This window comes from Maridesulfovibrio bastinii DSM 16055, from assembly GCF_000429985.1.
GTDB classification, from domain to species: domain Bacteria; phylum Desulfobacterota; class Desulfovibrionia; order Desulfovibrionales; family Desulfovibrionaceae; genus Maridesulfovibrio; species Maridesulfovibrio bastinii.
Map to the genome: position 1 here is coordinate 57,672 of NZ_AUCX01000007.1, position 184,424 is coordinate 242,095.

Below are 184,424 nucleotides of genomic sequence, written 5' to 3' on the forward strand. Positions count from 1 at the left end.
ACCTGTCTAAACAGGATTGAGTTTTAGTAATGTACTGGTATTTCAGTTTTGAGCATGACCGCAATTGTCTGCCGAAAGAAGAAAACCGGACTGCTGAACTGTAATTGTCTCAGCAGCCCGGATATTTTTTAGGCTATCAGCGCCATTCAACTCTGGCGGGAACACGGGGAGGAATGCGGCTGTATCTATGCTTAGGAATTCCAAGCATCAACGCAGCATAGGTCAGATGTTTTTCCGGCAGGTTCAGATATTCCATCAAGGGTTTGTAATTAATTGCGGCACCCATGAAGAAGCCGGCCCAGCAGGCTCCAATTCCGTAAGCCGGAGCAGCCAGTTCTATTGTTGTCGCAGCGATACTACAGTCGCTAACGGGCCTTAGTTCATCGGTTGAAGCATGGGCTATAAGCAGGCACGGGGCATCTCTGTTGATCATGTCTACACCGTTGTCAAAGGCTTCAACAACTTCTGGACAGCGGTTGATTTCTCTGAACCAGTCAACGACAAGGGCAGAACATTTATGAATCATGTCTTTGTCTGTTAAAACCAGCCAGTGAACAGGTTGCAGGTTTTTGGCAGTTGGAGCCCATCTGCTGAGTTCTATAAGATCAGTTATATCTTTTTTATCAACATCCTGATCTTTAAAGTTTCTGATTGAGCGTCTGGTGCGCAAAAGTTGAGAAATCTGTTCTTTAGTCGGGTACAGTTTCCTATTCGTTTTTTCACAGTCCGCACCATTAAGACCGTTTAAGGTAATGGCCTCGCCGGGACAGATTGAAATACAATGACCACAGTTTACGCAGAAGTCTTCATATCCGTCTGCAAGCTCGGGGATACCGTCCTTTCCTTCAAGAAAAAGATTGAAAGGACATTCTTCTACACATAGGTTGTCTTTTTTACATTTATCAGCATTAATTGTAATAACGCTCATTAGTGTCTCCTTATCGATCATAAATCGGTTTAATTATAGACATGTTATAAGTAAAATTAAAATATTATAACATGTTACAATTATTTTTGCCGTAGAGTGCTTGTAGTAAAAGATAAATGGAGCCAAGTTGCAATGGCAAAATTACTAATTTTATCTGGTGTCGGTCTTATTCTGGCTGGTATCATCATCAAATATGCGCCGTGGCTTGTTGGCTGGTTCGGGAATCTTCCCGGAGATATAAATGTTGAATCAGGCAGAAGCAGAATTTTTATACCAGTCACTTCAATGCTTTTAGTAAGTGTTGTTTTAAGTCTGGTGATTAACATTTTCAGGCGATAATATGGAGGTCCTGATGGCTGGATACTGGCTTATGAAATCTGAACCGGGATGCTTTTCTATTGACGATCTTGAATCATCTGAAAACAGTACCACTCCTTGGGATGGTGTTCGAAATTATCAGGCTAGAAATTTCATGCGCGATGAAATGGAAACAGGTGATAAAGTAATTTTTTATCACAGTGTTAAAAATCCCTCTGCCGTAGGCATTGCCGAAGTTGTCAGGGAAGCCTATCCAGATTACACCTCATGGGACCCTGACGGTGATCATTTTGATCCTAAATCTACACCAGAAAATCCCCGTTGGTTTATGGTGGATATAAAGCTGGTTGAAAAATTTCAAACCCCGGTATCACTTAAATTTATGAGGACTGTGCGCGGTCTTGAAGGTATGGAACTGCTGCGCAAAGGATCACGCCTCTCAGTCATGCCTGTAGGCAGGAATGAATTTGATATAATCTGCCGTCTTGGAAATGAAAAATAGTCCTCTTTTAAAAAAATAATCATATCAGGTTGATGAAACTAATAAATTTTCACGGAGTATTGTGTGGAAGATAGACTTGAACGCCTGGAAAGTGAGCTGGCTATGCAGGACCGCTCACTGGAGAAATTGAACGATGTTATATACTCCCAGCAAAAGCAGATAGATGCTATGGAAGAACAGATTGAAGCCCTGATCACAGTGGTCAGAGAACTGAAAGATTCTGTTGGCAGCGGTGTTTTGCCAAGAGATGAGCCGCCGCCCCATTATGGCCGCTGATCAGCCTTTTTTAATTTTTTTCCTTCTTTTTCTTTTCCGGGGTTGTTTCGTTTCCTTTGGTATCGTATCCTGTCTGATATCTGTGCAGATAAACAGGAGCTGAAGGAATGAAGAAAGTACTGGTTGTTTTTGCCGTTTTTTGTGTGCTTGCTATGTCAGCCTCTTCTGGCTGGAGCCAGCAACCTGAAACTATTTATATGACCTCGCTTGAATGGCCTCCATATACAGGAGCGGAACTTCCTGATTTCGGAGCAAGTATTCAGATTGCAAGACAGGCTTTTGCTGCTGTCGGATACAACCTTTCAATCAAATTTTATCCGTGGAAAAGAACTGTAAGAACAGCCCGCAATGATCATAATTTTTTAGGCTTCCTCCCCGAATATTACTCTCCTGACAAGGAAAAGGATTTTATCTGTTCTAAGCCCATAGGGACAAGTCCGCTTGGATTTATCTCTATTGCTGAGGATAAGTTTGTCTGGGAGGATTTAAAAGACCTCAAAGGCAAAGTCATCGGAGTGGTTCTGGGGTATGTTAATACTGCGGAGTTCGATCAGATGGTCGCTGATGGTGTACTCAGCGTGGACTATTCAAGAGATGATGTGACCAATATCAGAAAACTTCTGCGTGGAAGAATTGATCTGGCGGTAATAGATAAAAATGTGTTTGAGTATCTGATGAATGTTTATCCTGAATTTTCCAGAGATGATGACAGGATCGTTTTCAATGAAAAACTGCTCGAAGTTAAAAAGTTGTATGCCTGCTTTCGCAGAGGTGCGGAGGGTGACGCTATCTGCAGTAAATTTAACGAGGGTTTGAAGAAAATAGAAGTTAATATTTTTCAGAAAAAATATATAAACAACTCTCTGGGAAGATAGAAAAACGTGGATCAACGATACAATAGTGAAAATTTTTTATCCGTAGCATCGCGCATTTTTACTACTACAGCCACTTTGTGTCTGTTCATATTTTGTTTTGTCCGTCCTGCCTTCGCCTATATTCATTTCAGAGGTGATTATAATTACCGTCCTTATGAGTTTCTGGATAATGGGATTCCGTCCGGATTTAATGTGGATATAATCAGGGCCGTTTCTCAGACTCTGGGAATTGATATTAAAATTGACCTCGGGCCATGGAAAGAAGTCCGCAACCAATTGGAGAATAAGGAAATTGAAGCCCTCACAGGGATGTATGAATCCCCAGCCAGAGACCGTTATGTAGATTTTTCAATGCCTCTTATCATTGTTTCCCATTCCATGTTTGTAAGGGATGACTCGGGAATCAGATCACAGGATGATCTTAAGGGTATGAATATTGCCGTCATTCGCGGTGATATAATGCATGATTATGCCATCAAAAATTTTTCTGACTCAAGTATAATTCCTGTTGATTCGTATGAAACAGCTATCAATATGTTGTCTGCCGGAGAATTTGACTGTGCTCTTCTCGGTAAATTGCAGGGTCTTTACTGGATTTCCAATGAAGATGTGGACAATGTGAGGTCCGTAGGTGAGCCGATGATGGCTGCCAGATATTGTTTTGCTGTCAGGGAGGGAGATGGCGAACTGCTGGCCCAACTCAACGAGGGGCTGTTTCTGATTAAAAAATCAGGTGAATACGACAGAATATATAATAAATGGTTCGGAGTGTATGAGCAGAAAGCTTTATACCGTAAGCTGATGTTCAGATCATTGTGGGCCATTGGTCCGCTGCTTTTTCTGCTGTGTGCTTTTATTTTGTGGTCATGGACATTGCGGAGAAAAATCAGGATTCATACCGAAGCCTTGAGGCATGAGCTGGAAGAGCGGCAGAAGGCAGAGAAAGCTTTAAAAATCAGTGAGGAACATTACCGGACTATTTTTAACAGTATCATGGACGGGTTCTATTATTGTGATCTCGAAGGAAATATTAAGACAGCCAACCCCTCTGCGGCAAAAATTCTCGGTTATGAAAAACCTGAGGACGTAGTAGGGCTCAATGCTGCAAAAGATATCTATCTTGATTTTGAGCGTAGAAATGATTTTTTAGACCAGATCAACGAATTCGGTTTTACTCAGGGGTATGAGGTTGAAGTTAAGCGTTTTGACGGTTCCGTAATTACTCTTGAGATAAATTCCAAGCTGATGCGTGATCCGGTTACAGGAAAAATAGAAGGTATAGCAGGGGTGTTCCGGGATATCACCAGACGCCGAAGAATGGAGACCATAATGGTCCAGACTGAAAAAATGATGTCACTGGGAAGTATGGCTTCCGGGATAGCCCATGAATTGAATAATCCGCTAGCTGCTATTGTCGGCAATGCCCAGAATATTGAAACCCGCCTTTTGAAAAAAACAGAAAAAAATTTAGAAACTGCTGATGGTTGCGGGCTTGATTATGAAAGTCTTCAGTGTTTTTTAGATAAAAGGAAAATCCCTGAAATTATTCGGGGTATTATGGCTTCAGGAGCAAAAGCGGCCTCTGTTGTCAGCAATATGCTGAGTTTCAGTGGAAACAGTGGATATTTTGCATGGCACAATGTTTTATCCATTATTGAGGATTCAATAAATCTGGCCTCAAACGACTATAATCTGATTAAAAAATATGATTTCAGAAATATTGAGATTGTCAGGGATTATGCTGCGAATCTGCCACAGATTTATTGTGACCGCAGTGAGATTCAGCAGGCTTTATTTAATATTTTGCGAAACGGAGCGGAAGCTGTTTCAAAGAAAGCATATAAAAATGACAGAGCTAGATTCCATATAACTGCCCGCAGAGATAACGATATGCTGGAAATCGTTATCGGAGACAACGGTCCGGGGATGAGCAATGAAACAAGCCGGAGAATTTTTGAACCATTTTTTACTACAAAACCGGTGGGAGAAGGTATCGGACTGGGGCTTTCGATTTCTTATTTCATAATAGAAGATAAGCACGGCGGCCACATTACGATAAAATCTTCATTCGGTGAATATACAAGAGTTGCCATTCTGCTCCCGGTAGCAGGTCCCAAGAAATAGTATTTTCTGATTCCTGATTAATAGCCGCAGGCTTTCAGGTTGTTTTTATGAACTTTTCTGTAAAAGTCATTCAGCGTTGAATCATCTTCCGTATCATACCCCTGTATGACATTTTTGAGGTACAAAATATTTTCATGAATTAATTCAACCCCTCCCGGTTCACCATGACTCGGTATCACTGTCCTGAGCCCTTTTAACGCAGCCAGCTTTTCAAGACCGGTTACCCATTCTTCAACCGCTGTGCCGTCATTAATAGTCGGAAATGGATTTTCTATAGCGTCTCCGCCAAGCAGCAGTCCTTCTTCCGGGATATAGGCTACTATGGAGTCATTTGTATGACCGGGGATATGATAGAGGTCCATGGAAAGTCCACCCAGATCTATTTCCGTCTGCTGGGAAAAAGTTATGTCCGGCTGTAATAGAATAATATTTTTGAATTTCTCATGGTTTTCTTTTCTAAGACTTTCAATATCATCCGGCAGTTCTGAAATAAATCTGTCCCTGCAGAAGTGATGGGCCATAATTACCTTATAATAGCCTGTCAGTGCTGAGATTCCCAGCACATGATCCCAGTCCGCATGGCTGTAGACTATTACCGTATCCCGGTCAGAAACCAGTTCAACTGCCTGCTCCATTTCTTCCGGCGTGGAAAGAGTGTCCCAGACGACGTTCCAGTTACGCCCCTTTACAACGGCACTGCGTACGTTGAAACCGTCAAGCTCTGCTTCAAGCAGATATATATTATCACTGATTTTTTTGGTCATAGTCATGGGAGTTCCTCAATCTGCAATCTATATTCTTGCTCTGCCGAAGGCATGCTACTATGCTCGTTCAGCGTATAGTGGAGCTACAATTGTTTTGGTTTACAGATCAATTAGAAAAAAAGGAGTGAGTATGCACTGTTGGTGCAGAGACCTGTTGGATTATGAATTTCCTGTTCTCCGGCTGCTTTCAATTTTGCAATGTGAGAATGATCATGATTTAAGTAGGATAGAGGTAGAATCTTCTCTGGGGTGCCTGCTCCTTAAAGATGCTAGCCTGGAAACACAAAGAGGTATGCTACCACTTCTGAAGTTTTATTTCACCTCTGAAGACGGAACTGACTGGTCCTTTTATTATTGGGGAGCTGTTTCACCATGGAAATTTAACAGAGTTGAATTTTGTGGTCCTGATTTTCCGCGCACAACTATGGTCTTTAACGAAATTTCAAAGGTTTATGCGGCTCCAAAATCAGGCTTCGGTTATAAAAGTGTAACCGGCGGGGATGAAGTCCAGTTATCGTGCGGCAGCCTGTACTTATGGAGAAGCTGCTGCGGGCTGGCAAAAATATTTAATAATGATAATGAAAAATATTTCAGCAAAATGAAAACAGCATCACGCCACATCTGGGAAGCCGTTCATATAGAAAACGATGGTCAGGATATTTATGAAGAATGGAAAACTATTGTAAATTCGGGAGAAATTGAAAGTCTTAAAATTTTTCTTAAGAATGGAATGATAACTTCAATTGAAAAATAGACTTATTTTTTAATTGTTCAGTGGTGATGTGAGGCAGAAATAATAATCAGGGCACCTGAAATTATTCCGGTGCCCTGACTTTTTTATTCCTATCTTGTCAATCTGCGATATTTTATACGATGCGGCTGGTCGGCCTGTTTTCCAAGACGTTTTTTTCGGTCTTCTTCATATTCCGAATAAGAGCCTTCATAAAAATATGTGGCTGAATCACCTTCAAAAGCGAGAATATGAGTAGCAATACGGTCCAGAAACCAGCGGTCATGGCTGATAACCAGAACGCAGCCGCTGAAATTGACAACAGCTTCTTCAAGGGCACGCATTGTATTAACGTCAAGATCGTTTGTGGGTTCGTCAAGCAGGAGAACGTTTCCGCCCTGCTGGAGCATAAGGGCCAGATGGACCCTGTTGCGCTCACCACCTGAAAGAACAGAGCATTTTTTCTGCTGCTCCGATCCTGTCAGATTAAATTTCCCTACATATGCTCTGGCGTTAATTTCGCGGTTGCCGAGTTTTATAAATTCATTTCCACCGGAAATGGCTTCATAGACAGTCATATCCGGTTTAAGCGCGTCACGGTGCTGGTCGACATGGACACATTGCACGGTATCACCGACAGTAAGTTTTCCTGAGTCAGGTTGTTCCTGTCCGGTAATCATTTTGAACAGAGTTGTTTTACCTGCTCCGTTGGGTCCGATGATTCCTACGATTGCCCCGGCGGGTATAATGAAATCCATATTTTCGACAAGAAGTTTATCACCGGCCTGTTTTGTTACTGCTTCGGCAGTAATCACCTGCTTGCCGAGTCGCGGTCCTGAAGGAATAAAAAGTTCCAGTTCTTTTTCCTGCTGGTCGCTGCCCTGTTCGGCCAGAGACTCATAGGCGTTGATACGGGCTTTGCTTTTAGCGTGTCTTCCTTTGGGGGACATGCGTATCCATTCCAGTTCGCGCTGAAGTGTTTTGCGTCTTTTCTGGTCAGCCTTGGCTTCATTGGCAAGGCGTTTCTCTTTCTGCTCAAGCCATGAGGAGTAGTTTCCTTTCCACGGTATACCGCGTCCCCTGTCAAGTTCAAGAATCCATCCGGCAACATTGTCGAGGAAATAGCGGTCATGAGTGACAGCTATGACTGTTCCGGCATATTGCTGGAGGTGCCTCTCAAGCCATGAAACAGATTCAGCATCGAGATGGTTTGTCGGTTCGTCCAGAAGCAGAATATCCGGTTCTTCAAGAAGGAGTCTGCACAATGCGACCCGGCGTTTTTCACCACCTGAGATCACAGAAACAGATGTGTCTCCGGGAGGGCAGCGGAGTGCATCCATTGCCATTTCCAGTCTTGAATCAATATCCCATGCCCCGCAGGAGTCCATTTTTTCCTGAACATCAGCCTGACGCGCAAGCAATGTGTCCATTTCATCGGCTTCCATGGGCTCGGCAAATTTTTCATTGATTTCGTTGAACTCTTTTACAAGGTTCATGGTGTCGCTGACAGCCTCTTCAATAACTTCACGCACCGTTCTGTTCTCGTCCACCAGAGGTTCCTGCTCAAGGTAGCCAATGGTATATCCGGGAGAAATGTGTGTTTCTCCATCAAAATTTTTGTCTACTCCGGCAAGAATTTTCAGCAGAGAACTTTTACCTGAACCGTTGAGTCCCAGAACTCCTATCTTGGCTCCGTAAAAATATGAAAGTGATATATCTTTAAGGATAGCCTTTTTTTCATAAGATTTGCTGACCCTTACCATTGAATAAATTATTTTATCTGGTTCATTGCCCATTTTTATTCCTCTTTATTGTTTTTGTTCCAGAATTGTCTTTTGTCAGAAAAATTGAAGTCAATCAACGCTATTATATGTCAGTCCTTTAAAGCTTTGGACAGAAGTCTTTTCACCGCAAAATCAAAGATGTCACGATCATGTAAAATATATTGTTTATTATAAATTAGCTGATTGCATATATCTCTCATTGATAAGCTTTTGACTTGTGTGATAAATCAAATACCAATTTCGTGATGATCGGGGGCGTAAAAAAATGAAAACAGGGGGAACCTGATGAAGATTAAGAGTGTAAGTTCTGTTATCGCTATCATTATCGCCTCATTGGTCATAGTGACCTTTGCTGCAGGAATTTGGTGGGTAACAGGTAATACCTACAATGCCGTTTTTAGTGAGCAGAAGAAAGCTATGCAGAATATGGTCAAAGAAACAATAAGTTCATTTGACCTTTATTTTGAGCAGACAACAGATGTAGCACGTCTTATCTCCTTGAATAAAGGAATGGAAAATGCCCTTACTAATGGAAATACTGAAGATGCAGACAATATTTTAAAGAGAATAGTTACCGAAGCAGGGGATAAGTATTGGGCCTGCTTTGTCTTTGACCGGAATGGAAAGGTTGTAGCCGGATATAATGCCAAAGGTACGGATCTTACCGGGGCGGACCGTAGTTCCAGAGCTTATGTAAAAGCCATATTATCTGGAACCGATCTCTATCAGGGAAGAAAAGTTTTAAAATCGAAGAGCGGCAACGGGGTTCTTATTTTTGCCATGGCCGTGGCAATCAAAGATTCACAGGGAAATGTTCTTGGCGGTATAGGACTTTTTCCTAAGTGGGAAAGATTTACTGAAAAATTTATTAATCCTTTCAGAATCGGAAATGACGGTTACGGGTTCATGTTTGATGAAAATGCCAGAATGATAGCCCATGCCGCGGAAAAGACGAGAGTCATGAAGGATGTCTCAGATACTGATTATATAAATCAGGCTATTTCGATGAAAAAAGGCGTAATTTCATATTCCAGAAAAGGCCGTAAGAAGGTCATGGTTTTCGATACCATCAAGGAAACCGGATGGGTTGTAGCTTTCAGCGCGTATGAAGATGATCTGACCGCCGCAGCAATTATTCAGAGGGAAGTTCTCCTCATCGGCGGCGTTGTTGTTGCTATCGCTTTTTGTGCCATCCTTTTGTCATTTATTAAGATTATAGTCCTCAGACCTGTTTCCAATATTCTTGACTTCGCTACTGAGATTTCAGAGGGCAATTTTAAAGCCGAACTTGATGGAAATTACAGATTTGAGTTTGATCTGTTGGCGGACAGAATTAAAAAGATGGTCGGTGAATTGAAACACAAGCTCGGTTTTTCCGAGGGTGTGTTAAAAGGAATGACTATTCCATGCAGCATAGTTGCTCCTGATTACAATATGATGTGGGCAAATAAGCAGTTTTGTGAGCTTATAGCTTTTCATGATGGTCCTGATGCCGTTGAAGGTCTCTCTGCCGAAACTTTTTATTACGGGGATGAAGCAAAGGAACCTCTGGTTGATAAGGCTCTTAGAGAAGGCCGCTATGTTGAAGAGGAAGTTGAATATATCAATCATGACAACAGAAAGCTGAATATTGTTTCAGCTGCCACCCCGTTTTATGACATGGACGGCAAGTTGCTCGGAGCTGTAAATATCTGGATTGATATGACGGATATACGCACTCAGCAGAGCCAGATCGAGGCTCAGAATGAACGTATTTCTGCTGCGGCCAGTCAGGCTGAAGAAATTTCGCAGTACCTTTCAAGTGCGGCAGAAGAGCTTTCAGCTCAGATTGAACAGTCCAGCAGAGGGGCAGAAGAACAGAATTCCAGAGTTCAGGAAACTTCAACCGCTATGGAGCAGATGAATGCTACTGTGCTTGAAGTTGCCAGAAACGCTGGTGAAGCTGCTGAAAATTCCGATTCAGTGCGTGAAAAAGCTCAGGAAAGCGAACTTGTAGTTAAAAAAGTTGTTAATGCCGCAGCAGATGTCCGCAACCGTGCCGGAAATCTGAAAAAATCAATGGAAGATCTTGGTGTGGAAGCAACAGAGATTGGTAATATCCTTGGTGTGATCACGGATATCGCCGATCAGACCAATCTGCTGGCACTTAATGCTGCAATTGAAGCTGCAAGAGCAGGTGAGGCCGGAAGAGGATTTGCCGTTGTTGCCGATGAAGTTCGTAAACTTGCGGAAAAAACAATGTCGGCAACCGGAGAAGTCGGGGAAGCTATAAGTAAAATTCAGACAATGACCAGAGATAATATCGATGCCACCCAGTCTGCTGCAGATTCTGCGGAAAACAGCTCCGAACTGGCCCGTGAGTCAGGAGAAATGCTGCTTGAGATTGTCGGGCTCATCGAGTCTGCCGCAGATCAGGTCAGAGCTATTGCAACTGCCGCGGAAGAACAGTCGGCCACAAGCGATCAGATTACTCAGGCTACAGAGGATATCAGCAGAATTTCTTCTGAGACTTCTGATGTCATGTCTGAAGCTGCAAAAGCTATCTATGAAGTCGCATCAATGGCCTCAAAGCTGAATGGTGTAATTGAAAATATGGTTAAAGAAGACTAATAGTATATCTTTAGGAATAGTTGTCCCGGCGGAAGTATTTTCGCCGGGATTTTTTTATTTGATTGTTTTTTTGTTACGCGTCAGGAGACTGTAGTATAATATATTGATACCAAAAACTGAATAATCATTTTTTATAAATTGTATAACCTATTTAAATTATAAATAATACATATCGCCAGTTGAACATAATATTTCAAGCAGTGAGGTTTATACTGTGGGAATTGCTTCTGACCTTGTTTTGATAATTGTAGCCGGGATGCTCGGCGGATATATTGCCCGCCTGTGCAGGCAGCCCTTGCTGTTGGGATATATAATTGTTGGAATTCTTGTCGGACCATATACCGGGGGAATAACTGTTTCCAAAGTCCATGATGTTGAAAAGCTGGCAGAGATCGGTGTCGGCCTGCTGTTATTCACCCTTGGAATAGAATTTTCACTTAAAGAATTAAAGCCGGTTAAAATGGTCGCCCTTATCGGTACCCCTGTCCAGATTTTATTAACAATTATATACGGTTGGGGTATCGGAAAAATAATGGGCTGGGACAATATTGTTTCCCTCTGGTTCGGTGGTTTTATTTCGCTTTCCAGTACTATGGTTGTTTTAAAAACTTTGGAGAGCAAAGGACTGGTGGGAACACTTTCCAGCAAGGTTATGCTGGGAATGCTTGTTGTTCAGGATCTGGCCATAGTCCCGATGCTGATTATCTGGCCCCAGCTCGGGTTGCCTACTTTCGGTCTGGGACAGCTCGGTTATGCAGGAATTAAAGCCGCAGTTTTTATTGCGACCATGATTTTTCTAGGCGCAAGGATTATTCCAAAAGTTATGGAAATCGTCGTCGGCTGGCATTCCCGGGAAATGTTTCTGCTTACTATAAGTGCCATAGGTCTTGGCGTTGGGTATGCCACGCATCTGCTTGGTCTGTCGTTCGCTTTCGGTGCTTTTGCCGCAGGTATGGTACTTAGTGAATCCCGTTATTCGTATCAGGCTATAAGTGACCTGCTTCCATTAAGAGATATTTTCAGCCTTCTGTTTTTTGCTTCTATGGGAATGCTGATTGACCCGGTATTTATCTGGAACAATCTTGGCCTTGTTGTTTTGCTGGCTGTTCTGGCTATGGTCGGCAAGGGGCTTGTTTTTGCTCTTGTTTCCAAGCCGTTCGGTTATGGTAATGTTGTTCCATTGGCTCTCGGACTGGGGATGTCCCAGGTGGGTGAATTATCTTTTCTGCTGTTACAGCAGGGGGCAGATTCAGGATCAATACCACGGCAGTATTTCCCCTTGTTTTTAGGAGCAGGAATACTGACTATGATGCTCACACCTCTTCTTTCCGGCCTTACTGGTCCACTTTATTCTATTTTGAAAAAACGCAGGCAGGACGACCCGTTGCAGACAATAAATGTTACTGAAAATGAGCTGCATGAACACGTTGTCATACTTGGAGGGGGCAGAGTTGGCTCCTTTGTCGCCGGTATTCTGGATAGAATGGACATTGTAAATGTGACAATAGAATTGAATAATAAAACCGTTAAGGCAGCGGAAGAACAGGAAAGGGCTGTTATTTTCGGCGATGCTACACAGCCGATGGTGCTGGAGGCTGCTGCCGTGGATAAAGCAAAGCTGATACTGATGACCATTCCTTCCGTAGCCGGATCAAGTTCAGCCGCGGCCATGCTTGCACACATAGCACCCAATGTTCCTGTGGTGGCTCTGGTGCGCAACAGTGAGCAGATAGCCTCCCTTAAATCGCTTGGAGTGACTCCTATTTTTCCGGAATTTGAAACCGGGCTTGAAATGACAAGGGAAGCCCTGATTAATTACCATGTTCCAGCCCCCGAAGTTCAGACTTTTATGGATGAACTGCGAAGGGAAAGATATACCGGAGTTTTTGTCAACCGACCTGAATATGAGATACTTTCAAGGCTGCGCAGGGCTTCTGAGTCGCTGACCATGAACTGGGTGACTGTTGAAAAAGGATCTGCCATTGATGGGCGCACTCTTATTGAATCTAATATCCGTGCCGCTACCGGGGCTTCAGTTGTCGGGATAATAAGAGGAGGCATTCTGCGTCCTAATCCTGACGGAGGGTTCCGGTTCAAAGCTTCCGATCTGGCCGGTGTGATAGGCTCTGAAAAGGAAGTTAATAAATTCAGAGAGTTGTCCATAGCTGAAAAAGAGGATACTCTCATAGAGGGCTGATATCTTATAGGTTGTTTTATTCTGGAAACTGGAATGGTTGTACCAACCTTACTATCGGATTACAGTCTTTTAGAACAATTTAATATATATCAAAGCTGGAGTAGCAAATGGATAAAATAGATATCGGAGTTCAAGGGTTCACAATGCCTATGCCGCAGACGATTCTTGGCACACACGCAGAAGGAAGAAATAATTTTATGGCTCTTGCATGGGTTTCCCGTGTTAATTACTCTCCGGCACTGCTCATGATTTCTGTTGGTAAGGGACATTTTTCAAATAAAATTATCAAGGAAACTGGACAATTCAGTGTAAATATTCCTTCGGTTGATCTGGTTAAGCTTACCGATTTCACCGGTCTTGTTTCCGGAAGCAATCTTGATAAGTCTGACTTGTTCGAAGTCAGTTTCGGCAGTCTGGACAAGGCTCCGCTTATTGATAATTGCCCGGTCTCAATGGAATGCAAGGTCTATGAGTCCATGGATTTGCCGAAAGACACTATTTTTGTAGGAGAAATTGTGGCTACATGGTGTCGCGAAGACTGTCTTACGGATGGCAATCCTGATGTGAAAAAAGTGAATCCCTTTGGTCTGACCATGCCCGATAACAAGTATTGGGGCGTTGGCGAGTGCATTGGCAATGCCTGGCACGAAGGAAAAGACCTTAAATAGTATTCATTGAAGGTTTTAAATTTAAAGCGGGAAAGAATCGGTCAAAATCGGTTTTTTTCCGTTTTCTTTTTAACTGAGAGCGTTTTTTATTTTTATATGCTGATTCGCTGAGTTAAGTTTAAATCTGAGCAGGAGTTCTTTCTGCAGATTTTTTACAGGGCAATTTTTTACAAGACAGTCATTTGAATTAAGGCTAACCGGAATCAAGGGAGAGTTATAAAAAACGCCATTAAAAATGTCTGAAGAAAAAAAGCAAACCGAACAAAACGGAGTTTTTCCGCTTTTGCAGCAGGAGCTACTGGGAGTTTCCAGAGAGACTGAGATTCTTTCCCCATGCTCCAGAAAAATATTTCCTATCAATGGTAAAGAGAAGGTCCTGTTCAGTCGTGACCCGGATCTTCCGGGAATGGAATTTCGCTTTTCGCGGTACGATGGTTTCAAATTTGCCAGACATACTCACGACACCTACACTGTTGGAGTTGTTCTTGAAGGTGCCAGCTATTGCACCGATAAAGTCGCGGACAGTTCGCTTGTTGCCTCCGGGGATGTTTTCCATATCAATCCGGAGCAGGTCCATTCAGGAGTTCCTCTGCGGGATGTGGGAGTAAGCTATCTGCTCTTTTATGCTGATCCGCAATGGGTCAGAAATACTGTATATCAGATATCTGAAATTGATCACGGCTTTCCAGAGTTTAAAAGTTTCTGCTCCAATTCTCTTGCGGTTTCCGAAAAATTTAAAGCTTTTTACCGATGCCTGAGTCTTTCCGGGACATCGCTTGCTAAGCAGTCTCTTGCAGTTTCAGCCTTTGCAGAGCTGTTTTCAGGTAATGGCCGGATTGTTCCGGTCAGAACAGGTAATAATGAGCATCGCGCCGTAGCTGTTGCCAAAGAATACCTTGAAAGCAATGTCGGGCGAAAGGTTTCACTTGATGAACTTGCTGCTGTGACAGGATTGTCCAGTTATTATTTCTTAAGAGTCTTTAAAAAAAGTACCGGAATGACGCCGCATGCATTTTTTATCATCCGCAGAATAGAAAAAGCCAGAAAGATGATTTTAAGCGGACTGCCTTTTTCTGAAATTGCCCTTGAATGCGGATTCGGAGATCAGAGTCATTTTACTCATAAGTTCAAACAGTTTATGGGGGTAACTCCCGGACAGTACGCTGGAACTGTTTAATTAAGGGCAATTTTTTACAATACCTGCTTTGCCGATGCCACTATAGCTGTAGCCACAATCAGTTAAATGGTATTGGAGAAAATAATTATGAAAGCAGACAGCAGCATCCTACCCGTTATAGCCGTATTAGGTGCGGTTTTCCTTTGGGGAGGGTCATTCGCGGCAGCAAAGACCGCTCTTTCCTCTCTTGATCCGTGGACCGTAGTCTGGTTCAGGATGGTCCTCGGAGTTCTCGTAGGCCTTCCATTTCTTAAAAAGTTTTTCAGATTTCACTATTGCAGGAAGGATTTGAAATATCTTGTCTTGATGGTTCTTTTTCAACCGTGCCTGTATTTTTTATTTGAGGCTTACGCTCTGACATATACTACTTCAGCACAGGCCGGAGTTATCGCCGCGTCCGTGCCATTGCTTGTAAGTGTCGGGGCATGGCTGCTTTTTTCAGAAAAAATTACTTTTAAAACTGTTTTCGGTCTGCTCATATCCGTTGCCGGAGTATGTGTGCTGACCATGTCTGGCAGCAGCTCAGCCAATGCAGCCAATCCTCTTCTTGGTAATCTGCTGGAAATCTGCGCAATGATCTGCACTGCGGGCTATATGCTTTTAATGAAAAAGATGAGTTCCAGCTACAGTCCTTTTGCTCTGACTTTTATTCAGACTCTTGGCGGGGCTGTTTTTTTTATTCCCGGAGCATTTAGAATGAACTGGAGCATGCACCTCTCATCTTCGCTCATTTTTTCTCTGCTGTTTCTCGGCTGCTTTGTTACTCTCGGAGCCTTCGGTCTTTATAACTATGCCATCAGCAGAATAAAGGCTTCCGAGGCCTCGGCATATATTAATCTTGTCCCTGTGGTCGCAGTCTGCCTTGGATGGATTTTTCTTGGAGAAGCCTTGAACCCTGTGCAAAGTGTTGCTTCGGTGGCTGTTTTATTCGGAGTCTGGATAAGTCAGGGCAGTGGGATGCGGAAAAAGAAGCTTGCTGTTGAGGTCGGATAATCGGGAGTAAACCTGCGCCAGATTCTGACAGCAGATGACAAGTGCGCTGCTTATATTGTCTTTCATTAACAGTTAATGTTTAACGGAGGACTGAAATTGCAGAACGAGTTTTATGATGTTGTCCTTAGGGAAATGAATGCCGTGAGCTGCGGTAGCAAGTCTCCCGAAACAGCCGCTCTGGATGTCTTGAAAGAGTTCTCGGCTGACAGGATTTATATCTCCAGCAGGTTTATACGCAAAAACAGCCTTGCTGAAAAAGTACTAAAACTCAAATCGTTAGGTGTCTCCAATGCTTGTATAGCTGAACGAACCGGAGTCACAATGCGCCATGTGCGCCGAATTTGCGCCGGATTGAACTGAGTATAACCGCGTAAGCGGGAGGCGCAATCCGATCCACCGCGGAAACCGTAATTACGGTTTCCGCGGTTTTTATTATAAAGATGCATGGTTACGTGAGGGGGTAGCCATACATTCATGCATTCAGTGCTGCTATTTGGTCCAGTCCAGTACGACTTTTCCAGACTGTCCTGAAGACATGACATCGAATCCTTTCTGGAAGTCGTCTATATCAAAGCGGTGGGTAATAATAGGAGTTACATCAAGGTTTGATTGAAGCATGGAAGACATTTTGTACCATGTTTCAAACATTTCACGACCGTATATGCCCTTGAGTTTGAGTCCCTTGAAGACGACGTCAGTCCAGTTGATGGGAGTTTCATCAGGCATAATGCCAAGCATGGCTACGTTTCCGCCATTATTCATGAGTTTCAGCATATCCCTGAATGCATGCTGGTTTCCGGACATTTCAAGACCAACATCGAAACCTTCTTCCATACCAAGTTCACCAAGAACTTCAGAAAGTTTTTCCTTGCCCACGTTTACGGTGCGGGTAGCTCCCATTTTATCAGCAAGGTCAAGGCGGTATTCATTCAAATCTGTTATGACGATGTGGCGTGCACCAACATGTTTGGCAATTGCCACTGCCATGATGCCTATCGGTCCTGCTCCGGTTATAAGAACATCTTCACCAACGAGGTCAAAGGATAATGCTGTATGCGTTGCATTCCCTAAAGGATCAAGAATTGCTCCGACTTCATCGGGGATGGAATCGGAAAGTTTGAATACGTTTGAAGCGGGCACACTGACATATTCAGCAAAACATCCCGGACGGTTAACACCTATGCCCATAGTGTTGCGGCAGAGGTGGCGTTTACCGGCACGGCAGTTGCGGCAGTGACCGCAGGTGACATGCCCTTCGGCTGAAACTCTGTCCCCTATGGCAAGACCGTGGACTTCACTGCCGAGTTTTTCAATTGTACCGGCAAATTCATGTCCCACAACCATAGGAACCGGGATTGTGTCCTGAGACCATTTATCCCAGTTGTATATGTGTATATCAGTACCGCAGATTGCAGTTTTGTTTACTTTTATGAGGACATCATTGTGTCCGCATTCAGGAATTGGAACTTCTTCCATCCAGATTCCTTTTTCAGGAAACTTTTTAACAAGTGCTTTCATTGTGCTCATAGTTATATCCTGCCTTGATCTTATTTTATTATATCGAGTTCACGACCGATTTTGATGAAAGCGTCAACAGCACGGTCAACCTGTTCAATTGTGTGTCCGGCAGACATCTGGGTTCTGATTCTGGCCTGACCCTTGGGCACAACAGGGAAACTGAAACCGACAACATAAATGCCTTCACGCATCATGCCTTCAGCCATTTTCTGAGCCAGCACGGCGTCTCCAAGCATTACCGGAATGATCGGGTGGCAGCCGGGAACAAGTTTGAAGCCTGCTTCTTCCATACGGGCGCGGAAGTGGTTGCTGTTGCGGACGAGGTTTTCTCGCAGTTCCGGGGTGTTGTCGATCATATCAAGCACAGCAATTGATGTAGCTGCGATGACCGGTGCGAGGGTATTGGAAAAGAGGTAAGGGCGTGAACGCTGGCGAAGCCACTCAATGATTTCTTTACGGCCGGAGGTATAACCGCCTGAAGCTCCACCAAGAGCTTTACCAAGGGTACCTGTAATCAGGTCAACCCGGCCCATTACATCGCAGTATTCAGGAGTCCCGCGACCGTTTTCGCCAACAAAGCCTACTGCGTGTGAATCATCAACCATGACCAGAGCGTCATATTTGTCTGCAAGGTCGCAGATTGATTTAAGATCGGCGATGATTCCATCCATTGAAAAAACGCCGTCTGTCGCAATAAGTTTGTAGCGGCAGTCTGATGCGGCTTTGAGCTGTTCTTCAAGATCGGCCATGTCATTATTTTTGTAACGGAAACGTTTAGCCTTGCAGAGTCTCACTCCGTCAATGATTGAAGCATGATTGAGCTGATCGCTGATTACTGCGTCTTCAGGTCCGAGTATTGTTTCAAACAGACCGCCGTTTGCGTCAAAGCAGGAACTGTAGAGGATGGTATCCTCTGTTCCAAGAAATTTGCTGATTTTGGTTTCCAGTTCTTTATGAATATTCTGTGTTCCGCATATAAATCTTACGGAAGACATTCCGAATCCGTATTTTTTAACGGCATCAGAGGCAGTTGCTATCAGGTCGGGGTTGTTTGCCAGACCAAGATAGTTGTTTGCACAGAAATTCAGGACTTCACTTCCGTCATTGACGGTGATCTCAGCCTGCTGCTGAGAAGTGATGATTCTTTCATCTTTGTAAAGTCCGGTCTGTTTTAGTTCTTCAATCTGTTTTGAAAGTCCCTCAAGAAAAACTTTACTCATTTTTTCCTCCGAAGTGATATAACTGTTTGATTGCTTATTTAGTAAAAAACAGCACATTAAAATTTGTGTCAAGATAAAATATTGTTAAAATATTATGGAACGCGCAAAAAAATGGCTTATTGAAGTAAATAGTCAACTATTTTATTCAATTGACAGTTTTGTTATTGTGTATCTATTCTTACTTCAAAATCAAAATTAAAGAATCATATACTATCTGGAGGTTCGCGTGAAGGAGAGGCCTTTGGCACTTGATGAAGTGGATTACAAAATTATTGAGGAATTACAGAAGAACGGCAGGGAATCTTATAAGAATATTGCCCGTAAGCTAGGCGTTTCTGATGGAACTGTCCGGTTGCGCACCGAGCGTATGATAAGGAATAACTACCTGCGTATTTCAGCTTCGGTTAATCCTCTATATTTTGAAAACTCTCTCATTGCTCTAGTCGGTGTAAATCTGGAAGAACGCGCCAACAATGATATTATGGAAAAGATATCACAGTTGAGCGGCGTTCAGTCTGTTGTGAACGTTTCCGGTCGGTATGATCTTCTGGTCGAAGTTTTTGTTCCTTCCCGTAATGCTTTCCGTTCATTTATAGTTGACGATCTTTCACATGTGGGTGGAATCAAATCCACTGAAACATTCATGTTTCTTGATGCATTGAACAAATGGGCTGCCCACCATAACGGGGACTCTGAAGAAATCTGATATCCAGCCTTTTTTACAAAATTATAAAAAATAGCCTTATTTACCTTTTTTCGGTGTGTTAGAAGCTTTTTTGGGCTGTAGTCCGCACTTCAGCCTTTCTGCACAGAACACCCGGCGAGGAACTGTTGTGCTGTAAAAGTCGCGAATTGAAAATTTTTAACGCGATATTTTTTCCAGTTGCGGCTGGCGATAATCGAGACTCTTAGGTGTTTTTGGGGATTTCAGAATTTTTCTTCTGCGTTTTTGTTTAAGGTAATTATCGAGTTTATCCATTCGTTCTGTCCACGCTTTATAACGGCGATACGATTGAGTAAGTTCTTCATAATTGCCGCCGGGCCTATCCTTTTCTATCCCTAAAAATTCCAGAATACTCTTTGAGTGCTGTCTGGGACGCTCTGTGTATGCTCTTAATTGGGCTCTTTTACGGTCAAGTTCTGCCGCGCTTTTAGATATGGTTGAATTTGTCTCAGCTGTTCTGTCGATAACTTTAATGACTGATATAAGATCTTCTATTCTTTGTGACCTGATATCGTCAGCAAAACTATCAACGGTAAGTGGCTCATACCCGAGGGATAGAAAGATATCATCTTCTGAATCAAGAACCGTAATGTCATAAATATTACGCTGTTCCTCTGAAGTGTACTCTTTTGTAAATGGATCGGACCACATCCGGTAGTCTTCTTTCTGATTTTCCTGAAGACTGAAGGTTCCGTTCTGTATGGCTCTAAGAATTGTTTTTAGAGCGGCGGAAGGCTCAACGTCTGAAGCTTCTTTCAGCGATCTTGATGTGTTAATTGTTCCCGGCTGTCCGAAGTTTTTTTTCAGGGGTGCTGCTTTTTTTCTGGATCTGAGATTCACAGGCTCTCTGTCAATGCGTTCAAAAACTTTTTTGAGTTCTGTAGCAGTGTTTTTAGCTGTGTTATATTTCTGATCTGTGTTTTTGTCCGATTCATTGTATGCTTTTGCACTCTGCTGCATAAAAATGAGCATAATTATAATTGCTATTGCTGTAATATTTAATATCGAAATTCCGGTCAAAACTTTAGTTCTTTTTATCTGCATGATTCATGTTTAAATCTTTGAGTAAATCAGCGCAAGATTTCTATAAGCTGTTTTGTAAAATTATAACTATCCTGACTTTTGAAGTTTTACAAAAGTATTGTTGTTAACCCTGGATGCTGCCTTTTTTTGTCTTTAAAACGTTAATAAAATGTGGCAGTGTTAAATAGCCCGATTAAAGATTTAATTTCCTTTTATAAGGTGTGCTGATGTTCGAGTTTTTAAAATTTAAACGTGATCAGGTTCTTTCATACCGTCTTCTCCTCTATATTATTTTATTCAGCACAATATTCACTATTTTCGGTACAAGTCTTCAGGTCTGGATAGATTACAAAAATGATGTTGGCGGAATCAGGGATGGCATGCGCCAGATTGGCGGAAGCTACTTTGATACTATTACTGCCAGTTTATGGGATATTAATCTTGAGCATGTTAGAATCCAGCTTGAGGGAATTCTTAAGTTGCCGGGTATGCGCTATATTGAAGTTCGTGAAACTTCATTCGGATCATCTGATGTTGCTGTAAAAGTGGGCAAAAAACCTGAAAGTGGCGATACCATAAAACGTGTTTTCGATCTGAATTACAATGTCGACGGGCGTTCTGTCAGGCTGGGTAAAATGCTTGTTGTTGCCTCCCTTGATGAAGTCTATTCACGCATCAAAAAGCGGGTGCTGGTTATATTGATGACTCAAGGGGTTAAAATATTTATTCTTTCCCTGTTTATTATTGCCATCCTACATTATATGATCACCAGACATCTACAGGAACTGGCCGAATATGCTCGTGAAATAGACCTCAATCATCTGGACCGGGAATTTGTTCTCAGGCGTAGCAGAAAATATAAAAAGCCTGATGAATTCGACATGGTTGTAAAAGCCTTTAATGATATGCGGCGCAACCTTATAAGAGATATTGTCCAGCGCAAAAAGATTGAAGAAGCTCTCAGGGAGTCTAATAAAATTGTTGAAAACAGCCCTGTGGTTCTGTTTAAAGCTGATTATCATGAAGGCTGGCCGGTAAAACTGCTTTCTGAGAATATCAGCCAGTTTGGATACCTTGTTGCCGATTTTATTTCCGGAAAAATAAAATTTCTGGATATTGTTTACGAGGAAGATCGCAAAAAAGTTAAAAATGAAGTCGACTTTTACTGCCGGTGCGGCATTGATCATTTCAGGCAGGAGCTTAGGATTGTTACCGCTGATGGTAATGTTTCATGGATAGAGAATAGTGTTGTCTTAAATAGAGATGATTCCGGCGTTACCGGCTTTATGGGGATCATGATGGATGTCACGGAGAGGAAAAAAGCCGGTAGTGAACTCTCCAACTTAAGAAATCTGCTGCAGAGTATTATCGATTCCATGCCGTCAGTGCTTGTCGGGGTAAATGGTGAAGGACGAATTATTCAGTGGAACAAATCAGCAAGGGAGCAGACCGGATTAAGCTGGAATGAAGTTAAGTTTCGTCCTTTGCAGGAGTTTCTGCCTGACCTGTATACGGAACTGGGTGATCTGGTTTTAAGTGGCAGTAATGGCGATATCACTGAAAAATTTAAAATTCCTGTCTCTCAGGACGGAGTGATCCATTATAAAGATGTAATCGTCTATCCTCTTCTTGATGATAATTCTGGAGGTGGATCAGTCATCCTTATCGATGATGTCACTGTTAAATCAAAGCTGGAAGAAATGATGGTGCAGACCGAAAAAATGATGTCTGTAGGCGGTCTTGCAGCGGGTATGGCCCATGAAATAAACAATCCTCTCGGGGCAATTTTGTCCGGAGTTCAGGGGACAGAACGAAGACTTTCACCTTCTCTTAAAAAGAATAGGGAAGTGGCTGAAGAACTTGGTGTGGATCTTAAAAAATTTCATGAATATTTAGAAGTTCGCGGAATTTTGGGATATCTGCGGGGAATAAGAGATGCCGGACAGCGGGCAGCTAAAATTGTCAGGAATATGCTTGAATTCAGCCGAAAGAGTGAGTCTGTAAGAGCACGGCATGAAGTTTCCGCAATTATGGAGAAGTCCCTTGATCTTGCTGCAAATGATTATGATTTGAAGAAGAAGCATGATTTCAAAACAATTGATATTGTCAGAGATTATGAACAGAACCTGCCGGGAATTTATATAACCGAAACAGAGGTTGAGCAGGTTTTGCTGAATATCATGAAGAATGCGGCTCAAGCTTTAAGTGAAAAAGAATTTCCAAATGATGAAACTCCGTGCATCTGGCTGCGCACAAGGCGCGAAGGTGATTTTGTCCGCATAGAAATAGAGGACAATGGCCCCGGCATGGATGAAAAAACAAGAAAAAGAGTTTTTGAGCCTTTCTATACAACCAAGCCCGTGGGTGTCGGCACTGGACTTGGTCTTTCCGTTTCCTACTTTATAATTACAAGAAATCATGACGGCCAGTTCCGTGTTGAATCAGAAAAAGGAAGAGGCACCAGATTTATTATACGCCTGCCTGTAAGCCCCTCGGCTTAAGTATTATTTAATCAGGCCGATATAGTTTCGTGTATTCAAATCTATACTTTTGTATGGCCGTTAGTTCATGTTTTCGGGTTTTATTCTGATGGAATGCAATAGATTGTTTATAACAATAATATTATTGATTTAATAATTGTTGTTACGACTTAGCTTCACAGCTAAATTAGAGATACATTTTAGAATGTATCCTTTAGAGCTTCTATTGTGAATTTTATGTTAAATTTATGCATTGAGCTTTAAAGTTCTTTATACTGTTTATTTTGTCATAGTAGGGTCCGTTGCAATATTTATTTTTCAATAGGGAATGAAGAAAACTGTAGTTTTAGTTGTTGCTATAATTTTTGTGCTGATTTCGTTTCATGCGGAAGCAGTGTTGTCCGGTAGTATGACGATCAGTATTTTTTAAAAAAATCGGGGGTTGAGAGTGAGGCTGACAATTAGAAGTAAACTGATAACAATGATTGTGGTAACGGTTCTGCTTTCAATCGCAGGTATTTCCACAGCAGTTTATTATGAAATCAATCAGATGGCCCGCAATTCATTTGAAGAGTCTTCTCTGAATGAATTGAAACAGGTTGATAATTTTATAAGCGGTTTTATGAATGCCGCCCAGGAATCAGCTGCTGATCTTGCCCTTAACCCGATGATTCCTGACGCCATGGGGCAGCTTCTTAATTTTACAAAGCGGACTGACCTTAAAGAAATGAGAGTTGATCTTATGACTCCTGTTTCTAAAAGTCTGTTCAATTTTTTGAGTAGTATGTGCAAGAGTCACAAGGCCTATGATTACGCCTACATTGGTCTTGAAGACAGCGGATTTGTTATGAGTCCTGAAGGTTCTCTGCCGTCAGGGTTCAATCCTGTCCAGCGTCCATGGTATAAAGAGGCCGTTTCTTCACCTAAAGATACGTCCATCAGCAAAGCCTATCAGTCTGTCACCGGAGTTCCAGTAAGTACCATAATGGCCAAAATAAAAAATAACGGGCGCGTTATCGGTGTTGCCGGAATTGACATCAACCTTTCCACACTGACTTCTGTTGTCAGCAATATTAAAATTGGAAAAAGCGGCTACATGATGGTTATGGAGGGGGATGGAACAATTCTTTCATCACCCGGAGATAAGGAAGTTATTTTTAAAAAAGCCGCAGAAGTTGAAGATCCCGGTATAAATACTCTTGGTTCAATGGATGACGGAATTGCAACCGTAACTATCAATGGTGTCGAACGTCTGGTCCGTGTTTATACTTCTCCTGAGCTTAAATGGAAGCTTGCTTTTATTATTAACAGCTCTGAAGTTTTCAGTTCGCTTAGAAACACTCTTTTGCAGATTTTTTATATCGGTATAGCACTGCTTGTTGTTCTTGGTCTTGTCGGCCTGTTCTTTGCCAACAGTATCGCCCGTCCTATTCAGAGTCTTGTAAAAGCGGCCGGGGCAGTTGCCAAAGGTGATTTTGAAGCCATACCGAATGAAAGAAAGTTCAGTGGTGAGCTTCTGGATCTGCAAAGATCTCTGAAAACCATGGTCGGTGAACTTGTACAGTTTATCCGGACTTCCGAAGAGAAAAGCAAGGAAGCCGAAGAGCAGAGCAAAAAGGCCGGGAAAGCCCTTGAAGAAGCTGAACAGACGCGTATCGCTGCTGAAAACGCCCGTAAAGATGGTATACTTCAGGCTGCCGGTCAGCTGGAACTGATTGTCTCCAATGTCACGGACTCTTCACAGCAATTGTCGGCCCAGATTTCACAGTCTATGTCAGGATCCGAGATGCAGCGGGAAAGAACTGCCGAGGCTGCCACGGCAATGGAACAGATGAATGCCTCAGTTCTTGAAGTTGCACAGAATTCAGGCAGAGCTGCGGAAAGTGCTGATAAAGCCAGAAGTAAAGCTGTGGAAGGAGGTAATATTGTTGATAATGTTATCTCAAGCATCAATGAAGTTAATGAAGCTACAGTGAACATGAGCTCAGGGCTTGAAAACCTTGGTGAGCAGGCCGAAGGCATTGGCAAGGTTATGAATGTTATTACCGATATTGCTGATCAGACCAACCTTCTGGCTCTTAATGCTGCAATTGAAGCCGCCCGCGCCGGAGAGGCTGGAAGAGGTTTTGCTGTTGTCGCAGATGAAGTTCGCAAGCTTGCTGAAAAGACCATGGAAGCGACTAAAGAAGTCGGTCAGGCTGTTTCGGCTATCCAGCAGGGAACAAGGAGCAGTATTTCAGATATGAGTGACGCTTCCGGCATTGTTACCCGCAGTACTGAGTTTGCAGCACAGGCAGGAGAGGCTTTGGCTTCCATTGTTGAAATTGTTGAAGATACCGCCGATCAGGTTCGTGCCATTGCCACTGCTTCAGAAGAGCAGTCTGCTGCTTCAGAAGAAATAAGCCGTAATACCGAGGATGTTAACCGTATTGCCTCAGAAACTGCTCAGGCTATGAATGCTTCTTCAGAAGCTGTTGCCGAGCTTGCTGAACTTACGGGACATCTACAGGAAGTTATCAATCATCTAAAAGAAGATTAATAGTTCTTAGTATAATGTTGTTTTATCCGGGCATGGTGCACCATGCCCGGATTTTTTATTTATATGTAACAATAAGTAACTAAAATGTTCTTATAAAGAAGATATATCTCAATATTTTTACAATATCATTATTTTAAAGAGACTATTTTTCGTGATCCATAGTGAAGCATTTGACATTGAAAACTGTTGTGATAGGTGAGAGAGCTTCTTGGAAATACTTATGCGGGTAAGTACTTCAACTATTTAATTCACTGTTGAAGTTATTCTGTTTGGAGAAAATCAGGTGAAGATGAGTATTAAATTAAAATTAATGGTTATGATTCTTGTTGCGGTAATTTTATCCATTTCGGGTATTTCAACTGCCGTATATTATGAAATGAATTCAATGTCTGTTCTTAATTTTGAAGAATCTTCCTTCAACGAATTGAGGCAGATTAATAATTATATTTCAGAATTCATGCAAAGTGTTAAGGATGATGCCAAAAGTTTTGCCCTTGGGAGCAAAGTTAAAAATGCCGGTGGAGTGCTGCCTAATTTTGTGAAAGATCACGATTTAAAAGCTATTGATGTCTCCACCATGTCTCCACAGTCTCAGGATATTTTTGAGTCATTTAAAAATATTGCCGAGGCCCATTCTGCCTATGATCTGGTCTATGCCGGATATGAAGACGGCGGTATCGTACTAAGCAGTGAGATAGCTTTGCCCGCTGGTTTCGATCCGAGAACCAGACCGTGGTACAGCGCCGCAGTTTCTTCCGGTGAAGACACTTCGGTAAGTAAGGCTTATCAGTCTGCAACCGGGGTCCCCGTGGGTACTGTTATGGCAAAGATTAAAAAGTCCGGCCGTACAGTCGGAGTCGTTGGCATTGATATCAATCTTTCCAGCCTGACTTCAGTAGCCGGGAATGTCAGAGTAGGAAAAACCGGTTATCTAATGTTGATGGAAAGTGACGGAACTATACTTTCCTCTCCTGAAGATAAGGCTCTGCTTTTTAAAAAAGCCGGAGATGTTGATGATGAAGGGATAAATGCCATTGCAGATATGGATGACGGCGTTGCCACGGTTATGGTGTACGGGCGTGAGCGTCTGGCAAGGGTTTATACCTCTCCTGAACTAAAATGGAAGCTTGTGTTTTTAATTGATAGGGCAGAGGTCTTCAGTAATCTCAATTCAACATTATGGCATATCTTTTTTATCGGACTGGGATTGACCTTTGTTTTAGTTATCCTTGGAATTATTATGTCTTATAGCATAGTCAAGCCGATCAGGAAGCTGGTTAAAGCTGCGGGTGATGTGGCTAAAGGAGATTTTGAAGCCATTCCTGATGAGAGAGATTTCAGTGGAGAGCTTTTAAATCTTCAGCGCTCACTCAAAGCTATGGTTGATGATCTTGCCAAGCTTATCAGCACTGCCGAAGAAAAGAGTGCTGAAGCAGAAGAGCAGTCTCAAAGGGCTGTTAAAGCTCTGGAAGAAGTTGACCGATCAAGAAAAGAAGCGGAAAAAGCCAAAAAAGATGGTGTGCTACAGGCTGCTGAAAGGCTTGAAGAAATAGTCGGCACAATTACCGCATCCTCTCAGGAGATTTCTGCTCAGGTTGATCAGTCCCGTGCCGGGGCTGAAGATCAGCGTGAGCGGACAGCCGAAGCAGCGGCAGCTATAGGGCAGATGAACTCAGCGGTTTTAGAAGTTGCCAACAATGCTTCACGAGCAGCTGAAAGTGCTGAGGATGCTAAAGAAAAAGCTGTTGAAGGCGGCAAAATTGTAAGTGACGTGGTGCAAAGCATCAACAAGGTCCGGGAAGCAACTTCACAAATGGAAGGTGGTCTTCACACCCTTGGTGAGCAGGCAGAGGGAATCGGCCGCATATTGAATGTGATTACAGATATTGCGGATCAGACTAACCTGTTGGCTCTTAATGCTGCCATTGAAGCCGCTCGTGCCGGGGAAGCTGGTCGTGGTTTTGCCGTTGTTGCTGATGAGGTCCGCAAGCTTGCAGAAAAAACTATGGAAGCAACTAAGGAAGTTGGTCAGGCCGTCTCCGCAATTCAGAATGGTTCAAAAACAAGTATTTCAGACATGGCCGAGGCCTCAGCTATAGTTGAGCGGAGTACTGAGTTTGCTTCTGATGCCCGCAAGTCACTGGATATGATCGTTGAAATTGTTGAAAATACATCTGATCAGGTCAGAACAATAGCTACAGCATCTGAAGAGCAGTCCGCTGCATCTGAGGAAATTAACCGCAATACGGATGATGTAAACCGGATAGCCTCGGAAACAGCTCAGGCTATGAATGAATCGGCAATCGCAATTAATGATTTGGCAGAACTGGCAAGTCATCTACAGACAGTTATAGACGAGCTGAAACAGAGTTAGAAATCACTATATATCTTAAAAGAATAAGCCGGAAGATTTTAAAATCTTTCGGCTTTTTTTGTATCTGCTGAATAGTGTGTCTGTTTAGAATAACTAAAGCAGTAGGTTGGTTAAAATGGTAAATGAACCTTCATATTATTATAATGGTTATAGTGCTTTTTAATAAAGTAAAAAAGAGTAGACTAAATTAAAGTAACTTTATGAGTGATCACTATATAAAGTGCAAAGCGTGTTACAAAATGATTTCAGTAGACTCATAATTAACATCTTATCTGCTGAATGTTGGCAACTTGAAAATATAAGGATGGTAACTATCGAAATTACAAAAGTAATTAATCTTCATTGTGAGTAATATATTATTTATGTATTGAGCGTTTTTCTTGATATAGTTGAATTCTGTGTTAAAGTGCGCAAATCTTTTTTGTTAGTTACTCTGGCTTTACTTATGGTTAAGGTTAATAATTTATTTTTTACTTTAATATGAGGCAGTTCATTATGGCCGAAGTTGACATTATCAGACGTCGTGTTCTCAGGGATGACGTGAAAGAGTATATCATTGAGGCTATTTTTAACAGTGAGTACAGACCCGGAGACAGATTGATCGAAACTCGGATATCAAGAGAGCTGGAGGTCAGTCAGGGAGCTGTCCGTGAGGCTATCCGGGATTTAAGCGCGAGAGGGGTGCTTGAAACTGAACCTTATAAAGGTGCCAGAGTTAAAAATATCTCAGTAGAGTCTCTTAATGATTATCGGATGATAAGACTTGAACTGGAAGTGCTGGCCATAGACATGTACGTTGCCGGCGGAGGACTGTTCAAGGAAGATATAAAGCCTCTTGAAACTTTTGCCGGAAGATTGAAGCAGGCTGTAAGTGATGAGAACACTATTGCACTCAGGCGTGCTGATATAAGTTTTCACCGGGCAATTGTTTCGCTTTCAGGTAATTCTTTTTTATGTAACGCGTGGGAATCTTTGGGTAATGAATTCTGGGCTTTTGTCGGAATACGTTATGACAATCAGATGTTTGAGACAGATGATCTGATCAGCAAGCATTATGAAATACTGCATGCGGTTAAAAACGCCAATGTGTCTGAGTTCAGAAGTCTGCTCCAGAAGCATTTTCATAAACTGGATTCATTACTCGGGTGATTTCAATATTCCTGAGAGCTTTAAAGCTTACGTTTTAGTGTTTTCAATCTGCCGTTGCTACATTGCGCGCTCTGCTTTTGTACTTTCTAAGGTCTGTGGGGCGCATGAATGATTTTATTGAAACACTGCCCTTTACATTAGAGGCAACATTTTTAACAGCCATAAGGTCTCTGAAGTTTTTAACTCGTCCCAGCAGAATGAGGTTGCACTGAACTGATTTTATAGCAACATTTACGTTTCTTGTGGTTTTGTTTTCAAGCAGGGCCGCTTTTACTTTTGTTTCAAGAACCATATCCTGCGCCATACCGCATGCTGCATTTTCTTTTTCCGGGAAAAGGTATGTAGTCAGTGAATTTACTTTTCCTGCATTGCGGACTGCATGTCTTATCCGCGAAAAATCTTTTTTATTGTCATACGTTCCGACAACATAGACATTACCGTTAAACGAATAGGGGCTTAATTCAAGCACTTCAAGATCTTTGTCTTGAACTATAGAAGCCTGAATGCGGCTTTCAATATACTCATCTTCAATTATAGTCTGTAAGTCCCTTTCATCATTGTTGATATTGTAAACCTGATAGGCACTTGCAGCAGAAGAAGGAATCAGCATGGGGCCCATCATTGGCGGAATCAGAACTGCGGCAGTGCATCCGCTTGAAAAGAAGCAGAGTAATATTATTGTCAGCAGTAATTTTGATTTTCCAGCCATGCTTTATCCTCATAAAAATAATTTTATTAAAATAAAGCAAATTGGGTGCCATACGCTGATTTGATGATATTTATTTTATAAAATCAATTAGTTGCTCTATCCTGTTGTGGTAGGTGTGCTCTTTTAAGATTATTTTGCGCCAATTATTTGAAAGCTCGGAGCGAAGTGATGGTGCGGCTAGAAATTTTTCTGAAATCTCTCTCAACCCGGCCGGACGATCAAAGCTTATGGCTTTGACCAGTTCTTCCGGGAATATTTTCAGCCCGCGACCAGCGTCACTGAGCAGAAACCCCCCGGCAGCCCAAACGTCGAAGTTGCGCTGGGTCAGCCCGTATGGAAGAAGAGGGCTGGTCATGTTCAGTGTTATTTTAGACTGCTTATATATTGAAGGCAGAGTTGTATAATAATCCACCGGGCTGCGGGTCTCAGCTAAAGGTAAAAGTTCATTCCAGTTGTGATCACCGAAAACTGTCAATTGGTTCTGAACTGACTTTAGACAGATGCCGCGCCATAACTTTCCGCTTTCTTCTGCCTTGAATCCTGTGTTGCGTATTTCAGAAGACGGCCAGAAATTTTGCGGACAGTCTTTTTTTGTCCAGAAGGCAAAGTCAGGTTTATGACCAGCCTCAATCATCTGTCTGGCAAGTGAGAGTTCTTCCGGACTCATGTTGCAGCCGGCAAAAAATGATTTTTTCCCGGGAAATTCTGATCTGCCGACAAAAACTATATCACGTAAATTTTTCGTGTAACTGTCGGAACATGCCGGAGAGAACAGCTCAGGATCAGTGGCAAGGGGCATGTGTCCGACTTTTTCAGCTCCGCATTCCATTAAGCGGGGGATGAACCAATGGTCAGTGACCAGCATGGGAATCTGGCGCCAGAATGTGGATTTTAAACCAGAAAGTATGTGGAAAGGATTGTCCACCAGCCAGACAACTGTTTTGACTCCACTGTTTTCAAGAAGGTGGTAATTTTCTCCTAAGCTATCTATTCCGCTGAAATTAATGCTTAAAATAATTTCTGGAATTTCCTGCCCAAGTAATGTTAGGAGTTTGTCGCGCAGTTCTTCAGGATCTACAATTCTGCTCTGGAGACCACAGCCAGATGAGGCCTTGGCAAGTTCACTGGCCAGCAATGAGTTCTCGTCCCCGGTTATCCAGATAGTCTTGGGATGTCTCGGGCCGGGGATAGGGTGTTTCAAAAGAGTTATCTTTGAAATTTTGGGTCCCCAGAAAGACGGAAAAATTTTTCTGGCAGGTGTATATATTATTACCGGGGCGGTTCTCAGTCTGTCAGCTGAGGTCTCCTGAAATTTTATTTCAGTAAATTCCGGTGGAATTTTATTTTTGTCCAATGATGACGTTTTAAAAAAATCAGGACATTCAATATAATCTACCTGCTTTATTTCCGGGAATAAAAGCGGCAGTTTTTCCGGCTCAGGACCAAGCCCCAGAAAAACAGGTGTTCCAGTGCCGGGGAGTATCTCAAAATAACCTTTCCCGGACGGCAGACTCTGCTTTCTGTCTGTTTCGTTAATTACGCTTATGCGTTTAGGACGTTGCATATCAAAGACTTGGCTAAAACCGGCTCTTGGGTTAATCAGTTTCAGGGGAAAACAACTGCTTCTTTATAAGTATAAAAGTTTAATCTCCGCAAATCCATTATCCGGATATACTTTTATTTTAAAAAAAATTATTTTCTGTCTGGGTTTATTATATGAAACAATATCGCGACCATTATTTTAAAAGGGCTAAGAAAGAAAATTATCCGGCCAGATCAGTATATAAACTTCAGGAAATCAACAAGAGGTTTAACATCCTGATCAAGGGCTTCAAAGTCCTTGATCTTGGTGCAGCTCCGGGTTCATGGACACTTTTTGCTGCAAAAAAAGTTGCTGAAACCGGTCATGTTCTTGGTGTGGATATTCAGTCTACCGAAACTGAGTTTCCTGAAAATGCGACTTTTTTACAGGCTGATGTTTTTGAAGATTCTCCTGAACTCATGGGAGCAATGGAGGCTCATCTGCCTTTTGATGTAATCATAAGTGACATGGCTCCGAAAACTACCGGCGTTAAATTTACCGATCAGGCCAGATCTCTTGAACTCTGTGAGCGGGCAAGGGACCTTCTGCCCAGCAGATTGAAAAAGGGCGGTAATTTTGTCGTAAAAATTTTCGAAGGACCGGATGTGCATGACTACCGGCTGTCACTTAATTCCGTTTTTTCCAAAGTTAAGACCTTCAAACCCAAAAGTTCGAGAGCCGAGAGCAAGGAGATCTTTCTTGTCGGACTTGGCTTTCAGGGCGGAGAAGGATAAGAAGCGTTCTTTACGGATGTTGAAGCTGTCTCAGTTTCGGTCCGTCTTAAGTGGTTTGACAGGTTGGTAGTATATCTGTCTGTGCAGCATCAGGATAACCGATGATCACTGCGGTTGCCGGTAAAGATGGCTCATGCCGTAGTTTTATGGTGCAGCATACAAAGTAAATTGAAAAAGACCCTCTAGGTCGATATATATTCAGGAGGTTTTATGTCAGGACATAGTAAATGGGCTAATATTCAGCATAGAAAAGGCAGACAGGACGCCAAACGTGGTAAAATATTTACCAAAATGGCGAAGGATATCATTATCGCGGCTAAAGGCGGCGGAGATCCTGACATGAATGCCCGCCTCAGGCTTGCCATTGCAAAAGCCAAGGCCGTTAACATGCCGAATGACAAGATTGATACCGCGATTAAAAAAGGTACAGGCGAACTGGCCGGCGGTGATATTTCAGAAGTCATATATGAAGGATACGGTCCCGGCGGTGTAGCTGTTCTTGTTGAAGCAACAACAGACAACAAGAACCGTACCGTTGCGGAAGTCCGTCACAGCCTCAGCAAGGCCGGAGGCTCAATGGGTGAGGCCGGTTGTGTTGCCTGGATGTTCGATAGAAAAGGTATGATGACTTTCAGTGCTGAAAAATACACTGAAGATCAGCTCCTTGAAATCGGTCTGGAAGGCGGCGTTGACGATGTAAAAGCTGAAGATGATGTCATCGAAGTTTACTGCGCTCCGGAAGATTTCAGCGAAGCACAGAAAGCATTTGAAGATGCCGGTGTTGAAAGTCTTTCTGCTGAACTCACCTATGTTGCCCAGAATATGATTGAAGTTGATGTTCCAACAGCTAAAAAGCTTATGAATCTTATGGATGCTCTGGATGAGAATGACGATGTACAGAATGTAAACGTCAATGCAGACTTCCCGGATGAGCTTATGGCGGAAATGGAAGATTAATATGGATAACGGTCTGATTGTTCTGGGCATTGATCCCGGTTCCAGAGTAACCGGGTTTGGGCTTGTACAGGAAATTTCCGGGCAGGTCAGTCTTCTCAAAGCCGGAACAATCCGAACAGATACCAAGAAAGAAATGTGCTTTCGTTTGGGGCAGATTTATAGCAGAGTAACCGAACTGGTCACACAATACGGTCCGGTTGAGGCAGCGATAGAAAATGTTTTTGTCTCTGCCAACCCTGCGTCAGCTCTCAAATTGGGGCAGGCCCGCGGGGCGGCTATTGCCGCCTGCGCTGTGGCTGGTTTGAATGTTTCCGGTTATGAACCGACAAAGGTTAAGCAGAGTCTTGTCGGAACAGGGCGTGCCGATAAAACTCAGGTCGCTTATATGGTCAGCCGTATTCTTGGTGTTAAAGATCCTAAATGGGCAAAAGACGCCAGTGATGCGCTGGCCATTGCCGTATGTCACCTGAACGAACGCAGATTTAAGAGGATAGCAGGATTATGATTGCCTATGTTTGCGGAAAACTGCTTGAAGCAACAGACAAATCCTGCATAGTTCTCACTGCAGGCGGAGTCGGGTATGAACTTAATCTTACCCTGACAGCTTTATCCACACTTCCTGCAGCAGGAACTGAAGTCTCTTTCTATGTATATACCGTTGTCCGTGAAGATGCGCTTGAACTTTACGGCTTTCCCTGTTTTGATGACCGGGAGGTTTTTCAGACCCTTATATCTATAGACAGGCTTGGACCTAAAAAAGCTTTATCCATACTTTCGCAGTTCAGCCCGCGGGAATTACAGGATGTTGTTTTACGCGAAGATGTGAAAACCATGTCTATTGTTCCCGGTATAGGACCTAAGTCGGCCCGTCAGATTCTCTGGAGCCTTAAAGATAAAATGGAAAAACTTCAGGCTTCCACAATCCGTTCAGGTGCATGCCCGGTTGAAGGAAACCGCAATGAATTTCTTGATGCCATGTCCGGTCTGAAGGGGCTTGGTTACAGTGAAGATGAAGTGCGTGCCTACCTGAAAGATATTTTTGAAGAAGAGCCGGACCTTGATGCTGCCGGTGCAATCAGGGTGGCCCTTAAAAAGATTGCCATGAATAACAAATAGGCCTTGCTAAATGAGTGAAACTCTGACTCCGGATGATCATATACGTCCTCAAAGACTTGGCGATTTTATCGGGCAGGATGACCTGCGCGATAATCTGGATGTCTTTGTCCGGGCGGCCCGTGAACGTGGCAAAGCCATGGATCATACGCTTTTTTATGGTAATCCCGGTCTGGGTAAAACGACACTGGCCCGGATTATTTCAACTGAACTTGGTGTAAATCTTGTCTCAACTTCAGGCCCTGTCATCGAGCGCAGTGGTGATCTTGCCGCCATTTTGACAAATCTTTCCCGTAACGACATTCTTTTTATTGATGAAATTCACCGGATACCGGCAACAGTGGAAGAAGTTCTCTATCCTGCTATGGAAGACTTCAACCTTGACCTTATAATCGGTCAGGGACCCGGTGCCAGAACTGTAAAAATTGATCTTGAGCCTTTTACTCTTGTCGGGGCGACAACAAGGCTGGGACTGCTTACTTCTCCCCTTAGAGACCGTTTCGGATGTATTTTCAGGCTTGATTTTTATTCACCTGAAGAGATTGCCCGTATTGCCATGCGCGCTGCCAGAATTCTCAATGTTAAGATAACCGAAGAAGGGGCTCTGGTCATCGGGCAGAGGTCCAGAGGGACACCGCGTATTGCCAACCGTCTTTTGAGGCGTGTGCGTGATTTTGCTCATGTTCACGGTAGCGGTGTTGTTGATAAAGAGCTTGCGGGTATGGCTCTTGATAAGCTGGATGTTGATCCTCTCGGGCTTGATCAGATGGACCGCAAAATTTTAAATGTTGTCATTGATCAGTTTAGCGGTGGTCCGGTTGGGGTCAAGACTATCGCTGTTGCGTGCTCCGAAGAAGTTCGTACAATTGAAGAAATTTATGAGCCTTTCCTTATTCAGTGCGGATTTCTGAAACGTACCCATCGCGGACGAGTGGCGACGGCCAAAGCTTATCAGCACATGCGTAAAGGTGATGATAACCGGTTGTTGTAGTTTTATTGACTGATTTTTTATCCTTCACTGTTCCGGCATTATGTCTTCTGCGGTATTCAATTTAGTCTGCATACTTATCTCTCCTTAAAATTAAGATAGTTATAAATTAATCTGGTAACTTATTGTCATAGATTTATCTGACATAGCTATTGACTTTGAAAATCAATTTCAATAAACAGTAAGCTTAGATTAAAATATTTATTAATTTAAAAGGAGGTCATTATGTTCTGCCCTGAGGATTTAATCGGTTTATCAAGCAGCAGAAAAAGTGTGGTTTTATTGAATGGGCGTCAGGCCTATCATGTAAAACTACACATGGTTCAATTCAGCCGGGCTGGTATGGCAAAAATAGGACAGCTGATAAACGATATAGGGTATCGTTTCGGTCTGCATGAATCAAAAGTTAAAGAGTTGATGAAAGACAGGCTCTATACAGTTCCTCCCAATCCCAGTCTTTATTTTTTATTCAGCATACCGGAACTTGAAGTTGATGTTCATGCCGAAATTCCAAGAAAGTTTTGGAGATATACGGAGATGGCCAGTGAAAGACCTCTAAGTGTGGCTTTAGATGAACAAAAATTAATTAATTTTTAATAATATTAAGTGCTTGATTTTAGAAGAGTGAGAAAACTCCTGCAGCAATGCAGGAGTTTTCTGTTTATATCAGCTGCAATTAAGCTCTATCCGGTTGCCACCATGTCGTTTGGCGGCATAAACAGCCTGATCAGCCAGATTTATCAGTTCACACAAATCTTTCTCAGGATCGCAGGAGCATTTGAATTTTGAAATCCCCATTGAAAGAGTAACTCCACCTACAGCAATACGTTCAAATTTTGTGCGTATCCGGTCAGCCACAATCTGTACTTGAGTCAGGCAGAGATCACTAAAAATCACGCAGAATTCATCACCGCCGATTCTGCACGGATAATCTGATTTTTCCCTTATGGAATTTTTAATTATGCGGCCTAAATTCTGGAGAAGTCTGTCACCTTCCTGATGGCCCAGATTATCGTTGACGTATTTAAATTTATCGGCATCAATCATGAGCAGATACAGATTCTGAATGTTTGATTCATTGTTAGAAGCACAATTTTTAAGCTGTTCATCGAAAAATCTGCGGTTATATAAACCTGTCAGCTGATCTGTTACAGCCAGTTTTTCAAAAAGATCCAAAGCCGTTTCAGTATTTTTAAGTTCGTTTCTAAGGGAATGCAGTCGCCCGAGAAAGTTCAGATTTTTTTTGAGGATCTGCATTTCGTTGTCAGTGGAAACTCCTGAAAGCAGCCCGAAATATTTTATGTTGGCCCCTCTTTGAACTTCAAAGCAGAAATTATTTATTGAGCGCAGTTCCCTTGTCACTATGAGCCATGTTGCAAACCTTGATAATGGAGACAGTAATGCAAGAGCAAATACCAGAAGTATTGCCATAAGTGAGAGGACATCCCTGCTGCCGAATTTATCTAAAAGGATTATCCAGCCCATGGTTGGTAAAATCATAGTTAAGAAAATTAAGGTTGATATTTTGACCTGAATGTCAGCATGTGTTCGGCGATACTTTTGCGCAGCTTTACCTTTCATAGTTTCATCCATGTTTTGGGTCCGGACCTCCCCGGAGTATGATGATTGAATTTTAGAAAATGAATATCATTTTCAATAAAAGGTCAAGTATGAATAATTCGTTATTTGTTGTATAATTTAAGACTGAAAGTTGGAGCTGGAGCTGCTCTAGTGAAATAGCTAAATAAGGGCTAGTTTTGCATATCAGGAACTATTTTACTTACATAATCGGTTAATATTTCAAATATATCCTTATCCCTGAAGTTATATCTGAATTCGAGTTCTTTTAAATAAAGGGGAAAACGCTGCGTGGAGATTCCTTTATACTTTTTTAATCTTTCGCGGGCAAAGTCCCAGAATCCATTCCCTGATTTTTCAATATATGCCGTGGTATTGGAGTATTTTTGTATATATTGCAAAGGCAGGGTTTCATTACCGCACATGATCAGAGCATCATAATTCTGATAGCGGTCGGTATGAATAATGTTGCCGTTTCTAACCAGTTTCAAATGGAAATTATGATTGAAATGAAGGACAGATTCAGCATTGATATTCTGCATCAGGTCAATAAAGACCCAGTCCTGCTTTTCCATTATACCGAAAACAGGAATAGCCCCGTTGTATTTCTTTTTGGGAATCCCGGTCAGCTTACGGCCTTTTATGTATTCGCCAAGCTGCGTCTCCGGGCCGAGAAACTGGGCTGCGTCAATGGCTTGAGACAGAATAGCGTATCTCACAGCCGTAATGGCTTTATAAGCAGCATTGTAGGATATTCCCAGTTCGTTTGAAATGCCATGTGCGGTCATTTCCGTTGAGAACATATATATAAGTCTGAGAAGCTCAGACATTTTGAGTCCACCGTTGTTTATCCAGCGGCAACTGAAATCCTGAAATGTGTATTTACATGCTGAGCAGCGGTAACGGTTATTACTCAGGTGATAGATTTTACGTTCACCACACCGGGGACAAAATTGTTCACGACCTTCCCGGCATTTGTCCAGCATATATTCGCGGGCGAAGCCTTCATCTGTGAACAGTTCGTTTAAAAGTGACTGTTCCACGTCGGTTCCCATTTCATTTTTCATCATCCGCCGATGGCAGACATCTGGGTGTCACAGACACCGTGATTTTTTTCTTTATTTTCCAAGAGTCTGTAGCCAAGAGGTTTGTTTACGGTTGAGCGCCGCAGAACTTCCAGAATCTGTTCATCGCCAAGTTTGGGATTTCTAAGAATTCCCCTGAGGTTATACACTTTATCTGAAAAAAGACAGGTCCTTAACTTACCCTCAGCGGTAATTCTCAAGCGATTGCATGTTCCGCAAAAGTGAGAACTTACGGGGGATATCAACCCAAGGCGCCCCTTGCCGCCATCAATATCATAAATGCGTGCGGGGCCTTTGTTCCCTGCTGTTTCAGCTACAGGAATAAGATTTTTATAGCTTCTTGACTGTTCAAGAATATCTTTTGCCGACCAGAAAACATTGCTGTTCCAACGGGTGTCTTCGCCCATGGGCATGAATTCAATAAAACGCATGTCTATGGGGTATTTTGTAGCGAGGTCCAGAAAATCTTTCAGTTCAGAGTCGTTCACACCTTTCATGGCTACAGCGTTGATTTTGACTTGTATTCCGGCCTCAATACTCGACTTTATAGTTCTTAAGACTTTGTCCAGCTGGTCGAAACCTGTGATTTCTTTGTATTTGTTGGCATCAAGAGTGTCGAGGGAAATATTGAGCCTTTTAACTCCGATTGCCGCCAGCTTTTCAAGGTGCGGTTCAACAAGAGTTCCATTTGTGGTGATGCGGAGGTCAAGCTCCGGGTGCCGCGTAAGTATCTTTGCGACAAAGTCGGGAAATCCTTTACGGGCAAATGGTTCCCCGCCCGTGAGTCTCAGTTTGCTGATACCGAGTCCGGCAGCAATATCAATTAGTCTGTGCATCTCTTCATACCGCAGAATTCTGGGGTGTGGTATGAATTTAAAATCGTGAGTCATACAGTATACGCAACGAAGGTTGCAACGGTCTGTAACACTCAGCCTGAGATAGCTCACAGTTCTGCCAAGATTGTCGGTCAGCATTTATAGGTCCTCATAAAATGACAGGGCTGTATGGCTACCCATCATGTTTCCGGAATGTTACGGGAATGATCTCTGCCGGTGGCTGAAATCATTTTTGTTTTCACCCCGTTTAAAGGTGCAAGGCTAAGATCACCGGTATGCTAAAAACATTAAGGTTTTTATAATATACTTAAAATACTGTATATTAATACTTAAGGTGATAAAATTAAGCGTATTGCAGTCTGATTGTCACAATGCGATTAATTGATTTTGGTTTTGCACTAACTATAAGCCTGCTGTCTCAGCAGTCAATCTGTAAAGGCCGGAATGCGGCTTGAAATTATATTCGGAGTAGAGAATGAGACTAATTGACCCATTATTATTCTCATTTCTGTAACAAACTATCAGCGGAATCTTACTGAATTGTACTCATCTTGGATAAAATAATTTATTTCAAATAGTTATCTGAATATGTTTTGAAAAAGAAATAACTATGCCAAAAAAGACATAATGCAGGTTGTGCAAATTCTGTTATGGTTGAGATGGTAAAATTTTAAATTATTCTACCGGGATCGTTATATATCCAGAACGATCCATCTTCTTTGATATTACCTATAAGGGTTATGTCGGTTTTTCTGGCAAGCTCAATTGAAAGGCTTGTAGCGACAGCTGTTGAGGCTAGAATCGGTACGCCAATTCTCACTGCTTTTAAAAGAATTTCAGATGCGACCCTGCCGGTTGACAGAATTATTTTGTCATCTGTGGGGACCTGTTCGAAGAAGCACTGGCCGACAATCATGTCAATGGCGTTATGCCTGCCTATATCTTCCCGGAAGTAAAGCATGTTATCCGGAGTACACAAAGATGAATTATGGCAGCCACGGGTGACATTGTAGAGTCCTGATCTTGCATGAAGCTCTGAGGCCAGTTTTTGCAGCTGCGCTGTACTGATTTTTATATCAGCAGTAATTTTTCGCTTTGATATGGTTGAGAGGTTACGGCTGAAATTTGTTCCCTTTCCGCAGCCTGAAGTTATTGAATACTCAGGTTCACGGTTTTTCCAGGGATCATGTGATGTTGCTATCCATGCTTTAATACGATCGCTGTTTTCAGAAATATTTATTTCTGTAATTTGTTCGGGGCTGGAAATATAGGCATCGGATTTGAGAAAACCTATGGCCAGGTATTCAGGTTTTTTGGCTGTAGTCAGCAGAGTAACAACTTCTCTGCCGTTAAGGTAAATTGTCATGGGAATTTCGAGTATCGAATCAATTCTTCGGGAACTCTTTTTTCCTTTGCAATATTCTTGTATGGTGTAATTTCTTATCTCTGAGGCCATTTTTTCGGAGTCCGTTTATGTGGCCAGCCTTGCCAGAGTGCAGCAAAGCTAGTGCCGGTTGTAAGCTGATGGTACATGAGAGAGTATAGCTTTACCTGATGAATATTGTCTATTCAAATCAATATTTGTCGTTTTTTTATATTGGCACTGAACTGTGTTCAGGAGTGAATTTGAATTATATGTGGTAGTTATGTGGCTAATGTCTAAAATTACAATCTGGAGGGATTAATGAAAAAGATTAAATCAGTGTTCGTCTTCGCGGTGTTGTCTGTATTTCTGCTTGCAGCTGGTTCTGTGCAGGCAAAACAGACTCTCATGATGGCAACAACAACCAGTACGGATAACACCGGTCTGCTGGATGTTCTTGCTCCCATGTTTGAGAAAGATACCGGTATAGAACTCAAGTGGACAGCCGTAGGCACAGGAAAAGCCCTTAAAATGGGTGATAATTGTGACGTGGACGTTCTGCTTGTTCATGCGCCTGCCGCAGAGCAGAAGTATGTTGACTCCGGTGCGTTAAAAGATCGTCGCGAACTTATGTACAATGATTTTGTTATCATTGGTCCTGCTTCTGATCCTGCCGGTATCAAGGGACTTTCCGTTGCGGATGCCTTGAAAAAAATCAGCAGTTCTAAAGCAGTGTTTGTCAGCCGTGGAGATAATTCAGGTACTAATAAAAAAGAGATTTTTCTCTGGAAGAGTATCGGAAATGTTCCTGACAAGCAGGACTGGTACATTCAGGTCGGTCAGGGAATGATTAAAACAATCAATATTGCAGAGGAACGCGGCGGATACACCATGACTGACCGTGGTACATACATAAAGTATGAATCCAACAAGGGTGGAAATCCTGATCTTAAGATTCTTGTCGAAGGAGACAAAATTTTATTCAATCAGTATAGTGTCCTTGCTGTTAATCCTGAGCATTGCCCTAAGACCCAGTATGGTCTTGCAAGCAAATTTGCAGAATGGATGGCTTCCAAAAAGACTCAGAAAGAGATTGGAGACTTCAGACTTCTTGGAAAGCAGCTTTTTACTCCCAACGCTCAATAGCAGTTTGAAAATCTAATATTTATAGAGGAGAATCTGAGAGGATTCTCCTCTATTTTTTTACTGCGCTTTAGTTTCTTTTCCCATATTATTACTGATGATAATATAAAATCAGCAGTATTGAGTCTCTTTTTAAGGCTCGGAGCAGAAAAGATATGGATTTTATTTTAGATGGCCTCATGCAGGCTTTTGTCCTCCTTTTTACGGGTGATCCGCAGACATGGAATGCTATACTGACCACGGTGTGCGTATCATCACTTTCCATCACCGCCTCACTTGTTATCGGTGCTCCGTTAGGGTTTGCTCTGGGGTATTACGACTTCAGAGGTCGCGGAGCCATGCGGACTATTGTTGATACACTCCTTTCATTCCCCACCGTAGTTATAGGGCTGCTTGTTTATGCCATGCTCTCAAGGCAGGGTCCTCTTGGAAATGTCGGCCTTTTGTTTACCATCCCCGGTATCGCCATTGGGCAGACTCTGCTTGGACTTCCTATTGTCGTGGCGATGATGGCAACTGCGGTTGAAAATGTGGATCGCAGGCTTAATTATACTCTGCTGACACTTGGGGCAGACAGCAGACAGGTTCTGCTGACAACATTATGGGAAGCGAGATACAGCTTGGTGCTCGCAGCTGCTGCGGCATATGGCAGGATAGTGTCGGAGATAGGCATATCCATGATGGTCGGGGGTAATATCAAGTGGCATACAAGGACAATTACCACCGCTATAGCCCTTGAGACCGGAAAGGGAGAATTTGCGATGGGTATTGCTCTTGGACTTGTGCTCATGATTCTGGCCTTTATTATGAATTTCGGGCTTTCCGGAATGCGCAGAAGGGAGGGAATGTGAGCGAAATTTATAATCTTCAAAATGTCAGACAGCAGTACGGAGACCGAGTGGTTCTGGATGTGCCCTCTTTTACCGTGGAAGAAAGCAGTATTGTAGGGCTTCTAGGGCATAACGGCAGCGGAAAAAGTACCCTGTTGCGGTTACTCGCTTTTCTTGAAAGCCCCTCGGAAGGAAAGCTTTTTTATGACAATTTACCCGTAGAAGACCGACTTGATGGTTTCAGGCGGGAGGTTACTCTTCTTACTCAGGACCCTTATTTATTGAAGCGAAATGTTTTTGGCAACGTTGCTTACGGATTGCAGGTCAGAGGAAGAAAAAATATTCAGCAGAAAGTGTTTGAAGCTCTAGAAATGGTGGGTCTTTCACCTGCGAAATTTGCTGAACGCAAATGGTATGAACTCTCAGGAGGGGAAGCCCAAAGGGTCGCTCTGGCGGCAAGGCTGGCCATAAATCCAAGGGTTCTGCTGCTTGATGAACCAACTGCAAGTGTCGATACTGAAAGCTCTGAGCTTATATATAAAGCTGCTTTGTCCGTTAGAAATAATTATGGCTGCACTTTGGTGGTTGTCAGTCATGATAAGGACTGGCTTATCCGTATTGCTGATGTGACCTGGAGCGTTTCAGATGGCAAAGTTAGAATGGCATAATGCATTATAACTGCTCAAAAGAATATTTATAAAAGCTTTCTATCCCATTCGGAGTATATTGAAAAACAGCTTATTTTTTATTTGAGGGAGTGAACAATGGCTGATTTTTCATTACCAAAGGGAATTATAAAGAGTGTGACAAGCGGCATGGAGGAAACAGAAGTAGTTATACTCCTTCCGGAAGGAAAAGAGCTTGTAACGGTTTTTTCCAATAATAATTTTGATACATTAAAACCAGAAGAGGGAAGAACCGCTTATGCTTTTGTTTCTGATGGCAGGGTGATGCTTCTTACTGACTCTGGCAATTGATAATTTTATTGCTCTGATATTTTATTGGCATTCCCACCTGTCTGATTTTTGAAACAGCTTAAGGTTTCATTTGAAAACGGCATTCACCAGGTCTCTATGGTGATGCCGTATTTTTATTTCCAGCATTACTTATAGATTTATTCAACTGTTAGTTTGCCTTCGCTTGTGAATATTAAAATGAATGTGCTGTTTTTATCAGTAAAATAATTATGGTACATTCTTTGCTGATTCTGCCCCTTAGTGTGTGTTCGGACGCTGGATAAAAATAGCGTAAAATATTTATAGACGCGTTTTATAAAGGCAGGATCGTATGTCCTTGACTATAAATCATAATCTTATGAGCTCAAATATAGTCAGAAGTTTGTCTTCTGAATATAAAAATGTTGGAAATTCTGTCAGGAAATTGTCGTCAGGGTTGAGAGTGGGAACAGCGGCTGATGATGCCGCTGGTCTGGCCATTCGTGAGCTCATGAGAGCTGACATAAGTTCTCTTCATCAGGGCATAAGAAATGCCAACGATGCCATCTCCGCTGTTCAGGTAGCTGATGGAGCTTTACAGGTTATTGATGAAAAATTGATCAGGATGAAGGAATTGGCAATGCAGGCTTCAACCGGATCTTATAATTCTGCTCAGCGAATCATAATAAATTCCGAGTATCAGGCTATGGCTTCTGAAATTCAACGCATAGCCGTTTCTACAGATTTTAACGGAATACATCTTCTGGATGGCAGCTTAAGCGGGGAATATGACGGCAGACGCAATACTTCTGAAGGAGCTCTTCACATTCATTTCGGGACAGGCAATGATTCCGCCGAAGATTATTATTCAATGCAGATCAAGCCAGCAAATCTTGTAGGATTAGGATTGGCAGAACCGCAGATTGAGACGAGTGTTCCGGCATTAAATTCAGTTATGCCTAAAAATATCTTGGTGGAATTGTCTTCCGGAATTCGCACGGTTGCCAGTATACCGGCAAATTCAGAAAACCTAGTGATTGATCTTGATTCTCTAAGTGCCGATGATGATTTTCAGATATTTACAAGGAACGGGGTTCATCTGGCAGGTACTTCATTGGTTGACAATGTTTGGATCGCCAACGGAGTTGATGCTTCAAACGTAAATTCAATGGTCATCAATACTGCTAACGGCTTTCTCCCCGGAGCAGTATATGACAGTTCACATTTGCTTGACGGAAGACCTATAGCTGATGGTGGATTGGGGACAGCTGCTCCTTACGGAGGTCCATATTCTGCTTCATATAATGGAATGAATTTCAGTTACAGCGGTGATGGAGATATGAATAATGATGGTATGGTCCTCGGAGCTGAAAGCCAGAGTGAAACTTTCAGGGTAGATAAAAATACGGAAGAGCTGCTAATTTTTTCTGTGGGGTCCGGTGTTTTTAGAGCCAGAGCTAATTGGAGTAAGCTTGGTGGTGACACGGGAGGAGATTACATTCCATATAAGATAGATACGCAAAGTGAAGCACAGAATATGCTCGGCCGTATTGATAATGCTATTGAAATAAAAGATAATATTAGAGCTGGACTTGGTGCCTTGCAGAACCGTCTGGAAAATACTGTCACAAATCTTTCAATTCAGGCTGAAAATCTACAGTCATCTGAGTCAGGAATTTCCGATATAGATGTAGCGATTGAAACAACTGAGCTGACACGGCAGCAGATTCTCACCCAGTCTTCAACAGCAATGCTGGCTCAGGCGAACAGTTTACCGAAGATAGCTTTACAACTTCTTAATACTTAAATTCCATTTTTAAAAATACAGGCTTAACTTTTGCTGAACAATGAGTATTCTTCTTGTCAGCAGAATTATTTTTTATAAATATCAGTTCAGGAGATTATAAAATGAGTGTGCTTGCAGAATTAACTGTATTTCCCACCGGCAAAACCGGAGGTCTCAGCGCGTATGTTTCAAGGGTTGTAAAACTGATTAAAGAAAGTGGCCTTTCCTATCAGTTCGGGCCTATGGGGACCTGCGTGGAAGGTGAGTGGGACGAAGTTATGGAACTTGCCGGTAAGTGTTACCGTGAGCTTGAGTCTGATTGCGACAGGGTTTATATAGTCATGAAAATGGATTGTCGAAAAGGAGCTGAGGACCGTATTCACGGCAAGGTTGCCTCAGTGGAGAAAAAAATAAATTCGGCTTCATAGATTTCAGACAGAGCGTAAATCGGAGTTCAGATGAAAATTATAAAAGGAACAGTCCTTTTTCTATGTATGCTTTTGCTGTTTTCAGCTCTTGGAGGATGTGCAGCACTTGATGTTTCTCACCTTGAGCGCAGAGCATGGAAATTGAATTCAATGGAAAATGTATCCATGGAATTCATGAATTTTGATTATGAAATAGTCCCTCGAAAGGATAGTTTTGGTCTGCGGGGAAAGGCTCATATTAAAAAAGGTGCTGTCCCGGTGTGGGCCGAATGGGTCGGAGAACTCTGGATTCAAGGATACCTGAGTGATGCTGACGGAAATGTTCTGGCCAAAGGGCTGCAGGTATTTTCACCGTGCAGTCTGGATGAAAATCTTTCAATTCCTTTTGATTTTGAGCTTAAGCCTGACAGGCTCGATTCAGGACCGCTTTTTGTTTCGTTTGGATATCGGATGGTTCTGCAGAAAAACGATAAGGATAATTCAGAGCCGTTTATGGCTATTGAAAGGGCGGTTACCCATTGATTACAGGCTGACCAGCTCTATTTTTCCCCATGCCCCTATTTTTGAATCAAATTGTACAAAAATACCATCAAGGCCGGACTCCGAAAGTTGTCTGGCCTTTTCTATGACAAGGGGTACATCTTGTGGTGATTTAAGAAGATTTGCGAGAGCTGTTGCCGCGGCATCTGCAAATCTGGCATCTTTGGCCCGGACAGTGACTAGATCACCGCAACCAAGGCTCAGTGAGTGGCCTATTTTTCCTGATGAAGAGCATATTGAAACCGGAAAATCTTCAGCTTCAAGTTTAAGTCCTACTTTTGTTCCTGATTCGGGGTCTGACAGCAGTCCAACCGTGCGGGGGCTGCTTGAAATGAGATAGGTATCTCCTCCATTTTCAACCAGAACTTCCTTGCTCTGTTTTGCCAGTTTTTCAGCTGTAAACTGTGCTACTGCTCCGGCAACCGCAGCCATGGGGCCGACGTTGCAAAGGGCCGAGGAGTCTGCCATGCGGCGGATTATTTCCGAAGCATCTTTTTCAACTTCAACAGGTACGAGACTTTCGGCAAATTCAGGATGGAGCAGTATGTAGGATTGTAAAAGGGCTCTCGCTTCGTGCACGGCTTGTAGAGCTTCGGAACTGAAATCTTTATCCGCAACTATGAAAAGGTCTGTCTGGGCAACAACAACCTGAAAAGAAGTTTCGCTCTTTGCCGGTTTGACAGTTTTTCTGTAGGCCCGATTATGGTCGCTGTAATGTTTTTTCATTCTTTATTAAACAGGGCCGGATTTACCGGCCCTTATCGATAATTTGATGTTTAAACGACTTAGAAGCCGAGATCTTCATTGACGAGAATTGCGTGAATACGGCCTTTGGGAGCACTTTTTTCAATGACGGACCATGCATTGCAGATTCTGTCAGGTGATTTGCAATCAGCACAGTAACCTGTTTTAGCGCAGGGTGTTTTTCTTTTCAGGCGCATGGCGTTCACCGGAGCAGCATATTCTTTGATGCGGCCCATGGCCTGATCAATGTCGGTACAGATTTTATTGCGCCCTATGATCACGATTACGTTTCTGGGGCCGAAGATCATCGCCGCAACTCTGTTTCCGAGACCGTCAAGGTTTACGAGGCAGCCGTCTTCAGTCATGGCGTTGGTGCCGGTGATATAAAGATCACTGAGCAGTGACTGCCTGCGCAGCTCAAGGCTTTCTTCAGGAGGCTGAGTATTGCTGTAGGTATCAAACACTTTGACACCTTTAAGATTTTTTACCCCTGAATATACACCGGTTTCAACAACGGATTTGGAACCACCGAAGCCGATTGTACCGGGTTTGAGTTCTTTGATAATTTTGTTAAGAACAATATCTGAAACATCAAGTCCACAGTCGGCTATATGGGGTGTGAATCCGTTTTCTGCCAGTTTGTCAGCCATAATATCAAGTTTGGCTTCCCAGAATTTTTTAATGGGGTCCATTGTCGACTCCTTTCAAATTTGTCAGGACAATATCATTACACTTTGACAGTATTGCCTGAGCGGGTTATTTAGATTGTGTTGTGCAGTAGACATATCGCATCATTTACAGGATTGAAAGGGGCGGAAATGTGACCAAAACATTTCTTGACGATCCCCTGTGTAGAGGATATATGTTCGCGTTCCTCAGAATCGGCTGAATCCAGTCGATCATTTTGAGAAAATAATCTTCGGGAGAAATAGAAAATGAAAAGAACTTACCAGCCAAGTAAAACCAGAAGAAAAAGAACTTTCGGCTTTCTTGTTCGTTCACGTACCAAAAACGGTCGCGCTGTACTTCGCAGACGCCGTGCTAAAGGACGTAAAAGATTATCCGCTTAAACTGGTCCAAGAGCCATAGGCTCCTCAGCAGTTTCGAGTTTGAGCGTTGCTATGAGCATGGTCGAAAGTATTATACGAAGAATTTTATATTGTTCGTTAAGTCGCGCGGAGATGGTCCGGACGGGATGCGTCTGGGCCTTACCGTGAGCAGGAAGAAAGGACCGGCTGTAGTGCGTAACCGCATTAAGAGGGTAATGCGGGAATTTTTTAGAATTAATCAGCAGAAATTCCAGACCCGACTTGATATCGTCTTTGTGCCCAAAAGGTCTCTTGATGGCAGAAAAATTAGCTTTGGTCTGGCAGAAAAAGAATTGTTGCCGGTTGTGGAACGAATTAACAGAGATTTAGAATCGGCGACGCAGCAGTGAGTATTCAGGGAATGAAAATTCTGTTCCTTGCTCCGATCAGATTTTACCAAAAATTTATATCTCCGCTCTTTCCGGGGTGTTGCCGGTTTCAACCGACGTGCTCGCAGTATGCCATTGAGGCAATATCACTCCACGGTATATTTAAAGGTGCGGGTCTTACCCTATGGCGTCTTATGCGGTGCCAGCCGTTGTGCAAAGGGGGATATGATCCGGTACCTCCAATTAACAAATCACCACGAAGTTCAGGCCTGAAATCAGTGGCCAAGTGAGTCTTTTAAAAATGGAAAACAAGCGTGTTATTCTGGCTGTTGCCCTTTCCTTTGTCGTTCTGCTCGGGTGGCAGTTTCTTTTTCCGCAGAAACCTCAGGCTCCTGTGCAAAAACAGGAACCTGTCAAGCAGGAACAGAAAGCAAGCCAGGAAAAACCTGTCGCCTCAGGCGAAAGCGTCTTTTCCGAACCGATGTCGACTGCAGCTATAGTTTCTGCAAAAGGCACCAAAATTACAGTAGACACTCCTCTTTACACCGCCGTTATGAATTCTCAAGGCGGCCTGCTTGAAAGTTTCGTACTTAAAAATTTCAAGGAAACAATTGAAGCCGATTCTCCCAATGTGGATATGGTCGGCAAGAATGCTCTTAATAAAGCTCCCATGGGACTTATACTAAATGGTATAGCCACATGGAAGGAAGGCGTCTGGGGTTATAAAGGTTCCAACCTTAATCTTTCAGGTAATAACGCCGGAACAATTGTTTTTACTGGTGATGTTGAAGGTTTCAGAATTCAGCGCAGGCTCACCTTTCACGCCGATAATTATCTGATCGACGAGGATGTGCGCGTTTTGAATGCCCAGAATCCCAGTGCGGAAGGACGTCTTGCTTTCACCACCGCGACTAAAAGTCTCAGTGCTGAAGGTGACCGTTACAACCCGACCCGTATCTCTTATTACGATGCCGACGGACTCTCGGAAAAAAACAGCAGAGACGATCTTAAAGAAGAGGGTGTCATGGCTTCCGGAGATATCTCCTGGACTGCTATTGATTCCAATTACTTTATCCTCGCACTGCTGCCAAGAAGCAAAGATGTTACTGTAAAGGGAAGGCTGCAGGACAACATCTTCAGAGTCGCGGCAGAAAAAAATGTTGAGCTGAATAAAGGCGTTCAGCGTGAGCTTGGCTGCTCTTATTATTTCGGACCAATGGATACCAAATTCATGAGCAAGGTTCCGGGGGATCTTGTTAAGGCTGTGAATTTCGGTTGGTTCGATATAATAGCCAAACCTCTTGCTATCGCTCTTGACTGGTTCCACCAGTATGTCCACAACTATGGTGTGGCAATCATTCTTCTTACTATTGTTATTAAGTTGCTGTTCTGGCCTCTGTCCCACAAGAGCTATAAATCTATGGAGCAGATGAAAAAACTTCAGCCTATGATGGCAAAGCTCCGCGAAAAGTATGCCGACGATAAGGAACAGCTTAATAAGGAGATGATGCAGCTTTACAAGACCTATAATGTAAACCCTGCCGGTGGTTGTGTCCCGATGTTGCTTCAGATCCCGGTCTTCTTCGGCCTCTACAAGGCGCTTTTAGGGACAGTTGCGCTCAGACATGCCGATTTTATTCACTACCTTCCTTTTACTGATATCGTTTGGCTCGCCGACCTTTCGGCCAAAGACCCGCTTTACATTACTCCGATTGTCATGGGTGCTACCATGTTCCTGCAGCAGAAGATGACCCCCTCAGCGGGAGATCCGACCCAGCAGAAGATCATGATGTTCATGCCGTTGATATTCACTTTCCTTTTCCTCAACTTCCCTGCCGGGCTGGTTGTATACTGGATGGTGAACAACATTCTGTCTATCGCACAGCAGTGGATGATACACAGGACAAAGGCATAAAACGGAACAGCAGGAACTGTTACGGAGTTTAGAACAGAATTAGGAGAGAGAATGAGCGAATTCAAGGAGTTCCAAGGTAAGAATCTGGATGAGGCAATTACAAACGCCTGTAAACACTTCAACCTGAATCGCGATAAATTGGAAATTGAAATAGTGAGTGGTGGCTCAACAGGTGTTTTTGGCCTTGTAGGCAAGAAAAATGCCCGTGTTAAAGCCCGCCCCCGCTATGTAGATAAGCAGCAGAGCAATGATGGAGATTCCAATCGTAGAAACGAGAGGGCTCCACGCCGGACTCCGGAGCGTGAAAAAGTTCAGGAACGTGAAGAACGTGCACCTGAGGCTCCTGCCGAAGCTCCTGCAGTAAAAGAAGAATCAGCTCCTGCCGTTAAAGAGGAAAGCGAAATTCAGGTTAAGCCTGAACCTGTCGCTCCGGTAGTTGCAGAAGAACCTTCAGAACAGACTGAGTCTGTTGAAGAAGATAAAAATGTCTCCAACAATTTTGACAGTGCTGAAAATGAAGACTGTCAGAGCTCTGCAGATTTCGATGCACAGCAGGATGATGAAGAGTTTGCGGAGGATGATAATTCCCGGAAATCAGGCGCTCAGGATGGTTATTCTCCTGAAAAACGCAATGTGATGGAAGGAGACCCTGAGGAAATTGCCGCGGCGGTAAAAGAAGCCCTTGAAATGATGATTGAACCCATCATTCAGGCTAAGCCAAAGCTGGAAATTGAAGTCGGCGAAGACAGAGTTAATGTTCTTGTTGACGACGAAGAGAACTCAGGACTTATCATTGGCCGTGAAGGACAGACTCTTGCTGCATTGCAGTATCTTTGCAACCGCATGGTTTCTAAGAAAATGCAGACTTCTGTCAGAGTTCAGATTGATACTGGAGATTATCGCGAACGTCAGGATGAGAAATTGCGTCAACTTGCATGGCATCTTGCTGACAAAGCAAATAATACCGGTAGAGTGCAGAGTACAAAACCTCTAAGCTCCTATCATCGCAGAGTTGTACACATGGCTTTGCAGGAAGATAAGCAGGTAAATACACGCAGTAAGGGCGATGGTCCTATGAAGCGTGTGCTTATTCTTCCAAAACGTGGCCGCGGCGGAAGGTCCGGTGGTGGTTATAACCGTGACCGCAGTGGTTCCGGTAATTATGGTTCGCGTCAGGGCAACAGTCGTTACGATAACAATCGTTATGACAATAGACGGAACAGCTCCGCACCTAGAAACAGTTCCGCTCCGCGAAACAGCCCTGCTCCTCGCAATGGCAATGCTCCACGTAGTAATCAGCCTGTTGACGAAGATAATTTCAATAATGAGTTTGCTCCCGGTGGATACCATAGTGGGAACAGTTATGTAGGTTATGATCCTAATTCTGTTTCTTCGCTTTACTCCAATGAACCCGGGTATAATAACGGCTCCAGATATAACCGCAATACAGGAAGCCGCTATAATAATAACCGCAACAACCAGAATGATAACGGCAGGAATAATCCAAGGGGCGGTCAGAAACGTTACAACAACCGTAATGATAAGTACGGTGAAAAACGTGACTTCAACAGCCGCAATAACCGTAAAACTGAATCTAACGAGAATACAGATTCAGGCATGGATAGATATAACGGCCGTTATTAGCGTTTATTATTTAAATGTCTTTAAAAACCTCGCAGGATGAGATCCTGCGAGGTTTTTTAGTTTTTCATGGTCTCCTTATCTGTGTCGGTCGCTTAAGCGGGTTGCTAAGCTTTGACCGATATTATAGTTAATTCCTTCCTTACGATAAAGAATGATGCTAGATTCAGATGTTCAGTCTTCTGTTAATAAGGGTGATTCAGAAAATTATTTTATAATGCCGACTCCGGCATGTGTAGATCAATTAATTAAATAAAATTGAGCAGGTTCTGCTTAATTCGGTAAAAAATATGGGTATCAATTCAGCCGGTACTATCGCAGCCATAGCAACTCCAGCAGGCGAAGGCGGAGTAGGAATAATACGTATTAGCGGTCCGGATGCACTCGAAATTGGGACATCGCTTTTTATTTCTTCCAATGAAAAATTCGAAAAATTCAGACCTTACGTTATGCACCACGGAGTCATAACAGATAGCCATGTGTCTGAAATAGATGAAGTCCTTGCTGTCTATATGCCCGGACCGGGATCGTATACCGGGGAAGATGTTATTGAAATAAATTGTCACGGAGGACGGTCCATACTGGGGGCAGTGCTGGAAGCTGTTCTTGAAAAAGGCGCACGTCTTGCTGAAGCCGGTGAATTCACCCTAAGGGCTTTCCTGAATGGCCGTATGGATCTTACTCAGGCAGAAGCTGTTGCAGAAATGATTCATGCCCCTTCACGCGGAGCTGCACAACTTGCCAAGGTAAAGCTTTCCGGTACACTCGGGCTGCGGATAAAAGAGCTTCGGGAAAGTCTTGAATATCTCAGGGCGCAATTGTGTGTTGCTGTTGATTTTCCTGAAGACGAGCTTGAATGCCTGCCTCTGGAAGAACTTGAATCAGGGGTTTCCAATGCCTGTGCGGAAATAAAAGAACTCCTTTCAGGAATTGACAGAACCCGGGCCTGGCGCGAGGGTGGGCTTGTTGTTATCAGCGGTAAAGTCAATGCCGGTAAATCGAGTCTGCTTAATGCTCTTCTGGGTCGCAACAGGGCAATTGTTACTGATATTCCCGGTACTACCAGAGATTTTATCGAAGAAACCATTAATCTTGACGGCTTACAGGTTCGTATTGTTGATACCGCTGGATTAAGGGTTACAACTGATGCTGTTGAGCAGGCCGGTCTTGAGATGGGCAGAGAACTGGCAGGACAGGCTGACCTTGTTCTGCTGATGATTGATGGGACCCTCAGCCTTGCTGAAAACGAGTTGGACCCGGAACTGACATCGGATAGCTCAAGATGTCTTGCTGTTATAAATAAAAGCGATCTTGAGAGGGCTGCTGACGATCCTGAGAAGGAGCTTGAGCGGCTGGGTTATGAAACTATTTCAATATCAGCCAGAACCGGAAAGAATATCGAACCCTTATCCGGTATCATAAGGGAAAAAATACTTTCAGGAGGCAGAGAGCCTGATCCTGATGAAGTTGTGCCCAATATGCGTCAGGCAGAGACTTTGAAAAGGGCTTTCGATGAGCTTGTTCTACTTATTGATGACATTCGGCTCACTATACCGTACGACCTGCTTGGTGTGCGGCTTGAAACAGCATGTTCTCTGCTGTCGGAAATAACAGGTGAGATTACACCTGCTCAGGTTCTTGATTCAATTTTCAGTAAATTTTGTGTTGGAAAATAAAATGGATAATAAAGTAGTAGATCTTAAACATATCACCTGTGGCCTTGTTCCCGCTATTGTCGATAACCTTAAAGCTTATTCCGGAGATGTTATTGATTTTAAGATCAGATCCGGCATAAGGCAGACTATAATTAGCGGTTTCGGCACTGGTGGTCAGTGGAAAATGGAATTCATCACTTCACTTGAGTACGACACATTGCGCCTGACAAGGGTGAAAAATAAAAAGAAGGTAGAGCTGGATATAGTTTCCTACTAGCTCAGCTGTCAGCTTTTTTTTTCAAGTAGGCTGCCGTATTAGGGCAGATTTCGTGAAAATTATGCTTTGCCATAAGTTTTTTCAGGTCTTCGATATCATCGATGTCGGATTTTTCAGGCAGTATGACCGGACTCAGTTTCAGCTTCTCCATTTGAGAAACAGTTGATTCCAGAACTGATTCTGTACTCCATTTTATATCTGAAAAAATTTGATGGTCGAGTTGCGAGGATTTCAGTCCGATTAGATAATATCCTCCATCGTCAGCAGGGCCAAGACAAGGCATTCCTTCACTTAGAGCTTCAAAGGCCAGTTCTATTGTTTCAGCATCAAGAGTAGGAATATCACTGCCTATCAGAACAGCATCTCTGCATCCTGAGTTGAAAATATCGGCAAAGGCATTGAACATTTTTTTACCGATATTTTCGCCACGCTGAAAAATAATTTTAAGATCATCGCCAAGCAGTTTTTTATAGCCTTCAATATCAGATGAATATGGATCAGCACAGACAGTTATAGCTGCCTCACAAACTGAGATTTTAAAAAGAGTATCAGCTATGAAGCAGCTGTATATATCCGCTGCTTCCTTATATCCAAAATCCTTCCCCAGTCTTGTTTTAACTTTTCCTGCTTTAGGGTATTTTAGAAAAAAAAGTATATTCTGCACAGCTAGTTATCCCTGTTGGGCTTGTACATTCCCGCAAGTCTTGTCGGTGGTGTTCCGACCAGATAGAGCAGCCGCAATAACCAGTTGCGTAAAAAACATTTGATTATACCTGTTTTTCTGTAGCGCCTTGATGATGTTCTTACACTTTCCCGGCTTATTATTATGAGCAGCCGTTTTTTTCTTATTCTGGAAAAAAATTCTACGTCTTCCATTATTGGAATTTCAGGAAAACCACCACTGCTGTGAAAATAATCAGCTTTAACAAACGGGGCCTGATCTCCGTATGGAATTCTTTCAATTCTACTTCTGATGTTACCCACAAACGCTGTCAGGCGAAGTAGTGGATGCGGGTTGTCAAAAGCCAGATTGAAAGCTCCTGCGGTAAACCAGGGCAGTTTTGAAGACTCTAAAATTATTTCAGGGGCATTAGCTGGCAGAGTAGTATCAGCATGCAGGAAAAGTAGGATTTTTTTAGTGGCAACAGCTGCCGCGGCATTCATCTGTATGGCTCTGCCGGGTTTGGAGATAATTGATTTAACCTTGGGGTCCTCAATACATTCTATGGTGGAACCGTCTGCGCTTCCATCAGCGACAATTATTTCACATTGCTCACCGAAAATATCACGCAGGGAAGAAATGCAGGTGTTGATATTCTTCTGCTCCCCAAGTACCGGTATAATAACAGATAAGGACAAATGGTTCATGTTTTTCAGGCTAAACACGAAATCCTAAAATATAAAGAAAAATAAAAGGTAATAAAGACTATGAAGGGTTTAACAACAGATAGAGAAGATATCGAAAAAGTAATGGCTCAGGGTGATTATCTGACCCTTTCTGTTTGTGATGAAAAGGGCATTTACAATGTCCCCGTGAATTATGGTTTTCGGGACAACTGTCTTTACATCCACTCCGGAAAATCAGGACGGAAGTATCAGGCACTGCTGGCAGGTAATGAAATCTGCTTCAGTGTTGTTGCAGACTGTTCGCTCAGAACAGGCGAAAATCCATGCAAATGGGGCTATCTGTTTAAAAGTGTTGTCGGATTCGGAGAACCACGCCTTATTGAAAATGATGAGGAAAAAATCAGGGCATTTTCAATTATCATGGATCAGTATGGCAATGGCACATGGGAATTTGAGCCGACGTCACTTAAGGGAACAGCCGTATTTGAAATACCTGTAACCCGTATTTCTGCAAGGATAAAAGAATAGCTTAGTAACCAGGAGCAGAGCTGTATTTAACCAACCCAGTCGAGCTGCTGTTCTTCCATCTGAGCCTGACAGCCGACACACAAAGTCGTTGTGGGTTTGGCCTTAAGTCTTGCGATACCTATTTCGGAACCGCAGTTTTCGCATTCGCCGAATTCATAATGGTCAATACGCTGTAGTGTCGACTCTATCTCAGAGATGAGTTTTGCTTCGCGTTCACGAAGGACAATATTCAGCTTCTGTTCTGTAAGCCTTGAGGCATACTCATTATCATCAGCGCAGTTCTCAACAGCCGTGTCTCTTGATTCTGCTGTAGCAATGAGTTCGGCCAGTCTGTTCTCAAGATACTCTTTAATCATTTTGCGGTTCTGTTTGTTCATGTTTTATCTCCGCTATGAGGTCTGAGGTTTTCGAACTGTTCAGCCTTATACTGCGGAGCTCTGGATAGTTGTTCGCAAACAGGTTACGTGTTCAATACAATCATGAAACAACCATAAAAACGTTATTGGGTGCTATAAACGAGGTCAGAATTCAATGAGCTGTACAAACTATATGGAATATTGGGATAAAGAGGGATCGCAGAAAAATTTTTCAACTCCCTTTCAGCTGGAAGAGTTCAAATCACATGTTGCCACGGACAAAAAAGTTCTGGATGTCGGCTGCGGTTACGGGCGGATAATGAAAAAGCTTATTGCTGCCGGCTATGAAAATGTTACCGGTATTGAACCTTCGCGCTCTTTAAGGGAAAGGGCTTCGAAAGAGTCCGGGGATTGCAAGATTGTTGAATTTGACGGAATGACTATCCCTTTTAACGATTCTTCTTTTGATGCTGTGGTGTTGGCTGCTGTTTTAACCAGTATTCCCCGTGATGAGGATCAGGAAAGATTGCTCGCCGAGATAAGCAGGGTTCTGAAGGATGAAGGAATTCTTTATGTAAACGATTTCCTGCTTAATGAAGACAGCAGAAATCTTGAGCGATATGCAAAATTTCATGAAAAATACGGCAGATACGGTATTTTCGAATTATATGATGGCGGCGTGACCAGACATCACAGTCTTGACAGAATCAATGCGCTTTTTAGCGGATTTAAGACTGTTGTGTTTGAAAATATAGTCTACACGACAATGAATGGTAATAAATCTAACGGATTTTATTACCTTGGAAGACTCGGCTGAAAACAGGCTGACAGCTTGATAGAATAAGGGGCGCGTAAAAAGTTAAATTACGCAGGTCTTAGTTCTTATTGAATGTTCTCCCGAAAAGTTCAGTTAAAGTTTCCATTTTTTCACTGATAACCGGGGTCAAGTCTCCGGAAACCATCTTCCAGCCCCAGTTGCCGGAAGCCAGTCCGGGGATATTCATTCTGGCAGATTCATCGAGATTCAGCAGATCCTGAATTTGAAAAATACATAAATTTGCCACTGAGGACATGCAGAGTCTGATCATCTGCCATGATACCTCTGACTCATCCAGCCAGTTGCGTCCGATATAGGCTAAAAAATTGTTCCGGCTTGTCTCATCGGCATTAATCCTGATCCATCCTCTGTTTGTATTGTTGTCATGCGTTCCTGTATATACAACAGAGTTCCGGCGGTGATTGTGAAGGGAATCTCCGCAGGTTGCTATATCTTCCCCAAATGAAAATTGAAGAATATTCATTCCCGGAAGATTAAAGCGATCGCGCAGATGTATAACATCACCGGTTATATGTCCGAGGTCTTCGGCAATAATCGGCAAAGGACCTGTATCGGCACTGAGTTTTTCAAATAACCGGTGTCCCGGAGCCTCAACCCAGTAACCGTCAATTGCGGAAATTGAATCTTTCGGAATTTCCCAGTAAGCCGCAAACCCACGGAAATGATCAAGTCTTATCCAGTTGTATAAACCGAGATTATGGCGCAGTCTGCTCAGCCACCAGCCGAATCCTTCCTGCTCGCATCTTTCCCAGTTGTAAACTGGATTACCCCATAACTGGCCTGTTTTACTGAAATAGTCAGGAGGAACTCCCGCAACGCAATAAGGTTTACCCTGATCATCAAGTTTGAAAAGATGTCGGTTTGACCAGACATCCGAACTGTCGTGGGTGACATAGATAGGCACATCACCGATAAGTTCAACTCCCAGCGCAGCCAGATGTTCTCTAAGCAGTCCCCATTGGCGGAAAAATATCCACTGACAGAATTTAACAAAGAGAACTTCCCGTGCCAGACGTTCGCCCCAGTATCTCAAACCGTCTTCAGAACGGTCACGAACTTCTTCAGGCCAGCTGGTCCATGCCTTGTTGTTAAAGTTCAGCTTAAGAGCTGAGAACATGGCAAAGTCATTAACCCAGTATGCATTTTCCCAGATAAAGGTGTTGAAGCTGTTATCAGAGTTCAGTTCGTCAGCAACTTTATCAAAAGCTGTTCGCAGCAGGTCTTCTTTAGCTTTTTCCGCCTTTTCAAAATTGACACGGTTCGAGTCGGGCAGACTGTACTGCTGTAGTTCTTCTTCCGTCAGCAAACCGAAAGAGATCATCAGCTCAGGACTGATAAGCATCGGATTTGCTGCAAAAGCTGAAAACCCGGAATAAGGTGAATTGCCGGCTTCAGATGAAGTCGGGGTAATGGGCAGAACCTGCCAGAAACGCTGCCCTGATTTTGCCAGAAAATCAGAGAATTTGTATGCTTCCGGTCCGATATCACCAATCCCGAATCTGGAAGGAAGCGAAGTAAAATGCATCAGTATGCCACTTGAGCGTTTCATATTTTTTCCCCGGCTGAAAATTATTACACAATATAAAGGCCTTTTTTATAGACTGGCAGGCCTTCAAAAAATGAATATATGTCATACTGAGAAAAAGTGAAAGAGCCTGTCCTGTGAACAGGGCAGGCTCTTGCAAAGCGAGTTTGAAAAAGACAGGTATTTAATCAGCGTTAACCATTTTTATTACGGTAAAGGATTTGGCTGGCTGAACTAACTCTTTTTGAGGTGATAAAATTTCAGGCAGCTGAAATTGACCTCCATAGGTTTCAGTTTCACTGCACATTAAAGGTACAGCTGTTTTTTCTGGCAAATAGCAGCTCAGATTGCAGGACTGCTCCTGATCTGAAAAATTAAAAATTGCAGCTACAACCTGAACATTCGCACCACGGTTTCTGACCATAAGGAAAGTATCCGGTTGAATGTTTATCACCTGTGATCTTGCCGGGGCAGGAATTCTAAGGGCCTGATTAACTTTTCTCAGGGCGATCAGGTCCCGGTATAGATTAAAAAGGTACCGGCATTGTTCACTTTTTAGATTATCCCAGTTCAATACGGATTTTGCAAATGCATCAGGATGTTCAGGATCAGGGATGCTGGTTTCAGGGTTGTATATCCCGACTTCATTCTGTCTTGCATTAAGGAGGGTTTCAGAAAGTTTTTTTGAATATGGTGAGCTGAAAAAGTGAAAGCAGTTTTCAGCACCTAATTCTTCACCCATAAACAGTAGCGGGATAGACGGTGCCAGCAGGGTCGCTCCGGCGCACAGCTTTGCGCCCCTGAAACCCAGAGCTTTTACAGTTCTGCTTTTTCCGGGATTTCTTCCGGCAAGCCGGTGATCAAGGCTGTACACAATGAACTTACCTTCCTCCTCACCGGGTTGACCGTAAAAATTATGCCGGGCTTTTGAAAATTCACCGTGAAAGCATCTGCCTTTTTGTAATGTTTCGGCAATTCTGGAGCTGCATCCGTATTCCGCGTAGACACCGTTTTGGGATTTTGAAGCCGCGGCAAATACGGCGTTGTGAAAGTCATCCGAGCATAGGGCATTAAATCCGTAGCCACCTTTTTCTCTGGATCTTATAGATGTTAATCCCCCGCATGAATTTTCTGTAGCCAGAAGATATTTTTTAGAACTTCTATCCTCAATTTCTTTAACATTGGCTGAGAGCTCACTCAAAAAATGTATGGGACTGTTGTCTATAATCTTATCTTCACAGGCTATTTTCAGTCCGTCCGCATGATAATCAATAAGCCACGATAAACAGCTTTGCAGATAGAAATCACGGATTCCATAGCTGAATTGTCCGTCAAAATTTATATCCGGGCCTTCCTTGCTTATGTGGCAGGAGCTTCCGAAAGGAGCCAGCGAGCAGAACATGTTGCCCTGCGGAGTTATACTGCTGAGAGAAATTTCAAGAACCACAGCGATATTTTTTTGGTGGCAGATTCTTATGAATTCCTTGAATTCGGATGGCGTTCCGTAAGAGGGCTGCACAGCAAAAGGAAAAACACTGAGATATCCCCAGTCTCTGTCTCCTGAGAAGCAGGCTGTAGGCATGAGCAGCAGCGTGTTTATGCCCAGCTCTGCAAGATGATCCAGCTTTTCCGCGGCTGCGCTGAAATTTCCAGCAGAGGTGAATGTTCCTATATGGGCTTCATATATGATCATTTCATCAGGGTTTATCCCTGCAAAATTATCTCCGTGCCAGTCGAATTTGTAATGGTTAAGCGTGCGTGAAGGAGCTGTAAGCCCGTCAGGCTGAAAGCGTGAAGCCGGATCAGGCAGACATGTTTCACCATTGTGAATAAAACAATAGGAGGCATTGTCTGTGCAGTTTTCGATGATTATAGTATGGTACCCAAGATTATCATACTCCATGGGATAGTCTTTGGTTCTGTTTTGAGTTAGTCTTAAGACAAGCTCTTCGTTTTCAGGAGCAAAGATTGTGAAGCTGCAATTACCGTCTGAATCAAAACAGGCTCCCTGCGGTTTTAAAGTCATTTTTTCTCCTGTCAGATCGAGATTTGAAAATTATCTTCTTTGCTGTCTTTTAGTCGGTTCGTCATTTGCAAGTAAGTAGGTACACCGGAAACAAAGGAGGTTATTATGAGTAACAGTCTGAAGCATGAAATCTGGCGTGAAGATAGCGTTGTATCTGAAGCCATGTTTAGTGAAAACAGTATGTTGCATGAATTAGATTTTCAGGATCTCGCCATCTCTACGGTTGCGGTTAAAGCTGTTCTCGATGCTGCAAAAGCAGTAATGGAGAAGTTTATGCCCGGCAGCCGTCCTGAAAAGTTATCTGCATCTCAAGCCATTGCTCTTTTTGCCGACCGTGTTTTCTGGGAAGAGGATACAGGTAAACTTATACTCTGTTCTGATTATGATCATAGGTCATTTTGCCTTCCCATACCAAGTGATCACTGGCACCTTAAATCGAACCTCGGAATAATCCAATAAGATTATTTATATCTTATTTCAACTAAAAATGTAATATGGAGTTTTATTTAACTCCATATTACATTTTTTTATAGTTAAAACTATATTGACACACAGGCGTGCTTAAAATGTAAGCAGGTTGTCACCGCCGGGTAACCCCTTTGAATCTTCCTCAGGCTAAAAGAGCAGAGTAGGGAATATAAGGATTCAAAGGAGATTAAAATGACTCATGATGGTTGTTCAGATCTTTTCAGACTTCAGTCGCCTTTCAAAGACCCTTTTCGCGGGGCTCTTTTTCAAATTTTCCAAAAACCGTTATCAAGTCTTCTGTGTCTTCCCAGACTCAATTCACTCTATAGCCTTGTGCATGATGAAAGCCATTGGGAAACAAAGACAGACTTTATAGGCAAGGCGTTGAAACTGCTTGGAGTAAGCGCTGCCCTGCCGCAGGAAGAACTGGATAGAATTCCCGAATCCGGTCCCAGTGTGGTTGTGGCAAATCATCCCTTCGGTGTGATTGAGGGGCTTGTCCTTATAAGGCTGCTTAAAGCTGTCAGGCCTGATGTCAAAATTATGGCTAACTTTATGCTTGGTCTTATTCCTGAAATGGGCGAGCACCTGATATGGGTGGACCCTTTTGGAGGTAACGGTTCTGTTGCAGGAAATATCTCCGGACTGAAAGAAGCTGTAAAATGGGTCAAGGGCGGGGGAATGCTTGCTGTTTTCCCGGCAGGGGAAGTTGCCAGCCTTAAGATCAGAGATAGAAAAGTTGAAGACCCGGCCTGGAGCCCGACTGTCGGAGGGATAATCAGGAAAACCGGAGCTTCTGCCGTACCCGTTTATTTCAGCGGCAGAAACAGCGTGCTTTTCCAGATGATGGGGCTTGTTCATCCCGGATTAAGAACTGTCCTGCTGCCTAGAGAAAATCTCAAGAAAAAAAATTCAGAGCTTAAATTTGCTGTCGGGACAGAAATAAAATCAAGCCAGCTGGAAAAATTTAAAAGCAATCGTGAGATTATAGAATATTTAAGATTTCGCACATATATTTTAAAGGGCCGCTTTTCAAAAGGCAATAAAGGTCTGGTTGAGGGGCTTGGTAAAAAAGAAAAACCGGTAAGTGAAAGTGTGCGCCCCGATCAGGTAGTCTCGGAATTTGAAAGTCTCCGGCCGGAAGCGAAAATAGCCGAGTCCGGTGATTTCCAGATATGGGAGGTTCATGCTTCCGAATGTCCGTATATTTTGAGGGAGCTTGGACGGTTGCGTGAAAAAACTTTCCGCACAGTAGGGGAAGGAACCGGAGCACAAGTTGATATTGACAGGTTTGATAATACTTTTGTGCATCTTGTTCTCTGGAATTCTGCGGCAAAAGAAATTGCCGGAGCGTACCGCCTTGGCAGGACGGATGATATTCTGGAAAAATTCGGTCTGCGTGGAGTCTACAGCAACAGTTTTTTCCGTTTTGACAAAGAATTTTTTGATAAAGTAACCCCCGCTATAGAACTGGGAAGGTCGTTCATCAGACCTCGCTACCAGAAAAATTATGCATCACTTATGATGCTCTGGAAGGGTATTGCCGGTTATATATCCAAGAATCCCAAATATCGTTACCTGTTTGGATGCGTAAGTATTTCAGCTGAATATAGTCGTATTTCAAGAGAGATTATTGCCGAATCCCTCTTGTCCCATCGCGGCAGGGCTGACCTCACCGACATGATCAGTCCTGCCCGTCCTTTAAAGCTTAAAAAAATGAAGTACTGGAAGAGTACAATCGCTTCAGATGTTTTTTCAAATCCGGCTGATATGGATATGGTGGTGCAGGATGTGGAAGGCGGGGCAGGTATTCCGGTGCTTCTGCGGCATTATCTTAAAGTCGGCGGGCGACTGGTGGGATTCAATGTTGACCCGGATTTTAATAATTCTCTGGACGGGCTTATTGTGGTCGACCTGCTGGAAACATCAAAAAGAAGTCTTGCAAAATTCATGGGCCGTGAAAACGCCGCCGCTTTTTTAAGGTATCACCTTGAAGAGGAAGAGCAGAATAAACTTGCTGTTTAAATAATTGTTTAAGCTGATCACTCTCAACATGAATTATGGGGGGCAGCCACTTATTCAGGTTGTAAAAAAAGGCCGGGGTTAAACCCGGCCTTACATATTATTGGTAGTAATTATTTTCTATTGGAAAGTGTTTCTTTTAGAGCGGCAACAAAATCATCAATATCCTGTTCCGTGGTCATGAATGAAGTCATCCAGCGGACTTCTCCGGTCAGTTCATCCCAGATGTAGAAAGGACATTTTTCCTGAAGCGGGGCAATGCAGTCTTCCGGTATAAAAGCGAAAACTCCGTTTGCCTCCACTGGTCCTGATATTTTAACTCCGTCCACCTGTGCTGCTTTTTCAGCAAGCAGAGCGGCCATGCTATTGGCTTGCAGGGCGTTTTGTCTCCAGAGTTCATCATCAGCAAGAAATCTTTCAAACTGCGCACCTATAAAGCGCATTTTAGAAATGAGCTGCATTCCCTGCTTGCGGACGAATCTGAAATCATCTCCAAGGCCGGGCTTGAGAAAGACCGCGGCTTCAGCGCACATGCAGCCGTTTTTGGTCCCGCCGAATGAAAGAACATCCACTCCGGCATCCACGGTCATCTCTTTGAAGGAAGTGCCAAGCGCTGCTGCGGCGTTAGCGAGCCTTGCTCCGTCCATGTGGACCAGCAGACCCTCGTTATGCGCTGCGTCACAAATATCTTTTATTTCCTGCACGGTGTAGATTGTGCCAAGCTCGGTACACTGGGCAAATGAAACCACTGCGGGCTGGCTGTGATGCACAAATCCTTTGGCATACATCTGTTCAACCACGGCATCCGGGGTAAGTTTTCCGTTTGCTGTTCTGGCGGTTATCAGTTTGATTCCGGCAACAGCCTCGGGAGAACCGCATTCGTCAACGTGGATATGACCGTAAGTAGAGCAGATTACGCTGTTCCAGCTGCGGGTGATGTGCTTGAGTATCAGGGTGTTGGTGGCAGTCCCGGTTGCGATGAAATATATCTGGGCCTGATCTCCGAAGTGTTTTTTAAAGAGGTCTACCGCGCGCCCGGATACAGGGTCTTCACCGTATGAGGGCATGTCGCCGACATTGGCTTTAAACATTGCGTCCATTATTTCCGGATGGACTCCGGCATAGTTGTCACTTGCGAAAGAACGCATTTTTTTACTCCGTAGAAGATGTTTTGCGTGAAAAAAAGATTGAATACTCCTTCAATTTGCAATGCGCAAGCTGACCACATTTAGAGAAAAAAATGTAGAATTCTGGTTTTGACTGAATTTTTATTGAAATTATGACAGGCTGAACAGCTATTCAAAAATGACCTAAAGGCACGAATTTCTGGCAAGAAGTTCGGAAATTTTATCGGTCATGGCCTGATAGCCTTTTTTGTCGGGATGAACCCCGTCGCCGTGTTTCAGGTCGGCAAAATAAACCTCCGAATCTCCTAAGCTTGTAAAAAGATCAGCGCACGGTATGTTGAGTTCGGCACAGATTTCTCTATAGCCTTTGCATATTTCAGAGAGTTTTTCGTTTTTAACTTTGTCCAGCACTGGTGGAGGGCAGATAAAAAATGTCCGGCAGAGTGCTGTGGCTTCTTCTAAAATCTTCCGTGTTGCTTTAAGGGTGTCTTCTTTATCAACTCCCTGAGCAATATCAGCCGTGCCGAAGCAGAAAAACAGGCGTGAATTATCATTAAAAGGCATGCGGGCTTCGGCTTCAGCTTTCCATCTTTTTTGTATGTGCAGGCTGGTCGAGGCCCGGACGCCAAGATTGTATCCGGTTATTTCATTTCCGCTGGCGTCAAGGTTCATATAGAGTCTGCCAACCCATCCGAGGCGGAAACAGTCTCCGAAGCCGAGAGTTAATGAATCTCCTATGCAACTGATAAACATTGATTTATCCTCCAGAGTACGACACTTTTTTATCTTTAAAAATATAGTGGATATTTAAATGGCTGACGTTGATAAAAACAGATTTTGCCTGCTATGGGAAGACATCTCCACCCAAATAAAAGTGGATTCGGCAGACCGTGACACTTTTAAAAAGTGGTCACTGGTGCTGATGTCCCAGAGCATCCCCCATTTTGTTGACAGCAGCGGAAGCCGGATTAAAATTTTTGTATATACTCCATACGTTAACGAAGCATGCAGTCAGATTGAATTATTTATCGCTGAAAATAGAGCCGGAACCAAAACGGAAGTGAAAAATGATCCGGTTCCCCTTGCCGCACCCATGGTCGTGCTTTATATGTTCTATCTGCTGTGCATGTATGTTTTGAGCAGGACTTTTTCCCCGGTTCTGGGTCTGTATCCTGAAAAAATTGAGTCTATAGGCCGTCTTGATGCTGCAAGGATTCTTTCCGGTGAATGGTGGCGGGCGTTAACCGCTGTGACCCTCCACGGTGATCCGGCGCATATTTTCGGGAATATGGTAATTGGCGGAATGCTCATATCTGTTCTTGCGCAAAGAATCGGAGCAGGGTACGCACTCTTTCCCGCTGTTTGTTGTGCGGCTCTGGCTAACATTATTAATGCGTGGCTGCACGGCAGCGATTTTTTAGCGGTGGGATTTTCCGGGGCTGTTTTCGCCGCTACCGGAATTCTAGCTGCTTTTGAGGCTTTTTCCACGAGTGACATGGGTTTCAGGCAGGCTTTTGTTGCTGTTGCCGCAGGGCTTTCGCTGCTTGCAGCTCTGGGTACCGGCGGTGAAAATACTGATCTGGCTGGTCACTTTCTTGGTTTTGCCTTCGGCCTTGCCACAGGTTTACTACTGCGCATCTGCAATTTATTTTACTCCCACCGGGGACAGATGTCGGATTATATATTATATTTGTGCTCTTTTATTCTGCTATTGGCAGCCTGGGGTGTGGCTTTTTACCGGGTGGGATGATTTTTTATATTGAATATGTATTTTCAGGGATATTATTATGAGTTCCGAATGCTTGATTTCTTTTGAGAACGTCAGCTTTTCATACGGCACACATCCTGTTTTTCAGGATGTGAATTTCAGTATTGATAAGGGTGATTACCTCGCTATTCTCGGCCCTAACGGTGGTGGAAAAACTACTCTGGTTAAACTTTTTCTGGGACTGCTTAAACCCGGCAGAGGCCGCATAGGAATTTTCGGCAAAACTCCGGGAAGCTGCGGCAATATCATCGGCTATCTCCCGCAGTATACCAATGTATCGCAGAGTTTTCCCATCACCGTGCGTGATGCGGTTATGATGGGCATGATTTCATCCGGTTTTAAAGGTCTTTTCGGCATGGGTTTCGGTAGCGGAGCAAAAAAAGCTGTTGAAAAGGCTTTATCCCGTGTAGGTATGCTTAAATATATCAATGAGAAGGTCTGCGATCTTTCCGGCGGGCAGAAGCAGCGCGTTTTTATTGCCAGAGCAATTGTTGCCGAACCTAAACTCCTGCTGCTGGACGAACCGACCGCAAGTGTTGATCAGGTCGGCAAAAGCGGTCTTTACAGTCTTCTGAGAGAGCTTAACGAAGATATGACCGTCATTATGGTCAGCCACGATATTTCAGTGCTGGGTCAGGGGGTTAAAACCGTGGCCTGCGTCAATCATCAGGTTCACATACACGATAAACCGGTCATAACCCGTGAGCTGCTTATTCAGGCCTACGGTCAGACAGCGGACGGAACCTGCCCCATTGAACTGGTTACCCACGGTGATATCCCGCACCGTGTACTTGAATTTCATGAAGAAGACGCAACCCGCAAAGGAGACTGGAATGATTGATGCCCTTGGTTATGACTTTATGCAGAACGCTCTCATGGCCGGAGTTGTGGCAAGCATTATCTGCGGGATTATCGGTGCGCTGGTTGTGGTCAACAGGGTTGTGCTGCTGGCCGGCGGTGTGGCCCACGCCTCTTATGGCGGGGTGGGGCTGGCATTCTTTCTGGGGCTGCCCATGCTCCCGGTTACAGCTGTTTTTGCGGTCTGCTCGGCATTGCTGATGGCACTGGTCACTATGAAGGTGAAAGACCGGGCGGATACTTTTATCGGGGTAATGTGGGCCGCAGGCATGGCCCTTGGTATTATTCTGCTGGATATTACGCCGGGCTATAATGTGGACCTTATGAGCTACCTTTTCGGGGGGATACTGGCAACGCCGAGTAGTGATCTCTACCTTATGAGTGCTCTGGCAGTGATTGTGCTGCTGGTTTCAGTAGGCCTCTACAAGGGATTGTGGGCCATGTCTTTTGATGAGGAATTTGCCCGCGCCAGAGGTATTCCGGTTACGGCGCTATATTTTGTAATGCTGGCCCTGATAGCCCTGAGCGTGGTTATGGTCATCCGAGTTGTGGGCCTTATTCTGGTTATTGCCCTGCTGACTATTCCACCGCAGATAGCTGAAAGCAGAACCTCATCCCTGTGGTCAATGATGATACTCTCCTCAGTACTGAGCATGATTTTCTGCATTGTCGGCCTGCTGCTCTCATTTCAGCTAGATATCTCCTCCGGCGCAACCATAATAGCAGTCTCCATAGTAGGCTTCGTTATTTCACAGCTCGTCAACTGCGTCTGCTCAAAGTCATAGCCGCTGGATCAAATGCTTGTGAGGGTATTATTACTGGATTAGTATATTAAGTATATTAAGCGTTTCTTCTTTATAACCGAGAATTAATGGATGATTGGGTGCGAATTTAAGAGCATAGTCATAGCATTCAATGGCTTCTCTTAATTTGGTTATGACTTCTTCCTTTTCGTCTGTGATTGCCAGCACTATTCCGAGATTCCGCAGCGAGTTTCCTTTGTTGTTGTGAGCATAAATGTAATCAGGAGCGAGTTTAAGAGCTGCGTCGTATGATTCAATGGCTTGTTTGTATTTTTCTATAGCCTCACCATTTTTTGAGAGGGTAGCCAGAAGATTACCTAGGCTTTGCAGCGAATTTCCTTTGTTGTTGTGAGCATTAATGTAATCAGGAGCAAGTTCAAGGGCTGCATCGTATGACTCAAGGGCTTGTTTGTATTTTTCTATAGCCTCTTCATCTTTTGCTTGAGTGACCAGCACATCTCCTAGAGCTTGAAGCGAGTTTCCTTTGTCGTTGTGAGCATAAATGTAATCAGGAGCGATTTTAAGAGCTGCGTGGTATGATTCAAGTGATTGTTTATATTTTTCTATAGCCTCACCATTTTTTGAGAGGGCAGCCAGAAGATCGCCTAGCCTTTGCAGCGAGTTTCCTTTGTTGTTGTGAATTCCAGGACCATCAGGGGCAAGTTTGATAGCTGCGTCGTATGATTTAATGGATTGTTTGAATTTTTCTATAGCCTCATTATATTTTGAAAGAGTTGCCAGCGCCTCTCCTAGGCTTTGCAATGAGTTTCCTTTGTTGTTGTGAGCACCAATGTAATCAGGTGCGAGCTTAAGAGCTGCGCCGTATGATTCAATAGCTTCTTTGAATTTATTTATAGCTTCCTCATTTCTTCCCATATTTACCAATAACTCTCCTGATTTACAAAGTGAATTTCCTTTGTTGTTGTGAGCAACAATGTCATCAGGAGCGAGCTTAAGAGCCGCATCGTATGATTCAATTGCTTGTTTGTATTTTTCTATAGCCTTATCATATTTTGATTGGGTGGCCAGCAGATCGCCTAGATTTTGCAGTGAGAGTCCTTTGTTGTTGTGAGCATAAATGTAATCAGGAGCGAGCTTAAGAGCCGCATCGTATGATTTAATAGATTCGTTGTATTTTTCTATAGCCTCATCATTTTTTGACTGAGTAGCCAGAATATTACCTAGGCTTTGCAGCGAGTTTCCTTTGTTGTTGTGAGCAACAATTTGGTCAGGAGCTAGTTTAAGAGCTGCATCGTATGATTCAATGGCTTCGTTGTATTTTTCTATAGCCTCACCATTTTTTGAGAGGGTAGCCAGAAGATCGCCTAGGCTTTGCAGCGAGTTCCCTTTGTTGCAGAGTGTGCTGATCTTCTCAGGATCAGTTTTCAAGTCTTCGCTATAGGCTTCAATAGAAGCTTTCAGCTCAATTTCAGCCTCTTTATATTTAGAAATTCTGAGATAGAAGTCTGCGGCATCATTAGCCAGCAATCCCTTATAAAAAAGCGAAAGGCAGTCCATTTCGTTTCTTATGCCGATCAAAATACGGCACAATTCGTGATCACTTTTTTTGTTGGCCTCGTCCATAGTGTCAGACCATTTTATGCATCCTAGTTTGTTATTATACTGATTCAGATGATAAATTGATTCCGCAAGGGCTGTTTTGCTTTTTTCTATTTCGTATTTTTGGGTGTAATAGTTTTTCAGAAATTTATGGGAATGGTGCAGTAATTCTTTTTTGTCTTCATTTTGAGATGCCAGATGGGGTATTGCATGGCGCATTATGTCATGAATACGGTAGCTTTCAGTCTCAGCCTGTTCACGGTATACAAATGAAAAATTTTTAATTTTTGTGAATTCCTGACTGCGGGGATTAAGGTTCAGTTCTTTTCCCAGAGCGTTATAGATTTCCATATTAAAACTGCGGCAGCAGCTCAGGGCAAAAAGAACCTCCCGTGTTTCCTCATCAACTGAGCGCATGAATCTGCGGACCACTTCCTGACTTTTGCTGATGTGGCTTTGCTCATCTTTAAAGTTTTCGGCCTTAAAGCTCTGCCCGGTATTATATCCGGCAAGCAGTATTTCCATACAGAGGCCGAGGTAGAATGGATGTATTCCTGTTTTGTCCTGCGAATCTCTGGCCTGACAGTATTCTAGAATCGTCTCTACCAGTTCCGGTGCTGCCAGATAGTCCTTAAGTTCTGGATAATTGTCAGCCGCGGCCTTCAGGTAATCAAGCGCGTCAGCCCTTTCGAAAAAGCTGATCTCTTGTAATTTCAGGTAGCGGTCCTTAATGGGTGATTCACAAAGTCCGCTCCATTGCGGCATGTATCTTCCGGCAACCGCAACAATTATACCGGAACTTAGCTCCAGATTGCCAAGAAGCTTCCTGAACCAGGAATCTCTTTCCGTAATCTCCTGCGCTTTGATGTGTGCCGCAACATAGTTGCCGGCAAAAGCCTCGTGAGTATCAAAAAGCAGGGCCAGCCGCTTGGTCGAGTCTGCGGCAAAGCTGGCATTTATATCCTTTGCCAACAACTCCGGCAGCATATCCAGAAGCTCAGATTCCGCATCACAATAGGCCATTGCATTAAGCTGCTCTTCAGTAAGTTTTCTGCGCTTTAAATAAAGGGTTAATTTTTCTTTCTGGAATTTATCCGTCAGGGCCAGCAGGCTTTTAATAACATTCAAAACATTTTCAATTTTAGTCAGGTCTTTAACAAGTTTTGCGAGATCAAAGATCAGGTTTAGTTCTTCTTCGGGGAAGAGTGATTTGATTTTATCGTCAGAGAGCGCAGCGGTCTTTTTTAGATACATCAGACAGGCGTAATCAAAAGACGGGAATAATAAATTGTATTGTGCAAGCCTGCGCCTGAGCATGAGCAAGGCGGAGAAAGATTCCAGCGGTCTTTCTTCTCCGGCTGGTGCGCTCCCGAAATCATGGAGCACGCAGGGAACCGGAGCACCATTCTCGGCATTTGCCACGTTTTCCAGAAATTCATCACGCTCAAGGGTGCGCACATATTCCAGACTGTCAGCCGGCAGAATTTTGCAAAAATTATTTTTCAGGTAATTCAGCAGCAGGGTTTTCCCATTTCCGCCATCTCCCTGAAAATAGATTATTTTTTCCGGCAGGGGCTTAGCATGCAGTGCCTCAAAAAAAGTCTGTATGGCCGAGAACCTGTCGGTGAACAGGCTGAGTGCATTTTTATTAAGCGGATTGGTTAACTTGGGGCTTTTATCCCACTCATTGCATATCGCCATTATGGAGTCCTTTTCTATAAAGCTGATACTGGAATAAGCATTAAAGCATTCGGGCCGGATTATTCTGCATTTAAAATACGCATTTACAACTATACAGTGTCAAGAATAAATTGCATGGCAGCTATAATGAAAAAGCGTGAAACCGGAGCTACACCGGTTCCACGCTTTGAATAGCTGAATTTTATTTTTATGGTTCTGATTAATTATCAGATCTCAGATTCTCCGTGAGCATCTTGAGGTCGGAAGCCAGCCTTGCCAGCTCTGCAATGGCCTGATTGGCCTGCTCCATGCCGTCAGCCGTATCCGCTGAAACAACCTTGATGTCTTCAACCGCAGAAGTAATTTCTTCACTGGTGCTGGACTGCTGTTCCGCTGCGGTGGCAATTGAGCTCACCTGATCTGAGGTCAGGTTAATAAGCTCCATGATTGTTCCAAGGGCTTTTTTGGATTCGTGGGCCAGATCGGTGGCTTCGTCCACTGCTTTGGCGGAGTTATCCACGCTGAGCTGATTCTTTTTGGCTCCTTCCTGTATGTTGGTGATCGCCTTGCCCACTTCCTGAGTGGCCTGCATGGTCTTCTCAGCCAGCTTGCGAACCTCATCGGCAACAACGGCAAAGCCGCGTCCCGCATCTCCAGCTCTGGCAGCCTCAATGGCGGCATTAAGTGCTAGCAGGTTGGTCTGGTCCGCAATGTCGGTGATTACGTCCATGATATCGCCGATTTCGTGGGCCTGTTTTTCGAGTTCATCCATATTGCTTTTCAAGGTCTCGGAGTGATCTTTAACGCTTATAATAGCCTCAACCGAGGTATCCACAATGGATGAACCTTCTCTGGCATTTTCATTTGCCTGATCTGCGCTGTGGGCCGCGTCCGAAGCACTGCGGGCAACTTCTAAAACAGTGTTGTTCATTTCTTCCATCGCTGCTGCGGTTTCGGAAATTCTCTGCTGCTGGATGTCCGTTCCCCTTGTAACCTCTTCAACCTGCGCCGAAAGTTCTTCCGATGCCGAGGACATATCATTCACAAGCCCCTCAAGCATATCCGCCGCCTGTAGCAGACCTTCGGTTCGAGCTTCTTCAGCTACATTTTTAGCTTCTTCCGCTTCAATCCTGAACTGCTCGGCAATTTTAGTCTCTTCACGGCTTTTTTCACTTAATTCTTCGGCTTCTTTTATTTTTTCCTTGAGGCTATCCACCATTGTTTCCATTGAATGATTTAACACTGCCATTTCGCCTGAGAATTTCTGGTTGGTATTGTGTTCCAGTTCACCTGCCGCAATACGGGATGAAAATTCAACCAGACTGTCCAGAGGTTTATTCAGGCCGCTACGCAGCAGGAAAGTATAAAGAATTGCCGCTATTATTATGAGTCCTAAAGTAAACAGCTCCGATTCGGATTCAATTGTTCCAATTGTATTTGTAAACTCTGTTTTCTGGGCGGTAACGGCTCTTTCGATGTTGTCGATATAAATACCCATACCGATGATCCAGCCCCAGGGCTTGAATGCTTTAACGTATGAGAGTTTTTTAGCTTCAACATCACTGCCGGGCTTATCCCACCAGTAAGTCACAAAACCTTCACCATCATTTTTAGCTTTGTCAGTCATTTCAACAAAAAGGTTTTTACCCTTTTTATCTTTGATTCCGGAAATATCCTTTCCGTTTAAAGCCGGCTTGATGGGGTGCATAACCATTTTGGGCCCGAAGTCGTTGATCCAAAAATATTTTTCCGAGCCAAGACGCATTTCACTTATCTGCTTAAGGGCTTCTTCCTTCATTTTCTGGGTGATGTCTTCCACCCATGAACCTGTTCCTATTGCCAGATCAGTTCCCTTAACGCGCCTGATATAGGATATCTTAAGCTTTGGGGTCTCTTCGCCGGGTTTGGTCCAGAGATAGGCAACTGTGCCGCTGCCGGAGCTTTTAGCCAGTCTGGACATCTCTTTTATGAGATATGTTCCCTGTGAGTCTTTAAGGTTGCTGAGGTCTTTTCCGTTGAGAGCCGGTTTGATCGGATGAAAGATCATTCTCGAATCCATATCCTGAATCCAGAGATAATTGCTTCCGGCATATCGGGCATCTTTCACAAGATTAATTATCTGCCCTGTAATACTTTGTGTTGTGCCGTTGCCGGAACTGAAGGTGCGTATACCCTCAGCCTGCGAGACCACCGTATCCACAATCTGCCTCAGTTTTTTTACTTCGTTGGCTTTTAGTGCCTCCATGTCATTTGAAGCATCATAGAATGATTTAACAACGCTGTAGGCAAGGTTGACAGAATCTTTGACTTTTTCTTTTTCCTGCTCGGTAATATCTTTGCGATATTTATTGCTGCTGTCTTCTATAAAATTGTCCAGATTCAGATTATAAAAACCTGAAACAAAAAATCCCTCAACAGCCAGCACAACTATAACGAGCACGATAGTTCTGAAAGCAACTGATTTGTAAAATGCTACCTTACCCATTTACTCCCCCGGATTGTTTTTCAAGTGGCCGATTGTAATTTCAAATTGCGGCTAACTGTCTTTGGTGGACTAAAGTTTTATATTAATTGGTAAAAATATAATTTAAGCATGTAGTCTTCTATTACTGCATTAATCATAAACCATTACTGCGTTTAAAAGCAAGGGTACAAATAAAAATATGATTGCCGTGTATTCGGGTAACAGACTGTTATGAAATGGAAAAAAATTATTATCATGAAAGCGGTGTAAGCTTGAGCTTAAGTATATTTAAAGATGGCAATAAAAAACGTCACTGGAAAATTTCCCCAGTGACGTTTCTTATGGTGTATTTTTTATTTTTTTTAAGACTGCATGTTTTTGATGAGTTCTTTGATACTTAAGGCCAGCTTGGAAAGCTCGCGGATTGCCTGAGCTGATTCTTCCGTTGAGCGCACGGTTTCCGAAGAGATTTCATTTATCTCTTCAGTTGCCCGGTTTATTTCTTCACTGGTTGCGGACTGCTGCTCTGCGGCAGTTGCAATGCTCTGAACCTGATCCGTTGTCGCTTCAATCATTTTTACTATTTCATCCAACGCTTCGCCGGACATATTTGCAAGCTCGGTACTTTTGCCTACAAATCTTGTTGCTTCCTGTGTTGCTTCAATATTCAGCTGTGTACTGTTTTGAATATTGGTTATCGACTCGCCCACTTCTTTGGTGGCTTCCATTGTTTTTTCAGCAAGTTTGCGGACTTCATCGGCAACAACGGCAAAACCGCGACCAGCATCTCCGGCTCTTGCCGCTTCAATGGCGGCATTGAGGGCCAGCAGGTTGGTCTGATCAGCAATATCTGTAATCACATTCATTACATGGCCAATGGCTTCGGTCTGTGACCCAAGTTCTTCCATGCTCGAACGTAATTTATGTGAATTTTCTTCAAGTTCTTTAATGGAGTTAACAGCGTCTACAACCAGTTTCTGACCATCAAGAGCTTTTCCTCTGGTATGCTGGGCGTTTTCTGCTGCTTCTCCTGCGTTTCTGGCAACTTCCATAACCGTGGCGGTCATTTCTTCCATGGCAGTAGAAGTTTCAGTTGCCCTCTGGAGCTGCATTTCAGCACCATTGCGGGATTGCTCAACCTGAGCGGAAAGCTGTTCGGAAGCTGATGACAGCTGGTCGGATATAGCTTCGGCTTCGACTGCCGCTTCGGATATTTTGTTATGCTGGGCAAGAACAGCCTGTTCGTTTTCCTTGATTTTAGTGACGTCGTTCATCATTACGAAAGCTCCGATCATATCTCCGTCAAGGTTTCTTAAAGGAGCTGCATCAATAATCGCGTAGTAGCTTTCTCCGGCCGTGTTTTTGCCTTCAATTTCAACGTCAATCAGGTTTTCACCACTATGCACGCACTTTCTTATGGTCTCGAATATCAGCGGATTGGTTATGAGGTCCGTTAGCGGCCTGCCCTTGAAATCTTCAGAGTCGCCTGATTTTCCGGCCAGAACCAGCTGCTGGCTGTTGGTAAAAGTTATGTTTTCATCAAGGTCCACAACAATGCTTGGAATTGTCATTCCTTTAAGCAGACCTTCCGAGAAGCCGAGCTTTTCTTTCAGGTCGGCAACCATGCTTTTGACAGCTGTGATCGTAGTTCCGATGACATCATTTACAGTGTAATCAAGACTTGCGTTGTAGTGACCTTTTGAGATGGAATCTGTAAAGGAAGAGAGCTGGTTCAAGGGTTTGCTGGTAACCTTCATCAGGAAAAGCATGACCAGAACAGCTAAAATAACAGCAACTATGGCTATTATGATATTCATTTTGAATATTGCTGCGTCCACTCCGTGAGCCATTTCAGACTTCTCCATGGTGAAAGCAAAGCTCCAGCCCCAAGTTTTATATTCCTGTACATACGCCACCATGTCGAGACCGTTTTCTTTATAGCTGACCAGTCCGTTTTTGGTTCTGGAAAATTCAGGCCAGAAATCCATCTTGCTGATATTGATTTCTTTATCCTTGTCAGGATGGAGGAGAACATCGCCTTTTTCATTAAAAATAAATCCATAGCCCTTGCCGCCTACATTTGAAGAACTCACCGATTTTATGAACTCAGGAGCAAGAATCCGGCGGCCTACATATATAGCACCGACAATTTTCCCTCGCAGGCTTTTGATTGGTTTATATGCTGTTATGTACCAGGCGTTGACCACATAGGCCATTCCATAGAAGGTTTTGTCGGCTATTATGGATTTGTAAACCGGGCTGCTGTCTGGAATGTAGGTGTCGACAGCTCTTGATCCATCATTTTTTTTCACGTTTGTTGAAACACGGAGCAGTTTTCCGGGAAGAAGCTGAAAAATTGTTGCTGTTCCTCCAACTGTCTCCTTGACTGAGTCAACTAGATCAAATGTTTTATTTATAGGGATACCGCCGAAAGTCATGGTCGGTATGCTGGTTGATTCTGTCTGTTTTGTTATCTGGTTGGTGATGGTTTCAGGAATCATTTTACGTTTGTTAAGAGACGGAAAACCAAGACCGAAGAGTCTTTTATCAAGTATGTCCAGATCAGCTTTAACCTTATCAAGCAATAAGCCGTTCTGCATTTCCATCATTGCAACAACACCATCAGTTATCGAATGCATTGATGTTTTTCCGAGTTGATTTAATGATCTGTCAACTTCAAGCAGATTCAAGGAAGTCATGGCAATAACAGTAGCCAGAATAACTCCGATTGAACCAACCATGAGTTTAGTCTGAAAAGATATTTGTTTGAACATCAGTCCCCCCGGAAGATCCTTTGTCACAGTAAAAATTCTGTGAACGTCTCTTTGATATCAATGAAATTTATTTTACAAAAAAAATTATATGTTTTTATATCTTTAAATTCAGTTTCATGAAAAAGCAAATATATTGGAAGATATAATATTATTGAATTGTTCTTGAAAAATCTGCCAGAAAAGAAACAAAAGGACTTTCCACCTCTCCTTTTATTCTTGATAAATCCGGAGCAGCAGGAGGATAAATAACTTCTATCGGATCTCCTCCAAGATATGAGTTCCATGTCTGCTTTTGCACTACAGCTATTTTATTTTTGGGATTACCGTCAGGACCAACAAAAGTGTAAGCAATATAATATTTCTTCTCTCCGTTATTGGAAGTTTTACGGTAAACAACAGTTCCAATAGCTTTTTTTTCCCCAAAAGCCCGCATTCTCTCAATACGAATTTCTTTGTAAGGAATGTTCCAGAGCATTGTCAGAAACAGTATTGCAAAAGCAATCTGTAAAATTTTTTTTATTTCCATATGTTAATTTTAAATGTTTTTTTAATGCACTTTTATAGAATGGTTCCAGCAAATATTTTATATAAACACTTTACTAGATAGTATCCTTCTTAACGGATTGCGTAAAGGCAGGGGCAAAAAATGTATTGTACATATCCGTAGATAGAAGTTGCCATTAATGTCTTTGGGTAGGTATTTAGTTGGAATATGTTTTATTTTTATAATTTGACTCCCATAAAAACTGGGTGTCCGGATTATAAAAGCATTACAAAAAACGTAGGGGATGTTTCGAAATAACAAGAGGCGGATTTAGCAGGTGATGGAGAAAAGTATTATCTCAGACCTGTTCTGAAGCCATTTTAAATCCAAGATATATAAATACAGCCCCGGATATTTTTTGAAGATTTTTTTTGAATGAAGAACAGGAAATAAGTGAACGCATTTTTCCCAGAGCAAAAACAACTGAGGAAAACCAGATTATCCCAAGGCTGAAATGAATTGTCATTAAAAGCAGTGACTTTGTGAAAATATTTTCGCCGGGCAAAATAAACTGCGGCAGAAGGGCCAGATAAAAGACAGCAACTTTGGGGTTGAGGACATTTGTCAGGAAGCCTTCTTTAAAAGAAGATGTTCTGCTGGCCGGGGTCACAGTATTTAAACCGGCCTGAGCTTCTTCTATTGCGTCATGCTTGTTGAAGCCTTTTATCAGGGATTTTATGCCTAGCCAGATAATGTACAACGCCCCGGCAATTTTAACTATTTCAAAGGCTGTAGCCGATTTCATAAGTATCAGCGAAAGCCCGGTAGCCGAGGCAATGGCATGGACCAGCAGCCCAGAGTTGATCCCGGCAACAGTTGCAAGTCCTGCTGATGTTGATCTGGTGAGCGTGCTGTTGACTACCAGCATGGTGTCCGGACCGGGAGTAATTGTTAAAATTGCTGCAATCGGTATGAAAGAAAGCGTTAACGCATCCATCGGTCTGCCTCCGCAGTCATGTTGTCATCACCCTTAATAAAATTAGCCCAGATATGGTTCAAGCTCACTGACGGCTTCAAAGAGGAAGTGGTCAATCAGCTCGCAGAAGAGATGGCCTACTGCAATATGTATTTCCTGAATTACAGGTGTATCAGTACTTGGAATGCTTACAACATGATCACATAAGGGAAGCATTTCTCCGGTTTTCATACCGGTCATTCCTACTGTGATCATGTCTTTGCGGCGGGCTTCTTTCAATGCGGCAATTACATTCGGGCTGGAACCTGAAGTACTGATTCCTATAAGAACGTCACCTGCTGATCCAAGAGCCTGAATTTGTTTTTCAAAGATGGTATCAAACGAATAGTCATTACCGATTGCTGTGAGGATGGATGTGTCAGTGGTCAGGGCAATTCCCGGAAGAGCAGGTCTTTCGAGCTTGAAGCGGTTTACAAGTTCGGCAGCCAGATGCTGACAGTCCGCGGCACTGCCACCGTTGCCACAGAAAAATATTTTACCGCCTTTTGCAAGAGCTACAGCCAGAGATCTGGCAATATCAACGACCTGTTCAGAATTTGCTTCAAAAAATGCTTCACGGACTTCAACCCCGGAGCGGGCATGATCAAGAACTTTTTGCAGTGCGGTTTCCGACATTATGCTTCCTTTAATTACTTGATTTGTTCATTTTCAGCCTTGCAATCTGTTGCGGCTGTCGACAACCCATGTATATAAAAACCTCTCTGCTGGCAATAAGCGGAGGCTTCTATTGAGTTTGTTTGAGCAGGCTGTTTACCGGCAGATATCGTTTTGAATACATTTTATATTTACCATTTTCAGGAGTTTGAATTTGTCTGATTTTTTTAAAATTAATTACATCTGTCTGCTGTTTATTCTATTTTTGTCCGCATCTCCTGCTTTTGCAAATACTATGCAGGCAGCTGAAATGGATACCATGATAGGGCAGATGATCATGGTTGGATTCAGAGGAATGGAGATAGGTAATGATAGTCCGATTGCACAGGATATCGAATCTGCACACATAGGTGGGGTGATTCTGTTTAATAAAGACTGTCTTCTTGATTTCGGACCTAGAAATATTGAAAGTTCTGAACAGCTAAAAAGGCTGACAGACTCCTTACAAAAATATTCCAAAATACCTTTACTTGTTGCTGTTGATCAGGAAGGCGGCAGAGTACAGCGGCTTAAAGCTGAACAGGGATTTAATGAAACTCCAAGTGCCGCTGAATTAGGAAAAGACGGTAAGTTGGAAACAGCTTATAAGGCCGGGGCTGAAGTTGGTAAAACTTTGCGCTCTTCCGGATTCAACCTTGATTTTGCGCCTGATCTTGATGTGAATGTAAATCCTGATAATCCTGTAATAGGCAAGCTTGAACGCAGCTTTTCGGCTGATTCGGAAGTTGTCTCCAAACTTGGGACAGCTTTCATTCAAGGATTGAGATCGCAGGGAATTTTTTCATGCGTAAAACATTTTCCGGGGCATGGCAGTTCAACTGGAGACAGTCACCTTGGTCTGACGGATGTCAGCTCGACATGGACGGAGAAAGAGCTGCTGCCGTTTGAATATATAGTTAAAAACAATAGAACTGACATGGTGATGACCGCCCATATATTTAACAGGAATTTAGATCCTGACTATCCGGCTACACTTTCATCAAAAGTCATCAGTGGTATCCTGCGTAAAAAGCTTGGCTATAACGGGGTGGTAATCACCGATGATATGCAGATGAAAGCCATAAGCGATTCCTACGGATTCAAGGAGTCCATATATCGTGCAGTGGAGGCTGGGGCGGACATACTCCTTTTTGGGAATAATATTGCCTACGAAAAGGGGATAGGGCGCAGAGTGTTCAAGGTCTTAAAGTCAATGGTTGAACAGGGGCGCATCAGTCCGGAAAGGATAAAGCAGTCTTATGATAGAATTATGAAACTTAAAAGCCGCATTGCACAGTAAAGGCAATGATGCATATTCCGTCTGCTTTTTTAGTAGCTGGGGGCTTCCGGTAGCATAATGGTAAAGGAAGTCCCTTCGCCTACTTTTGAGTGAACTTCGAAAATTCCATTGTGGTTTTTGGTAATGATGAAATAAGAGACCGAAAGTCCAAGTCCCGTTCCCACTCCGGGATCTTTAGTCGTGAAAAATGGTTCGAAAACTCTTTTACGGGTCTCGGCATCCATTCCCGGTCCATTATCTTTAATTTCACAGCAGACCATATTCTGGCATTTGGATATGGAAACCTCAATACGTGGTTTTTCTTCCATTTCTTCCCAGTCTGACATTGCCTGAGCTGAATTTCTCAGAAGATTCAGAAAGACCTGCTCTATTTCTGTGTTTGAGCATAACACTGGTGGCACGTCAGGAGAATAATTTCTAACAATTTCAATCTGTTTAAAGTCGTACCTTTTTTTGAGATCATAATCTTTTGCGGCAAGATTAATTGTATTATCCAGTAGTACATCCAGCTTTCCGGGAGCCTTTCTTGAGTCGCTTCTTCTACTGAATTCAAGCATTCCTGAAACAATGTCGGCAGCTCTTATTCCTGACTCAGTAATACCGTTGAGCATTGAGGTGATCTTTCTCAGCTCCATATATTGCAGAACCGCATCAAGGTCGCAACCTGCTTTTTTTGCGGCATCTATATTGGGTTTCAGATCAGGAGAGAACCTGCGGATTATGTTTTGGATGCCCTGTAGAATTCCGCCCAGAGGATTGTTGATTTCATGGGCCATTCCTGCTGCAAGACCGCCGACAGACATCATTTTTTCGGTCTGAATCATTATCTCTTCAAGTCTGACTCTTTCCGTAACGTCATCTATCCTGATTACGGCTCCCTGCTCATAGCTCCCGGTCAAAGGATATATCATTACATCAACATATTTGATTAATCCTTTGTCAGAACTCGTAACTATGTTTTCGGTATCTGGGACACCGGTGATCAGTGCCATTTCCAATTTATCCCTGAATTCTGTCAATATAGGAAAAGCTCTTTCAACCGGTGCATCCTTGATATCATTTATATCCATAGAGGACATTTGACCTGCGGACAGATTGAAATGGTTAACTCTAAGAATGCTGTCAACGCTGATAACGACTGATGGCATTGAATCGATAATATCTTTGATGCGGTTGTTGGCTTTGCTCAGTTCGAGAACGGCCTTTCTACGATCAGTGATATCCATGCCCACACATAGTATTTCAGCTACTTGGCCGTCCTCACTATACACAGGGCTGTTGGTCCATTGAATCCAGACCCTTGATCCGTCTTTGCGTATATTTTCATTGTTGCTGGTCGGAAGATTCTCAGGATTTTTAAATAGCTCCACCAGCTTCTTTCTTAGGTCTTCTCCGCCGGGATTAATCACAGGTACAATAGTATCAAAAATATTTTTCCCGATTATTTCCTGCTGGGTATATCCGAAAAAGGTCTGAGCAAATTCATTAAAGAAAGTGATATTGCCGTCGCGGTTCATTCTTAAAATAATACTGTTTGCCCGGTTCACAAGGTCCCGGTATTTTTCTTCGGATATTGTCAGGGCTCGGGAGTGTTGAGAGACCGCATCCAGAAGATGTACCATGTTTCTTGCAAAAAAAGTCATTGAGTTAAGGTACATGCGGTTTTCCTGAAAAACAGTGCTCTCTGCGAGGTGATCCCAGTCAATGCTCTTCAGTTCTTGCGCTGTATCTTTCATGATAACCGGAACGGTCTGCGATTTATCAGAGATTGTTATTCCTGAAAGCAGGCTGTTGATCTTTCGGAATTCAGATTCAACCAGCAGCAGATCTCCGGATATTTTACGAGATCTGATAAGCCCTGTTCCCAAGGTAATGGTTGTAAGTATTATTAGAATGGTCAGCCCGTAAAATTCTTTTGAAACATCTTTAATAAGGGCCATGTCGAACATAGCAGGTTCTGATGATCTGGAGTGTTCGATGGCAAAGGCATGACCGTTATAGAAAACTATTCCATGATTCAGGCTGGAGAATGGAATTTTATGTTTATTAAAAGTGGAATATTCAATTCCACCATGCTCGTTGAATAAAATGATCTGCTGAGTTTTAGGGACAGTGGGCAGCAGACTTTTGGGGGCGAGCAGACCAATTATATACGAATGCGTGGTTCTTTTTATCAGGTATACAGCCTTTAATGCCGGGTCCAGAATATTTCGAAATTGGATAAGCTTTCTTTCACCTATCTTTGTGTCTTTGATTCTCTCATATAATTCTGATCCATATATATTTTTAAGGGAAATTTTTTCCTGATCGCGTTCAAAGACTTTTCCGTTAAGCTGTATTTTAAAAACTGTGGTGAAACCATAGTTTGTTGTCGACGTGGTCGTAATCGCTTCGCTTAAAAATTCGATCCTGTTTTTAAGGTATGTGGACCATGACTGGGCGCTTTCATTCAGACCTGAATTGATTATCCAAATAAACAGCAGCAGTGAGAAAATAGCATTCGCCGCAAAGATACCCATGAAAATCCATAAGTATTTCCGTATCCTGCTGTAAAATTGTCGTATGCTTCTGGTTTTGTCACGAACCATGTTCAAGCCTGATGTATGTTCGCATAAGATTATCCAAGTCGCTAAAACAGATATCTTTATAAAGTAGTTTAAAATGCTGGTTTTCGCAAACTGTCTTTATACCGTTAATCGCTACTTTGAATCCAGTAAGCTTCAGGACACTTTATACAGACGCAGATATACACTCTGATAATCAGTTCAAAAATATAGGGAAGCTTTTTCCTTGTTCTATCTTCTCAGGCAGAATTGGCCTTTCTCCGGCTATCCTCACTATATTCTCCCACATACTTTTCTAAATCAATAGTTCTATTGTTTCAGGTTATTAAAGATAAATTAATGTAAATTAATATAGAAATCAAAAGTTGGGCATATTCTTTGCTTAACAGCCTTTAGAAAAATAAATTTTAAAAAAGTGGTGTGAGGCAGGAAACCGGGAACAGTCAAAACCCATGAAGATCAGACAGGCTTTATTCGGTCTTTAATTGAGGACCGAAACAAATTTCCTTCATGGCAGAGTTCCGGGTTCCAATGACGGACATAAATTCACCTTTATCAATTTAAATAAAGGTAAAGCTATCTGATGCGGGTGTTCTGGAAGCAGAGCAGAATCAGTGTCTGTCCGGAAATCTCAGGCCTGGCCGTGAGCGGGATTCCCGCCGGTAAATCTGCCGATGGAGGGTAATCTATGGAGTAGGTGTCTCTGAAAATAACATCTAACTAATGTCAAAGTGGATGGATCCACTTAGGTCGCTCAAAATTGGAATAATTCAAGGAGGAATTATTATGTCGCTCGTAATCAACCACAACCTTATGGCAGCTAATGCCAGCCGTAACCTGCAGGCATCATACGGACGTCTTTCAACTTCAACCAGACGTCTGTCCTCGGGACTTCGTGTTGGAACAGCTGCTGATGACGCAGCAGGACTGGCTATTCGCGAACTTATGCGCTCGGATGTTAAGTCTCTTAATCAGGGAATTCGTAATGCAAACGATGCAATTTCCATGATTCAGACCGCAGACGGAGCACTGGGCGTTATCGACGAAAAGCTTATCCGTATGAAGGAACTGGCAACTCAGGCATCAACCGGTACCTATAACTCCGATCAGCGTTTGATTATCGATTCTGAATATCAGGCAATGGCTTCGGAAATTACCCGTATCGCAAATGCTACAGACTTCAACGGTATCCACCTGCTCAACGGTAACATGTCCGGTGAAGTAGATGCCCATGATGGATCAGGCATGAAGTCCAATGGTCCTGTAAAGATCCACTTCGGAACCGGTAACGATTCGGCAGAAGACTACTATTACATCTCGATCGATACCGCTACCGCATCGGCTCTGGGTGTAGGAAGTGCTGCAAACAACTCCATTTCAACACAGGAACTTGCTCAGCAGTCTTTGGAAAAGCTTACCAAGGCGATTATTTCCAAGGATAAGATCCGTGCAAACCTTGGAGCATTGCAGAACAGACTGCAGAACACTATAACCAACCTTTCGGTTCAGGCAGAAAACGTACAGGCTTCTGAATCCCGTATCTCAGACGTTGACGTTGCAACTGAAATGACCGAATTCGTCCGCAACCAGATTCTTACACAGTCAGCGGTTGCGATGTTGTCTCAGGCTAACAGTATGCCTAAGATGGCAATGCAGCTCATCGGCGGTTAGTAATAACAACCCGGTGAGTAGTGAAACTCAGAAAGGGGGATTCGTGATAGCGAATCTCCCTTTTCATTTTTACAGCCCCTCTGTCTGAATACTAAATAAAATTATGACCCGGCAGGGTAAGATTATTAAAATATGGCGAGTTTTAAAAATATAATTGTTCTGAAGACTCGCAAAATATTATTTTTATAACGACTCTTTTTCCGCATTTTTTCCGCACCGATCTCTAATTTTCAGGATTTAATTTTAAAATAAAGATGTATTTTATTTTTGCAAAATATTTCAAAAGTGGTTCCTCATCCAGAGCAAGTTTACTTTTTCACAAAGTTTATTTATTAGTATTTTCCCCTGAGCAAAAGTGATTTTGGGGATGCTTATGCCTGCGTGTCAGGCCGTTTTTCGGCAGGATTTGTTCTTTAAACATGCAGGAATTTATAGTGATTTTTTCAATGAAACCGGTAAATCTTATCCGTTTAAGTCTATTAATTTAGTCTTATTGAGCTGTTATCTTTATTCAAAAAAAGAAAATAATAGCTGAAATTTGATGATAAATGTTCACAAAAGGTGATTTCATCAGAGGCTTTTTCAGTTTTTATTGATAGCAAGTAAGATAAAATTTGACTTGAATTGAAGATTTTTTATTAAAGTCTGGTACCGTTTTCAGAGTTGAAATAAGAAAATAATGCTTCAGAATTCAGAAAAAATGTCTCGGTGCAGGCTTTTCTGTTATTTAATGAGGCCGGAAGCTGCTGAAACTTGTTGCATCCTGATATTGTTGCTCAAAGATAATATCAAGGACTGTATCCCTGAGAATTAAGAGGAGAATTTAAATTGTCTACAAGAACTGTTTATTTCATTGAAGGTGACGGCATCGGTGCCGAAGTATGGGGAGCTGCCCGTCCTGTTCTGGATGCAGCTGTGGAGAAAGCTTACTCCGGTTCTAAAAAGATAGACTGGGTTGAACTGCTTGCCGGTGAAAAAGCATATAAAGCTACCGGAAGTTATCTTCCTCAGGATACTCTTGATACTTTGGCAAAAGCTGATCTGGCAATGAAGGGACCTTTACAGACTCCGGTAGGAAAAGGTTTCCGCAGTCTGAATGTAACTTTGCGTCAGACTTTTGATCTCTATGCCTGTATCCGTCCTATTAAGTACTATGACGGCATTGAATCACCGGTTAAGCGTCCTGATCTGGTTGATATTGTTGTTTTTCGTGAGAATACTGAAGATGTTTATGCTGGCATTGAATACGCTTCCGGCTCTGATGAAGCCAAACGCGTAGCAGAATTTCTTATTGATGAAATGGGTGCAAAGCTTGATCCTAGCGCAGGAATCGGAATCAAGCCTATCACTCCTAAAGGTTCCCGCCGTCTTGTTCGCAGAGCTCTTGATTACGCTCTTGAGCAGAATCGTGATTCAGTAACTCTGGTCCACAAGGGCAACATCATGAAGTTCACCGAGGGTGGCTTCCGTCAGTGGGGATACGATCTGGCTGCTGAAGAATATGCCGGAAAAGTTGTTACCGAGGATAAAGCCGAAGCTGGCAAAGTTGTAATTAAGGACCGTATCGCAGACGCTATGTTCCAGGAAGCCCTTATGCGCCCTGAGCAGTACAGCGTTATCGCAACCACCAACCTTAACGGAGATTATATCTCTGATGCTCTTGCCGCTCAGGTTGGCGGTCTCGGTCTTGCTCCCGGAGTAAACATGGGTGATACCCTTGCAATATACGAAGCAACACACGGAACAGCTCCTACAATTGCAGGAAAAGATATGGCCAACCCCGGCAGCATCCTGCTTTCCGGTGCTATGATGCTTGAAAATATCGGCTGGACTGAAGCTTCAGACCTCATCAAAGGTTCTGTGGTCAAGGCTCTTGCCGCTAAAAAAGTAACAGTCGATCTCGCTTCCCAGATTGCCGGAGCTGAGACTGTTGGCTGCAAGGCTTTCGGAGAGATTCTTCTGTCCAACCTGTAGCAGTTATTTATTTATAATAATCAAAAACAGCCCCCGAGCAGACTGCTTGGGGGCTGTTTTATTTGCGCTGTATGGGATTAATTTATTTTAATCTTCAGCCTGCCTTTTTTAACAGATATTTCAATATAGCAATCCGGGGAATCAAACTTCAGGCTTTGCAGCTTGATCAGCTTCAGATTTCTTATATCAGGAATTACATTCAGCTGTAGTGAACCTTTGGGAATTCTTTTCATGTGTACTTTTTCATCCGGAACAAGCCGAAACTGATAAAGCGGAACTCCGGTTGAAACGTAAACCAGAGAACCTGCAACAGGAAAAGAACACTTGTTGCGGACCGTCACAGCCTGAGCGTTTGAAATGGCAAAAAAGAATATCAGTAGTACCAGAATCGGAATTGATTTTGTCATTCTGTACCTCCTTAAGCCATAACTGTCAGAGCTGAAAATCAGCTGTTTTCTTTTACATACTTTTCAAGTCTATCCATACCTTCAGCAAGGTTTTCCAGAGAATTTGCATAGGAAAGACGGATGAAGCCTTCAGCTCCCTTACCAAAGTCAATACCGGGTGTTACACCTATTGCAGCTTTTTCAAGTATATCAAAAGCCAGTTTGTAAGAACTGCCGCCAAACTTTTCGGCAAGTTTTTTAGCATTGACCAGAATATAAAATGCTCCTGTAGGCTCAACCTTTATTTCAAAGCCCATTTCACGCAGCCGTTTCAACAGAAACAAGCGCCGTTTGTTATAGGTCTGCTTCATCTTTTCCACATCGTCCCATGCGTCTTTGAGAGCGGCAACTCCGGCCCATTGAGCTATGGAGTTCGCGGAAATAAAGAAGTTCTGGCAAAGCTTTTGTAAAGGGCGGACATATTTTTCAGGTGCGATAATATATCCCAGCCGCATTCCGGTCATGGCAAAAATTTTGGAAAAGCCATTCAGTACAAAAGCATGGTCGGTATATTCAAGAATTGTATGCTCCTTACCTTCATATACCAGACCATGGTATATTTCATCTGAAACAATCCACGGTCCCATTTCGGCTATTTCTTTCATCCTTTCCGGGGAAAGAAGAGTTCCTGCCGGATTGCTGGGAGAATTCAGCATGATAGCTTTAGTTTTATCATTCATTTTTTTACGGATTTCTTCCGGGCGAAATTGGAAACCGTCATCTTCAAAAATAGGAACTCTTAAAGCTTCACCATCTGCAAAAGCAATAAAATTATCATAACAGGCATAGCATGGATCGGACAGGATTACGTTTTCACCGGGATCAAGTAGAAAGGTGAACAGGAGCAGCATGGCCGGTGAAGTGCCTTGAGTCACTATAATTCTTCCGGGATCAACATCAACGTTATACTCTTTTTTGTAATAATCGCTGATAGCATTACGAAGCTCTTCAACCCCGAGGCTGTGGGTGTAATGTGTCTGGCCATCCTGAAGCGCCTTGCAGCAGGCGTCTTTTACACATTGAGGCGTGTCGAAATCAGGCTCACCTACCTCCATGTGGATTACCTTTTTACCGGCGCGCTCCATTTTCTGAGCCGCTTCCAGCACGTCCATGACTAGAAAAGGTGATATCTTACAGGCTCTTTTTGAAATACATTCCATGGAATTTACTCCTGTTTTTTATGAAGCTGTCTGAATACTGCCGGCAAACGAAATTATGGTTCTGCCGTGTTCCGATAGCAGAATTTGAATCACAGGCTCATAAATAATTTATGGCCCTTTGAAGCATTAATAGAATATAACCTTATAATGTAATTGAAATAATAAAGTGGATTAAGATTAAAACGTGCCGGGGCCGGTTGTCTATAGTCAAGCGCTGTGCTTTTATAGTTAAAAAGTTATTTTTTCTTTTTTTTATTATTCAACAGTTCTTTTATTCAGGTACATTTTTAGAAAAGAAGGTGTGAATGATTTATTATCGCGATGGAAAAATGCAGGAAGGGGAGCTTTCAGTGGCACCGATGCAACCTGCTTTCAGAACCGGGTACGGTTTCTATGAAACTATTGCATGGAACAGACGTACTGTCTGTCATTTGAATCTTCACCTTGTCAGAGTGATGGCCAGTCTTGAGGAATTTTGCATTACTCCCGATGAAGTAGATTATGAAAAAGTTCTACCGGAAGTTGTCGCTGCAAACGGTCTTTCCGATTCATTTGCCAGAATAAATTTGTTTTATCCTCTTGAAAACGGCAGAGCCAGAACCATAGTCACCGCTGATCCTTTTGATTATCAGCCGGAGCGAGTCTGGAAAATGAGGATCAGGGATGAAATATTTCTTTCAGAAATGATGCGTCATAAAACAATGAGCCACATGGAATATTTCATAGCCTGGCAGCAGGCTGTGGCTGAAGGTGCGGATGATTCGGTCTTTTGTGATCCGGCAGGGAATATTCTTGAATCAAGTGTTTCGGCACTTGTTTTTTCACGTGACGGGCATTTCTATGAGACTGAAACAAATTATAAATTGCCAAGTACTGCTCTTGCCGTTGCAGCTCAACACCTTAAAATAGAAAGAAAAGTAATACCACTCTCGGCAGCAGGAGATTATGAATATGTGTATGCCTTGAACTCTCTTGGAGGGATGATACCTGTCTCAGAACTAGGAGAGTACAGTTACAAGCTTGACTTTGGTACGGCGGCAAAGATTACAAGGCTGATATTATCGTGAAAAAAAGCCTCCGAAAAAATCGGAGGCTTTAATATTTCTTAGCAGTGGCAATATGGAATTTTAGTACTTGAATCCGAGAAGATCTCTGATTTCTTCCATATTTTCTTTAGCTTTTGCTCTGGCTTTTTTAGATCCCTCGTCGAGAATCTGCCATACATGGTCCGGGTTTTCGTCAAGCTTTCTGCGGCGTTCCTGCATCGGCTCAAGGAATTCGGTAATTTTTTCAACGAGAAGTTTTTTACAGTCCACACATCCCCACGATGCATTACGGCATCCTTCTTCTATCTCAGCACACTTTTCCTGACTGGAAAGAAGCTTGTGGTAAGGGTAGAGGTTGCATATTTCAGGATCACCCGGATCGTTCTTTCTGAGTCTGTTTTTATCTGTGAGCATGCTCATTATTTTGGGCTTTACCTCTTCCATGCAGTCACGGAGGTATATGCCGTTATTATAGCTTTTACTCATCTTGCGGCCGTCAAGACCCGGAAGTTTTGCTTCCTCGGTCAGCATTGCCTGAGGTTCTGGGAAGAATTCACCGTTGAGGTAGTTGAAACGGCGGGCTATTTCGCGTGTCAGTTCCATGTGCGGAAGCTGGTCCTGTCCAACAGGCACTGCAAACGGTTTGTACATGAGGATGTCAGTAGCCATGAGCACCGGGTATCCGAGGAAACCGTATGTACTGAGGTCCTTCTGTGAAAGCTGCTGACACATTTCCTTATATGTGGGGTTGCGTTCAAGCCAGCTTACCGGAGTCATCATGGAAAGCAGCAGGTGCAGTTCTGCATGCTCTTTTACCTGTGACTGGTGAAAAATAACGCATTTTTGAGGATCAAGACCAGCTGCAACCCAGTCTTTAACCAGTTCCGGAACAAAACCTTTAATGCGGCGAGGATCAGCGTATTCACTTGTTAAAGCATGCCAGTCCGCGACAAAGAAATAACATTCGTGTTCTTCCTGAATTTTGAGCCAGTTGACCAGAACACCGAAAAAATGTCCAAGGTGTAACGGTCCTGTAGGTCTCATGCCGGATACAATACGGTTGTTTTTAGCTGTCATGACAATTTTATATCCTGTTGAGCTGTTTTTATTAAAGCAGCAGGTTCAATGAGAAGTTGACTGCCGGGTAGATAATTTTCCCAAGCAGTCCCAAAAAAGCCAGTAAAATTATAACGATAAAACCGTAACGCTCGAAAGAAAGGTATTTGAATGCCATTTCACGCGGGAGCAGACCTGCAACAATCTTGCTTCCGTCAAGCGGAGGAATCGGTATCAGATTGAAAAAGCAAAGAGCCAGATTGATCATAATTCCGGCATTTATGATTAATGCCAGAGGCTTTAATATGTGCATCTCCATTTCGCTCACTTGTGTAATATTAAGTGAATGGAGATAGCGATAGGCAAGAGTGAATACTACCGCAAGTGCAAAATTAGCTGCCGGACCGGCTATGGAGACCAGCATCATCCCTTTGATTGGATTTTTGAAATATGATGGGTTTATGGGCACAGGTTTAGCCCAGCCTATCATCTGGGTTACAATAAGAGCTATTGTTCCCACCGGGTCGAGGTGTTTTAAGGGATTAAGAGTCAGTCTGCCTGAATTTTTGGCCGTGGGGTCACCAAGAAGCCATGCAACATAGCCGTGTGATGCTTCATGGAATGTTATGGCCAGCAGAAAAGGCAGAGCCACTATTGAAATATTTCTTATGATGCCACTTATATCAAACATATTTATAGATGAGCTGAGTTGGTTTCAGCCGCGTGGTAGACTGTTTTAATGGTGCGGATAGATATTTCCGCCTGTGGAATTCGGGCTAGCATGATCTTTTACACGGGGCAAGAAAAAAGGGTTGAACTCAATTGGAGAACAACCCTGATGCTGTAAAAAGTAATGTATTATTTTAGAGTCTTATAAAAAAATCTTGTTTCAGGATGCTTTTTGGAGAGCCTGACTTACTTTGAGTTTAAGCTCGGTAAGATCAACTGATTTTACCACATAGTAATCTGCTGCAATTGATTTCAGATCGTGTTTAAAGCTGTCGTAGGCTGTACTCAAAATGACCGGGATAGTCTGGTTTTCCCTTCTTATCTCCTGCAGGAGATCAAGCCCGGATCTGTCAATTCCGAGTTTAATATCCAGAATTATCAGGCTGGGATTTTCCTTGTGTATAACCGAGAGTATGTCTTCGCTTCCGTCTGAAGTGACAACGGTATATCCCTCGGCTTCAAGTTCTTCCCTGTATAGCATACGAATATGTTTTTCATCATCTACTACAAGAATTATTGGGGAGGTCATTATTTGCTCCTTGGGTGAAGATTCATTTATTATGATACTAAAGCAAATTTTATGTTTGGGTCAACAATTATACAATTTTTTAGAAATAAAATATTTTCCGGTTAAGTACTGCTGATCAATATCTCTTTAAATATTTTACCATATCGGCTTTTAATATTGATGTTTATAAATGATACTCTCAATCTATGGGAAATCAAACCGTAAACATAATTAAAATTAATTTGCTCAGACCCTGTTTTTTTAAAAGTTAACCGTAGAATATTTTACCTTTGCATATCATACTTTGGAGGTATGCAAAAGCTTGAAGAAAGCGGTGATTAAAGATAATGCCTTTTTCACAAGGAATTCCTTTCAAAGTGAGGAGAATAAAATGGTTGAAGTAAGGCTTGAACCCCGAGGAAAAGAGATTACTTTTACAAAATTAAATACCGTGCTGCAGCTTTTGAACAAGCTTGAGCTTCGTCATACTGATGTGCTGGTTATAAGGGACGGAGAGCTTTTGACTCAGGATTGCCGAATTGAAAAGGACGATAAAATAATCGTTAGAAACGTTATGTCAGTCGGGTAAAGAAAATATGAAATGTAAAGTCTGCAAGAAAAAAGCAGTTGTCAGTCTGCCAAGCCATAATGCCGCTTTCTGTCCTGAATGTTACGATAAATTTTATATGAAACAGGTCAGTGAAGGAATCAGAAAACGTAAACTGCTGGAAAGGGATGATAAAATTCTAGTAGCTCTTTCCGGTGGTAAAGATTCACTGAGCCTCATGTACGCTCTGGCTGAGCTTGGTTACAATGTCACCGGGCTGCATATTGATCTCGGAATTCCGAATTCTTCAGAAAAAGCCCGTTCCGTAATTGAGGATTTCTGTTCCGAGCACGGGTTTAAACTCATTGTCAGCGAGATGGAGAAAGAAGGATTACCCATGCCGCTGGTGAAAAAGCATATCCGCCGGCCCATCTGTTCCGTCTGCGGCAAGGTAAAGCGTCATTATTTTAATAAGGTTGCTCTTGAGCATGACTTTACGGCTCTTGCCACAGGGCATAATTTAGATGACGAGGTGGCAAGACTTTTTGCAAATACACTGCGCTGGGATCAGTCCTACCTTTCTGATCAGGGCCCTTTGCTGCCAGCGGAAAATGGATTTGCTAAAAAAGTTAAGCCACTTTTCAGGCTTACTGAATTCGAAAATGCCAACTTCGCTTTTCTTAAAGGTATCCCTTATCATCATTTGCCTTGTCCCTATAGCGGGGGAGCCAGTTTCACCGGGCACAAAATGCTCTGGCGCGATCTTGAGTTCAAGAGTCCGGGTACCAAACGTGCTTTTTATGAAGGTTTCCTCGACCGTGGAGCACCGGCTTTCGCAGCTTTTCATGAGAAGAAGGGTGTTGAAGTTGTTCCCTGTACTGAATGCGGTTGCCCGACTTCAGCCGGAGTCTGCGGTGTATGCCGGATAAAGTCTCAGCTTAATGAAGCGCTGGAGGAAGAAAAGTAATGAAGAGTCCTGTGGTCTCAGTAACAATGCCCTGCTATAATTGTGCTGAAACCGTCGGGACTGCTGTTGAGAGTATTCTTAATCAGAGCTTTGAAGATTTTGAGCTAGTGGCTGTTGACGACGGTTCAACGGATTCAACAGCCAGTGTTCTCAAGGGCTATGCCGAGAAGGATAGCAGAATCAGGCCGGTGTTCATTGAACATCGCGGTGTCGTAGGGGCCGCCAATGCTGCCCTGTCAGCCAGCAGCGGAAGGTTTGTGGCCCGCATGGATGCCGATGATTATTCACTTCCGGACAGACTTGCGTGTCAGGTGGATTTTTTAAATAAGAATCCTGAAATTGGATTAACAGCATGTCTGGTGAATTTTGGCGGGGATCGCAAAAAGAATTTTGGATATGCCTGCTATGTGGACTGGATTAATACTCTGGTTACCCATGAGGAAATTTCGCTGCACCGTTTTGTGGAATTTCCCTTTGCAAATCCGTCTATAATGATGCGCCGTGAACTGCTGGATAAATACGGAGCCTTCAGGGAAGGTGATTTCCCTGAAGATTATGAACTTGTTTTGCGTTTTCTTGAAAGCGGAGTGCGCATGGAAAAGGTCCGTAAGGAACTTTTTGTCTGGAATGATCCGCCGGGCAGACTTTCGCGTAACCATCCCAAATACAGTGTTGATTCATTTTACAGGATCAAAAGTGAGTATCTTTATCGCTGGCTCGAGAGTGGAAACGCTCTGCATCCTGAAGTTATTGTGCTTGGTTCGAGCAGGCTGGACCGGAAAAGAGCTTCAATACTTGAAAACTACGGCGTAAATATTAAGGCTTATGTTGATATCAACCCGGATAAAATAGGTAAGGTTGTTTCAGGTAAACCGGTTATTTCACTTGAAGATATTCCAAAGCCGGGAAAATGTTTTTTATTGTCTTATGTAGCGACCCGCGGGGCCCGGGATAAAGTAGCTTCTTTTCTTAACGGCAAAGGTTATGCCATGGGGCGTGATTACCTTCTGGTCGCCTAGCAGCACACAATTTTTATGCCGTCTTAATGGTCTCAGCTGAACCTTTTTTTGATGAAATTTTTTATGCTTTGAATAGCACTGCTTTTTTCTTTGCAGGGACATTCATCAGTTGCTTCATCATCCCACCATTGCAGATCATGAAACTCCACCGGGAGCCGCAGGGTTAAAAACGGAATGAAGAAATTGATGACATTTTCTTTGGCTGCATCGCGGCATTTGTCAAAATTAAAAAATACATCCCCTATAAACCAGGCCTGATCTTTCTGCGTTTTAGGTTCCGTGGGTTTTACATACATGAAGTCGGGATCAAGATCTGATGAAAGGCTGGCATCATGGAATCTGGAGAAAATCTGCTGAACTTTGCTGCGCTCGGAATTATTTCCGTAAACATCTATAATGAAGGTGAAGCGTAAAAAGCCTGATTCCTCACCGGAAAAATTTCTGGATATTTTAACCATCCCTTCTTTGATGGTTTGTTCATTATTATCAAGAAAAAGATCGAAGGCACAGAAACCGATAAAATTATCCGGATCTTCAAGCTTATCTAATTGTTCTTCGATTTCTACTATACCTTCAGACATTTGTGTTTCCCCACGGTTAGTTGATTCAAACTATTTTCCGTTAACATTAAGTATTGCCTTCAACAAGCTTTAATAGGCTGGAATCTCTGTAACGGATGCTGGAATTAAAAAAACGGTTCCAGAAGCAGTGAAGCCGTTTCCGGAACCGTTTTTATTTTATTCAGTAATAATGTTTGGGATAATTATTCTTCTTTTTCGTTTTCTATTTCATCCCGAGTGTCGTCATTTTTATCATCAAGGCCGAAACCGGAATCAGCTCCACGCTTTCTTACCATGTAAGAAATGCCGAAGATAATAACCAGAAACAGAATAATGTTTTCCACAAATTCTCCGCCCATGACGACCCCCGGTGTATTATTTAAAGATTAAATGCTTCACCTTAGGATACAATATCATGGCCAGCAGTACAACTGCTGAAAGCACTGAAAGTATGCCGTGGGTTTCAATTTCAGCAGGATTTACCCAGCTTGAGATATCAAGCCCGAGGAGTGAATACAGCCAGTTTGTCAGCATGCCGAGAATAAGAGCACTGACTATAATGCTGCACAAGTATATAAACGCTGATTTTCGGCCAAGCATTTTAGTCACAACAGTGAAGGATGCTGCATTGGTGGCCGGGCCGGCCAGCAGAAAGACCAGAGCTGCTCCGGGTGATAAGCCTTTAAGGGCAAGAGCCGCTGCAATGGGAGTTGATGCAGTGGCACAAACATATAATGGAACCGCGGCAACAAGCATAATCAGCAGTGATAGGAAACCGTCACCAAGGTTGTTTTCAATAAAGCCTTCAGGAATCAGAGCAGAAAAAATACCGGCTAGAATCACTCCTGCAATGAACCATGTTCCAATATCCTGTAACAGTTCACCGAAAGCATATTCAAGACCATATTTTATTTGGGGTATGACTCCTTTAGGAGATTCTCCGTGGCTGTGACCATGCTCGTCATGCCCGCATCCGCAGCCTGAGCATCCGCAATCACCTGAATTGCAGCTGCCTTCATCCAGATCTGCAACCGGACCTAATTTTATTTCCTGCATTGCTACGTTTTTTTGCGTATCTTTTTTATCAAAAAAATTGACTGCAATTCCGGCGGCTATTGCTGATATGAATGCTGTCAGCGGTCTCAATACGGTCATCACCGGGTCCAGCAGGGCCCATGTAACCGCGATGGAGTCTACTCCGGTTTCAGGTGTGGAGATAAGAAATGATGCGGTTGCACCTTTTCCTGCACCCTGTTCTTTTATCTGGGCCGCAGCCGGTATTACTCCGCAACTGCAAAGGGGAATGGGGATGCCGAGCAGTGAAGCTTTTACAATATCAGATGTTTTACCGGAACCAAGATTTTTGCTTACAAAATCAGGCTTAACAAAGGCTTTAAGCAACCCGGCGACAAAGAATCCAAAGATCATGAACGGAGCGGACTCAAGAAGTACGCGCCATGATTCATAAATTATATTTAAAACTATATTGGTCATAACTATTACCTCGGCTAACGGTGTCCGGCGTGTTCAATAGCCTTTTTTATAAGTGTTTCAACATGCTCGTCATCAAGGCTGTAAAGGGCTTTGCGGCCGATTTTTTCATATTTAACCATTTTGGCGGTGCGCAGCAGTCTTAATTGATGAGATACGGCAGAGTGACTCATACCGAGCAGTTCTGAAATATCGCAGACACACAGATTTTCAATGGAAAGGGCGTGCAGTATTCCAACCCTGACAGGATCGCCGAGGAGGCTGAAAGTCTGGGCCAGCTCTGATATGGTTTTTTTGTCACACATTTCTTCCCGGACTTTGTTTATCGCATCCGGGTGGGGGGAATGAGTTTCACAACATTCTTGTCCTGAAGCCATTTTTTTCTCCTATGAATATATGAGCATTTGTTCATATATTAGTGCAAAGTTGGCTTATGTCAAGGTTTTGTGACACTGATCCCCCAATCATCAATATATATGTTTATGTTTGCGGCCTTAGTAATGATGGGGTAGTATGCCACCTGAATAATCAGGTCGGTCTGTGATCAGAATTGAATATCGGCCGTGGTTATGTTGTCCTTTACTGTTGGCAGGGCAACCGGTTTAATAAAATTTCAAAAGATATTTCCTTTCAGGGTTGATGATGGAATCAGAAAGATCTGTATTTGACAAATTCACAGTAGCGGTAGCTTCGGATTTAATGGGATTGGTACCAATTCTTCTGGAAACAATGTCTGCTGATGTTCTGACCATGCGTAACCGTATGCAGAAGGGTGATTATGACGGAGTTGCGAGAAAAGCCCATTCTTCGCGCGGTGCGGCAATGACCTACGGTTTTGACCATTATGCGGATCTGCTGCATAGCGTTGAGTTGTATGCGGCAAGAAAGGATGCTGCCCGTCTCAAGGGAAGAATTGCGGTTCTGAACAGTTATCTGAATCGTGTAGAAGTAAGACTGGCAGACTGCAGGTGCTGAGATCCCAGATTTTTCAGCAGGAAGTTCATGGCCTTGAGCCCTATGCCGGGATAGATGCTTTCTCGCGGTCCGGCAATATTCAATATTTTTATTCCTGTTGATTTAATCCACGCCATAAGGGATTTATCATCCTGTTCTGAAATTAGCGGAATTACAGCCGTTGGTCTTGAATGTTTTCTGGCCAGATTTATTGTAAGTGCTGTCCCCTTGGACATGGCTTCGCCCGGAAGAACAAGAGTTCCGTCTGATTCAATTATGTTTTTTTCTGTCCGCTTGCGATAATCACCTTCGGTTGTTTCTTTCAGATTATATCTGTGGTCTATCCTTCCGTCCTCAGCTTTTCTTCCTTTAGGGCACCACCCTCCATGGGGTATTCCCAGCTGTATTGCCGCGTCAAGGGCGGCTCTATCCACACCTGTCTGACCGCCGGAAATTATTTTAAAACCCTCAGGCAGAGTTGTTTCCACAGGGCTGAAAGAGCCTATGGCAGAGGAGGAGATGTCACCACAGTATGGACACCTGACGATATCAATAGTTCCGGGAAGTGCCGGGACAACTTCATAGTTTTCAATTTTATCTGTCCATGAACAGGAAGGGCAGGTGCGATAGCCCGCTGCCCCGTATAATGAGATGTCTTCCATTTTTTTCGCTTTAGTTATCGGGTATTATTACAACCTGTAATTCAGGAATCCTTGTCAGTCGGTCAAGATCAAGAGTCAGACTCAGCTCTCCGGGAATAAAAAGTGTTCCTTTGAAGCCTGATTCAATTCGCTGCCAGACCTCTTCCGGTGCGCAGTAGTCCAGCTTGTCTTTGCAGATTACCAGTAGATTGTTTGAACTTACAGGTTTTCTATCCTTGCCGAGAACCATGCACGGATCGGTCATAACCAGATCCTCCTGCATAAGCGAGTGGATGGTTTCGGTCAGCCTGTTTTCATCAATCGGTTTTATGAGCGAGGCATCTCCACCTGCAGTTGATCCTTCTGCCAGAGCACTGATAACAACTACCGGTATGTGCGCGGTGCGTGGATTCTCACGGAGTTTTTTAATAGCCTCAGCTCCGTCCATACGCGGCATTTTTAAATCCATTGTAATAAGCCCCGGCAGTTCTTTTTCCGCAATGGCGAGAGCTTCTTCTCCGTTGTTTGCTGAAATTATCCGGTAGCCTTCATCTTCAAGCACCTGTGAAAGGAACTCATTCAGCGCCGGATCATCATCGACAACAAGTATCAGTGGATGGTTCATGTTGTTGGATTTTCGTGCGAGGGATTTCAGAGTTGTATCGCACGAGTCATCCGTAGTCTGTGGAGTTGCTACAGCTTTGTTTAAAGGCAGACTGAAACAGAATGTGCTTCCCATTCCAAGCTGGCTTTCGACCCAGATTTTTCCGTTATGATATTCTATGATCTGTTTGCAGATTGGCAGGCCAAGACCAGTGCCACGCGGTTTTCCGGTGAGGGTATCACCGGCCTGTTTAAATCTGGCGAATATTTTATCCTGATCTGCCGGTGAGATACCTGTTCCTGAATCTTCAACACAGATAAGTATCTCATCGTTTTTAACTTTAGCACGGCAGTTTATAAAGCCATCAGATGTAAATTTGACTGCATTGGAAATCAGGTTGACCATGACCTGTATCAGCCGGTCATGGTCTCCGGTGATTATCGGCAGCTGTTCATCTATAATAGTATTTATTTCCAGTTTCTTGGCTGACCACAACGGTTTGGTTGTTTGAATTGATGTTTTGATGATCTCATTGAGATCAACATCATTACTTTTCCATTCGACTTTTCCTGCTTCCATTTTAGCTATGTCGAGCACATCGTTAATAAGCTCTGTAAGGCGTTGGCCTTCGGAAACAATAATATCGATATTATCCTGAATTTGAACCATCGCCCTTTCTGATTTGCGGTCTGTTGTCTGGCAAAGGGGGAAAACATTTTTTTCCAGTTTTTTTCTGATAATTTTTGCAAACCCCAGAATAGAGGTCATGGGAGTCCTGAGTTCATGGGAAACAGTGGATATAAAGTCTGTTTTTAAATTATCCAGTTCCTTTTCATAAGTAATATCACGGACCATTATTACCGCGCCTAAGCACATATCAGGATCATTATCAGAGATTTTTTTATGGATAGCCGTGGCTTCGGCTATAAGTATCCTGTTTTGATCAAGAGAAAGTTCAGCGTTAAAGATGCCTTGATCCCATTCTTTAACCTCATCGAACAGTTCCGATATCTCTTTCGGGAAAAAGGCTTCAAGGCTTACTCCTTCCAGCTTCTTATCTTCAAGCCCGAAGAGTTCCGACAATGCAGGGTTGGTGAGTGAAATTTTACCGAAGACATCCACGACAAGAAGTCCGTCTGTCAGGTTGTCTATGATCACTTCAAGATAGGTTAAGGTATCCTGAAGTTCCGAAGTGGATTTTTTAACTGACTGCTCAAGCTTTGAGATCAGACTTGTCAGCTCACTGGCCATACTGCGCATAGTGTTGGCCAGTATGCCAATCTCATCTTTTGATTTGATATCCACTGTGGCTGTAAAATCGTGGCTGGATAATTTTTTAGCGTATTCTGTAAGCAGGTCCAGAGGACGTGATATTCTGTTGACCAGAAGGTAGAGTATGAAGACGCTGCCCCAGAAAATAAAAAACATGAGAATTTGAAGTCTGGCAATGGCCATCCAGACATAATGGGTGATAATTCCTTTATCCATGCCGACATGAACCAAACCGGCTTTGCCAGCCAGTATCGGCTTGGAGATATCAATTATTTTACCGAACCCTTCTATGTTGAGTTCCTTGACAGACTCTCCTTTTTCCTTAGCTGTTTCATTGATTAGATTGTCTGGTATTTCAGGAACAAAGGTGTGAGATATGATTTCCCCTTTGTCATCTTCAACGTAAACATAGGCGGCACCGTCTATTTCGAGAAACTGATCTATCATGGACTGCACGGTTGCCATATCTCTGTTCAGCAGTATTTCCACGCTGGAGCTTGAAATACTGCTGGCGATTGCTTTTCCCTTACTGATATATTCATATATCATGTGGTTATAGAGGGTCAGGGCGGACATCACCGACATGGAAATGGAAATAATGCCGAATAGAATAAAGTTTACCAGAAGGGTTTTTTGGAAAATTTTAGACATTTTCATTTTTTCCAGTCCTCCCAGCTTCTCAGCGGAATAAATTTTCCGTCAGAAACGGTTGTGAAATAGACTTTGTTCAGTCCCTGATGCTTGCCGTTTTCAAACACAACAGGTGTCCCGATGCCTATATCTATCTGGTGCAGTGATAGTGCTGAACTGTAAATATCGTCTATGTATCCTGAACTGTATATTTTTTTTAGAATCTCAGACATAACTCTGGCATTCAGGTAGCCTTCAAAGCTTATAAAGCTGTATTTTTGAGGAATATAATTATTGTTGAATTTTTCAGGAATCAGGTTTTTGGAATTATCCATGAGCCTTCGATATTCCTGCACAGCATCCAGTGAAGTGTCTTCATAACTGGGAACAACCTGCGTGTTGATAAGTTTTCTGGTGTAATCCTGATGGCTTGTTTTGTTCAAAGCTTCCAGCATGGAGAGAAGGCTTTCGCTACCCACAAATGATAGATTGCAGATAGGCATTTCCATTCCGGCATTGCGCGCATCACGTATAAAAGCCGCACATGCCGCGTAGACGCCGACGCAGATTATTGCATCAGGTTTTTTATTTTTTAAAATGTTGACCTGATCCTCCATGGAATCGGTAAACTGTGCGCCGCGGCTGTATGTTGCTTCAGAAATTATTTTCAGTCCTTTTACGTCCAGAGCAGAGTGTATTCCGGCCCAGCCTGATCTTCCATAGGCGTCAGCCTGATAAAGAACCGCAATACGGCGGTATCCGGCATTGTAGAGCTTCTCTACCAGTTCTGCCGTTTCCTGAACGTATGAGGCACGGAGGTTGAATACATAGTGGTTGTATGGATATTCCCTCTGAGGTTCGGCCCCTGAAAAGGGAAAGAACATATAGACTGAATCAGCCTTATTGAAATGTTTGATCAGCGGCAGCACTCTGGTGACAGTTGGAGTGCCTACATAGTCGAAGAGGCAGAGCACATGGTCGTCCTGAATCAGCTTTATCGTATTTGTTATTGCCGGGTCAGGGTTGTAACCATCATCATAACATTTGATTTCTACTTTCCGGCCATATATTCCGCCGTTTTCATTAACTTCATTAAAATAGGCCTGAGAGCCTCTGTAGAGTTCTATCCCCAGCCCTCTGCTTGGACCGGTAAAGGCCCCTGACATACCGAGAAGTATTTTTTCCTGAGCCATGCTGAAGTTCGGGTAGAATACTCCTGAAATCAGGACCGAGAGCATGATCACTAAGCTCAGCCAATTTTTTTTCAACTGAAATCCATGTCTGTACGGCACGTTGAAAACCCCTTTCTGAGAGGTGCGGGATTATTACAATCCGGGTTGAAGAACTACCTGAGTGTCATCCTTAAAAAATATAAAGATCAGGACAGAAACCGGTCCTGCTGCACTCAGTATGAAAAATTTCTAGGTATTTTGCAGAACCTGGTTGAAGTCGGCCTATCAAGGTTAATTGCGTCAATACCTTCTTCAATTGCATCAATATTTTCAATGAACAGCTTTACAAGATTCTTGTCGAGTTTTCCGCATCCGGCTTCTTCGGCAAGAATTTTAAGAGCTCTGTCTCTGGGAGTTGCGGGTTTGTAATGCCTCTCCTGAGTTACCGCATCAAATATATCTACAATAGCCAGTATCCTGCTTTGCAGGAGAATTTCCTCGCCTTTGACACCGTCAGGATAACCTGAGCCGTCCAGTCGCTCATGGTGTTGCCTGATAATTTTCAAAAGGTGCGAAAATTCGTCATGGAAAGGAATATGTTCAAGAATACGCTGGCTTTCTGCAGGGTGTCTTTCTATCTCTTTCCGCTCTTCGGCTGTAAGATTTCCTTTTTTGACCATCAGGTAGGTCCGTTCATCCTGATGCAGAAGAGGAACTGATGAACCGTTTACAGAGAAAACCGTGTCCCCAAGCGAGGCGACAAAGTCCAGATCATCCTGAGATGGACTGAGAGAAAGATTGATGCGTTTTAAGCGGTTGAAGTTTTCTTCCCATGGAATATTTTCCGTCAGGCTGAAGAGCTTCATCCTCATGCCTATTATATCCAGAATTCTCATGGGCAGGCGGGTGTTCTTTGTGAGAACTTCTTCCTTGATGCCTATTTTGCCAATATCATGAAGAATGCCGGAGTAGTATATTTCCCGCAGCTGATAATCTGTGAAAGTATACTCACTGAAATTCTGGACATCCTGATTTATTATTCTGGCAAAGGCCACGGCGAGATGAGCCACCCTTTCTGAATGACCGGCTGTAAATGGATCTCTGGCGTCAATAGCTTCGGCAAGAGCTTTGAGCATGGAGTCCATGAGAACCCTTATGGATTCAAAATTATAAGCATTGCTTATGGATATTCCTGCCACTGATGCCAGAGTTCCTGCATATCTCAGATGTGCGGCTTTAAAACTGTTTGGTTTTTTAGATGCCAGCAGCAATGCTCCTTCACAGGCATTTGGAGAAGGGATGGGCATTATCAGCAGTGATTTTATAGTCTCCCCGAATTTTTCATCGCATCTGGGATCCTCGCTGACATCGTTTATAATTTCACCGCGCAGCCCGGATAAAACATCCGTGAAAAGGGTGGAGCCGACAAGCTTCGCAAACGGATCATTTTTTATGTTCCCGAAATGATCGAAAAGTGTAAAACCGCACTCTTCAGGAAGATATACGGAACCAAGTTCAGCGGGAATGCTTGAGGTCATGCACTCAGCTATAAGAGCATGAATAACATCTTTCAGTCGCAGGGAATTGTTAAGCTCAACAATTGAGCGGTGCAGCAGGGCCAGCTCTCTATATTTGGATAGCGTTTCTGCCCCGATTTTCTTACGGGCATGTTCTGATTCAATATATTCTGAAATGGAGAAAGCGGTAAGTTCAAGAATTGATTTCAGACTGGAGATGAAATTTCCACCATCAGTCTTGTTTGCCGGGATTCCGGCACTGATATTAAAATCGGCGTTTATACTGTTTTTTACGCTGACAGTCTGTGTTTCGAAAATTTCAGCTGGAGTTTCTTCTTTGCCTATGCGGAGGAACTCTATTTTATCCACATAAGCATAAATAACACTCCCTTCGGGTAATGCCGCCAGAGTCCGGTTCAAGAACTCAGTAAGTTTCTTCGGCTTCAGCAGTTTTTTAAGCGGGTGTGTCGACTTAAGTGGTGTATTCATAAATCGGTTATTTTTTCAGCCTGTTTTGAAATTACAAATTAAAATAGATTGTGATCAGTTCTCCAGTTTTAATATTTGCTTTGCAGTCTCAAGTATTTCATCAGGATCAAAAGGTTTTGTCATATAGCGCAGCGCACCAAGCTCCAGACCGTGTTTACGGTCAACCTCCTGCCCCTTGGCTGTCAGCAGAATTATATTTGTTGAAGAGATATTTTCATCTTCACGAATTGTCTGACAGACTTCATATCCGTTCATGTACGGCATCATAATATCCAGAAAAACCAGGTCCGGATGCTCTTCTCTGATAATGTCGAGTCCTTCCTCACCGTTTTCAGCGGTGAGAATTTCTACATCATAATCATCTTCAAGATCTTCCAAGGTCTGCTCTAGTAACATCCTGATGTGAATTTCGTCATCGACAACCAGAATTTTGCCGGGCATTAGTGGCTCCTTTTATTTGCTAAACTTTAACTTAATTACATGGAGAACGCTTGAACCGCAAGCAGCTATTGGATATTTGAAGATTGTAACCACTTACAAATATATAAAATTAATCTTGGAAATATTGTAGTAATGCAATATATCCTCTTTATCTCTTTCTTAAAAAATAGTTATAGCTGTGGCAGACTTTTTACTCTCGGTGAAATATATTTATATTTAATAGTGAACAGCGGTACAGATAATATGATGAATTCAAAGTTCGATTCACAATTTTTAGGAACAATTCAAACTTCCTTTAAAAGTATGGATCTCCCCATCGAAGTTAAGGTTTTTATGGGGTTTATAGCTATCGGACTTGGACTTGTTTCACTATTTTTTATTATAAAGAAAAATAATATCCATATTGAGGCGAAAAATTATTTTTTGAAAACAATAGGCTTTTTACTGGGGGGTATTTTCCCTTCATTAAAAGTTGAAGATAAAAGCCATAGTGACGGAGATAGGTTCCCTGATGAATGTGATAATAAAAATTTATGTGTTTCATCTGACCGGGAAGTAATAAAAAATCTTATAAACCGCAGGATGCAGATTGATATCTCCGTTGAAAGATCAGGGCAGAGATCTTTAGCCGGAATGGCGGTTATAATTGAATCTAAAGGGCTTGTCTTAAAATGCCGGGTTACCAGAACTGTTTCTAGGCATCTTCTTAACCCTGAGGTGACGGTTAAATGCATTTTTCTGGAAATGAAATACGCAGAGCGCAGGGTTAACGCGTTTGTGGGGAAGGTCATCAGTTTTAATGATGACAATGAAATTGCCTTGGAGCGGACTTCCGGCTTCGGCTTTATTCGGCGCAGGGCCAATGCCAGAAGAAAGGTTGCGGACCAGCGTTTTATAAAAATCAAAGTCTGGAGAATTATTCCCGGAAAATACAATCCCGGAGACTGTCTCGACAGGCTGGAACCGGATATCCTGATTGATAACAGGAAAAAAGGTGAAGATAAGATTTTTCCGGAAATGATTCTGGATATTTCCAAGGGTGGAATCGCCATCAAAACTGGTATCAAAGCCGGTGGTCAGAAATTTGAAGTTAATGATGCCGTGCTGATGGCTATGCTTATGTATGCTCCTAATAAAAAAATCTTTGTTCCCCATCTTATTCAGGGCGAAGTGCGTGGAGTACGTTCATTGGGAAATGGCCGGTTTAGGTTGAGTTTTCAATTTTTAAGGAGTCTCAAAGTTCCTCCAAGAAAGCGCAGTACTCTTTTTAAAGGACAGGCTCTTATGGCCGCTGTTATCAATAACCCTGAAGATTGATTTGAAAAGACCTTATCGCCTTTTATTTATTCCTGCCCGTCTCCGTTAAGTTGTAACCCGTCCTAAAATGTCATATCCACTCCCTTAACCTCATTTATTAAAGTTTAATCTTCCAATCGGGGGAATTATGTTTTTCAGATGGCTGCTTGTCGTCATAGCCATTTTTTCTGTCACTGGATGCAATAATTCAGTTAGAATAAAATTAGACCAGAAAAAGAATCAGGGCATTTATTCAGACAGAGTTGTGTTCGGCTCTTCACTGGCTTTGAAGGGACATGCGGGATACCTCGGGGTTCAGAGCATGCACGGGGCCATGTCCTATATCAGACATATTAATGAAAAAGGCGGCGTTCATGGACGCAAAATAGAGATCATCGCTTATGATGATTCTTATGAACCAACAGCCTGTCTTGCGAATACACAGAAGCTGATTGTTTCAGACAGGGTTTTTGGTCTGTTCGGATATGTGGGAACCCCGACAACTGTCAGGGCGTTGCCGATGATCGAAGATGCTGAAATTCCACTTGTGGGAATTTTGAGCGGAGCTAATGCTTTCCGTTATCCATTCAATAAAAATGTTATAAATGTCAGACCGTCTTATTATGAAGAAACCAGAGCTGCTGTAAGACATTTCGTATCAGATCTGGACATCAGAAAAATTGCTGTTTTTTATCAGTATGACGCTTATGGATTTGATGGTCTGACAGGGACAGAGCTGGCTCTTAAAAACTATGGTCTGGCTCCTGTAGGCCGAGGTTCGTATGTTCGAGGAGCTACAGATATTCAGGAAGGTCTGGATAAAATCATATCTTCCGGTGCTGAAGCGGTTTTTTTGATCGGGACAGCTGAACCCTGCGCCGAATTTGTTCGTATGGCGGCGGAGAAAGGGTTTAATCCGGTCTATTATATGGTCTCTTTTGTTGGGGGAGACCAATTTATTAAATGCCTTGGAAAGGACAATAACCAGAGGATATTGATGTCGCAGGTTGTTCCTCCACAGGTTGCTGAAAGCAGAACAGGAGCTGAAGTTTCTGAATACGCCCAACTCTTAAATAAATATTATCCCGGTGAAACTCCTGATTTTGTCGGTCTGGAAGGTTTTTTGAATGCCAGGGTTCTGGTTAAAGGTTTGCAGCGGTCCGGTCGGAAGTTAACCCGCGAAAGATTTATTCAAGGTATTGAAGGGATAAGAAACTATCATATTGCTCCGGGAGTGAAAGTTTCCTTCAGCAGTAAAAAACATCAGGGAATGGATAGAATTTATTTCACCAGATTGATTGATGACAGCTTCACCCCGGTTAAGGATTGGGAAAGGTTGCGGGGGATTTTCAGATGATCAGACTGAAAGGGATGAGCCTTAAAAATAAATTCTTTTTTTCCACTCTTGGCGTAATTCTGACCATCAGCGTTATAATTGCTTTTCTGGCAAGATGGATTCTGGTCTCTTCACTTACTTCCGAGCTTAAACTGCGCGGTGTTTCCATTGCTCATTCTGTTGCGGAAAGGGGGACCGGAGATGTTCTTGATAATAATCCTGCCCATCTGCTGAGCCTGTTATATGATGAAGCCAAACTCCGTGAACGCCAGCATCTTATCGCCTATATTTTTGTTCTGGACCGGGATGACCATGTGTTGTCCCATACTTTCACCGTACCTTTTCCTCACGGGCTGGCCATCGCCAATCCTGTTTCCGCTGAATCGGATCAATCGGTGCGGATGATAGATTTTGGAAAACAGTCGGCGTACGACATAGGTGTTCCCGTAAAGGAGGGACTTTACCGGATAGGAACTGTGCATGTGGGGTTGAACAAGACCCATATTGATGAGCTGGTTGGTAAGTTGAGAGTAACCTTTCTGGGCTTTATTTCCATTGTGATTGTAATCCTTTTCATAGTCAGTCATCGCATGGCTGAATATATCACACGGCCCATAAGCAAGCTTACAAGCATATCTGATAAACTTTCCAAAGGTAATTTTGAGGTCAGCCTCGATCAGCTTGAAGAATTCGAAGGATGGAATGTTTCCGACTGTCCTGTTTACACGAACACGGATCTTCCCTGCTGGCATCTTGACCGGCCCGGAGATTATTATCTTTCAGACTGCAAGAATTTTCCTGATCATGACTGTTGCGATTGCAGCTTTTATGTGAAGCGTGACGGTGACGAGGTTGTTCAGCTTGGAGACAGCTTCCGCAATATGGTCTGGTCGATAAAACTTTATCGCAGAAGATTGCGGGAATCAGAGGAAAAGTATCGTTCCCTTTTTAACAGCGGGCCTGACCCGGTCCTTGTTGTGGATTGTGCTGAGTTTACAATTCTTGATGCCAACCCGAGAGCTAAGGAGCTTTACGGTTACAGTCGGGATGAATTTATAGGAATACCTTTTTTGAAGCTCGGCCCTGACAGTAATGCCGCCTGTATCAAAGCTTTTGAAGAATACGGGGAGTCTTCAGAATCAGTTTATTATCCTAAAATTCTGCACTACAAAAAAGGCGGAGATCCTTTTTATGTAAATATGCATGTCTGTCCCATCACATACCGGGGTACTCCGGCAATAATTATAGGCGTGACCGATATTACACAGATAATTGAAAAAGACGCCCAGCTGGTGCAGGCCGCGAAGATGAAATCGCTTGGAGAAATGTCCGCAGGTGTTGCCCATGAAGTAAACCAGCCTTTGAATGCTATAAAAATGGGTAGCGAGTATCTGTCTCTGATGGTTGAAATGGGTAGAGAAATACCTCCTGAACAGCTTGATAAGGTTGTCTCTGAAATAAGCAGGCAGGTTGATAGAGCTGCAGAAATTATTGATACATTAAGATCTTTCAGCAGAAAGTCCGGTATGCTGACTGAGGAGGTTGATATCAATACACCTGTCAAGAGTGTTCTTGCTCTTATTACAAGACAGTTTGAACTCCAGAATATTACTATAAATCTGGATCTGGATGACAATCTTCCTCCTGTAACAGCACAGGATAACCGCCTGCAACAGGTGTTTTTCAATATCTTAAACAATGCCCGAGATTCAATTCTCGAAAAGTCTGAAGATAAAAAATATGATGGTATTGTTGAAATTTCAACTTATGCAGACAGCAATTATGTTTATTCTTCATTCAAAGATAATGGTACCGGGATTTCTAAAGATGTTCTTGATAAAATATTTGAACCTTTTTTCAGTACCAAAGAAGTAGGACATGGCATGGGTTTGGGACTGGCTATAACTTATGGCATAGTAGAAGATTATAAAGGCAGAATTGATATTTCCAGCGAGTATGGAGAAGGAACAACTTTTATAGTTTCTTTTCCGCGTATAGTTGCTGAAGCTGACTGTATCAAAGAAAATTAAAAAGGTTACCTGCATGTCAAAAATTCTGGTTATTGATGACGAACGCGCGACTCTGGATATGTTCAGCATGCTCATGTCTGTTTATGGTCATGAGGTTCTTACCGCTGAAAATGGTGAACTTGGGGTGGAAATTTTCGATACGGAACGCCCGGAACTGGTGATGACCGATATAAAAATGCCGGGAATGGACGGCATTGAAGTCTTAAGACGTATTAAAGCACTGGACAGGGAAGCCGAGGTTATTGTCATCACTGGGCATGGCGATATGGATATTGCCATTAAAGCTCTGAACCTTGATGCCACAGACTTTTTAAATAAACCGGTTAAACGTGAGGCGGTTGAAAAGGCTCTGAAATTTTCTGAAGAACGGCTTGAGCTTGCCCGCAATAAGAAAAAAGAAATTGAGATTCAGGAAATAGTAGGGAGACCTGTTATTCGCATAAGAGGAAGCATTACTTCCCATTCTGAAAAGGCCTTACGGGAACATTTTTCAAAAATACTCGATATGAAAAGAAAGTTCGCTTTCTTGTTTTTTGAGCAGAATTCTTCCATCAATGGTGCCGGAATCACAGCCCTTAAATCTGTAATCGAAGAGGCCCGTGAAAGTGGTTGCAGAAGTATAGTTGTAGGTCTTTCTGATAATTTTAAAAATGTCTTTGATACAATGGGAATATCTAAAATGGTTCAATTCTTCGATTCCGAACAGCAGGCATTGGAGGAATGCTGTTGAGCCAGTTGAATTTTAAGCACTTTAAGATGCGTTCATTGGCGACATGATTTAATAAGAGCGGTATGTTTTTCTGTTGCGGCGCAACTGGTATTTTTTTACCGCATTATTGTGTTCTTTCAGAGACCTGCTGAAATAGTGTGACCCGTCACCTTTCGCGACAAAATAAAGGTAATTGTTTTTTTCAGGATTTATTGCCGCTTCAATGGAAGCAAGACCGGGAGAGCAGATCGGTCCCGGAGGAAGCCCTCTGTGGCGATATGTGTTGTAAGTATTGGTTTTATCCTGAAGCTGGCTTTTATGAAGATTACCGTCAAAATCTTCACCGAGACCGTAAATGATTGTGGGGTCTGACTGTAGCAGATAACCTTTGCGCAGCCGGTTGGCAAAAACTCCTGCTATTGTACGACGCTCGGAAATATCACCTGTTTCTTTCTCAACCAGTGAAGCCAGAATTAGAGTCTCATGAATTTTTTTTGGTGACGGCAATCCGTCAGGCCATGCTTTGTGAGCTGCCTTGAAGAACTCTCTGACCATGGTTTCGGCTATGATTGTGCCGGTTTCTTTTTGAGGTCTGGTGAGCATATATGTTTCAGGAAAAAGATAACCTTCGAGATTATCAGCAGGAATATTGTATTTTTTTATCAGCTCACGATTGTAAACAGCTTTTTTAAAATCAGAATATGTAGTCAGTCCTGCCTCTTCAGCTATTTTAGCTGTCTGCCACCAGTTGAGACCTTCCCGGACTGAAAGTTTATGCAATATGCCTGAAGTTGTGGTTATTTCTGTCAGCACTTCAGGTGCGGTCATATTTGTATAGAGGTTGAATTCTCCGGCACGGACATTGCCGCCTTTTTTTTCCGCCTGAGCATATCCTCTAAAGCGTTTAGAGTCTTTGATAAGACCGGCTTTGGCCAGATTTGCTGAAACCTGCCAGAGAGTCTGGCCCGGCTCTATTATGAAATTAATTTTACGCCCCTGAGATTCCGGCGGGATATTCAGAAAATCCCAGGTACGGTATAGAAACCAGCTGCCTACAACCATTGCCAAAAAACTTACAACGGCGATCGATGGAATAACAAACCTTAAGACTATGCCCCTTCGAGCCATGTTCTCAGAATTACTGTCGCCGCCTGGCTGTCCAGATTCTTTTTGGTTTTGCTGTTCCAACGTCCGGCCTCCTTAAGTTCTTCTTCTGCTGTTATTGAGCTGAATCTTTCGTCCACTAGATGTATGGGGATTTCTGTTCTTCTCTCAAGGGATTTTGCAAAGTTTCTGACCTGTCGTGTGGTCAGGGTGTCTTCGCCCTCAAGAGACAGTGGAAGGCCGAGAACAATGTTCTCGACCTTCTCACGCTCTATTATTTCGAGCAATTCTGTAAACAGTGCGTCACGGGTTGTCCTCTCGATTACTTTAAGAGGAAAGGCGAAAATGCCCTCGGTATCACTGATGGCAAGGCCGACCCGTTTTAGTCCGAAATCAATTCCAAGATTTTTCATAGGCCTACAGGAAAACTAATGAGTCCTGCCTGCGGGCTTTATCAACTATCTTCTTGAAATCTTTCTGCCACTTAGGTCCTCCGACCAATTCGGCAAGGAATTCAACCGTGTGCATTACTCTGTTTGATTTTTTAAGATTATCAATACTGCGCTTTATACCAACTTTGCAGGATGGGCAACCGACGAGCACAGGAACGTCTTTCCGCTTGCCTGTAAGGTCGTTTCTAAGCTGGCTGGTTTTGCGTTCACGCAGTTTGTTGTAGATAGACGGACTGGTTATTGCTCCAAGTCCTGATTCTCCACAGCAGCCCGGAGACAGGGTTACTTCTGTGCCGAGAAGTTCGGCAAGGGAGCTGCGGTATATTTCAGGAGCCTTGGCTTTTGGTGTATCAGTCCATTCGGTATGGCAGGAAGAATGATAGATTACTTCGCTGTCATCCATAAGAGCTTCAAGCGGCAGACTTCCGGCATGTTCAATAAGGTACTGCACAGCATCCTTGTGTTCCAGCGATCTGCCCAGCTCAGAACCGAAAGTATATGATTCCAGCGATTCACGGCATGTGCCGCATGCTGTAAGAATCGTATTTACTTCAAGCCCGGCCAGACTGGCTTTAGCCAGTTTGTACTGAATGTCGTTAATATTGCGGTGGCGGTTAGTGTTGTAGGCTTCAGCACAGCCGCTTGCCAGCAGTGGATAACCGCAGCAGAGGTGCTTGGATGGCATTACAACATTCACACCTGCTTTATGCAGCAGATAGAGCGTAGCCATACCTATGCTGCGTGAGAACAGGCTGGCTCCGCATCCGGGGAAGTAGAATACAGCTTGTGACGGAGTGGTTCCCGAAACAAACATTGATCCTGTTGCAAGGGACAGATCTTCGCTAAGGTTTTTAAGGTCCATCGCCGGAGTCTTACTCTGGAACAGCGGGGAATCAATCCTTCTGCGCCAGTGTCCGGGGATCAGACCGATGGCCTTGCTCTGGGCTGAAGCTGATATCGAAAGAAACTTGGCAACCTTAGGAAGCCTGCTTTCCGGGTCTTTAGCGACAAACTGCAGAGCCAGATTCTTAATCGGGTGTCCGCCTTTTCCTTTATACTCCAGAAAACTGCGAATCTGTAAGGCTGAGCCTGCTGAATCGATTTTAACAGGACATACAGCAGTACAGCGTCCGCATGCGGTGCAATGCTCCATCAGCTTGCGGAGTCTGGTCATCAGTTCCGGTGATGGTTCACCTTTTTGGACCTGAGAATAATATATAGCTTCTATCAAAGCTCCGAGTGCAATATTTTTGTTGCGCGGATGGTACATAAGTCCCTTCTGGGGGAAGTACATCGGGCAGACCTGCTTGCATTTTCCGCATCTGGTGCAGGTTTGAATATTGCGCAGAAGATCAATCAGATGCTCTTTATCTTTGATTGCAGTTTTATCCAGATCATTGATCAGTCTGTTGAATGAAAATGTGTAGGCCGGAGAAGGAACTTCCCTTCTGGTCAGTTTGCCGGGATTAAGTATGTTGAGAGGGTCAACCTTCTCTTTATACTGCCTGATGGCGGCAATCTTTTCATCTGAAAGATAATCGATCTTGGTTATGCCAATGCCGTGTTCACCGGTGATCTCGCCTTTAAGTTCAATTACTTTCTTAAAGACATGATCAACAGCATCATAAGCGCTGTTCAGCATTTCCGGATCATTGGAGTTAACCGGGATGTTGACGTGACAGTTACCGTCTCCGGCATGCATATGGTTGGCTATAACAATGCGCTGGGCCTGAAGCTTGTCATAGATCGCCTTGATCTTGGAATCGAGCTTGGGGAACTGGTCACGGAGTTCCTGAAAAAGATAGCGAATCTGGCTTTCCAGTTCCTGATCGCTCATATCGGAGCCGGTCAGCTTGCCTTTGAGTATCGAAGTTGTTCTTTCAAAAGCCAGCTCAACTTTAGGCTCATCAATCGGGAAATCGGAGATGTCTTTCAGTGAGAGCAGAGATTTCCGGTATATTTTAGCTAAAAAGATGAGGTTGAGGTCTTCAAGAAATGTTGAAAATTCAGGAACAACCTCAAGAGGAATAACAATATCCTCGTTTACTTTGAATCCTGATGTGCGCTTGGAAATTGCCGAGAGTTTATGGCGGTCTTCCCAGAATAATTCTGCTTCCTTGTCATCGCGGGCCGCAAAAATATCAACACCGTCATAAGGCTGGGCAATTGAAAGAATTGTATCAACCGCACTTTGCAGGGCGTCCTGATCATCAGAATCCAACTGAAGGATGAGCACGGATATGGGCTCGCCTTCATAAGTTGTGGATTTTGTAGTGTAGTTGATGGCCTGAACATATTTAGGACCAAATTCTTCCAGAGCGGAGATTTTAACGAGATCGCCTTCTTCTCTAATTTTATCTCTCAGACCTACAATGTCTTTAATGACGTTCATGGCATTAAGCATGGAGCGTCCGAAAAACTCAAGGCAGAGTACACGGGAATGTTCCGGTTGAGGGTAAAGGGCAAAGCATGCTTCGGTAATGATGCCGTCCACGCCTTCCTTCTGAACTCCGGGGAGTCCGCCGAGGAATTTATTGGTTACATCTTTTCCCAGACCGGGGCTGCGAATTTCGTCAGCAGAAAGTTCGAGGGTTTCTGTCAGTCCGCCTTTGCAGTCATAAACTTCAAAGACAGCTTTTTCGCCTTCAAAAACTTTGTGACCGGGATGGTCTTTTCTTCTGACTTCAATTAATTCTCCGCGGGGCATGACCATCTTGAAACTTTGAATATTATCAATGGTTGTACCGTATTCAAATGCGAACGGTCCGCCGGAGTTTTCCGAAATATTACCACCTATGGATGATCCGGCCTTGGATGCCGGGTCCACAGTGAATAAAAGTCCTTTTTTCGCGGTAGCTTTTATCGCATCAAGGGTGATGACTCCTGCCTGAGTGCAGAGGGTCAGCTCTTCTTTATTGATGCTCAGTATATTTTTAAATCTTGAGAGGGACAGTATAACAGTTCTGTCCATGGCCGGGATTGCTCCACCGGTAAGTCCGGTTCCTCCGCCACGAGGAATAATTCCGAACTGCATCTCATTGGCAAGGCGGACAATGGCTTGAATCTGATCGGTTTTTTCAGGGAAAAGTACGGCTATGGGCAGTTCTATGCGGAGGTCTGTTGCGTCTGTAGCACTCTGAACAAGTGTATCCGGATTTATTCCGATGCTTTTTTCAGGCAGAAATTCTCGCAGTTTTTCCACGAGTCTGTCCCGGAATTCTCGGTCCGCATCCTGCTTGAGCCAGAAATTTTCAATTGCTCTGGATAAAATCTGCGGATATTCACCGGAAAGAGTGGGGCGCGCCACCGTAAGATTACGCGAAACGCTTTTACGTACCAGTTCCTGATCTATAAAAGGGTTGTAACGGACAAGGAATAATTCAGCGGCGATGCTTGATGCAAGGCTGCGTACATATTCGGGCCATCCTTTAAAATCGTAGGGATCTATGCCCAGAACTCTGTTCATGAGCTCTTCGGCAGAAATTGAAATATGGGGACCTAATTGAGGCATGATGTCTTACCGTATAAGCTTTTTGCCGGGGACAAAGGAGTACTCCCCCGCGGATGAAAAAAAGGGAATATAGGTTCCACTTTTACGTTTTGCAAGAAACAATTTTGGCAATGGATGATTTTTTGGTGCAAATCCAAGTATGACAAAGATAGTTGTTATTAGAAAAATGTAAAGACTCTCTCTGCCTCTGGACTTGAAATGGAACTGAATATACAAGTTTGATCTGCCTGTTGGCAATATTTAATCATTCAAAGTGAGGTCTAATAAAATGATCGGAAGCGACTTTGCCGAACTCCAATTATTTATAACAGGTCCTATCCTTCTGCGTAAGGAGGTGCGCGAGGCCGGTCTTCTACCTGAATTCGGTCATCGTGACTCTGAAAATGTTAAAAGGTTCGGACCGATCATGGAAAATCTGCGCAAGCTCTCCGGGGCTCCCGAAGATTACGACATTATCATTTTTAACGGCTCCGGCACAAATGTGCTTGAGGCTTCTGTCCGTTCACTTGTTGCTAGTGACGATACCGTGCTCAATGTCTCTGTAGGGGCTTTCGGTGATCTTTATCATAAACTTGCCGTTACAAACGGTAAGAATGCGGTCCAGCTTAAGTTTGATTACGGCAGAGCAATTGATCTTGATAAACTTGAGCAGGCTTTAGAGGAGTACAGCCCGGATGTTGTAACCTTCACCCAGAATGAAACATCAACCGGTGTCTTCAACAATGTGCCTGAGGTTTGTGCATTGATACATAAATACGGTGCAAAATCTCTGGTTGATGCTGTCAGCATTTTTGGTGGTGCTCCATCCTGTATAGCAGAAGCAAAACCCATGATGTACAGCACTTCAACACAAAAATCTCTGGGGCTTCCTGCCGGCTTCGGTATTGCTTTTGTAAGTCCTGAAGGATTTGAAAAAGCAGAGAAGGTTGAAAACAGGGGCTACACTACAGATATTCTCGCTCAGGTTGAAAAGGCCCGCAATCTCCAGACTCTGACAACCCCGAATGGAACTCTGGTAAACCAGATGTGTGTTCAGCTTGATTATATTGTCAATGATGAAACCATTGAAAAAAGATTTGCCAGACATGAAGAAATGCGTGAGATGGCGCATGAATGGGTAGAGCAGATGGATGGATATTCTCTTTTCGCTCAGGAAGGGTACCGGTCTCCTTCCGTGTCAGCTGTTCAAACAGCTCCCGGAATGACTGTTGAGAAGCTGAAACAGGTTAAAGAAGCCATGCGCGGACACGGTTATCTTTTTGATCCGGGCTATGGCAAGATTAATAAGGAACTTGAAGCAAGCGGCCGTCAGCCTATTTTCAGAATAGGTCACATGGCTGATATCAGCCCGGAAATGCTTAAAAAATATCTGGAAATCCTCAGTGGAGTTTTAAAAGATATCAATTAAGATATTAATCTGTTCTTAACGATTTTATTTAAACATTTATGCCCCGTATGCAGCCCTGCATACGGGGCTTTTCTTATTGTGGCCTTTTCAAAGTCAGATAATATTTATCTCTCTGGTATTGTTTACTAAAAATATTAATAATTATGTTGCCCAAGTTTTAATGCATGTATTAAATAAAACTATTTTTTAACACTCTTAATTAGATTTGAGTTTATCAGTATCATAATAAGTGAGGAACTTATGAGCGATAGTTCGTTCAGGAATCCCCGTGGAAAGGGAAAAAAGCGTAATGACTGGCAGGACCATGAAACTGTTAATTTTAAGAAAGACAGAGTTGAGTCCGATCTGGAGCAACTGGCTCATGAATGTCGAGAGCTTACGGTTGATTATCTGAGTCGGGAATCTTTTTCTGCAACCCTGTGTGAAGTTGTGGGGGAAGCTTTGGATATTTTCAGTTCCAGATGTTCCGGCTACCATTTTGATCCTGAGCCTGCATGCCGCAAAGGATGCTACTACTGCTGCTGTGAGCAGGTTGATGTAACTCAGGCTGAGGCCGCATATATTGGGTTTAAACTGCTCAGCAGCTATACTGAATCAGAAATTAAGGACATTATGAAAGAAGTTGATCGTACTACTGTTGAAGTTGGAAACGGCAGGACAGCAGCAGTAGCTAAGACTCCATGTGTCTTTTTAAAGAATAATATCTGCGGAATTTATGAAGCTCGTCCACTGGCATGCCGCGGTCGGAATTCCTTTGATGAAATTGACTGTAAACTTAATTTCAAAGGGGATGGTTACTATGATTCCATTCAAAGCCACCAAATTCCGATGGACATTGCTGAGAGCATTCAGGAAGGGCTGCTTAGAGGAACAAAAAATCTTGGTCTCGAAGCCGGATTGCTTGATCTTCGCACAGCTGTAAAAATCATGCTTCATATCGGTGTTGCCGAGTGTGTTGACGCCTGGTTGCAGGGTGATTTCTTTTTTGGAAAATCAAGAAGTTTATAATATACTGTAATTATATAATATTTTTTGTAAAAGAGCTAGTTCTAAAAAGAACTAGCTCTTAACTTTTATGGCTTTTTCGGCTGGTGTATTTTTGATCTAACTTTTTTGAAGTGGATTTTTTTTTGATGTTGTGAAAAAAAATACAAATTGAGGGAACCCTCAGTTTTTGTTGATTAATTCATCTCCGGTTAAGTCGTTATAGGGCCTTAGCCCTTGTTCTATGGCGCTTTAGGCTGTTGACAACGATTATAAAGGCCTTTAATGATTTTTTTAGACTGAGTGCTCAGTCGGTTTTGGGGAACCGGAGGAATAATGACCAAAATGTCCAAGAAGAAGGCGGCAATTTTACAAGCTGCAACTGTTCTTTTTGCCAATCAGGGCTTTGCAGATACTTCAATGCAGGAGTTGTCTAAAGTAACCGGAGCGGCTGAAGGGACCATCTTTTATCATTTTAAAAACAAGGAAGGCCTGTTGCTGGCCATTCTTGAATCAACCAAAAACAGACTGGTTGAAGAATTCCGCAATTACATGGCGGACCGTGAATTTAAAGACGGCATTGAAATGATGGAAGACGTGGTCGGCTTTTACCTTCTACTTGCCGGTAGGATGGAGTATGATTTTTTACTGCTCCACAGGCTGTTTTTATACCACTTTGCTGAAAGTCGTCCTGAATTTCGGGAGAATTTGGAAGACATTTACAGCTGTCTGGTTGATTTTATTGAGCTACCAATCCTCAAAGGTCAGGAGGACGGTTCAATAGGCGACCTGAACCCAAGAAAAACAGCCCTTATCGTGTTCACTATGGTCGACGGGTTAGTGAGGTTTAAAAACTTCAATCTCTATGATGCGGGCGCGCTCTACAATGAGTTGATCGAGTCCATCCGCAGAATGTTGCAACCAATCAGGGGTGTTTGACAGATGCTTACAAAAGTTTTTCCATTTTTGGGCTGGTTCCGTAAGTACAGCGGAGCAACGCTTCGGGCGGATCTTATTTCGGGTCTGACTGTGGCTCTTGTACTTATCCCCCAGTCTATGGCTTATGCCCAGTTAGCGGGTATGCCAGCCTATTACGGTCTTTATGCTTCTCTGCTGCCGCCTATGGTGGCAGCTTTGTTCGGGTCCAGCAGACAGCTGGCGACCGGTCCGGTTGCCGTTGTTTCGCTTATGACCGCAGCTTCACTTGAACCTCTGGCAACAGCCGGAAGCAGTGGTTATATCGCATACGCGCTTCTGCTTGCTTTCCTTGTAGGACTTTTCCAGTTCCTGCTTGGAGTACTGAGGCTGGGACTTGTCGTAAACTTTTTATCCCACCCGGTTGTAAACGGTTTTACCAATGCCGCTGCAATCATAATTGCCTCCTCACAGCTTTCAAAGATGTTCGGAGTTTATGTGGATAAAGCCGAGCTGCATTATGCAACTATCATGCGGGTAGTCAGCTCAGCCATCCATTATACTCACTGGCCAACCCTTGGCATGGGAGTGCTGGCCTTTGCCATTATGGTCGGGCTGAGAAAAATAAATCCCAAAATACCAAATGTCCTGTGTGCGGTTGTGGTCACCACGGTTCTTTCATGGGCGGTTGGCTTCAATCATGATGCTACTGTTTCCATTGATTCCATAAAGTCTCCTGAAGTTCAGAAAATGATAACTGAATTTAATAAGTCAGTTGTCGGTATTGATACTCTTGCCCAGCAGCGCACGGCGACCGTGGCTAAAGAGGAAGAAGCAAAGCAGGGACACGACATGGTGGCTTTTTATGATGCCGAGCATGACCTGAACGTCATAAATTATGAGGTCAATCTGCTTAAGCATAAATCCCACGAGTATCGTAAGGGCATCAGAGACAGTTTATTCAGCGGTGTTGAGTCTGACGGGAAATTGGCTTTTTATCTGAAAGGCAGTGAACCCGCAGGCGTTGAAACTGATGGCAGGACATGGAGACTCAAGGTCGGCAATAAAGTTCTTAAGACCGATTCTCTGAAAATGATGGGTGGTGGAGCTGTTGTCGGTAACGTTCCTTCAGGATTTCCTCCGCTTGTGCTCCCCAATCTTGATATAAAGGTCATGCTGCGTCTGCTGCCTTTTGCAGTTATTATTTCACTGCTTGGATTTATGGAAGCTATCTCAATTGCTAAGGCCATGGCTGCAAAAACAGGTCAGCGTCTTGACCCGAATCAGGAACTCATCGGTCAGGGGCTGGCTAATATGGTCGGTTCATGCGCCAGCAGTTATCCTGCTTCCGGTTCTTTCTCCAGATCGGCGGTTAACCTTCAGGCCGGGGCGGTGACAGGTTTATCCAGTGTTTTCACTACAGTCGTTGTAGCTGTAGCACTGCTTTTCTTTACCCCGCTGCTTTACCATCTGCCACAGGCTGTGCTTGCAGCAGTTATCATGATGGCTGTTATCGGTCTTATCAACGCTTCCGGTTTTATTCATGCATGGAAAGCCCAGCGTTATGACGGAGCTATCTCCATCATAACTTTTGTGGGAACTCTGTCTTTTGCTCCCCATCTTGATAAGGGCATAATGATCGGTGTTGTGCTTTCACTTTGCGTATTCCTTTACAAAAGTATGCGTCCAAAAGTCGCAGAACTTTCAAAGAACGAGGACGATGTTCTCAGGGATGCAACAACACACGGACTGAAAGTTTGTGATCATATCGCAGTTGTCCGTTTTGACGGTCCTCTGTTTTTTGCAAATGCCAGCTTCCTTGAAGATCAGATAACTGACAGAATGATGTCCATGAAAAAGCTTCAGCACATTATTCTGGTCTGCAACGGAATAAATGATATTGACGCATCCGGTGAAGAAGCTCTTTCTCTGATTGTTGACAACGTTCGCAGTGCAGGACTTGATATCTCACTGACCGGAGTCAATGAGCAGGTTATGGAAGTGCTCAAGAGAACCCATCTTTTTGAGAAGATAAGAGAGGATCACATTTTTGTTGATGCCGAAACAGCTTTGTGCAGTACACATGCTTCTGCTCACAGGGATGGAACCGAGCCGGATTGTCCTCTAACAACCTATTGCGGCCTGAAAGGCGCCTAGTGGAGGTTCGAATGTCTGATATCTTTGTATTCAGCGGAGTTTTCTGCCAGGCGGAATCCGTCATCAAAAATATTCTGGATCAGGCTGGAGCAAGACTGGTAACTGATGATACTATCATTAGCGAAGCTTCAGATTTAAGTGGAATAGACAGGGAGCGCATAGCAAAAGTCCTGTCCGGTAAGGTTTCCATATTCAACAGATTCAGCCATGAACGGGAACGCTCCATAGCCTGGATGCGTTATGCTCTTGCTAAAAGAATCGTTGAAGGTGACAACATGCTCGTTTCGGGAATGGTTGCCCATCTTCTTACGCAGGAAATAGATCATGTGCTTAAAGTCTGCCTTATTGATGATATGGCCGGACGTATTGAGCAGGCCTCGGAGAGTGGACTATCTGAAAAAGATGCCCACCGTGCCGTCATGCAGGGGGATGAAATAGCTGCTGAATGGGTAAAATCCATTACCGGATCAACGGACCCCTGGAATTCCAAGCTTTATGATATAATTATTCCTGTGAACAAGACCGGGGTTGAACAGGCCGCGGCTTTAATTATGGAACAGCTTGGCAATGCCGCTGTAAAACTGACTCCTGCTTCCCAGAAAATGGCAGAAGATTTTCTTCTTGCTGCGAAAGTTGAAACAGAATTGGTCAGTAAGGGACACAGTGTTCAGGTGGAGGCTAAGGACGGGACCATCACCTTATCCATAAACCAGAAAGTTCTTCTTGTTGACCGTCTGGAAAAAGAACTGCTGGAAATAGCCGGACCTGTTGAAGGGGTAAAGGACGTTTCCGTCAAGTTCGGTAAGGATTTCTACGAGGCTGATATCTATCGCAAAATGGATTTTGAGCTTCCTTCTAAAGTCCTGCTTGTGGATGACGAACGCGAGTTTGTTCAGACTCTGTCAGAAAGACTTATGCTCCGTGATCTTGGTTCTGCTGTTGTTTATGACGGAGCTTCGGCCCTTGATCTGGTAAATTCCGATGAACCGGAAGTAATGATTCTTGACCTTAAAATGCCGGGTATTGATGGAATTGAAGTTCTGCGCAGAGTAAAGGCGGAACGTCCCGGAATTGAAGTCGTCATACTTACCGGCCACGGTTCTGAAAAAGACCGTGAAACATGTATGGAACTCGGTGCATTCGCATATCTTAACAAACCTGTTGATATTGATGTTCTGAGTGAAACTCTTAAAAAAGCGTACTCCAAAGTCCGCAACTCTTGAAATATTAAGTAATTGATCCAACCCGCGGGGGGCATAATGTCTATAATGCGGTTTATCAGGCCTGATTTCTGGAATGCTGATCATGAATCCACAGGCCCTTACAAGAATCTCTTTGATTACCAGCGAATCTGGCGTCTTAGTTTTGCGGTTCTTGTGGTGGTATCCATAGTGCCACTGGTAATGATGGCATTTGTGGATTTTAATGTCACCCGCGGGTCGGTTGAATCTGACAGTCTCTTAAAGACTGAGAGACTTACTTCCAATGCCCGGCGTTCCATTGCTTATTTTTTGAATGAAAGAGAATCCGCCCTGAAGTTTATTGTCAAGGAAAACAGCTTTCAGGGGCTTATGGAATCCGGACGTCTGGAAAAAATTCTTGCCAGCCTTAAAGATAGTTTCGGAGGATTCGTCGATCTCGGAGTTATTGATAAGGATGGCAAACAATTGGCCTATGTCGGCCCTTATGAGTTGGAAGGCAAGGAATATAAAGGTCAGGCCTGGTTCAGGCAGACTGAAAAAAAAGGTACTTATATAAGCGGTGCTTTTTTGGGTTTTCGTGATGTTCCCCACTTTTTTATTGCGGTAAAATGTTCCGGAGAGGATGGCTGTTTTTATATTTTAAGGGCAACTCTTGATACAAGCCAGTTCAATGGAATACTCGCTTCAATGGATATTTCCGGTGGTGGGGATGCTTTTCTGGCCGATACTGAGGGAATTATACAGACTCCGTCATCGTGGAATGGCAATATTTTTGAAAAAGTACGTTTTCCCCTGCCGGAAGAGTCGTATAATACCAAAGTCAGCCAGATTAAATATAATGGCAAAGATCAGGCTCTTGTCGGCTATGCCTATATTGAAGGGACCCCCTTCGTTCTTCTTGTTGTAAAACCCCTTTCAATGCTTATGGCTTCATGGGAGAAAACAAGAGATACTATTTTCTGGGCAACATTTATGAGTGCGGCCCTTATTGTTGTAGTTATCTGGATTGTTTCTTCTTATATGGTTGAAAGGATATATATAGCTGATCTGACCAGATCAAAGACATTGCAGAAGATGGAGCACCATAACCGCATGGCTTCCATCGGCCGGCTTGCTGCCGGAGTGGCCCACGAAATAAATAACCCTCTCGCCATTATAAATGAGAAAGCCGGGTTGCTTAAAGATCTCTTCACATTCAGCAAAGAATATGAGGCTGATGATAAACTCATAGGCCTTATTGATTCTGTTTTACGCTCTGTTGAGCGTTGCGGAAAAATAACCAAACGCCTGCTGGGATTTGCCCGCCAGACTGATTTTAAAATAGAGCCTCTCAAACCGGGAGAAGTTATTGATATTGTTTTGAGCTTTTTGAACAAGGAAGCACAATACCGGAGTATAAATATCAATGTCACTGTTGCTGACGGTGTTAGTTCCATTGAAACGGATAAAGGCAAACTGGAACAGATTCTTCTGAATCTTATCAGCAACGCTTTTCAGGCCATGAGGGACGGCGGTAATCTTCAGATAGGCGTAGCTCCTGAAAATGAAGATGAAGTTGTTTTTTCAGTCAGTGATGATGGCTGCGGAATACCCGAGGCTGATTTGAAAAGAATTTTTGAACCGTTCTTTTCTACAAAGAAAAATACCGGTGGAACGGGGCTTGGGCTTTCTATTACTTACGGGCTGGTCAGGGATCTTGGCGGTAGAATGAATGTTGATAGTGAAATGGGCAGAGGGACAACTTTCAGGTTTGCTCTTCCTGTGAAACACCCTGAGCTGGGAAAGGATTAATATGAAAATTTTACTTGTTGATGATGAAGTTGAACTTGTATCAGCCCTGTCGCAGCGGCTTGGGTTCAGAGGGTATGAGGCTGACTGGGCCGCCTCAGGTGATGAAGCTTTGCAGAAAGTGAAGGAAAATGAATATGACCTTGCGATACTGGATATGAAAATGCCCAGATACAGCGGTCTTGAACTTCGTAAAATGATATCTGAGCTCAGGCCGGGTATGAGGTTTATTTTTCTTTCAGGACATGGCTCCGAACAGGATTATCTTGAGGGATCATCCAAGGCTGAATGTTATCTGATTAAACCTGTCAGTATTGAGCAGCTCATTGAAAAGATTGAAGCTGTTTCTTGCTAGCAGACTATGAAAAACAAGGCGGCAGTATGATTACTGATGACAAATCCAGAAAAGAACTTAAATTCTTTGGTACAGTAAGTGCTTCTGTTTCACATGATCTGAAAAATGTTTTTGCTATAATAAATGAAGATGCCGGGCTTCTGGAAGATCTGGTTTTACTGGCTGGAAAAGGGGTGGATCTTGATCCGGCAAAATTATCCGCCGTGGCTTCCAAAATCCAGAAACAGATTCAGCGTGGTGACCGGATTGTAAAAAATATGAATGTGTTTGCTCACAGTGTTGACGAGAATATCTGCAATATCGATGTTGGGAGCACACTGGAATTAGTATACACTCTTATGAAAAGAAAACTTTCAACGAAAGTTGTTGAAGTTGAGTTTCTCGCAGATGAAAAGGTTACAGTAACAACTGATTATTTTCTTTTTGAAATGATTGCCGGGCATGTACTAAAAACCGCAATTAATTGTGCCGCAACCGGAAAGATTACCGTTAGAACCGGGAAAGATGGTGATGCTGCTTTTGTGGAAATTGCACAGATTATTGCTGATTCTGATTACTATGATGAAAATATATTGGTTGAGATGATAAAAGCAGTGGATGGTGAACTGCTATTTGACAAAAGTTCAGGAGTGTTGAAAATCTCCCTACCCGGGTCGTTATCAATTTAAACCAATTAACTTTATTTATAATGGAGGGAATCATGGCCGAAAAAGTGCTGCTTGTTGATGACGAAAAAGATTTCGTAGAAGGTCTTGCAGAGCGTATGAAATTAAGAGGGATGAATGTTAATTTTTGCGTCAACCCGCAGGAAGCTCTCAATAAAGTAGAAGAAGAATCTTACGACGCCATAATTTTAGACCTTCAGATGCCCGGGGTGGACGGTATTGAAGTTCTTAAACATATCAAGAAAAGCAGACCGGAGATTCAGGTAATTCTCCTGAGCGGTCATGCCACTGTAGAACGCGGTATAGAAGCAATGAAACTGGGTGCTATGGATTTTATTGAAAAGCCGGCCGATATTAATATTCTCACTGATAAAATTAAAAAAGCACAGGCCCGCAAGATGATTCTTGTTGAAGAAAAGACCAAAGAAAAGGTTGAAAGCATTATAAGCCATCGCGGGTGGTAGCTGTTACTCTCCATTATTGATTTTATGTCCGTGCCGTCTTGCGGCACGGACTTGTTTATGTACACTGTTTATTTGACTGCAATTTTTCTTAAGCACATCTTTATTTCGCAAGTCACAGCCTGTCTCAATTTTTTCATATCGATTTTATATTTCCAGTTTAAAAATATTTATTCTAAGCATCAGCATAGCAAATGTATTGCTATACTTATTTTTTAAATACTTCTGGTGCATTAGGTTCAATATAAGGCAATGTGCGGTCAGCACTTTTTTCAAAATTATATCAGCATTGACTAAGGGAGAGGGGATGAGGATATTGAATTATAAAAAACAGCTATACATGGGTATGGCTGTAGTTATTGCAGCTGCTGTAGTAGCCTGCATAGTATTATTAATTTTTCTTCCTGATTTATCAGGATGGAATGAAATCTTGATAATAGGGGTAACTCTGGCTGTAGCTGTTGTTTCCATTATAGCAACAATTGCAGTCTCATCAAATATAGGGCTCGGAATGGACGAGCTGTGTGAAGTTTTTGAAAAGGCTTCAGCCGGAATTGATACCGGTAAAGAAATTAATAAAGCTGAAGTTCCTTTTATAAAGGCTCTTGCAACATTGATTGAAAATTCAACACGCAACAGGGATCTTTGCGAGGGAATTTTAAAAGGTCTGCCTACGCCTTATCTTCTTGTAGATACAGAAGAAAAAACTCTGTATACCAATCGTGAAACACTCAATATGCTGGAAATTGACGGATCTGTGGAATCCCAGCTGGGCAAAACTCTGGCACATCTGTTCTATAATGATCCGGGTAGAGTCACTGCCGTTGGCAAGGCCATGCACAACGGGGATGTTTTTAGAAATCTTGAAGTAACAATACAGGGGCATAAGGGTGGAACACGACACGTTCTTGCAAATGTCTATTCCCTTAATGACCGTAACGGGAAGAGTATCGGCGGATTCTGTCTTTATATTGATATGACGGCCCTTAAGGAAAAAGAGGAAGAACTGGCTCTTAGAAATGAGATGGTCATAAAAGGAGCAGATGAGGCTGATATGATTTCAGATCAACTGGCCTCTGCTGCTGAAGAGCTTTCTGCTCAGGTTGAGCAGTCCAGCTCCTCAAGTAAAGAAAGTCTGATACTTACTTCCTCTGTGGCAACAAGTGTTGAGCAGATGAACTGTACAATACTGGAAGTGGCTAGAAAGGCTTCAGATACCGCTAACCTTTCCAGTGAAGCCCGGAAGACTGCTATAGATGGTGAAAGTGTCGTTTCAGAAATTGTTGATAGGATTAGCAGGCTTGAGAATCAGGCCGGCAATCTCTATAAAAATATGCTGAAGTTGAATGACGAGGCTGAATCCATAGAAAATATCATGAACGTGATTACTGACATCGCAGACCAGACCAATCTGCTTGCCCTCAATGCGGCAATCGAAGCTGCAAGAGCTGGTGAAGCAGGGCGTGGATTTGCTGTTGTAGCCGACGAAGTTCGCAAACTTGCTGAAAAAACCATGGACGCTACAGGCCAGGTTGAAAATAATATCAAGATAATTCAGCAGAGCACCAAGGCGAATGCTGCTGAAACAGAAGCAACAGTCAAGGATGTCAGTGAAGCTGTTGTGGTAGCTGAAAAGGCTGGAGAATCTCTCAAGAAAATTGTTGAAATATCCAACCGTACCTCGGATGAGATAAGTTCTATTGCGGCCGCTTCGGAAGAGCAGTCCGCAGCCAGTGAAGAAATAGCCAGTTCATCCAGCCAGATAAGTACTGCTGCTGAGCAGACCAATGAAGCCATGGCGGAGTCCGCTTTTGCTATCAGAGAACTTTCAAAGCTGGCTTCCGAACTGCGTCAGTTGATAAGAAATCTTAGAGATTAAGAAATAATAAAATTGAATCTGTTTCAGCCGGAACAGCACATTTATAAGTGCTGTTCCGGCTTTTCTATTTGTAGTAAGGTAGTAGTACAAGCTTGTTAGTATTGACTATTATTATTGTATAATTATTAAAAGGAGAGGCCGTATGAAGCATAAAAAGAAAATATTTATTCTCTCCATGTTTCTATTGGTGATTATGTTTATTGCATTTTGCAGATCAGAACCGGAACAAAAAATCAGGAGAAATGCAAAAATGATTGAACAGGTTGATAATTATGAGATTGCAACCCTCGCAGGGGGATGTTTCTGGTGTCTTGAGTCTGATTTTGAAAAGGTGCCGGGAGTAATAAAAGTCGTTTCAGGCTATTGTGGTGGTGATTATGATGATCCTCAATACGAAGAAGTTTCCAAGGGAATAACCGGACACCGGGAGGCGGTTCAGGTCTATTATGACCCAGCGGTGATAAGTTATTCAGATATTCTTGGATATTATTGGAAAATCTTCAATCCTACAGATGCGGGAGGATCATTTAATGATCGTGGAGAGCAATACACATCTGCTATTTTTTACCAGAATGAAGAGCAGAAGGAGATTGCCGAGAAAACTCGTGAGGAGATTGCCACTTCCGGGGTCTTTGATAAGCCTGTTGTCACTCCGATAATTCCCTTGAATAAATTCTGGAGGGCAGAGGAGTATCATCAGGATTATTATTTAAAACATCCGACTCGCTATAAGTTTTATAGAACCCTGTCCGGGAGGAATGGATTTATAGAGCAGCATTGGGGAGACATCCATGCTGGTTCTGAAAAAATAGATCAGGGGGATAGTCATCAGGATGTAGATAATAAGAATTCTGAAGAGTCAGAGACCGCTGAACCACTTACAGAACTCCAGCATTCCGTGATACGTGAAAATGGTACAGAACCTCCGTTTAATAATGAATATTGGAATGAGAAACGTAAGGGAATATATGTTGATAGGGTTTCCGGTGATGTACTCTTCAGCTCTGAAGAAAAATATGATTCAGGCACCGGGTGGCCGAGTTTTTATAAGTCTGTTGAGCCGGACAATCTTATAGAAAAGACTGACAGATCTTTGTTTACAACAAGAACAGAAGTGAGAGGCAAAACAGCAGATTCACATCTTGGTCATGTCTTTGAGGACGGTCCCGAACCAACCGGACTTAGATATTGCATGAACTCTGCGGCTCTGCGCTTTATCCCCTTAAATGAAATGGAAGAGCAGGGTTATGGAAGGTTTCTCAATCTTTTTAACAGCAGCAGGAAGGCTGATGCCAATTAACTTGAAATGCTAAAAATATATATACTGAAAAATGAAAGCCCGGACAAAACGTCCGGGCTTTCTGCTTATTATATTCTTTGTCGTGTATGATTTTAATCTACACCATGACTGTTAAGGAACTCACTGTATCTGGTATCGACCTTAAGGATATGCTCAATGAGCCATTCCTTGAGGAATCTGATAATTTCGTTTGAAACGGTAGCCTTTCCAGCTTTTAAGTCCTGATCAAATTTTGTAATTGTATCAACAAACATGCGGTGGGCCTTTTTATGGCTTTCCGTTTCAGGGTATCCGTATTTATTGAATAATTTTTCTTCATAGCCGAAATGGTATTTAGTATATTCAACAAGTTTTTCAGTAATGCCGGACATTACCGTATCGGCTTTTCTGTTTTTCATGCTGTTGTAGAGTTCATTGATATATTTGAATAATGTCTGGTGATGTTCATCAAGAACTCTGACATTCACAGCAAAATCCTGTGTCCATTCCACTATTTTACCAGATTTTATATCTACAAACTGTCCGCTGGCAATTCCCTGAATTATTGTATCAAGCTCTTCCACGCTGCTTGAAATCTCGCCAAGAGCCTTGGCGGATTCTTCCATTCCGTCAGCAGTTTCAGAGGCAACTCCGGTCACCTCACTAAGAGCCCTGTTGATTTGTTCAGATGCTGCGGATTGCTCTTCACTGGCTGTTGCAATGGAGGCAACCTGACTGGCTGTGTCTTCTACAAAGCCGACAATTTCTTCCATGAATTTTCCTGATTCCGCGGCAGATTTTGTGCTTTCCACAATGCCGTCTGCGGCAGCTTCAACCGCAGTGATATTTTCACGCGCGTTATCCTGAATAGTTGAGACAGCCGTTCCAACTTCTTTTGTGGCATCCATGGTTTTTTCTGCGAGCTTTCTAACTTCATCAGCAACAACTGCAAATCCTCTACCGGCATCACCGGCTCTGGCAGCTTCAATTGCGGCATTAAGCGCAAGCAGGTTTGTCTGATCGGCAATATCGGTAATCACATTCATAATCTGGCCAATATTGTCAGCCTGTTCACCAAGCTTACTCATGGTTTCTTTCAGATTCAGGATGGTCTGTTTTATCTGCTCAATAGAAATTACGGCCCGTTGAACGCCTTCTGCTCCAACTTGAGCGTTATACTTTGATTTTTCAGCACTTTCCGCTGCATTGGATGCGCTTCTGGCAACTTCATAAACAGTGTTGTTCATCTGCTCCATGGCCGTTGCTGTTTCAGTAAGTCTGTCGCGCTGAATTCCTACTCCACCATTGACATGGTGGACCTGCTGACTGAGTTCTCCGATACTGCTGAAAACATGCTCTGAAATCTCTTTGGCATTAGCGGCAGCTTCGTTCATTGCACCCATGATGGATTTTATTTCTTCACTTGCCTTGTTTGCTTCTTCAAGAGCCTCTTCTGCTTTCAAGGCATTGTCGGAAGCCAGCTTCTCTTTGGCTTCAACTTCGCGCATATTGGCGACAATATGCGAAGTCATGGTTGTGATGGAATTTTTAAGATTCAGCAGCTCGTGAATAAATTTACCTTCGATGTGGGCGGCAAAGTCTCCTTCAGCCACTTTGCCGGTATAGAATCTGATAGCTCTCAGCGGTTTGATAATATTTACCACTACGGCATAGGTCAGGAAAATTAATGTAAATATTATTATCGCTGTAAAAATACTTAAAGTCGTTGCCAGACAGGAAATGTATGAATGGCTTTCTTCCTTAATAATTTTTTCAGTTTTGTTAAGCTCGGCTGTGAGCCTGTTTCCGGCCTCGGCCATGCTTTCAACGCTGATATTTTTATCACCGCCGAGAATTCTGTTCAGCTTTTCGGAAAAGTCATTCCAGAGTGAATCAACTTTAGAAATGCTGCGGATTGCTTTCTCCGGCAGATCAGGGACCTCAAAGGATGGACCGTTTAAATTCAATGTCTCCGGAGCTGTTCCTGAATTTTTGAACGCTTTAAGGGTTTTATTGAATATTGCTTCAGATTTTCTGGCATGGTCTATAGCCTCAGCTGAATCAGTCAGGACAAAAAGAAAAGCATCCTTTCCCATCTGCTGAACAAGTGTTGTCTGTCTTCCGGCCAGTCTGAGAGCTGTCTGTTCAGTCTGTAGAAATGACAATTCAGTAATAGCTACAACAGACATGCTTATAACTAATAACAGTATCAGAATAAATGATCCTGTCAGTCTGGATTTTAAGTTCATGATATCTCCTTATTTCAGTAAACAGTAATTAATATTATTATTGATTTTAGGTTGTCAACATAATAATATTGTCCTGACAGGCATCTTGCTGAAATATTAATGAATTAATTCTGCCGCCCTTAAAATAATACTTCTCATCCAAATATTGGCCGAGTCAGAGTCGTTTCTTGAATGCCATGACTGGTATATATCAAACTCCGGTCCGCCGATAGGTATGGATAAATATTTTATGGGCATTATTTTAGAGAAATGCAAGGCAAGTTTTTCTGCCACGGCCCCGACAAGATCAGAATCACATACAAGGTGAGGAATGGTCAGCTCCTGCTGAACGATCATTTTTATTCTGTGTACCAGACCTTTTTTATGCAGTAATTCTTCCAGAAACCCCTGACCTGATTCTGAAAGCGAAAACGCGAGAAAGTCAAGCTTTGATAAGTCATCTTCACACAAAGTATTCTTTATCAGCGGATGGTTTTCTCTGAATATACATGTTTCTTTATCGGAAAAAAGATACTGACTTTTTATTGCCGGTCCGTAATTACGTGGTGTTCCCAGAAAAATATCCAGCTTACCTTCTCTTAACATGAGGAGACGCTGTTCATGCGTAGGCGGAGAGGTATGAATGCATACTCCCGGAGCTTCTTTGCTAACAATTTTAATAATTTCAGGTAGAAGTACTGTACAGAGATAGTCACTCATGCCCAGTCTGAAACTGCGTGTGGATTTTTCCGGAACAAATTTACCTCTGTCATCAATTGATAATGTGATTTTAAGTAGAGCCGGGGAAATGGATTCCTGCAAAGCGGAGCATAACGGGGTCGGCTCCATTTTATTTCCCTGCCGCAAAAAAAGTTTATCCTGAAAATAGTCACGTAGTTTTGCCAGCGAATGGCTTATTGCCGATTGAGTGATGTTAAGGCGTTCTCCAGCCAGAGTCAGGCTTTTTTCACTGTATATTGCGTCAAGAACAATGAGAAGATTCAGATCCAGATTATAAAGATTAGTTTTACTCATATTTAAAATGAACAGCTTTCAGTGGTCACAGGCTGCCATGATGTCTATAGATTTTTTGTGGAATATTCCTTCATTCGAAAATTTATATCAATATTACAAAGGAAACAAAAGATGTTCGTTTTATATGGATCAATAGCTGTGTGGGTTGCTTCTTCCGTTATTTATCATCTAGCACAGAAGACGCTCTCTTCAGAGAATTCATTTTTTGGTATACTGGCAGCCACCTATGCCGTGGCACTGCTTATAAGCCTTGCGGGGCTTTATCTTCAGACAGGCAAAATAGAGCTTGATGGAGTAATCTCACTAAAAAACTGGCCGATAGCTGTCCTTGGCGTGGCTATTGTGGGAATTGAAATAGGTGTGCTCATGACTTACCACGCAGGAGCTAGTATCAGTACTCTACCACTGCTTTCAAATGGTATGGTCATGGCCTGTCTTGTCCCTATAGGAGTGATATTTTTCAGGGAACAAATAAATATGTATTCTATAGTCGGTATGCTTATGATCATCGGCGGAGTCTGGGTTGTGAGTTCTTCCCAATCCGTGTGACCCTTTTTGGGGAAAAAATCTCAGTATTACAATAGAAAAAGCTGAAACAGAATTTTCTGTTTCAGCTTTTTCTATTAATATTTATTAGTGTCCAGATAAGAATCTACAATACTCAGAGCCTCACTCATATCTGCTCTGCCGAATCCTATTCTGAATCCTTCATACCCTCTTCCGGCAGCATTGCTGTAATAAACGCTGGGCGGCAGCAAAAGAACTCCGGTTTTTTTCAGCAGTTCCGCAGTAAAAGTCTCAGTTCCCTCCGGGCCGAGATAACATGGAAATGCCGTGCAGCCTCCGTCAGGTTGTTGCCAATTAAAAAGAGTGCTGTGCTTTTTAAAGAAGGAGTTCAGAACACTCAGGTTCTTGTCTAAAAGTGTGCGAAGCCGTTCAGTTATGGCATTCCGGCTTTTAAGTGCTGCCATGGCAATAAATTCTGATGGAGCTGAGTTACAGATGGAGAGAAAGTGTTTTACCCTTTCCATCTTTTGCAGCAGAGTGGTATCCTGACAGGCAATCCATCCCATGCGCAGCCCCGGCAGACCGTATGCTTTGGAAAGAACGTTTAAAGATAAACCTTTTTCATATATGTCTGCCATTTGAGGAAGTCTTTTTTCCTGTGAATGTTCAAGCAGTCGGTAGACTTCGTCACTGAAAATATAAATCCCTTTTTTTCTGGCCATTTCAACCAGTTTTTTCTGAGTGGACTGAGGAATTATTTTACCTGTCGGGTTGTGCGGAAAATTGATTACAAGCAGTTTTGTATTATCACGGATGGCAGCTTCAACCTTCTCCAGATCAAGGTTCCAGTTATCATGTGGATCAAGTGAAACCGCGCTGACACTGCATATTGAGCCGGGGATAGTTTCAAGAGATTGATAGTTGGGAGTGATCACCACCACATGATCATCAGGCTCAAGGAGGGCGTTCATAGCGCAGAATATCCCTTCTTCCGCACCACAGAAGCACAGAATGTTATCCGCTGTTCCTTTGTCGTAGAGTTTGCTGATTTCTGTTCTTAATTCCGGATTACCGAAAGTTTCTGTATATCCAAGTTTCAGGTCCAGCAAAGCTTCAGGGTCAGTTCCTGAATTTTGCAATAATTCTCTGATACTCATAGATTCGGCATCCGAAGCGCATAAGTGGTAACGGGCCTTGAATTCCCACTTTGAGAAAAATGTTTCCAGTTTGAAGTTATCAAGTTTTTCCACTTTATTTAGCCTCCGCTTTGTTCAAGTAATTATATATAGTTGCTCTTGTTACGTTTATTGAATCAGCCAGATGTGTAATTGAATTCTTGGCTTCAAGCAGTCCCTGTGACTTTAATTGCAGGCATAGTTCACAGCGCTCTGCTTTAGTGAGGTGTTTTATCTTTTTATTTCTTTCAGTGAGATAGCGGCCAATGTGCAGATTCATTTGCTCCCGCCAGTCATAGGCGAAAAGTTCTTCCGGCTGTTCATCACTGCGCGGGCAGGCCATAAAGGAGGACAATATTTTTCTGGCCGTTTCAAGCTCACCTATTTCCACGTTAACGCAGAAAAGTCCTCTGGGCTTGCCTGTTTCATCTGCAAGCACAGCAGAAACACTTCGCTGTGGTGATCCGTCCGGACCTGATTTAAAATAAGGTGGATAGCCACTTTTATTATTTATTTCTTTTTCCGTCATTCCCAGCAGAGATTCATCTCCGGGTTTTCTGCCTGAATAGTTTCCGCAGATAAAATAGATACTGTCTGAAGCCAGATCATGGATGACAACTTCACCATGTGGTTCCAACAGGGCGGAAACAGCTTTTGCAATCGGGACAAAAATTTTGAGGAAGTTATCTTTGTTATTCATTTTGTCAAAATATATAAATTTTACAAAATGTAAAATATAAACTTTAATTATCTTAAGTATAATTGCAAGCAATCATTTCATTGTCTTTCATTGTCACATACAATAAAAAAATAAATGTTGTTGAAAACAAATTCATCGATTAAGAAATATCGCGATTCTATATATCAATCCTTTTTATTTTTTGAAGAAAATGTGGAGCTTTGAATGTCCATCAGGCTGAAACTTATACTTTCCATGACCGCTATACTTGTTGGAACTTTTGTTTTTATAAGTGCTTACAACTATAAGGTCTCAAGCGAATCAGTGCGTAAAGATATACTGCAATCAGCATTGCCGCTTACACGTGATAATATATATTCGGAGCTTCAGGCGAGTCTTACGCGGCCTATCTTTGTTTCTTCATTAATGGCTAATGATACTTTTTTGAAAGACTGGTCCATGGATGGTGAGAATGGCATTAGTAAAATCAAACGTTATCTTGACGAAATAAGAGAAAAGTATGGTTTCTTCTCTTCATTTTTTGTTTCTGCTTCTACAAAAAATTATTACTATTATGATGGAATTCTGAAAAAAATAAGCAAAAAAGATTCCCATGATGTCTGGTATTACGACTTTATAAAAAAAGGTACAGATTATGACCTTATAGTTGATACTAATGAGGCCGAAGATAATATTCTGACAATTTTTATCAATCACAGAGTTGAAGACAGGGATGGTAACCTGATCGGTGTTACTGGCGTGGGACTTAAAGTTGATGCTGTTGCCACTCTGCTGAAAGAATTTTCTGAAAAATATGATAAGAATATCTATCTTATTTCTCCTGATGGAATTGTTCAGGCCCATTCAAATACTGAGATGGTGCATAAGCTTAAGTCAGTTAAAAGCATGCCCGGGATTTCAAAAATTTCAGCTAAAGTCCTTGCCATAAAGCGCACTGAGCCGGCTTCTTTTGAATATCAGAAAGATGAAGATACGATTCTGATGACAATCCGCTGGGTAAAAGAACTGGGATGGTTTCTTGTTGTTGAGCAAAGTGAGCAGAAATCAATGGAGGCAGCCAGAACTAATTTAATAAGAACAGTTGAAGCCGGTTTTCTGGTTACTATCGTAATTCTTATTATCTCAATAGTTACTGTTAACCATTATCAGAAAAAACTCGAAGTTCAGGCTAATACAGATGAATTGACCGGTGTTGCGAACCGCAGGGGATTTGAGCACAAATTTTTAGCTGAAACGACAATTGCTGAAAGGAGCAACAGTAATCTATCCTTGATTGTCCTTGATGTAGATAATTTTAAAAGGGTTAATGATATCTGTGGACATCTGGAAGGTGACCGTATCTTGAAGGAAATATCCTGCAAAATAAATTCATCTGTGAGAAGCAGTGATTTTTGTGCGAGATGGGGCGGCGATGAATTTATAGTCCTTGTCTCCGGTGATGTGGATCAGGCCGTTGAAGTTTCAAAACGTATCCATCGGGCTGTAAATTCCATCCCCAGCTGTGACAGCTATAGTGAAAAGATTCTTGGCAGTAAAAATGTGGGAGTCAGCTCCGGTGTTGCCATGTATAAAAGTGGCGATACCCTTGATTCCGTAATAATGAGAGCTGATAAAGCCATGTACAAAGCCAAAGAGAGTGGAAGGGGAAAAGTCTATTCCGAGTTGGATATCTAGATTGGTATAAAATTTTATATATAATTTAATTGTATTTTTTTAGTAAGGGCTTGATTCTGCCGGTCTTTTTGAATTTATGAAGTCTTGCATTGAAGTCTGCCACAAACTCTTTTGAAATTCTGTCTTTTGAGAATCCTATATATAATGGAATAGTCAGGAGCGGGTTCTTACAATAGCTGATTTTATCTGAAATTTTCATCTTTTTTAAAGTGGAAATGCCGACTTCTTTATAAGAGATTACTACGTCAAGTCTTCCACGCAACAGCTTCATGAAGTTCTGCTCCATGCTGGGAACACGCTCTACATAGAGATTGGGATGCTTATCGAAAAATTCCCCATAAGTATAACCCTCCATAACGCCTATTCTTTTACCTCCAAGTGATTCCGGGCCGGTGTATTTAAAGGTCCTCTGCCGGATATAAAATACAATTACCGGTGACTCTGAAAGACATTCATCAGGGTAGATCAGATACTTATCTCTTTTTGAATCTTTTGAAACGTCAAGCACTGCATCTGCTCTATCTTTTCTTACTGTCAGGAGGGCTCTTTTCCATGGAAGGTGCTGCAACTCAAAATCGCGGTTCATGTCTTTTAAAATTGCTTTCATTATCTCAAAATTCAGGCCTGCAGGTTCTCCGTTTTCAATGTAATTAAAAGGAGGAAAGGGGTCTGCAACTATAAGCAGCCTGTCCGCAGCTTTTGCCGGGGGAGAGGCTGATATGGTTAGGAAAAACGCTAACATCAGAATTTGTATTGCAAAGCTTAATTTTCCTGCGCAGCTCATTAAAAAATCCTTTAGTTGGCACTTAAATTTAAAATTTATTTAAACGTACGGGCTCTGCAGATTTGATCTGATTTCTTTTGAGATAGGTACGATGCCAGAACTATTGAGAAATATTTAGTCCGCTCACTGTCTCCGCGGGAGGGAACAACGATGGGGACGCTGCTGCCCACAACAACTCCTGCAACGCATATCCCGGCTATTGTTGTCAGTGATTTGTATAAAATATTGGCACTTTCAATGTCCTGAGCAACCAGCAGGTCGGCGTGTCCGGCAACAGGATCAGTTATCCCCTTGCAGGCGGCCGCAACAGGGGAGACCGCTAGATCCAGCTGAAGAGGTCCGGCTACAATCGCATCCCCGAATGCTCCTTCCGAGGCCATTTGAGACAGTATCTGCGCATCAAGAGTTGCTGGCATTGCAGGGTAGTTTACCTTTTCCGTTGCAGCCAGAACAGCGGCCTTCGGGCAGGTTATGCCAAGCTTTCTGGCAACATCCAGAGCGTTGCAGAGTATGTCCACCTTGCGCTGGAGATTCGGCTTTATGTTCACAGCAGCATCTGTAAGCAGCATAAGTCTGTCTGAGTTTGGTGCTTTAAAAACACTGACATGGCTTATAAGTCCTTGGGGCGGGACTCCTGTTTTTTTGTTAAGTATGGCTTTTAAAATTATGCTTGTGCTGATCAACCCTTTCATTATCAGGGCAACTTTTCCGCTTCTGTATAAATCTATTGCCTTTTGGACAGCCAGAGACGGTTCAGGTTCCTCATGGAATTCAAATTGAGAAATATCAAGATTATACTTTTGGGCAATTTCCATTGTTTTTGAATGATTGCCTACTAATACCGGCTCCGCGACATTATTTGCCTGAGCCTCAACGGCAGAGCGAAGAACAAATTCCTCTTCACAGGGGGCGATGGCAACTCTCGGTCTGAGCCCGCTCTCAAGGACAGTCGCTGCCAGATCTTCCAGCGATTTGAAACTCATGGTCTGTCCTGTTCGTCACCGCGTTTAAGGGCAATCATTCCGGTGCGGCACATTCCTTTAATTCCGAATGGTTCAAGCATCTGTATCAGTCCTTCCACCCGTTCCCTGTCGCCGCTTAGTTCAACTGTTATGGTGAGCTGTCCCATACCGACAACTCCGGCCCTGAAAACTTCAAAAATCTGCATCAACTGTGTTATGTTGTCTTTATTGCGGGCTACTTTGATGAGGACGAGTTCCCGGTCGACAAATTCTTTGCGCTCCATGTCATCAATCTGGATCACAAAGTCCATGCCGGTCATATCTTCGGTGATTTTTTCAATTTCTTCACTGCTGGCTTCGGCCCGGATAACCATTCGTGATATGTTCGGGTTTTCTGTCTCACCAGCGGAGATAGATTTGATATTTATCAGATATTTATCGAATTCAGCCGCCATTCTGTGCAGAACTCCGGGGCTGTTTTTTACAAGGGCTGAAATTGTATGCGTCAAGACCATTCTCCTTTAATTCGGGATTATGCCTTGAGTTTACACTTTAGGTCTGACTGAAACAAGTTAATTTAAAAAAAGCCTGAATTTACCGGTGCTAATATGGCGGGAAAGGTTTTGAGATCAGTTGGTTATAAGTCCCGGATGTCTGAATCCCTGATCCATCAGCTTAACAATTTTTTCTGCGTCATCAACATTTACCGGTTTGTCGAAGTAAAATCCCTGAACGTATTCGCAGCCCATGTCGCGCAGCAGCTCAAGCTGTTTACGGTTTTCAACACCTTCGGCAACAATATCCATACCCAGACTGTGGCCTAACGCATTAACAGCTTTAACTATCTCAAGGGCTTCGGTGTCTTCGACCATGCCGTCAACAAAGGAGCGATCAACTTTGAGTGTTGAAGCCGGGAATTTTTGCAGCTGGGAAAGTGAAGAATAGCCGGTTCCGAAATCGTCAACAGCAAGTCTTATTCCCATGAGCCTAATTTTTTCAAGGTTGGTTTCAGTTGTTAAATTGCTTTCCATAATAGCGGATTCAGTTATTTCAAGCTTTAACATCTCAGCAGGAAAACCAGTTTCTTCGAGAACTTCTTCAATAGCTTCAATCAGGTCCGGCTGAGACAGATGGCGCGGGGAAAGATTTACGTTAAGGAAAAGATTGGAGGATTTACTGTAACGCTCTAAAAGTAATGACATGAATTGACATGATTTTTTGAGCATGGTGCGGTCGAGATGAACGATAAGCCCGGTCTCTTCCGCAATTGGAATAATGCCTACCGGACCGACAAGACCTCTGTCAGGATGGTTCCAGCGCATCAATGCTTCAAAACCGGCAAGGGTGGCATTGGAAAGTTTGTAAACCGGCTGCAGGTATGGGATGAATTGCTCCCTTGGCAGTCCCTGCCGGATCTCATTTTCTATCAGCAGAGTTTTAAGAGCGTGCTCGTGCATAGCCTTGTTGAAGACCTTGAAGCGGTTTGTCCCCAGCTGCTTGGCCCGATACATACTTATATCCGCATCTCTCAGGATATGGTCCGGGTTTGTATATTCAGCTGTTTTAAAGACTATGCCTATGCTTGAACTTACAAAAACCTCATTTTCTTCTATCAGAATGGGGCGTCGTATTTCATTACGGATTTCTTTTATTATTCTTATGACCTGCTGCGGTGAGTTAAAGCCTTCAATTAAGATGGCAAATTCATCACTGCCCATTCTGGCGAGGGTATCAATTGAACGCAGACATTTTTTGATCCGCTGACCGGTTTTAACCAACAGTTCGTCACCGGCATGATGTCCCAGACTGTCGTTGATACGTTTAAACATATCAAGATCAAGCATGAGAACGGCAAAAGTATAGCTCTCGTCCTTATGGGTACGGTCCAGAGCAATCTCCAGCCGTTCCATGAATAAAGACCTGTTCGGAAGTCCTGTCAGTCCATCGTGCTGGGACTGGTGTGAAAGTTGTCTTTCAAATTCTTTTTCTGGTGAAATGTCAGTATATATAAAGAATGCACCGGATATTTCATTGCTGCACATAAACGGAAATCCAAGTATTGAGACCGGAATAGTCAATCCGTTTTTATCTTTGCGTAGGGCCTCATAATGAAGAGTTTCACCGTGCAGGACTTTTTCAAATTTATTTATGACCAGCGGCGGCTCTTCACAGGACAGGTTGCTACAAAGATGGCGCATTTCAGAGGTGCTGTATCCGAACAGATTTTGAAAACTGCGGTTTGTATCAAGGACCCCTCCATGGGTATCAAGCAAAACAATAGCCTGAGGTGACCTGTCAAAAAGCTGCATGAATCTGGATTTGTGATTATGCACATTCCTCTGGGCTACAATCTGCGGAGTGGCATCAAAAGCGAATCCTGATATGTAATCCGGTTCGCCATTGGAACCTTTTATTATGCGGGCATTTATAACAGCCCATTTTTCAAGTTCAAGACGGTTCCATGCTGAGGCGTGAAAGCCTGTAACAGAACCATTTTTACGCAGTTGCCTGACCAGTCTCAGGTACTCTGATTTTTTTATAAAGCAGTCTGCGGCAAAAGGGCGTTCCGCTATAAGCTGTTCTGCCGAGTCGTAGCCCATGAATGAAGCCATTGCAGGATTCACAACCTGTATTCTGCCGTCTCCTGCAACCTGAAAAACACATTCGATTGCGTTTTCAAATATGGAGCGGTAGCGTTCTTCACTTTTAAAAAGAGCCTCTTCGGTCTTTCTTCTCATTATGCTTGAAGCCGTCTGCTCGGATATTGCACTGAGCAGATCAATGTCATGTATATCATACCGGCAGTTCGTGTCGGCACTGTGCATAGCCATGACCCCGATGACTCTTCCTCCTGTCTTTAGAGGAACTCCGAGCCATAGTCCTGTTTCGGCTCCTGAGCCATTGTCCTTCTGTTCATGACTATCATTGGGATCATTGATCAGAAGAGGGCGGCCCGAGGAAAGAACCTGTTCACATAATTGCAGATAGTTTACGGTATTTGTTTTTGCGGACAGTGGTTGCAGGTTTTCATCAGCAAGGTAGTTGAATTCCGGTTTATCAGAATCATTATTTTTAAGGGCAACCATAAAAACTGTCGAAAAAATATATTCGGTTATTGTAAGGTGCAGAAAAGTGAAAAAATCAGTCAGAGACTCTTCGTTATTCAATTCTGAGGCAATGCGGTAAAGGAGCACATTAATATTTTCACTCTGCTTTCCGGGAGTTATATCCCTTACAGTTTCAAATGCTCCGAGAAGGTTGCCTGAATTATCACAGATAGGGGAGGCTTGAACGAGTAAATGGTGTAGTCTTTTATTACGAAGATTTGTTGTTTTTGTTTCAGCTTCCAGCGATTGGCCGTGTCTTCTTATTGAAGAATAAACAAGTTCTCCACTTACGTCACAATCTCTGATGAGGTCTATGAGATCAGGTTTTCTTTGTTTATAAAGGATGAAACCAGCTTCAAAGTTTCCGGCTCCGACAACCTGCTCTTCCGGTACTCCGGTAAGATCCTCCATGGCCTGATTCCAGGCTGTAATATAGCCCTCAAGATCAATGGCGTATGCCGGATCAGGTAGATGCTTAACGAAGTAAGCTGGAGAGATGTCTTTCTCTGTGATCATTGAAGGACGTTTGTTTTCATTTGGTTCGGATATGGAGGACCCTGTTGCCCTGTCTTGTACCTGTTGAAGCTTCGCATGCATAGCACAGAGATAACTAGGATATGTAAAGACCTTTTGCAAGAATCTTTATGTGGTTGTAAAAGTATTGTTATATCAAATAGATATTTTGATATTTTCAACAATATTATTTATGAGTGTTTATGCTTTCAATCGTTACCAGAGGTTCTCCGGCTTTGTTCCTGACTCCATATATAAGCCAGTAGTCACCTTGAGGTACTTTCATTTCCCAAATATGATTTTCAGTGTTGTATCCTCCTGAAATTGAGTTTTCGACTATTTTAAATAAAACACCTGATACAACTTTTGAGAGCGTAAAATCTTTGAAATATTCAGGGTAACGGTCATTCTTATTCATTTGAGAAACATCAAAAGTAATTTTAGGCCATTGCCCATAGTAAAAAGAGCTTTTTTCGGTTGCATTAAATTGTCCTAACAGCTCAGGATGGTCAGGATACATCGGCTTCCATTTTTTACCGTTATAAAATTCTATCCAGTTCTGTTCTGCTAGATCACGAGCCGGAATACCAAAGCTCCTTAAGGCTGCAACAGCAAAAAGCCTTTTTTCAGAATCTTCTGAATAACAACCACTGTTAATTATTCCAACAGGTGTCAGAGCACAGCCAAGCGGACCTCTGGGAATTTTTTCAAGCAGGGAACATCTGGTGTTTATTGCGGCAGGAGTTCTGTTTTCGGGTTTAATGCTGTGTCTGAGGATTTCACGCCAGTGTGAAGGCTGTTCATATTTTATCCGGGGATTTAAAACGTATTTAAGAAAAATTTCATCACTGTAAGTTATGCCGGAAGCCGAAGCCTCTTTGCGTGCCTGTATTGCTGAAAGTAAATTTTTAAGCAGTTGCTCTGCCGTATAGGAACACAGGTCTGCCGTAGCCATCTCATCAAGCATTTTATAATAAAGACTGAGGTCTTCAGGCGGGCAGCTTGTCGCCGCGTATAAAATTTCCGGAAGGTTGAGGCCAGCTCTGGCAAGAGTGTCGGCATGTGCTTTGTTAAATTGTAGGGCGGATTTTTTTATGGCCTCAAATTTTTTATTTCTGATGCCTCTAATTTTATTAAGCTCGGTTTTTCCAATTCCTTTCGTCTTTTTGCCGGAATTTTTGGTGGATTGCAGGTCCGCATAGTTGAATCCGAGCAAATGCTGCCCGGATATGGAATCATGCGAGTTCAGTTTTAAATTTACCGCTGCTCTGCATTTTTGTTTTCCCGGTATCCATGTTGAAAATTTAAAGGCTGATTTTCCTTTCAGTGAAGTTGAAATCAGCACTGATCCCGGTCCTAGCTTTATCTCCGTCTTTCCGTTGCTATCGGTTTTAAGTGCAAGAACACCTGCAAAAGAGCCGTAATTGTAAACAGAAATATATACCGGCCCGGATACAGGTTTATTGTCTTCATCAACCACGGTTATGCGCATCGGGCTTACCGGAGCATATTTCGCTGTAGTATTGAGAACAGTGCAACCGAAAGTCTTTTTTATGACTGGGAATACAGGATATTTCAGATCACCGTAAGCGTAGGACATAATCAGCGGAGCTTTGCGGACCGATTCGCTGAACCATGCCTGATCAAGACCGAAGGTTGGATTTGCGGATTCAAGATAATGCCATCCTGTCCCGGTTAATACTTCTGTCCATGTGTGGTTGTCATTGGTGTGCTGCCATGCGGGAACCATGGCTTGCCGCGCTGGAATTCCTGCCGAACGGAGCGCACAGACCAGCAGTATCACCGCTTCTTCACATCTGCCTACACCTCTGTTTATGGTCATAGACGGGCTTTGATCCCACCTCTGGGTGGACTTGAAATCCGTTTTTTCAAAACACCAGCGGTTTATTTTTAAAATGGCCTGATTAATATCTTTGCAGCTGGCCACAAGCGGCATAATTTCTTTGAAAAAAGGTCTGCGCCAGTTGCATGCTTTTTCCTGTGAAACACGGTGCGGTAGCACATAATGGAGAAAGTCTGACCATGATACATCCTTACCCCAAGGCATGGTCCGTCTTGCAAGTAAGGCAAAGTTAATATTATCTATGAGCGTTTCAGCTTTAATTGAGGATCTGTCACCCGGGGGCAGGTTGGCAATGAGAAACTTGGCGCACTGCATCTTTTCCGGATACCCTTTGCAGGTATCCAGAACCTTTTGCAGTTCTTTGCTGTTGCTGCCGGATGTCTCAAGAACAAAATCAATGGAGCTGTTCTCCGGTGACCAGCCCTTAAAGTTATATTTATGCTGCCCTCCTGCGCATCCGCAATTCAGGAGGGCAACCGCTAAAATAAGCGGAATAAGAATCAGAGCTGATTTTTTTCCTTTTAGCAGAATCTGCATCTGAAATTCTCTGCATAAATACGGCAGTCCAGATATTTTCCAAGTGCGGAAACAGCCCTGTCACAAGACCTGAATACAGCAACTCCCTTGTCTTCAAGACGTTGAACAAGTTCGTCATAAAGTCTTCCTGCATCCACAACTGCAATTACCGGTTTTGGACAATCTGCAACAAACTCAGGCATGAGATTGGCAATACTTTCAGGAGAATCAATGGAATCATTTTCCCTTATACCTGCCGGGAGAGACTGCACGGCTGGTGAAATCGCATCAAGGCTCAGTACAATGCCATCTACATCAGGATCAGCCGCAGCAATTGAAGCCATTTCCACATGCATGCGGTCGTTTGAAGCAGGATTGATATCGAGCGGGTTTTTAGCTGTTACAAGAGAATCGAGGCGGGCTTTTTTCAGCAGATCATTCATGCGTTCAAGGGTGGATTCACTGAATTCAGCCATACGCATTGTAAAGTCATCACCCTGAATGTTGTCAGCCATGCCCACAGCTTCAAAACCGGCTCCGCTGATTGCCGCAAAGCTGTTGCCGTATGTTTTTTTACCGTGAAAAAGGTTGGCCAGAAGGTAGAGGTCCATAAACTGGGTGAAGTTATCGGCAACCATTGCCCCGGCCTGCTTTACACATGATTCGCAGACCATGTAATCCCCGGCTACGGATGCGGTATGTCCGGATGTTGCTCCGCGTCCTTCAGGTGTTCTGCCGGCCTTATAAAAGACAACTTCTTTTCCGGCTATAACCGCTTTGCGCACAGCTCTGCAAAAGGCCAGACCATCCATATCATTAAAGCCTTCCATATATACGGCAATGACATCCAGATCATCCTGTTTGCAGCACCATTCCATAAAATCTCCGGCAGTAAGATCTGTCTGGTTGCCTATTGAAATCATATAGGCAGGATCAATCTGGGACATTTTACTTACTCTGGTCACAAGGAAAGCGCCGCTCTGACTGATAAAAGCCGATCTTTTACCAAGTGTGGAGCTGCCCTTTTTGCCCAGCTTTTCGGGAGGTATGAAAATTGTGTCGTATCTGCCTGATCTTGAGCGTATGCCGAGGCAATTGGCTCCCACAAAAACCGGACCACCGTCTTCATCAAGATGCGCTTCGTTGATACGTTTTTTTAGTTTTGCGGCCAGTTCTTCGCTCTCGCGGGTTTCTCCAATTCCTCCGGGAATCAGCATTACTGAATTCGCCCGTTTATTATCAATCAGATCATTGGCCAGTTCAGGAACCTGTCCTGCAGATATTGCGACTATGAAAAGGTCGACAGCTTTTTTAAGAGATGCTGTATCCGGGATGCATCTGACCCCGTCGATCATATCCGCACCTTTTTTGATCAGGGTAACTTTTTCTTTTGGAAATCCTTTGCCGAGAACATTGTTGAGAATAATTCTGCCGAAATTCATGCGGGTGGCAGATGCTCCGATAATGGCAATTGATTCCGGTTGCAGAAGGCGGCTGATTTTATTGAAAGGTCTGCTGTTGGGAATTTCACGGACTCTTGAAAAGCGGCAGATACCATCCAGTGGAACCATCTGATAATCAGTAAAAGCAAAGGGGTTCACTTCAAGTTCATCAAGAATGAATTCAGATTTACTGCCTGCAGGGGAAAAATAATTCCCCATCATAATAAATGAATTGAAACATTCGATGAGCTGATCATCGGAGATTATCCGCTGCTGTCCTCTGGTTGCACCGGATAGTTTTTCATAGGCAATTGTTTTTTTAAACAGTCTGAAAAAGTCTTTTCCGTTAGTGAGTTCAGTGGAGGCGGAGACAACGGCCAGTCCTTTGCGGAATCTTTTAGCGTAGAGTTCAGTGTCTGTTCCTCCAAGACCTGCGGTTATGACCATTCCGAATTCCCGGGTGCATCTGAGGCTGACCAGCAGTTCATTACCGAAGGCATTGGAATCAGGCGGCATGAATTCACACAGCAGAACTCCTTTTATATCTGTTGAAATAGCATCTTTAAGTGATTGCCCGTTAAGCCCTTTGTATTTATCAGGGCAGTGCAGAGCCCCGGATTCTATCAGTGAGTAATAATTTTCAGGAACTTCATCCATCATTCTCCGCCATGTGGAGCGAATTTTTCCGGGCTGCTTTTCGACAATACGAACTCCGCCAAGCTCTGTTTTATGGAATATTGTCGGCGAAACAATTTTAAGGACAGCTTTTTCACCGGGCAGGGCGCACAATTCTTCATTTGAAGGCCTGCTTCCTTTGATTATGAAAGAAGAGCGTGGAACGGATTCAGCCCCGGAGTCTGAGAGCAGGGTGTAGGTTTCATATTCGTACAGAAAATTTCTGCCATCGGCTTCAGCCTGTTTCAGGCTTTCAGATATTTTTTCATAATCAATAGAAAATTCCATTTTTATAAACTCCGGGAACTGACAGGGGTAAAATTGTTATTTTATAGCTGTCTGTAAATATAGAGGATGTTTTGGTTAAAATCACTATTAAATATGTGCTAACAGCTTCACTTTAAAAACTAAAGGACACAAAAAAAGCCCGGATGGAAATCCGGGCTTCTTGGTTTCGCAGTCTTTTGATCTATTCTCCGCAACCGCCGCAGCAGCTTCCGCAACTGCCTTCGGTGTGCTCGAAAACGAGAGAAGATGAAATGTCAATTCCAATGGGTGTGAGGTCTACTTTGAGAGGTTTTGCCTGCTCGTAAAGTTCTTTATCAACAACAAACTCATAACCGTTAACATCAAATTTCTCATCTTCTTCCTTAGCTGTATCAAGTCCCATTGCGAGTCTTGCACCACCGCAACCGGAAGTAACGAAGATACGGATAGGTTCTTTTTCCTTTCCTTCAAAATGCTGGTCCAGAACCTCTTTTGCACTATCTGTAAGTTCAATCATGTTTTCTCTCCTGATGAATTATGGTTTAACAAGAGAATATGCCAGATGTCAGAGTTGTCAACAGATAGACCCAATTTAAAAGTTATGTATTTATTTTTTTAGGGATAAAATGGTTTTTACTATAGATATTATTCGATGTTTGGGCGGCTATTCGAAGTTGATATGTATAAATTTACCCGGAGAGATACCGATATTTTTTTTGAAGTGTCTTGAAAAATGGCTTTGATCAGAAAATCCTGTCTGCATTGCAGCTTCGGCCGGTGTACAACCTTCCTTTAAAAGCCTGATCGACTGTTCCACACGAAATTTTATGAGATACTCCTGCGGAGATGTTCCGAAATTTTCAACATAAAGCCGCTGGAGATGGAAAGGGCTGAGACAGGCGACAGCCGAGAGCTCGCTCAAAGTAATTTTTTCGATATAATTTTCTTCCAGATATTTTTTTGTTCTCAAAAGGGCTTCACTCTGCATCCCAGAAGGAGCCGGAACAGGTGGGTTTCCACAGGCCAGAAGGAGGGCTTTACTTAAAAAAGTGTTTAAAGCGGCGTCTGAACTAAGACAAACTCCTTCAGTTTCAAGAACCTGAAAAAAATTATTGAAGTCTTTTTCCAGAGATTCATTATAAATAGGAGTCAGTTCGAATCCCGGCAGTTCCTCATGAGTGTCGGATATCTGCTCGGCAATGCTTCTCAGCACTTCTGGAGCAATGCATATTGCACGGTATGAGTGGGAGCTGTTTACGGTTTCAGGGCATGAGGCGGTGCGGTGGGTCAGATTGGGGTTTATAAACAGCATTTGCCCTGAATGACAGTTTAATTTTTTTCCATTTGAGGAGATTGATCTTGTACCACTGTCAACGCGCAAAAAAACATAGCAGGAATGGGAATGACGTGGAAAACTGTTGAGAATATCAGTTCCGTGCAATGCTGAACCTTTTATGCTTCCGCTCAGGTTAAAAAATTTTATAGCCTCATCAGGTTTTCCAGTCATTCCTGTTTGATCCCTGCTTAAATTTTAAGAAGCTCCGGGGAAAAATTTAGCCAGAATTACCAGCCCGTTTTCACCAGCGGTCACACTGTGCAGACATCCCTTGGGGATTACAGTCATTCTGCCAGTGGAATAATTCATTTTCTTTCCGGAGAGATTTGCTGTTCCCTGACCGCTTATAACTTCATGCAGTTCCCACTGGGCTTCGTGAATATGTTCTTCCAGAGTACATCCCGGCTCGATTTTTACTATATGCGAGCTGAGTCCGCCATCGGTTTCTGCTGCGCTGAGCAGGTTTTTTAATGCAACTCCTTTGAAGGCGGGATGCTGATTCCATGGCAGATCACAGCAGCTTTTGCTTTGACCTTCAAATTCGATTGTTCCATTGGAAAATAAGGTTGCGGTTTCATTAATATTCATTTCTATCTCCTTTTAAGGTGTTTTTATAAAAGCAGAATGCAGAATTTTAATGATCAGGTCTTGAACAATCTTGCTGAATTTAACAGTCTTTTTAATCGTGATAATATAAAAATAATCTGTTCTTACATGTGCAGCAGACAAAAAAAGCGGAACTCCAGCTGAAGTTCCGCTTTTCTTAGTTAGAAAATAGTATCAGTTAAAATATTAAATAATTTCGAGTTCGAAAGAAGGTGGATTGATAAGATGTTTTTTCACAGTGCAGAGGTCCACTGACCTGAGCAGTGCGGCTTTATATTTTTCTGGAAAATCTTTTGGAAGATGGAGCTGGTAGCGTACTTTCTCAATATGGTTTTTATCTGGATCCATTTCACAGAAAGCTTTCATTTCGAACCCTTCAGTTGAAATGGACCTGCTTTCACAGAATCTTCTGGCATAAACAGCTGCGCATGAAGCCAGTGATACCAGAAAAAGTTCAACAGGATTGGGAGCAGAGCCGCTTCCACCTGCTTTTACAGGTTCTTCAACAGCAACAGAAAAACCGTTTATTTTAGCGTCCAGTTTTTTTCCTTCGCCAAATTCAATGTCGACTGTCATATTCGTCATTAAACGTTCTCCGATTACTTTCTGGTAATCTTTTTATTATTTTTCCCTCTGATGGCATTGTCGAGAATTTTTTCAAAATCCTTTTCAGTGCCCATCCTATACCCGCAGGAATCCGCTAGGACTCCGTATTGAAGAAATATATCCGGTGTAGGGTAATTGCGGCAAAGATCAGGCCTGTTTTCGTGATCTTTACACATACCGTTTTCATTCAGATTTTCGCAGTAAAATTCCGGCAGCCCGTCGATTTTTGTTCCTGTAACTTTGAACATTCTCAGTTCGGGATGTTCTTCATACATTTTTTTTATCTGACGCTTGGATTTTACCCACTTACCGTCCACATAGAGGCATATTCTTCTGCAGCATGATCCGCACATATTGCAGGAGCCTCGAACAACCACTTTTAAGCCTCTGCGCCTGAGCATCCATCGGCGAAGAGGATAAAGTATCTCATTAAGTAGCGACATTATTGATAGATTCTGTTTTCAAGTGATAAGTCTACTTGGGTTTTCTTTTCCCTTAGGCCCAAAGATTCTCTCTGTCCAGTGTCGTTTCTACTTTCACAATGTCTTTTAAAAAAGAAAACCCCCGCAACTATGGGGGGTGAAATCCCATGGTTGCGGGGGCAGGCAGTGTTTCCGTTTTTCAACAAGGGAATTGAAGTGCGGACTGCCTGAAAGAATGGTTCTGCCTGTCGGGGCAGAGGGAGTGGTTATAAGGAACTGAGAAACATTGGTGATTTGTCTGTATGCTGAACAAAGCCGCATGAAGTATAAAAATTGACTTTGTCTTCCATGGAAATCAAAACCTTACGCGGTATGTCAGCATAAACCTCCAGCATTTTTCGGGTCAGGGCTTTGCCGATACCCTTTCCCTGATAATCAGGCCTGACAAGGAGGTATTGAAAATAGGCCGTCATGGCAGTGTCGGTAATTGAATTCATCAATCCTACAAGTTTATTATCGTGCCATGCCGAATAAACACGATGTGAGTTAAAAAGAGCCTTTTTCAGCTTTTCCGGAAATTTTCCTGATTCCCAGCCAACGGACAGGTACAGGGATTCAAGGTCTGCCGTATTGAAATCTTTAGTCCAGCTGTAGCTTATTTTCATATCACTCACCTCGTATGATTGATGTTGATATTGAAATAAATTATCAATTCACGATATGTCCAATATCTTATTTATTATTGAATGATATTTAAAAAGTATTGATGAAGAGAAATGACCCCCAATATAAAGTTATGGGAAAATAGTTAATTCAAGCTTAAGAGCAGTAAAAAATCGATAAAAAAGCTATGAAGCATCATAAAAACGAATTATCTTCATAAAATTTTATCTATACTGATTTTTTATTGGGTAATGCTTATGTTTGTAATCAATCACTCTTTATAAAAAAAATAGGACAGTGTTGACTCTTATACTCATTTAGATATTTTCATAAAAAAAATCTAAGAGAGGTTAATCATGGAAGTAAGCGCAAGAAATCTTATTCCCGGCACTGTAAAAAGTGTAAACATCGGCATGGTCAACGCTGAAGTTGTTATTGAAGCAGCTCCCGGCGTAGAAATTGTTTCTGTAATCACTAAAGATTCAGTTGAAAGAATGGGCCTGAAAGAAGGCTCAACCGTTAAGGCTATGGTTAAAGCTACCAGCGTTATGGTAGTAACCGATTAGTCTGATTTTCCTTAAAGGTCCGCAAAAGAGTCTCAAGGTTCTTTTGCGGGCCTTTTAAATAATAAAATAAATATATTAACGTATTTTAAAAATAGAATATGAAAGAAATTTCCTGGGAAGAATTTGAACAGATAGAGATAAGAACCGGAACAATAATCAAAGTTGAAGATTTTCCCGAAGCGCGTAAGCCAGCGTATAAGGTCTGGGCTGATTTCGGCCCTGATTTTGGTGTTCGTAAATCAAGCGCCCAGATTACAAAGCTGTATACCAAAGAAGAGCTTGTAGGTAAGCAGATAGTTGCCGTCCTAAATTTCCCCGCTAAACAGATCGGTCCTATAAAGTCTGAATTTTTGCTCACCGGTTTCGCTGGTGACGACAATGAAGTTATACTTGCCGTCCCGGAGCGTCCTGTCAGGAACGGATCAAAACTGGTTTAACAGTTAAAGTATATCAAACTGCGCTGTGTCGTAAGACATTTACTTGTCAGCAATCTGAAGCAGGCCCCCGGTTAACCGGGGCCTGCTTATTTTTTAGATTTAAAATCTGACACGCCTGGCGCTACATCTTACTTAAGCTTTTTCAGCCTTTTCCAGCAGGCCACGGCATTCATTACAAATAGAGATGTGGTAACTTCGCTGCCGACAATGATCCTTGTAGGATGCCTGACCATCGTCCATTCATAAGCCTTGTAGGGATGTTTGAAGCAACCTTCTCCTATATGATCATGTAATATTTTAAGGCCTCGTTTAATAGTTCCGTCATCGTACGGGCTGTAACGCAGCAGGCAGAGTGTGGCCACCGCGAGTGACGCATCAAAAGGATTTAAAGTTGCCCCGAGCATATCAAATCGACAGTAATCAATGGCAGCATTCCTTATTTCTTCCACCTTGCCTTCCGGGTCAATAAGAGCCTGTTCCTCTTCTGGAATTTCAAGCCATGTGTCATAGAGCCTTCCGGCGTAGCTCACATATATTTCCGGAAGGTAAAATCTTACTGCACTGTCGTGCTTAAAATTTCCACTTGCGAAGGCATTGTGATGGAATGTCAGAAATCTTTGAACAGTTTTTAAATTTTCACCCTCAAGGGCGTTCCATTGTCTGCGGTTTAAAAGGATACAATCTAAAATATCCATGTTGTGACCGGGACAAATTTCGTTTCCAAGGGTCTCCCTTACCATTCGGCCATTATTTTTTACAAATGGTTTATCGAACCAGAGCGGGACAGCTCCGTAGTAATCAAGAGGTCTGGTCATGGGAATGGTTGGTGGATTTGTATTGTATCCACTGCCTATCTGATACTCCGAGATAATCTCCACCCACGGGAAATCGAGTATCATCCGGCATTGTTCCAGCAGCTCCGGGTTGCATTGCAAAGAACGCTTTTTTACCAGATCAAGCCATTTTCTGGACATTGCAAGGGCCAGAAAAGTTGTATCCACATCAGGAACATAATCATCGAATCCAAGATCTCTTTTGGCTTTCCAGTCTCTTGGTTTAAGGTTGCACAGCGGGTTGCCGTTCTCGTCTTTAGGCAGGCAGGTTATTGCCGGATGTTTAATTTTGTTTGAAGGGGATGTCAGCCACTCAAAGCTTGTGACTATAAGGAAATGAAGGATGCTTTCCATCATTTCCAGAAGTTTTTTCTGTTCTTCAGCCGTGCATTCATCAAGAATATACAGATTGTAAAGCTGCTCAAAGAAAATATCATCATAAAAAGCTGTACGGTGCGTTATCCATGAGACACGCATTGTAAGCGGTTCGGCAATTCCTTTCCAAGGTCTGCGAATCAGTTTTAAAGCCAGTGGATTGGCGTGCAGAAAACAGCGCATCAGAGCAAAAAGAAGGGTGATGTTCTGGAATTCAAATGATCCGAGTCCCTTCATTATTGCTAAAAAATTCTCGCCGTCACAGATTCCGTCTCCGGATAAAAGAACCTGCGCTGATACCGGAAAGTATGGGTCCTGAGGATTTTTATCCCAGACTCTGAAAATATCATTTAATGATTCGCTCAGAATTTTTTCAATCTTGGTGTCAGAAAGATTTACACGGTCTTTTTTTACAGGAGTGCGCACACGCCACTCAGGTTCCTGAACTTTATCAAGCAGCTCCGCAAGCGGGGCGAAAGTGGTTTCAATCCAGTCTTTGTCCTGCCAGTTCTCATGCGTTGCCTGCATTGCTGCTGACATCATCTGAACATATTTTTCTTTTGAATTATTCAGAATCGAGGGATGTCCACACCAGCGCAGAATAAAATATTTCAGAAACGGATTGCAGAAAAGTTTTTTATAAAGTTTGCGAAGATTGCTGCCGGGCTCTCCGCTATTTTTAGTGCCCAGAACAGGCTTATCACAGATATCATATACTGTTGCGCGCTTCATGACTTGCGGCTCCTTTTGACCTTTTTGAGTTTGTATTGATGGCTCTAGCAAAGCACCGGACTTCTTGCAATCAAAGCTGGCTGCAGGTACTGTCGCTCTAAGACAGATATAACCCCAACCTCCCGGACGTTACGGCAACTTATGGAAAGATTTATCGCTGATCTTCACATTCATTCCCGTTTTTCAAGAGCTACCAGTAAAGCTTTAACTCCACGCCTTCTGGCTGCCTGGGCCAGAATTAAAGGTATTGATGTAATCGGTACGGGTGATTTTACCCATCCAGAATGGCTAAGTGAACTTGAAGAGCAGCTTGTTGATGACGGTTCGGGGCTTTTTGTCCTTAAGGAATCGGAAAAGCTTCATGAAGAAATAGACTGGTTGCAGGAGCCTGTCTCGGGTCAGACGAGATTCATGATTCAGGGAGAGATCAGTTCCATCTATAAAAAAATGGGTAAAGTCAGGAAGGTCCATAACCTTGTTTATATGCCTGACTTTGAAGCTGCCAGAAAATTTAATGAAAAGCTCGGAGCTGTCGGCAATCTTAAATCAGACGGCCGCCCTATACTGGGACTTGATAGTCATGATCTTCTTGAAATGGTCCTTGAAACAGATGAACGGGCTTTTCTTATCCCTGCTCATATCTGGACTCCGTGGTTTTCACTTTTCGGTTCCAAATCAGGATTTGATACTGTCGAAGAGTGCTTTGGGGATTTATCGTCAGAAATTTTTGCGATGGAAACAGGGCTTTCTTCAGATCCGGAGATGAACTGGCTTATTTCCGCATTGGACCGTTATAAAATGGTCTCCAATTCTGATGCCCACTCAGGAGAGAAACTTGGGCGGGAAGCCAATATTTTCCAGGGTGATATGTCTTATGAGGGAATTTTCCGCGCCTTGAGAGGTGAGGGTCTTGGTCATAAACTTATTGGCACTATTGAATTTTTTCCTGAAGAAGGAAAATACCACATGGACGGGCATCGTAAATGTAAAGTTGTTCTTGATCCGCATGAGTCGAGGGCAAGAGGCGGAATATGCCCGGTGTGCGGTAAACCTCTGACCAGAGGGGTTTATTCACGTATCCTTGAACTGGCTGACCGTGAGGAACCTGTTCAGCCTAAAGGACAGCCCGGTTTCACTTCACTTATCCCTCTTAAAGAGCTTATTTCCGAAGTTGTCGGAACAGGTCCCAATACCAAGAAAGTCCTTGGAGTTTATTCCAGACTTGTAACTGAATTCGGATCAGAATTTTCTGTTTTAAGAGATATTCCGCTGGAAGAGATTAAGAAGGTTAACAGCTGGCTTGCTGATGGCATAGGCCGAATGCGTGAAGGGCGGGTCACCAGAAATTCAGGTTTTGACGGTCAATACGGGGTTATTTCTGTTTTTAACGCGCAGGAGCGTGATGAAATTCAAAACGGAGCCAGACTGGTTGTGGTCCGCAGAAATCCTGAAGATATAAATTCAGGTGAAAGCATTGCCGAAGTCCGCAAGGTTTTGAATTCACAGGAACCGGAGCCGGAACCTGAAGAGGTTGTCTTTAATGCTGCCCAGCAGAAGGCCATTGAAGCCGGGCCTGAACCGGTGCTTGTTATCGCCGGTCCAGGAACTGGAAAAACTCAGACTCTGATGGGACGTATTGAACATCTTCTCAAAAGAGGAACAAGGGCAAGGCGCATATTAGCTGTTACATTTACCAGAAAAGCTGCCGGGGAGATGTCTGAGCGCATGAAAGCCCAGCTCGGCGAAAGTGAAATTATGCCGCGGGCTGATACCTTACATGCTCTTGCATTTGATTACTGGGTGCAGGTATTTGATCAGACTCCGACATTGATGAACGAAGAATCCGCTTTTAAAGTTTTTTCCCGTGCAAATCCTGATCTATCAGCAGCTAAACTTAAAACTTTCTGGAGCAGTCTCAATCTCGGCAGGGAGACTCTTGAAAAGCTTCCTGATTTTCTGGTCGACTGCCTTAAAAATTATACAGAGCAGAAGGACAAGTGGAATCTGGTTGATTATACAGACCTGCTGGAATTCTGGCTCGAAAGTCTGCGCTCCGAGGGGTATATACGGACCTACACCAATATTCTGGTTGATGAAGTGCAGGATCTTTCTCCTTTACAGCTGGAAGTTATTAAATTGCTGTCCGGTGCTGATGGCGAAGGATTTTTTGCTATCGGTGATCCTGATCAGTCTATTTACGGCTTCAGGGGAGCAGCAGGAAATGTTGAGGACAACCTTAAGTCATACTGGGAAAATCTGAATGTGGTAACTCTGGAAAATAATTATCGCTCGGCTCAGGATGTCCTTGATATCTCAGCGTCTGTTCTTGAAAACGGCCCGGAGCTTAAAGCCTGTAAAAATTATGAATCTGAGATTCATCTTTTTGATGCACCGGATGGAACCCGTGAAGCCTCATGGATAGCTGAAAAGCTCAAAGCTCTGCTCGGAGCTACGAGCCACAGTCTGGCTGATAACGGTGAGCAGGGTCTGCTGGCTCCGGGGGATATCGCTGTTCTGGTCCGTTTTCGTGCTCTTGCCGGACAGATTGAAGCTGTGCTTAAGCGGCAGGGTATTCCCTGCTCAGTTCCCGAGGCCGAAGCTTTCTGGAATGAACCAAGAGTAAAAATACTCATCGCGGCTGCATGTAGAATGCTCGGACTTGCTGACGAGCAGGACGAAGACATTCCAGATCTTCCTGAAAAAATATTAGCACAGGGACCGATAGGACTGTCTGCCTATTTGAGTGAAATGCCTCCCTTTGACCACCTCTTCTGGGAAAGCAGGGCTTTTAAAGCTCTGGTTAAAGGGTACAAGGAACATTCCGGCTGGTCCGGGCTTATAAACTGGATTCATATTCAGAGCGATCTTGACCAGATACGTGGAAAAGCTGAAAAAGTTCAGATCATGACTATGCATGGAGCTAAAGGTCTTGAGTTTGACGCGGTATTTATCCCGGCTATTGAGGAAGGTGTTATTCCGTTTGCCGGAACAGATGTTCTTACCGGTAAAATTTCAGGTGACAGCGGGTCCGGGCTTTATGACAGCAACGAGGAACGCAGGCTGCTTTATGTGGCTGCGACCAGAGCCCGCAAATATCTTTATTTAAGCTATGCCCGTAAAAGAAATCTTTACGGCAGGGAATTACGTCTCCCACCTTCAAGGTTCCTTAAAAATCTTCCGGAAGAGGTCATAAAAAAATCAGCAATGGTGGCCCGCAAGGTTCAAAAGGAGAAGGAGATAAGTCTGCTTGACGTATTCTAGGTAAAAAAGCATGCTACACCCTCCGCAGTGTGCGTGGAAGCATATTCGCATTCAGATATTAAAACATAAACATTTTATAGAGCAGTTTTTCGTAGACCATTGACATTTTTCTGGCAACAATTGTGCTCACCCCGGCCTCTTTCAACCTGCAGAAAACATGCAGTGGATTGAAATTGTGCTGGAAAAACATGCGAATTTTTTTCATAAGCCTGACTCCGGTAAGACTGTTATGCTTATATTAAGCAATAATTATGCCTGAATACATAAAAGAAGCAGACTCAGATTGTTGTGAAAACCGTATCGGGAAGTTCTCTCCCTGTTCGAAATATTCCGACTGGAATTTTTCGGATATTTTTTCTTTTATTGAGAGAATTGATTTTAAATTTGCGGCTCCATCATGGGTCATTCCGGGTACTATCCTCAAAAATTGTGAATATCTTTCCGGTCGGATAGAAGAAGTCTGTCTGTTATTTTTTGAAACGGAAAGTTGCCTGAAATATGGAGCTGCTGATCTGCCTGACGAGCTGAGAAATAAAGATCTTTCTTATCATACCCATCTGCCGCTTGATCTTGATTGGTGCAATCCTGTTACAGAAATTTTCTCCATTATCAAAAAGCTTGTGAACAAAGTGGCATTTCTTGACCCCGCGGCTCATGTACTGCACCCTCCTGTAGATTCTGATTTATGCCGCAAAGTTCTGCCCGAACTTTCATCTTTGATGAAACAGTCCGGAATGAATGGTTCTTTTTTTTTGCTGGAGAATATTAAAGGCAATGACCTTTGTGATATAGTAGATGTTATTGATGAATGCGGATTTGGTATATGTTTCGATCTGGGGCATTATCTTTCTTATTCTCAGGATGGTCTGACGGACATTCCTGATTTGTGGGATCATGTCAAAATGGTTCATCTTAATGCTCCCGGAGAAGATTCCAGACATGAAAGTCTGGATATGCTTGACGAAAAAGGTGTGGCTGTTCTTGATGAAGTTCTCGGAAATGTGCGTCCGGGCACGGTGTTTACCATTGAGGTTTTTGAGGAACGCGGATTTGTTGATTCTCTTTATTTTCTTGCGGACCGCTTTCGCAAAAACGGAGGTTGTAAATGATAAGCCTTGTGCTCGGGGGTAATAAGTCCGGCAAGTCTGACTATGCGTTAAAACTTTTTTATGGTGGTAATGGGAAAAAATGTTTTATCGCAACAGGCAAAGCTTTTGATATGGATTTCAGAAAACAGATTCTGAAGCACAGAGAAGAGCGTAGAACCGGGATTCATGTTCTTGAATCAGGTACAGACTTGCATCAGGTTCTGGTTAAGGCTAGAGAAGATTTTGATCAGATACTGGTGGACAGTCTCGATTTTTGGCTTTTTTCCTGCCTGTACAGCGGGTGCGTGGAGGAAAAAAGAGGGGAGGTAATCCGGCTTGTTTCAAAATGGGATAAAGGCCCGGATATAATTTTCGTGTCATGCGAGGTCGGTCTGGGACCGATAGCTCCGACGCGGGAAGTTCGCCAATTCGTGAGAGAGCTCGGAGGGCTCAATCAAGAGGTCGCCGCTTTGGCTGATGAGGTTTACCTTGTCGCAGCAGGCCTGCCGCTGACCCTGAAGAAGTAATTATGGCTTATTTCAAACAGCTTGAAGACCGGCTTCAGGACATGTTGGCGTTGTTCAAAAAGGACGAACGCTGGCTTATCGTAATTAACGCAGACCCTGATTCACTGGCTTCCGCTCTTGCGCTCAAGCGCATTATGGGACGCCGTGTTCAGGAAGTGGGCATAGGACATGTCAACGAGATCAAACGGCTCGATAATCTGGCCATGATCCGTTATCTGCGTATTCCAACAAGAAAATTGATACCGAACCTCATAGCTCAATATGACAGGTTCGCTATCGTTGATTCTCAACCTGATCATCATCCTGATTTTGACTCGATCAAATTTTCACTGGTGATTGATCATCATCCTATTCCTGAGTCCGGAGCCTATGATGCTCCTTATGTGGACATCAGGCCGCAGTATGGTGCAACAAGTACCATGCTGACCGAATACCTTTATAATTTAAAAATACGCCCGGCCAAATTTCTGGCTACAGCATTGCTCTACGGGGTTAAAAATGACACCCAGAGCTTTGAGCGTCCTTTTATTGATGACGATGTCAAGGCATTTAAATATTTAACTAAATATGCCGACATGGATATTATAAAACGCATTACCAGAAGCGAGTTTCATATTGACTGGCTCAGGTATTTTTCAAGAGCGTTTTATAATTTGCGTCGAATCGGAACAGGGCTGCACACTCACATGGGCAAGGTTGAAAATCCGGATACACTTGTCATTCTGGCTGATTTTTTTATGCGGGTTCATGAGATTTCATGGGACGTTGTTTCAGGCGTTTACGGAGATACGCTGATTGTCATCTATCGCGGTGACGGAATGCGTAAGGATATGGGTAAGATGGCGAAATCAATGTTTGGCGATGTCGGTTCAGCCGGCGGCCATAAAGCCGCGGCCCGCGCCGAGATAGATTTGAATCAGTTTGAAGAGAAGATTGATCCTGAAGATTTTGTAGTAAAAAAACTTACCAAAGGCAGCAGAAAGAAAATGAAGAGGATTTTTTAAATTCTTATTCTATCCACTGAGCTTAAAATATGTTGCTTAATAAAAATTCAAAGGCCAGTTCATGTCATTACGTGAAAAATTGAATCTGTCAGAAAGTCCTCTCTATATAATTGATGGCTCCGCTTTTTTTTATCGCGGATTCCATGCATATCCTGACCTTAAAAGGTCGGACGGTTTTCCGACCAATGCTCTTTTTATCGTTTTACGTGTCCTTTTAAGGGTGCTTAAAGAAGAGAAGCCCGATTACATGGGCTTTCTGCTCGATGGCAAGGGCAAGAATTTCAGGCACGAACTTTTTCCTGATTACAAGGCACAACGGCCTCCTATGCCTGATGATCTGGTTGCTCAGATAGAGCCTTTGAAAGAAGCAATTTCACTTTTAGGAGTTCCGCTTATTGTTTCCAGCGGAGTGGAGGCTGATGACTGCATTGCATCACTTACTGCCCGTTTTAAAAAGGATCGTCCGGTTGTAATTCTGGGAGCGGATAAAGACCTTAAGCAGTGTCTTGATGACAATGTTTATATGTGGGACCCGGCCGGGCGCGGTGAAAAAATAACTTCACTGGAAGATTTCAAAGAATCGACCGGACTTTCTCCTGATCAGTGGGCCGACTTTCAGGCCCTTGTGGGGGATTCAGCAGATAATATTCCCGGAGTACCGGGGGTGGGCAAGGTTACAGCAACAAAGCTGATGGCCAAGTATCCCACGCTTGAAGACATTGTTGAGAATTATGAAAAGCTGCAACCTGCTGTAAAAAAGAAAATGCAGGATCAGCTGGAGAATATTTTTACCTACAGGGAACTGACTCGTCTTAAGCTGGACAGCTGTTCCGATATCGGCCTTGCCGACCTTGAAGTGCATAATCCGGATGCGAAAGGTATCTCCGAATACCTTAACAACTATGAATTCAAAAGCATGATCCGCGATGTTGCCGCGCTCACTCCGAAGGCCAAGAAAAGCATACCGGCCTCAGCTGCGGTTAAGACTTCTTCTGCCAAAGATGGGCAGCTTTCACTTTTCGGAGAAGATGAGAATGTTCAGCCTGCTGAAAAAATGAAGCTGGCTACTATTTCAAAAGTGAAAGATCTTCCTGATTTTACTGGTAAGGATGTTGCCGTAATAAGGGATAAAAAGAATTTTATAATAGGATTTGAAGCTGACGAATTTATTGCCGAAGTGCCGTCAGCTGATCTTGCCAGAGCCGTTTCTTCGGCTGCAACTATTATTACCCCTGATGTTAAATTGTTGCTCAGGCTTGATGATTCATGGAAAGAGATCACCCACGGTCGCTGGTTTGACCTTGGTCTTGCCGCATACCTGCTTAATCCTGAAGATCGTAATTATAAATGGACCCGGCTGCGTTCATTGGTTTTTCATGAAGAAAATTTTTCTGAAAAAATAGAAGCTCTGCATCCTGATTCACAGGGACAGGCTGCGCTGATTTTGAAGGATATCTTTCTGCCGCGAATGAAGTCGGCAGGGCTTGATGAGCTGATGGTGGAACTTGAAACTCCGCTTATCCACGTGCTTGCTGAAATGGAAGAAGCCGGTATCAGTATCGATCTTGAAGCTTTTGCGGGATTCCTAAGTGAAGTAAGTGAAAAAATATCTGAACTAACGAAAGGTATTTACGAAAAGGCTGGAGAAACATTCAATATCCGCTCAAGCCAGCAGATGAGCACGGTTCTTTTTGAGAATCTCGGTTTAAAACCGGCTGGTAAAACTCCGGGCGGAGCTCTCTCAACTGCCAATGAAGTTCTTGAAAAACTGGTGGGAGAGCATCCTGTAATTTCAGATATTCTTGAATACCGTAAAATGGAAAAACTGCGTTCAACATATCTTGAGCCTCTTCCTAAAATGGTTGATGAGAACAGTAGAATCCATACAAACTTCAACCAGTTGGCAACAGCAACCGGAAGGCTTTCCAGCTCCGGTCCCAACCTGCAGAACATTCCCATTCGTGGAGAATTCGGAAAACGTATGCGGGCCTGCTTCACTGCCGGAAAAGGACTCAGACTTGCCGCAGCAGATTACTCACAGGTTGAACTCAGAGTGCTGGCTCATTTTTCCAAAGATGAAAATCTGATTTCAGCTTTCGAGGCTGATGAGGATATCCATTCCCGGACCGCAGCTTTGTTGTTTGAGAAGAATTCTGAAGATGTCACCAAGGATGAGCGCAGCAACGCCAAGACAATCAATTTCGGTTTAATTTATGGCATGGGCCCGCAGAAGCTTGCCAGAGAATTGCAGATAGGAATGAATGAGGCGAAAGAGTTCATCAGCCGTTATTTTGAAAAGCTGGGAACACTCAGAGATTTTTATGATTCTGTTGTGGAAGATGCCCGTCATAAAGGTTACGTCACCACCCTCAGTGGAAGGCGCAGACTTATACCGGAGCTTCATTCAGAGAGTCCGCAAATGCTTTCTAAGGCCAGACGTCAGGCTATTAATACGATTATTCAGGGCAGCGCCGCAGATATAATCAAAATGGCCATGATAAAGGTCTCGGAAAACCTTGAGATACAGGATCTCGGGGGACGTTTGATTTTGCAGATACATGACGAACTTATTGTTGAAGGTCCTGAAGAGAATATTGATGAAATAGGGGCTCTTCTGCAAAAAGATATGCAGACAGTATTATCACTTTCAGTTCCATTGAAAGTTGATCTCGGGCTGGGGCGCAACTGGGCGCAGGCTCATTAGCTGTAGGTTTTGGCATAAGGCACTGTTTTCGGTGTCCTCATTATATATGGTTGATTTTTAAACATTTGCTTGAATCTTCAAAACATTCTTTTTATTGTCCACCGATTCAAGGAGTGAAAGTCTTATGTCTGAAGAAAATAAAAAATGCGGTTGTGAAAATATGAAGGGCATGCCCATGCCTGAAGTGGATTTTTCAACTTTTATTATGTCCTTAAGTTCTTCAGCTCTTGTCCATCTGGGAGAAGTTGCTGACCCTGAAACAGGAAAAAATGTATTTTTTCCGCAGATAGCGAAGCAGTCTATTGATCTGCTCGGTATGCTGCAGGACAAATTTAAAAATGGATTGACCCATGATGAAGAACGCCTGCTGTGCGATCTTCTTTGCAGCCTCAGATTAAAATACGTTAATAAAACAAAATAATTTGAAACCATAAATGAAGTGTTTAAAATGCTTCATGTTATGCAGAGCAATCCATGACATGAATGTTGTGGATGTCTGGACTTTACGCCCGATTAAAGGAGGATTTGTCAGATGAGTACCAGAATTCCTGTAGGACTGGTCGGAGTAACCGGATATACCGGGATGGAACTTGCCCGTATTTTGAGCGGACACGATTCTATGGAATTAGTCAGGGTTACTTCAAGATCAGAAGCAGGCCGAAAACTCTCGGACATTTATCCTTTTTTACTGGATATGCCGCTTGGTAATCTCGAAATCAGCATGCCCGATGTGGATGACCTCGCCGAAAACTGCAAACTGGTTTTCCTTGCTGTTCCTCATAAAACAGCAATGACTATCGGGGGGCAACTGTATGATAAAGGTGTGAAGGTTGTTGACTTAAGTGCTGATTTTAGAATCAGAGACCGCAAAACATACGAGCAGTGGTACAAAGTTGACCATACCCGTGAAGACCTGCTTGAAAAAGCTGTTTACGGTCTGCCTGAATTATACCGTGAAAAAATAAAAAATGCGGACCTTGTTGCCAATCCGGGCTGCTATCCCACTTCGGCCATCTTGGGTCTTCATCCTGTGCTCAGTGCCGGAATAGTTGAAACTGATGATATTGTAATCGATTCTAAATCAGGTGCAACCGGCGCCGGACGTGGTGCTAAGATCGGTTCTCTTTTTTGTGAGGTCCATGATTCCTTTAAGGCATACGGCCTTGGTTCGCACAGGCATACTCCTGAGATAGAACAGGAATTGGGAGTTGCAGCGGGCAAAGATATGACCGTTTCTTTCAACACCCACCTGCTGCCTATTGACCGTGGTATACTTTCAACAATCTATACCAGACTTAAACCCGGTGTTTCCCCTGAATATATCCGTGGTTTGTATGAAACTGCCTACAATAAAGAAAAGTGGGTCAGAGTCCATCCTGCCGGCAGTCTGCCTGAAACCCGCTGGGTGCGCGGAACTATGTTCTGCGATATCGGCCTGGTTGTCGATCCCCGCACCGGACGCCTGATTATTGTCAGTGCTATTGACAATCTGTGCCGTGGAGCTTCCGGACAGGCTGTGGCTAACGCCAATCTTATGCTCGGATTTGATGTGGAAAAGGGACTGGAGTTAGCTCCACTGATGCCTTAATTTCAACCGGGTATTCTGTAGATTTTTTGCTCTGTTGCTGACCTTTTTTGTCACATTTACAAATATCAGCGGGTGATAAATATTGAGCCAGAATCTTTTCATCAATTCTTTTTTTGTTGCCCGGCAGCCTGTTTTTGATGTTGAGCAAAACATCTGGGGCTATGAGCTTCTTTTTAGAAATTCAGGCGCAGCCGGAACAGCTGAGATTGATGATGAAGATGAAGCGACATCGCAGGTAATAGCTGATGGCTTTGGTCTGGTGCAGGAAGATTTGCATGAAAAACAGAAAATTTTAATTAATTTTCCACGCAATATGCTTCTCAGCAAGGCTTCGGATTTATTGCCTCCAGAAACATGCATTGTTGAAATTCTTGAGAATGTTGAACCGGATGAAGATGTTCTTACTGCACTGAAACATATTCGTGATGATGGTTTTCAACTTGCTCTTGATGATTTTGTAGGCCAGCCGGGTTATGAGCAGATTATTGACCTCGCTGATATTGTAAAGGTCGACTGCCTTGATGTCCCCAAAGAAAAGCTTGAAAAAGTTGTCAGGGATTTGCGCTCCAGAGGCGTTCGGACGCTTCTGGCTGAAAAGGTTGAAGATAAGCTTTCATTCAGACAATGTCTGGAGCTGGGTTTTGATCTTTTTCAGGGCTTCTTTTTCAGTAAGCCGGAAATTATGCCCGGCGAAAAACTCTCTTCTGCTCAATTCAGCCGCCTTGAACTTTTAAGAGAGATTTCAAATCCCGAATTTGATCTGAAAAAACTTACAAATGCTATAAATTCGGACGTTTCAATAAGCTATCGCCTACTTAGATTTATAAATTCAGCCTCTTTTGGAATAGCCAATAAAATAACCTCAATCTCACAGGCTGTTAATCTTTTGGGTCAGAAGAAGATTAGCGGATGGTTAAGGGTTATCCTTTTGTCAGATATGGGCAGCACATCAACCGGTAATGAGCTTGCTTTTCTTTCCATTAAACGTGCAAAGTTTCTTGAACTCCTGTCCAGAAGAAATGAATTAGCCCCGCATCCTCCGGAGACAATGTTTCTGCTGGGTCTTTTTTCGCTGCTTGATGCCTTATTGAATAAACCCATAAATGAGCTTCTTGATAAGCTGCCACTTGCAGATGAAGTGTCAAAGGCTATCTGCTGCAATATCGGGGATGCCTCACAATGGCTTAAGCTTGTTGTCTGTCTGGAAAAAGCAGACTGGGGTACAGTCAGTGAAATTATAGAAGAGCAGGGCCTTAATTCGTATGCTGTATCTCTGAACCATCATGCCGCTATGCAATGGGCGCATGAAGCTACAGTGCTAGCACATTCCAGTCCTGAATAGATCAAGGCTCTTAAGACGAAGTTGTTGCTTAGGATTAATTTGTTCCTGCCAAACGGGATGGGAGCTTCAGATATGGATTCCAGCAAGAATTGAATCTTTGTTCAGCTTAGCTTTTATATAGTATTATATTTTATTTGAGTCTGGAATTTTTATGATGAAAACTGCGGATGATTGAACTATTTTTTCCTGAAAAGCCTTTGGATCAGTTCCAGAAATATTCCCATGTCAGCAACAGGTTTTAAAAGAACATTGGCTGTTGTTATTCCAAGTTCTCTTATTTCAGGAGGAACAGAGTAGTCTACAGAACCTGTATGAATTATGAAATCCATATCAGGATGCATTTCTTTAAGTTTAAGTATCAGATCATTTCCGTGCATTACCGGAAGTCGCATATCCACAATAGCTATATCTGCTGTTTCATGTTCCATCAGCTTCAAAGCTTCTTCCGCACTTCCAACTGAGATAACATCGATATCTTCGTCCTCGAGATAATCTACAAGATTTTCTCTAACCATATATTCGTCATCAACAACAAGAATTCTCATAAATTCTCCAAACGAAGTATAACCGCGCTGCTAAATAGATATTAGAGTAAAATAACTTAAGAGCTTCATAAGCATATTAAAATTTTAGATCTTATTCAAATAAAAAAGCATTTTAAAGTGTTATCTGAGACTTTGCCTGTTAAAAGTTGAATTATCAGAATATTTATAATTATTGACGCAGACTGATGAAGAACTTTTGGGACATCAGCAATAAAATCCCGAAGATTACTAATCTTCGGGATTTTATTATTTCAACTTGTTAATAATCTTAATTTACTTCTGTGGCTGCGCTGCAAAAGGTATTGTACTCTTTTCTGTCAGTATATTCTGATTTTTTACCCTTATTCCATTGCTGGACAGGCCTGTAGTATCCGACAATTCTGGTATAGACTTCTGTCTCTGCATGGCATGTGGGGCATTCAAAGTGTTCACCCCGGATATAGCCGTGTTCCTTACAAATTGAGAAGGTCGGGGTTATTGAAAGGTAGGGGATTTTTGTGTTCCTGAAAGCTTTTATTATGAAGCTTTTAAGTGAATCAAGATCAGCGACGGATTCACCGAGGAATGTATGGAAAACTGTTCCCCCGGTATAAAGCGGCTGTAGCTCATTTTGATGTCTCAGGGCGGTGATAACGTCTTCGGATATACCAACTGGAAGAGTTGTCGAGTTGGTGTAGTAAGGAGTTTCTCTGCCGGAAGTAATGATGTCGGCATAAAGGTTTTTATCTATCTTGGCGAGACGATAGCTGGTTCCCTCAGCCGGAGTTGCTTCAAGATTGTAAAGATTTCCGGTTTCTTCCTGAAATCTGCTCGTAATCTCCCGGAGATGGTTAAGCATCCGGCGCATAAGCCTTTTGCCGGAAGGAGTCTCTATGCCTTTACCAAGCAGGTTTAAGCATGCTTCATGTCCGCCTATAAGCCCTATTGTTGAGAAGTGTCCTTTATAGCCGTTTTTAAGGTAGCGGCGTGACCATGGAAACATTCCGTTATCCAGATTTGTCTGGATCATCTTTCTTTTAAATTCCAGCGAATCTTTTGCAAGTTCAGCGTATTCAGCAACCAGATCAAGGAAATCCTCTTCTCCCTGAGCCAGATAAGCAAGTTTCGGCAGGTTAAGTGTTACGACTCCGATAGAACCGGTAAGGTCTCCTGCCCCGAACAATCCCCCGACTTTTTTGCGCAGTTCACGCAGGTCCATCTGAAGCCGGCAGCACATGGAGCGGACGTCTTCCGGGTTTAAATCAGAGCTGATAAAGTTCTGGAAGTAGGGAACACCGTATTTTGCTGTAAGCTCAAGCAGAAGCTTGCCGATTTCGCTTTCCCAGGGGAAATCCTCCGTCACGTTATATGTCGGGATGGGGAATGAAAAAATACGTTTATGCTGGTCACCATGAGCCATGACTTCAAGAAATGAACGGTTGATCATTTCCATCTCTTCTGCGTAGTCACCATATTTCGAATCTATAAATTTACCACCGATAATAACCGCTTCAGCAGCTAAATGCTTTGGTGGAACCAGATCAAAAGAGAGATTTGTAAATGGGCTCTGTCCACCCCAGCGTGAAGTTGTGTTCAGATTGAATATGAATTTCTGCATGGCCTGTAGAACTTCTTCATAGCTTAAGCCGTCATGCCTGATAAACGGAGCCAGATAGGTGTCTACATTATTAAAAGCCTGAGCTCCCGCCCATTCATTCTGCAACGTCCCCAGAAAGTTGACCATCTGGCCTAGGGCAGCATCAAAATGCTTGGCAGGACCAGCGCAGGAGCGGCCTTCAAGGTTGAATCCTTCCAGAAGCAGGTCTCTGAGGCTCCAGCCGGCACAATATCCGGCAAGACCGTAGGAGAGGTCGTGAATGTGGAAATAGCCGTGATCATGTGCCATGCGGACTTCAACAGGATATTTTTCAAGAGCATATCTTGCCTGTATTGTTCCTGACAGGTGCAGCATGAGACCCTGAAATGAATGGGTCATGTTCGCATTTTCAGCAACTCTCCAGTCAGAGCTATCCAGATATTCGTCTATTGTTTCGCGAATATCCAGATAGGCGTCTTTCTGGTTTCTGAGTCTGCGGCGGTTGTCACGGTAAAGAATGTATTTTTTGGCGGCATCGTGCAGCCTTGAATCCATGAGGCATTCTTCGACCATATTCTGGACTTCTTCCTGTTCAGGAATATCTATGCCGTCCAGTTTTTTTTCAACCATACCGGCCATGCGTCTGGCCATGATGGGGTCTTTGATTCCACTGGCGTTAAGGGCCTTAAAAATCGCCTGTGAAACGCGGTCAGTCGACCATGTCTCCAACCTGCCGTCCCGCTTCATTATCTGCGTGGGCATTCTCTCTCCTTGGGGGAATAAATTTCTGGATGGTCAGATCGAAGCCCTCCGGGAGATAACCTCTGGCTGTATCAACGTCCTCATCTGTCAGAATGGGGACTTTGGTCAGTCTGAAGTAGAATGAATCCGGGTGGGCTTCGGCAAGTGAAAATACTTTTTCAAGATTTTTTCTTGCTGTTTCCGGGGTAACAGCCCGTCCGCTGAGGGCGGGATATTTTTCGTACGGTCCTTTGACATCAATGGCGAATTGTTCCGCCATTCCCTGATCGAGTATATCCTCCAAAATTTCAGGCCTCATTCCATTGCTATCCACTTTAATTGGCAGCTTGGCCTGGCTTATTTCATAGAGGAGTTCTCCGAGTCCGGGTACAATCGTAGGCTCGCCCCCTGTGATGGTGACCCCGTCAAGCCATATCGCCCGGTCTTTGAGAAAACTTTGAATATCTTTTTTACTTATGAGTGGAAGTTTTTCCATGTTCCATGCCATATCGAAGTTGTGGCATGTAGGGCAGTTGAAATTGCAACCACCGAGAAAAATTACACAGCTGGTCCTTCCCGGCCAGTCGCAGAGACTCAGTGGTTCAAGTCCGCGGACATGGTGCCAGACAGAATTTTTATTAATTTTTTCCATTTTTATATCTGTATTTTAAATTTAAATTGTTTGGTGCTTAGGATGATGATTGTTGGGATCATCCCTTTCAGGCTAGAGCAGAAAGGTAGCCCAGCATCTTTTTTTTGTACAGGGGGTATAGTAAAAAATATCTATTAACAAGACTGTCACAACTGATTAGAAGTGATTATGTGTAAATATCATGAAATAGAAAAAGTTTTCCACAGGTAGATAACTTAAGAGTTTAGTGAAAATACTGGAAATTTTTTAAAGAAAGTTTAGAAGATTTTTTTTCATTCAGAATGTGTCTAGTTATCTACATTGTGAAAAAAAGGATATGCACTGTGGTCAGAAATTGATTTCCTTTTATATTGATATAATTATCAAAGATTATTTTTGAACTAATCTGATGTGTGTATTTGACTTTAAAAAGCAATCTACGATTTTGTCGATATTCAAGATTTAGAGATGAGGACGGTCTGATTATGAATTATTAGCTTCTTCTAATTGGGCAGTGTAGAGTGCTGATTTATAGTTATGCTATCGGCCTAGATTTTAGATTTCTTGCTCTTGATCATAAAGATGATTAAAGTTGTGTCGATAAAAAAGGAAGCGGGGAACGGTGGCAATATATTGAATTTTGTTTGCAGGAGTTCGTTTTGTTCAGAAAGTTTGTAATAATTTTATTGCTGTCGTGTTTTATGTTTCCCCAGACGGTGTTTTCCGGCCGCGGGGAAGAGGATCGGTCTAAGTGTATTGCTCTGGAAGCTTTGGCCAGGTCTCAATGCAAAGATCCTCTGGATTATGTTTTTGTCGGCAAATACAGCGAAGACGTCTATATCTATAACACCTTTTATGGCTCAAGATATCGGGATTTTTTCTGCAAGGTTCAGGTTGAGAACGGCACTGTGACCATTCTTTCAAGGAAGAGAAAATTTCGCCGCCAGATTGAATTTCATATGGATAAAGACGGGTGTGCTCTTATAAATTTTGAGCATGCGGGTTGTCCTAAAAGAAGGCCGGTACGCTGTTGTCTTCCCAAAACAGCTGAAAGTGAGAAGAAAGACAAGGAAGATGCTTTCTGGGATCGTCCTGTGCCGGAACTGCTGAAAGAGGACCAGAAAGCCGCCCTTGAAGAATTGCAGAACAGAACGTCTAAAGCTTCCGAAGCCACGCCAGAAGAGCAATCAAAGGAGTAATAACGTATAACGGCCAGTAGACCTGTTTATAGGTAAAGTAGAACACTGCGGCGAGCAGAAACAGGGCATATACCCAGGCTTCACCATGTTTTTGATAAATCTGCGGTCTTTCCAGATTAAGTTTGAAGCGTGAAAGATCAGAGTTTTGATCTATATTGCGATTAACACGTATGAATCCTGATTGAAGCTTGTTCCCGCACTTACTGCAATATCTGCTGCTTTCCGGGTTTTCATTTCCGCATTTAGTACATGTAATCATCTTTAGCAGAACCGTATTTCCTGAGAGGTTGATTTCTGTAAACCGTTATTCTGGATCATCTGATTTGAGGTTAATATATTTGAGGATATTTACCAAGTCAGCCATACTTAGTTCATATTTATATAATTTTTATAGTTATATTTGAAAAAATTAGTTTGTAATTATAAAATCTATATGTAAAATCAGCCCGTCAGTCAGTAGGCGATTCAAAGAAATATCGAGGGGATAATTTCTTTTAATTTCGGACTGTTGTATTTTTTGCTTTGATTATATTTATTCAAGGTGAGAATTTATAATATCCGATTGCTGACAAAAAGGGGGAGGTTGTTGTAGCTAAAGTATAAACATGTAAATGTTATTAAGAAATATGAATACAAACAACCACTATTCTAAATTAATTTTTATTAATGATCCGGATCTTATTGAAGAAGAAATTCGGTTTATTACCAATAATATTTTTCCGGATTATGACTTCACATCTTTGATTGAAATATACAGGAATCTGATGGATGTCTTTCAGGGAGAATTTCCCGGATATCGCGAAAGTACGGCCCATTATCACGATTTATCGCACACTCTGTCAGTTTTTCTTGCCGCAGCAAGAATTCTTCATGGTTTCCATTTATCAGGGAAAAAAATTTCAGAAACAGCTTACACCCAGACTCTATACGCAGCCTTGTTTCATGACATCGGGTACATCCAGTATGAAACCGATTTAAACGGTACCGGGGCAAAATATACTGACAAGCATGTGCAGCGGGGCATCGGTATTATGAGAGTCCTGCTTGAGAAAAGGAATTATCCGCAGAGCTTTATTGATAATTGCGGATATATTATAAGTTTTACGGATATTCACCCGGAATCTCAAAATATTAACAAGCATATGAATTCAGAAGTTACTCCTTTTGGTCATATTCTTGGTGCAGCGGATCTGGTTGCTCAGGTTGCGGATGAAAGATATCCTTCTAAAATTCCAGAATTGTATAAAGAATTTGTTGAAGCCGGTATTGATGAATACAGCAGTGAAGACGATCTTTTCAGAAAAACTCCGATTTTTGCAGAATTTGTGAGGAAAAGGCTTTCGGAAAAATTTGAAAACATTCATAGCTATTCAAGACTTCATTTTAAAGAACGTCATGGGTTGGATGAAGATCTCTACACATTTTTTATGGAGCGTAATTTTAAGATAATTGACGATCTGCTAAAATTCTCTAAATGTAATTACAGTAGTCATCTCAGGAGTTTTGCTTCATAACCATTCCGATCTGATTGTAACGTGGCGGAAGCTATTTTGGTGATCCGACAAATTCAGCTTTTTATGATACTGACAAGATTTTCCTCCTGTTGTTAATCCTTTCTAATAAGTATATACAATAGACGGTGCTATTTCTGCCAAATATCTTGACGAAATAGTGGTATTCGTACATTTATTGCTTGATGTGCTAAGTAAAAATGGAGTGATTGATGAGTGCTTTAAAAGGTGGTGGATCCGGTGCTGCGGATAAAGATAAACGAGTTGAGCATTATCTGAAAGTTCTAAACAGGCTCAAGGAGCGCAAGATGCTTCGTGAGGTGCTGGAACGTGAGGTATTGCTTGAGTTTATTTCTTACAATCATGACCGCATCAATGAGTTTCCACTGCTCGAAAAACAGCAGAGCGGCATCATAAATCTCCTTTGTCACAGATCTGTTGATCTTCCCGCACATGAATTTATTAAACGTTCACTTGGTGAGTTTATTCTGATGCTCACAAGGTTTGGTAAAATATATAACGGGAAAGATGAAAATCTTATTAAACAGGTAAAAGCACGGCTTATAAATGCGGAAACCCTGCTGATCAAAACTGTTCAGGGTGTTGTTTACGCTTCTTCCCTTATTTCAGATAATTTTGAAGAAGTTATCCTCAGCAGATACGGTGAACCGGCATTGCAGAAATTCAATACCCTGCTTGAAGGGTATGAGCTGGATAAATTTTTCTGGGATGCACTGATGAAAGAGTTTATCACCGAAGAAGTTTCGGCAGCTCTTCCGCGTATTGTTTCCGGCGAAGAATATGTTCTGGCGCGTGATGGTAAAAATCTTATACTCAGTTTCGGATTCGACCATGTAACCTCACGATTGAATCAGAGTCCTCCTAATTTTGATAAAACCAGAATTCAAACTTCCTACAATGAAGTAGGCCAGACGGAAGAATCTCTTGCAACGTTTAAGATGGTCAATAATGCGCTTAACGAAGGCGGGGTTTTTATTAAAAGCGAGGGAAGTAATCCTGACCATATCGAACGCATTGCCAGAATAGTTTGTATTGATCCTGCGACTGAAAAATTTCATCAGGATTATGTCGAAGCTATGGAAAGGTTTCAGAGCAGCGATGAAAATATTACTCCTGAAGAAGAGGAGGATATTGCCAGACAGCTTCAGTTTGCACAGGATCAGCTTGCGGCATGTGCGATCGGTGTCAGTCTCACTTTGGATATTGTTGTCAGGGAATTTTTACTGGCCCTCAAAAGCTATACGATAAATGAAGAAAAAATAATCACCAACCTGCTGCGCAAGTTTGACGTGACTTCTTTGGATACTCTCCTTTATTTTTTAATCGAGCTATTTTTTGTCAGACTTCTAAGGCTGAAGATTCAGGGCGAAGAAGGCAAAATTACTCTCAGGTTGCTGAAGCGCAGAAGATCTCCAGCAGAGTCGGTTGAGGCCATTAAAGACAAAGGAATGAACCGCATCAGAACTGCAAGAATATGGACTGCCGACCGTGAAAGTGATCAATGGATGTTGTTCAAGCATAAAAATCCAAAAGAGCTGGTAGCCGAAATTAAACTTTTAGGACTTGAAAGGGAACTTGCCTCAGAAGTCATTAATATGTTTAAGAATGCAGACTACAAAATAGATTTTTTACTTTTCATAAGTCTGACGGCCATAGCAAAAGCAACCAAAGATATTAAAGGCAAGCTTTCCGAGCTGCTGCTCAGGTTCGGTATTGGTTCTGATTCGAGTAACCGTGCCGGTAATGATGCTCTCGAATAAGAAATAATAATATTTTTAAAATAGAAACAGGGCAGACGTATTAAGTTACGTTTGCCCTGTTTTCATTTAATTTATAGCTGTATGGATTTAGTCTGCCGGTTAGGTAAAGACCACGGTTTTATTGCCGTCCACCAGAACTTTTTCGGTAAGGTGCCATTTCACGGCTCTGCTTAAAACTTGTGATTCAATATCTCTGCCCAGAACTTTCAGTTCATTAATGTCATGTCTGTGATTAACCCTGATAACATCCTGCTCGATAATGGGACCCTGATCCAGCTCCTCAGTAACATAATGCGCAGTTGCGCCTATAAGCTTAACTCCGCGTTCACCTGCACGGCGGTAGGGATCTGCTCCAACAAATGCAGGGAGAAAAGAATGATGGATGTTAATAATTTTATTGGGGAATGCATTAATCAGTCTGGGAGTCAGTATCTGCATATAACGGGCAAGGATGATCAGGTCAGCGTTACCGTTTAACAGTTCAATAATTTTCTTTTCGGATTCGTCTTTTTTGTCTTTTTCAACTTTTATATAATGGAACGGAATTCCGAATGCTTCAACTTCCTCTCTCAAATCTTCATGGTTGCTTATGACCATGGTGATATCAGTGAAAAGCTCTTCGCGTTTGGCCCTCCACAGGAGGTCCATCAGCACATGATCGAATTTTGAAACCAGTATTGCCGTTTTCTTTTTGATCCAGGCTGGATTGATACTCCAATCCATTTCAAATTTATCGGCAACCTGTTCTTTAAATTCATTTTTCACAGCTTCAAGACTATCTTCCAGTTCAGGCATGTGAAAGCGCATACGCAGGAAGAAATGCCCGCCAACAGGGTCACTGGAATGCTGGTCCGAATGGATAATGTTGGCGTTTTTAGAATAAAGAAATCCTGAAACTGCTGCAACAATACCCGGTTTATCGAGACAGCTTACAGTCAGGTATGCTGTGGATTCTCTGGAAGAAGTCATATATTATCTCTATGTTATGTGATTTTTGAATATTTAAATTTATGTAACCAACCGCTTGTTTTAACCGCTTTCGTTTATCAGTTAGGTAATCCGCAATCAAGTTCTTTACTCTGGTGATCAATTTATACAGACGGGGAATGAGGGGATTCTTTTGCGTTTCGCAAAATATAGGCGGGATACAGGAATGTATTTGTGAAATGGCTGGTCTTAATTTGTGTTTTAAATAATTTAATGGATAAAAAATGTTCTGCAAAAAACAGGGCATTATTTCCCATACCCCGCTTTTTGCAGAACCAAGTTACCATCTTAACTAAATTTTAAAGTTGTCCATCATGGAGTTAAGGGATTTTGCCTGATTATCCAGCTCCCTGATGGCTTCTTCAAGCTGGCGTGAACTTTCCAGATTCTGTTCTCCTGCCTGCTTGATGCTGCCAAGGGCAACCGCAACCTGATCAAGACCTGCAAGTTGTTCCTGACTTGAAGCTACAATCTGAGTTGATGATTGTGCGGACTGGGTAACAACTGCGCTGAGCTTGATTATGGATTCTCCGGCAATACTGGACTTCTGAGCACCGGACTCAACGGCTTTGCCGCCTTCTTCGGTTATCATCACCGCAGTACTTGTTGCTTTCTGAATGTCTGCCAGAATGGATTGTATCTGTGCCACAGACTGTTTGGACTGGTCTGCAAGGTTTCTAATTTCTCTGGCTACCACTGTGAACCCTTTGCCTTCTTCTCCTGCTTTTGAAGCTTCAATAGAAGCATTCACTGCGAGAATATTGGATTGGTCCGCAAGGTCGTTCACAACATAAACAATGTCACCGATATGCTGTGACTGTTCAGAAAGCTGCACTATGCTCTGGGCTATTGTATCCATCTGCTTGCGTATGTCTTTCATGCCAGCGGCTGCCGCCTGTGTGGCCCTCTGTCCTTCCTGAGAAGTTTTGACTGCACTTTTAGCCACATCGGCAACCTGACGTGATTTTTCATTGGAAAGATGGGCAGTCTGTTTAACTTCTTCAACTGTAGCATTGGTCTCAGCCACAGCACTTGCTGTTTCCGCAGAACTGGCCGTCAGTTCCGTTGTTGCCGCGGAAATCTGGCTGATTGAAGAGGAGAGGGTCTGTATTGCTTCGTGGAGCCTTATATGCACTGACTTAAGGTTCTCGATCATCTTATTCATGGCTTTGCCAACTGAATCATTCTCCGATCTGATGGCCACGTCCACCGTCAGGTCGGAGTCGGCAATTCTATCCATGTTGACGGCCATTTTTTTAAGAGAATTTATCATGATGGTGAATGAATCCGCCAAAGCTCCGAGTTCATCTTTTCTGCCATCGTTCTCTATGGAAACCGAGAGATCGCCGGTTGCTATTTTATTGAGGACATTAACCATATTCTGCAACGGGCGGGTGATATCCCTGCCGATGATGAAAACAGAGGCAAGTCCCAGCAGTAAGGCGATAAAGGCTGTGATACAGACATTTATTATTGCTCTGCTGTTGTTATCCTGAAGTGCCGGGCCAAGCTCTTTCTGATCTCTGGTTATTGAAGTCAGCGCTTTTGAGGCGGACTCAAGCATGTATGGCTCAAGGCTAGCAATATTTGTTTTAATATCCTTATTACGCTTTGTTATAAGCTGAGCAGATTTTTTGAATGTTTTCTGGTACTCGTTTAAAGCATCGCTTATCTGGGTAAGAGCATCCAAAAGTTTTTCACTGGCACCGCTGTGCATTTTTTCAGTTATTTTTGAAAGGTTTTCCAGATTGTCGGAAACAATAGAAAGCTGTGACTCGTTGTTGCTGCGATAAAATTTAGCGGCATTGAGACGGGCTGTATAAAGGCTGTCCATAGCCTTGGCAACGAGTGTGATAAAGTCTTTATTCGATGAAAGTCTTCCCTTGTTTGTCAGGGATTCAAGCTCGTGCGACATAATTTCGCCTTGCTCGATAACAAGTTCGCTGATTTCATTGAATTGCTTTTGAATTGTGGAAAGATCCTGAAACAGGGATTCATATTTATGAAGACTAAGCTTTATGTCATTCACCAGTGATAGCCGTTCCGGTGAAGAAATTGTTTTGGTTGCTTCACCTATGGTCGCAACCAGATTATCCATGCTCCGTCTGTACTGCCTCTGATACTGGCTGTCGCCTGTTATAATAAAGTCTTTGACCGTGGTCTGGGTTTTGAGCAGCTCAGCCTGAATATTAGATACATATATGGATTCTATGGCGAAATTTCTGTAATCTTCAAAACCTTTTGAAGAAGTTCTTAAGGCCGTGAAAGATTCCAGACCCACAGCACCGAATATTAAAAAAACCAGAATAAAGGCACTGAATATTTTCTGGCCTACTGAAAATTTTTTGAGCATCTGCTACGCTCCCTTTTAGATTATGTAATTACAGAAGACTGTCGTAATTTAAGAACCTGACCGCCTGAAGATGGTGGTCAGGTTCATTTTTATCAACCCGAGGTATGCTAAAGACCTGCATCTATTTGTAATTGCTGTCACAAAATTCGCTGCACAGTCCGGATATATTGTCAAAGAGTCGATCACAGCCTTGGGCGTTCATACTCCCGGAAAAATTGTTTCCAACATTTTCACAGGCTTTTCTGCAATCACTAGCCGATGCGAATGTACTGCGCAAGACCGAGTTGTAATCAGAACATATTTTTTCCTGAGCCAGACAGCTGCCACTTTCAGCTTCGGCTCTGCAAAGGGAGTTTATTTCCGAAGGCTTAGGACCGTGAGTTGAACATCCGGCCAGAAAGGAGACAGTAACAGCAATTAAAAGCAGTCTGATAAATTTCATAAAGTTATTATTCCAGAATATCATTTACCGCAGCCAGAAAAGTTCTGTTGCGTGAATTATTTCCGATTGAGGCCGTCATAAGGTCAGGCAGTCCGAACTCATCAAGCTTTCTAACATGCAGACCTCTAGCCAGCATTTCTTCATAGAAAGTATTGGCAGCAACCGGCACACTGAACATTACAAAGTTGCTTTGTCCCGGATATACGGTGCAACCGGCATCCTGTAGTCCTTTTTCCATTCTTTCACGTCCCTTAATGATAAGGGCTATTGTTGAATAATAAAATTCGGAATGATTCAAAGCAGCAAGTCCGGCTCCAACATTTACAGGGCTGATAGGAATCGGAAGTCTTGAATCTTCCAGCTTTCTGGCGAGACTACTGTTCATAATTCCATATCCGAGCCGCAGGCCACGGAGTCCGAATGACCATGAGAAGCTTCTCAGCACAATAAGATTCGGAGCTTTGTTCAGATAGTGCAGGGCAGTATAATCATCTTCAGGCCATGAAAATTCAACACTTCTTTCGTCAACGATAAGCAGAGTCCTGTCAGGAAGAAGGTTGACCATTGTGGCAATTTCTTCTCCGGCTATGCCATACCCCGAAGGGATATCCGGGTTGGTTATTAGCACTGCGGCAGTATTATCATTTGCCTGAGCAACCAGCTGATCCAGTGGTGGCATAAAATTTCTGCCCCGGCGCAGGCGCAGCAGTTCCACTCCGCATAAAGCCGCAACCGAACTATATTCCGGGAGACCGTTACTGTAGCTTAAAATATGGTCACGCCCCGGGGTTACTGAAATTCTGAGCAGCAGATCAAGAATTTCAATTGATGCGGTGGCGATAACTATCTGGTTTTCATTCACGTCATGCCGCTTGGCCAGACCGAATTTCAAAGAATCAATATTGTTTTCTTCGAACGCATTGCAGCATGTGGACATCCGCTCCATTGCAAGGGAAACCGCTTTGGAAACCCCGATGGGGTTTGAATTGGAGTAGAGGTCGATCTCTTTTGTAATGCCGTATCTTTTTTTAAAGCTTGAAGCTGAGGCTGATTTCTTTATAGTCTTGGGTGCTGAATATTCAGCTTTAACTTCAGCTGTTGAAACAGGCTCTTCCTTTACTGTTTCCTTTTCAACGGGAGCAGCAGTTTCAGGTAACGAACCGGAAGCCAGTTCATGCAGTGGAGAGATCAGCGGTTCTATATCAAAACTTTTACTGTGGCTTGCATTACCTATTATCTCAGTCAGATTGTCAAAAGCATCTATAAGAATATTGATGCTTGTTGAGTTCAGGACAATTTCTTTCTTGAAAAGTTTGTCCATTACTTCGGCAATGCCGCCAGCAACTTTTGTTATATTATCAACAGCGTTAAGATTTGCACTTTCTTTTATCGCGAGAATGGTAGAATAAATTCTGGTAATGGATTCAGGGTCCAGATATTCAGTCTTTTCCAGCCTCATAAGGTCTTTTTCGATTTGATCGAGTCTGTCGAGAGACTGTTCTACAAACGGCTGGAGACTGTCCTCATCGTGATGGATGTTGCTTTGTGTCGTCATCTTCAATTCCTATGCTTAATGTTTGGATAGAAAAGGATATATACTTTAAATGACAAAAATAAAATACAGATTCAACTTTGTCGTGTTAGTTTTTGTAAAAATTTCTATTCCGGTTAGAGGTTAAGCTTTTTTTTACAACTTTAAAATATATTAGATGGCAGCTTCGATATTAAAACTAAACTACAGTTAGAATTATCCTTAAATTATATAAACATGGTAATAAACGATTCGCAATAATTAAATAAAATTTATGAATCCTGAGATTAAAGATAAGCTTCAAAATGAACATCTGAGCATAGGGGAGTGTATATTTACATGCAGAAAAATGTTAATCAACACAGTGCTCGGGAGTTGTGTTTCAGTAACTTTTTATCATGCCGCATCAAATTATGCAGGCATGTTTCACGCTATGCTGCCGGATGCGGGGATGTCCGGGCGTACTGATTTTCCATGCAACTTTGCTGATGTTGCAATCCATTCGCTGCTTGCAAGGTTTAAGTATTTCAAAGTCCCGGTATATGAACTGGATGTTAAACTTTTTGGTGGTGCTAACACCATGTGCTCCGGTGAAAATGCCGGTATCAACGAAATGCTGGATGTTGGTTTGAAAAATGTCCAGTCGGCGCGAGCTGTTTTAAAAGAATACGGTCTGGTGCCTGTGCGTGAGGATGTGCTGGGCTCTTCCGGGCGGAAGATTGTTTTCAATACTTCCACCGGAGATGTCTGGATGAAGTATTTATAAAGTATATCATAATTGATATTGTGAGGATAAGTTGGGAACAATTGTCCCGCAGCAGTTGTGTTATATTATTTGTTTTCAGCTGTTATGATTGGAGTTGCTAAATTTTCAGCTCTGATTATTATTTCTTCAAGCTTAAAATCCGCGTTGAAGGTATTAGTTGTAAAAGAGAATCAAACTTCTCTTTAGGTGATCATTTTTTTCATGAAAAAAGAATTTTTACAGGAGGCCTGATGGCTTATTTTTTTAAAGCTAATGATGTTGCGGAACTGGCTATGCGCATAGAACAGAAAGGGCAGGCTTTTTATCTTCTTGCTGCGGATGCTGCCGAAAATCCGGATGCCAGAGAATTTTTCGAATTTTTTGCTCAGGAAGAGTCAAAACATGAAGTCTTTTTCAGGGAATTAAGAGATCGTATGGGTAACACCGAGCTTCCTCCTGGAAGTGATTTTGAGGAATATACCCGCTACGTGCTTGCTCTCATTGATTCCCATGATGTTTTCAATTTTGATTATACCGAAGCTTTTAATTCAGGTGATTTCAGTTTTGATGATGCTGTGAGAACTGCAATGCGTTTTGAAAAAGACACCATTCTTCTTTTCAGCGAACTTAAGACAATGGTCCCTGATGATGATCGCAGAATCGTTGAAGCCTGTATTGAAGAAGAGCGCGGACATCTCCGTATGCTTGCTGAAAAATTAAAAGATTAATTTTTATTCAGTTATAGATCATGAGAAAGGCCGGGAATGAAATCCCGGCCTTTTTTACTTTTTAACTCCGAGCAGATTGTTGATGACCGCATCCGAGGTGGTAATAACTTTTGAGTTTGCCTGAAATCCTCTCTGGGTCAGAATCATATTTGCAAATTCTGAGGCAAGATCAACGTTTGAAGTTTCCAGATTGTTGGTAACGGTTGATCCCATTCCGTCTTCCTGAGGGACTCCTTCAATGGCTGCACCGGATTCATTTGTTTCGGAAAAGTAATTTGAACCTTCTCGTCGCAGCCCATATTCATTGGTAAAATTATAAAGGTTGATTTTATAGTAATCCACTGAAAGACCGTTTGAGAAAAGTCCTCTCAGCACTCCGTCTTTATCAACTTCAATGTTTTGAAGATACCCTTCACCAAAACCGTCTTGAGACCTGTTTATGGTTGTTGATGATCCCCAGTAGTCCGTTGTGCTTAATCCCTGAATTTTGCCATCGGCCATGCGGGCAAGGTTGGAAGCATTGCTCCCGACATCAGCCGCGGTGGTCCCTGATAAATTCCATTGTCCGTCACCGGCCTTTATACCCAGATTAAGAGCGATGTCCTGTTCGCTGGGAGTTCCGCCGTCAGGATCAGCAAATACAGCTGAAAATTGAGGCATTCCATCCTCATTTATATCAGCCAGCTCCCAATTGGAGAGATCTTTAGCATCTCCTGAAGAATTACTCGAAAGGGTATAGGCACTCATGCTCTGCAAATCTCCGTCACCTGAAAAAGTCAGGGTTCCGGTCATAAGAAGACCGGCTGAGGATGTGCCTGCTGTCTGTGCGGCTGCATCGCTTGAAGGATCGACTCCCACGACAAATTCCCAGTATTTGCGGTCGGAAGTATCACCGTCTGAAGGTGTTACTTTATCAAAATATATTATCAGATCCTGGGCATTACCGTTTTTATCCCATACTTTGATTGAAGAATTGTAGGAATATTTTTCCGCATCAAGAGGAGGCTGTGATGTTCCGTCCCAGTTTTTCATTAAAGCGAAAAACGGATTAGAGCTGTCTGTGGTCTGATCAATGTCAGCTGAATCAAGATTTGAAATCATTGAGACTTCAGTTGTTGCCTTGGGATCGGACTTAATTACATCAATCATATTGCCGTTAGCATCTAGTTCCTGCTTGATGGGCAAAGCAATATCTGTTGATGATGCCGAGATAACCCCGTGCTCGTCTATGGGATATCCCTGAAGAGCGTTGCCGTGGTTATCTTTTAAGATACCGTTTTTATCGAAACGGAAGTGTCCGTCACGGGTGTAGACACGCTCACCGGTATCAGCGTTTCTTACTCCGAAAAAACCCTTTCCACCGATGGCTATATCTGTACTTTCCGTGGACGGATCAAAAGAACCTTCAGCAAAATCAGTTCTAGTATTGGCAAGTCTGACACCGTTACCTATCTGGGCCGATCCGTGATTGTCACCGCCGGCAACAACTCCGGCAGTAGTACCCGGCGCGGCTTTGCTGCTTAAGGTTTCGAAAAAAGCATATCCAGATTTATAGGCAACAGTATTTATGTTTGCAATATTACTGCTGATCTGCTGCATTCGATTGCTGTGGGCCGTAATACCGGAGGCCCCGACGTACATAGATCCGAAAGCCATCCTTGAACTCCTTGTTATTAATCCCGGTCATCTGACTCATGAACGGGCTGTATGCCGTAACCCGGAAAAAAAATCCGGTTCTGTTAAGATATACTAAGATAAGCAAAGGGCATGCCGATGAAATCTAAACAAGAGTTAAAATAAATAAACGGAGAGCTTATTTCGTGGTAATAAATGGGAAATTAAGACTTTTTTGAAGATTTTATTTTGTAGTTGAGGAATTTTTCCAACTTGAGTGAAGATTCGTGGTCAGGATCAAGAATGAGACTTTTGCGGACAAACGTTAAGGCGTTCTTGTAGTTTCCGTTTTCCGCATGTGCTCTTGCAAGGTTGAAATACAGGTTTTCATCGGAATCTGTAAATTCCAGCGCGCGTTCGTAATATTCCACAGCTTCGCTGTACATACCTGATTTTCTGAGACTTATTCCGAATTCGTTGAAAAGGTGCTTGTGCTTTTTCTGGAAAGCAGCATTGAGGCCGACTATTCTTTTAAATATATCCTGCGCCTTATCGTAATCCTGCCTTTTAAGGTAGCACAGGCCTATTCCAAAATTAGCGCGGATGTTACATTCATCAATATCAAGAGCTCTGTCGTACTCCATTTCCGCTGTGAATGTATTCCCGAGCTGCCTCTGACGGTCAGCCTTAGCAAGGATTTTTCCCAGCTTCTTCATGGCGGGGAAAACTTCGTTTGTATAGAGCTCCAGTTCCGGTGAAAAGGAGTCGAGCAGTTCGTCTTTGCTGACAATCTGTTCATCTCCCTGAGGGACTTTCTGGGCATTCAGAGGGCGCAGTGAGATGTCTCCATCCTCATTCTCTTCTCCATAGTAAAGAAAAGTCTGGATGGCTTTTTTTTTGGTGGTTCCAGTACCGATGTAAGAAACAACACGCGTGGAAAAAGCACCTCTTATAATAGGCGCAGCTTCATTATTTTCCATGTGGTCATTCTTATGAATCATTAATATATCACTTTGATTTTTAAGTATTCTTTTTCTTATATTCAGGGTTCCCCGAGGCATCTAATTAGATGGTCATATTAGCATAAAAGAAGGGAAGCGACAATTTGAAAAGATAAAAATCATATTCGCACTACTGTTTCCCATTAATTTCAATTTAGTCTGATTTAGTATATTTTGTCGATTAAAAAAGCGGGACTAAGCCTGCTTAAAAGGCTTAATCCCGCTTAATAATTGATATAAAAAAGGTTACAGTATGTATCTGGACAGATCTCTGTCTTCTACAACATCCTTAAGGCTGTCCTGAACATAGTTGCGGTCTATAAGAACTCGGCCGTTAGGAGTATCCGGAGCTTCGAAAGAGAGCTCTGAGAGTATTCTTTCCATTATAGTGTAAAGTCTTCTTGCTCCGATGTTCTCGGTCTGCTCGTTTATTTTTTGAGCTGTAGAGGAGATTTCTTCGAGAGCTTCCTTACTGTAGTCCAGTTCTATTCCTTCTGTTTCCATCAGGGCTTTATACTGGACAGTCAGAGCATTGCGGGGTTCAGTGAGGATTCTGTAGAATTCATTTTTACCAAGAGCGTTCAACTCAACTCTCAGTGGAAAGCGTCCCTGAAGTTCAGGGATAAGGTCTGAAGGCTTGGAATAATGAAATGCACCTGCAGATATAAACAGGATATGATCTGTTTTAATCATTCCGTATTTAGTGTTGACCACACAGCCCTCAACAATAGGCAGGAGGTCGCGCTGTACTCCTTCTCTTGATACGTCAGTACCACCGCCGCCTTCATGCCTTTCAGCAATTTTATCAACCTCATCAAGGAATATGATGCCGGTCTGTTCAACCCGTTCTTTAGCTATTTCAGTTACTTTATCCATGTCGATCAGTTTTTCTGACTCTTCCTGAATAAGCAGCTCGTAAGCTTCACGGACTTTTACTTTGCGGGTTTTCTTTTTATTGGGGAACATCCTTCCAAGCATATCGGAAACCTGCAATCCCATATCTTCCATTCCGGGCATGGCCATCATTTCCACCTGAGGTCCACCCTGAACAGTTACGTCCAGCTCGACTTCGCGTTCATCCAGCTTGCCTTCACGCCACATTTTGCGGAATTTTTCACGGGTAGAACTGTCTGATTCGGAAATTGTTTCGGGCTTGTTTTCATCCGATTTATTGGAGAAAAATCCCATTCCGTTACTGCTTTCTTTTCTACTGTTGGGGAGCAGCAGATCCAGAAGGTGGTCTTCGGCATGCTTTTCAGCACGCACGCGAACTTTTTCAGTTTCCTCTCCCCGGACAAGGTTTATGCCTATTTCCATAAGGTCGCGGATCATTGATTCTACATCACGTCCAACATAACCCACTTCTGTAAATTTAGTGGCTTCAACTTTGAAGAAAGGACATCCTGCCAGTTTAGCCAGCCTGCGGGCAATTTCAGTTTTACCAACGCCGGTAGGTCCCATCATGATAATATTTTTAGGAGCTATTTCATCCCGCAACTCAGGAGTGAGCTGCTGTCTGCGCCAGCGGTTGCGCATTGCTATAGCTACCATTCTTTTGGCTTCGTCCTGACCGATTATGTATCTGTCCAGTTCGGATACTATTTCCCTTGGGGTGAGATTACTCATTTCAAACCTTTATTTTTCTATTGTTTTCAATATGATGTGGTCGTTTGTGAATACACATATTTCCGAGGCGATATCCATGGCCTTGCGGGCAATTTCCGGGGCCGGCATATCGGTGTGGCGGGATAAAGCTCTTGCTGCTGACAATGCGTAAGCTCCACCGGAACCAATGGCAGCAAGACCGTCATCTGGTTCGATAACATCACCGTTACCGCTGATGATCAGAATGTGTTCGGCATCAGCAACCAGCAGCATTGCTTCGAGCTTGCGCAGGTATTTGTCGGTACGCCAGTCTTTTGCCATTTCAACAGCGCTGCGGACCAGATTACCTGAGTAGCTTTCAAGCTTTTTTTCAAATTTTTCGAAAAGATTAAAGGCATCTGCGGTGGCTCCGGCAAAGCCGCCCATTACTTTCCCGTTGTAAAGGGTGCGCACTTTTACAGCCGAATGTTTCATAACCAGAGACTGTCCGAGAGTGACCTGTCCGTCTCCAGCCATTGCCGATCCGTTTTCATCCTTTACTGCGAGGATAGTTGTTCCCCTGAGTTCAATCACTTGTTATCTCCTTATCATTTGTCCCCAATTCGAGGACCATTTTATTCCATTTCAGGTTTACCCAGTATTCGGCATGCCAGAGAAGTCCACAGTTCATAATCATTGTTACCGTGGATAATCATTTTGCAGTGTTTAAGAGGCTTGGGCATCTTAAACAAAGCATCAAGAGCTATGGGCACAGCCAGTTCAGTAGGAAATCCGTAAACTCCGCAACTGATTGCCGGAAAAGCAATTGTTGAGCATTCTTTTTCAGCAGCTTCCCTCAGAGAGCTGGTGTAGCTTGACTTTAAAAGCTCAGGCTCATTGTTGTGACCACCATGCCACACCGGACCGACTGTATGGATGATATAAGCTGCGTTCAGGTTGAAGCCGGAAGTTGTCACAGCTTCTCCGGTAGGCAGATAGCCTGAAGCCTTAATTATTTTTCTACATGCCTGCGGAAGCTGCGGTCCTGCCGCTCTATGTATCGCCCCGTCTACACCGCCGCCTCCGGCGAGTCTCGGATTGGCTGCGTTGACAATGGCATCCACTTTTTGAACCGTGATATCTCCACGCTCGATTGAAACTATTTTCCCATCTGATTTCCAGCTAAGCATGATCAATCTGCCTGATATACATTCGGGGTAAAACGATAAAATTTACAAATTGATACAAGAATAAGAACTCAGACGGCAATGACAAGTGTATCAGTTGAAAGAAATTTAATATTAGCCAAATTTTGTATTTATATAGGTTCTGCTTTCGAAATGAGCAAAAAAAGTGTAAAAAAATTATGCTAAAAGCACGCAATCCAAAAAAACAACAATTCTGTACTCTTGGATGGCAGTGTGTTTCTACGGGTTTAGTTTTCCGCATTTTAATGAATGTGTGTAAAAATGAATCCGATAGTGGATCCATAAGTCTTTAAACTCAATATATACTGATAAGACTTTATTCTATTAGTGAATAAAAATATTCACTTCGGGGTTTCAATTTAGAAAATGGTGGTTCTGTTGGGGGTAGTATGTTTAGAAAGATGAGTATCGGTACTAGAATAGCGCTTGGAATAAGCGTTTTGATGATTTTAATATTTGTTGTTTTTACGGTTATTATGGCTGGTAAAACCCGCGAAACTTCAAAAGAGCAGGCTATACACTACGCCGAAGAAATGGCCGGAAGGTATGGCAACAAGATAAGGTTGAATATTGAAAAGGCCTTGGAAGCATCATGGGCCGGTGCAGCTTCTTTTATGGCTTTTACAGAGCATAAGGATTCTGCTGACAGGGATATAGCTGATGAAGTCATTAAAAAGATAATTGAATCAGATCCCATGTTCTACGGAATACAGGTTGTGATCAAGCCGAATGAATTTGACGGCCGTGATGCCGAGATGAAAGGGCAGCGGGACTGGTATGGACCAAATGGTGAATACGGGCCTTATTTCTGGCGTGAAAATGGTGAATTCAAGGTTGTGGATATGCATCGCCGCAATCCCGGAGTAACCAGATCGTGGTATAAAATTCCCCGTGATACCGGAAAGCCTGTTTTGACAGAACCTTACTACTCTGATGTTGTAAAGGATGTTTTTGCCACTGTCAGTGTTCCGATTATCAAAAAAGGCCAGTTTCTTGGAATTGTTGGAATTGATTTCGCAATCGGATCATTTCAGGACATGGTTAAAAATATCAAACCGATGGGTAGCGGTTATGCCTTTCTTGCCTCTCATGACGGGTATTGTGTGGCTTACCCTGATGCGGAAATGCGCGGTAAAAATATCCTTGAGGCATTTCCTGAAAGTGAGCGCAGCAGAATTAAAGAAGCAATGGCAGCCGGGAAGGTCTTTCATGAAGATATGGTTCTGCCTAAAGACGGCCGGGAATATTTTATTCTTTTCGAGCCTATTGAGATCAGTGGAACAACCACACCATGGGTTTTTGGGGTGGCAATTCCCACTTCCACCATTTATGCCGATTCAATCAGCGTCTTAAAATTAAGTTCCATAGTTTCTGTTATAGCCATCCTGTTAGTTATAGGAACGGTTCTTGTCATTGCCCGCAAGGTGTCCAAGCCTATCGGAGCCATGGTTGAGTTTGCCAGAAATATTGCTGACGGTGATTTTGATTCAAGGCCGGATGAAAAGCAGTTCATTGGCGAGCTTGAAGAACTCAATGTTGCCCTCAATCAGATGATCGGCAGCCTTGTTGAATCCATCTCCACGGCAGACGAAAAAACTAAAGAAGCTGAAGAGCAGACCATCGCTGCCAACAGAGCACTTGAAGATGCCCGCGAAGCCCGTGAAGCTTCTGAAAGAGCTCGGTCTGAAGGTATGTTGCATGCGGCCTCGCAGCTCGATGAGATTGTCACCAACGTTATTTCAGCCTCGGAAAAATTATCGGAGCTTATTCTTGAGGCCCATAACGGTTCAGATGTGCAGCGTGCTCGCACAACAGAATCAGCTACAGCCATGGAGCAGATGAACGCTTCTGTTCTTGAAGTTGCCAGAAATGCTTCAAGGGCTGCTGAGAGTGCCATGGATGCAAAACATAATGCAGAAGAGGGCGGCAAGATAGTTTCTGATGTTGTTAATTCCATCAACCACGTTAATACCGCATCTGAAAAAATGGTTAATGGATTGACCGAGCTTGGCAGCAAAGCTGACGGAATCAATCAGATTATTACAGTCATTACTGATATTGCTGATCAGACCAATCTTCTGGCCCTGAATGCTGCAATTGAGGCCGCAAGGGCAGGTGATGCTGGCAGAGGTTTCGCTGTTGTCGCTGATGAAGTCCGTAAACTTGCGGAGAAGACCATGCAGGCCACTGATGAGGTGGAAGACGCAGTTCATGATATCCAGGCTGAAACAAAAAAGAATATGGATGAAATGAGGAATGCTGCGGATATGGTTGAAAAAAGTACTGAATACGCCGGGCAGGCCGGGGATAGTCTGAATACTATTGTCACGATTGTTGAAGATACTGCCGATCAGGTCAGAGCTATAGCAACGGCCAGTGAGGAGCAGTCTGCTGCCAGTGAGCAGATCAACAGAGGAACTGAAGAAGTGAACAGAATTGCAGCTGAAACAGCCGGAGCAATGGATGAATCAAGGAATGCTGTTCAGGATTTGACCAGACTTTCTGCTGAGTTGCAGGATTTGATAGCTATGCTGAAAAAAGGCTGATAAGCAGTCAGACTAAAAGAATTAACGGCAGGATGAAGTTTATACGCTTCATCCTGCTTTCTTATGCGGCACGTTGTCAAGCACCCCGCTAATTCTGATTTTATATTTTCGTAGGCCGCATTCATCCCTCACCTTGCGGTGCAATTAATTGATATTCCTTTTCTTATTCGTGCTCAGCGGCACCAAGTACCGATTCGGTACCAAATCAATTTAGGATCGCCATTTTTATTTCGTTGTCAAAGCAACCAAAAGCCCCTCGCGATCCGTTATACTGCCTTAGTTGGAATACTGAGTTTCCAAAGTAAAGCAGCAAGTTTTCGAGCAAGTGCAGCAATTGCCTTTTGGGG

Annotated in this window: 160 protein-coding genes and 2 pseudogenes; 86 read left to right on the plus strand and 76 right to left on the minus strand. The window is 42.9% G+C overall.

Going from position 1 to position 184,424, the window contains the following annotated elements; all coding sequences use genetic code 11:
• Positions 1-136: 136 nt before the first annotated feature.
• A complete protein-coding gene (locus G496_RS0102415) occupies positions 137-928 on the minus strand; it encodes a nitroreductase family protein (RefSeq protein WP_027177864.1) in 792 nt (263 codons plus the stop codon).
• 132 nt (positions 929-1,060) lie between these two features.
• Here G496_RS0102415 and G496_RS0102420 point away from each other — a divergent pair, with 132 nt between their 5' ends.
• The 5 genes from G496_RS0102420 to G496_RS0102440 all read left to right on the plus strand — a co-directional run bounded on the left by G496_RS0102420 (position 1,061) and on the right by G496_RS0102440 (position 5,023).
• Positions 1,061-1,267 (plus strand): DUF2905 domain-containing protein, encoded by a 207-nt coding sequence (locus G496_RS0102420; protein ID WP_027177865.1) that lies wholly within the window; start codon positions 1,061-1,063, stop codon positions 1,265-1,267.
• A gap of 13 nt (positions 1,268-1,280) precedes the next feature.
• Entirely contained in the window at positions 1,281-1,748 is a 468-nt protein-coding gene (locus G496_RS0102425; RefSeq protein ID WP_027177866.1) for an EVE domain-containing protein, read from the plus strand.
• A 63-nt stretch (positions 1,749-1,811) separates the two neighbouring features.
• On the plus strand, positions 1,812-2,024 hold the full coding sequence (locus G496_RS0102430) for a SlyX family protein (protein WP_027177867.1): 213 nt from the start codon (positions 1,812-1,814) through the stop codon (positions 2,022-2,024).
• Positions 2,025-2,131: 107 nt separating this feature from the next.
• Positions 2,132-2,899, plus strand: a complete 768-nt coding sequence (locus G496_RS18610; RefSeq protein ID WP_034632137.1) for a substrate-binding periplasmic protein — start codon at positions 2,132-2,134, stop codon at positions 2,897-2,899.
• 6 nt (positions 2,900-2,905) lie between these two features.
• Positions 2,906-5,023, plus strand: coding sequence for a transporter substrate-binding domain-containing protein (locus G496_RS0102440; protein WP_027177868.1), 2,118 nt, complete (start codon positions 2,906-2,908; stop codon positions 5,021-5,023).
• Positions 5,024-5,040: 17 nt separating this feature from the next.
• Here G496_RS0102440 and G496_RS0102445 read toward each other — a convergent pair whose 3' ends face one another.
• A complete protein-coding gene (locus tag G496_RS0102445) occupies positions 5,041-5,793 on the minus strand; it encodes an MBL fold metallo-hydrolase (protein ID WP_027177869.1) in 753 nt (250 codons plus the stop codon).
• Between the two features lie 124 nt (positions 5,794-5,917).
• Here G496_RS0102445 and G496_RS0102450 point away from each other — a divergent pair, with 124 nt between their 5' ends.
• Positions 5,918-6,541 carry a hypothetical protein gene (locus G496_RS0102450; protein WP_156900577.1) on the plus strand — a complete coding sequence of 208 codons (624 nt, stop codon included), beginning with the start codon at positions 5,918-5,920 and terminating at the stop codon, positions 6,539-6,541.
• 89 nt (positions 6,542-6,630) lie between these two features.
• Here G496_RS0102450 and ettA read toward each other — a convergent pair whose 3' ends face one another.
• On the minus strand, positions 6,631-8,313 hold the full coding sequence (ettA, locus tag G496_RS0102455; RefSeq protein ID WP_027177871.1) for an energy-dependent translational throttle protein EttA: 1,683 nt from the start codon (positions 8,311-8,313) through the stop codon (positions 6,631-6,633).
• A 273-nt stretch (positions 8,314-8,586) separates the two neighbouring features.
• Between ettA and G496_RS0102460 the strand changes: the two genes are divergently transcribed.
• The 6 genes from G496_RS0102460 (at position 8,587) to G496_RS0102490 (ending at position 16,306) form a co-directional block, all read left to right on the plus strand.
• Entirely contained in the window at positions 8,587-10,911 is a 2,325-nt protein-coding gene (locus tag G496_RS0102460) for a methyl-accepting chemotaxis protein (RefSeq protein WP_027177872.1), read from the plus strand.
• A 214-nt stretch (positions 10,912-11,125) separates the two neighbouring features.
• Positions 11,126-13,108 carry a monovalent cation:proton antiporter family protein gene (locus tag G496_RS0102465; protein WP_027177873.1) on the plus strand — a complete coding sequence of 661 codons (1,983 nt, stop codon included), beginning with the start codon at positions 11,126-11,128 and terminating at the stop codon, positions 13,106-13,108.
• A gap of 107 nt (positions 13,109-13,215) precedes the next feature.
• Positions 13,216-13,776, plus strand: coding sequence for a flavin reductase family protein (locus G496_RS0102470; RefSeq protein ID WP_027177874.1), 561 nt, complete (start codon positions 13,216-13,218; stop codon positions 13,774-13,776).
• 235 nt (positions 13,777-14,011) lie between these two features.
• Entirely contained in the window at positions 14,012-14,953 is a 942-nt protein-coding gene (locus tag G496_RS0102480) for an AraC family transcriptional regulator (RefSeq protein ID WP_051294784.1), read from the plus strand.
• Positions 14,954-15,040: 87 nt separating this feature from the next.
• Positions 15,041-15,946: a DMT family transporter gene (locus tag G496_RS18615; protein WP_034632141.1), complete on the plus strand. Its 906-nt coding sequence runs from the start codon at positions 15,041-15,043 to the stop codon at positions 15,944-15,946.
• Positions 15,947-16,042: 96 nt separating this feature from the next.
• Positions 16,043-16,306 (plus strand): hypothetical protein, encoded by a 264-nt coding sequence (locus tag G496_RS0102490; protein ID WP_245577848.1) that lies wholly within the window; start codon positions 16,043-16,045, stop codon positions 16,304-16,306.
• Between the two features lie 129 nt (positions 16,307-16,435).
• Here G496_RS0102490 and tdh read toward each other — a convergent pair whose 3' ends face one another.
• Together tdh and G496_RS0102500 are read right to left on the minus strand one after the other, a co-directional pair.
• Positions 16,436-17,473, minus strand: coding sequence for an L-threonine 3-dehydrogenase (gene tdh, locus G496_RS0102495; protein ID WP_211233823.1), 1,038 nt, complete (start codon positions 17,471-17,473; stop codon positions 16,436-16,438).
• Between the two features lie 20 nt (positions 17,474-17,493).
• Positions 17,494-18,684 (minus strand): glycine C-acetyltransferase, encoded by a 1,191-nt coding sequence (locus G496_RS0102500; protein WP_027177878.1) that lies wholly within the window; start codon positions 18,682-18,684, stop codon positions 17,494-17,496.
• Between the two features lie 241 nt (positions 18,685-18,925).
• Here G496_RS0102500 and G496_RS0102505 point away from each other — a divergent pair, with 241 nt between their 5' ends.
• Positions 18,926-19,390 (plus strand): Lrp/AsnC family transcriptional regulator, encoded by a 465-nt coding sequence (locus tag G496_RS0102505; protein ID WP_245577849.1) that lies wholly within the window; start codon positions 18,926-18,928, stop codon positions 19,388-19,390.
• A gap of 156 nt (positions 19,391-19,546) precedes the next feature.
• On the opposite strand, the gene G496_RS0102510 is transcribed toward G496_RS0102505, so the two are convergent.
• Positions 19,547-20,452, minus strand: a complete 906-nt coding sequence (locus tag G496_RS0102510) for a hypothetical protein (RefSeq protein ID WP_027177880.1) — start codon at positions 20,450-20,452, stop codon at positions 19,547-19,549.
• A 206-nt stretch (positions 20,453-20,658) separates the two neighbouring features.
• Here G496_RS0102510 and G496_RS0102515 point away from each other — a divergent pair, with 206 nt between their 5' ends.
• The 4 genes from G496_RS0102515 (at position 20,659) to G496_RS0102530 (ending at position 28,973) form a co-directional block, all read left to right on the plus strand.
• A complete protein-coding gene (locus tag G496_RS0102515) occupies positions 20,659-22,932 on the plus strand; it encodes an ATP-binding protein (protein WP_027177881.1) in 2,274 nt (757 codons plus the stop codon).
• A 427-nt stretch (positions 22,933-23,359) separates the two neighbouring features.
• On the plus strand, positions 23,360-25,450 hold the full coding sequence (locus G496_RS0102520; protein WP_156900579.1) for a methyl-accepting chemotaxis protein: 2,091 nt from the start codon (positions 23,360-23,362) through the stop codon (positions 25,448-25,450).
• Positions 25,451-25,739: 289 nt separating this feature from the next.
• Positions 25,740-27,824, plus strand: coding sequence for a methyl-accepting chemotaxis protein (locus G496_RS0102525; protein ID WP_027177883.1), 2,085 nt, complete (start codon positions 25,740-25,742; stop codon positions 27,822-27,824).
• A 495-nt stretch (positions 27,825-28,319) separates the two neighbouring features.
• Positions 28,320-28,973: a GntR family transcriptional regulator gene (locus G496_RS0102530; RefSeq protein ID WP_027177884.1), complete on the plus strand. Its 654-nt coding sequence runs from the start codon at positions 28,320-28,322 to the stop codon at positions 28,971-28,973.
• A gap of 43 nt (positions 28,974-29,016) precedes the next feature.
• Here the strand turns inward: G496_RS0102530 and G496_RS0102535 are convergent, their stop codons facing one another.
• Both G496_RS0102535 and G496_RS0102540 read right to left on the minus strand, forming a co-directional pair.
• On the minus strand, positions 29,017-29,682 hold the full coding sequence (locus G496_RS0102535) for a BON domain-containing protein (protein WP_027177885.1): 666 nt from the start codon (positions 29,680-29,682) through the stop codon (positions 29,017-29,019).
• 70 nt (positions 29,683-29,752) lie between these two features.
• Positions 29,753-31,246, minus strand: a complete 1,494-nt coding sequence (locus tag G496_RS0102540; RefSeq protein ID WP_027177886.1) for a glycosyltransferase family protein — start codon at positions 31,244-31,246, stop codon at positions 29,753-29,755.
• Positions 31,247-31,398: 152 nt separating this feature from the next.
• Here G496_RS0102540 and G496_RS0102545 point away from each other — a divergent pair, with 152 nt between their 5' ends.
• The 6 genes from G496_RS0102545 to G496_RS18620 all read left to right on the plus strand — a co-directional run bounded on the left by G496_RS0102545 (position 31,399) and on the right by G496_RS18620 (position 35,653).
• Positions 31,399-31,998, plus strand: coding sequence for an RlmE family RNA methyltransferase (locus tag G496_RS0102545; protein ID WP_027177887.1), 600 nt, complete (start codon positions 31,399-31,401; stop codon positions 31,996-31,998).
• A gap of 210 nt (positions 31,999-32,208) precedes the next feature.
• Positions 32,209-32,955 carry a YebC/PmpR family DNA-binding transcriptional regulator gene (locus G496_RS0102550; RefSeq protein WP_027177888.1) on the plus strand — a complete coding sequence of 249 codons (747 nt, stop codon included), beginning with the start codon at positions 32,209-32,211 and terminating at the stop codon, positions 32,953-32,955.
• Position 32,956: 1 nt separating this feature from the next.
• The gene (gene ruvC / locus G496_RS0102555; RefSeq protein ID WP_027177889.1) at positions 32,957-33,460 is read left to right on the plus strand and encodes a crossover junction endodeoxyribonuclease RuvC; all 504 of its coding nucleotides are present in this window, start codon (positions 32,957-32,959) and stop codon (positions 33,458-33,460) included.
• The gene (gene ruvA / locus G496_RS0102560; protein WP_027177890.1) at positions 33,457-34,071 is read left to right on the plus strand and encodes a Holliday junction branch migration protein RuvA; all 615 of its coding nucleotides are present in this window, start codon (positions 33,457-33,459) and stop codon (positions 34,069-34,071) included. The genes ruvC and ruvA overlap by 4 nt, the downstream gene beginning before the upstream one ends.
• 10 nt (positions 34,072-34,081) lie before the next feature.
• Positions 34,082-35,059, plus strand: a complete 978-nt coding sequence (gene ruvB / locus G496_RS0102565) for a Holliday junction branch migration DNA helicase RuvB (RefSeq protein WP_027177891.1) — start codon at positions 34,082-34,084, stop codon at positions 35,057-35,059.
• 222 nt (positions 35,060-35,281) lie between these two features.
• Positions 35,282-35,653 carry a hypothetical protein gene (locus G496_RS18620; RefSeq protein ID WP_051294788.1) on the plus strand — a complete coding sequence of 124 codons (372 nt, stop codon included), beginning with the start codon at positions 35,282-35,284 and terminating at the stop codon, positions 35,651-35,653.
• Between the two features lie 69 nt (positions 35,654-35,722).
• Here the strand turns inward: G496_RS18620 and G496_RS20355 are convergent, their stop codons facing one another.
• The 4 genes from G496_RS20355 to fdhD all read right to left on the minus strand — a co-directional run bounded on the left by G496_RS20355 (position 35,723) and on the right by fdhD (position 40,011).
• Entirely contained in the window at positions 35,723-36,649 is a 927-nt protein-coding gene (locus G496_RS20355) for a GGDEF domain-containing protein (protein ID WP_027177892.1), read from the minus strand.
• 158 nt (positions 36,650-36,807) lie between these two features.
• Entirely contained in the window at positions 36,808-37,689 is an 882-nt protein-coding gene (locus G496_RS0102580; RefSeq protein WP_034632216.1) for a transposase, read from the minus strand.
• Between the two features lie 11 nt (positions 37,690-37,700).
• Entirely contained in the window at positions 37,701-38,693 is a 993-nt protein-coding gene (gene moaA, locus G496_RS0102585) for a GTP 3',8-cyclase MoaA (protein WP_027177894.1), read from the minus strand.
• 532 nt (positions 38,694-39,225) lie between these two features.
• The gene (gene fdhD / locus G496_RS0102590) at positions 39,226-40,011 is read right to left on the minus strand and encodes a formate dehydrogenase accessory sulfurtransferase FdhD (RefSeq protein WP_027177895.1); all 786 of its coding nucleotides are present in this window, start codon (positions 40,009-40,011) and stop codon (positions 39,226-39,228) included.
• Positions 40,012-40,239: 228 nt separating this feature from the next.
• Between fdhD and G496_RS0102595 the strand changes: the two genes are divergently transcribed.
• From G496_RS0102595 to G496_RS0102625, 8 genes and pseudogenes are all read left to right on the plus strand, one after another.
• Positions 40,240-41,064, plus strand: coding sequence for an ABC transporter substrate-binding protein (locus G496_RS0102595; RefSeq protein ID WP_027177896.1), 825 nt, complete (start codon positions 40,240-40,242; stop codon positions 41,062-41,064).
• Between the two features lie 152 nt (positions 41,065-41,216).
• On the plus strand, positions 41,217-41,912 hold the full coding sequence (locus tag G496_RS0102600) for an ABC transporter permease (protein WP_027177897.1): 696 nt from the start codon (positions 41,217-41,219) through the stop codon (positions 41,910-41,912).
• Positions 41,909-42,559 carry an energy-coupling factor ABC transporter ATP-binding protein gene (locus G496_RS0102605; RefSeq protein WP_027177898.1) on the plus strand — a complete coding sequence of 217 codons (651 nt, stop codon included), beginning with the start codon at positions 41,909-41,911 and terminating at the stop codon, positions 42,557-42,559. The genes G496_RS0102600 and G496_RS0102605 overlap by 4 nt, the downstream gene beginning before the upstream one ends.
• A 96-nt stretch (positions 42,560-42,655) precedes the next feature.
• A complete protein-coding gene (locus tag G496_RS0102610) occupies positions 42,656-42,868 on the plus strand; it encodes a hypothetical protein (protein WP_027177899.1) in 213 nt (70 codons plus the stop codon).
• Positions 42,869-43,178: 310 nt separating this feature from the next.
• A pseudogene (locus G496_RS18630) lies at positions 43,179-43,736 on the plus strand (flagellin N-terminal helical domain-containing protein); the annotation flags it as partial.
• Between the two features lie 600 nt (positions 43,737-44,336).
• Positions 44,337-44,633: pseudogene (locus G496_RS21395) on the plus strand (flagellin); the annotation flags it as partial.
• 101 nt (positions 44,634-44,734) lie between these two features.
• Positions 44,735-45,040: an MTH1187 family thiamine-binding protein gene (locus G496_RS0102620; RefSeq protein ID WP_027177900.1), complete on the plus strand. Its 306-nt coding sequence runs from the start codon at positions 44,735-44,737 to the stop codon at positions 45,038-45,040.
• Positions 45,041-45,070: 30 nt separating this feature from the next.
• The gene (locus G496_RS0102625) at positions 45,071-45,562 is read left to right on the plus strand and encodes a hypothetical protein (protein WP_027177901.1); all 492 of its coding nucleotides are present in this window, start codon (positions 45,071-45,073) and stop codon (positions 45,560-45,562) included.
• Here the strand turns inward: G496_RS0102625 and G496_RS0102630 are convergent, their stop codons facing one another.
• Both G496_RS0102630 and G496_RS0102635 read right to left on the minus strand, forming a co-directional pair.
• Entirely contained in the window at positions 45,563-46,306 is a 744-nt protein-coding gene (locus tag G496_RS0102630; protein ID WP_027177902.1) for a UPF0280 family protein, read from the minus strand. It lies immediately after the preceding gene.
• A gap of 59 nt (positions 46,307-46,365) precedes the next feature.
• The gene (locus G496_RS0102635; RefSeq protein WP_027177903.1) at positions 46,366-47,016 is read right to left on the minus strand and encodes a lactate utilization protein; all 651 of its coding nucleotides are present in this window, start codon (positions 47,014-47,016) and stop codon (positions 46,366-46,368) included.
• 243 nt (positions 47,017-47,259) lie between these two features.
• Between G496_RS0102635 and rpmH the strand changes: the two genes are divergently transcribed.
• The 7 genes from rpmH (at position 47,260) to G496_RS0102665 (ending at position 53,229) form a co-directional block, all read left to right on the plus strand.
• Complete coding sequence (gene rpmH / locus G496_RS0102640) at positions 47,260-47,394, plus strand: 50S ribosomal protein L34 (protein WP_027177904.1); 135 nt, start codon at positions 47,260-47,262, stop codon at positions 47,392-47,394.
• The gene (gene rnpA, locus G496_RS0102645) at positions 47,385-47,762 is read left to right on the plus strand and encodes a ribonuclease P protein component (RefSeq protein WP_245577854.1); all 378 of its coding nucleotides are present in this window, start codon (positions 47,385-47,387) and stop codon (positions 47,760-47,762) included. The genes rpmH and rnpA overlap by 10 nt, the downstream gene beginning before the upstream one ends.
• Before the next feature lie 11 nt (positions 47,763-47,773).
• Positions 47,774-48,031: a membrane protein insertion efficiency factor YidD gene (yidD, locus tag G496_RS20825; protein WP_084407473.1), complete on the plus strand. Its 258-nt coding sequence runs from the start codon at positions 47,774-47,776 to the stop codon at positions 48,029-48,031.
• 11 nt (positions 48,032-48,042) lie between these two features.
• Positions 48,043-49,656: a membrane protein insertase YidC gene (gene yidC, locus G496_RS0102650; RefSeq protein WP_027177906.1), complete on the plus strand. Its 1,614-nt coding sequence runs from the start codon at positions 48,043-48,045 to the stop codon at positions 49,654-49,656.
• A 51-nt stretch (positions 49,657-49,707) separates the two neighbouring features.
• On the plus strand, positions 49,708-51,300 hold the full coding sequence (locus tag G496_RS18640) for a Jag family protein (protein WP_027177907.1): 1,593 nt from the start codon (positions 49,708-49,710) through the stop codon (positions 51,298-51,300).
• A 287-nt stretch (positions 51,301-51,587) separates the two neighbouring features.
• Positions 51,588-52,973 (plus strand): tRNA uridine-5-carboxymethylaminomethyl(34) synthesis GTPase MnmE, encoded by a 1,386-nt coding sequence (mnmE, locus tag G496_RS0102660; RefSeq protein ID WP_027177908.1) that lies wholly within the window; start codon positions 51,588-51,590, stop codon positions 52,971-52,973.
• A gap of 1 nt (position 52,974) precedes the next feature.
• Positions 52,975-53,229 carry a hypothetical protein gene (locus G496_RS0102665; protein WP_027177909.1) on the plus strand — a complete coding sequence of 85 codons (255 nt, stop codon included), beginning with the start codon at positions 52,975-52,977 and terminating at the stop codon, positions 53,227-53,229.
• 1 nt (position 53,230) lies between these two features.
• On the opposite strand, the gene G496_RS0102670 is transcribed toward G496_RS0102665, so the two are convergent.
• Complete coding sequence (locus G496_RS0102670) at positions 53,231-53,893, minus strand: TIGR04282 family arsenosugar biosynthesis glycosyltransferase (RefSeq protein ID WP_027177910.1); 663 nt, start codon at positions 53,891-53,893, stop codon at positions 53,231-53,233.
• Between the two features lie 2 nt (positions 53,894-53,895).
• Complete coding sequence (locus tag G496_RS0102675) at positions 53,896-54,615, minus strand: TIGR04283 family arsenosugar biosynthesis glycosyltransferase (protein WP_245577851.1); 720 nt, start codon at positions 54,613-54,615, stop codon at positions 53,896-53,898.
• Between the two features lie 42 nt (positions 54,616-54,657).
• Between G496_RS0102675 and G496_RS0102680 the strand changes: the two genes are divergently transcribed.
• Positions 54,658-55,104 (plus strand): pyridoxamine 5'-phosphate oxidase family protein, encoded by a 447-nt coding sequence (locus G496_RS0102680; protein WP_051294789.1) that lies wholly within the window; start codon positions 54,658-54,660, stop codon positions 55,102-55,104.
• Between the two features lie 26 nt (positions 55,105-55,130).
• Here G496_RS0102680 and G496_RS0102685 read toward each other — a convergent pair whose 3' ends face one another.
• Positions 55,131-55,481, minus strand: coding sequence for a TraR/DksA family transcriptional regulator (locus G496_RS0102685; protein ID WP_027177913.1), 351 nt, complete (start codon positions 55,479-55,481; stop codon positions 55,131-55,133).
• Between the two features lie 154 nt (positions 55,482-55,635).
• Between G496_RS0102685 and G496_RS0102690 the strand changes: the two genes are divergently transcribed.
• A complete protein-coding gene (locus G496_RS0102690) occupies positions 55,636-56,277 on the plus strand; it encodes a class I SAM-dependent methyltransferase (protein WP_027177914.1) in 642 nt (213 codons plus the stop codon).
• Positions 56,278-56,335: 58 nt separating this feature from the next.
• Here G496_RS0102690 and malQ read toward each other — a convergent pair whose 3' ends face one another.
• Both malQ and G496_RS0102700 read right to left on the minus strand, forming a co-directional pair.
• Entirely contained in the window at positions 56,336-57,847 is a 1,512-nt protein-coding gene (malQ, locus tag G496_RS0102695) for a 4-alpha-glucanotransferase (RefSeq protein ID WP_027177915.1), read from the minus strand.
• 160 nt (positions 57,848-58,007) lie between these two features.
• Positions 58,008-59,849, minus strand: a complete 1,842-nt coding sequence (locus G496_RS0102700; RefSeq protein ID WP_027177916.1) for an alpha-amylase family glycosyl hydrolase — start codon at positions 59,847-59,849, stop codon at positions 58,008-58,010.
• Between the two features lie 105 nt (positions 59,850-59,954).
• Between G496_RS0102700 and G496_RS0102705 the strand changes: the two genes are divergently transcribed.
• Together G496_RS0102705 and G496_RS18645 are read left to right on the plus strand one after the other, a co-directional pair.
• Positions 59,955-60,308 (plus strand): hypothetical protein, encoded by a 354-nt coding sequence (locus tag G496_RS0102705; protein WP_051294790.1) that lies wholly within the window; start codon positions 59,955-59,957, stop codon positions 60,306-60,308.
• Positions 60,309-60,509: 201 nt separating this feature from the next.
• A complete protein-coding gene (locus tag G496_RS18645; protein WP_034632151.1) occupies positions 60,510-62,342 on the plus strand; it encodes a GNAT family N-acyltransferase in 1,833 nt (610 codons plus the stop codon).
• A 110-nt stretch (positions 62,343-62,452) separates the two neighbouring features.
• Here the strand turns inward: G496_RS18645 and G496_RS0102715 are convergent, their stop codons facing one another.
• Both G496_RS0102715 and G496_RS0102720 read right to left on the minus strand, forming a co-directional pair.
• Complete coding sequence (locus tag G496_RS0102715) at positions 62,453-63,487, minus strand: threonine aldolase family protein (RefSeq protein WP_027177918.1); 1,035 nt, start codon at positions 63,485-63,487, stop codon at positions 62,453-62,455.
• A 162-nt stretch (positions 63,488-63,649) separates the two neighbouring features.
• Positions 63,650-64,219, minus strand: coding sequence for a GDSL-type esterase/lipase family protein (locus G496_RS0102720; RefSeq protein WP_027177919.1), 570 nt, complete (start codon positions 64,217-64,219; stop codon positions 63,650-63,652).
• Between the two features lie 58 nt (positions 64,220-64,277).
• Between G496_RS0102720 and G496_RS18650 the strand changes: the two genes are divergently transcribed.
• The 3 genes from G496_RS18650 to G496_RS0102735 are packed head-to-tail and all read left to right on the plus strand — an operon-like array spanning position 64,278 to position 66,877.
• Positions 64,278-65,216: a rhomboid family intramembrane serine protease gene (locus tag G496_RS18650; RefSeq protein WP_051294791.1), complete on the plus strand. Its 939-nt coding sequence runs from the start codon at positions 64,278-64,280 to the stop codon at positions 65,214-65,216.
• Positions 65,217-65,253: 37 nt separating this feature from the next.
• Entirely contained in the window at positions 65,254-66,075 is an 822-nt protein-coding gene (locus G496_RS0102730) for a metal ABC transporter ATP-binding protein (RefSeq protein ID WP_027177920.1), read from the plus strand.
• Entirely contained in the window at positions 66,068-66,877 is an 810-nt protein-coding gene (locus G496_RS0102735; protein ID WP_027177921.1) for a metal ABC transporter permease, read from the plus strand. The genes G496_RS0102730 and G496_RS0102735 overlap by 8 nt, the downstream gene beginning before the upstream one ends.
• A 30-nt stretch (positions 66,878-66,907) precedes the next feature.
• Here G496_RS0102735 and G496_RS0102740 read toward each other — a convergent pair whose 3' ends face one another.
• The 6 genes from G496_RS0102740 to G496_RS0102765 all read right to left on the minus strand — a co-directional run bounded on the left by G496_RS0102740 (position 66,908) and on the right by G496_RS0102765 (position 77,508).
• Positions 66,908-70,156 carry a tetratricopeptide repeat protein gene (locus G496_RS0102740; RefSeq protein ID WP_027177922.1) on the minus strand — a complete coding sequence of 1,083 codons (3,249 nt, stop codon included), beginning with the start codon at positions 70,154-70,156 and terminating at the stop codon, positions 66,908-66,910.
• A 199-nt stretch (positions 70,157-70,355) separates the two neighbouring features.
• On the minus strand, positions 70,356-72,620 hold the full coding sequence (locus G496_RS0102745; RefSeq protein WP_027177923.1) for a methyl-accepting chemotaxis protein: 2,265 nt from the start codon (positions 72,618-72,620) through the stop codon (positions 70,356-70,358).
• A 341-nt stretch (positions 72,621-72,961) separates the two neighbouring features.
• A complete protein-coding gene (locus G496_RS0102750) occupies positions 72,962-75,373 on the minus strand; it encodes a Cache 3/Cache 2 fusion domain-containing protein (RefSeq protein ID WP_027177924.1) in 2,412 nt (803 codons plus the stop codon).
• A gap of 148 nt (positions 75,374-75,521) precedes the next feature.
• A complete protein-coding gene (locus G496_RS18655) occupies positions 75,522-75,899 on the minus strand; it encodes a DUF3592 domain-containing protein (protein WP_034632155.1) in 378 nt (125 codons plus the stop codon).
• Between the two features lie 316 nt (positions 75,900-76,215).
• The gene (locus tag G496_RS0102760) at positions 76,216-76,854 is read right to left on the minus strand and encodes a LysE family translocator (RefSeq protein ID WP_051294792.1); all 639 of its coding nucleotides are present in this window, start codon (positions 76,852-76,854) and stop codon (positions 76,216-76,218) included.
• 42 nt (positions 76,855-76,896) lie between these two features.
• A complete protein-coding gene (locus tag G496_RS0102765) occupies positions 76,897-77,508 on the minus strand; it encodes a D-sedoheptulose 7-phosphate isomerase (protein WP_027177926.1) in 612 nt (203 codons plus the stop codon).
• A 193-nt stretch (positions 77,509-77,701) separates the two neighbouring features.
• Here G496_RS0102765 and G496_RS0102770 point away from each other — a divergent pair, with 193 nt between their 5' ends.
• Entirely contained in the window at positions 77,702-78,826 is a 1,125-nt protein-coding gene (locus G496_RS0102770) for a glycoside hydrolase family 3 protein (RefSeq protein ID WP_051294793.1), read from the plus strand.
• 29 nt (positions 78,827-78,855) lie between these two features.
• Here the strand turns inward: G496_RS0102770 and G496_RS18660 are convergent, their stop codons facing one another.
• Positions 78,856-81,345 carry a PAS domain-containing sensor histidine kinase gene (locus G496_RS18660; protein WP_051294794.1) on the minus strand — a complete coding sequence of 830 codons (2,490 nt, stop codon included), beginning with the start codon at positions 81,343-81,345 and terminating at the stop codon, positions 78,856-78,858.
• 831 nt (positions 81,346-82,176) lie between these two features.
• On the opposite strand from G496_RS18660, the gene G496_RS0102785 reads away from it, so the two are divergent.
• Together G496_RS0102785 and icd are read left to right on the plus strand one after the other, a co-directional pair.
• A complete protein-coding gene (locus tag G496_RS0102785) occupies positions 82,177-83,061 on the plus strand; it encodes a flagellin N-terminal helical domain-containing protein (RefSeq protein ID WP_027177928.1) in 885 nt (294 codons plus the stop codon).
• Between the two features lie 828 nt (positions 83,062-83,889).
• On the plus strand, positions 83,890-85,035 hold the full coding sequence (gene icd / locus G496_RS0102790) for an NADP-dependent isocitrate dehydrogenase (protein WP_027177929.1): 1,146 nt from the start codon (positions 83,890-83,892) through the stop codon (positions 85,033-85,035).
• Between the two features lie 77 nt (positions 85,036-85,112).
• Here icd and G496_RS0102795 read toward each other — a convergent pair whose 3' ends face one another.
• Complete coding sequence (locus G496_RS0102795; protein WP_027177930.1) at positions 85,113-85,442, minus strand: hypothetical protein; 330 nt, start codon at positions 85,440-85,442, stop codon at positions 85,113-85,115.
• Between the two features lie 38 nt (positions 85,443-85,480).
• Positions 85,481-86,641, minus strand: a complete 1,161-nt coding sequence (locus G496_RS0102800; RefSeq protein WP_027177931.1) for a pyridoxal phosphate-dependent aminotransferase — start codon at positions 86,639-86,641, stop codon at positions 85,481-85,483.
• 305 nt (positions 86,642-86,946) lie between these two features.
• Between G496_RS0102800 and G496_RS0102805 the strand changes: the two genes are divergently transcribed.
• Positions 86,947-87,708 (plus strand): aminotransferase class IV, encoded by a 762-nt coding sequence (locus G496_RS0102805; RefSeq protein WP_027177932.1) that lies wholly within the window; start codon positions 86,947-86,949, stop codon positions 87,706-87,708.
• Positions 87,709-87,768: 60 nt separating this feature from the next.
• On the opposite strand, the gene trpS is transcribed toward G496_RS0102805, so the two are convergent.
• The 3 genes from trpS to G496_RS0102820 form a co-directional block, all read right to left on the minus strand.
• On the minus strand, positions 87,769-88,764 hold the full coding sequence (gene trpS / locus G496_RS0102810; RefSeq protein ID WP_027177933.1) for a tryptophan--tRNA ligase: 996 nt from the start codon (positions 88,762-88,764) through the stop codon (positions 87,769-87,771).
• 31 nt (positions 88,765-88,795) lie between these two features.
• A complete protein-coding gene (locus tag G496_RS0102815; protein ID WP_027177934.1) occupies positions 88,796-89,434 on the minus strand; it encodes a site-2 protease family protein in 639 nt (212 codons plus the stop codon).
• A gap of 198 nt (positions 89,435-89,632) precedes the next feature.
• On the minus strand, positions 89,633-90,001 hold the full coding sequence (locus G496_RS0102820) for a response regulator (RefSeq protein WP_027177935.1): 369 nt from the start codon (positions 89,999-90,001) through the stop codon (positions 89,633-89,635).
• Positions 90,002-90,371: 370 nt separating this feature from the next.
• Here G496_RS0102820 and G496_RS0102825 point away from each other — a divergent pair, with 370 nt between their 5' ends.
• Genes G496_RS0102825 through G496_RS0102835 form a run of 3 tightly spaced genes read left to right on the plus strand, consistent with a single transcriptional unit; the run spans position 90,372 to position 92,513 of the window.
• Positions 90,372-90,569 carry a hypothetical protein gene (locus G496_RS0102825; RefSeq protein WP_027177936.1) on the plus strand — a complete coding sequence of 66 codons (198 nt, stop codon included), beginning with the start codon at positions 90,372-90,374 and terminating at the stop codon, positions 90,567-90,569.
• 7 nt (positions 90,570-90,576) lie between these two features.
• On the plus strand, positions 90,577-91,494 hold the full coding sequence (locus tag G496_RS0102830; protein WP_027177937.1) for a PP-loop family protein: 918 nt from the start codon (positions 90,577-90,579) through the stop codon (positions 91,492-91,494).
• Positions 91,494-92,513 carry a glycosyltransferase family 2 protein gene (locus tag G496_RS0102835; protein ID WP_027177938.1) on the plus strand — a complete coding sequence of 340 codons (1,020 nt, stop codon included), beginning with the start codon at positions 91,494-91,496 and terminating at the stop codon, positions 92,511-92,513. The genes G496_RS0102830 and G496_RS0102835 overlap by 1 nt, the downstream gene beginning before the upstream one ends.
• A gap of 32 nt (positions 92,514-92,545) precedes the next feature.
• On the opposite strand, the gene G496_RS0102840 is transcribed toward G496_RS0102835, so the two are convergent.
• The 4 genes from G496_RS0102840 to G496_RS0102855 form a co-directional block, all read right to left on the minus strand.
• On the minus strand, positions 92,546-93,094 hold the full coding sequence (locus G496_RS0102840) for a hypothetical protein (protein ID WP_027177939.1): 549 nt from the start codon (positions 93,092-93,094) through the stop codon (positions 92,546-92,548).
• A gap of 182 nt (positions 93,095-93,276) precedes the next feature.
• Positions 93,277-93,432 (minus strand): hypothetical protein, encoded by a 156-nt coding sequence (locus tag G496_RS21040; RefSeq protein ID WP_156900580.1) that lies wholly within the window; start codon positions 93,430-93,432, stop codon positions 93,277-93,279.
• 16 nt (positions 93,433-93,448) lie between these two features.
• A complete protein-coding gene (locus tag G496_RS0102850) occupies positions 93,449-94,567 on the minus strand; it encodes an SO_0444 family Cu/Zn efflux transporter (protein WP_027177940.1) in 1,119 nt (372 codons plus the stop codon).
• A gap of 14 nt (positions 94,568-94,581) precedes the next feature.
• Entirely contained in the window at positions 94,582-94,941 is a 360-nt protein-coding gene (locus tag G496_RS0102855; RefSeq protein WP_027177941.1) for an ArsR/SmtB family transcription factor, read from the minus strand.
• A 322-nt stretch (positions 94,942-95,263) separates the two neighbouring features.
• Here G496_RS0102855 and G496_RS0102860 point away from each other — a divergent pair, with 322 nt between their 5' ends.
• On the plus strand, positions 95,264-95,539 hold the full coding sequence (locus G496_RS0102860; protein WP_211233824.1) for an Hpt domain-containing protein: 276 nt from the start codon (positions 95,264-95,266) through the stop codon (positions 95,537-95,539).
• Here G496_RS0102860 and G496_RS0102865 read toward each other — a convergent pair.
• The 5 genes from G496_RS0102865 to G496_RS0102885 all read right to left on the minus strand — a co-directional run bounded on the left by G496_RS0102865 (position 95,494) and on the right by G496_RS0102885 (position 102,284).
• Complete coding sequence (locus tag G496_RS0102865) at positions 95,494-96,180, minus strand: putative molybdenum carrier protein (RefSeq protein WP_084407469.1); 687 nt, start codon at positions 96,178-96,180, stop codon at positions 95,494-95,496. The two genes, G496_RS0102860 and G496_RS0102865, sit on opposite strands and share 46 nt — an antisense overlap.
• A gap of 10 nt (positions 96,181-96,190) precedes the next feature.
• Positions 96,191-98,686, minus strand: a complete 2,496-nt coding sequence (locus tag G496_RS0102870; protein ID WP_027177944.1) for an ATP-binding protein — start codon at positions 98,684-98,686, stop codon at positions 96,191-96,193.
• A 2-nt stretch (positions 98,687-98,688) separates the two neighbouring features.
• Complete coding sequence (locus G496_RS0102875) at positions 98,689-99,933, minus strand: ABC transporter substrate-binding protein (protein WP_027177945.1); 1,245 nt, start codon at positions 99,931-99,933, stop codon at positions 98,689-98,691.
• A 137-nt stretch (positions 99,934-100,070) separates the two neighbouring features.
• A complete protein-coding gene (locus G496_RS0102880) occupies positions 100,071-101,843 on the minus strand; it encodes an HD domain-containing phosphohydrolase (RefSeq protein WP_027177946.1) in 1,773 nt (590 codons plus the stop codon).
• A gap of 54 nt (positions 101,844-101,897) precedes the next feature.
• Positions 101,898-102,284, minus strand: a complete 387-nt coding sequence (locus tag G496_RS0102885) for a response regulator transcription factor (protein WP_027177947.1) — start codon at positions 102,282-102,284, stop codon at positions 101,898-101,900.
• Between the two features lie 243 nt (positions 102,285-102,527).
• Between G496_RS0102885 and G496_RS0102890 the strand changes: the two genes are divergently transcribed.
• The 4 genes from G496_RS0102890 (at position 102,528) to G496_RS0102905 (ending at position 107,676) form a co-directional block, all read left to right on the plus strand.
• Positions 102,528-103,601: a PilZ domain-containing protein gene (locus G496_RS0102890; protein WP_027177948.1), complete on the plus strand. Its 1,074-nt coding sequence runs from the start codon at positions 102,528-102,530 to the stop codon at positions 103,599-103,601.
• A 127-nt stretch (positions 103,602-103,728) separates the two neighbouring features.
• Complete coding sequence (locus tag G496_RS0102895) at positions 103,729-104,937, plus strand: ABC transporter substrate-binding protein (protein WP_034632162.1); 1,209 nt, start codon at positions 103,729-103,731, stop codon at positions 104,935-104,937.
• Positions 104,934-106,946: an ATP-binding protein gene (locus tag G496_RS18665; RefSeq protein WP_034632164.1), complete on the plus strand. Its 2,013-nt coding sequence runs from the start codon at positions 104,934-104,936 to the stop codon at positions 106,944-106,946. The genes G496_RS0102895 and G496_RS18665 overlap by 4 nt, the downstream gene beginning before the upstream one ends.
• A gap of 13 nt (positions 106,947-106,959) precedes the next feature.
• Entirely contained in the window at positions 106,960-107,676 is a 717-nt protein-coding gene (locus G496_RS0102905; RefSeq protein WP_027177950.1) for a response regulator, read from the plus strand.
• Positions 107,677-107,724: 48 nt separating this feature from the next.
• Here G496_RS0102905 and mltG read toward each other — a convergent pair whose 3' ends face one another.
• The 3 genes from mltG to G496_RS0102920 are packed head-to-tail and all read right to left on the minus strand — an operon-like array spanning position 107,725 to position 112,722.
• Entirely contained in the window at positions 107,725-108,843 is a 1,119-nt protein-coding gene (gene mltG, locus G496_RS0102910; protein ID WP_342665370.1) for an endolytic transglycosylase MltG, read from the minus strand.
• Positions 108,765-109,172, minus strand: a complete 408-nt coding sequence (ruvX, locus tag G496_RS0102915) for a Holliday junction resolvase RuvX (RefSeq protein ID WP_027177952.1) — start codon at positions 109,170-109,172, stop codon at positions 108,765-108,767. Before ruvX ends, mltG begins: the two co-directional genes overlap by 79 nt.
• A gap of 4 nt (positions 109,173-109,176) precedes the next feature.
• Positions 109,177-112,722 carry an FAD-binding and (Fe-S)-binding domain-containing protein gene (locus G496_RS0102920; RefSeq protein WP_027177953.1) on the minus strand — a complete coding sequence of 1,182 codons (3,546 nt, stop codon included), beginning with the start codon at positions 112,720-112,722 and terminating at the stop codon, positions 109,177-109,179.
• A gap of 268 nt (positions 112,723-112,990) precedes the next feature.
• On the opposite strand from G496_RS0102920, the gene G496_RS0102925 reads away from it, so the two are divergent.
• From G496_RS0102925 to msrB, 11 genes are all read left to right on the plus strand, one after another.
• Entirely contained in the window at positions 112,991-114,130 is a 1,140-nt protein-coding gene (locus G496_RS0102925; protein WP_027177954.1) for a pyridoxal-phosphate-dependent aminotransferase family protein, read from the plus strand.
• A 240-nt stretch (positions 114,131-114,370) separates the two neighbouring features.
• On the plus strand, positions 114,371-115,138 hold the full coding sequence (locus tag G496_RS20360; protein WP_027177955.1) for a YkgJ family cysteine cluster protein: 768 nt from the start codon (positions 114,371-114,373) through the stop codon (positions 115,136-115,138).
• Between the two features lie 312 nt (positions 115,139-115,450).
• Positions 115,451-116,053: a TetR/AcrR family transcriptional regulator gene (locus tag G496_RS0102935; protein ID WP_027177956.1), complete on the plus strand. Its 603-nt coding sequence runs from the start codon at positions 115,451-115,453 to the stop codon at positions 116,051-116,053.
• Positions 116,054-116,056: 3 nt separating this feature from the next.
• Positions 116,057-118,186, plus strand: coding sequence for a SulP family inorganic anion transporter (locus G496_RS0102940; protein ID WP_027177957.1), 2,130 nt, complete (start codon positions 116,057-116,059; stop codon positions 118,184-118,186).
• 11 nt (positions 118,187-118,197) lie between these two features.
• On the plus strand, positions 118,198-119,409 hold the full coding sequence (locus tag G496_RS0102945; protein WP_027177958.1) for a response regulator: 1,212 nt from the start codon (positions 118,198-118,200) through the stop codon (positions 119,407-119,409).
• A gap of 36 nt (positions 119,410-119,445) precedes the next feature.
• Positions 119,446-121,179: a sensor histidine kinase gene (locus G496_RS0102950; RefSeq protein ID WP_034632170.1), complete on the plus strand. Its 1,734-nt coding sequence runs from the start codon at positions 119,446-119,448 to the stop codon at positions 121,177-121,179.
• A 1-nt stretch (position 121,180) separates the two neighbouring features.
• Complete coding sequence (locus G496_RS0102955; RefSeq protein WP_027177960.1) at positions 121,181-121,531, plus strand: response regulator; 351 nt, start codon at positions 121,181-121,183, stop codon at positions 121,529-121,531.
• Positions 121,532-121,557: 26 nt separating this feature from the next.
• A complete protein-coding gene (locus tag G496_RS20365) occupies positions 121,558-122,199 on the plus strand; it encodes a sensor histidine kinase (RefSeq protein ID WP_051294796.1) in 642 nt (213 codons plus the stop codon).
• 32 nt (positions 122,200-122,231) lie between these two features.
• Entirely contained in the window at positions 122,232-122,660 is a 429-nt protein-coding gene (locus G496_RS0102965; RefSeq protein ID WP_027177961.1) for a response regulator, read from the plus strand.
• A gap of 304 nt (positions 122,661-122,964) precedes the next feature.
• A complete protein-coding gene (locus G496_RS0102970) occupies positions 122,965-124,536 on the plus strand; it encodes a methyl-accepting chemotaxis protein (protein WP_034632174.1) in 1,572 nt (523 codons plus the stop codon).
• A 142-nt stretch (positions 124,537-124,678) separates the two neighbouring features.
• Entirely contained in the window at positions 124,679-125,836 is a 1,158-nt protein-coding gene (gene msrB / locus G496_RS0102975; protein ID WP_027177963.1) for a peptide-methionine (R)-S-oxide reductase MsrB, read from the plus strand.
• Between the two features lie 92 nt (positions 125,837-125,928).
• Here msrB and G496_RS0102980 read toward each other — a convergent pair whose 3' ends face one another.
• Together G496_RS0102980 and G496_RS0102985 are read right to left on the minus strand one after the other, a co-directional pair.
• Positions 125,929-128,064 carry a bacteriohemerythrin gene (locus G496_RS0102980; RefSeq protein ID WP_027177964.1) on the minus strand — a complete coding sequence of 712 codons (2,136 nt, stop codon included), beginning with the start codon at positions 128,062-128,064 and terminating at the stop codon, positions 125,929-125,931.
• 96 nt (positions 128,065-128,160) lie between these two features.
• A complete protein-coding gene (locus G496_RS0102985) occupies positions 128,161-129,078 on the minus strand; it encodes a LysR family transcriptional regulator (RefSeq protein WP_027177965.1) in 918 nt (305 codons plus the stop codon).
• A gap of 111 nt (positions 129,079-129,189) precedes the next feature.
• Here G496_RS0102985 and G496_RS0102990 point away from each other — a divergent pair, with 111 nt between their 5' ends.
• Positions 129,190-129,627, plus strand: coding sequence for a hypothetical protein (locus G496_RS0102990; RefSeq protein ID WP_027177966.1), 438 nt, complete (start codon positions 129,190-129,192; stop codon positions 129,625-129,627).
• 74 nt (positions 129,628-129,701) lie between these two features.
• On the opposite strand, the gene G496_RS0102995 is transcribed toward G496_RS0102990, so the two are convergent.
• Both G496_RS0102995 and G496_RS0103000 read right to left on the minus strand, forming a co-directional pair.
• A complete protein-coding gene (locus tag G496_RS0102995; RefSeq protein ID WP_027177967.1) occupies positions 129,702-130,835 on the minus strand; it encodes an aminotransferase class I/II-fold pyridoxal phosphate-dependent enzyme in 1,134 nt (377 codons plus the stop codon).
• A 1-nt stretch (position 130,836) separates the two neighbouring features.
• The gene (locus G496_RS0103000; protein ID WP_027177968.1) at positions 130,837-131,460 is read right to left on the minus strand and encodes a helix-turn-helix transcriptional regulator; all 624 of its coding nucleotides are present in this window, start codon (positions 131,458-131,460) and stop codon (positions 130,837-130,839) included.
• 204 nt (positions 131,461-131,664) lie between these two features.
• Between G496_RS0103000 and G496_RS0103005 the strand changes: the two genes are divergently transcribed.
• A complete protein-coding gene (locus G496_RS0103005) occupies positions 131,665-133,134 on the plus strand; it encodes a sensor domain-containing diguanylate cyclase (protein WP_027177969.1) in 1,470 nt (489 codons plus the stop codon).
• 25 nt (positions 133,135-133,159) lie between these two features.
• Here G496_RS0103005 and G496_RS18680 read toward each other — a convergent pair whose 3' ends face one another.
• From G496_RS18680 to G496_RS0103070, 12 genes are all read right to left on the minus strand, one after another.
• Positions 133,160-133,918, minus strand: a complete 759-nt coding sequence (locus G496_RS18680; RefSeq protein WP_051294798.1) for a substrate-binding periplasmic protein — start codon at positions 133,916-133,918, stop codon at positions 133,160-133,162.
• A gap of 35 nt (positions 133,919-133,953) precedes the next feature.
• Positions 133,954-134,901 carry a phosphate acyltransferase gene (locus G496_RS0103015; protein ID WP_027177970.1) on the minus strand — a complete coding sequence of 316 codons (948 nt, stop codon included), beginning with the start codon at positions 134,899-134,901 and terminating at the stop codon, positions 133,954-133,956.
• On the minus strand, positions 134,898-135,389 hold the full coding sequence (gene ilvN, locus G496_RS0103020; protein WP_027177971.1) for an acetolactate synthase small subunit: 492 nt from the start codon (positions 135,387-135,389) through the stop codon (positions 134,898-134,900). The genes G496_RS0103015 and ilvN overlap by 4 nt, the downstream gene beginning before the upstream one ends.
• A gap of 120 nt (positions 135,390-135,509) precedes the next feature.
• Positions 135,510-138,503: an EAL domain-containing protein gene (locus G496_RS0103025; RefSeq protein ID WP_169725724.1), complete on the minus strand. Its 2,994-nt coding sequence runs from the start codon at positions 138,501-138,503 to the stop codon at positions 135,510-135,512.
• A gap of 184 nt (positions 138,504-138,687) precedes the next feature.
• A complete protein-coding gene (locus G496_RS0103030; RefSeq protein ID WP_051294799.1) occupies positions 138,688-140,901 on the minus strand; it encodes a transglutaminase-like domain-containing protein in 2,214 nt (737 codons plus the stop codon).
• Positions 140,886-143,285 carry an acetate--CoA ligase family protein gene (locus G496_RS0103035; RefSeq protein ID WP_027177974.1) on the minus strand — a complete coding sequence of 800 codons (2,400 nt, stop codon included), beginning with the start codon at positions 143,283-143,285 and terminating at the stop codon, positions 140,886-140,888. Before G496_RS0103035 ends, G496_RS0103030 begins: the two co-directional genes overlap by 16 nt.
• A gap of 181 nt (positions 143,286-143,466) precedes the next feature.
• A complete protein-coding gene (locus G496_RS0103040) occupies positions 143,467-143,781 on the minus strand; it encodes an IscA/HesB family protein (RefSeq protein ID WP_027177975.1) in 315 nt (104 codons plus the stop codon).
• 147 nt (positions 143,782-143,928) lie between these two features.
• Complete coding sequence (locus tag G496_RS20370) at positions 143,929-144,771, minus strand: AraC family transcriptional regulator (RefSeq protein ID WP_027177976.1); 843 nt, start codon at positions 144,769-144,771, stop codon at positions 143,929-143,931.
• A 24-nt stretch (positions 144,772-144,795) separates the two neighbouring features.
• Complete coding sequence (locus G496_RS0103050; RefSeq protein WP_027177977.1) at positions 144,796-145,188, minus strand: cupin domain-containing protein; 393 nt, start codon at positions 145,186-145,188, stop codon at positions 144,796-144,798.
• 204 nt (positions 145,189-145,392) lie between these two features.
• Complete coding sequence (locus tag G496_RS0103060; RefSeq protein ID WP_027177978.1) at positions 145,393-145,791, minus strand: OsmC family protein; 399 nt, start codon at positions 145,789-145,791, stop codon at positions 145,393-145,395.
• 14 nt (positions 145,792-145,805) lie between these two features.
• Complete coding sequence (locus tag G496_RS18690) at positions 145,806-146,255, minus strand: YkgJ family cysteine cluster protein (RefSeq protein ID WP_084407470.1); 450 nt, start codon at positions 146,253-146,255, stop codon at positions 145,806-145,808.
• Positions 146,256-146,500: 245 nt separating this feature from the next.
• Positions 146,501-146,899 carry a GNAT family N-acetyltransferase gene (locus tag G496_RS0103070; protein ID WP_027177979.1) on the minus strand — a complete coding sequence of 133 codons (399 nt, stop codon included), beginning with the start codon at positions 146,897-146,899 and terminating at the stop codon, positions 146,501-146,503.
• A gap of 354 nt (positions 146,900-147,253) precedes the next feature.
• On the opposite strand from G496_RS0103070, the gene G496_RS0103075 reads away from it, so the two are divergent.
• Together G496_RS0103075 and G496_RS0103080 are read left to right on the plus strand one after the other, a co-directional pair.
• The gene (locus G496_RS0103075; RefSeq protein WP_027177980.1) at positions 147,254-147,463 is read left to right on the plus strand and encodes a TOBE domain-containing protein; all 210 of its coding nucleotides are present in this window, start codon (positions 147,254-147,256) and stop codon (positions 147,461-147,463) included.
• A gap of 98 nt (positions 147,464-147,561) precedes the next feature.
• Positions 147,562-147,900, plus strand: a complete 339-nt coding sequence (locus G496_RS0103080) for a tRNA-binding protein (RefSeq protein ID WP_027177981.1) — start codon at positions 147,562-147,564, stop codon at positions 147,898-147,900.
• Positions 147,901-148,028: 128 nt separating this feature from the next.
• Here the strand turns inward: G496_RS0103080 and G496_RS0103085 are convergent, their stop codons facing one another.
• A complete protein-coding gene (locus G496_RS0103085) occupies positions 148,029-149,840 on the minus strand; it encodes a hypothetical protein (RefSeq protein ID WP_027177982.1) in 1,812 nt (603 codons plus the stop codon).
• A 141-nt stretch (positions 149,841-149,981) separates the two neighbouring features.
• Between G496_RS0103085 and G496_RS0103090 the strand changes: the two genes are divergently transcribed.
• The gene (locus tag G496_RS0103090) at positions 149,982-153,101 is read left to right on the plus strand and encodes a UvrD-helicase domain-containing protein (RefSeq protein ID WP_027177983.1); all 3,120 of its coding nucleotides are present in this window, start codon (positions 149,982-149,984) and stop codon (positions 153,099-153,101) included.
• Between the two features lie 58 nt (positions 153,102-153,159).
• On the opposite strand, the gene G496_RS21250 is transcribed toward G496_RS0103090, so the two are convergent.
• On the minus strand, positions 153,160-153,306 hold the full coding sequence (locus G496_RS21250) for a hypothetical protein (protein ID WP_169725725.1): 147 nt from the start codon (positions 153,304-153,306) through the stop codon (positions 153,160-153,162).
• Between the two features lie 46 nt (positions 153,307-153,352).
• On the opposite strand from G496_RS21250, the gene cbiR reads away from it, so the two are divergent.
• The 7 genes from cbiR (at position 153,353) to G496_RS0103130 (ending at position 161,354) form a co-directional block, all read left to right on the plus strand.
• The gene (gene cbiR, locus G496_RS0103100; protein WP_051294801.1) at positions 153,353-154,210 is read left to right on the plus strand and encodes a cobamide remodeling phosphodiesterase CbiR; all 858 of its coding nucleotides are present in this window, start codon (positions 153,353-153,355) and stop codon (positions 154,208-154,210) included.
• A complete protein-coding gene (locus G496_RS0103105) occupies positions 154,207-154,716 on the plus strand; it encodes a bifunctional adenosylcobinamide kinase/adenosylcobinamide-phosphate guanylyltransferase (protein ID WP_027177985.1) in 510 nt (169 codons plus the stop codon). The genes cbiR and G496_RS0103105 overlap by 4 nt, the downstream gene beginning before the upstream one ends.
• Before the next feature lie 2 nt (positions 154,717-154,718).
• A complete protein-coding gene (locus G496_RS0103110) occupies positions 154,719-155,720 on the plus strand; it encodes a DHH family phosphoesterase (protein ID WP_027177986.1) in 1,002 nt (333 codons plus the stop codon).
• 61 nt (positions 155,721-155,781) lie between these two features.
• Positions 155,782-158,424, plus strand: coding sequence for a DNA polymerase I (gene polA / locus G496_RS0103115; RefSeq protein WP_027177987.1), 2,643 nt, complete (start codon positions 155,782-155,784; stop codon positions 158,422-158,424).
• 124 nt (positions 158,425-158,548) lie between these two features.
• Positions 158,549-158,845 carry a DUF1844 domain-containing protein gene (locus G496_RS0103120; RefSeq protein ID WP_027177988.1) on the plus strand — a complete coding sequence of 99 codons (297 nt, stop codon included), beginning with the start codon at positions 158,549-158,551 and terminating at the stop codon, positions 158,843-158,845.
• A 111-nt stretch (positions 158,846-158,956) separates the two neighbouring features.
• Positions 158,957-160,012 carry an N-acetyl-gamma-glutamyl-phosphate reductase gene (gene argC, locus G496_RS0103125; protein WP_027177989.1) on the plus strand — a complete coding sequence of 352 codons (1,056 nt, stop codon included), beginning with the start codon at positions 158,957-158,959 and terminating at the stop codon, positions 160,010-160,012.
• A gap of 82 nt (positions 160,013-160,094) precedes the next feature.
• Positions 160,095-161,354 carry an EAL and HDOD domain-containing protein gene (locus tag G496_RS0103130; protein WP_027177990.1) on the plus strand — a complete coding sequence of 420 codons (1,260 nt, stop codon included), beginning with the start codon at positions 160,095-160,097 and terminating at the stop codon, positions 161,352-161,354.
• Between the two features lie 176 nt (positions 161,355-161,530).
• Here G496_RS0103130 and G496_RS0103135 read toward each other — a convergent pair whose 3' ends face one another.
• The 3 genes from G496_RS0103135 to G496_RS0103145 form a co-directional block, all read right to left on the minus strand.
• Positions 161,531-161,899 carry a response regulator gene (locus tag G496_RS0103135; RefSeq protein ID WP_027177991.1) on the minus strand — a complete coding sequence of 123 codons (369 nt, stop codon included), beginning with the start codon at positions 161,897-161,899 and terminating at the stop codon, positions 161,531-161,533.
• 268 nt (positions 161,900-162,167) lie between these two features.
• Positions 162,168-164,237, minus strand: coding sequence for a ribonucleoside triphosphate reductase (locus tag G496_RS0103140; RefSeq protein ID WP_027177992.1), 2,070 nt, complete (start codon positions 164,235-164,237; stop codon positions 162,168-162,170).
• A complete protein-coding gene (locus G496_RS0103145; RefSeq protein ID WP_034632181.1) occupies positions 164,185-164,868 on the minus strand; it encodes an anaerobic ribonucleoside-triphosphate reductase activating protein in 684 nt (227 codons plus the stop codon). Before G496_RS0103145 ends, G496_RS0103140 begins: the two co-directional genes overlap by 53 nt.
• Before the next feature lie 638 nt (positions 164,869-165,506).
• Between G496_RS0103145 and G496_RS0103150 the strand changes: the two genes are divergently transcribed.
• On the plus strand, positions 165,507-166,046 hold the full coding sequence (locus G496_RS0103150) for a hypothetical protein (protein ID WP_245577852.1): 540 nt from the start codon (positions 165,507-165,509) through the stop codon (positions 166,044-166,046).
• Here G496_RS0103150 and G496_RS20830 read toward each other — a convergent pair.
• Positions 166,003-166,305, minus strand: a complete 303-nt coding sequence (locus G496_RS20830) for a zinc-ribbon domain-containing protein (RefSeq protein WP_084407471.1) — start codon at positions 166,303-166,305, stop codon at positions 166,003-166,005. The two genes, G496_RS0103150 and G496_RS20830, sit on opposite strands and share 44 nt — an antisense overlap.
• A gap of 367 nt (positions 166,306-166,672) precedes the next feature.
• On the opposite strand from G496_RS20830, the gene G496_RS0103155 reads away from it, so the two are divergent.
• Entirely contained in the window at positions 166,673-167,560 is an 888-nt protein-coding gene (locus G496_RS0103155) for an HD domain-containing protein (RefSeq protein ID WP_156900582.1), read from the plus strand.
• 209 nt (positions 167,561-167,769) lie between these two features.
• Complete coding sequence (locus G496_RS18695; protein ID WP_051294802.1) at positions 167,770-169,338, plus strand: hypothetical protein; 1,569 nt, start codon at positions 167,770-167,772, stop codon at positions 169,336-169,338.
• 99 nt (positions 169,339-169,437) lie between these two features.
• Here G496_RS18695 and purU read toward each other — a convergent pair whose 3' ends face one another.
• The 4 genes from purU to G496_RS0103180 form a co-directional block, all read right to left on the minus strand.
• A complete protein-coding gene (gene purU / locus G496_RS0103165; protein WP_027177996.1) occupies positions 169,438-170,307 on the minus strand; it encodes a formyltetrahydrofolate deformylase in 870 nt (289 codons plus the stop codon).
• Between the two features lie 310 nt (positions 170,308-170,617).
• Positions 170,618-172,678 carry a methyl-accepting chemotaxis protein gene (locus tag G496_RS0103170; protein ID WP_027177997.1) on the minus strand — a complete coding sequence of 687 codons (2,061 nt, stop codon included), beginning with the start codon at positions 172,676-172,678 and terminating at the stop codon, positions 170,618-170,620.
• Positions 172,679-172,799: 121 nt separating this feature from the next.
• On the minus strand, positions 172,800-173,120 hold the full coding sequence (locus tag G496_RS0103175; RefSeq protein WP_156900583.1) for a hypothetical protein: 321 nt from the start codon (positions 173,118-173,120) through the stop codon (positions 172,800-172,802).
• Positions 173,121-173,127: 7 nt separating this feature from the next.
• Complete coding sequence (locus tag G496_RS0103180) at positions 173,128-174,675, minus strand: pyridoxal phosphate-dependent aminotransferase (protein WP_034632185.1); 1,548 nt, start codon at positions 174,673-174,675, stop codon at positions 173,128-173,130.
• Between the two features lie 325 nt (positions 174,676-175,000).
• Here G496_RS0103180 and G496_RS0103185 point away from each other — a divergent pair, with 325 nt between their 5' ends.
• Together G496_RS0103185 and G496_RS0103190 are read left to right on the plus strand one after the other, a co-directional pair.
• Entirely contained in the window at positions 175,001-175,417 is a 417-nt protein-coding gene (locus G496_RS0103185; protein WP_169725726.1) for a chemotaxis protein CheD, read from the plus strand.
• A gap of 230 nt (positions 175,418-175,647) precedes the next feature.
• On the plus strand, positions 175,648-176,124 hold the full coding sequence (locus G496_RS0103190) for a ferritin-like domain-containing protein (protein ID WP_027178001.1): 477 nt from the start codon (positions 175,648-175,650) through the stop codon (positions 176,122-176,124).
• Positions 176,125-176,178: 54 nt separating this feature from the next.
• On the opposite strand, the gene G496_RS0103195 is transcribed toward G496_RS0103190, so the two are convergent.
• From G496_RS0103195 to G496_RS0103215, 5 genes are all read right to left on the minus strand, one after another.
• Positions 176,179-177,780: a flagellar hook protein FlgE gene (locus tag G496_RS0103195; RefSeq protein ID WP_027178002.1), complete on the minus strand. Its 1,602-nt coding sequence runs from the start codon at positions 177,778-177,780 to the stop codon at positions 176,179-176,181.
• Positions 177,781-177,962: 182 nt separating this feature from the next.
• The gene (locus tag G496_RS18700) at positions 177,963-178,739 is read right to left on the minus strand and encodes a tetratricopeptide repeat protein (protein ID WP_245577853.1); all 777 of its coding nucleotides are present in this window, start codon (positions 178,737-178,739) and stop codon (positions 177,963-177,965) included.
• A gap of 246 nt (positions 178,740-178,985) precedes the next feature.
• A complete protein-coding gene (gene hslU, locus G496_RS0103205) occupies positions 178,986-180,365 on the minus strand; it encodes an ATP-dependent protease ATPase subunit HslU (protein WP_027178003.1) in 1,380 nt (459 codons plus the stop codon).
• 9 nt (positions 180,366-180,374) lie between these two features.
• Positions 180,375-180,914 carry an ATP-dependent protease subunit HslV gene (gene hslV / locus G496_RS0103210; RefSeq protein ID WP_027178004.1) on the minus strand — a complete coding sequence of 180 codons (540 nt, stop codon included), beginning with the start codon at positions 180,912-180,914 and terminating at the stop codon, positions 180,375-180,377.
• A gap of 44 nt (positions 180,915-180,958) precedes the next feature.
• On the minus strand, positions 180,959-181,513 hold the full coding sequence (locus tag G496_RS0103215) for a macro domain-containing protein (RefSeq protein WP_027178005.1): 555 nt from the start codon (positions 181,511-181,513) through the stop codon (positions 180,959-180,961).
• 407 nt (positions 181,514-181,920) lie between these two features.
• Between G496_RS0103215 and G496_RS0103220 the strand changes: the two genes are divergently transcribed.
• Complete coding sequence (locus G496_RS0103220) at positions 181,921-184,077, plus strand: methyl-accepting chemotaxis protein (protein ID WP_027178006.1); 2,157 nt, start codon at positions 181,921-181,923, stop codon at positions 184,075-184,077.
• The last annotated feature ends 347 nt before the right edge of the window (positions 184,078-184,424 follow it).

Coding starts and splice junctions, on each gene's coding strand:
- G496_RS0102415 (WP_027177864.1), bottom strand. CDS start 928: ATGAGCGTTATTACAATTAATGCTGATAAATGTAAAAAAGACAACCTA.
- G496_RS0102420 (WP_027177865.1), top strand. CDS start 1,061: ATGGCAAAATTACTAATTTTATCTGGTGTCGGTCTTATTCTGGCTGGT.
- G496_RS0102425 (WP_027177866.1), top strand. CDS start 1,281: ATGGCTGGATACTGGCTTATGAAATCTGAACCGGGATGCTTTTCTATT.
- G496_RS18610 (WP_034632137.1), top strand. CDS start 2,132: ATGAAGAAAGTACTGGTTGTTTTTGCCGTTTTTTGTGTGCTTGCTATG.
- G496_RS0102445 (WP_027177869.1), bottom strand. CDS start 5,793: ATGACTATGACCAAAAAAATCAGTGATAATATATATCTGCTTGAAGCA.
- G496_RS0102450 (WP_156900577.1), top strand. CDS start 5,918: ATGCACTGTTGGTGCAGAGACCTGTTGGATTATGAATTTCCTGTTCTC.
- ettA (WP_027177871.1), bottom strand. CDS start 8,313: ATGGGCAATGAACCAGATAAAATAATTTATTCAATGGTAAGGGTCAGC.
- G496_RS0102460 (WP_027177872.1), top strand. CDS start 8,587: ATGAAGATTAAGAGTGTAAGTTCTGTTATCGCTATCATTATCGCCTCA.
- G496_RS0102470 (WP_027177874.1), top strand. CDS start 13,216: ATGGATAAAATAGATATCGGAGTTCAAGGGTTCACAATGCCTATGCCG.
- G496_RS0102480 (WP_051294784.1), top strand. CDS start 14,012: ATGTCTGAAGAAAAAAAGCAAACCGAACAAAACGGAGTTTTTCCGCTT.
- G496_RS18615 (WP_034632141.1), top strand. CDS start 15,041: ATGAAAGCAGACAGCAGCATCCTACCCGTTATAGCCGTATTAGGTGCG.
- tdh (WP_211233823.1), bottom strand. CDS start 17,473: ATGAGCACAATGAAAGCACTTGTTAAAAAGTTTCCTGAAAAAGGAATC.
- G496_RS0102500 (WP_027177878.1), bottom strand. CDS start 18,684: ATGAGTAAAGTTTTTCTTGAGGGACTTTCAAAACAGATTGAAGAACTA.
- G496_RS0102510 (WP_027177880.1), bottom strand. CDS start 20,452: ATGCAGATAAAAAGAACTAAAGTTTTGACCGGAATTTCGATATTAAAT.
- G496_RS0102515 (WP_027177881.1), top strand. CDS start 20,659: ATGTTCGAGTTTTTAAAATTTAAACGTGATCAGGTTCTTTCATACCGT.
- G496_RS0102525 (WP_027177883.1), top strand. CDS start 25,740: ATGAGTATTAAATTAAAATTAATGGTTATGATTCTTGTTGCGGTAATT.
- G496_RS0102530 (WP_027177884.1), top strand. CDS start 28,320: ATGGCCGAAGTTGACATTATCAGACGTCGTGTTCTCAGGGATGACGTG.
- G496_RS0102535 (WP_027177885.1), bottom strand. CDS start 29,682: ATGGCTGGAAAATCAAAATTACTGCTGACAATAATATTACTCTGCTTC.
- G496_RS0102540 (WP_027177886.1), bottom strand. CDS start 31,246: ATGCAACGTCCTAAACGCATAAGCGTAATTAACGAAACAGACAGAAAG.
- G496_RS0102545 (WP_027177887.1), top strand. CDS start 31,399: ATGAAACAATATCGCGACCATTATTTTAAAAGGGCTAAGAAAGAAAAT.
- G496_RS0102550 (WP_027177888.1), top strand. CDS start 32,209: ATGTCAGGACATAGTAAATGGGCTAATATTCAGCATAGAAAAGGCAGA.
- ruvC (WP_027177889.1), top strand. CDS start 32,957: ATGGATAACGGTCTGATTGTTCTGGGCATTGATCCCGGTTCCAGAGTA.
- ruvA (WP_027177890.1), top strand. CDS start 33,457: ATGATTGCCTATGTTTGCGGAAAACTGCTTGAAGCAACAGACAAATCC.
- ruvB (WP_027177891.1), top strand. CDS start 34,082: ATGAGTGAAACTCTGACTCCGGATGATCATATACGTCCTCAAAGACTT.
- G496_RS18620 (WP_051294788.1), top strand. CDS start 35,282: ATGTTCTGCCCTGAGGATTTAATCGGTTTATCAAGCAGCAGAAAAAGT.
- G496_RS20355 (WP_027177892.1), bottom strand. CDS start 36,649: ATGGATGAAACTATGAAAGGTAAAGCTGCGCAAAAGTATCGCCGAACA.
- G496_RS0102580 (WP_034632216.1), bottom strand. CDS start 37,689: ATGGGAACCGACGTGGAACAGTCACTTTTAAACGAACTGTTCACAGAT.
- moaA (WP_027177894.1), bottom strand. CDS start 38,693: ATGCTGACCGACAATCTTGGCAGAACTGTGAGCTATCTCAGGCTGAGT.
- fdhD (WP_027177895.1), bottom strand. CDS start 40,011: ATGGCCTCAGAGATAAGAAATTACACCATACAAGAATATTGCAAAGGA.
- G496_RS0102595 (WP_027177896.1), top strand. CDS start 40,240: ATGAAAAAGATTAAATCAGTGTTCGTCTTCGCGGTGTTGTCTGTATTT.
- G496_RS0102600 (WP_027177897.1), top strand. CDS start 41,217: ATGGATTTTATTTTAGATGGCCTCATGCAGGCTTTTGTCCTCCTTTTT.
- G496_RS0102610 (WP_027177899.1), top strand. CDS start 42,656: ATGGCTGATTTTTCATTACCAAAGGGAATTATAAAGAGTGTGACAAGC.
- G496_RS0102620 (WP_027177900.1), top strand. CDS start 44,735: ATGAGTGTGCTTGCAGAATTAACTGTATTTCCCACCGGCAAAACCGGA.
- G496_RS0102625 (WP_027177901.1), top strand. CDS start 45,071: ATGAAAATTATAAAAGGAACAGTCCTTTTTCTATGTATGCTTTTGCTG.
- G496_RS0102630 (WP_027177902.1), bottom strand. CDS start 46,306: ATGAAAAAACATTACAGCGACCATAATCGGGCCTACAGAAAAACTGTC.
- G496_RS0102635 (WP_027177903.1), bottom strand. CDS start 47,016: ATGGACCCCATTAAAAAATTCTGGGAAGCCAAACTTGATATTATGGCT.
- rpmH (WP_027177904.1), top strand. CDS start 47,260: ATGAAAAGAACTTACCAGCCAAGTAAAACCAGAAGAAAAAGAACTTTC.
- yidD (WP_084407473.1), top strand. CDS start 47,774: ATGAAAATTCTGTTCCTTGCTCCGATCAGATTTTACCAAAAATTTATA.
- yidC (WP_027177906.1), top strand. CDS start 48,043: ATGGAAAACAAGCGTGTTATTCTGGCTGTTGCCCTTTCCTTTGTCGTT.
- G496_RS18640 (WP_027177907.1), top strand. CDS start 49,708: ATGAGCGAATTCAAGGAGTTCCAAGGTAAGAATCTGGATGAGGCAATT.
- mnmE (WP_027177908.1), top strand. CDS start 51,588: ATGGGTATCAATTCAGCCGGTACTATCGCAGCCATAGCAACTCCAGCA.
- G496_RS0102665 (WP_027177909.1), top strand. CDS start 52,975: ATGGATAATAAAGTAGTAGATCTTAAACATATCACCTGTGGCCTTGTT.
- G496_RS0102680 (WP_051294789.1), top strand. CDS start 54,658: ATGAAGGGTTTAACAACAGATAGAGAAGATATCGAAAAAGTAATGGCT.
- G496_RS0102685 (WP_027177913.1), bottom strand. CDS start 55,481: ATGAACAAACAGAACCGCAAAATGATTAAAGAGTATCTTGAGAACAGA.
- G496_RS0102690 (WP_027177914.1), top strand. CDS start 55,636: ATGAGCTGTACAAACTATATGGAATATTGGGATAAAGAGGGATCGCAG.
- malQ (WP_027177915.1), bottom strand. CDS start 57,847: ATGAAACGCTCAAGTGGCATACTGATGCATTTTACTTCGCTTCCTTCC.
- G496_RS0102700 (WP_027177916.1), bottom strand. CDS start 59,849: ATGACTTTAAAACCGCAGGGAGCCTGTTTTGATTCAGACGGTAATTGC.
- G496_RS0102705 (WP_051294790.1), top strand. CDS start 59,955: ATGAGTAACAGTCTGAAGCATGAAATCTGGCGTGAAGATAGCGTTGTA.
- G496_RS18645 (WP_034632151.1), top strand. CDS start 60,510: ATGACTCATGATGGTTGTTCAGATCTTTTCAGACTTCAGTCGCCTTTC.
- G496_RS0102715 (WP_027177918.1), bottom strand. CDS start 63,487: ATGCGTTCTTTCGCAAGTGACAACTATGCCGGAGTCCATCCGGAAATA.
- G496_RS0102720 (WP_027177919.1), bottom strand. CDS start 64,219: ATGTTTATCAGTTGCATAGGAGATTCATTAACTCTCGGCTTCGGAGAC.
- G496_RS18650 (WP_051294791.1), top strand. CDS start 64,278: ATGGCTGACGTTGATAAAAACAGATTTTGCCTGCTATGGGAAGACATC.
- G496_RS0102730 (WP_027177920.1), top strand. CDS start 65,254: ATGAGTTCCGAATGCTTGATTTCTTTTGAGAACGTCAGCTTTTCATAC.
- G496_RS0102735 (WP_027177921.1), top strand. CDS start 66,068: ATGATTGATGCCCTTGGTTATGACTTTATGCAGAACGCTCTCATGGCC.
- G496_RS0102740 (WP_027177922.1), bottom strand. CDS start 70,156: ATGGCGATATGCAATGAGTGGGATAAAAGCCCCAAGTTAACCAATCCG.
- G496_RS0102745 (WP_027177923.1), bottom strand. CDS start 72,620: ATGGGTAAGGTAGCATTTTACAAATCAGTTGCTTTCAGAACTATCGTG.
- G496_RS0102750 (WP_027177924.1), bottom strand. CDS start 75,373: ATGTTCAAACAAATATCTTTTCAGACTAAACTCATGGTTGGTTCAATC.
- G496_RS18655 (WP_034632155.1), bottom strand. CDS start 75,899: ATGGAAATAAAAAAAATTTTACAGATTGCTTTTGCAATACTGTTTCTG.
- G496_RS0102760 (WP_051294792.1), bottom strand. CDS start 76,854: ATGGATGCGTTAACGCTTTCTTTCATACCGATTGCAGCAATTTTAACA.
- G496_RS0102765 (WP_027177926.1), bottom strand. CDS start 77,508: ATGTCGGAAACCGCACTGCAAAAAGTTCTTGATCATGCCCGCTCCGGG.
- G496_RS18660 (WP_051294794.1), bottom strand. CDS start 81,345: ATGGGTATCTTTGCGGCGAATGCTATTTTCTCACTGCTGCTGTTTATT.
- G496_RS0102785 (WP_027177928.1), top strand. CDS start 82,177: ATGTCGCTCGTAATCAACCACAACCTTATGGCAGCTAATGCCAGCCGT.
- G496_RS0102795 (WP_027177930.1), bottom strand. CDS start 85,442: ATGACAAAATCAATTCCGATTCTGGTACTACTGATATTCTTTTTTGCC.
- G496_RS0102800 (WP_027177931.1), bottom strand. CDS start 86,641: ATGGAATGTATTTCAAAAAGAGCCTGTAAGATATCACCTTTTCTAGTC.
- G496_RS0102805 (WP_027177932.1), top strand. CDS start 86,947: ATGATTTATTATCGCGATGGAAAAATGCAGGAAGGGGAGCTTTCAGTG.
- trpS (WP_027177933.1), bottom strand. CDS start 88,764: ATGACAGCTAAAAACAACCGTATTGTATCCGGCATGAGACCTACAGGA.
- G496_RS0102815 (WP_027177934.1), bottom strand. CDS start 89,434: ATGTTTGATATAAGTGGCATCATAAGAAATATTTCAATAGTGGCTCTG.
- G496_RS0102820 (WP_027177935.1), bottom strand. CDS start 90,001: ATGACCTCCCCAATAATTCTTGTAGTAGATGATGAAAAACATATTCGT.
- G496_RS0102825 (WP_027177936.1), top strand. CDS start 90,372: ATGGTTGAAGTAAGGCTTGAACCCCGAGGAAAAGAGATTACTTTTACA.
- G496_RS0102830 (WP_027177937.1), top strand. CDS start 90,577: ATGAAATGTAAAGTCTGCAAGAAAAAAGCAGTTGTCAGTCTGCCAAGC.
- G496_RS0102835 (WP_027177938.1), top strand. CDS start 91,494: ATGAAGAGTCCTGTGGTCTCAGTAACAATGCCCTGCTATAATTGTGCT.
- G496_RS0102840 (WP_027177939.1), bottom strand. CDS start 93,094: ATGTCTGAAGGTATAGTAGAAATCGAAGAACAATTAGATAAGCTTGAA.
- G496_RS21040 (WP_156900580.1), bottom strand. CDS start 93,432: ATGGGCGGAGAATTTGTGGAAAACATTATTCTGTTTCTGGTTATTATC.
- G496_RS0102850 (WP_027177940.1), bottom strand. CDS start 94,567: ATGACCAATATAGTTTTAAATATAATTTATGAATCATGGCGCGTACTT.
- G496_RS0102855 (WP_027177941.1), bottom strand. CDS start 94,941: ATGGCTTCAGGACAAGAATGTTGTGAAACTCATTCCCCCCACCCGGAT.
- G496_RS0102860 (WP_211233824.1), top strand. CDS start 95,264: ATGGGATTGGTACCAATTCTTCTGGAAACAATGTCTGCTGATGTTCTG.
- G496_RS0102865 (WP_084407469.1), bottom strand. CDS start 96,180: ATGGAAGACATCTCATTATACGGGGCAGCGGGCTATCGCACCTGCCCT.
- G496_RS0102870 (WP_027177944.1), bottom strand. CDS start 98,686: ATGTCTAAAATTTTCCAAAAAACCCTTCTGGTAAACTTTATTCTATTC.
- G496_RS0102880 (WP_027177946.1), bottom strand. CDS start 101,843: ATGAATACACCACTTAAGTCGACACACCCGCTTAAAAAACTGCTGAAG.
- G496_RS0102885 (WP_027177947.1), bottom strand. CDS start 102,284: ATGCCCGGCAAAATTCTGGTTGTCGATGACGAAATTCACATCAGGATG.
- G496_RS0102890 (WP_027177948.1), top strand. CDS start 102,528: ATGATGAATTCAAAGTTCGATTCACAATTTTTAGGAACAATTCAAACT.
- G496_RS0102895 (WP_034632162.1), top strand. CDS start 103,729: ATGTTTTTCAGATGGCTGCTTGTCGTCATAGCCATTTTTTCTGTCACT.
- G496_RS18665 (WP_034632164.1), top strand. CDS start 104,934: ATGATCAGACTGAAAGGGATGAGCCTTAAAAATAAATTCTTTTTTTCC.
- G496_RS0102905 (WP_027177950.1), top strand. CDS start 106,960: ATGTCAAAAATTCTGGTTATTGATGACGAACGCGCGACTCTGGATATG.
- ruvX (WP_027177952.1), bottom strand. CDS start 109,172: ATGAAAAATCTTGGAATTGATTTCGGACTAAAACGGGTCGGCCTTGCC.
- G496_RS0102920 (WP_027177953.1), bottom strand. CDS start 112,722: ATGCCTCAATTAGGTCCCCATATTTCAATTTCTGCCGAAGAGCTCATG.
- G496_RS0102925 (WP_027177954.1), top strand. CDS start 112,991: ATGATCGGAAGCGACTTTGCCGAACTCCAATTATTTATAACAGGTCCT.
- G496_RS20360 (WP_027177955.1), top strand. CDS start 114,371: ATGAGCGATAGTTCGTTCAGGAATCCCCGTGGAAAGGGAAAAAAGCGT.
- G496_RS0102935 (WP_027177956.1), top strand. CDS start 115,451: ATGACCAAAATGTCCAAGAAGAAGGCGGCAATTTTACAAGCTGCAACT.
- G496_RS0102940 (WP_027177957.1), top strand. CDS start 116,057: ATGCTTACAAAAGTTTTTCCATTTTTGGGCTGGTTCCGTAAGTACAGC.
- G496_RS0102945 (WP_027177958.1), top strand. CDS start 118,198: ATGTCTGATATCTTTGTATTCAGCGGAGTTTTCTGCCAGGCGGAATCC.
- G496_RS0102950 (WP_034632170.1), top strand. CDS start 119,446: ATGTCTATAATGCGGTTTATCAGGCCTGATTTCTGGAATGCTGATCAT.
- G496_RS0102955 (WP_027177960.1), top strand. CDS start 121,181: ATGAAAATTTTACTTGTTGATGATGAAGTTGAACTTGTATCAGCCCTG.
- G496_RS20365 (WP_051294796.1), top strand. CDS start 121,558: ATGATTACTGATGACAAATCCAGAAAAGAACTTAAATTCTTTGGTACA.
- G496_RS0102965 (WP_027177961.1), top strand. CDS start 122,232: ATGGCCGAAAAAGTGCTGCTTGTTGATGACGAAAAAGATTTCGTAGAA.
- G496_RS0102970 (WP_034632174.1), top strand. CDS start 122,965: ATGAGGATATTGAATTATAAAAAACAGCTATACATGGGTATGGCTGTA.
- msrB (WP_027177963.1), top strand. CDS start 124,679: ATGAAGCATAAAAAGAAAATATTTATTCTCTCCATGTTTCTATTGGTG.
- G496_RS0102980 (WP_027177964.1), bottom strand. CDS start 128,064: ATGAACTTAAAATCCAGACTGACAGGATCATTTATTCTGATACTGTTA.
- G496_RS0102985 (WP_027177965.1), bottom strand. CDS start 129,078: ATGAGTAAAACTAATCTTTATAATCTGGATCTGAATCTTCTCATTGTT.
- G496_RS0102990 (WP_027177966.1), top strand. CDS start 129,190: ATGTTCGTTTTATATGGATCAATAGCTGTGTGGGTTGCTTCTTCCGTT.
- G496_RS0103000 (WP_027177968.1), bottom strand. CDS start 131,460: ATGAATAACAAAGATAACTTCCTCAAAATTTTTGTCCCGATTGCAAAA.
- G496_RS0103005 (WP_027177969.1), top strand. CDS start 131,665: ATGTCCATCAGGCTGAAACTTATACTTTCCATGACCGCTATACTTGTT.
- G496_RS18680 (WP_051294798.1), bottom strand. CDS start 133,918: ATGAGCTGCGCAGGAAAATTAAGCTTTGCAATACAAATTCTGATGTTA.
- G496_RS0103015 (WP_027177970.1), bottom strand. CDS start 134,901: ATGAGTTTCAAATCGCTGGAAGATCTGGCAGCGACTGTCCTTGAGAGC.
- G496_RS0103025 (WP_169725724.1), bottom strand. CDS start 138,503: ATGATCACAGAGAAAGACATCTCTCCAGCTTACTTCGTTAAGCATCTA.
- G496_RS0103030 (WP_051294799.1), bottom strand. CDS start 140,901: ATGCAGATTCTGCTAAAAGGAAAAAAATCAGCTCTGATTCTTATTCCG.
- G496_RS0103035 (WP_027177974.1), bottom strand. CDS start 143,285: ATGGAATTTTCTATTGATTATGAAAAAATATCTGAAAGCCTGAAACAG.
- G496_RS0103040 (WP_027177975.1), bottom strand. CDS start 143,781: ATGATTGAACTTACAGATAGTGCAAAAGAGGTTCTGGACCAGCATTTT.
- G496_RS20370 (WP_027177976.1), bottom strand. CDS start 144,771: ATGACTGGAAAACCTGATGAGGCTATAAAATTTTTTAACCTGAGCGGA.
- G496_RS0103050 (WP_027177977.1), bottom strand. CDS start 145,188: ATGAATATTAATGAAACCGCAACCTTATTTTCCAATGGAACAATCGAA.
- G496_RS0103060 (WP_027177978.1), bottom strand. CDS start 145,791: ATGACGAATATGACAGTCGACATTGAATTTGGCGAAGGAAAAAAACTG.
- G496_RS18690 (WP_084407470.1), bottom strand. CDS start 146,255: ATGTCGCTACTTAATGAGATACTTTATCCTCTTCGCCGATGGATGCTC.
- G496_RS0103070 (WP_027177979.1), bottom strand. CDS start 146,899: ATGAAAATAAGCTACAGCTGGACTAAAGATTTCAATACGGCAGACCTT.
- G496_RS0103075 (WP_027177980.1), top strand. CDS start 147,254: ATGGAAGTAAGCGCAAGAAATCTTATTCCCGGCACTGTAAAAAGTGTA.
- G496_RS0103080 (WP_027177981.1), top strand. CDS start 147,562: ATGAAAGAAATTTCCTGGGAAGAATTTGAACAGATAGAGATAAGAACC.
- G496_RS0103085 (WP_027177982.1), bottom strand. CDS start 149,840: ATGAAGCGCGCAACAGTATATGATATCTGTGATAAGCCTGTTCTGGGC.
- G496_RS0103090 (WP_027177983.1), top strand. CDS start 149,982: ATGGAAAGATTTATCGCTGATCTTCACATTCATTCCCGTTTTTCAAGA.
- G496_RS21250 (WP_169725725.1), bottom strand. CDS start 153,306: ATGAAAAAAATTCGCATGTTTTTCCAGCACAATTTCAATCCACTGCAT.
- cbiR (WP_051294801.1), top strand. CDS start 153,353: ATGCCTGAATACATAAAAGAAGCAGACTCAGATTGTTGTGAAAACCGT.
- G496_RS0103105 (WP_027177985.1), top strand. CDS start 154,207: ATGATAAGCCTTGTGCTCGGGGGTAATAAGTCCGGCAAGTCTGACTAT.
- G496_RS0103110 (WP_027177986.1), top strand. CDS start 154,719: ATGGCTTATTTCAAACAGCTTGAAGACCGGCTTCAGGACATGTTGGCG.
- polA (WP_027177987.1), top strand. CDS start 155,782: ATGTCATTACGTGAAAAATTGAATCTGTCAGAAAGTCCTCTCTATATA.
- G496_RS0103120 (WP_027177988.1), top strand. CDS start 158,549: ATGTCTGAAGAAAATAAAAAATGCGGTTGTGAAAATATGAAGGGCATG.
- argC (WP_027177989.1), top strand. CDS start 158,957: ATGAGTACCAGAATTCCTGTAGGACTGGTCGGAGTAACCGGATATACC.
- G496_RS0103135 (WP_027177991.1), bottom strand. CDS start 161,899: ATGAGAATTCTTGTTGTTGATGACGAATATATGGTTAGAGAAAATCTT.
- G496_RS0103140 (WP_027177992.1), bottom strand. CDS start 164,237: ATGCCCACGCAGATAATGAAGCGGGACGGCAGGTTGGAGACATGGTCG.
- G496_RS0103145 (WP_034632181.1), bottom strand. CDS start 164,868: ATGGAAAAAATTAATAAAAATTCTGTCTGGCACCATGTCCGCGGACTT.
- G496_RS20830 (WP_084407471.1), bottom strand. CDS start 166,305: ATGATTACATGTACTAAATGCGGAAATGAAAACCCGGAAAGCAGCAGA.
- G496_RS0103155 (WP_156900582.1), top strand. CDS start 166,673: ATGAATACAAACAACCACTATTCTAAATTAATTTTTATTAATGATCCG.
- G496_RS18695 (WP_051294802.1), top strand. CDS start 167,770: ATGAGTGCTTTAAAAGGTGGTGGATCCGGTGCTGCGGATAAAGATAAA.
- purU (WP_027177996.1), bottom strand. CDS start 170,307: ATGACTTCTTCCAGAGAATCCACAGCATACCTGACTGTAAGCTGTCTC.
- G496_RS0103170 (WP_027177997.1), bottom strand. CDS start 172,678: ATGCTCAAAAAATTTTCAGTAGGCCAGAAAATATTCAGTGCCTTTATT.
- G496_RS0103175 (WP_156900583.1), bottom strand. CDS start 173,120: ATGAAATTTATCAGACTGCTTTTAATTGCTGTTACTGTCTCCTTTCTG.
- G496_RS0103180 (WP_034632185.1), bottom strand. CDS start 174,675: ATGACGACACAAAGCAACATCCATCACGATGAGGACAGTCTCCAGCCG.
- G496_RS0103185 (WP_169725726.1), top strand. CDS start 175,001: ATGTTAATCAACACAGTGCTCGGGAGTTGTGTTTCAGTAACTTTTTAT.
- G496_RS0103190 (WP_027178001.1), top strand. CDS start 175,648: ATGGCTTATTTTTTTAAAGCTAATGATGTTGCGGAACTGGCTATGCGC.
- G496_RS0103195 (WP_027178002.1), bottom strand. CDS start 177,780: ATGGCTTTCGGATCTATGTACGTCGGGGCCTCCGGTATTACGGCCCAC.
- G496_RS18700 (WP_245577853.1), bottom strand. CDS start 178,739: ATGATTCATAAGAATGACCACATGGAAAATAATGAAGCTGCGCCTATT.
- hslU (WP_027178003.1), bottom strand. CDS start 180,365: ATGAGTAATCTCACCCCAAGGGAAATAGTATCCGAACTGGACAGATAC.
- G496_RS0103215 (WP_027178005.1), bottom strand. CDS start 181,513: ATGCTTAGCTGGAAATCAGATGGGAAAATAGTTTCAATCGAGCGTGGA.
- G496_RS0103220 (WP_027178006.1), top strand. CDS start 181,921: ATGTTTAGAAAGATGAGTATCGGTACTAGAATAGCGCTTGGAATAAGC.